The sequence below is a fragment of the Desulfitobacterium dehalogenans ATCC 51507 genome (genome assembly GCF_000243155.2).
GTDB classification, from domain to species: domain Bacteria; phylum Bacillota; class Desulfitobacteriia; order Desulfitobacteriales; family Desulfitobacteriaceae; genus Desulfitobacterium; species Desulfitobacterium dehalogenans.
The window spans coordinates 2,534,332-2,765,017 of record NC_018017.1 but is presented as its reverse complement, the minus strand read 5'-3'; the positions used below and the strand labels follow the sequence as shown (position 1 = coordinate 2,765,017).

The window sequence follows — 230,686 nt, the reverse complement described above, 5'->3', positions numbered from 1 at the left end:
TACGGTGGGTCAGGCAGTAAGTATCGTAGGAGCCTTGGTCGTCGGGGAGGCAGCGGTACAGGCGGGCTTATTCAGCCAAGTTATGGTGATTCTGGTTGCCCTCACAGTTATTTCAGGGTTTCTTGTTCCGCCTATGACTGGACCAGTGTCCCTGCTGCGGTTATATTTTCTCGTGGCCACATCTTTTTTGGGAATGTTTGGCTGGCTGATGGCCCTGTTAGCCATTGTTATTCATTTGCTGTCCGTACGTTCTTTTGGCATTCCTTATCTTTCTCCTATTGTCCCAACCAATATCGGTGATTTGAAAGATGGCATGATCCGCTCCCCTCTTTGGTCCATGCTATCCCGCCCGTCCTTACTCAGTCCTTACCGGCGTCAAAGTAAAAAGGCTATGAAAAATAGCTTAAAAAAAGTAAAAGGAAGTTAAACAAAGATGATCATTCGATATATGAAGAGATGGGTAATCCTCATAGCCCTATTCCTTTTACTTTTATTGCCGGGGTGCTGGAGCCATCAAGAACTGAATGAGATCGGGGTCGTCAGTGCCATGGGATTGGACCTTAGCGAGCAAGGGAAGTTACGACTGACAGTTGAGGTCATTAATCCCCAGGCCTATACAACCAAAGGTCAACAGAGCAAAACATCCACTAGGATTCTAACCAGCGAAGGTGAGACTTTATTTGAGGTGGCACGAGATTTGATGACTAAATCAGGGGATCGGCTTTTTTACCCTCATAATCAAGTGATCGTGATTGGGGAGGATTTGGCCAGAGCCGGGCTTCTACCTGCTCTGGATTTTTTAGAACGTGACCCTGAAATCCGTTTGTTTACTTGGATTATGTTGACAGAAGGGAAGGCGGAGGAGATAATCAGAGCTCCTTCCAAAGAGTCCCTGGTTTCTGCAATGCACTTAAAACTCCTGGTTGAGGATTATAAATCCACGTCCAAAGGTATACCGAAGAACATTCTGGACTTTACCAACATGATTTACACAGAAGGAATCGAGCCTACCTTAGGGAAAATAAAGTTCTATGAAGAAAAGGGAGAACCAACCTTCCATATGATAGGAGGAGGAGCATTTAAGGAAGACAAGCTGATAGCCTGGCTGGATGCAGAGGAGGCACGAGGATATCTCTGGGTTCATAACGATATCAAAGGAGGGATCATTACAGCCCATACTATGGAAGGGGTTAAAAAGACAAATCGGGCTGAAGGTTCTTCTGGCCTTGAGGGGCGGTTATCCTTCGAGATTATACGAGCAAAGAGTCGAGTAAAACCGGTTCTGGAAGGTGAAAAGTTAAGATTTGTTATCGATATTAATGTTACCTGCAACCTAGGGGAGCGAACCGATAATAATGAAGCCGTAACTAAGGAGAATTTCAAGGAATTAGAGGCGATTCTAAGCCAAGCTGTGATAGGGGAAGTTCAAGTTGTCCTAGAAAAGGCCCAAAAGGAGCTTAATTCTGATATTCTTGGGTTTGGATTAGCGACTCAAAGGAAATATCCAGACTACTGGAATCAACACAAGGATAATTGGGAGAAAATCTTTCCCGATCTGGATGTAGAGATACTTGTTAAAGCTGTGGTTGATGATCCCGGGTCCGTTCGATAAGGATAGACGCTAAGCAAAATGTGGTATACAATGGAGAATAATAGGGTTTTACATGGAGATTCCACGAATTGACGAGGAGGAACACCTGTGTTTGAAAACGATATTCTCGTAGCCGGAGGGGATCCGGGATTTGGAGCCATTAAGCTGGATGCGGGAGATACTAAAGTATTATTCCCAGCAGTCATATGCAAAGGAAATGAACGTATTTTTTCGACCTTGGGTAGTGGCAATGTAAGCCGGGGAACCGATGAAGAAATGCAGATCAGTTCTTTGGATGTCATCGTTACCAATCACTCCACGGGAGTTTCCCGCCATTATTTTATGGGAAGCCTTGCTGAAAGCTTGAATCCCAATGAAGCACACTATTGCTGGGACGAGGATAAATCAACCGATGAAGAAGCCACTGCTTTGCTTGTTGTAGCTTTGGCTATTGCTCAAAAAGAATCTAAGGCTAATATTTATTTAGGAACAGGAGTCCCTGTCAAATACTATGCAGCCCTGAAGGACAAGTACGAGGCTGAGCTTAAGGGATCTTGGTCGGTAGCCTTTCGTTCGGGACCCTTTAAAGGTCAGACCCGTCAGCTGACCATCATCCGTTCCCGGGTCCTTCCGCAAAGTTATGGAGTATTTATTAAAGAGACCCTCAATGAATATGGAATCCCCATCAGCCCTAAGCTTTTCAATGGTTATGTGGTAGTGATCGACCCAGGTTTCAGAACCACGGATGTTGCGACCTTTTATGATGGTGTCATGCTTGATCCCCCTAATTCTTTCAGCATCGAAAAAGGGCTGAAGTGGGCTTATACCGGTGTAGCTGAGAGGTTGAAGGAAATGACCCTTAACCATGCAAACCCCATCGAAACCGACGATAAGGAATTGGACAAAGTATTCCGTGTCAATGAAGGGATGTATCCTTGGAACACTGGTGCTATTAATCTCAATCCCGTGATGCAGGAAATGCTCCAGCAATTGGGAGCAGATATTTCCCGTGAGGTCAAAAAGTCTCTGAAGCCAATGCTTGGGAAGATCCATACGGTTCTTGTGGCAGGGAAAGTAGGAGACATGGTATTTGACCATCTCCAATTTGAAAATAAAGTATTGATTGATAATCCTCAGTTCGGCAATGCCACCGGCTTTAGGATCATGGCTGCCAATTTGGTCAATAATGTTACCAAGAAAGCCAATGCCAACCCATGACCAAGAACCTTTCCTTCACTCTGAATTTTAGTGAAGAGGATGAATCTATATGGGCTTTTCTCCATACCTTTCCTCCGGATCAATGGGAGGATATACTGAAAAAAGCCCTCCATGCTTATCGTGCCGAAGGCACCAACCCGGGTCAGTGGAGTCTTGAGGACTTGTGTGTTGTCCCTCCTGCCAAGGATTCCATGACGGAGAACCATCCTTTAGAGCATCTTTTTCAACTGATTGGAGAAGAGGAAGATGAAGTGGTGTTGGAACTTCTTAGCCGGCCGAAGCTGCAGAGTGTAGAAAGATTGGCAGAGAGGGCTCCTTCCATACCCATACCTAAGGTGGATCAGGAGCCGGTGGCGGCCAAAGAAGATGTTCTGAAATCTGCAAAAGGTCTGGCATTTCTTCTTAATCAGGTCATCGGAGAGGAAGAGGATCCCGAAGTGTTAAGTTTTTTCTCCGCTCAGAGAATCGTAAGAAAGTTTAGCTATCCTTGTTTTTGGATAAGCTATTTAGAAACAATGCCTCTTCGTGGGGAAAGTTGTCACTTGACGGCATATTAAACTATGCTCTATAGTATATATTAAGTAATAATCGACTAGTAAATGGATTAGAGGAGAGAACATCGTGGACGACGACCCTTTACCTGCCCATGCAGTTCCATATGATAATGTCTTTGCAAGAATAGAACAGGGAAAGACAAAGCAATATGTTGCCGTTTTCCTTTGTCTTTTTTTAGGCTTGGCCTTAGCTCTTTGCCCTTACGTGGCTTTTGAACAACCCCAAACCGGACTCTGGATATTAAAATATAATTCAAGTATTAATCAGGCGCCAAGAGCTGTGATCTTCGGCGCCTTGGCTGTTTTACCCGAAAAAATCGATTTGGATAGTGTACCATTGCCCCAGATGTGGGAAATTAATAGAGGAACAACAGAGGATCCCGTCCAAAAACTGAAACACTGGATCGTGATGGTATGGTATGGGTCAACTTATGTCTATACTGATTAGACAAGTATAGAATAAAAGGAGGAGAATCCAAATCGACAGTATATTTTGGAGCATTGCAAAAGTGATTGCTGCATTGTTCCTTGTTGCCCTCAATGCATTTTTTGTGGCGGCTGAATTTTCTTTGGTTAAGGTGAGGAAGACCCGTCTTGCCGAGCTTTCGGAGACAGGATCCAGGAAAGCGACCGTGGCCCTTGATGTAACCTCTCAGCTGGATGCCTATCTTTCTGCCAGCCAACTGGGAATTACTTTAGCCTCATTGGGGCTGGGGTGGTTAGGGGAGCCGGCTATCGCTACCTTGCTTGCACCACTTTTTAAAAACTTCGTAACATGGGATGGAGTTCTGACTCACACAGTATCCGTGGTCATTGCTTTTCTCTTTATCACTTTTCTGCATATCGTCCTGGGGGAATTAGTTCCTAAATCCATTGCCATTCAAAGGGCGGAAGATACAGCCTTGTGGACTGCCGGCCCCTTAAAGACTTTCTATAAGGTCTTTTATCCGGTTATTCGTGCCCTAAATGGGATTGCCAACATGATTCTAAGACGTTGGGGGATATCTCCGGCTAATGAGGCGGACCTTGCACATACCGAGGAAGAACTGCGGATGCTTGTGGATGCCAGCCAACGTCATGGTATCTTGGATAAGATGGAAGGAAAGCTCCTGGATAACGTCTTTGAATTTTCCGATCGTGTGGTCAGCGAGGTCATGGTTCCCCGGCAAGATATGGTGTGCCTCTACATTCAGGATTCCATGGAAGAGGTCCTTGAAACAGTAAAGACAGCCGGACACACCCGCTACCCTCTCTGCGACGATGATAAGGATAATGTGATCGGACTGGTTCATATGCGGGATCTTTTGTCCCTTGCTGAATCATCGGTAAAAAATATTGGTGAATTGAAGCGGGATATCCTCATCGTCCCCGAAGGGATGCCCATTTCCCATTTAGTGCAAAAAATGCGTGTCCAAAGAACCCATCTGGCCGTTGTAGTGGATGAGTTTGGGGGGACAGCCGGTATGGTGACCATCGAGGATCTCATTGAGGAACTCGTCGGGGAAATCTATGATGAATTTGAAAGTGCGGATCAAGCAGAGATCATGAAGAGTGGAGAGGGCGAATACCTCATCAATGGCCGGGTCCTTCTTGATGATCTAACCGAGTTATTAGGTGTCGAATTCGAAGATGAGACCGTTTCCACGATAGGTGGTTTTGTCTTCAATCGGCTGGGCCGTAAACCGGTAAAAGGAGATCTGATTGATTTCATGGACTATACCTTTACTGTCATGGAAGTGGTTGGATTTAGAATCACCAGAGTTAGAACCAATCGGAGATCGGCTGTGAATGCCTCAGAAATACCTGGGGGTATTCAGGAAGATAGTGCAAAATAAGCAGCCAATCCTATTGGGTAGTTGTGGATCTGAAAGGAGTTGTCGTACTATGAATGGATTCGGAAACCAGTTAAAGACTGTTTTTCTAATGAGTTTATTAACTGTTCTTGTGATTTTGGCCGGACGTGCTATAGGTGGCACTGGCGGCATGCAAATAGCCTTTATCTTTGCGATAGTCATGAATTTTGGAAGCTATTGGTTTAGTGATAAAATGGCTCTGGCTATGACTAAATCCCAGCCTATCAGCCGTGAGCAAAGCCCCGAGCTTTATGCGATGGTGGAGAAGCTTGCCGATCAGGCCAACTTGCCTATGCCCAGGCTTTATATGACCCCATCCCCTCAGCCCAATGCTTTTGCTACCGGTCGCAATCCTAATCACGCTGCTATTGCGGTGACTCAAGGATTGATGCAGATGCTTAATCGTGAAGAGCTGGAAGGGGTATTAGCCCATGAAATGGCTCACATTAAGAATCGGGATATTCTTATCAGTACTCTGGCAGCAGTCATGGCCGGTGTCATTACAATGTTAGCCAATTGGGCTCAGTGGGCATTGATGTTCGGAGGTTTAAACGGAGATGATGAGGATGGAGCATCCGGACTGGCTGCCCTTCCCTTGATTATCTTAGGGCCTATTGCAGCGATGCTGGTCCAGATGGGAATATCCCGGTCCCGGGAATTCTTGGCCGATTCCACGGGAGCGGAGATTGCTGGGAACTCCTATGGGCTGGCCAACGCTCTTCAGAAATTGGAGAGAAGTTCGGCTGTCATCCCGATGGATGTTAACCCCTCCGCAAGTCATATGTTCATCGTCAATCCTTTGAAAGCCCGCAGAGTGGCGAATTTATTCAGCACCCATCCTCCCATTGAAGAGAGGGTAAAGCGACTTAATACTATGGAACGCCGCTAACGGGCTTTTTCATAGTAGCCAAAACTATAGCCAGCCAGGTTCAAGAGAATTCACGCTCTTGCCTGGCTGGCTATTCATGTAAACCCATCCAGAATGTTGTTGCTTTTTCCGGGTGTTCCGTTTAGAATTTAATCATGCTTAGAAGTATTATTATATATTATTGATTCGAAGAAGTAAGGGTTAACACGATTTGAGAGGTAAGGGATGGATTGTGAAAATTTTAATTGTTGATGATTCGGTCTTTTCCCAAAAGGTCAATGCCCAGTATATTAAACTGTTTTTGAAGGATGCGGAGATCACCTTTGCCAATGACGGCCTGGAAGGGCTTGAACGGTATAAAGCTCTTCAGCCCGATTATGTGTTTTTGGACTTATTAATGCCTAAGCTCCATGGGAGAGAGCTCCTTAATCTTATCAAACAATATGATCATGACGCTAAGATCGTTGTTGTCTCTGCGGATATTCAAAAAAATGTCCGGGAAGAAATAAATCAATATGATATATTGCAATTTATTAATAAGCCTTTTAATGAAGAAAAGGCAAAGGTAATATGCGAGTTAATAAGGAATGATTATGATGGGCGAGGATAAATCGTTAAAATTTGATATTTTGAATGAGTTATTCAACATTAGCGTGGGGCAGGCCGCAAGTTTGCTATCGGAAATGATTAATCGGACCTTGATATTAAATGTTCCCAGTATTGAGATCATCGATATTAAGGACAACAGCGCCGATGTGGATGCTTTTTTGCCCATGGATGTTGATGGCACTTTGATGGTCTCTTCAATCTGCTTTGAGAATAAATTAACAGGCAAGGCCAACCTCATTTTTCCCGCGGAGAAGATGAGACAGTTTATTAACCTTTGCATGAATGAAGTTGCCACTGAGGAAATTGGTGATTTAAGCTTTTCAGACGTTGATTTTGATATTATCAGGGAAATCGGTAATATTGTGCTGAATTGCATTGTGGGAGGGGTAAGCAACTATCTGGAAATCAATTTAGATTACTCCTTGCCTGAAGTAAAGGTCTTTAATAAGAAGGATTTTGCCCAAGATATTAAAAACAATGAACACTACGCAAGGAATATGATTTTATTGTATATTACCTTTATTATTGATGAAACGGAGATCGATGGTGCTATTATGATAAATTTAACCTTGACTTCTTTGCAGGAGCTCATGAGTAAAATTGAAAAGATTGAAGTTGAATTGAATGAATAAATGGATGAGTGTCTTCAATAATCTGGATATCGGTATTTTAATCCTTGACGAAGAGTTTAAAATTATTTATGCCAATCAATACCTTTTGGGCTTTATACCATTTAGGAGCAAAGAGGTCCAGGAACAGCCCCTTTATGAGGTACTGCCCAAATTTTATAATACCTATATCGAAAAAGTCCTTCTGAATTGCTTAAACAATGGCAGTAAAATGTTTCTGTCCGCCGGACTGCATAAGCATTTGCTCCATTCAGACTACGATTTCAATATCAAGATAAGCTCCTTTGAGGAGGGGAGCTCTAAGCTTCTGCTCTTGGAGTTTATCGATGTAACCAGTCAATTTATTCAGATTGCCCGCTTAAGGAATTATGTAGCTGAACTAAGTAAAGTCAATAAAGAGCTTAAAGAGAAAAAGAAGTATATTGAGAATATGGCTTATTATGATAGCTTAACAGGCATTCATAACCGGACATTTTTTTACAAATTGGCCGAAAAATATTTGGAAAGCGCAAAAAGAAGTGGCGGCATTTTAGGTGTTATGTTTATCGATGTCGATAAGTTCAAAGAGATCAATGATACCTATGGTCATGAAGCCGGGGATAAAGCATTGGTTCAAGTTGCCAATATTTTAACTCAAGTTATCCGAAAGGATGATACCGTTGCCCGCTACGGCGGCGACGAATTTCTCATCCTCTTACCTCATCTCCTGGCCGCTCATAATTACGAGATCATTGCTTCTCGAATCAGCAATCATCCGGATCGTTTCATCAATCTAACCGGAGAAAAAGTGGAAATCAGCCTGAGTATAGGGATCAGTTTTTATCCAGCCGATGGAGATAGTCTGAATCGGCTTATTGCTAAGGCTGATCAAGCTATGTATCTTGCTAAATCCCGGATTAAAACCGCGTGTAGATAGGGCTGAGATCGGAATTATACGAGCCACGACAATTATTGTCGTGGCTCGTATTAATTAATGTGATATAAGTATTTCTAAAAGGTTGAGCCGATGCGGAAAATACCGAATTCCCGATGGCCTAAGCTTTCTGATTTGGTTAATTTACCCCTGGCTACTTCCAGCATTTCCTCGAAAATCCGGCGGCCGCTATCCTCAATGGTTGCTTCCCCGGAAATGATGGAGGAGAGATCAAGGTCGATATTGTCTTCCATAGTTACGTAAGTATCAGAATTGGCGGTCACTTTAATAACCGGAGCAATGGGTGAGCCGGTGGGGGTACCTCGTCCTGTAGTGAATACAATGAGCTGTACACCTCCGGCAAGCATTCCGATCATAGACTCCACATCTTGCCCCGGAGTATCCATAACATAGAGGCCTTTTCCCTGTGGAGATTCGCCATAGGCCAAAACGTCTTGAATGGTGGAGTGACCGGCTTTATAAATACAGCCTAAAGATTTTTCCTCGATAGAACTGATCCCGCCGGCAATATTTCCGGGGGTCGGCTGACCATCCCTTAAATCCACATGGAGCTGTTTGGCACGCAGCTCGGCCTCCTTTACGATTCGGATGAGTTTTTCGGCGACTTCCGGAGATTTGGCCCGTTTGGCCAGAACATGTTCAGCACCGATGAACTCTGTAGTCTCGGATAGCATAGCTGTGCCCCCGGCCTTGACCATAAGATCAGAGGCTGTGCCAACGGCGGGATTGGAGGCTAAACCTGAAGTGAAATCAGAACCGCCGCATTCAATGCCCAGAGATAACTCGCTGATGGGTGCTTCTTCCCCCTTGAGCATCGAGAGGGTGCGAGCCATCTGACCGGCGATTTGGATACCGAGGGAGGTGGTCTTTAAGGTACCGCTATTTTCCTGAATGATAAGGGTTTGCACCGGTTTCCCGGACTTGGCGATTTCCTCTGCGGTATGCTGAATAGGTATCCCTTCGCAACCTAAGCCGACAACAAGCACAGCGCCCACATTAGGGTTTTTGCCTATACCGATCAAGGTTCGTAGGGTTTGCTCGAAATCAGCACCCAGCTGGCAACATCCGTGCTGGTTGGGGATAGCTATGGCGCCAGGGATTTGAGCAGCTATATTAAAAGCAACAGTGGTCGCACAGACTGAAGTAGGAAGGATTAAAAGATGGTTGCGTATTCCAAAGAGTCCATCGGGACGTCGAAATCCGAAAATGTTCATACTGTATCCTCCTTTAAAGAATCTAAATCCCCGCGACCCCGTTGTGACTCCATATTATGGACATGAACATGCTGGCCGGGTTGAATATCTACGGTAGCAAGTCCAATGCTTTCCGCATATTTCACAATATCGCCCCTTTTAGCAATTGGACGGATAGCCACCTTATGCCCTAAAGGAATGTCTTGATGAACCGTTAGTGTTTCTTCTTGGCCTCCGCGGAAAAAAGAAATCGTGGTACCGGCAGGTATATGATCGACACAGGTAGCCACATTGTCCTTTTCATAAATTACAACCGCTTGTTTTTTCACCACTGCTCCTCCATTCTTAATTGGATTTCTCTATGATAGAACACAATTTATCCATTGCTAACCGCCACTAAGGCTCCTGCATTTTAAGCGGGAGGTAAGTGGTGCTAAGCCCTGGACAAGTCAACTAAGCTTCAGATAGGAGTTGAAACTCCATCTGAAGCAAGTTTCCTATATTATAACATAAGACCTTAATTTGTGTATTAATACAGGATGAGAGAATTTTCGCTATCAATTTAAAGGAATGTTTAGGGGAATAAAACTATGGGGATGGAGAAAACTATTCAGGCATATGTCTTTCCGCCTTGAGGACTAATAATAGGTTTTCCTATGTGACAAAGAAACCATCGGAAGGAGTTACATAATGAAATTATGCTAATTACTGCGATCAGAACCTTGATTCTTTACTTTTTTGTTATTACGGCCTTGCGTCTTATGGGAAAACGTGAAATTGGCCAATTGCAACCCTTTGAATTGGTCGTCATTCTTATGATATCTGATTTAGCAGCCATTCCCAGTGAAGATGTTGGAATTCCTCTTATCTCAGGAATTATCCCCATGATAGTCTTGGTTCTTATGAGCATCTCTCTGTCTTATCTGGAGTTGAAGAGCGAGAAAGCCCGGGATATCCTGAATGGTACTCCTTCTATCCTGATCGAAAGGGGAAGGATCGTTGAGCATGAATTAGTCCGCAATCGTCTGCCCTTAACAGATTTGGTGGAAGAATTAAGAATGAGAAGTATTCCCAATATTACCGATGTAGAATTTGCCATCCTTGAAACCAATGGCCAGATCAGCGTATTACCCAAATCATCGAAACGTCCCGTTACTCCGGAAGATTTGCAGCTGAAAACAAGCTATGAAGGCTTGCCGATTGTGTTTATAATGGATGGAATTTTGCAGGAAAAAGCCTTTGCCATGTCGGGCAAAGATCGGGCTTGGCTGGATAAACAGATCAAAAGGCACAAATTGAAGGGCATAGAAGAGGTGCTTTTTGCCTGCCTGGATTCAGCGGATAATTTATATCTACAAGGCAAGGAACGATATACCAAAAAGAGATGAAGCTGCAGCAAAAGGAGGATGTTCTATGCTGAGAACGTATCTTGTAGCAGGCATACTTATCCTAATGCTAGTACTTGGGGGCTATTGGCAGAACCACTATGTCAGTGAATCGACGGATATCATGGTGGAAAAATTGGTCAATGTGGAGGAGCAGATACGAACCAAGAGCTGGAGCAATGCCGATCAGGAAATCGGGAAATTCAGCCAGGAGTGGAGTGAAACCAAAAAGCTTTGGAGCATATTGATTGATCACCAGGAGATCGATGAGATTGATCTCAGTTTGATAAGGTTGGAGCAGTATATCAAGGAAAATGAAATGGTTTTAAGCTTAGGAGAGGTGTGTGCCTTGCGCATGCTAATTAATCATATTGCCGATAAAGGGATGATTACACTTCAAAATATTTTTTGAAACAACCTATTCAGCGGGGCGGCTAAAAGATCAAATAAATAAGGGTTGGCCCCGTTGAGTTATTTATACGCCAGAATAAAGGTTAAAAGCAGTATTAGAAACCTTCTTATTATATTAGTAAACTCAGTGATATCATACGAAATATTTATAGCATGATTAAGAATACTAATTAAAAAATTAACACTTTACTGTAGAATTGGTAATAAAAAGGATGTATCATAGAAATTGATAAAGTGTTCACATTAACATGATTATGGTTATCTGAATTATCTAACATGATATAAAATATTGATGTTTTACCGTAGCAAATTAAGAGATAACCTCAGAAGATAGATGGTAGTACAAGTCCGAACATTCACTAGAGGGTTTTATAAGGACTTCATGCTTTTATCATAATAAAAAACTGCAAAAAAATAAGGAAGGTGAAAGGAGAGGATCAATTTATGGAAAATGGATATCAGCGCCTCGCAAGAAGAGGGATATCCAGAAGGGACTTTTTGAAACTGTGCACATTCACATGCGCAGCCCTGGGGATTGATTTGAGTTTAGCGCCTCAAATTGCGGAGGCAGCTGAAGCAAATTTGTCCAAAAAGCCGGTGATTTGGATGCAAGGGCAAGGGTGCACCGGGTGCAGCGAATCCCTGTTATCTTCAGCAGACCCAGGGCCGGAGCAGATTATCCTCGATCTCCTATCGGTACGCTACCATCCTACACTGATGGCGGCTTCAGGGGAGCAAGCCATTCAGAGCTTAGAAGAGTGTATAACTCAAGGTCACTACATACTTGTCCTGGAGGGTTCGATTCCCACAGCGGACCCCCGGTATTGCTTTGTGGAGGGGAAACCCTTTATCGAACAATTCAAAATGGCTGCGGCCAAAGCTGAAGCGGTGATCGCCGTCGGTTCCTGCGCTTGTTATGGCGGGATTCCCCGTGCTGGGCTCACTGGAGCAGTAGGCGCTCAGGAGGTCCTCGAAGGAGTTAAGGTGGTAAACCTCCCCAGCTGCCCGGTTAAGCCTGATCGGTTAGTGGGTCTACTCTTATATTATCTGAGTCAGAATGCTTTGCCTAAGCTCGACGGGCTTAATCGGCCGGAAGCTTATTATCGCTATACCTTACATGATAGTTGTTATCGCCGCATGCATTACGAACAGGGAGAGTATCTGGAGGATTGGAATAATCCGGACACTCTGGATTGGTGCCTTTATCACAAGGGGTGCAAGGGAAAAGAGACTTACACCAATTGTGCCAATTCCTGGTGGAATGACGGGGCTAATTTCTGCGGTTATGCCGGCTCACCCTGTGCGGGCTGCAGTCAGCCTGAGTATTATGAGGGATTCGCTCCCTTGTTCGTGAACCCCAAGGAGGTGAAGTAGATGGCTAAGCGTGTCGTTATTGACCCTGTCACACGGGTTGAGGGCCACTTACGGGTTGAAGTGGAAATTGAAAAGGGTATCGTTACCAATGCCTGGGCTCAGGGGACCATGTTCCGGGGGATTGAACAGATTCTCCAAGGCCGGGACCCTCGTGATGCCGTCTATATTACCGAACGGATTTGCGGAGTGTGTATGGCGTCACACGGTTGGACCTCGGCAATGGCTGTTGAAGATGCCCATGGAGCCGATGTACCCCGTGCCGCCCAGCTTATTCGCAATCTCATCGCCGGATCACTATGGCTGCACGACCATCCTTTGCATTTCTATCATTTGTCGGCACTTGATTATCTCGACGTTTTAGCCGTCGATCACTATAAAGGAAATGCTCCGGAACTTCTGGCTGTTAAAAATAAGATACTGTCTTTAGTTAAAGCAGGGGATACCGCCCCTCTGACCCCCCGCTATCAACCTGATCGTTATTCCGTAAACGATCCGGAAATCGTGATAACCGCTCTGGCTCATTATCTGGAGGCTTTAAAGATTCAAGGTAAAGCCAAGAAGATGTCGGCTATTCTGGGAGGTAAGCAGCCCCATCAATCCAGTATTGTCGTGGGTGGAGTGACGATCTACCCCCGGAAAGAGCAATTGGATGCCTTTAGAACCTTGCTCAATGAGGTCGTGTCCTTTGCCGAGCTGGTTTATGTTCCCGATGTGGTAAGTTTTTGTACAGGTCCCCTGTTAGGTCTGGGGAAAGCTGGAGTGGGTGCAGGTTCAGGGAGCTATATTGCCTATGGTGGTTTTCCTATGGATGATTCAGGCACAGAGACGTTGTTTAGGGGCGGCTTTATCAGTGGCAAAGCTCCGGGTGTTGTCGAAGAGCTGGATATGAGCAAGATTACGGAAAGCGTTGCCAGCGCCTGGTACAAGGAGGGTGAGCCCGCCAATCCCTGGGACGGAGACACCGTCATCGACTTTGATAAAAAAGGAGCTTATTCCTTCATTAAATCTCCCCGGTATAAGGGAGAGGCGGCTGAAGTGGGACCGCTGGCACGGATGATGGTTATGCAGCATTCGGGACTGCTCGACTTGATGAGCCGTTACGGAATAAAACCCGGAGCAGTTGCCCGTCATCTCGCCCGTGCTCAGGAAACTTTACTTATGACAAGCTCCATGTACCGTTGGCTGAATGATTTAGAGGAATTACTGGGAAGGAAGGGCAGCCGCCCAGCTATTCACGATTCCAGCCACTGGGAACCCCCCGCCCAAGGTCAAGGAGTAGCCCTTAATGAGGCTCCCAGAGGATCCTTGGGGCATTGGCTCAAGATCGACAATAATGTCATCAGCAATTATCAAATGGTCGTCCCCACCACATGGAATAGTTCTCCCCGTGATGAGAAGAACATGCCGGGTCCTGTTGAGCAAGCCTTGAAAGGGCTGCCCGTTGATCCGGATAATCCTGTCAATGTGGTCCGGGTGATTCGTTCCTTTGACCCTTGTCTGGCATGTGCTGTGCACCTCATTGATGCTGATGGGGAGAAGATAGTAAGGCTCTGATAGACCAATAGATTCGGTTTTAAGAATTGAGAAGTTCTAAGGCAAGGTAATCATAAAAAGGAGGCTGTTTCAATGAGTGAAGAAAGAGATATGTCAAGGAGAAAGTTTTTAAAATCCGGTATTCTGGCTGCAGGAGCTTTAGCTGTCGGCACAAGCGTCTTTCACACCCAGGCGGCTGAGGCTGCCCAATTACCCTCCGGGGAACATTGTGAGCCACCGAGTTTCCCATACCCTTATGTCCAGCTGGACCCGGAAAAGGCTAAGCTGGACGGCTATGGAGGTTATGGCAAATCCAAATGCTCTTATGGCGTCTTTGAGGCGGTGATCGGTCAATTAAAAGAAAAGGTAGGTTATCCCTACACTCATGTTCCTACACAGGTTCTGGGTTGGGGCGGTACCGGCGGCGGAGGGTGGGGCACCCTGTGCGGAGCCTTGATCGGTGCGGCTACGGCCATTAACTATACCATGGAAAAGAAAGATGCGGATAAGGTCGTCAGCGAATTGTTCGGTTGGTATTGCGATTTCGCCTTTCCTGAATTCATGCCTGCAGCAGGCAAGGCTTTGGAATATGAGGGCCCCATAGAAAAAAGTGTCGCCAAATCACCTCTTTGCCACGTTTCAGTGAGTGTGTGGTGTGACGCCAGCGGCCTCAAGGCCGAGAGCAAGGCCAGAAGTGAGCGCTGTGCTCGTATTACGGCAGATGTAGCTGCTAAAACTGTAGAGCTGTTGAATCAATTCCATAGCAATAATTTCAAGGCCGTTTATAAGAATGAAGTGGTGGACGACTGCATGATGTGTCACGGTAAAGGACATTCTTTGGAAAATACCCGGGGAATGATGGATTGTGCACAATGTCATACCGATGTTGATCCCGATAACCTGGTCGATCATATTAAGCGGAGCTGGAATATATTAAAATAACATAATTGAAAGGTTAAAAGACAGTACTTTAGGGTGCTGTCTTTTTTCGTCTACGCTACCTCCCTATTCTCTTTATGTATAGAGCTCACTGCGGCAACGAATATAAAGCATGAATATGAAGACACTAAAAGGTGTTGGTTTAGAAGGGGGGCGGTTAGTATGAGCTTTGGAGATAAATTTACAAAATGGAGCAGCATTGTCGCAACTGTTGGAACTTCTATTTTGGCACTTACCGCCACGATTACGGTTGCAGTAACGCTTAATGCCTGGAAAATCGATCGCGAATCTTCACGTCCTTACTTGTCCCTGCGGGAACCTCCTAAGGTTGAGTTGAAATCCGGTTTAAAACTTGAATTTAAATTTACTAATGTAGGAATTCATCCTGCGGAGAATTTGGCCAGCCGAACCATAGTCTTTGAGGAAAAATTACAAGATAAGCCCATCCAAAATGAACCCAATTATTTAGTGAATGAGATACCTCAAGATATGAGCTCCAGTTTAGTGATCGCTTTGGACTCTTACGAAGTGGATATTAGTGAGCCCTATGTCAGTCCATACTATATTGTTCTTCATCTGGAATATGCCGATCCGATCATTTATCAACAGTATGAGCAAACCCTATATTTTCGGTGGAGCGGAATTGATGGGGGAGAGGTCCAACCCGTAGTTCATGTGGAAGTAGGCGAGAAAGAGAATATCATCAATTATTTTAAAGCTCAAAGTATAGAAACCAATCTATAGATGCCTAGGTAGTAAAAAAAGCGGGAACTCAAGGGTTATGTTGAGTTCCCGCCTTATGTGCTGAGATATTATTCCGCCATAACGATACAATAAACCTCTACAGGGCCATGGACACCGATGGAAAGATCCATCTCAATGTCTGAAGTACGGCTTGGTCCAGAGATGATTTCGATAGCTGCCGGAATGTCTGTTCCCATGAGTTCCTCAAGGACTTGGTCGAGACTGTCCCTGAGGAAAGATGCCGGGATAAAGGTCAGATGGCGAATGGGTACCAGGCTGACCCCGCGTCCCCGTTTGGAGCCGCTTTTTAAAACGAGAGACCCGGATTGAGCTATGCCGAAGTCTGCTCCGGTGATGCCCAATTCAGTCTTATCCATGATGGCATTGCGTTCATCGGCAGGAAGATCGGCATAGGAATGGGCCGGCCAATCCAGCTCTTCTAAACTGGCACGGGCCATAGTCGGGAGCTCATTCCAAGTGACAATGGAGTTAGGGCTGAGCCATTGAGGTTTTTCGCCGAACCATTCCTTCAAAGCCCGGGCGGCTTCTTCATGGGTGGAGGCTGTGGCTGCTTTGCCTCCCATGGCTTCGTACATTTTCATAAATTTATCGATCCGTTCCTCCTGGGAATCTAGACGATAGAGGGGAAAGTTGAGTTTAATAGGTTCCACAGAGGTGGGAGTGGGACGCCCAAGTTTTTTAGCGATGTTTGCGATAAATGCTTGACGATCACTCATTCTTTATCACCCCGCTGCATGTTTTTTAGATCTTTCTCCAACTCCGGCCATTTATCCCGGAACATTTGCTTGGCTATAGGGGGCAGAGTCTTGCTGTTGGTCCAGTTATTAATCGGGGGTGGTCCTGAGGTAATTTTGCCGTTGCGCATGAGGATAAACTGGAATTTCGATCCTAAGCGGACAAACTTGCTGAGAGTTTTGGGATGGGAGAAGTAGTGGCCATAGTATTTGAAGAGTTTCTTTTCCACACCGGAAGTGAGCCCCTTGAGGACCTTGCGGTCCCGATGCTTGACGATCAAATCATGGAGGGGAATCCGTACCGGGCAAGCTTCGGAGCAGGCCGCACAGAGGGAGGAGTAGTAAGGGAGATGTCCCCATTTCTCATAATCCTGTTCCAATAGTGGAGTAATGACGACTCCGATCGGACCTGAGTAAACGGAACCATAGGCATGTCCGCCGACTTGGCGATAAACGGGGCAGACATTGAAGCAGGCTCCGCAGCGGATACAACGAAGGGATGAGCGGAAATCCACATCCCCAAGGATTTCCGAGCGATTGTGATCGAGAATGACCAAATGCCATTCTTTAGGTCCGTCAAGATCCTCTTCCCGCTTGGGTGGTGTAATCATCGTGGTGTAGACCGAGAGGCGTTGTCCTGTGGCGCTGCGGGCCAGCAGATTGAGAAGGACACTGAGTTCCTTGAATGAAGGAACAATCCGCTCCATCCCCATCATCGTGATTTGTACCTCGGGCAAAGTGCTGGTCATTCGGCCATTACCCTCATTGGTAACCATAGTAATGGTTCCTGTATCCGCTACGGCAAAGTTACAGCCGGTTATTCCGATTTTACTCGTAAGGAATTTTTCCCGCAGCTGTTCCCGGGCGAATTTGGTCAAGGTTGGAGTATCTGAGTCTAGCGGGTGTCCGGCTATGGGTTCGAAGAGTTTGGCAATTTGGTCGCGGTTCTTATGCATGGCCGGGACAATGATGTGAGAGGGCGGCTCATTGGCAATCTGGATGATATATTCGGCCAAATCGGTCTCAACTACCTCAATACCGTCTTTCTCCAGGACAGGGTTGAGGTGAATCTCTTCTGTAATCATGGATTTGGATTTGATCACGGATTTAAATCCATGTTTTTTGAAAATCTCCTGAACGATTCTTACCCCATCTTCCGGTGTTTTGGCAAGATGAACGTGACCTCCGTTCTTTTCCACATTTTCAATGAGCATATTAAGGTAATAATCCAGGTTTTCGACCACGTGATTACGGATTCTTTCTCCTACATGGCGCCATTCTTCCCAGTTACCCAGTTCTTCCGTAATGGCGAGTTTATTGTTTCTCAGCCTATCTGTAGCCCGGCGGGTTGCCTTACGTAAAAAATCATCTTTGAGAGCTTTATCTAAAGCAGCGTCGACATCATAATGATTATCCAGTGACATAGTTACATCCCCTTTCCGAGCAATTGAATGACATGCATGGCCGGAATGGAGCGGCCATGTTTCTCCATATAGCCGGATATATTCATAAGACAGCCCATATCCAGGCCGGTCAGAATATCAGCGCCGGAGGCCAAAACATGCTCAGCTTTTTCAGCAACCATGGCTTCGGATATTTTGGGCATCTTAATGGAGAAAGTACCTCCAAACCCGCAGCACAGATGGGCTTCCGGTAGGGGGAGAATCTCTAAGCCTTGGATGTTTTGCAGTATAGCCATAGGTTCATCCCGAAGCCCTAAGAGACGAGTGGCATGGCAGGAAGGATGATATGTGACTTTGGCCTTATAACGGGCGCCGAGATCCGGGGTTTTAAGGACATTGACTACGAATTGTGTGAACTCATAGCTCTTGTCGATCAGGTCTTTGGCTTTCTTTGCATACACTGGGTCATCCTTAAATAAGGTGGGATAATTATGATGGATCATTCCAATACAAGAACCACTGGGCGCTACCACCACTTCACTGTTTTCGAAAGCGTCAATGGTCGCCCGAGCTACTGTGCGGGTATCCTCCATATAACCGGAATTAAAAGAGATCTGGCCGCAGCAAAATTGTCCTTCAGGAAAGTCTACGGTATGCCCCAACCGGGTAAAAATTTTGGACATGGTTTCACCAAGATCCGGAAACATGGTGTCTCCAAGACAGGTAATAAAGAGCGAGATTTTCATGAAGCTACAGTCCCTTCATTCGATGCTTGTTTTTTTTATTATGGCATGAATTATTTGGATTTATCCATTGCTAACCCAGCACGGGAACATTGGGTTCTTCATACCAAAGGCAGATGAGATGGGTTGGACCTGAACTTTGAGTAATATTTACAATGTTGACCCAGCGATTATCCTCCAACCATTGATTCAATTCATGCTCAAGGAGTCGCGGGGCGGAAGAACTGATCGCCTTAACTTTCACAATAAAATCTCCTTTCTAAGACATAATCCGTTCTTATGTACCTTGTTATTATATCAAATTGGGAGATATTACTAAAGTTTTTTGACGAATTAGGGGAAAAATAAGTTTGAGGTGATAAGAAGATGCCTAGAAAAGACGGCAATAAGCAGCAGAAGGAAGAGTTAAAGAAAATAGAGTTGACCCTAAAAAATATCCAAGAAAATGAACAGTTTCTTGCCGAGAATGCTGAGGAGCTCTCACCCCATCAATTAAAAGACGTGCGAAAACATTTAGATTCTAAGAAGAAGTTTCTTAAGGAGACAGACGGAACGATAAAATACTAGAAATAAGGAGCGGGAAAACCGCTCTTTATTTGCACTATCAGAAAGTATAAACTTGCGCACTATACTTACTAAGCATAAGGGCAACCAGCGACTTCGCCTCATTTGCGAGCATGCGTTTAAAGCTCGGCGAAGTCGGGTTTTCTTTATCCAAATAGTAAGAGGTATCCTTGCGGATACCTCTCATAAGGTTAATGTACAGTTAGATGCGGGTTCCTCTTTTGAGGTTTTCTTCTGCAAATTGAATCATGCGTTTGGTCATCATTCCACCGACAGAACCGTTTTCACGGCTGGTGCGGTCGCCGCCCAATTGAACGCCGAGTTCATTTGCGATTTCATACTTGAATTGATCCAATGATTGTGATGCACCTTGTGTTGCTGGTTGGTTAGTGTTTCTTTCTCCTGCCATGTAGGGTCCCTCCTTAAGTAATTTGTATTAGTTAGTGAGACGATCTTATTATCTGAATCAGCAGGAGAAAATAAACAGGTAATTGTTGGTTTAATCATCATCAATCAACTATTAATTCTAATAAAAGGAAAAAATACTTAGTCATCATCTTGGGAACAGATTCGAACCGCTTCCTCAGCCGGATAGTCTTCGGATATGATTTTGATTAATCCAGGATAATAAGTATCAAAGGTTTGTGCACCATTCCAGATAAGATTAATGAGCTGTTCCTGGGAAGGCTCTGAATTGGCAGAATCCAGGTAGGTCCGGAAACGAATTTCCCCATCATCCATATCCATTTCAAAATTACCAATGGCAAGTTCATGATTAATCCGATTCATGAAGTTGCAGACTTCTACGCGCTTGGCAAAAGGTATCTTTTGCTTGATATGTGTATTGCAAAGCAGCGACTCCTGCTCTTCATCAACAATAATGAAAGAGACAAAATCACAGTTAATACCGCGAATTTCTAAACGGAACAGCTCGTTTTTTTGGTCGAAGTCAAATTTCCAACAGTCCTTTTTAAGGGTATTGTACAGAACTTCAAAGAGCGTCATAGCAAGTCCCCTCCTTTACCTATACTATTTCCACATGCTGATGGTGATTCCTGCAAAGTTAACAAGGATAAAAAGCAGAAATCCTGTCCATTGGAGTCATTCTGATTCCTTTTTTCGTAGAATTTATTATGTTATAATAAAATGCTGTTCATCGTTATGGAGCGGTCAATCCTATTACGAAAAGATCCTATTGATCTTAATTTATAGAGTAAGGAGTAAACTTTGTGAGCATATCCCTTGAAGAACACATCAGTTCTCGAAAAACATTTGCTATTATCTCACACCCTGATGCGGGGAAGACCACTTTAACTGAAAAACTGCTGCTTTTTGGGGGAGCTATCCATTTGGCGGGGAATGTCAAGGCAAGAAAGACCCAACGGTATGCTACTTCGGACTGGATGGAATTAGAACGGCAAAGGGGAATTTCCATCACTTCCAGTGCCATGCAGTTTAATTATCAAGGATTTGTCATCAATATTCTGGATACCCCAGGTCACCAAGATTTCAGTGAAGATACCTATCGCACCCTGACAGCCGCGGATAGTGCCGTGATGTTGATCGATGCGGCAAAAGGTGTGGAAGTACAGACCATTAAACTCTTCGAAGTCTGTAAACGTCGGGGAATTCCCATCTTTACCTTTGTTAACAAGATGGATCGGGAAGGAAAGCACCCTATCGATCTTATGGATGAAGTAGAGAAAGTCTTAGGCATTGAAGCTTATGCTATGAATTGGCCTATAGGCGACGGAGCTGATTTTAAAGGAATCTATGACCGGGAAACGGGTAATGTGGAGTGCTTTACCGACGGACTGCGTAAAGGCAATGACGATACACGCCGGACAGGTCATGTTGATGATCCCGAGATCAGGGAATGGATTGGGGAAGACTTACTCAATCGCTTCCAAGAGGAGATTGAGCTTTTGGATATGGCCGGGAATGTCTTTGATAAGGAACGAGTGGATCGGGGGGAAGTAACTCCCGTGTTTTTTGGAAGTGCTTTGAATAATTTTGGGGTGCCCAACTTCCTGGATAGTTTCTTAGAGCTAGCACCGGCTCCGGCACCGCGACAATCCAACATGGGTACTTTAGAACCGGCAAGTCCGCAATTTGTAGGGTTTGTCTTTAAGATTCAAGCTAATATGAACGCAATGCACCGGGACCGTATTGCCTTTATCCGCATTTGCTCAGGCAGATATGAACGGGGCATGAATGTCATTCATAATCGGACTCATCGCAAAATGAGGCTGGCTCAGCCTCAGCAGCTGTTCGCCCAGGAGCGGACTATTTTGGATGAGGCCTATGCGGGAGATATCATTGGGGTTCATGACAGTGGAGTGCTCCGCATCGGTGATGTCTTGGCGGAAAAGGATGGTATCGAATTTGAAGCCATGCCTTTTTTCAGCCCGGAGAACTTTGCCCGGGTCAGCATCGCCAATGCCCTGAAAAGGAAGCAATTCATTAAGGGGATACAGGAGCTTCAGGAAGAGGGGGCTATCCATGTCTTCCGGGATTTGAATATTGGGGTAGAGGCTCCCGTGGTAGGGGTAGTCGGCCAACTCCAATTTGAAGTTTTGGAATACCGACTGCGGGACGAGTATGGAGTAGAGGTTCAAATCAACAGTCTGCCCTACGAAATTGTCCAATGGATACCTAAGGATGAAGAAAAGATTCGTATTCTTAAGGAATCCAGTATGAGTATGGTGGTCTTGGATCAGGATGAGAATTATGCTGTCCTGCTTTTGGACAAATGGAAGGCTAATTGGTTAAGCGAACGCTATGGGATAGATTTTTATCCGCAGCCTATTAGAGAGTAAGAAAGCTCGGGTCAGGGTAGCTTTACGCACAACGCTCACTTCATAGCTCCAGGGCTGGTCAACTCGCTTTCTTAACAGCTGCGCCAAACCTCCGGGTAGTACCTGATGTGAACCGGTGGCTCCGCTATGTTAAGAAAGCCTCGTTAACCCAGCCGCCCTTCCGCTTAAAGAAAGCTTGGCTTATGGTGAGTGAAGCGAATCAGAAGCCTTAGCTGCCTTATACACAGTGAAATCCGTTCGCTTTTGTGCGTAAAGCTACGCTTGCGGGTCTTTTATCGACTCTTTTCCAGGGTAGCCGGCTCGCCGCAGGCGGCGTCGGCTGGGATGAAAAGTGTCTGGGCCTGGAAGCTTATCCCTACATCCGCGCCGCTCAAGCCCGAAAGGCAGCCCAGGGATTTTGCTTTAAGGCAGAGAACGGATTCTAAGCGAGCAGGTAAGCAATCTTCGCGAAAAGGCTGCAGCGGAGTCGGGTTGGAAACAGGACGTTTCCAACCGCCCATTGAGCAGGAGCGATTTGGGCGGGGACCCGACGCAGCGGAGGTCTTGAGCGATTAGATTGCTCCGCGCAGCTTATAGAGTGAACGCCGAAAGCAAAATCCTGGAGACTTAGCTTTCGGTTTTTTTCTGGGTAGGTTCTAAGCATACATGCTATAATGAGGTAATGCATCGAGAGAAGGTGTACCTATGGAGGAGCAGGGGAAGGGATTCTTTAAGGTCTACGACTACCAGGAGCTGGAAAAGCAGGAACTGATGAGCTTGTATATTGGGAAGAATGCGGATTATTATCTGCGCAAATGGAGTAAGACCTCTGCTCCGGAGAAGGCATTTTCCTGGAACTGGGCAGCCTTCTTTGTCTTTGCTTTCTGGGTGGGCTATCGTCAAATGTATGTATACCTCGCTCTATTGGTAGGGATTATGCTGGCTGGAGATGTGGCTTATATTTTCGTGCTGGGATGGGAGCCCGACATTCGGATAACCATCGTGATCTCCTTACTTATGGGGGCCTTTGGCAATGCTCTATACTATCGTCATATTCGCAGAAAATTAGATCAGCTGAAAGAATCGGGCCTGGAATCTGAAGAAATCCGCAGGAGAGCGGCTGCCGAAGGAGGCCCTAATTGGCGGGGGATTTTGGCAACATGTCTAATGCTCTTTCTTTATAATATTATTCTGGGCTATTTAACGTCCTTGCTCAATGGAGTTATCCATACATAAAAAAAGGGAGTATCGCCGGCTGCTTAAAAAGTAGCGGCGATACTCCCTTTTCATAGGGTTAGAAATTCATAATCGATTACGAATGGCTCCGGCTGACTAGAGGACGCGTTTTGCCCCAATGAAGTGGGATTGCCAGTAGGAACCCATGGTATAAATGGTTACTCCCTTTGAACTGGAGGCATTGATGAACTGTCCATTTCCCAGGAAGATTCCCACATGATCAATGACTTTATCCCCGTCCAATGAGAAGAAGACCAGGTCTCCGGCTTTGAGGTTGCTGAAGGAAACAGCCGTTCCTACATTATATTGATCCCGGGATACCCGAGGTAAGGAAATGCCATGCTGAGCGAAGACATATTGGGTGTATCCTGAACAATCAAATCCGCTGGTGGTGGTGCCGCCCCAAACATAAGGCACTCCAATATATTTTTTGGCAGTGTTGATTACGGCAGTGGCTTTGGAGGTACTCACCGGTGTGCTGGATTTGGCGGAGACTTTGGGGGTGTTGGCAGCACTTTTGCTTGTGTTGGAAGACTTTTGGGAAGAGGTGGCGGGAGAGGTTGAAGGGGTAGTCTTCGGAGCTTGAGAAGGCGCAGGCTGAGTGGATTTGGACCCACGGGAGATTTCACTGGTTACGGACTGTCTGGTGGCCTCGACATTGGCAAGCGAAGCACTGGAGGCCAAGGTTGTTTCGGAATAGGCTTGAGGGGCAAGGGCAGTTTCCTCAGTCAAAGCTATACTTTGAGGTGCTATAGGTTCTGAAATGGTCTGAGGGTAAGCAAAGAGGGTCGTAGCGAAAAGTCCCAAGGACACTATCGGAACCATTCCAGTAATAAGGACTTTCTTGTAACGATTTTTATTTATATTTTTTTTCATAAGGTTCTTCATAAATTTCTCCTTTCAAAACAAAAAACAACCTATCAGATTCTAACAGGTTGTCTTCAGTATAAAATAACTTTTTCACGATGTCCTTAGAGGATGATTGGTTAAATCGCCAGGTTTTGTTAATCTCAGGAATCATTTTCCGCTCAATAGGAATTGAGGTACTCCTAATTTGGGATGATGAACTTGAACTAAATCCGCTTTATACACTTGGGCTAGAGTTTCTTCCAGGAGAACGTCTTCTTTTTTGCCCCAGGTGACGATTTCCCCTTGATCCAGAAGGAGAATCCGGTTGCAATATTGACCCGCTATATTCAAATCGTGCAAGACCATGATCACAGTGATTCCTAACTCATCATGCCACTGACGGACATGATCCATGACTAAGATTTGGTGTCCGATATCCAAATAGGTGGTGGGTTCATCCAAGATGAGTATTTGGGGTTCCTGAGCCATGGCACGGGCCAGAGAGACTAGTTGGCGTTGACCGCCGCTTAGGGTGCTGACCTTTTGGGAGCGTTTATGCCAAAGGTTCAGTTTAACGAGTATGTTCTCCACCACAGCCTTGTCATGGTGGCCTAGATCGGCAAAGGGCTTTAACCAGGGATAGCGCCCCATGGATACGATCTGCTCTACGGTAAAGGGCAGGGCAGGGGTGCCTTCCTGCTCCAGGACGGCGATTTGGCGGGCCAGTTCTTTGGAGGTATAGGAGGAAAGAAGTCTGTCCATAAGTTGAACCTTCCCGGAGGTAGGCGGCTGAAGACCGCTGATGGTGCGGACCAGAGTTGATTTGCCGCTGCCATTGGGGCCGATGATTCCAAACATATCTCCTTGACCTATAGTGAAGGAGATATCTCGCAAAACAGCAAAGGAGCCATAATGTTGATTAAGGTTCTGAATCTCGAACACGTTCATCTTAACCCCTCCTTAAACCACTCTTTAAAAGATAAGCGAAAAAGGGCGCACCCACAAAAGCTGTAATCGCTCCGATAGGAATCTCCTGTGATTGGAGCAGGGTTCTGGCAATGGTATCCGACCACAAAAGAAAGATTGCTCCCGCTAAAGTGGATACCGGCAAAAGAATTCGGTGGTCAGGCCCTACCAGAAGACGCATAAGATGGGGAATAATAAGTCCTACGAAGCCGATGATGCCCACCATGGAAACAGCGGCGGTGGCCAATAAGGAGCCAACGATTAGAATGGCGATTTTTTTCCTCTCCACATTAATTCCGAGATGAGTCGCAGCTCTTTCCCCTAAAGCAATGACATTAAGCTCCCGGTTTTGAAAGAGAAGGTAGGTCAAGCCGATGAGAAAATAAGGGAGAAGGATAAGGACATTCTGCCAGTTGCTGTTGGCGAGACTCCCCATCATCCAGAAGATAATCTGCTGCATCTGCTCGCCGGAAACAGCAATGAGGAGGGAGAGAAAAGCACTCAGCAAAGCCTGCACCACCACACCGGCCAAAATTAAGATTTCCCGCTCAAATTGACCGTGCTGTCTGGATAGAGAGAAGACAAAGGCCAATGAAATAAGACCCCCGGCAAAGGCGAAAAGGGGCAGGACCGATTGACCAAAGAAAGAAAAGCTGCGAAAAAAGAGGATAGCTGAGGCTGCTCCAAAGGCAGCTCCGGAAGAGACCCCTAAGATATAGGGATCAGCCAAAGGATTGCGCAGAATCCCTTGAAAGGCCACTCCTGAGGTAGCCAGCATAGCCCCTACGATCAAAGCTAAAAAGACGCGGGGCAGGCGCAGATTCCAAACGATGGATTCTTGGGCAGGAGTCCAGCTGGGGTCAAAGTTAAAAAAAGGCAGATGGCTTAAAATAATCTTCCAGGTAAGATGAAAGGGCAGGGAGACAGAGCCGGTCATTACACAGATCACAACGGAAAGAAGCAGGAGAAAGGACAGGGCCAAAATCCATGTGATGCCTTTGGGGAAAGTTCTGGAATTCATCTCATGTTGTCCTCCTTAAATTCAAGTCAATAAGTCTCTCCCCATACTGAATACTATATGCCGTATCAAAAATACAAAAGGCTGCGGGTTAGAAAAGATCCGGATAAAGGGCTTTGGCGATCGTCTCCAGGCCGTCAATGATCCGGGGACCGGAGCGGGTAACCATATCACTGTCCAGATCGTAAATACGGTCATGGGCAATAGCATCAATGCCTTGCCAAGCTGGACGGGCTAAGATAGTGGCCTTTACATTATCCATATAGTAAGAGTAGGTGCTCAGGATAACCTGAGGGTTCTTATCAATCACCTGCTCCTCGCTGTATTGTGCCCAGTTTTGGACATCACTGGCGATATTGATTCCCCCCGCTTTGGTGATGAGCTCATTAAGAAAAGTTCCTTCACCGGCGGTAAAAAGGCCCGGATCCACTTCAATCCATACCTTGACCCGGTCGGATTCCTTGATAGTCCCCACTTTATCCGCAATGGCCTGTTCCTTTTCGTTCATTCCTTGGACCACTGTCTGTGCCTGTTTCTGGGTATTGGTGATGTATCCCAGTTTCTCGATGGCTTGATAAGTGCTTTCCAGACTTTGCGGGTTTAAATGAACCACAGGGATACCTAAATTGCGCAGGGAGTTGATAAAGTCTTGGTTATGCATCCCTGTAACAACCAAATCCGGTTTGAGCTGGATGAGCTGTTCCATATTAGGGTTTAAACTATCTGCAAAGACGTATTCCGCTTTCTCCTGGATACCCACCGGGTAATTATCATAGACGGTTAAGCTGATAAGCCTGTCATCCAGGCCCAGAGCACTTAAGATCTCCGTGGAGGGCGGGGCCAGGCAAATAATGCGCAGGGGTTCCTTTTCCAGGGTGGTTGCCACTCCTGTATCGTCTGTGTAAGTTAAAGGGTAACTTGTGGACTGGTTGGTATCTTGTCCAGCCGGTGTTTCGGGAGAAGCCGCACCTTGCTGTGAGGTTGGATTGCAGCCGCTGATCAAAAATAAGGTCACCCCTAGGGTTATGAGCAGGGTGAGCAGTGTCCGTTTTTTTCTATTCATTTGGGTTCTCCTTTCATGTTAGGGTGGCAAGACAAAATAAAAACCTTTTACCGCCAGGATAAAAGGTTTTTGCTGCACTATGTGGACTCTTGCAGCGCCTATTTCCTGTCCTCGAGGAGGGTCGCTGATGATTAGGCAGGTTCCTGACTTGGGAGTGATGACTCACTCGTTTCACAGTGGCGGGACCGTGCCGGAATTGAACCGGCTTCCCTTTTAACTCTATCCAAAAATGGATTGAGAACCTAATCGTACAGTATTGAATTAAGATCATTATAAGGCATTCACCTGACAATGCCAAGATGCACTTAGAGTATGCCTTCATGGCAAATAAAGAATCGTTTTCAGAAATCCCGTGAATACTAATGCAAGGACTCGCATAGAAATCATGACAGGGGGATGTATATTATGCAAGATATAGTAAAGAAAGGTTTATCCTTGGGATTAGGCTTGGCGGTCGTGAGCAAAGAGCAAATCGAGAAGGTCGTGGACGAATTGGTAAAGAAGGGGGAGCTGTCTGCCGGCGAATCCAAGGAATGGATGAATGAGCTGATCCAAAAGGGAGAGGATCAGCAGGATGAAATCTATACCAAGATTAAGGAACAAGTGCAAAAAATCCTGGCAGAACTTAATCTTCCCAGTAAAGCGGACATGGAAAGGCTGGAGAATCGAATCGCTCAATTGGAAAACCAGAAGCCTGGGGAATGAACTTGGGGATAGATTAGGGGTATTAGCATGATTGGAAGAAAAATTCGTCATGTTCATCGGTATAAGGAAGTTGCCACGGTATTGGCCCGTAATGGATTCAGCCTCATCCTGGAAGAGATGGGGCTTATTAATTTTATCTCTTATTCCAGGCGGATGTTGAGGAGAGAAGAAGAGGCGGACTCCCAAACTCTCGGTCAGCGTTTGCGTAAGGCCCTGGAGGAATTAGGGCCTACTTATGTTAAGATTGGGCAGATTGCCAGCACTCGGCCGGATATTATTCCGGATTACCTGATCACTGAACTGGAAAAACTGCAGGATCAGGTTCCCCCCTTTTCCTTTGCCGACGTTCGCCAAATTATTGAAACGGAACTGGGAGCCCTGCCGGAAGATATTTTTCAGCATTTTGAGGAAAAACCGGTGGCGGCTGCCTCTATCGGGCAAGTCCACTATGCTGTTCTCAAAACAGGGGAGAATGTAGCGGTGAAAATCCAGCGCCCTCATATTGCCCGGACCATTGAGACGGATCTGGAAATACTTCTGGACTTGGCTGCTTTGGCGGAAAAGCGCGTGGATTGGGCAGCTCTGTATCATGTAAAGGATATGGTGGAGGAATTCGCTAATTCCTTGCGCAATGAATTGGACTATGAGATTGAAGGAAGCAATGCCGAACGGATGGGGAAGCAATTTCAAGGAGATCCCACGATTCGCATTCCTAAAGTCTATAAAGAGTACTCTAATAAAAAGGTCTTGACTCTGGAATATATTCAAGGGGTAAAACTCAGCCAATTCGAGACTCTTGAAGCGCTGGGTTATGATCGTAAGGTACTAGCGGAAAACCTGATCAAAGCTATGTTTAAACAAATCTTAATCGAGGGTTTTTTTCATGGGGACCCTCATCCGGGAAATATTTTCGTTTTGCCCCAGCAGGTTATTTCCTTGATCGATTTCGGCATGATCGGCAGACTTTCCCCGGATATGAAGGATCATTTCGCTTCCCTGGTCATTGGGATGATGCGGCGGAAGACGGAGGACATGGTGGAGGCCGTGTTTGCTATGGGGATCGTTCCAGAGGATATGGACCCCAAGGCATTGTATCGGGATGTGGATTTATTAAGAGAGAAGTACTTGGATGTTCCTATGAGTGAAGTTGATCTGGGCAATGCCGTCAACGATCTGTTTAAGGTGACCTATAAACACCGGATTATTATTCCCGCCGATCTGGTACTGCTGGGCAAATCCCTTCTAAGCCTGGAAGGCATCGTGGAGCAGCTGGATCCCGAGATCAGTATTATCGATATTGCCGAGCCCTTCGGAGAGCAGCTCCTTAAAGAACGGCTCAATCCAGTCTTTTTCGCCGAGAAAACCTGGAAACATTTTCGGGAATACTCGGATCTTTTATTCAATCTCCCGAAACAAATGAAGGAGATTTTCAGCAGCATTCAGCGGGGCAAAGTACGGGTGGAGATTTATTTACCCGAATTAGCCACTTTCATACGGAAGCTGGATCGGATAAGCAATCAGCTTTCTTTTAGCATTTTATTACTGTCTTTCAGCATTATCATGTGCGGTTTAGTCATTGCTTCCGCCTTAGGCAAGGAACCCCTGGTCTTTTGGCGAATACCGGCTATTGAGGCCGGTTTTGTTATGGCAGCTATGATGTTCATTCTTCTCTTGGTATCGATCTTGCGCTCAGGCAGGTTCTAGCAGGAATGTGGGTTTGACTTTGTTTGATATAATTAGTTAGGATATAATTAGGATAAATCAAATACATAGGAGATTGAAACGTTATGATCAGAGCAATGGCAGAAGCGGACAGAGAAAGGTTCCTGGAGCTGGCATTTGAATTCTACCATTCGGAAGCTGTTCTCCAGCCTGTACCCAAGGAATTTCACACAAGAACTTTTGATGAGATGATGAGTTCGGATCGTTATCTGAATGGATATATACTGGAGTGGGAAAACCAGGTTGCCGGATATGCAATTACAGCGAAGACTTTTTCTCAGGAAGCTGGAGGAATCGTAGTCTGGATAGATGAGATTTATATTTTGCCTCCTTATCGTTCGCAGGGGCTTGCCCGGGAGTTTTTTCAATACTTAGAGGAGCACCGGCACGACCAGATCAAGCGGATCCGGCTTGAGGTGGAAGAAGAGAATGTTAAAGCTATATCTCTGTATAAACGATTGGGATTTAATGATCTTGAGTATATTCAGATGATCAAGGATTTTGACTAATGGTTACGAACTCATTGGTGAACCGATCGTGTCCACCAGGCTTAAGAGATACACTTAATATAATATTTGGAAGGCACGAGAGGAAGGAATATCACATGAACGTCGTTGAAGTAAAAGGTACGGAATTAGAAGATGCTTTTCAAATTCGCAGGGAAGTTTTTGTTGAAGAGCAGGGGGTTCCTCTGCAGGATGAATTCGATGGATATGATGAGTCAGGTGCAGCCGCCCGTCATATTCTGGTGTATTATGAAGACCAGCCGGCAGCCACGGGAAGGCTGCGTTGGCTGGGGGATACGGCCAAATTGGAGCGGATCTGTGTGCGTGCCGCCATGCGAAAATTCGGCTTAGGCAGCGTCGTCGTCAAAAGCCTGGAAAAGATTGCCCAAGAGGAGGGCTTTTGTAAAGCGAAGATTCATGCCCAAACCCAGGCTCAGAACTTTTACGAAAGACTAGGGTATAGACAAACTTCTGAGGAATTCATGGAAGATGGAATTTCCCATATTGTTATGGAGAGGACAATCTAAATGATTTTTCCATACGGGTCAAAAGAAATCGAGTATTTAAAAACCCGGGATGAAGTCCTGGGGCAAGCTATAGAGCGCATGGGGATGATCGAGAGAGAGGTTACCCCGAACCTTTTTAAAGCTCTGATCTCCAGTGTGGTCAGCCAGCAGATTTCCAAAAAAGCAGCTGAGACCGTATGGAACCGGCTGCAAACTCTCCTGGGAAATATCAGTGCCGAGGAAATCGTTTTAGCCGATCTGAAGGCTATTCAAGGCTGTGGAATGTCCACACGCAAGGCGGGGTATATCAAAGGGATTGCTGCGGCCGCCCAAAGAGGTGAGGTGGATTTCCATAAGCTTCATACCCTGAGTGATGAGGAAATCATCCACTCCTTGTCAGCCTTACCCGGTGTGGGAGTGTGGACGGCAGAGATGCTGCTCATCTTTTCTCTTTGCCGGCCCGACGTGGTCAGTTATCGGGATTTAGCTATCCGCAGGGGAATGATGAACTGTTATGTGCTGGAGGAGTTATCTAAGGGGACCTTTGAGCATTACCGTAAGAAGTATTCACCCTACGGGTCTGTGGCTTCTCTGTATCTTTGGGCCATGTCTTAGGGTGCTAAGCCTGTATCCCTGTCTTCTCTGGAAGGATGAGAATAGACTAAGTGAATAGATGGCCATACATTTAGAGGCTAAAGTCTGAAAGTCAAGATTTATGAATCGGTGTAAAAAGGTGGTTCCCCACAGCGGAACCACCTTTGCTAATGGCATATGATAAAAGTATGATCCTCTTATCCTCTGAAACGAGGTGAGGGTAGATTACCATTAGGAATTTTTTGGCTGGCTGTTTATCCTACGATTGGGAAATTGTATCTTGTTGGCCGGCAGGCGCTGTATTATAATGATGAATAGTGTTATTTAACAGAGATCTTGATGCTAATGAGGTGTTGTATGTTAACGGTAGAAAAAATCGGGGGCACTTCTATGTCCCAATTTGAAGATGTCTTGAAAAATATTATTGGGGAACAGGATTCACGGCGTTTTAGCTTCGGGAGAGTGTTTGTTGTTTCTGCCTACGCAGGGGTGACCAATAAGCTTTTGGAGGATAAAAAGACAAAAGCCCCGGGGATCTATCGTCATTTTATCAATGGTGAAGATTGTGAAGAAGCTTTGACTCTCTTATTGCAGGATCTGCTTAAGATTAACGAGGGGTTTGTGAAAATTGGCTTAGATGCTGAAGCGGCTAAGGAGTTCCTGGCTTCAAGGATCAATCAGACCAAATCCTATTTGCATAGTATGCATGAAATCATTGCCTCCGGTTATGTGGATCGTGAGAATATTTTCTCTGCTGCAAGAGAGCTTCTGGCTTCTTTAGGAGAAGCTCATTCAGCCTTCAATTCCGTGAACATCCTGCAAAATCGCGGCATACCCGCCCGCCTTGTGGATTTAACAGGCCTTCGGGACTCCCGTCAGCTGACTATTGATGAGCGGATAGCCAAAGCTTTTCGGGGCGTGGATCCCTTCAAGGAGATTGTCGTCGTGACCGGGTATACGAAAGGCAAAGAAGGGATAATGCGTCAATTTGAACGGGGCTATTCGGAGATCACTTTCTCCCGGATTGCCACTCATCTTCATGCGGATGAAGCCATTATTCACAAAGAGTTCCATCTCTCTTCTGCCGATCCAAAGATTGTGGGGGTAGAAAAGGCCATCCCCGTAGGACGGACCAATTATGATGTTGCTGATCAGCTTGCAGATATAGGCATGGAAGCCATCCATCCCAATGCATCCAAACCTCTGGAAATGGGCGGGATCAATCTGCGTCTGAAGAACACCTTCGAGCCGGATCATCCGGGAACACTCATCTCCAAGGATTATATTGGTCCCGAAGCCAAAATCGAGATTATTGCCGGTTCGGATAAGGTGGTCGTAGTGGAAATCCATGATTCTTTAATGGTCGGTGAGGCAGGATACGATAAGCAGATTATGGAGATGTTCATGAAATATTCCGTAAGTTATATCATGAAAGCCACCAATGCCAATAGTATCTCTCTCGTGATCTGGGAGCATGATTTGGACGAAGACCTGGTAGCGGAATTGAAAGGGGCTTATCAGACCGTGACTATTTTGCCGGCGGCCATAGTCTGTGTGATTGGGTCGAATATTGCTGTTCCGAATATTTTAGCCCGTGCTACCAGCAGTTTAGCGAAAAACCATATTAATGTGAACTGTGTGTCCCAATCCCTTCGTCAAGTCAATATGCAATTTGTGATTGACCGGGATAAGTACACTCGTGCCATTTACCATCTTAATGAAGATTTGTGTTTGGGATAATTTTGAGAGTAAAAAAGATAGGCACCCCTAAGGGGGAACCTATCTTTTTTAAATCTTTGCTTATGCCTGTGCTTGAGCCTTTGGGAAAATTAAGGTGTGCCTTCTGCCCCTTCCTGATCCCGTGGGCGTCTTGGGGGCTTGGGGCCGAAGAATTGATAATAATGGCATTCTAAGCGGCCATTGTAAAGCTTTCTGCTCTTATCCCAGCGGCGTCCAATCAGAAGCTCAGGGTGTTTATCCGTCGTGATCACATGCAGGGACCAGGTTTCCAGATTCTTGAATGTCTCTCCCAGATCTTTATAAAGCTGTTTGACTTCCTCTTCCTCACCCAAACGCTCTCCATAAGGAGGGTTGGTGATCAGATGGCCGTATTGGAACCGGGAGCGCACTTCGGCTGCAGGCAAACGTTGGAAAAATATCTTATCCGTCAGTCCTGCATCTTCACAGTGAGCCCGGGCAAGCTGCAGGGCCTTGGGGTCGATATCCGAACCATAAATATGCAGTTCCTGATCCCGAACATAAAGATCCTGGGCTTCTTCACGAGCTTGCTGCCAGTATTTCTCCTTAATGTTGGGCCAGGTTTCAGCGACGAAATCCCTCTTCAAGCCCGGCGCTCGGTTAAGAGCGATCATGGCTGCCTCAATAGGTATGGTTCCCGTGCCACAGAAAGGATCAATAAGGGCGCGGTCCGCTTTCCAGTAACTCAGATTGATCATGGCGGCGGCTAAGGTTTCTTTTAAAGGAGCTTGCCCCGCCAGTCTGCGATAGCCTCGTTTGTGCAGTCCGGCACCGGAAGTGTCAATCGTAAGAGTGACGATGTCCTTTAAAAGAGCGACTTCGATTTTGTACTTAGGGCCGGTTTCCTTAAACCAACTGATACCGTAAGCCTCTTTGAGCCGTTCTACGATAGCTTTTTTGACAATAGCCTGGCAATCGGAGACACTAAAAAGCTTGGATTTTATGGATTTGCCTTCCACAGGGAATTCCGCATCGATGGGGAGCCATTCTTCCCAGGGCAGGGCTTTGGTGTGCTGAAAAAGCTCTTCAAAGGTCGTGGCTTTGAATTCACCCATTTTCAGAAGGACGCGTTCAGCTGAACGCAGCCACAGATTAGCCCGGCAAACCCCCAGCTCATTGGCGGTAAAAGAAATTTTACCGTTTTCCACCCGGGTTTCTGTATAGCCTAGATTATGGAGTTCACGGTTTACTATGGATTCAATGCCAAAAGCACTGGTGGCGATCAGTTCTATTTTAGCCAATACGGTATCCCCCTTCATCATAAAGGAAACTTGTTTCCTATGTCCACGAAGTGGACAAATTCTTCTTCTATAATAATGATTGGTCCGGGGAAAGGCAAGTGAGGAAAGAGGATATTCTTTGATTTCTATGACTTGCAAACTCGTCCTGTTCACTATAGGATAAGATGAGGCCGGTTGTGGAGGAGGATAGTTTGGTGGAAACTATGGATAATCATGAAGAACAACTCCGTGCAGCGCTTATCCCATCATTTTGGCTGACCCAGCTTCTCTTATTGATTCCGGGAGCATTCCTCCTTTGGCTTTTCTATCTGCGCAAAGGGTATCCTTGGCAAACCTTTTTTGCCTGGGATAATACCGGAGGGATATGGCTCTTAGGTTCGGCAGCAGCCCTTTTGGGGATGGGTTTACAATTTCTGGCCTGGAAGATCTTCTCTATAGAAGCTTTTGATGATGGCGGCGTTAACCGTCTCTTATTAGAGTTGCCGGCTAAGTTCCTTTTTCCCATGTTTTTAATCGGGGCATTTTCTGAGGAACTCCTGGTAAGAGGGGTCGTCCAGACGGGCCTAGGTAACTTTTTTGGTCCTCTTTATGGTATCTTATTCACGAGCATTCTCTTTACCGGGATGCACCTTCGTTATCTCAAGAAACCTGTCTTGATGTGCGGAGTCTTTGTCGTCAGCTTGCTTCTCTGCTCCCTCTATGGATTTACAGGAACTCTTTGGGCCACGGTATACGCTCATTTTCTCTATAATTTCGGAGCCGCTCTTTTAGCCAAGAAGTACTATCTTCCCTTGATTCCCAATGCCCCAAAAGACGAATAGTTAAAGAAGCAGAAAGAGTAAGGAACATGTATCCTTACTCTTTTCTGCTCAAGAAGGTTTTTGAACCTCAGGATGGAATATTAATTCTTACCTACCTAGCTCATGCTTCCATTGGGAACGAAGGTAGCACAGTCCGTCATTTCAGTCGTTTTAGCATTAGGGGCTTGAATTTCGATGGTTTGGGCATGACAGTGATCATTTCCCCAATAGTGACAGGTATTGACCACACATTTAACTCCTTGAAGATGGGAATCGATTTTGTCTACACGTCCAGGCATTATCATGTCCTCCTTTATAATTGAGATGGGTTCAGAGATGGTTACCCTGAATCAGTATATAATTTCCCGCGATAAGTTTTTTTTATACTGTCAGAAAGTATAACGTCGATGTATACTTTTCTCCAGCATAAGTGCAACCAACGACTTCGCCTTTCTGGATGCATGTTTAAAAAGCACGGCGAAGCCGGGTTTTCTTTATACTTTTTTACTCAATTTTAGCAAAAACAAAAGAGCCCTTACTTTGTCATATTATGCTATTTGCGTTTACGGGACAGGTTCAGGATACTCAAACCATAAAACAGCCCTGCGGTAACAAGCAGCACTAAAATACTTCCCTGGGGAGTTAAGAGAGTATCTCCGAAACGGAAAGTCACGCCCATCATTGAATTAAATTCCTCCAGGCTCTCTGCCGGGGCATGGGCAAAAGCCTTTTGAAGGGGTGCTTCCATAAGGATCTGACGAAATAGAAGGGCAGCATGGGAAATTGGGAAAATCTTTATCGCATATTGTATTGCTTCAGGCAAAACCCCAATGGGCAAATAGATACCGGTTAAAAAACCGATAAGGGTTCCGATAATGGTGCTGGCTGTTGAAAAAGCATGGAGACTCTTGAAGAGAGAAGCCAGAAAAAATAGGATCGCTGTGCTTGCCAGAGAAGAGAGCAGAATAAGCGCCAGTACCTGCAGTGTCTTTGTCCCTGTCAGCAGCTCCCCGCCATTGGCGAGAATGTAAATTTCGGCTAAGATCAGGGCCACAATGCTCATGATGACCCCAATGACAAAAGCACTTAAACTATAGCCTCCGGCAAGGGCGCTTCTCGAAACAGGCGATGATTGAAAATCCTTGATAATATTCCTGGCTTTATCCGCCACCATAATTCCCAGGGCCCCCATGGTCGTCGTCACGGAAGTAACAGCCAGCAATCCTGCCATGATCCAACTATCCATAAGATAACGGGCATTCTCTATATCAGAATAATCCTCAGTCCAAACATCTCCTAAAAAAAGGGCATAGAGGCCGATAATGATAAAAACCGCCAGCAGAGAAAAGAAAACCGCACTTTTATCTCTAAAGAAGATTTTCAGATTGCGCAGCATAAAGTTGATCATTCTCTGATCTCCTTTCCGGTGATCTTAATAAAGGCATCGTCCATGGTACCATGACTGACTTCCAAGCCTGTGAGATAAGTTTGACATCCGGCAAGAATCGGCAAAGCCTCCAGGGTTGATGAGAGTTCGATAATGATTTGATCGGCAACCTGATGGAAAGGGATGCGCATTTCCTGAAGAGCTATGCTTAGTTTTTCTTTGTCATGATAAGAAAGCTTAAGCCGGTCACTGGCATATTCCTGTTTGAGTTCGGTGGGCGTTCCTTTAGCAGCGATTTCGCCGTTGTCGATCACAATAACATAATCTGCTTCGGCAGCTTCCTCCATATAGTGGGTTGTCAGAAAGATCGTCATGTCCTTTTCTTTCTGCATTTTCTGGATGGTCTCCCAGACATTTTTACGGGTCTGAGGATCCAACCCTGTGGTGGGCTCATCTAAAAACAAAATTTTCGGTGCGTTAACCAAGGCTCGGGCGATATCCGCCCGGCGGCGCTGGCCCCCGGAAAGATTGCCATAGGGCCGTTTCAAAAATTCAGCGACTCCGGTAAGAGCTGCAATGGATTTTATGGAATCAGCCAAGGCCGTCTTTTTCAGGCCGTAGAAGCCGCCCCTTATCTTCAAATTCTCTTCTACCGTGAGCAGCGGATCCAGGAGGCCATCCTGAAATACCGCACCAATCACGGAGCGGATTTTATTATCTTCTTTGCCTAATTCATAGCCGTCCACAACGACCCGTCCCCGGTCCGGCTTTAAAAAAGTACAGATGATATCGATTGTCGTTGATTTTCCGGCGCCATTGGGTCCCAGAAAGGCAAATAATTTGCCTTTTTCCACATAAAAATTGAGCCCCTTAACCGCCTGAACATGACCATAGCTCTTATGCAAATCTACAACCTCAATTATTTTATCCATCCTGCCAACTCCTTGTTTGTGAACTCTACAGTTCAAACGCTTAACTTCTTTTTATATTTTCTACATTTAATGTAAAAACCTTCTCGTACTAATTAAAATTTAGGTTAATGTTGAATTAATGGTGTAAAAGAGGTGTATCATTGGGTAAAACGTTAATCATAGCTGAGAAACCCTCCCAGGCCAGGGAATATGCCAAAACTCTTGGTGTAAAGGGCAAAGGAGAAGGGTATTTTGAGAACGATGACTATATTATTTCCTGGTGTATCGGGCATTTGTTTGAGCTGAAGCCTCCTGAGACCTATATGGATCTCTTCAAAGTAGGAAAGCGCTGGGGAATCCACCGCCTGCCTGTACTTCCTCAACTGGGGGAATTTCAGTATGAGCTGAAACCCAGTACCCTAAAACAATACAACGTACTGCAGCGCCTGCTCAAGTCTCAAGAAGTTCGACAGGTCATTTGTGGAACGGATGCCGACCGGGAAGGACAATTGCTTTTTCAGGAAGTATGGGACACCCTAGGGAGCAAGAAGCCTCTTTTCCGGCTTTGGATTTCATCCTTGACCCAGGAGGCCATTCGTGAGGGAATGAGCAAATTGCGGCCCTTTCACGAGGTGGAAGGGTTAGCTCAGGCAGGATATGGACGCTCCTATGGGGATTGGGATTTCGGAATGAATCTGACGGAGGGGTTCACCGCTCTTTTTGGCAGTTTCGATCCTGTGAGAAAAAAGCCCAATGTTATCTCCATCGGCCGGGTTCAAACTCCCACCTTAGCCTTGGTAGTGGAGCGTGAATGGGCTATACAAAACTTTGTTCCTGTTTCCTATGTGGAACTTGAAGCCGAATTTGAGAGTGCTAAAGGATGCTATAAAGGAAAATGGTTTGACAAAGACCGGCTGGCAAGCCATGGACAGACTAAGGAAGCGGAAAAAGATCAGGAGACAGATAGAGATAAGCATATCTTAGATCTGGAGCGCGGTAAGGCGATTCTAGCCAAAGTCCAGGGGAGGCCGGGCAAAGTCTGTTCAGTGAAGGATAAGGAGAGTACGGAGCCTCATCCCTTGCTTTTTGATTTAACTTCTTTAACTGTAACCGCCTCCAAACGCTATGGCTTTGGGGCGGAAAAAGTGCTGAAGATTGCTCAGTCACTTTATGAAAAGAAAGCCATAACCTACCCGAGAACGGATTGTAATTATTTACCCCCCGATATGCTCCCCAAGCTGAAGTCTCACCTGAAAGCCTTGGAACAAGGTCCCTTTGAGCAATGGGCTAAGGAAGCTCTTGACAGGCCCTTACCTAAGGGTAAGAGGGTCATTAATGAGATTACCGCTCACCATGCGATTATCCCTACCACTGAGAGAATTGCTCAGAACCTGAGCCCCGATGAACAGAAAATCTGGGAGATGATTGTCCTGCGCTTCCTCAGCACTTGGTTTCCCCCTGCCCGGTATGCGGAAAGGGAAATCATTACTGTTGTGGAAGATGAGTTTTTCCTTACTAAGGAAAAAACCCTGCTTGAACCGGGATGGAAGAGAGTAGAGAAAACCGGAAAGCACTCAGAGGATTCTGCGCCCAAACTCCCTTCCCTTTCTCAGGAAGAGAGGGTTGGGACCCGGTCCTGTCAAGTCCTTCAAAAGGAGACAAAGCCACCGAAGCGTTATACCCAAGGGGATCTGATTAAAGCTATGGAAGGAGCCGGCAAGGAGGTCGAGGATGAGACCCTGCGCCGGCAGTTAAAAGGAAAAGGACTGGGAACCGTGGCGACACGAGGGGCAATTATTGAAAACCTCTTGACCCGGGGGTATATTCTGCAGCAACAGAAAGTGCTTGTGCCGACGGAAAAAGGTATGGAGCTCATTCGCTTGATTAAGGAACGTTTACCCCGGGCTCAATTGCTGATCAGTGCGGAAATGACCGGGCAGATGGAATATGAGTTAGCCCAAGTTGAACGAGGTGAGATCCCTTTAAGCCGGTACATGGAGAAAGTTGAGCAGGCTGTTCGCGGTATTATTGAAGAGTTGCGTCACTATGAAGCTACCCATGGGAAAAAGCCCCTGGCCTTTGCCCCCCAAAAGCAAGGTACTCAGGGACGGAAGAGCAAAAGCAACCAGGAGAGCAGGTCCCAGGAGCCGCACGCTCCTAAAACTGATAAGGCAAAGGATGGGAAAGAGAGTTCAGCCTCGGCTTCCGGGGATAGTTTAGGAACCTGCCCTAGCTGCGGAGGCGGGGTAGAGGAACGGGAAAAGGGCTACGGCTGTCAAAACTGGAAAAAAGGATGTCCGTTTATACTTTGGAAGAATCCTATCTGTGGCAAGGTGCTGACACCAGCCCAAGTCAAGAGTCTATTAAAAAAAGGAAGAACAAATCTAATCAAGGGCTTTCGCTCTAAGAATGGGAAGAACTTTGCAGCCTATCTTGTTTGGGAAAATCCTTCCTCGGGGAAGCTAAAGTTCGAGTTCGAGAGAAACAATCCGACAAAGCCTGGCTAAGTATTAAAATGCAAGGTAGCCGGCCTTGCCGGGCGGCACCAGCAGAGGATGAAAAAACATCTTAAAACGATACTTGAACAGATACTGATAAACCACCCAAGGATTTTGCTTTACAAAAGGGAGCGAATTTAAGCGAGCGGAAACAAAACTTCGCGAAAAGCACGTAGCGGAGAAAGGTTGGAAACAGGACGTTTCCAACCGGCCATTGAGCAGGAGCGATTTGGCCGGGCACCTTTTGGAGCGGAGGGCTTGAGCGTTAGTTTTGTCCGCGCAGCTTATGGAGCGACCGGTGTAAAGCAAAATCCTGGAGAGTCAGCTTTCGAGGCTTTTTCGTAGTAGACTCCATGCCGCCTGCGGCACTATTAGGATGACAAGCTTATCGATATTTGCTAAGATATACTGGAGAATGACAAGAAACATAGAAAATAAGATGAATATGTCGTAAAGTGGAATTACAACAACTGCATAAAATTAATGAAGATGGAACTGATCAGGAAGAAAATTGTGTCCATCCGAATATGATGAAACAGATGGCCTGAGAACATAATGAACAGGGGGGGAAGTATGAGAAGTAGCTGGGAAAGTATCGTGGTTGCCATCGGGATTATCCTATTATTTTACTTCGCGAGACGTTATACCCCTGGACAGAAAAGTCCCAAAACTATGAAAAAAGGGTCGCGGCCTAAAGAAGAGACCAAACCCTTGGAAATGATACTTACAAAAAAAGAAATGAAGCATGTGCCGGTGAAACCATCTCCTTCTTCTCAAGGGGTCGCCAGCCTTGTAATGCACCCCCACAGCTTTGAACGGGCCAAGAGGGAATATATGCGCTATGCGCAGCAATTCAGCGGATTCTATGAGGTGCTTTTTTTATCCTGTTCAGGAAAATTAAGCGGCCCGCGACAGGAACAATTGCTTAAGGATTGGGAAGAGGGGATCCTGGGTACAGATGCCCCGAATTTTATACTGGCTTGGAACACCATTATTCAAAAGTATTGTGGCAGAAACTTCTACTTCAAAGGAAACATAAAAGGGAAGGGCGAACAGGGTGAGGAAGAGCGGATTCTCCAGAGTTGGTTGAAGATACTGTTCAGATGGGGTCTTCACCGGGAACTCAAGGGTCAAATCCAGCTTGAACCTCACGGCGGGGAACCGATTGGCGCCCAGGAGCAGAATTATTTTTGGGTCCTCAATGGAGAAGTTCTCGAAGAAGGTCGAGGAGAGAGCCCTTGAGTCAATAAATTTGAGAAGATGCAGTTTGCTGCATCTTTTTTTATTTTAGTGGTCTTGACAGAAAAGGAGTTGCATAGGAAACTAGAGATACTAAATTAGTTTCCATAGGGAGGACTGGCATTGCGTGAGCGCATCTTAGAGAAAGCCTATGAATTGATTCAACGCTATGGGCTGCGGGGATTTACCATGGACGATGTGGCCGGGGAATTAGGGATTAGCAAAAAAACAATCTATAAATTTTTTGACTCGAAACATCAATTGATCAGCCAGTTGGTGGACAGCATCATCGAAGTTGAGAAAAGAACCTTTAAAGAAGCGATGAGCCGGCATTCCACCTGGCAGGAGAAATTTGAAGCCATGCTTACGGTGTATACCCCAGAGGATATTCCTTTTCGGCTGGTGGATGAGCTCTATCGTTATTATCCCAAAGAAAAAGTCAAGATTGAAAAAATGGCTGAGTTTCGGCGGGAGATTTTCTATCCGCTGATCCAGGAAGGGCAGGCTATGGGGAAAATCCGTCTGGATTTTAATCCAGATATCATCGTGTCCATGATTCATAACCTGTTCATGACGCCGGCTGATTCCAAATTGCTGGAGTCCCAGGATATCACCGTCAAACAACTCTTTGAGCAAATGAAAAATCTATTCTTTTATGGGATTCTTAATCATGGGGAGGATAAGGATAATGAATAAGCGTATTGGAGTGCTCATGCCGTCGGTCATGCTTTTAACCCTGACCCTGATCTTGGGAGGATGTACAAAGGAGGTGAATGTAACATCTCCAGAAAAAGAACAACTGGTTCAAGTACAAGAAGCGAAAGAGGAAGCTTTTCCGGTGGATCTGCGCTATACAGGACTTACCTCCTCCGGGGAGGTAAAAAAATATAGTTTTAAGATTCCAGGTAAACTCACGGACATCGCTGTGGAAAAGGGTGCCTTTGTGAAGTCGGGTCAAAAACTGGCTTCCTTGGACACGACGGAGTATGGGTTAGCTGTTCAAGCCTCCCAACTCAATGTCACCAAGGCGGAGAAAGCCTATACAGAAGCGCGCGATAATTATCAGAAGTTGGAACAGCTCTATGAAGCAGGTGCGCTGCCGGAAGCGGATCTTATAAAAGTTAAGCTGGATTGTGATGTAAAAGAAGCAACCTTTAATCAGGCTAAGATTGAACTGGAATCCAAACAAATTCAGCTCAATGACGCTCAGCTTTATGCGCAGGGTGAAGGCTATGTGGTGGATATTCTTTTCCGGGAAAGTGAAAACATCGCCGCCGGATATCCTGCGGTGGTGATTCGTTCCCCTGAACAGAAAGTAACGGTTGGCCTATCTCAAAATGATGTTCACAAGGTAAAAGTGGGGGATACGGTGGAAATCACTGTGGATGGCCAAAAGACTAAGGGGAAAGTCGAACGTCTGGAAGCCGTTCCTGACTCCCAAACACGGACTTATACTGCTGAAATCCTCATTACTGAGCCCTTCCCCAGTGACTCCTATTATCTGGGAGCCACAGCTGAGGTAAAATTCGCTCAGGGAGAAGCGCCCGGGATTTGGGTTCCTTTGGCTTGCATCCTCAATGATGGGCAGGATTATGTTTTTATTGTTGAAGAAGATCGGGCGGTCAAGAGGAATATTAAGTTAATGGATGTACAAGGGTTCAACGTCCGGGTCGAGGGATTGAGTTCAGGGGAGCGTTATGTGTTTAGCGGGATGAAAAGTTTAAAGGAAGGTCATAAAGTCAGGATTCAAAGTGAGGGTAACCCCCATGAACAATAAGAAAGGAATAATTTATCACATTATCCATAATTGGCGCTTTACTATTTTTTTCACTATCTTAGCCATTGTTTGGGGGATCTACAGCTATTATATTGTCCCCAAGCAAGAGAGCCCGGATATATCCGCTCCTTTTGCGGTCATTACCACCATTTATCCCGGAGCATCCCCTGAGGACGTGGAAAAATTAGTGAGCAGGGTGATTGAAGATGAAATCCGGGAAGTTCCAGGTTATAAGAGTTCTCATTCCATAACCAAAAACAGTCTCTCAGTCGTCGTGCTGGAACTCTATAATGATGTGGATGTGAAGGATGCCTGGAACGAGCTGGGGCGGATTCTCGATGGAGCCCAGGGAAAAATTCCTTCAGAGTGCTTTGACATCGAGATGGATACCAAACTCTCCGAAACAGCAGGGATGATTATCAGCCTTTCCGGGGAGGGGTATACTTATGAACAGCTTGCCGATTACGCCGATCAAATTAAAAGCAGATTGGCCAAGATTGACGGAATCTCCCGCTTTACCGTAGCCGGTGTTCAAAATAAAGTGGCCCAAATTGAAGTGAAGACGACTGAGTTGAATAAGTACAATCTCTCTCTTACCGAGCTGGTGTCATTAATTCAAGCACAAAACCTGCAAATTCCCTCAGGATCTTTAAGTAATAATCGGGTGAAGATCAATGTCAGCTCCCCCGGACTTTTTACATCACTCAGTGATTTAGAGAATATGATCATTGATGTATCCGCTGAAACCGGGGCCCCTATTCGCCTGAAGGACCTGGCAGAAGTTCGCTGGGATATTGAGGATTCCAGCTATCAGCTCAAGCATAACGGGCAGAATACCATTATGTTGAGCGGTTTTTTCGAAGAAAATCGCAATATCCTCCTTATTGGTGAGGATGTCCGCGCTGAGCTGGATCGACTGAAATCCGAACTGCCCGCGGAATTAATCCTTGATGAGGTGGTTTATCAGCCGACGGATGTAGAAAAGAGTGTAGCTGAATTCTTTAAAAATCTATTGGAAGGCATGGTTTTGGTACTGATCGTGGTATTTTTGGGAATGGGCTTTAAGAATGCTTTAGTAGCTTCCACAGCAGTTCCTCTCTCGATTATCATCACTTTCATAGCTATGTATCTTTTGGGAATACAGCTTCAGGAAATATCCATTGCCGCCCTCATTTTAGCCCTGGGAATTCTTGTGGATGATGCTATCGTCATTATCGATGCCATTCAAGTCCACATTGATCAGGGCTTCGAAAAGATGGAGGCCTGTATCCGGGGGATGAAGCAGTCCGTGATCCCTGTCTTTTCAGCCACCTTGACCATTGTCGCCGCCTTTTCACCGATGCTCTTTGTTCCCGGTCCGGCTGGAGAATTTCTGAGATCTTTGCCTCAGACGGTTATAATTGCCGTGACCGCGTCCTTTTTAGTAGCCATTACCGTGACCCCTGTCCTGGCTTATTTATTTTTTGACAAGCTGAAAGGTGAGGATGACAAGCGGACTCTCCTGCGCCGTGTTTATGGGTACGCCTTGCGGGTGGGTATGAAATACAAAAAGTCCACCGTGTGTGCCTTGGTCTTACTCATCGCCATAGCTTCTTACGGTGCGTTCCAGCTTCATATCGAATTCTTCCCCAAAGCGGATAAGAATGTTTTTTATATTAACCTCTATTCGGAAAGTGCCTCAGATATTTCGGCTACAGCCCAGCTAGCAGACCAGGTGGAAGGAATTCTTAAGGAAAATGAGGAGATCATGAGCTATTCCACAGCCCTGGGAGGTGGTCTGCCGAAATTCTATATCGCACTGCCCAAAGCCATGCCCTCTAAGGATTTTGCTCAAATCATGCTCAAAGTGGACTTGGCAAAAGGGAAATTCAACAACAATGAAGACCTTGCCCTTCACCTTCAAGAGCAACTGGATCAGCGCTTAATCGGCGGATCTGCCGATGTATTGCTTCTGGAAAAGGCTCTCCCGGGAGATCCTCTAGAGGTTCGGGTCAGTGGGGAAGATCCTCTGCACGTAAGGGATGCCGTGGCCTTAATTCGCCAGGAGCTTGAGGGGATTCCCGGGGCGATGAAGGTGGCGGACGACTATGTTGCCGGTGAGTATGAATTTGTGGTGGATGTGGATACAGAGCGGGCCACGACTATGGGCATTACCAACTACGACATCCAAAGACAGATCAATATTGCTTTGAGCGGTACTGAAGCTTCCTTATTCCGCATCGCCGGCAATGAGTATCCGATCATGGTCCAAAGCGATGTGAGCACCAAAGAGGATCTGGAGAACTTGGGAATTAAATCCTCCCTAACCGGGAATAAGGTTCTCCTTAAGCAGTTAGGGGAAATCCATCTTCAATCCACAGTGCCTACGATTAATAAGTACGATGGAGTCCGGGCTGTCACCATTTCCGGGAAAGTGCAACCTGGGTTCAGTGCCGTAACCATTGAAAACACCCTGAAACAACGATTGGCCCAATCCGGCTTTGACTTCTCCGGGCTGACGGTGAGTTATGAAGGAGAAGCTAAAGATATCAAGGATAATTTCGGGAATCTGGGAACCACAGCGATTTTTGCCTTGTTCCTTATCTACGTGATTCTCATGATTCAGTTCCGTTCCTTTTTGCAGCCGGCTATTATCTTCATTACCATTCCCTTATCCATCATCGGAGTAGTAGCGGGGCTGATGATATTTGCCCAGCCCTTATCCTTTACTGCGTTAGTAGGGGTGGTAAGCTTGATGGGCCTGGTCATCCGCAATGCGATTTTACTGATTGAGTTTATCAACCTGGCCCGGGAAGAGGGAATGTCCATCGATGAGGCCTGCACTTTTGCGGTCAACCGCCGCTATCGTCCCATCATTCTGGCAGCTGTGACCACAGTTATCGGCCTGGTTCCTCTGGCCTTTTCAGGAAGTGATCTGTTCACACCTATGTCCGTAGCCCTCATGAGTGGGTTATTGATTTCCACACTCTTTACCTTGATCGTGGTTCCCATAATGTACAGCATTCTCGTCCGGGAAGAGAAAGGAATAGCCCCTGGTGCTCCTTCTGCCGGGAAAATAGAGAAGGGTCAAAGTATCTAAAATCTTGGATGATAGGGGTCAAGAAACCGCTGCCGGAGGACAGTGTTATTCCTCAGGCAGCGGCTCTCTACTCCTCTTCCCCGGCAGCCAGCAATGCTTCGCTTTCCTCAACGGGTAGGGTCTGAACATCTTTTAGTTTTCTGCCGATGGACCGCGACTTACGAGTCGCGGTCTCTATAGTATTGCTGGCTTCCTGGAGTTTCTTTTGGGTCTTCTCCAGGATCTCCGTGAATTTGCCAAACTCAGTCTTTACCGCACTCAGGAGATTCCAGACCTCACTGGAGCGTTTTTCAATAGCCAGAGTCCTGAAGCCCATCTGGAGACTGTTGAGCAGAGCGGCCAGAGTTGTAGGGCCTGCTATAACCACCTTATAATCTCGTTGCAGCAATTCACAGAGTCCGGGACGGCGGAGAATTTCGGCATAAAGACCTTCAATAGGGAGAAAGAGTATGCCGAAATCCGTAGTATTCGGAGGATCCACATATTTTTCATGAATGGATTTGGCTTCCGTTTTGATACGGTATTCCAGAGCCTTCTCCGCTTCAGAGATACGGGGGAGATCCCCCTGCTCCTGAGCATCCAGCAAGCGGTTATAATCCTCCACTGGAAATTTGGCATCAATGGGGAGATAAACGATACGATCATTTCTGTCTTTAGCCGGAATATTGATGGCGAATTCCACCCGATCCTTGCTGCCTGCTTTGGTAGCAACATTAATAGAATATTGCTCAGGTGTCAGGATCTGTTCCAGCAGATTCCCCAGCTGAATCTCTCCCCAGGTTCCCCGGGTTTTTACATTGGTGAGGACTTTTTTTAAGTCCCCCACACCGGAAGCTAAGGTTTGCATTTCTCCTAAACCCTTGTGGACTTGTTCAAGCCGGTCGCTCACCATTTTAAAGGACTCACCAAGACGTTGTTCTAAGGTATTTGTCAGCTTCTCATCTACGGTGACCCGCATTAATTCCAGCTTTTGGGCATTATCCTGCTGAATAAGCTGAAGTCGCTCCTCAACGGTTTTGCGCATATGCTCAAGCTTTTGCTCATTGGTCTGGGAGAGGTTGTTGAGCTGCTTGGAGAAGATATCCAGTTGACTCCGCTGGAGAGTGGCGATCTCCGACATTTGGGTAAGCTGTGAGTCGCTGAAACGTTTTAAGGCATGACTCATTTCTTCACGCCCTTGACGGAAGTTGGTATTATTCTCTTCCCGGTTGCGGGCAAACTCCTCTTGAAAAAGACGTTCCTGCCGTTCTAGGTTCTTTTCCAATTGTGCCATTTGGTTTTCCAGGTTTTGCAATTGAGAGTGAAAAGGGTGGGTAGAGTTCTCCCGTTGGAATTTGGAAAACTGTATAAGTACCAGGATAAGGATGAGGATGGTCAAGGCAGCGAGAGCGCTGTTCAATAGAGGCAAAAAGGTCATTGATGATTCCTCCCGATTGTGTGAAATGGTCATGTCGTGAAACTTCCTTTATTTTAACATAGTAAAGGAGATATTACTGATGATAAGATAGTTTTTCAAAGCTTGACCTCTGACCAAATTTGATTAAAATATTTAATAGATACTATTGGATTAATATGGAGGGTTTAAACAATGAGTCAGATTGAAACCAAGGAGTTCCAGACAGAGATCAGGCAGCTGCTCGATATTGTCATTAACTCCCTTTATACGGATCGGGAGATTTTTTTGCGCGAATTGATTTCCAATGCTGCTGATGCTTCGGAAAAAGTAAGGTATATGCAACTATCCGGGCAAGAAATCAAGGATAAAGAACTTTCCTTGGAGATTCGCATTACTCCTGATGAAGAGGCCAAGACCTTAACCATTGCGGATGCAGGTATTGGCATGACCAAGGAGGGCTTAATCGAAAACATAGGGACCATCGCCCATTCCGGCTCTAAGGCTTTCGTTCAGCGCTTAGCTGAAGCGGGGGATAAAAAGGATGTGAACCTGATCGGTCAGTTTGGTGTAGGCTTCTACTCCGCTTTCATGGTGGCCGATAAAGTATCCCTCACCACCCGGTCCTATGAACCTGATGCTCAGGGCTACCGTTGGGAATCCGATGGAAGAGGGAGTTACAGCATTTCTGAAGAAGTGGATCTCCCACGGGGAACCAGCATTACCCTTCATCTTAAAGAAGATGCTCATTCCTTTGCCCAGACCGATACCGTGAAGCGCATTATTAAGCAGTACTCCAGTTTTGTGCCTTATCCCGTCTATGTCAATGAGGAAAAGATCAACACGGTCCAGGCCTTATGGACGAAAAATAAGAATGAGATTTCAGAGGAAGAGTACACGGAGTTTTACAAGTATATCGCCAATGCCTACGATGAGCCCTTAATGAAAATGCACTTTTCCTCGGATGCTCCCATTAATATTAATACCTTGATGTTCGTCCCCAAATCAAACCTGGAGAAATTCGGCTTTGGACGGATGGAGGCCGGTGTAAACCTCTATTGCAAAAAAGTCCTCATTCAGGAAAAAGCGAAGGACATCCTGCCGGAGTGGCTGCGTTTTGTACGAGGAGTGGTAGACAGCGAGGAACTTCCCTTAAACATTTCTCGTGAGACCATGCAGGATAGTGCCTTAATTGCCAAACTGAATAAGGCTGTGACCAGCCGCTTCTTAAAATACCTGGATGACCAGGCTAAAAATGAACCTGAGATCTTTAAGGAATTTTGGAATGAGTTCAGTATTTTTCTTAAAGAAGGAGCAGCCAACGACTTTACCCATCGTCAGGAGATCCTGAAACTTCTGCGCTTTGAGTCCTCGAAGACGGGAGAAGGGGAATTGATTTCTTTAGGGGATTATGTGGGCCGGATGAAGGAAGGACAAGAAGCCATCTATTTTATCAATGGTCCGACCCGGCAAATTATCGAAGAAGGCCCTTATTTGGAGGTCTTTAAGAATAAAGACTATGAAGTGATCTATACCTATGATGGAATCGATGACTATGTCTTTGATATGATCAGGGAATATGATGGCAAACGTTTGCTCTCTGCCGATCATGGAGACCTTAATCTGACCGATGAGGATTCTGCCTCGGAAGAGGAAAAGCTTCTATCTGAGGAGGAACTCAAGGAGTTTAACGGCTGGCTTAAGGAAGTGCTGGGGATGAAAGTGACGGAAGTCCGTGAATCGAAGCGCTTGGTAGACAGTCCCGCCATTATCCTTAGTCATTACGGCACTCATAGCATCCAGCGGATGATGCAGATGATGAATAGGGATATTCAGGATGTTCCCGCCGGAATTCTGGAGATTAATCCTAAACATGCCCTGATCCAACGTCTCAACGATTTAAGAAAGAACGAAGATTCCTTTGCTCCCCTGGCTGCTGAACAACTTTTTGCTAATGCACAAATTGCAGCGGGAATTATCGTGGATCCCCGGAGTATGGTCCATCGGTTAAATGAAATACTTGAGAAAGCCTTAAGATAACCAACAAAGTGCACAAGGAAGCGCAGCAGTGACGAGACTGCTGCGCTTTTTCATTTCTTTGGGGCTTTCTCAGGCAAAACTAATGAGAAGGGATGAACATTGATTCCACTGACTGCAAAGGAAAACTAATCTGAAATAGAGTGCCCTCAGAACTGGAAGTAACATCGATCTTGGCGTTATGGGATTTCGCTATTTTATAACATATGGACAGTCCTAATCCTGTTCCATTTTCCTTTGTGGTAAAGAATGGGGTGCCAAGTTTCTCCAATAACTCTTTGGGTATGCCATGGCCCTCATCTTTAATGGATAGGATTACACTATGGTCTTTTTTATAAGTTTGGATCGTTAGGCATCCCCCTTCAGACATAGCATCAAGGCCATTTATGCATAAATTTAAGACCAGCTGGGTAATGTCCTTGGGGCTGAGTTCGATATCAGGGATATCCCCGGGGGTAAAGCGGATTTGTTTATTTTGCGTGAAAGAATCGGCCTCAATGAGTGGATGTAAGTTTTGTAGTAATTTATTGAGGTTGAGGATTTGATAGTTGGGTTTATTGTTCTTAGCAAGGGTTAGAAATTCTTTGAGTATGGAATTAGCCCGGTCCAATTCCTCAATCATGAAATGAAGGGTCGATTTTTGCCCAATATCTTGGGATTTTTCATCCATGAGTTGAAGATATCCACGGACAGTGGTCATGGGATTTCTTATTTCGTGGGCGATACCGGCAGCCATTTGACCAACCAAGTTAAGGCGGTCCAGTCGGATCATCTCCGTATGCAAGCTTTTTAACTCCTTAATATCCGTGACTGACATTAAGATGCATTCCTCATGGCCCAGCTGGATGGTTTCAGCTGAAATTGCCGCAATGCTGACTTTGCTTCCCTCCCTTTCCAGGGAGATTTCCAAGTTGGCAAGGGTGGTCTCAGCGAAGTAATAGTTATTGTTCTCAGCATAGGCGAGGACTTTTGTCCAATCTGCTTCCGAGAATCCCACTTCCATAGGGGTTTTGCCGATAACATCTTTGTCGGGCAGCCCCAGAAAATTCATAAAGAAGTGATTGATTTCTAAAAATTGATGATCTGATTTTCTAATTATGGAGAGGCCAACCGGTGCAAATTGAAAAATTGTATTAAAATCTTTATAAGCTGATTGGATTTCTTTAAAAGGTTCATGTAAGTTTTTTATCAGTATGTTTTTGAGGATATAGGTATAACCCAGGAATTTAAAAATATGTCCGACCAGATTATCGCTGTCGTAGGGAGTATGGTATATTGTAAAAAATAATTCACAAATCAGGAGCAAAAGCAAAGCATTGGAGAGATTGGGGCAGTTTTCTGCCCTTTCAAGGCGAGATTTATAAATCAATACAAAAAATGCTATAAGATTCAAACTGCCTGCCAGAGACTCAACAAAGATCTTAAGTGAAGTGACACCATCGGGGAGCAGCATGGGGGGCAAATAGGGTCCCCACTTCATAATAACAATCAAAGCGGTCACTAAAAAGGCAGATCCGAAAACCATAGAAACTCTTTTTTTAGGAGCCCGATTTAAGATGTAGATCAAAAGGCCACTTGACTCAGTCAGGCGGGCGGTTAAGGAAAAATAGATTGACCTTGCTCCTGTCGTGTTGAGAAACATGCCATTATAAGTTAATGTATGCAGTAAATCGAATAGGCCGACCGTAATAAAAAAGATTCCAAGAAGATACTTTCGATCCGACTTAGTGTAGGGGTAAGAGGCTAAGCATTGTAAGCCGATAGTAAAGGATACGATAATGCTGAAGAACTCAAGAAGAGTATGAAGGAAAAGGAAAGATTCGGATGGGATAACCCAATGAGCGCCGGAATAAAATAATCTACTGATGAAATAAAGCAGTCCGATTACTGCAATGCTGTAATGCTTCAGGGTTTTCCGCAAAAACAAAATACAAACCTCCTATTCTTAATATTTAGTGAATAAATTTGCAAGATAAGGCCATTGATTTTATAAAATTATAAATATTCTTGATATATTTCTATAAAAATACTAATTATCCTGTCATTTAGCTGTTTTATTAAGGAAAATCTAAAAAAATAATTTTCTTAAAAGGAGAATGATTAAATCTAACGAAATCTAATAAATTAAGCAAAACTGGAATCTCTGGCAAAGATTCTGTAAACACTAATACAACAGCAAGAAAGGACGTGAGGTTATGACCCATTGGAAAAGCGGGACACGCCCCTTAAACTATTATGTAAACCCTAGTGATCCCCGCAATCTGAAACAGAAGGAAGAGGATCTGAAAGAGCTTCCTCAAGAATATCAAGATTTTTACAGGGAGGTATCTCAATTCGTACCTTATCAACGGATTTTTATTGATCCTCTCTATACTTTGGGTTATGGAATTGATGCGAGTTTTTATCGCCTCATTCCCAAAATAGTGATTCGGGTCCTTGACGATGCAGAGATGGGTGAGATTCTACGTTTATCTCAACGTATGAAAATAGCTGTCACCTTCCGTACGGCAGGTACCAGCCTTTCCGGACAAGCGCTTACCGACTCTGTTCTTTTGGTTCTGCAAGGTTCCTGGCGACACTATAAAATTCATGACCACGGAAAAAAGATCAGCTTAGAACCCGGTATTCTCGGCGTGGAAGCCAATCGCTATCTCCGGTCTTATAAACGTAAAATCGGCCCGGATCCTGCTTCCATTGATCACTGTATGATCGGTGGAATTGCTGCCAATAATGCCAGCGGTATGTGCTGTGGCACATCAGATAACAGCTACAAAACCGTGGACGAAATGCGGATCATCTTCGATGATGGAACCGTGTTGGATACAGGGGATTCCTCATCACGACACTACTTTATGGAACGCAAAGGGGATCTTATTCGGCAGATCGAAGAGATACGTGATGAGATCAATGCTGATCCTGATCTTGTGGCCATGATCAAGAAGAAATATAAGATAAAAAATACCACAGGGTATAGTATCAATGCTTTCGTCGATTTCCAAGATCCTATTGAAATCATTAAGCATGTTCTCATCGGTTCGGAAGGGACCTTAGGTTTTATCTCTGAAATTACATATAAAACGGTCATAGACTATGACCATAAAGCTTCTGCATTGATTATCTATCCGGATATGGATCATGCTTGTCGTGCAGTCATGAAGCTCAACCGGGATTTGGTGGCCGCTGCTGAGATGATGGATAGAGCTTCCTTGCGCTCCGTGGAAGATGCTCCCGGAATGCCGGATTATCTGAAGACCCTCTCCGATACGGCGACAGCCCTCTTAGTGGAGGTCCGGGGAGCAAACCCTGAGGAGCTGGAAGAGCGGATTAAAAAAGCTACCGCTGTATTGGAAGATATACCCACCATATTCCCGGTCAGCTTTACGGCAGTAAAATCAGAATATGAAACCTACTGGAAAATTCGTAAAGACATTTTCCCCGCTGTAGGGGGTGTGCGTGCCCAGGGAACAACGGTTCTTATTGAAGATGTGGCCTTTCCTTTGGAGCGCTTAGCTGAAGCTACTGCTGATCTGCGGAACAGTCTTAACAAATTTGGTTATACCGACGCCATTATCTATGGACACGCCTTAGACGGCAACTGGCATTTTATATTCACCCCTAAGTTTGACAGCGATGAAGAGATCGCTCGTTATGAGGGATTGATGAATGAGGTCAATGAATTTGTCGTTAAGAAATACAATGGTTCTCTGAAAGCTGAGCATGGAACAGGCCGCAACATGGCCCCCTTTGTGGAGTTGGAGTGGGGAAGCAAGGCTTATGAGCTCATGAAACGCATCAAATCAGCCTTTGACCCCAATAATCTCTTAAATCCTGGTGTAATTATTAATGACAATAAACATGTCCACCTTGAGAATTTAAAGGCCATGCCTGCCTCTCATGAAACGATCGATCGCTGCACCAATTGCGGATTCTGTCAGGATATCTGTCCTTCCAAGCATCTTACCACCACGCCCCGGATGCGTATTATCCTGCAGCGGGAGATCTCTCATTTGAAACGTACCGGAATAGAGCCCGAACGCTTAAATCGCTTTCTTAGAGATTATGATTATGCCGGCAATGCCACCTGTGCTACGGATGGATTATGTGCTACATCATGTCCGCTGAACATCAATACCGGGGATAACACCAAATACTTACGCTCTCAGGCTATTACCCCGGCGACCCGCAAGATAGCCAAGGCACTGGCCAAGAATATGAACGGAGTAACCGGTATAATGCGCTTTGGCTTAGGTGCTGTGGATGGAGTTCATGGCTTTTTAGGTACACGGATTTTTGGAGGTATGGCGAGAACGGCTCGCGATGTGTCCCAAAGCAAGATTCCCTTATGGAATGAATGGATGCCCAGCAAAGGAACGGGCAAGGTTAAGCCTCGGCCGCCTCTTCCCTCGGCGCAGCAGGGTGAAGCGCTGAAAGTCGTGTATTTCCCCAGCTGCATCAGCCGCTCCATGGGGCCGGCTCGTAAGGATAGGGATCAAAGACCTCTTAACGAAGTGATGTGCTCTCTTCTCGCTAAAGCGGGCTATGAAGTGATTATTCCACCGGGATTGGATAAGCTTTGCTGTGGAATGCCCTGGGAGAGCAAAGGATTTTTCGATATTGCCGATGAAAAAAGTGCGGAATTGGAAGAAGTTCTTCTCCAAGCCAGCAAGAATGGTCAATATCCTATCGTTTGTGATACCAGCCCCTGTCTTTACCGTATGAAGCGAGCCTTTAAATCAGGTATAGAGCTTCATGAATCCGTGGAATTTGCCCATGACTTTTTATTCCATCGCTTAAAGATCAAGAAAGTACCGGAAACTGTTGCAGTTCATGTTACCTGCAGCTCAGTAAAAATGCGTTTGAGTGAAAAGTTCAAAGCGGTTGCCGAGGCTTGTGCTGAAAAAGTAATCTTCCCTGATGATGTCCATTGCTGCGGTTTTGCCGGAGATAAAGGGTTTACCTACCCGGAGTTAAACGATTCCGCTTTAGCAGGGCTAAATAGAGCCATACCGGACAACTGTACCGGAGGATACTCCAACAGCCGGACTTGCGAGATTGGCTTATCCGCTCACAGCGGCATAAGCTACCAATCCTTGATCTATCTGGTGGACCGCTGTTCCAGTTCTCTAAAGTAAAAAGTCTGGACCAGAGACTATAGACTCAGATGAATTGAAAAACCCCGCATAGTCACATGTGTTGACTGGGCGGGGTTTTCTTACTTGCCGGACTCTAAGGCTTTTACAAACTGATCCGCACAGGATGTGGTTTTATGACCACAGCGGATACCTTTTAGACGCTTTACTACGTCGTCTACAGACATTCCCTCAACAAGGGCTGCTAAAGCCTGCAGATTGCCGGGACAGCCATTGACGAATTTTACATTGTATACTTTATTTTCCTTTATTTCAAAATGAATATGACTTGCGCAAACACCTTGGGTTCTATAAGTATTCATAATAATGTCCTTTCCTTGAAATTTTTGTGATTTTTCTTCTTAGAGGATGATTTAAACACCAACATCTATTATAATAATTCAATGGCTATTTGAACAGAAATAAAATGGAATAGAGTTATGATCTCGGCAGTGAACCAGCAGTATGATGGGAGTGTACCTCATGCAAAAGCAGTATATTCGACCGATGGTTATTTTAGTTATCATCCAGTTCTTGGTTATGGTGGGCTTTGGGGTAGTTATTCCCATCCTTCCTTTTTTGATTGGAGAACTAGGGGGCGGGGCCTTCTCCCTTGGGTTATTTATGTCTGCTTATTCCATTATGCAGTTCTTCTTTGCTCCTTTTTGGGGAAGGTTGTCGGATCGAATCGGTAGGCGGCCTGTTCTATTAATTGGACTTAGTGGTTACGGAATTACCTTTTTTCTCTATGGAATGGCCGGAAATCTCCCTCTTCTCATCGCTTTCCGGGCCCTATCGGGAATGGTCTCTTCAGCTACTTTACCCACCGCTATGGCTTATATGGCGGATATCACGGAAGGGGCGGAGCGTTCCAAGAGTATGGGGATGCTCGGAGCCGCTATGGGATTGGGGATGGTTTTCGGGCCGGCCTTAGGCGGTTCGCTGGGTCATTATAGTTTTACCTTACCCTTTTACTTTGCGGGGACTTTGGCTTTACTTATTCTGCCCTTTGCCTGGAAGCTGCTCCCTGAAACTCTCAAAGAACCCAACCGGGAACCCAGGAAAAAAGTGCGTCTTAATTTTGGGGTGATTCGGGATCCTTTATTTCCATTGTTCGTATTCAGTTTTGTCCTTAGCTTTACTATGGCTATGTTTGAAACGACCTTTACCTTGTTTGCTGCAGAGCGGGTGGGCTTTGGCCCGAAAGAAATGGGCTTTGTCTTTATGATTATTGGAATCGTTGGTGTCATCGTCCAGGGAATGCTAATTGGGAAAGTGGTCAAGCGCTTTGGTGATGCCAAACCTGCCAAGTTTGGAGCAGTTCTTTGTGCTCTGGCCTTTCTCTGGATGCTCTGGGCTCCGAATGCTATCCTTCTGGTCTTGGGAACTGTGGTATTCATGACCGGAAATTCCTTTATGACACCTACCAGCTCCAGTTTAGTGAGCAAAAACAGCCATAATAGGCAGGGGGCTTCTCTCGGGGTATTTCAATCCTTTGGCAGCCTTGGCAGAATCCTTGGCCCTCTGGTGGGGGGAGGAATCTATGGATTATCCATGAATACACCCTATATCATTGGCATGGTAACCCTGGTCTTATGTCTAATCCTCTTTGGTTCGAAAATTCAGGATCGAAAAGCAGATGAGGCCGAATCTTCATCATAAGAATAGCACATTGAAATCGTTAATTAGGGGCTGTCTTACTGCAACAGCCCCTTCCGTCTAAAGAATTTTTAGAGCTTGTGGAAAAAGAGAAAAGGGAAGAAATTACCGATCAAGACATTTTTAGGCCGCACCACCGAGTGATGAAAAATAGCATCCAATAGTGATGTTTTCGATCAATATGTGGTATACTAAAATCAAATAGGAGTCATGCGCTAACATAACTCCTAGTAACAGCCGCTTGAAGTGCGGTCGGCTTTAGAAATCGGGAAATAGACCGTCATCCTTGAGCAGAGGCGGTCTATTTCCGTTTATCGGAGGTAAGCAAAAAAGCAACTAATGCTCCAAAAGAGATCATTAGTGTTAAAGCCTCATATACTTCCATGGCATCACCTCCCTTCGGAGGAATGCCGACCGCTCTGCAAGCCTTTTCTGTTACAAAATCAATTATAGCATACAAGCACTCTCAATGGGGGTGCTTTTTCTTATGTCCGAAAGGTGATGCCATGGCAACTTTAATATACTTCTTAATCACTGGTGCTAAAAGGGGAGAGTCAGTCATATGGATTTAGGGAAACAAGCTGGCAACAGGAATTGCCCATAGAAAAGAGGTGGAACCGTGGGGAGTATGTAAGGGAAGAGGTATACCCTATCATGCAGGGCTTGGACTTATATCTGACCAAAGGGAAAGCCATAACCTGTAATTCAAAATCCTTCAATCAACTTAAATTGAATTTATGTGAGTATGAGCTGCACTTCAATGAAAGGCGCTGTGAGAATTTTGATATGGTGGGGACCTACCGGCCTTATCATTTTAATTCGGAAGACTTTGGTCTGTATCTCTATGCAGAAATGTTCGGAATGTATCTTTTAAGTATTCTCAGACAGACCTCTATGACATTGAGAGAGGCTCATACCCTGGCTCTGGATTCCGTTTTGACCCATGTGTCCTTTCATTATCTCATTGAGCGCTACTGTATTCTCCTGGATGATGTGGGAAAGGATAGCGATGGTCTTTACCCGGCTTATAAAAAGAAGATCTATAGTCAAACCTGGGGCACCCAAGAATGTCTGGAAGAAACTTTGGCCAATGCCTTTGTCTTAACGGTTCATCCGCACTGGACTGTCAGGCAGAAGGACTATATTCAATCCTTGTATGCACGGCAAAGAGAAGGATATATTCAGGCTCATAATCTAAATACCAAGCACTATCGTGAACTCTACTCTATCCTGGAGGAACAGCTTAAGGCCCTGGGGAGAGAGAATAGAAAAGAGGCTTCAGCGGGTATGCCCTCTAAAAACACCCCCTCTCTTTATGAATTTATCCATAAAAATCTACCCTTTCGCTTTATAGGGCTTCCGGTATATTTAGTTAATGATTGCAGTAAATTGGAAGAATTTATTCATATTGTCGAGCTCCTATTTCCGCAAATATAAGCAGTGTTTTTAAACAGTTTTAGGATTTTAATACCACTGAGATAAAAGAGAAACCGCGTGAGATCAAAAAGATTGCACGCGGTTTTTTCAACTAGGAACGATCTTCAGCATAGAGCTCAATAATTTTGAGGATGACCTCCACAGATTTTTCCATGGCGAAGGTGGGAATGAATTCATAGCGGCCATGGTAATTATGTCCGCCGGTGAATAGATTGGGGGTGGGCAAACCCATAAAGGATAAGCGTGCTCCGTCGGTCCCCCCGCGTATGGGATTGATGAGAGGCTTAACTCCCACGGCTTCCATGGCAGCCTGAGCTTTCTCTACAATATGTATCACCGGGTGAATTTTTTCTTTCATATTCTGATATTGGTCTGTAATCTCGACGGTGAACAGCCCGAGTCCGTTTTTTTGGTTAAGCTCCTCGGCTACATTCAGCATGGTTTCCTTACGTTTGGCAAAAGAGTCTTCATAAAAATCCCGGATAATATAGTAAAGGGTGGTTTCTTCCACATCCCCTTGGATATCATGGAGATGATAAAAGCCTTCATAACCTTCTGTGGTTGCCGGTGTTTCTTGGGGTGGGAGCTTGGCGATATAGTCGTTGGCTAAAAGGATGGCGTTGATCATTTTATTCTTCGCAGTGCCGGGATGAACATTTCTTCCTTTTACTTTGACGATAGCCTTGGCAGCATTAAAGTTTTCGTACTCCAGTTCTCCAAGGGCCCCGCCGTCCACGGTATAAGCAAAATCCGCTCCAAAGCCGGCCACATCAAATTGATCGGCGCCCCGGCCTACCTCCTCGTCGGGAGTAAAGGCCACACAGACTTTCCCATGCTCGATTTCCGGGTGCTTGGTCAGGTATTCAAGTGCAGCCATGATCTCGGCGATTCCTGCTTTATCATCCGCTCCTAAGAGGGTGGTTCCATCGGTAGTGATCAGGGTTTTGCCTATGTAATCCAGCAATTCCGGGAAGTCTGCAGGGGAGAGGACCAGATTTTGCTCCGGGTTAAGAAGAATGTCCTTGCCATCATAATTTTCAATACGCTGGGGCTTGACATGCTCTCCAGAAAAATCAGGACTGGTATCCATATGGGCGATAAAGCCAATGGCGGGGATAGTCTTTGCTGAATTAGCAGGTAAAGTTCCGTAAACATTGCCCTCTTGGATGCGGACATTCTGCAAACCAAGTTCTTTAAGTTCTTGTTCAAGAAGCCGAGCCAGGTTCAGCTGTTTATCGGTGCTGGGGGTGGTTTGCGATTCTTCATTGGATTGGGTGTCGATTACGACATACCTTAGAAAGCGGTCGATGACACTGGACATAATTAAGCCTCCTCATTCGTTGATAGGAACATCAAATATAAGAGTGGTTAGTCTTTGGGTTAATGGTTCTATCTTTAACTATAAATTATTTTAGGACGGCAAGCAAACTGTGAATTCCAGCTTTTTGATTTGCAGTTCACTGAAGCTCATAGAAATGATATACTTAAGGTTAGTGTGCATAAAACATGGACTTTACCTGTTGCTTTATTTATATTAATGGAGATATAAGGGGAATCAAAATGAATCTGTTAACTGCTGAATCTCTAACGAAAAGTTATGGAATTAAGCCTTTATTCAAGGATATTTCCTTAGGAATAGAGGAAGGTCAGAAAATTGGCATTATCGGAGTCAATGGAACAGGGAAGTCCACCTTGTTAAAGATTCTGGCCGGCTTGGAGCAACCAGATCAAGGACAGATCATAACCAATAATGAGTTGCAGCTGGAATATCTTCCTCAGGAGCCTGATTTTGATCAAGAGGCTACGGTATTGCAGCAGGTCTTTAAAGGGAATTCCCCCCTGATGAAGCTGCTTAGGGATTATGAAATGGCCTTGGAGCGGCTGAATCAAGAGCCCAGCAAGGAAAGTTATCAAAATGCCCTCCTCCAATTGGGGCAGAAGATGGACAGCCACAATGCCTGGCAGATTGAGAGCGAGGCTAAAGCAGTTCTCACCAAGCTGGGGATAAATCAGTTTGATATTCCCGTAGGGACCCTGTCCGGGGGACAGCGTAAACGGGTGGCTTTGGCCGGCGCCCTGATTCAACCTTCGAATGTATTGATCCTTGATGAACCTACCAATCATATCGACAATGAAATGGTGGATTGGTTGGAAAACTATTTGAATAAACTTAAGGGTGCTCTTTTGATGGTCACTCATGATCGCTATTTCCTCGATCGGGTGGCGAATCGGATTTTTGAACTGGATCGGGGAAAACTATATTCCTATCCGGGTAATTACAGCCGTTTCTTAGAATTGAAAGCGGAGCGGGATGAGCAGGAAGAGGCTTCAGAAAGAAAGCGGCAAAATATTCTGCGCAATGAATTGGCCTGGATTCGACGGGGTGCTCAAGCCCGCACCACAAAGCAAAAAGCACGAATTGATCGATTCGAGCAGCTTCAAGCCGATAAGCCTGAGGAAAAGACCGGGAAGGTTGAAGTCTCGGCAGGGGCAGCCCGGTTAGGGAAAAAGGTCATCCAGTGTTCTCATCTGTGTAAATCATACCCTGGTCGGGGGATGGTCATCGATGATTTCAGCATCATCCTGGCTAAGTTTGACCGAATCGGAATCATTGGCCCCAACGGCAGCGGCAAATCCACTCTATTAAATATTTTGGCCGGGCTGATTCAAGCCGATGAAGGGGAGATTGAATGGGGACCCACAGTCAAGCTAGGGTACTTTGCTCAAGAATACCGGGAGTTCGAACCTCAGACCAAGGTTATCGATGTCATCAAATCCGTGGCGGAAGTGATTCCAACTTCTGATGGAGGGGTCCTGACAGCATCCCAAATGCTGGAACGCTTTCTTTTCACTCCTGCACAGCAATGGACTCCTGTTGAAAAACTCTCCGGAGGAGAGAAACGACGGCTTTATCTGCTTCAGGTTCTGATGGACTCCCCTAATGTCCTTTTGCTGGATGAGCCGACCAATGACCTGGATATTCATACCCTTAGTATTCTTGAAGACTATCTGGAAAATTTCCCCGGAGTCGTGATCACAGTATCCCATGATCGCTTTTTCCTGGATAGGGTGGTGGATCAGATCCTGGCCTTTGAGGGTCAAGGGAGAATACATTCCACCATAGGGAATTATACGGATTACCGGGAACAATTGGATCGACGGATTCTGGAGGATCAGTTCGCAAAAGATACTCTCGCCAAAGGGCAGAAGGTCCATAGCCAAACCTCGAAGCCAGAGGAGGCTGGGAATACCGGGGATCAGGCAAAGCCAAAAGAACGTCCGCTGAAAATGAGTTATAAAGAGCAAAGGGAGTATGAACAGATAGAAGACAGGATTGCCGACCTTGAGGGGCAATTGGAACGAGTGAACCAGGATATGGTGGAAGCGGGAAGTAATTACGGAAAATTGAACGAGCTGATGAAAACAAAGGAAGATTTAGAGAGGGCGCTGGAAGAATCTTTGGAGCGCTGGACCTACCTCAGTGAGCTGGCTGAAGAGATCGCAGGTCGTAAATCCCGCTAAGAGTAATAAGTAAAAAAACGGAGGTATATCTTAAATGGATAAGAATATAGAGTTAATGAAAAAATTAATTGAAGAGAAGAAGAAAAAAAGTGCTCAACAAGGTGGGCCGAATAAGGCAGCAGCTAAGCTGGGCCAAGCTCGTGGCGGTATTAAAAGTTATAAAAAAGGAGGGCTTTTTGATAAATAGCCCTTCATATTGCTCATGGATTGACAGAGGGTTTATAATAATTTGATAGGAAACGGGGGAGTGGGAATCATGCTCATTGTATTAGCCTATTTGGCAGCCAATGTCGCAGCTAATTTATCGGTAACTTATTTTGGACCTATTTCAACACCGATTAATGCATTTTTACTCATTGCTTTTGACTTGGTGGCCCGGGATAAACTTCATGAGCAATGGAGCCGCAAACATTTATGGCCGAAGATGTTCTTGCTTGTAGGAACGGGCGCTTTATTGTCCTGGTTTATCAATCGCAATGCCGGGCCAATCGCTATAGCTTCTTTTATCGCCTTTTTGCTTACCGGAATTACGGATACTGCCGTTTATCAGGCTTTAAGGAAACATCCCCGTTTTGTCAAGGTCAACAGTTCTAATATTGCCTCCGCTGCGGTAGATTCTATTGCTTTTCCGACTTTGGCCTTTGGGGCTTTTATTCCCTACGCTGTCTTTGGACAATTCTTTGCCAAGGTTTTCGGTGGTTATCTCTGGTCCCTGATTCTTTTCCGAAAGGACAGATCAAAACTGAATGATAGTTTAAAGCCCACTTGATTTTGAAAAGAAGATAAGGAGCTAGTCTATGAAAAAAGCTGTAGTATTGCTCTCAGGGGGCCTGGACAGCACGACCTGCATGAGTGTTGCCTATAAGGCCGGATATGAGTTGTATCCATTATCCTTTGATTATGGACAAAGGCATCAACGTGAACTGGATGCGGCAAAAGCTGTAGCCCAATACTATAAGGTCAAAGAGCATCGAATCATTAAGATTGATAGTGTGGGAGGAAGTGCTTTAACAGATTCCGCCATTCAAGTTCCGGATTACGCAGAAGATGGAGAAATACCCGTGACCTACGTTCCAGCCCGCAATATTCTTTTCTTAAGCTATGCCTTAGGTTATGGAGAGGTTATAGGAGCAGAGGCCATCTTTATCGGTATCAGCTCCGTGGATTACAGCGGCTATCCGGATTGCCGTCCGGAGTTTTTGCAGGCTTTCCAGAAGGTTGTGGATGTTGGAACGAAAGCGGGAGTGAGCGGTCAAACCATTGCAATCAAAGCGCCGCTGATGTATCTTTCCAAAGCTGAAACCATCCAATTAGCCGTAGAGAATGATGCTCCCTTGCATAGTACCACAAGTTGTTACCGCGGTGGAGAAAAGGCCTGTGGAACCTGTGACAGCTGCGCCCTGAGACTCAAGGGATTTGCCGAAGCCGGTATCAAGGATCCCATAAGCTATAAGGAGATGGATTGAATTGATCAGTGAAAGAATGGAAAAACAGATTGATTTCATAGTAGCCATCGATGCGTTAAAGGATATCACCCGTCAGAGTATTACGATCAGCAGCAGGCGCTATGAGAATGACGCAGAACATTCCTGGCATTTAGCGGTGATGGCTATGATTCTTTCCGAATACGCCGAGGATCAAACCATAGATATAGCCAAAGTGATCAGCATGGTATTGATCCATGACTTGGTAGAGATTTATGCCGGAGATACTTATTGTTATGATGAGAAAGGGTATGAAGATAAGGCGGAGCGGGAACAGGAAGCTGCAGACCGCCTGTTTAATATGCTGCCCGAGGATCAAGCCCAAAAGATGATGAGCCTCTGGGAGGAATTTGAAGAGATGGAGACCAAGGAAGCGGCTTTTGCAGCGACTTTGGACCGTTTTCAGCCCTTACTGCTCAATTACAATACAGAGGGCCAAACTTGGCAAAGACCTGGAGTCACCAGTGAAAAGGTATTAAAGCGCACTGAGATAGCCAAGGAAAAAGTTCCTCAGCTCTATGAATATATCGAAAGATTAATTCAGAGATCCATTGAAAGAGGAATGCTCAAACCATGAAGATTCTTATTGATGGTGATGCCTGCCCCAAAGCTGTTCTTCAGATCTGTCTTGAAATTGGCCGTCAATACGGTATCCCCGTGTGGACAGTGGCCAGCTTTAACCATGAGATTGCCTCGGATCATCATATTATCGTCGGGAACTCTCCCCAGGAAACGGATATTAAAGTGATGAACCTGTGTGAAGCAGGGGATATTATCGTGACTCAGGATATTGGCCTGGCAGCCATGGTATTGGGCAAAGGGGGGAGAGCCCTTAGTCCAGCCGGTAAGGAATATCGTCCTGAATTAATAGCTAATTTATTGGAGGAAAGGGAGCTGAAGGCTAAATACCGCCGATCGGGAGGAAGAACCAAAGGTCCCGCCAAACGAAGCCCGGTTGAAGACCAAGTTTTTGAAGAGACGCTGCTTAGATTCTTACGGAAATAATTATATTTCTTGAAAAGAATACTTGTTTTTATCCGGGTGATAATGATAAGATAAAAGATAAAAGTTTTTAAATCAGGAGTGATAGAAATGGCATTATTTTTTGACGAACCTTCACGGACTTTTGGAGAATACCTCTTGGTCCCAGGATATTCCTCTACCGATTGTATACCTACTAATGTAAGTTTGAAAACACCGGTGGTTAAGTTCAAAAAAGGGGAACAATCCTCTATTATGATGAATATTCCCCTTGTCTCGGCCATCATGCAATCCGTCTCCGATGATAAAATGGCTATCGCCTTGGCCAAAGAGGGAGGAATCTCCTTTATTTATGGCTCCCAGACTATAGAAAACCAAGCCCAAATGGTAGCCAAAGTAAAAAACCATAAGGCAGGCTTTGTCATTAGCGATTCCAATGTGAAGCCGGAGGATACTTTGGCAGATATTTTGGCTTTAAAAGAGAAAACAGGCCATTCAACGGTTGCTGTCACCGATGACGGCACAGCGAATGGAAAATTAGCCGGTCTTGTAACCAGCCGTGATTATCGGGTGAGCCGGATGTCCACCGATACCAAAGTCGCGGAATTTATGACTAAATTCGAGGACCTTATTTGCGCTGACGAAAAGACCACACTTAAGGAAGCCAATGATATTATCTGGGAGCATAAATTAAACTCTTTGCCTCTCATCGATAAAGACCAGCGTTTGAAAACCATGGTTTTCCGCAAGGACTATGACTCCAACAAAGAAAATGAGAATGAGCTTCTGGATACTTCCAAACGTTATGTGGTAGGAGCCGGTATCAATACTCGGGATTATGCAGAGCGCATCCCCGCTTTGGTCAATGCGGGAGCAGATGTTTTGTGTATTGATTCCTCGGAAGGTTTTACAGAATGGCAGAAGATAACCATAGACTGGATCCGTGAGCATTACGGTGATAAGGTTAAAGTGGGTGCCGGTAATGTGGTGGATCGGGAGGGCTTCCTATTCCTGGCCAAAGCTGGGGCTGATTTTGTTAAAGTAGGAATTGGCGGCGGTTCTATTTGTATTACTCGGGAGCAAAAGGGAATTGGTCGCGGACAGGCCACAGCCGTAATTGAAGTGGCCAAAGCTCGGGATGAGTATTTTGAAGAGACAGGAATCTATGTCCCGATCTGCTCCGACGGTGGGATTGTCCATGACTATCATATGACTTTGGCTCTGGCCATGGGTTCAGACTTCATTATGTTGGGACGATATTTTGCTCGCTTTGATGAAAGCCCTACCAATAAGGTCAACGTCAATGGTAACTATATGAAAGAATACTGGGGTGAAGGCTCTAACCGGGCAAGAAACTGGGAGCGTTATGACATGGGCGGAGACAAAAAGCTTTCTTTTGAGGAAGGTGTCGATTCTTATGTCCCTTATGCCGGAAGTTTAAAGGACAACGTGACCCTCTCCTTAAATAAAGTTCGCTCTACCATGTGCAACTGCGGTGTTCTGTCCATTCCTGATTTACAAGAGAAAGCGAGAATTACTCTGGTTTCGGCAACCAGCATTGTAGAAGGCGGTTCACACGATGTGGTTCTCAAGGATAATAATATGGTGGATTATATGAAATAAGGTAATCGCTCCGGCAACGATACTTCAGATGGATCTCATCTGAAGTTCGTTTTTCTTGCACATTCGAAAAGCAACCTTTCCCTTACTGCTTAGAAATGTTATAATTATCCTGAAACATAAGAGATGACATTAACTGATTTAAGGAGTTTGTTGGAAAGGATAACTAATCAGGACCTACGAGTACACAGCTTGCAGTGTTAAAATAACAATGATCGCTAGGTCAAAATAAGGAGTTGGAAAAATGGTTAAAATTTCAGAACTTGCAGCCCAGAAAGTTAAGGAAGTGCAAAAAGCACAGAATAAGGAGAATTGCTATCTTCGTCTCTATCTGGCGGGATTTGGTTGTGGTGGCCCAAGTTTTGGGATGGCCTTGGAAGATGCTAAGACAGAAATGGATGTTCTGGACGAAGAGCATGGAGTATCCGTTATTACAGCCAGCTCCCTTTCCGAATATCTTGAAGATGCCTTTATCGATTTTATAGAAACTGAAGAAAGCAGTGGTTTTGAGATCCGTTTGGCGAAGGATTTTGGCGGACAAGGTTGCGGCAGCAGTTGTGGCGGCTGCGGCGGAAGTTGCTAAGGAATTGAACCACATGAATAAGAGAGCTCTCTATGGGCTCTCTTTGTGTTTAATCGCCTTGAAAAAGGAGGAAAGAAAATGAAAAAGGTAGTATTATGCATCATTTTATTCTTTGTTTTTCTCCTTATTCCCAGTTGCCAATCGAATAAATCTGTGGGTGAAAAGACGATTGAAGGATTCCTTCTGGAGCTTTATCAGGTTGACAATACGGAAGATTATCAGGAATTGAAGGAAAAGCTTAGCCGATACTTGCAAGAAATAAGCAACTCAATGCCAAGGCAAATAGGAATGCAGACTATGGACCCGGAGGACTTTGCGGAACTATTCAAACCCTATAGCGCAAAGTTTAAAAAGTATTGCACAGAGGATGTTTTGCAGGAATTGTTTAGAACCAGGTATATCATAAAATATGACCAACTGGCATGGGAAGAAGAATGTCAATTCTATGTAAGAGACATTCAGATTACCAAAGATCAAGGTGCGCAATATTCTTACACTATAGAAATCGAGAAAAGATTAAAGGATGGAAGCACTCAAGCCAAGAATGGGGAAGGAATTGTCCAATTAGATGAGGAAGGCTATGTTAATCGTTTTATAATCACAAAGAGAGTGGATTTTTAACTCTCATGAGGTTTAGGCACTTGGAGAGGATTGTGTTACAATAAATGCTGTTGTTTTCATAAATGAAGTTTAACTATAGGTGATACAATGTCCGTTCTACAATATAAATCCGTAAAGAGAAACCTCCGCATAATATTTGATCTTATACCGGATCCTTTTTGGTGGGGATCCTTTATTATTGGCTATATTAAAGTGATCGCCTTTATGGGATTGACCACATCCTGGAACAACTCATGGGAATTTTACTTTATCAATAATTATGCCTTGTCCAGCACTCTTGCTTTCTGTTTTACTCTCTTATTCTTTTCCATTCCTTTGCTTTTTAAAGGAAGAAGCCGTCTCTGGGTAACCTGGGCCTTTGGTGCACTCCTGGCCTTTTTATTACTGGCTGATTTGGTATACTATCGGGGATATGGTGATTTTCTTACCTTTCACCTTGTCGCTCAATTAACCAATCTTGAAGACCTAGGCAGTTCGATTCTATCTCTGCTTTATTTGCCCGATGCTCTTTTTGCCATCGACTGTATATTGGCTCTTTTATTGCTTGTCTTGAGAAGAGAATCAGGAAAGGACATTAGACGGCAAATCCCTTGGTTCCTTCTTATTTGGGTATTGGCTACGGGATTTATTTATTCAGCCCATTATCGTTATGACCAAGTGGAGAATGGGCAAAATCATATTGTTTTTCGGATATGCTGGGCTCCTACAGACAGTATGAGAAATTTATCTCCTATCGGCTATCATTTCTATGACGGTTATGTTTATTTTAAGGAAAATCAGATCATTGAGCTGACTCCTGAACAGGAGGAAGAGATCCAAAACTGGTATGTGCAAAATCAGGAAGATTTACCTTCCGATGAGTATAAAGGACTGTTTGCGGGACAAAATCTTATTCTGTTACAGGTAGAGTCCCTGGAGAATTTCGTCATCAATCAAAGCTACAATAATCAAGAAATAACTCCGACTCTGAATCGGCTTTTGCAGGATAGCATCTATTTTCCTAATTTCTATGAACAAGTATGGAATGGAACTACTTCTGATGCTGAGCTCCTGGCCAATGCCTCCGTCTATCCGGTAAGAAGGGGGAGTACCTTCTTCAGATATCCCCTCAACGAATATAATTCTCTGCCTAAGCTTCTTGCTGAAAAAGGATACGCTACCCAGGCCAGCCATCCCGATAATGCCGGCTACTGGAACTGGGTTCAGGCCTTAATAGGTATGGGTTTCTCCAATACACTGGATATTAAAGACTTTGTTATGGATGAGAAAATTGGTCTGGGATTAAGCGATAGCAGCTATCTCCGACAAATGCTTCCTATTCTTGAGCGGTCTTCTCAGCCCTTCTATGATTTCATCATCACCATGACCAGTCATGGCCCCTATGATCTGCCAAAGGAGTATCGTGAACTGGAAATCGATCCTCGGATTGACCGGACAAAACTGGGAGGGTATTTCCAAAGCATTCATTACACAGATAAGCAGATTGGTATGTTCATAGAATCTCTTGATCAGAAAGGGCTTTTAGAGAATACAGTGATTGTCATTTATGGTGATCATGGCGGGATTCATAAATATTACAACGATGAGCTCCCCGGCATCCAGCCTCAGGAAGATTGGTGGATGGAGAACGACCCTAAGGTTCCTTTCCTTATCTACAAAAAGGGCTTGGGTCCTAAGGTTATTGAAACCACAGGAGGGCAGATTGATATTTTGCCAACGGTTGCTTATTTGATGGGGATAGAAGAAGAGAAGTATGTCAAGACTACCCAAGGTCGAAATCTTATGACGACCCAAAGGGATTATGCTGTTTTGGCTGACGGAACCTTTGTCGGCACCAGCAAGGAGCTTGAAGACCATGCAGTGAAGGGGTTAACCCTTTCTGATTTAATCATCCAAAGTAATTATTTTGACAAAAATGCTAAATAGGGCATTCGGAATTTTATAGCAAGTAATTTTAGCAAAGCAGGAAGGGTCTGTCGTAAGGCAGACCCTTCCTGCTTTTGTATGGGAGGTATCGGGAAGATGTACTTGGGGAGGAGAGGACGGCTAAGAGCTTAAGCTAGCGATTGTTCGGAAATCAGCCCAAATTATGCATCGATGCATAATTTGGGAGACGAATTTATCGGTGAAGGTGCTAACTCCTTAGCCCTAGGGGGTTGTCTATAATTTGGAGGAATATTTAAAGAAGGGTTGAATTGTAATATTGGAGATTGCTTTTTGTATAAACTATAAGTTCTAGATTAAACATGTCAAAGCGTTAGGAGATAAGTTTTTTCTTCGTATTTGGCAAGGCAAACAAATAAAGAGCGCGGGGGTGTATTTAGATGAATGAAGTAGACGCATATATTAAAGGCTTCCCTGTCGAAGTACAGGAGCGATTGACCGCAATCAGAAATATTGTCCTTGAGTCAGCCCCACAGGCTACCGAACGAATTTGTATGAGCATACCTACATATGATTTGAACGGAAAATGGTTGGTTCATTTTGCTGGATTTAAAAAGCATATTGGCTTTTATCCACAACCTGAAGGTATAGTAGCATTCAAAGAAAAACTATCCGACTATAAAACCTCGAAAGGGACAGTGCAATTCCCGTTGGGTAAGCCATTGCCCTTAGATTTGATTCGTGAGATTGTCAGGTTCAGGGTAGAAGAACAATTAAAATAACCGGGAAGCTCAAGGGGACGCCGTCCTGGCGTTACTGAATCCTTGAGCGTACAAAGCATAACATTATATATTGGCAATGATACAAAATGGAGGAGAAAGATTTGAGAAGAAAACTTTTTTGGGTAATCCTTATTTGTATCCTCTTTTTCACAGCAGGGTGTGCTAAGTCAACGGACTTAAATGACTTAATTAACATGAGCAGAGACATCCAAGAGTTTTACTACGAAGAACGCAATTCTGAAGGAATAGTCTTTGATGGTAAGGTTTGGGCTAAGGATAATCAATTTAAGCGTGAAGTAACTATATACAGCGATAATGTGGCGGTAGACACAATCGGATATATAAGAGATGGCTCAGGTAAGATGACAAAGTATAAGGTTCTAAGCAAGAATACATCAGCCGCTGTAGCAACAGGAATGATAGGAAAATTTGAGGGAATAAGAGGGAACTCATTTTTGAGATACATTGATATGATAGATCCGAAAAGTGCGGAAATAGTGGGGACAGAAAAAGTGGAAGGACGGCAGAGTGTAATTATCAAGACAAACATAGCTAATAGGGTAGATCCATCTAAAATATGGATAGATAAGAAAACAGGAGTTCCAACAAAAATCGAATTTGTAGAGAATGAGAAGATTTTGACCACATTAACTTATAAGAATGTAAAAATAGGTCCCGGCTCGGTCTCTGATAAAAAATTCTCTGTTCCTAAGTCAGCAATAATCCTAGAGGAATAGTAGAAGATTAGATAAACGGAGGGGCGATTGAGATGAACCCAATACACTTCGATTTTACATTATTGGCACAAATGATTTCTTTCCTGGTACTTATTTTAATCATTTGTATATTGATTAGCGTGCCATTCATTTTAAGGAAAAGAAAAAGGAATCAGGAAATCCTTGAGAAGCTGGATAGGGTTTTAGACTTGATGGAAAATAGAGAAAAGCGATCGTAAGTACCACTAAAGATTTAGGGGGTAAATAGTGAAAAGAATTAAATCCTTAATTCTTCTTTTAAGTGCGTTAGCAATTATTATTTTAGGTTTAACGCTATATAAGAATTACCCTATCTTAGAGGCTTATTATTATAATAGAAGCATTTCTGTTTCAACAATTAAACTCTTTATGCCAGAAGAGAAATTAAAAAGTACCATGGATGAAGAAGCGGAGTTTGTCTATGGAATGGGCGGGAATGGATGGAGATTCAGCAACAATAAGATTTTTGTGATGACATCATCGCTTGGATTATTCCAGAACAAAGTATCATCGATTGATACTGAGAATCCATCATATAGCATCCTCGGAATTAAAGTGGGTGACACTTATGATTCAGCTGTAACCACCTTGAAAAAGCGTGGATTCAAGGAATCCAGTCACGACATTTATACGAGGGGTAATGTCACGATTCAACTTTCCGGTGGGAGTAAAATCAGTCGATTAAAGATTAGAATCGAAGACCCTGCCTATAAAGGTGTACAGTTTTAGCACAGGATAGTTTAAAGGTGCGACAATGTCGACCATGGAGGCGAAAATGAGTTGAAGAAGAGGGAGAAATATTGTGAAGTCTCTACTGTAGATAGTTGGGATTTACGCAATACTATGCGTAAATCCCTCTTGAGAACACGAAAAGGCGCATGGATGTTGCGGTAATTATACGTTATACGAAACGCTAGGTCTTGTTTTTTATTATCCTAAACAAATCTATTCAATTAATTGAGTATCTTTTTAAGACCATTAGTATAGTTGATTCTTCGCGTAAGAGAGGGGTTAAGAGAACATGGGTTTAAAGTTTGATGCGTTTGGTATTTTCGTAAATGATCTGAAAGTTATGACCGAATTCTACAGAGATATCCTTGGAGTAGAAATTCAATGGGATGGAAATGGACCTCATGCTGAGTTTCTGCATGAAGGGATACGTTTCATGATGTATGAGAGAAAAGAGTTGCCAGGATATCTAGGGACAGAAGTGTCTTATCCAAATGGCATTAATGGCACATTTGAATTGGCAATTGATTTGCCTGAGTTTTCGGATGTAGATATAGAATTCAAGAGAGTTGTCGATTCTGGTGCTACGCCAGTTCTTTATCCAAGAACAGAACCATGGGGGATGCGGTCTTCATTTATACTTGATCCAGAAGGAAATCTGATTGAAATTGGTTCATGGGGGAAAGGCAAAAATAAATAGGTCCATTGTAAACAAAGTTTGCATGATTAATTAGCCGCGATTCAGATAACACAGAGTTCCCGTAACTTAGAGGATGATGAATGTGCTTGGGACGCTACAGGAACTCCTAAACGTTATCCGATACCGTACGCAAAAGCCGCGCGTCCATGCGCGGATTACGAATTACTGGTGATTGGTGCGCACTCGTAAGATGTTGTGCAGCAAAGATTGGTTGAAGTCGATAAGGAGGAAGAAATATTGTCCGAAAACGAAATGGATTTATCTTTTTCTATCGAAAAACGCAGTAATCTGCACCCCGACTGTGAAAATTGTTTTGGTTTATGCTGTGTTGCACTCTACTTTTCAGTTTCGGAAGGTTTCCCAATCGACAAAAACGCAGGTGAACCTTGCCCCAATCTGGAACAAGACTTTCGCTGTTGTATTCACAATAACCTATTGGAACATGGACTTAAAGGTTGCATTGCATTTGAGTGTTTTGGTGCGGGTCAGAAGGTTTCTAAAGTCAGTTTTGATGGGCGCGACTGGCGGAAAGCCCCAGAATCTTCTGAGCAAATGTTTAAGGTATTTCTTTTCATGAGACAACTTCATGAACTTCTTTGGTATCTGACAGAAGCGTTGACGCTACAACCAGCTAGCCCTATCCATGATGTGCTTAGTTCTATGCTTTATGAGACGGAACAAGTCACTTGCCTTAGACCTGATTTACTCATGCAATTAGATTTGGTAGCATACCGAGCAAAAGTTAATACCCTGCTTCTGAGGTCTAGCGAACTTGTAAGGAGTGAAGTTTTACACGGGTTGAAGACTCATCGCGGAAGCAAGAAGACCTTCGGCAGAGGAGCAGACCTTATTGCATGTGATCTTAGAAAAATCGACCTGAGAGGAGCTAACTTGAGGGGAGCATATCTTATTGCAGCAGACCTCAGGGGAGTAGACCTAAATGGTACTGATTTCATTGGAGCTGATTTCCGAGATATTGACATTAGAGGAGCAGATCTTAGCAAGAGCATCTTTCTTACCCAAGCTCAGCTTAATGTAGCGAAGGGGGATGTCAGTACAAAGTTACCCCCATTACTTATTCACCCTAAGCATTGGAGTGTTTCTACTTAAATGGTAAAGGGTAGATTTATGCGCGTTCTTATATGGCGTATTAATATTCGGAGGGTCAAGGGGCCGCCGTCCATGGCGGGCTCTGTATCTGGGGGCGTACGGCACAATTGGATACAAGGTCTAAATGACAGGATTAGGTACGTTCACCTGCATAATAACAATGGAAAACTTGACGATCACTTTGGCCTTTGGAAGGGTGAAATCGATATGTTAAATACGTTAGAGCTGTTAAAAGTACATTCACCAAAAGCACTCTGGACAATAGAAACCCTTTCTGCGGATATTAAACCGTCAATTGACTGGCTGGTGGATAACGGGTTTATAAAGGGTTAGCTTGTTTAAGTATTGCTTTGGGGGCGCCGCATCATATAAACCAGCTAATTGCTGTCAAGTAAAAGTTTTTCTGTAGTAATTGATAAGAGAAGTGGGTATAGCAAAGCTGGCCTACATGTTGTAAGCATGTAAAAAGGGGATGTGAATAAAAGGGATATCTAAGTCAACAGAGAATTGTTATTTAGAAGCTGAAAAAGGCTGTTGTGAGGAAAGGATTCCGTAGATCATTCTTAGCATTTTGTTAGCCGTGGCTATAATTGCGACTTTAACCGGCTTACCTTCATTGACTTTCCGGAGATAAAAGTCCCTGAGGATTGGATTTAAGGGACCGCTAGCCCTGTTACTGATCCCAGCCACAGTAGCTTGATAAATGGCCTTTCTAAGATAAGGTGACCCTCTCTTAGAGATCTTATTATTACTCGATTTAAACTTTCCTGATTCAAATACAGATGGATCAATGCCAGAAAAGGCGACCAGCTGTTTTGCACTCGGGAATCTTTTAATATCACCAATTTCAGCGAGGATGGTGGTGGCTGTATCCTCTCCGACTCCGGGGATAGAGCGTAGGAGAGGATATTCAGAGGAGAAGTTTACCCAATAGACCATTTGAGCCCGTATGTCAGTCAGAATATCTTGTTGGGATATGAGGAGCTCAATGTACATCCTTAAAACCCGTATATTTGACTGTTGGGCCCGGTTAAAAGGCAAACTTTCCTTGGCAGCCAAAATAAGTTTATCTGTTTTAAGTTCGCTCCAGTCTCTTGATTTCTTTGCAGGCTTAAGGCACTCAATGATCTGCTCACGGTTGGCAGATAAAATAGCCTTTGGCGAAGAAAAAGTAGAAAGGACCTTTAAAGCAGTAGGACTACATAAGTGAGCAAACACTGATTCAAACTTAGGAAATATAAGATCTAAAACAGAGCGAAACCTAAGTTGAGTTTCAGTATAAAGCGTATTAAAGCTATCATATTGCCGACAGAGGTTTTGCAATTCCAAGATGTGATCCTCAACAGGTTTGGCTTCAATAAATTCATTCAAATAGCAAACCTAAGCAATCCGATTCGCATCAATGGGGTCAGTCTTAACCTTGCGGACGGATTTCTTTTCAGCATGAGTTTGGAGAGGATTAAGAACAATTACTTTATAACCTGCATCTTGAAAGTAAGTTGTAATGGGCTTGGAGTAATTACCCGTCGCTTCCATAACTACATGAGGGCGTTTGCCAGTTTCACTTTCAAGTTTAAGAAGTATATCAGTTAATCTGGACATATCACTCGGAGAATGCAAGAAGGGAAAGGGTTTGGAAACAGACTCTTGATATCCTTTAAACAAAGCAGCTACACTCTTAGACTTAGAAATATCAATACTTAACACAGGAACATCGATCATGAAAAACCTCCTCTTTCACCGGGTTCCATCTTTAACAACCACCTTTAGGTTCGCATTGTGATACGGGCTCAAAGCCCAACCAGCTCAATCAAAGTATTGGTGCCAAAGAGAGTATAAACAGTTTATGTGACGGGATCCAGGTCCCAACAGAGTATACGTTCTTACCCAGTTTTCTTTCAGTATAAGGGAATATAAAAGAAAAAGGTCCATACCCAGATTGAACTGGTTATGAACCTATAATACGAACAGCGTATTACCGACACTTAGAAAAGATGGATGTGGTTAGGACGCGTCGGCAATACGCGGAACGTTAGGTGAAATAGGCTGATTATACTGCAAAAGGACGAAGATTTAGCATGAAATTATTTAAGTTGCTAATAGCCATAATTTCAGTGTCATTGCTCGTAAATGGATGTGCGAAAGATACAGACCATATATTAAATTTGGAGTTTAAGCCAATCGATATGAAATCTGAAATTACCATAATATCTGAACAAGCTATTGGCGAAATATCAAGTGAGCTGTTAGCAGATGATGCTTTAGCATTCCTTTATAAACCAAAAACAAATCAAGAAGAGTTTAATGGGGGCATTAAAATAAAGGATAGATATTATGATGTGGGTCAGATCTCTGTTTATCAAATAGGAAATGAAATTGAAGTAAAGGATCTGTTTGGGAAGAAGGTAATTAAGTTTAATGGTTCCCTTGGAGTAAATTACCGTCAAGCTATTTATATTTTGATTGAAGATCTTAAGCCAAGTGTATTACTTCAAGTCGATGGACATGTATTAGAAAAGGATATTGATATGGATAACGAACAAGAAGTAGTCTCAACGTGGGGGACTTTAGCAAACACGAAGATATATAAAAATATAGGAAATATTATTATGGTCTCAGATGTAAACGAATCTGTTAATGCACAAGTCGTAGTATACAGAAACGACTCTAACGTATTTGAAATTTATCAAAGGCCGAATGAGCCAAGGTATTATACACTTTCAAATCAAATTCTTACGGAAGTACAAAAGCCTTGAGATGCCTACTTCACCTAACAGAGGAGTCCCGCAACTAGAGGATGATGAATGTGGTTGGGAGGCTGCGGGACTCCTCGGGACGTTATGTGAAAGACCATGAGCGGATTGGGAAAAAGCGAATTATTATTTGGGTTATTATACGTTTGTAGGAGTCTGCGAGATAGACTTGAAAGGGAGAGTGATCTCAATGAGAATAGTAATCCAATTTTGCGTAAATGCAGATATATTTGATTGTCCGGTGGATATCTCTGACAACTTAATAGAATATCGAAATAAATTTATAGATTGGCTATATGATAATCAAAACAACCATTCATATTGGATTTATAAAAATGGAGAAAAGTATGGTTGTAGTTATCGTTCGGAAGCATTTGTCGAATGGTTAAACAAATTTGTTTTGTCTAATTCAATAATCAAAGCAAAGGTATTAGAAAGCAATGTTGAGAATTGGGATAATAGTCTTCTATCTACTGGATTTTAAATATCACACAAGAAGTTTATATTGTTGCGCAAACGTTATATTTAATCATTAATTTTGTTCTAGGGGGACGATTTAAGGGATTCCCTTTCGTAGTCGTCTCTGAATCTGGGCGCATGGTCCATCACATAACACGGCATTCCCGCCACTAGAGGATGATGGATGTGGTTGGGACGCTTCGGCAATTCGCGGGACGTTATATGCAATACCACAATTGCCACGCATCCATGCGTGGGTTATGGAGATTATTTTAGCAGTTTATGTAATTGTATATATTTATAACATAAGGATAGGCAAAAATTTGTAAAGCGATATTTATCGTAAATATTAATATTTCGGGGTGATGCTAGATGAAGCGAATCCTAATTTTTCTCCTTGTACTCTCCATACTTTTTGCTAGCGGATGCCTACACGATTCTACATTGAATCCGGGAAAGACACCCAGTGACAGTACAGTTGCGGAGAATACCGCCAAAGTAAATGCCAGCTTGTCAAAAGGCAGTGCGTCTGAATCCAAGGATAGTGGAGATAAGGACGACGTTATGCCCAATATGTCTGAAGAGCGCATAAATGCGCCGGACGCCAATGCCGGTTTGTCCGGAGATGACAGGGCCGCGCTCAAAGACGGCGCAGTTTGGGTGAAATACTTCAATACTTTTCTCCCGGTTTCGCGTATAGTGGATGGCCAGCAACAGCTGTTGAACAAAGAACCGGAGTGGTACTTTGAAATTCAAAAACGTCTTGGCGCGAATTATGAGCCAAACAAAGCAGTTATCTTCGATGCTCGCAAAATATATATCGGCTCAAAGGATAATATCTATGACAATCCTCTTTCTGAGGGCGCGTGGCTTTACAACCCATTAGGAGCATCAGGAGATGTGATAGCCATGTCGGGAGATTGGGAACCATTTGTCATAAAAGTGAGGTATGAGTGCTATTCGCTCGAATCACAGCCTGGTAATCAGTCTTGGGAGAACTATTTCAACGCCAAAATTAAAGAAGTATCCACTACCACTCCACTTATCATCAAGAATGCGTGGTTATTTGATATAGACGGCGACGGCAGGGAGGAAAGTATCGTCAACGCTAGCAACACAGTCTTTTCGAGCGGGCTTGAGCAGTCCCCCCCAGCCAGGAAGGATACCGCCATTTATACCCTGACGGCGTACTTTAATAGTGACGGAACCGCTATTGACATGGGCGGGCATGTCTCGGCAAGTGTTTCCAGTGAGCCTGTCAACTCGCAAAACAATATCCATGAAAGCTATACGTTTGATGAAAACAACCCGAAATATATAGAACAGTTTATCGCCGCTTATCAATATGACCGGAATGGCAACGTTGCAGTCTGCCCAATTTTCAATTACGGAGAATATAGCCGTTTGCCGGAAAAAAACATCCTCATCGCAGATATCGATGGCGACGGCAGGGTGGAGCTTCTGGCAATGTTTCCTCTCATCTATGCACCTATTACTGTGTACCAATTTAATGAGAACTGGCAGCCGTGCGTGCAATTTGCAATCTACACTCCCGCATAACCAAATTTCAATTTGCCGGAGGTTGTGAGCACATAATTTAATCATGGGTTGCATTGAATACGGAGAGTTCAAGGGGCGTCGTCCATGGCGGGATTAAACGGGAGTAATAATATACATCTTATTTGTATCATCAGCAGAACGTTTTGCATCATGCTCTTAATTGCTAAATACCGCGACCTGTTACTTAGATGTTTACTTTTTAATAGCATATATCTGGGAATTGTTGGAGAATAGTTTGCAGCTTGAAAATTAGTGATTGGAAAGGTTAGGGGGTGAATTTTTTGGAAGTCATACTAATTTACTTCCCATTAATTATCCTGTTCATAATCTATTATAAGGTGTTTAGAATTGCTTCGGACATAAAAGCAATTAAAGAAATACTCAAGGGCAATATTAAGAATGACCTATAGGCTTAGGAGAAAAGAACTTAGAATCTGATTGATTATGAGGAATTAAATCAGTTTTTTCCTTTGACAAAATAATAACCCCTACGATCATTAAAAATTTTGTTTTGGATTAGACTTGGAAGTTCAAAAATAGTTGGGTTTACTTTTATTCTATCTAGTAGTGCCACAGCTAGATATAGTGGAGATCGGGAGGAATTCTTGTTAGGCTACCGACACTTTTTATTCGTTCATTTATAGTACGACTTCAGTGTGAGCTTGTTATAATAATGCTCAAAATAAATGAAACATTAGTTTTAATTCAAGCTGAAGAGAAGAGAAATTTAAATATCAACAAGGGTGATGAAATCGAGGCCGAATTATCTGGAGGCACGCCGTCCATGGCGGGCTTTAGACGAGAGCTTTATTTCGTAATTGTAGGAAAATGTGAACTAAAATATGGGGGGATGGCTTTGAGGAAGTACATAGAATATATAGGTGTCTTGGTTATTTTCATAGTTTTACTTATAGCATCTAACGGGTTAAATCAATATATGAGAGCTTTAACAGATTCAACTTTTAATTATGCTTTGAATATTCCAGTCCAAATCATAGCGTCTTTCATTTTTGGTGTATTTATTGGAAGTTTACACTTTATAAATGAATATAAAAAAGTTGGTTCTTGGAAAGTAAATAAGGAAAGGTTATTGGTTCTGGGCTTACCGTTATTTATAACTTTAGTTATTGTCAATAGTCATTATCTGGGTATAACTTGGCCCCAACTAATCGTTAGCTTTAGCTTTTTTCTCTTAGTTGGTAATGGGATAAAATATGTTGCAGTTTTTCTAGGATACGTAGTAATTTCTTCATTTACAAAAAAGTATAGTAAAAGTATAGCAATAGTAGAGGAAGAAATAGAAGCAAAAGAGAATCAAACCACTCCTTAAAACTTTTAAGCCTTATGACATTTTATTAGACAATAAGTGTTGGTAGTATTATGTCCAACATTAGGATTATAGCGGAACAGCACGGAGGCTATTCCCTATAAATGATGCGCGTATAAGATTGTAGGGAACACCCTCTGTGGCGTCTGCCCTGTCTATATAGCACATTCTTCTTATAGTGCAACAACTGGAACTACCTGGGGGAGTGCCGTCCATGGCGCTCAGGCTTTGTGGGGCAGGAAACGTCATATAACAGTGGATCCCGCAACTAGAGGATGATGAATGTGGTTGGGACGCTGCGGGACTCCTCGGGACGTTATATACATTTTCTGCAGGACCGCTCGCCGTCCATGGCGGGATTTAGACGATAGATTTATTTCATACTTGTAAAATAATGTGAATCAAGTTATTTATACAACCTTTTAAAGCTGTTTGCCTATGCAGACAGCTTTAAAAAATGAATTATTGTGTAACGAAATACTGATTTACCGGATATATGTTGTAAAGGAAGTGATATTGCATGCTTGACATGGATGATATTTATAAGGAATATGCAGAGATTGTTTTCAAATTTTTGATGAGTATTTGAAATGATGAGGATACTGCGAGAGAGCTCACGCAAGAAACCTTTTACCGTGCAATAAAATCAGCTAATCGATATGACGGCACCTCTAAAGTTTCGACATGGCTTTAACTAACAGTATCAGTATTGAACAAAGGGCTGAGGGCGGCGGACAAATCAAGGCACACCGCCTTGATCCAATTAGTACTGTGGCTATTGTAGAGCAATCATAAAATCGTTCTATTGGCAAGCAAAAAGAAATTCTGTATGTACTAGACCACGGCAACTAAATAAGTGTGGCTCAACAAACAGGAAATGTGCTCCATATTTTCGAAGGTTGAACTGAATGCCTAATATTCAAATAAAATGAGTAAAGTAAAATATAGGTTTTTAGGTGAGAAATTTAGAATACTTTGGCTCTTGTGAAGGAGTTTGTTGAAGAATATAGAATATGGAATTTTATTCACCAAATAAAGAGATAGGCACTGGCAATTGAGTCAAAGTTCAATGAAATAGTTAGCAAAGGCAGCGTCATCCTGGCGCGGATAGTATTGGTTGGCTAATGATAAGGGCATTTGAGGTAATAAAGGGAGGGCATAAAATGAACAACATAGAGGGATTTAATGTCGACTTGGATCAGTGGATTGTTAAGAAGTTGTATAGTCTTATAGAATTAGATGAGGAGGTAAGAAAACGTGGCGAACCGGCAAGTCGTCCATATGTTTTAGAGGGACAATCTGAAGATGAAAAGTTGACCACATTTTCAATTGAAGAAAAATATCGTGATGCAGTTGATGCGGCGATAAATTATTCAATTGATCAATCGTCTAAACAAAAATGTATCATCCTTTTTTTTGATGGATATATAAGGTTAAAAGGGGTTCGTCGAGATGCATTCCTGTATCAGGTTTATAGCAAGGATAGAAAATGGCTTCAATTTGCACAGGCTTATCGACCAAAAGGATTATTTAGACAATATAAGAGGATAGGAGATCTGGTGTTTGTCGGTGAGGTAGAAAACCCTGGCAGATAGAACTTCAACTTTTCTTCTCGAGTCACTCATTCTGACTTGGATAACTATGTAAAGATAGTTAAAGGTGAGGGTCTCAAAAAAGGATATTTAGGTGATGGTGTTGACCATATTAGATTATGTAGAAAACTAAACGACAAAGGGCATTATCACCGAAATTCAGTTTTCGTGTTGATAATGCCCTTTATGTTTTGGACACGTGTTCTCTTCATTAGAACAATACATCAGGCTTACTGCCGAGACTGGGATTCACGGATAACAAGAGTCGCTATTTCCGGAGGTAGTTGAGCCACAGTGGCTCATCTTAGACCAGATTATTCAAGATATAATGAGAAATATAAAGTTAAGTTAATTCGCACTCATTTTAAATAGCGTATTAAAAGGTAACGGCGTTCAAGGGGCCGCCGTCCATGGCGGGATTCAGACGAGAGCTTTAGTTCGCACATGTAGGAAATGCCCATTTAGGTTTACAAATATGGTGACTATAAATCTAAATGCCAGTAATGATTGATAATAAAGGAGGCGCATAGTGAAAAAGAATGCAGTTTTAGTTTTAACAAGAACTCTTTACGCCATATTTATAGTCGGAACTATAATTTCCCTTTTTATTGTTTATAAAGATATAAATAGTAGCATTACTTTTAAATTCTTGATGGGATATTTATTCTTTACTTTTTTCATGTTATTATATGTTCCTTTCGTTACTATTTTAAATTCAAGAAGGCTAAAATGGATAGAAATAAGAAGTAGACTATTCAAGTTTATTGCCTTGTTTGCCCTATTTGGAGCTGTTAATTATTGTTTTGATTATGTTTTTAGACCTTCAAATATAGATTTATTAAGAGCGTGTTCTATTTCTCTTGGTTTAGCTTTTAGCATCTCTTTTATAGATGTTACATTTCTAAAAAAGAAAGAAAAATAAAGTAGCATAAGACGCATTTTTCTTATAATGTGTAACAGCTGGAACTACCTAGGGCGCGACGTCGAGCTCTGAATTCATAGGGCAGGAAACGTCTTATAACACGTCCATTCCTGTAACTTAGCAAATAAGAATGTAATATGACGCTGCGGGAATGCCGAAAACGTTATACGACAGGCTAAGATTTTAATAAAGTTCCAAGATAGCTTTTGGGAGTAAAGGGGTGAGTTGATGGAGGCTTTCGCTAAACCAGCGGTAGCGGGAATAATCGAGAAAGAAATCGATGAAAAATCCTATATACTAATTCAAAACCGTTGTAAAGAAAGTGCACCCAATGAAGAGGGATTAATAGAAATACCGGCTGGTAGGGTAAGAGAATATGAAAATGTTTATGATTGTCTTCGAAGAGAAATATATGAGGAGACGGGATTAGAAGTGACGAGCATTGTTGGAGAAGACGAGTCAACCGTTTTAGAGTTACACGGGCAAAGAATCGTGAACTATACTCCATTTGCAAGCTCTCAATGTATAGATGGGAATTATCCATTGATTGTGCAAGCATTCATTTGTCGGGTGAAAGGTGTCCCGTTGCATGAATCAGAAGAATCAAAGAATATAAGGTGGATTTCCATCAACGAACTTGGCAAACTGTTAACAATTGAACCAGAGAAGTTTTACCCAATGCAAGTGGCGACTATAAAGAAGTATCTTAGAAGTAAGATGATAATTTAGCGATTCTAAACCGCCCGTCGTATAACACAGAGTTCCCACAACTAGAGGATGATGCATGTTGTTGGGACGCTACAGTAATACCGGGCACGTTATCCGAAACCGTATGCGAAGAGCTGCGCGCCCATACGCGGATTACAAAGTGGTGGCTAGTACATTCTTGTAGGAAAATGTGAAGCAATCAATTAGATAAGTTTCTGTATAAGTGAGGAGCATTCCTGTAGTAGTCAAAAATGAGCTTTGTCAAAAAGAAGACCTCACGTTACAATTTGAAAGGACTGTTGGCCAACAGAATCCAATCAAAATAACGGAGGTCATCCCCAATGAATTTTACACAAAACGAGAAGCTAAAGCAACTATCTGAAAGAAGTATTGTGATCGGAGTGGACATCGCCAGCGAGCTTCATTATGCCAGGGCATTTGACTGGCGAGGAGTCGAGCTGGGCAAGGTCTTCAAGTTTGAAAACAACGCTGAAGGATTCAAGGATTTCCATGCATGGATTGAACGTTTAAAAAGGCAAGCACAAAAGGAATGCATAGTGGTAGGCGCAGAACCAACCGGTCATTACTGGTTTAGCCTGGCATCTTACCTAAAAGAGCAAAGTATTAAGCTGGTCCTCGTCAACCCATTCCATGTAAAGCGTAGTAAGGAGCTTGATGACAACCACCCCAGCAAAACGGATGCAAAGGACCCCAAAACCATCGCTAAGCTGGTCATCGAGGGCAGATACAATGAGCCCTATATCCCGGAGGGGATCTATGCAGAACTGCGAATAGCAATGGCCTGCAGGATGCGCATCCAAAAGGGAATGAACAGTATAAAAAATCGTGTTCAACGGTGGCTGAAAATCTACTTTCCCGAGCATGAAACGGTGTTTGGAAAGTTTGATGCCACGAGTAGCATGCTGGTATTGCAAGTTGCCCCGCTACCTAGGGATGTTGAAAGACTTGGAGCAGAAGGAATCAACCGAATTTGGAGAGACAACAAATTGAGAGCAGTGGGAATGAAAAGGGCTAAGAGCCTGTATGAAGCTGCTCAGAAGAGCATTGGTTGCACCGAAGGAGAGTCTTGTTCCCGAATGGAAATCCAGCTATTACTGCAAGACTATCATACTAAAACAGCACAATATGAGGCAGTCACTGAAACCATCGATGGGTTGTGCCGTCAGATACCCGAAGTAGCCAAGTTGCTTGAAATTAAAGGTGTTGGCCTCGTTACCGTGGCAGGTTTTCTCTCCGAAGTTGGAGATATTAGACGCTTTAATTCTCCAAAGCAAATTCAAAAGCTAGCGGGCCTAGCCTTGCGAGAAAGTAGCTCGGGCAAGCACAAGGGACAGACCACCATCAGTAAGCGAGGTCGAGCGCGGTTGAGGGCGATTCTATTTCAGGCAGTAATGCCGCTCGTCGCCAAAAACGCAGAGTTTGCAGAGATACACACCTACTATACGACCAGGCCCAAGAATCCCCTGAAGAAAAAGCAATCGTTAATAGCCTTAAGCTGTAAACTGATTCGGGTGTTCTATGCCCTATTAACAAAGGGTATAGACTATGACCCGAAAAAGCTGATTCAAGATATTCATCGTCCAGTTGAGTATTCAGCAGCGTAACAGAATAGCAGCGAAATCACAAAAACAAACGGTCTGTGAGTAAGCGTCACCGCAGAAGTGAACAATCCAGGTAGCCTAGCAGACAAAAGAGCTGGTAGTCAGTCGGATAAATCACCATTAGAGCAAAGACTCGGTTGAGGAGCATAACTGACACCCAATCATGGATAGGTGGAACGAAGGAATTTAGGGCGGATTTATCATCTTGACCCTGTTAGACATGGGAGGTTTACCACCGTGAGAATAATGGGTTTACAACGGCCAACATATGCTAAAAAAGCAGACGTTTGCTTTGCTATACCCAAATTCTCTGAATTAGGCATTCTATGCGAATTCTATCCGTGGTGAGTTAATTTGGTTCGTTAGAAATTCTATGAAAAAGCGAGATATTCAAAGAAAATCAAAAGATATTATAGGGAGGGGAATAAATGACATATGTTTATTTAATGAACAATCAGAAGCCGATAAATAATGATATAATCAATAGTCATGTAGAATATTTAAGAAAATTAAACTCACAAGGCAAGCTTGTGATCTGTGGCCCTTTTACGGATTATCCTGGAGGAATGGTTATTATTTTGGCAGAAGATTTTATTGAAGCAACAAACATTGCAAATTCTGACCCGTTTATTGCATCAGGGTGCAAATCTTTCGAACTCAGAACGCTTGAGGTGGCCAATGAAGAGAATAATTATTTGCTTTAACTAAGGGACATAGGCATAACCTTAGTTCACAACATTCTTAAATTACGTAGTAAAAGACACGGAGGTTCAAGGGGCCGCCGTCCATGGCGCCCTCTGAATTCGGGGGCGTACAGCATTGGATAACAGAGGGTTTGCGACATTGGGGTAGAACATTAAAGATAATAACCCGACGTTGCAAACCCTCAAAACGTAATGCGATATGGCACGAATTTAACATTTAATCACAGGTATAATATTCTGCGTGGGCAGTATATCTTTGCATTGAGATGATGATATTTGTTAAGTAACTAAGGTTGGAGGAGATTAAATGAAAAGTAATGCAGAACTCAAAACTTTAGCTCGGGAAAATTTAAAAGAGAAATGGCTTATAGCAATTATCGTCTCCGTTGTTGCCTGGATGTTAACCGATGCTTTCACAGGAAATAGCGGCAGAGAAACTGTTGAATATGTATGGCGTAATGGAGAGTTTGTAAAAACTGTAAATCACTCAAATGCTATGTTCTCTTTGATTGCATTCATTATTGGCGGGCCAATAAATTTTGGATTAGCGTCTTTCTTTTTGAAATTAGCAAGAGATCAAGAGTCTACATTTAGTGAATTATTTAGCGGTTTTCACTATTTTTTAAAAAATTTTGTAATGAACTTCTTTATTATACTTTTTACTACCCTCTGGTTTTTGCTTCTCATAATTCCAGGGATTATTGCTGTTTTAAGATATTCTATGGCCTATTACATAATGAATGATAACCCCGATCTTAAGCCATTGGAAGCTATAGACTTGAGCAAAAAAATGATGTATGGACATAAGGAGAGATTATTTTTCCTATGGTTAAGCTTTATAGGTTGGTTTTTACTTGGGATTTTCACACTTGGCATAGGTTTTCTCTATGCGATGCCTTATTATAATGCAACCTTAGCAAATTTCTATGAAGACGTAAAAGATAATGCTTATTAGGCAAGTTAATTCAATAGAAAATCTAGCTTTATCTACAATGCGGACGGAAAGCTTATTTTAGTTGTAATTTAGGAGTGTGCAGAGTAGCCTAAAAAAAGAAAAGGTGGGAGTTTACTATTGGAAAAGCGGTTAACCATTAAAGTATTTGAAGAAATTTTAAGTGTTTGTAGATTAGATAAAAGTGCTCGGGTGCCAGACTGGGCAGAAGGTGATTTTTTAACTATAACTAGAACTCCTGAAGAATTATCAATCGTTTGTTGTCAAAAAAACATCCCTGAAGATGTTAAGTGCGAACGAGGTTGGCGATATTTCAAAATTGATGAAGTATTAGATTTTTCTCTAGTAGGAATTCTCTCATTGCTAAGTGGAACATTGGCAAGTCAAGGCATCAGTATATTTGCGATTTCAACATATGACACCGATTATATATTGATTAAGGAAGAAGAATTGGATAGGGCAATTGAAGCATTAAGATTAGAGGGCCATCATGTATCCATAAATGGACAATAGTACGTATATCCTTTAAGTACTTGAATCAAAGAATAGAAAAGTACAGGTTTAATGGAGGGGTATTCTATTGTGCTTTATCTGGGGCGTCCGCATTGTAGACAACAGGTAATTGCCGACACTAGAGGATGATAAATGTGGTTGGGACGCTTCGTGAATGCCCAGTACGTTATGTAAATGGCATTTCGGAGTACTATTATGAGGTCATAAAATTAATTTCTTAGCTTTTATGGGTAGAGATAGAATAAAAGAGAGGGGAAACAATCAATGTCAAGAGCAAGGGTGTCTTTAATAGTCATTAGCTTCTTTGGTATTGTTTTGTTAATTGCTTTCACCAACCAGTATATAAAATATCAAAAATTATTTTTTGATTACAATAACCTCAGTGTAGAACATCAACAATTGAAAGAAGAATGGGAAATACTTACTAAAGGTAGTATTGCCACCAATGGGAAGGTAAGTGAGAGCGTTCAAGGGGAATACTCATTCATACAAAGGTATAGTGGTATGAAATATCCTGTTGCCAGTGGACTGAGACGCTATGTAGGAGAAGAACCTTTACGCATATATCCAAGCTCCAAAGCTCCTTTTGTTTATAAGGATTGGAACCCGGATGTTGTTGAATTGATCAATGAGGTTAGTACGCAAAATGAGGAAGGATACCATGAGGGAACCTGGTGTCTTGTTTTAGATAACGCTAGGGGCATCAGTGGATATGCAAACAGTACTGAACTAATAACAATTGATGAAAAAGACAAAAATTATACTCGTGATTATGGGAGCGGAATCGAAACCTTAAGAGGATTCAGAGTAGGTGACAGAATAGAAAAAATTATAGGTTTGCTTGATCGGGATTATTATCTTATTTATGAAAACGGCAGAATTTATGAATTCCCGGATAATCAGTCTAAAGACATAGTTATTGAGCCAATCGAAAGGCCATTCTCTGATATTCAAACTCTAGATGCTTTTGTAGAATATACCAACCATATCGGTCTTTTGAGGACGTCTTCTCCTGAGTTCCCCTTAAAAGATGGATATAAGGTTGGCGATAATGCTATCAAAGTATTGAACTATTATACATCGAAATATAAGTCGTTAGATAATCGGGAATTAGAATACCAGTATCCTGGCTACACATTTATCCTAGAAGAAGGGCATATGTTGGAGTTTTTTATAGATACTGAAGAATTGAATCAAAACAGCGTTATTAAGTCTATTTGGATTGATTAAAGAGTTAAAATAATTATATATAGAAGCATTTCTGTTGCAACAATGAAACTCTTTATGACAGAAGAGGAATTTTATACGTAGGTAATATCACCATTCAACTTTCCGTAAAATCAGCGATTAAAGATTGAAATCGAAGACCCTGCCTATAAAGGTATAACATTTTTAGCACTGGAATAATGGAGGATTGGGAATGTTCAAAGGGTTTTCGACTCATTTGAAAAGGCATAGGGTAAAACACCTTGCTTTCATATCATTAATCATGTTGGTAATTCTCGTCAAGGTAGTTCTGATCGATGTGGTTTATATTAGTAAACAATATGAAAAGAAAAGAATTATCACACCCTGGGGTGAAAAAATAAAATCGGGGAATCTATCTGTAGATTACTCTCTGGAACAGACATTGATAGATATTGAAAATCTCGGTTTAAACACTGTTAATGTACCGGTTCAAATTGATATTCCATCCTTGACAGCCAATACAGCGACATTAAATATAGAGAGCAAGAAGAAAGCAATTCAGCTCATCAAAAAGCTAAGGTATCAGGGGATTAATGTAATCTTAGAACCATACCCATACATTAGCAACGGAGAACTTTATGAAACACAATTAGATCCACAGGATAAAAATGAGTGGTTCAGGAATTGGAAAGAGGAAATACTCCACCCCATAATTCGGGATATCGCAAAACCTTACAAAGTTTACGCCTTATGTATAGGGTCAAATTTTGACAAGTTTGAAAAGGAATATGCGCTTTGGATTGATGTCGCAAATTTTGTGCGTGAAAACTATCGGGGAAGAATAACTTATAAAACGAATTGGTGGTATACAGCGGAATGGAACACAGAAAAAGACGGTCTCCATGACACTTATACTGCGAAGCTAAATAACCCTTTACTGGCAGAAGTGGATTTTATTTCGGTCGCAGCATACTTTGAACTCACCGATCAAGAAACGAATACTGTAGAGAGTCTGGTAAATTCGCTTTATAGTACCCAAATTCACTCTAGACATCAGAATGTTTATGAGGAATTAAAGAACTTATCTTCCGAATGGAATAAGCCAGTATTTTTTGGTGAATTAGGTTTTCCCAAAAGGAACAAGGCTGCGGTTCATCCATGGGATCCGGAGCCTTCTGCCATACCTAATGAACTGGAACAGGCGAATGGATTTCAAGCCTATAAAGAGGTGTTCGAAAAAGAAAGTTGGAACTTAGGTTTTTCAGTTTTCGCAATTGGTAAAAAGGATGAGTTTAAAAATTATTATCCAAGTCATCAGAGTATTAGAGTGATTAATAGTTGGTATAAATGAATATAACCATCCATGGCGGGATCGATAAGTGAATATTGGAAAACACTATTTAAAAAGATTTTGGAGAGAGCGATCATGATTGAAGGAATCAGCCATTTGACTTTCATAGTTAAAGATATTGAACGTGCATCAGAGTTTTTTCGATTTATCTTCGATGCTCAAGAGGTTTATTCTAGCGGTGAGGATGTGTATTCTTTATCAAGGGAAAAGTTCTTTTTGATGAACAGCCTATGGATATCAATAATGGAAGGGGAATCGTTATCTGAACGAACTTATAACCATGTTGCATTCAAGATCAATGATGATGAATTTAGCATTTTTGAATCAAGAATTCGAGCTTTGGGATTAGAAATAAAGAACCCTAGACCAAGGGTTAAGGGTGAAGGCCAATCGATATATTTTTATGATTATGATAATCACCTTTTTGAACTTCACACAGGTACTCTTTCCGATAGATTAGCTACATATAAAAGCATTGCTCAATAATTAGATAACATGCCACTAAGGGGGACAGTTTTTTATGTTAAAGCATATCGTGATGTGGAAGTTAAAAGAAGGTGAGCAGAAAGAGCAAAATGCACTCACTGTTAAAGAACTTCTGGAAGGTTTAGTCGGGAAGATTCCCGAACTGAAAAAAGCCGAGGTTGGAATCAACATCAATGGATCGGATACCGCTTATGATGTGGTGCTTTATTCGGAATTTGATGATGAAGCGGGCTTAGCCGCTTATCAAAGCCATCCTGAGCATGTGAAGGTAGGCGAGTTTATGAAAGAGATCAGGGAAAAGCGCACAGTGGTGGATTATATTCTGTAAAGTCAAAGAGACCTTAAAGAAAAAGGAGCATCGCCGACTACTCTACAAAAGTAGTCTTGGCGATGCTCTCTTTTATGTGCAACGCATGAAAGGTCTTAACCTAATGCTTCTTGCTTTTCTTTTTCGTCTTTTGCCTGATCGATGACACTCTGGAGTATTTCAACAGCTTTTTCCATTTCTATGCCTTTCACCTGTACGATTTCACTGGTTACAAGCTGAAAGGCTGTGTGTAGCATATTGTTGTCTTCCATACCCAGTTTTTGGAGATTGCCTTTTCTTGTTAGATCGCGTATGATTTCGCTCTCTTGATAGATATCTCCACTCTTCATCTTCTTCTTGTTGATATCACGGTAAAAACGGTTATTGCTTTCAAACATGATGGGGTCCGTATCTCCTTCAAAGAAAAAGCGCAGTACATCATCGATGACCTGGCTGTTGACCACTTGGCGTATACCTAAACCCTCAGCTTTGCCTACTGGAATCATAATTTCCATATTGACATGAGGAATGTTCAGGAGGTAATACTGCCCTTTAACACCTAAGACCTCTTTTTCTTCAATGGAATCGATTATTCCTGCTCCATACATGGGATATAGAACCTTATCGCCCACTTGAAACATCGAGTCACCCCCCAAAGAATTTCCTTAAAATAATTATAACACAAAAATCATTGGATGTAAAATTTATTATGATATCACAGCTATAATGCTATGTCAATACAATATTTTTATCTCTGTTGTCTGCTGCTAAGCTCCCAAGTAGATCGGTAAGCACCATCTGAGTAAAATATGCCTGGATGCCTGTTCTAAGGGAAGGAGATGGGTCATAGAATTTAACACTATGTGCAATCTCAAGACAAAGGAGTTTTATTCTATGGCCTGGATAAAAAAACTCAGTACCTCACAGCTACAAGAGATAAAGAAGGAGTCGGAAGTTCATAAGGTTGGTCCAATACTCACCCAAGAAGAGATGTATCTTTTTAATTGCGGTGAGTTTTATCATAGTTTCCGCAAGTTTGGCGCTCATTTTGTCAAACATGAGGGGCGATGGGGAACTCATTTTGCTTTATGGGCTCCCCAGGCTAAGAAGGTCTCTGTCGTAGGAGATTTCAACGGCTGGCGGGGAATGAACCATCCTATGGAAAAATGGGGGGATCACGGGATTTGGACATGCTTTATCCCTGGCCTGGAAGAAGGGGAGATTTACAAATATGAACTCCTCACCTCTTCAGAGGAAAGGGTGCTGAAGGCAGACCCTTATGCCTTTTTTTCGGAAGTACGGCCCCACACGGCTTCAGTCATCTACTCCCTGAAGGGTTATTCCTGGGGAGATCAGACCTGGCTGAATCAGCGCAAAACCAGGAATCAGAAAGTGTCCCCTTTATCCATCTACGAAATTCATCTGGGCTCATGGAAAAGAACAGAAGAAGGGCGGTTCCTTAATTATGCTCAGCTCACTCCGGAGCTGATCCGGTATGTAAAATCCATGGGCTATACTCATGTGGAGCTTCTGCCCCTGATGGAGCATCCTTACGACGGTTCCTGGGGCTATCAGGGAACGGGATTTTACTCCTGCACCAGCCGCTACGGCACTCCTCATGATCTTATGTTCCTGATCGACCAATGTCATCAAGCCGGAATCGGTGTGATTTTAGACTGGGTTCCGGGGCATTTCTGCAAGGATGCCCACGGTCTGGGCAATTTTGATGGAAGTCCCCTCTATGAGAAAGAAGTTCATGAGCATTGGGGGACTTATAAATTTGATTATTCCCGCTCGGAAGTCTGGAGCTTCCTCATATCCAATGCAGTTTTCTGGCTGGAAGTCTTTCATGTGGATGGTCTGCGGGTGGATGGGGTGAGCAGCATGCTTTATCTGGATTATGGGAAAGAAGGAGGGTCCTGGCAGGCCAATCTTTATGGAGGGCGGGAAAATCTGGAGGCCGTGGGCTTTTTAAAGCGGCTCAATGAAACGGTCAACCGTTTTTATCCCGAGGTATTGATGATAGCCGAAGAAGCTACGGATTGGCAGGGAGTGACCTGCCCTCTTGATCAAGAGGGGCTGGGGTTCACTTTCAAATGGAATATGGGCTGGATGAATGATACCCTCCGCTATATAAATTTGGACTTTCATGAGCGCAGGTCCTTCCATCAGCTCTTAACCTTTCCCATGATGTATGCCTATACCGAAAACTTTATTCTCCCTTTATCCCATGACGAGGTGGTCCATGGCAAGAAATCTCTATTGGATAAGATGCCGGGAGATTATGAACAGAAGTTCGCAGGCTTAAGGGGCTTATACACCTATTTCATCACCTCCCCCGGTAAAAAGCTGCTCTTTATGGGGGGCGAGATGGCTCAGTTCATCGAGTGGCGGGAAGATCGGGAACTAGACTGGTTTCTCATGGATTATGAGACGCATAGAAAGTACCATTTCTTCGTTCAGCAATTAAATGCACTGTATTTGCAAGAAAAGGCTTTATGGGAAATTGATCAGGATTGGTCCGGATTTGAATGGATCGATGTCCATAACCATGAACAGGGGATTATTGTGTTTTGCCGCAAGGGAAAGTCCTCTGAGGACAGGCTGGTGGTTCTGATTAATTTTCAACCCTATGGCTATGGAAGGCATCGGATCGGAGTGGAAAAGGCTCTGGGCTATCGGGAAATACTGAACACCGACTCAGCTGACTTCGGTGGAGGGGATAGGACTAATCCTGGGCTATTAAAAGTAGAGAGAGTCCCATGGCACGGCCGGGAATTCTCCCTGGAAATTCAGGTTCCCCCCCTGGGTGCCATGATATTAAAGCCCGAACTTGCATAAATATTGGTATGAGGAATAGATATTGTAATACGTCGGTTTTGAAGGAGAGAAAAATAGGATGTTCTCAGACAAAAACAGTTTTAAAGATGCCTATTTGGAGAAATTTGCTGAAATTAAGGGAAAGCCCATTGAGGAAGGAACTTTATGGGATAAATATCATACCTTGGTTGTACTGCTCAAAGAGGAGATCAGCCTTTGCCGCGCCTTCACCAATTACGCGGAAAACCGGCCTTCCAAGCAAGTCTATTATTTCTCCATGGAGTTTCTGATCGGGAAATTGCTGCATAATTATCTCATTAACATTGGTATTCAGGATATCGTCGCCGAAGGTTTAGGGGAACTGAATATTGACCTCCGGGACCTTTTGGCTCAGGAAAGTGATGCAGGATTAGGGAATGGAGGCTTAGGACGTTTAGCGGCCTGTTTTCTGGATTCGATGGCTTTCCTGGGCATAGCGGGGCATGGCAATGGAATTCGCTATAAATATGGGCTCTTTGAACAGAAAATCGTCAATGGCTATCAAACCGAGGTGGCGGACCATTGGCTTAAGAACGGTTATCCCTGGGAAGTGCGCAAACCGGATAAAGCCATTGTGGTCAAGTACAAAGGGAATGTTCGTGCAGAAAACCTTAAGGGCCGGCTGGTGTTCCATCATGAGAATTATGAACCGGTGCTGGCAGTTCCCTACGATATTCCCATCTTCAGCTATGAGAATCCTTTTCTGATCAATAATTTACGCTTATGGAGCGCAGAGCCTTTATCCTCTGAGCTGGATTTAGCCTTATTTAACCAAGGGAATTTCACTCAAGCCTTAAGTTATAAATCGGAAGTGGAGGCTATTTCTTACATACTCTATCCTGAAGATAGTAATCTGGCCGGAAGGGAGCTGCGCTTGAAGCAGGAGTATTTTTTTGTGGCAGCAGGACTGGGAGCGATCGTCCGCAGCTACAAGAAGAGCCATGGTTCTCTCAAGGATTTCTCCCAAGGGGTGTCCATCCATATTAATGATACCCACCCGGCCCTTTGCATTCCTGAATTAATCCGGATTCTCCTTGATGAGGAGGGAATGGATTGGGAAGAAAGCTGGAATATCACCGTGGATGCCATTTCCTACACCAACCATACCGTTATGCCGGAAGCTTTAGAAAAATGGCCCTTGGATTTATTTAAGAATCTCCTGCCCAGAATCACCATGATTATTGAGGAGATCGACCGGCGTTTCAAAGAGAAGCTCTTAAGGCGGTTCTTTAACAGCGAGGAATTATTTGAAAGTACCCCCATCATTAAAGAAGGGCAGATCTACATGGCGAATCTGGCTATGATAGGCAGTCATTCTGTGAATGGTGTGGCTAAGCTTCATACTGAGATTCTCAAAAAACATGTTTTCAAGGATTTTCACCGGATCTTCGGCTATAAATTTACCAATTTAACCAACGGAGTAAATCATCGGCGTTTCCTCTTAACGGCCAATCCCGCTCTCTCCGAGCTGATTACAGAGGCTATTGGTCCAGGGTGGAAGACCAATGCCGCTCAACTGGCAAAGCTTCATGCTTTTCGGGAAGATAGCTCCTTTCTCGACCAATTGGCTCAGGTGAAATACCAAAACAAAGTAAGATTGGCGGAGATGATTCAAGAGGAGCAAGGAGTTCTTATCGACCCCCATTCCCTTTATGATGTCCATGTTAAGCGAATTCATGCCTACAAGAGACAGCTCCTCAATGTTCTGAAGATCATGGAGCTCTACAATCGTCTGCTCATAGATCCTGAGGCAGTTCAGGGGGGGTACACCTTTATTTTCGGGGGCAAAGCGGCGCCCGGCTATCACTATGCTAAAAGTATCATTAAATTGATACATTCCGTAGCTGAAAAGGTTAATAAGAACCCCGGGATACAAGATAAGCTGAAAGTAATTTTTATGGAGAATTTCAATGTATCTTTGGCAGAAAGAATCTATCCTGCGGCTGATCTCAGCGAGCAAATCTCAACGGCCGGTAAAGAAGCCTCCGGTACCGGGAACATGAAATTTATGATGAACGGAGCGCTTACTTTAGGAACCTTAGATGGAGCCAATGTGGAGATAAGAGAAGCGGTAGGAGATGACCATATCTTTATCTTCGGACTGACCGCAGACGAAGTCCTCACCAGCAATAGGAACCGAACCTATAAATCATGGGATGAATATCATACCAATCCACGCCTTAGGCAAATTCTTGAACAATTGCATTCCCATCATTTTATGGAAAATGCCCAGGAATTTCGCGCCATTTATGATTCTTTGCTTCTCTATAACGATGAATTCTATGTCCTCAAAGATTTTGAATCCTATATAAGGACCTTCGAGGAAGCCGCAGCCCGTTATGAATTGCCAAAAAAGTGGTTGCAGTCCTCTTTGCACAATATTGCCGAGTCAGGAATCTTCTCCAGTGACCGAACCATAAGGGAATATGCCCACCAGGTTTGGCGGGTACGCTGTCGGAGAATTGAATGAGGAAAGGGGGATGAATCATGAGAACAAAGGAATGCATCGCTATGCTGCTGGCGGGGGGACAGGGGAGCAGATTGGGATGCTTAACCCGTAATATCGCTAAGCCGGCGGTGTCTTTCGCCGGCAAATACCGAATTATCGACTTTAGTCTCAGTAACTGCACTAACTCCAATATCGACACGGTGGGGGTTTTAACCCAGTATAAGCCCTTTGTCCTGAATTCCTATATTAGTGTGGGCTCTGCCTGGGATTTAAATTGTTTAAATGGGGGAGTTCATATTCTCCCCCCTTTTGTCGGCGAAAATCAAGGAAGCTGGTATAAAGGAACCGCCAATGCGATCTATCAGAATATGGATTTTATCAATTTCTATAATCCGGAATATATCCTGATTCTCTCCGGGGACCACATCTATCAAATGGATTATTACGAGATGCTGTCCTACCACAAACAAAAGAAAGCGGAAGTCACCCTGTCCACCATTGCGGTTCCGTGGGAAGAAGCCTCTCGTTTCGGCATCATGATGGTGGATGGCGAGGGCCGGATTACCCGGTTCGCAGAAAAGCCCTCTCGCCCTGAAAGTAATTTAGCCTCCATGGGAGTTTATATCTTTAATTGGGATGTTCTTAAGGAAGCTCTTCTTGAAGATGAGCAGGACAGACAATCGGACCATGATTTTGGGAAGAATGTGCTTCCCCGGCTTTTGCAACAGGGAAAACGGCTCTACTCCTATCTCTTTCAAGGATACTGGCGGGATGTGGGGACGATTGAGAGCTATTATAATGCCAATATGGAAGTTCTGCGGGAAGAAAGGAACGATATGTTTTTCGAATTGAAGCGGCGGATTTTCTCCAATGAAGAAATTCTTGCCCCTCAGTATATCGGTGATCAGGCGAAGATACACCATAGCCTTATTGGTAACGGCTGCACTATCCTGGGGGAAGTTCATGACTCCATCATTGCCTCAGGAGTCTATGTAGGGAAAGGAAGCGTTATTGAACATTCTATTTTACTCCCCAACTCAGAAGTCCATGGGGATGTCCGACTGTGGAAAACTATTTTGGGAGAGAATGCCATCGTCCGGAATCATTGCCGGATAGGGGATGAGGCTGAAGAGAATCCGCCCCAGGAAGGTATTACAGTGATTGGAGATCATTTGCAGATCCAGGAGAGTACCGTCATCAATGCAGGAAAAAACGTTATAAAAACCATCTCTTGAAGGGAGGAGGCAAGGTGAATAGTGCTATCGGCATAATTTTTGGCAATATGAATTCCAGCGTTTTACAAGGGCTGGCCCAAGACCGGCCCATTGCGGCGGTTCCTTTTGGAGGGCGCTACCGGCTTTTGGATTTCGCCCTTTCCAGTATGGTGAACTCAGGAATCCGCACTGTAGGATTGATCACCCCTCAGCAATATCGGCCCATGTTGGATCATTTAGGTGCCGGTAAAGACTGGTCTTTGGACCGTAAATCGGGAGGTCTGTTTATCCTGCCGGGAGTTATCCATAGTTTAGGGCATCACACGATTCGCTTCAGCTTAAGGGATATCGCCAATAATATTGATTTTCTGGAGAAAGATTGTGCGAAGAATGTCATCATCAGCAGTTCAGATCAAGTATTTAACCTGGATTTTCGGCCCATTTTAGAGCATCATGAACGGGCAGAAGCTGATATTACTTTAGTCTATAATCAATCGGTCCAGCCCCTGGAAGAGGAGGATATCATTTATTTAAAGATGAAACCCAGTGAAAAAGTAACGGCCATGACTAAGAACAAAGACATGGCGGGCTTGGAGGGCCCCTGGCCATACTTTATCGATCTCTTGATTATTCGGCGTGAGCTCCTTCTTCAGATGATTGAAGGATATGGAAGCATTGAAACCATAGAATTGAGCGAAGTCATTGCCCAGCACCTTGGCTCTCTTTCGATACAAGGCTATTTCTTCGGTGGGTATGCGGGCCGGATCCGTTCCGTGAAGGATTATTTCCTTAATAACATGGCCTTACTGCAGGAAGAAATCCGTCAAGATCTCTTTAGAAAAAATCGACCCATTCGGACCAAGATTCGAGATAATCCGCCAACGAAATTTGGCAAAAGAGCTCAAGTCGAAAACTCTTTAATATCCAGTGGATGCACGATTGAAGGGAAAGTGGTCAATGCTATCCTTTCCCGAGGTGTTGTGATCGAAGAAGGTTGTGAGGTTCAAAACTGCATCATTATGTCAAAATGCACGATTGGCAGAAATTCTCGACTGGAGAATCTTATCATGGATAAGTTCGTGGAAGTCAACGAGGGGAGTGTTTTGCAAGGACGGACGAATAAACCCATGGTCATATCCAAGAAAGCCGTCATCTAGGGGGGAGGTGCGCAGATGAAGGTTCTTTTTGCAATAACGGAAGCCAATCCTTTTATGAAGACGGGAGGTCTTGGGGAAGTAGGAGGATATCTTCCCTTAGCTCTTCAAGAGCAGGGGGTTGAGATTCGGGTCATCCTTCCCAAATACAGCAGCATTCCTCAAGCTTATCGTCAAGGGATGAAGCCGATTAAGGAGTTCAAAGTTTCTCTAGCCTGGAGAAATCAGTATTGCGGCTTAGAAGAACTGGTTTACGAAGGAATACATTACTATTTTATAGATAATGAGTACTATTTCCTGCGTTCAAAATGCTATGGGAATGAGGATGAAGGAGAGCAATATGCCTATTTCAGCCGGGCCATCCTAGAAAGCATCCGCTATCTGCCTGGGTTCAAACCGGATATTATTCATTGTCATGATTGGCATACTGCCTTGATTCCTCTTTTTTTGAAAGCTTTTTACGCTCAGGATACTCTTTATTACAACATAAAGACTTTATTCACTATCCATAATTTAAAGTACCAAGGGATATTCCCCCAAGGGGCCCTGGAAGATGTTCTGGGATTGGGCAGGGAGTATTTATCTCCGTCAAAGCTTGAATTTCATGACGAAGTCAATTTTATGAAGGCGGGGATAGTGTACAGTGACCGGGTGACCACCGTTAGTCCCACCTATGCCCAGGAAATCCAGCATGCCTATTTTGGGGAGGGTTTACATGGAGTCATTCAGGAACGGAAAGATTCCCTGCTGGGGATACTTAATGGAGTTCCTCAACCTCTGTATCCTGCAACCCTTGAAAGTAAAAGAGAAGACAAGATAAAGCTGCAGGATAAGCTGGGTTTTGCGATCAGTGAGGAAATACCCATCCTCAGTATGATCTCGCGCTTAGTGGAACAGAAGGGATTGGATATTCTTCTCCATGTTCTGGATGAAATCCTCACCCTGGATATCCGGCTCATCATCTTAGGCTCCGGGGACTCTTATTATGAAGAGAGAATAAAGAGGTTTGAGGAAGGATACCCCGGTAAGCTGAGGGTGATCATGAGCTATCAGGAAGAGCTTGCCCATACTATCTATGCCGGTGCCGATATCTTCCTGATGCCTTCCCGGTTTGAGCCTTGCGGCATAGCCCAGATGATGGCCATGAGCTATGGGACGATTCCCATCGTTAGGGAGACAGGGGGGCTAAGAGATACGGTCAAGCCTTATTCCTTAACCACGGGGGAAGGGAATGGATTCACCTTTGCTCATTATAATGCTCACGAATTCCTTTACGCAGTTCAAAGGGCGGTGGATATCTTTCAAAATCAAAAAGAGGCTTGGAAAAAACTTCAGAAAAATGCATTAGATTCGGATTTTAGCTGGAACCGCTCTGCGGCCCAATACCGGGAGGTATACGAAAGTTTGTATTATTCATCCTAAAATGGGAGAGATGCCTGTGGTATTGGCTTATCATAATTCCCACGAGGAATTCTTTCGCAGCCCCTTTGGGGCCGTTCCCTGCGGCAGCCTTCTGCATTTAAGGCTGCTTATTCAGAAGGCCTGTTCTGTTGATGAGTGCCTTTTGCGTTTATGGATTCAGGGCAAGGAGCACCGGCTCTCTATGAGCAGGGCAGAATGGCCGGCATTGAATAGAGTGGGGATAGAACCACGATTCTATCCCCAGGGAATGGTTGAGAGCGAAGGAGTAGTCTATGAGGTGGATTATAGTATTCCCCCTGAACCAGGAGTAATCTGGTATTTCTTTGCTTTCAAGGTAAGTGAAGATACTTACTTTTATGGCAATAATCATCAACAATTAGGAGGAACCGGTGAACTCAGCCACCAAGAACCTCCCGGATATCAAATTACAGTCTACCGGCCCATGAAATTGCCAAGCTGGTATACTCGGGGAATAATCTATCAGATCTATGTGGATCGCTTCTTCAACGGAGAGGAGCAAGGAAAAATCCTCAATCCCCGCCCTAAGTCCTTGCTGCACGGGGACTGGTATGATACCCCCCTTTATATAAAGGATGAAAGGGGTGCGGTGCTGCGCTGGGACTTTTTCGGCGGCAACCTATTAGGTATCATAAAAAAACTTCCCTATCTTAAGGAATTAGGCGTTACTATTCTTTATTTGAATCCCATCTTTGATTCCTCCAGTAATCATAAGTATGATACGGGAGATTATCTCACCATCGATCCCATGTATGGAGATGAGGAAACCTTTATAAGGTTAATCCTGGAGGCCCAACGCTTAGGTATGGCAATTATTCTGGACGGGGTGTTCAGCCACACCGGTGATGACAGCATCTATTTTAACCGCTATGGGAAGTATCCCGGCTTAGGTGCCTATCAATCCCCGGATTCTCCCTATTATTCCTGGTATCAATGGAAAGAAGAAAAGGAGTATTCCTGCTGGTGGGGAGTGAAAACCCTCCCTGAAGTTCAGGAGATGGAACCCTCCTATCGTGAGTTTATCATTCACTCGCCCCAGGGAGTTCTGCAGTCCTGGATGAAGCGGGGAATCAAAGGCTGGCGCCTGGATGTGGCCGATGAGCTTCCTGACGAATTCATCCAGGAGCTCCGGCAAGCTATGAAAGCCATAGAGCCTGAAGGGGTGCTTATTGGTGAAGTCTGGGAGGATCCTACCCATAAATTCAGTTATGGAAAGCTCAGGCAGTATTTTTGGGGGGCGGAACTGGATGCAACCACCCATTATCCTTTTCGGCAGATCTTTCTCCAGTACTTCCTTGGGGAGATGGATGCCTGCCAGGTGCATGAAAGGATCATGAATCTCTATGAAAACTATCCGCGGGAAAACTTTTTCGGGCAGATGAATTTAATCGGCAGCCATGACCGTGCCCGGATTCTGACACTGCTTGGGGAAGCCCCGCCGCCGGAGCGGCTCTCGGTAGTCGAACAGGAGAATTATCGCTTGTCTCCTGATGATCGGTATTTGGCTGTCCGGCGGTTAAAGCTGTTAACCTTGATTCAAATGAGTTTCCCCGGTGTTCCTTGCCTATATTATGGAGATGAAGCGGGATGTGAAGGCTACCCGGACCCCTACAACCGGGGGACTTATCCCTGGGAAAGGGAAGATCAGGAAATCCTCCGGTGGGTTAAGCGGGTGCTTCGTTATCGGCAGGAATACGAGGTGCTGCGCCAAGGTGAGTTTTATTCCTGGTCAGTGGGAAAAGATATTTATGCTTTGAAAAGGAAGGGGGAGAAGGAAGAGATTATTGTCCTGGTCAATCGAAATGTTCGGGAGTCTATAGAAGTGACCTTGAAGCTGGAGCAGGATGTGCAGCAGGTTATTGATATTTTTGAGGGGAAAATGCTCTACCAAAAAGAGCATGGATTGGGACTCTTTCCTCTTATCTTATCCCCTTTATCAGCAAAAGCTCTCTTCTGCCAGAATCAAGCTCAAAACCACTATTTTAAACAGGAGATCATGACCCGTTCCTGCGGCATACTTATGCATATCTCCTCCTTGCCATCTCCATGGGGCATCGGAGACCTGGGAGGGGATGCCTATGATTTTGTGGATTTCCTGGCTGAAGCAGGTCAGAGCCTCTGGCAGGTGCTGCCTTTGAATCCTCTAGGATTAGGAGATTCCCCTTACCAAAGTGAGTCTGCCTTTGCCGGTAATGTTTTGCTCATTAGTATTGACTTTCTTATCCAGGCCGGGCTCCTGACAGAGAAGGAAGCCCGCAGGGAATGGGCTAGATATGGCGAAGGAGCCGGAAGTAAGAGCTTTGCCTGGGTTGAAAGCTATAAAGAAAAGCTGCTGCGAAAAGCTTATGAACGTTTCAGGAAAAAACTGCCCGATCCTCCTTTTGACTCAAGCAATCAGGTGGTGGGCGACAAACCTGGGGATAAGGATTATTTAGCTCCTCATTGTTATGACCGGTTTATCCAAGACAATCAGGAATGGCTGAAGGACTATGCGCTCTATAAGTGCTTAAAGATTAAATTTTCCGGTAAGGCTTGGAACCAATGGGAAAGAAAATACCTTGTGCGGGAACCTGAGGCCATGGAAGCCTTGGCTATAGAATATGCCGAGGAAATAAACTATATCTTCTTTGTTCAATATACCTTCGCCTATCAGTGGCAAAGGCTGAAAGATTATGCCCATGACAAAGGGGTACAAATCATTGGCGATCTGCCCATGTTTGTGGCCTATGACAGTTGTGATACCTGGGCACATCGTGAGAACTTTGCCCTGGATGCCCAAAATTCTCCCCTGGGTACTGCCGGGGTGCCCCCCGACTATTTCAGTCCTACGGGACAGAGCTGGGGAAATCCTTTATATGATTGGGATACCCTTCGGGCCGCTGACTATGCCTGGTGGAAGCTTCGTTTCCGGCAAGGGCTGCATCGTTTTGATGCCTTAAGGCTGGACCATTTCCGTGGTTTTGAAGGGTATTGGGAAGTTCCTGCCCAGGCCGAGACGGCTGAAGAAGGTCGCTGGCTGAAAGGGCCGGGGAAAGGCTTTTTTGAAAGCCTGGTCCGTGAGTTTGGTCCTCTACCCATTATCGCCGAGGATCTAGGGACTATTACTCCTGAAGTGAATACCCTTAGAGCTATTTGCGGATTTCCGGGGACGAGAGTGATTCAGTTTTCCCCCATGGAGGAAAAAGGGGATTTCGTTTATTACTCCGGAACCCACGATAACGATACACTTTTGGGATGGTATTTATCTCAAGGATATGACGACAGGACTGCTATGAAACAAGTGGAGAAAACCATTGAGGAGCTTTATCGAGGGGACAGTGCCTGGGTTATTCTTCCCCTTCAGGATGTGCTTAAATTGGATTCTCAGGCGAGAATGAACATTCCCGGCACAATTAAAGGGAATTGGAAGTGGCGTGTAGAAAGTGAATCTTTAACTCAGGATGTTTGTACTTGGTTAAGGGGTTTGGCTGAAAAATATAGGCGGCTATCCTGAAAGCTGATTCTCCAGGATTTTGTTTTACACCGGTCGCTCAATAAGCTGCGCGGACAAAACTAACGCTTAAGCTCTTCGCTCCGTCGAGACACCGCCCAAATCGCTCCTGCTCAATGGGCGGTTGGAAACGTCCTGTTTCCAACTCGACTCCGCTACGTGCTTTTCGCGAAGTTTTGTTTCCGCTCGCTTAAATTCGCTCCCTTTTGTAAATCAAAATCCTTGGGCTGACTTTCGGGTCTGGGCGGCATAAGCATCCTGATCGGAAACCAAGCTAAAGCTTATGAAGAAAGACATAGAGGAGTTGGTTATCATTACTTCTTGGCAGCGCTTTAAGGAGTATTTATATTATGATGAAGAGATGGAATTGCTTTTAGATATAAGCCGGATGAATTTTACTCCGGAATTTTTAACGGAAATGACCGAGCCAATGGGGACTGTGTATCACCAGCTTCAGCTCATGGAAAAGGGCGCCTTGGCTAACCCGGACGAGGGACGAATGGTCGGACATTATTGGCTTCGCAATCCGGATCTTGCTCCCTCCGAAGAAATTGCTCAGGATATTAAAGAGACTCTGGGGGAGATCCTTGACTTTGCGGAGCAGATTCATATGGGCAGCTTTCGCAACATCCTTTTAGTAGGAGTCGGGGGATCGATTCTTGGGCCCCGCTTTGTGGCCGATGCCCTGGCTTCTCCTCAGGATAAGATGAAGGCCTTCTTCATCGACAATGGGGATCCCGATGGAATCGATCGGGTACTAAGCCATATTGGAGAGGAATTGAATGCCACCCTCTGCATTATTATCTCCAAGAGCGGTGGTACGATTGAAACCCGGAATGGCATGCTTGAGGTCAGGAAGCGTTATGAGGAGCTGGGGCTGTCTTTTCCGGGTCATGCTGTTGCTATCACTCAACGGGGGAGTGAATTGGATAAGCTTAGCCAAAAGGAGGGCTGGCTGAGAGCCTTTCCCATGTGGGATTGGGTAGGGGGAAGGACATCTCTTTTGTCGGCAGTGGGACTCTTATCCCTTGCTTTGCAGGGAATTGACACGGCTGGCCTTTTGCAGGGGGCCAGGGATTGCGATAAGCGAACACGGCGCCCGGATACTTTAAATAACCCGGGAGCCCTTTTGGCTTTAATGTGGTATCACAGCACCCAAGGTCATGGGGGAAAACAAATGGTAGTGCTTCCCTATAAGGACCGCCTCGAACTTTTCACTAAATATCTTCAACAGTTAATTATGGAATCTCTGGGCAAGGAGAAGAATCTCAAGGGAGAAACGGTCCATCAGGGGATTACAGTCTATGGCAATAAAGGGTCCTCTGATCAGCATTCTTATCTACAGCAGCTCCTGGAAGGTCCCAATAATTTCTTTGTGACCTTTATAGAGGTATTGAAGGATCGGCAAGGCCCCTCCGCTTATATGGAGGAAAACAGCACCAGTGGAGAGTATTTGCAGGCCTTCCTTTTGGGAACACGGGAAGCACTAACACAAAAAGGGCGTGAATCCATGACCATCACGGTCAAAGAGATCAACGCCTACACCATTGGAGTATTAATTGCCCTATTTGAGCGGGCCGTTAGTATTTATGCGCTTTTAGTAGGGATTAATGCCTATCACCAACCTGCTGTGGAGATGGGTAAAAAGGCAGCCGGTCAGGCAATACAATTAAAAAACAGAATTGTATATTTTTTAAAAAGCCATCCAAGTGAGAAATTTTCTGTCCATGAAATCGCTCTGGCAATCCAGGAAGAGGAACACCAGGAGATGGTTTTCAAGATTTTACTCCATTTAACGATTAATCCTGAACATGGGGTGAATATGGAACCGGGGCATCCTTTGCCGGAGAGCAGGTTTTTTGTGGGCGGTTAACAAAAAAGAATTACCTGTAACTGTAATTTATACTAATGCATGTTACATAGAAAAAGGCTAGGATAAGAAGCAAGGAGAAGGAGGATGTTAACATGTTTTTTCACAACTATAATCCATTGAATAATGTTGCCTTGTCAACCGTTGTTGCGGTACTTCCCAGCATCATCCTTCTCTACTTGCTCGTTCTTCATCCTCACAAAAATAAAGACGGAGATCGTGTACTTGGGATTATGGCTCCGTATGCCGCCCTCGTCTCAGCCTTAACCTCTTTTGTCATTGCCGTTTTCATTATGGGAATGCCTGCGCTTCAAGCCGGCAGCGCATTTTTCTACGGTGCGGCCGCCGGTCTTTTCCCGCTTGGGTGGGCCTTTTTTGCATTGTTCTTTTTCTATCACACCACACAAACTGGAGGCGGTCTCAAGATCTTCAAAGATTCGCTCATCTCCCTGGTATCCGATCGTCGTTTGCAGGTTTTACTCATCGCCTTTTCCTTCGGAGCTTTTATCGATGGCATTGATGGCTTTGGTTTAGCAATAGCAGCCGCCGGAGCTATGCTCGTGACCCTTGGCTTTCGCCCGGTCCAGGCAGCAGTCCTTTGCTTAATTGCCAATATGGCGTCGACTGCCTGGAGTAGCATGACCTCGAGGACAGTCTTTCTGTGGTCAGAGCCGGACTTCTTCACATTTCTTCATCATCTGTTCCCGATATTTACGCTTTTTGTTCCGTTCTTTCTGATAGCAGTCTTCGTGTTTATGGAAAAGGGCACTTTCAGAGATGTCTTCGACCTTTGCCCGGCTGCCCTTGTTGCCGGTTTTTCCCTTGCTCTGAGTCAATTCGCGCTGGCCCAAGCCAATATGGGTGTTGTCGATAGTAGGCTTCCCCGTATGGGTGCCGGCTTGATCAGTTTCATCCTGACCGCGCTTTTTTTAGCTATTTGGAAACCGCAAAAAAATCCGCGCTATACAAGTGACTCTGAAGAAATACCTTCTTATTCGGCGACCGAAGTTGTCAGGGCTTGGCTGCCCTGGGGGATCTTGGGCATTGTTCTTTGTCTGTGGAGTTTACCTGGTGTGAAAGGATTCCTTAACGGTGTTTTCAGCATCTTTTTGGCAATTCCCTTTCTCAATGGCCGTGTGGTTCATGTTCCGCCGATAGGAGACGGTGTGAATGCCATGAGCGCTGTTTTTTCGCTTAATCTTCTCTCATCAGTAGGTTCAGGAATCATCCTTGCCGCTGTCCTGTCGGGCATCTTTGTCTTACGCCTAAACGGCGGGCAATGGGGAGAGTCCCTTCGTCAAACCTGGGCCAGTCTAAAAATGCTCATCCTCTTTTTGGCTATAATGTTCGGTTCCAGTTATTTAGCTCGCTACGCAGGCCTTGATGCGATACGGGGTCTGGCCTACATGCAGACCGGCAGTTTCTATCCTTTTTTCGCTTCATTGTTTGGAGGTATCAGCTCGCTGATCTATGGCTGCGTCGTAGCCTCCGCCACTTGCTTCAAAGATGCCAAGGAAGGGATATCGGCGACAGGGCTGATTTTCCGTTCCGCTTTCTTTTATATGATCATTTTAGCAATACTGCAAGGCTTTCTATTCTTATAGGTAATTTGCATTCTATTACTTTAGGTAGCATAAAAATATCAGATTATGGCATTGGAGCGAATGGCTCGAATGTTTTTTTGCTTATGCAAATAGAAGTTCCCTGGAATAAATATCTGGAAATAATTGGTAGACCTGTAATTTATACTGATGTGAATTATGTAAAAAAAGGTTGCTATGGGAAATAACGAGAACTATAGGTTGTACAAGAGAAGAGTAGAAAAACTGGGGGTGGTGATGGGAGGAGCCACTTGTTTAATTAAATTCATTAATCTATAATGATAAACAATACCATTTGAGGGAGGATGAGGAAAATATGGATTTCGATCAATTGGCAAAAGTTGTCCATGATCTGGTGCAAAGGCAGAACAAGAAGGAGATTGGAACCCTGAATTCCGAGGCTTTGCAGGGGATGACGCTGAGGGAGCAGGAGGCCGTTGTTGATGGTTTTTCTAAGCTTCGCTTATCCGGACATTCTGTCGTGATAGAGATTGGGCCTTATAGTCAATGGGCTTAAAGAGGGTTCCATGGGTACGGAGCAGCGAATCATAGGCGGGATAGAACGGTTCCTGGCGGAATCCGGGCTGGCCGGGGAGCTTTCCGGTACAATCCTGGAATGGGTACGCGCGGAGAATAAGCCCGGCGGCAAGCAGTACCCATGGGGAAGTTTGCTTTTTAGCGTGGGGGATGTCTTCGGCGGCAGGCAAGAGATCATCCTGCACGGTGCTGTGGCTATGGAGCTCTACGGGCTGGCAGCGGACATATTCGACGATATTGAGGACCAGGATAATGATCAGTTGCCCTGGCGGACAGTTCCCGCGGCTCAGGCCATAAATACTGCTAACTTAATCTTGTTCCTGTCCTTCAAAGCGCTGGCAGCGATTAATGAGCATTCCCATTATCGCCAGGCCCATGAAATTTTTCACACTATGGGGATCACGGCCTGCCATGGGCAGAATCAGGAGTTCCTTGCTGAAGAGCAGGAGGTCATACCCCTTGATCAATATTTTGATACAGTCCGCAAAAAATCCGGCGCTTTAACTGCGGGTGCTTGTAAACTGGCAGCGGTTTTAGCTGGAGGTGATGCCAGTCTGATTCACGATTTAGAGAAACTTGGTCAAAACCTTGGCATCATCAGTCAAATCAAGAATGATCTCCAGGACTTGTTCCGGGTTGAGACCAAAAGTGATGTAAGGCTGGGCAAGAAAACGCTGCCGCTGGTTTATCTGGCTGATGTATTAAAACAAAATAAAGGGAAAGCAGAAGAACTGTATCAGCTTTGTTCACCGACACGGCAAAAGGGACCGGAATTCGGCCCCGCAGAAAAGGAACGGTTGCGCCGATTCATTATACAGGAAGGTGCTGCGCACTACTGCTCGGTTATATGTGCATACTTTAAGCTGGAAGCGGTGGAAATCCTGGACGCTATGAATATAGCAATGGAGCAGAAAAGGAAGTTGATCGCACTTGTGGAAAATCAAACATGAAAATTGGGCATTGCTTCTGAGCAATGCTATTTTTGTCATACTCTGTTTGGTCTGTCTGATCGGCCTGTTGCGCTATCCGTATATCGGTCTTGTTTTGAAAAATAATGAAGAGACCTGGACGGTAGTAACTGTAGATCCCTATGGCGAAGGAGCGCGCTCAGGCGTCAGTGAAGGTGATATCATACTGCAAATGGACGGCCTTGCCCCCGAACAGCATTCTTCAGTCCGGATATGGCACGAAGTAGTAGACGTCTCGGTACTCATCGTGCAAACTCCCGGAGAAGCGGCCCGGACGGTTCACATAGTGCAGCCCTCACCATTCAAAACCCTGTTAAGTGAGATGACCCTGATTATTGTGGGCTTATGCTTTTGGCTGATGGGTCTTAAGGCCAGGATGAAGCGGCCCAACTTGCAGCCGGCCAGCGCATTATTCCGCCTTAACTGGCTGGTCGGACTCTTGTTTGTGCTCACACCGGCTTCCAGCAGGGGGCTATGGTTTGCCAAAGAATTGATGTTTATCGGGGTTGCCTTAGCAGCGCCTCTGCTGGTGCATTATATAGCAGTACTGCTTAAGAGAGAGCAGGAAAAATCCTATAGGACTATTATGGGCTTGCTTTTGATTCTCCCGGTATTGATACTATTCACCATTCTGCTCAAATGGTCAGGTTTTGTTTATGCTGTCAGCGAATTGCGGGCTATGTCCTTGCTCAACGGCCTGTTTGGCTTTACGGCTGCTTGCACGCTGCTGTTCCGGCTCTGGGGACTCCCGGCCACCGAGCCGGAGAAAAACCGAATCAATCTGATACTGGTGGGATTGCTTGCCGGACTGCTGCCGTTTCTGATCTTTACAGTGGTTCCGATTCTGGCAGGCGTGGAACCGGTAATGTATTCCAGGATTACCGCTTTGTTTGTCGCCATTCTCCCTTTTACCATGAGTTATGCCGTAATCCATCAATATCTTCCCGATTCCCGGAAGTTAGTGCAGGAAGGGTTTGCTTATCTGATGGCAGGCATTGTAACCAGCCTGATCCTGTATGGCTTTCTGTCAGCGAGGGGCTGGCTGCCCGGTAAGGATATCGACAGCTATCTTGCCCTTTTTGCCTTGACAATGGGAACGATTCTTTTATTCCTTAGCCTAAAATTCGTTGGGCATAAACTGGCTGAACGCTTCGATACGGGCCAAGAAGCCGCAAGTAACGAGGATTGGACCGAGCACAAAGAAGCCCTGCATCCGGATGATGAAAAGGCCATTTTGGAAGAATTGTCCCGTCGGCTGAAGCTGGAAGGAGCACTGGTCTTCGTCGAACAAGACGGAAGTGTTTTTCTCATGAAAGCCTGTGGGAGATACGAGAGCAACCAAGCGGAGCAGCAAGCCTTGGAAGAATATCATCTGACGAGTTTAAAAACGGTTCATACAGGGCAGCTGCTTCCACGTACTTTCCCTTTGTCTCCGGAGGCTTCTCCTGCGGATTGTTTCTGGGCTACCGCCGTTCCCGTGTGACGCTGAATGCCCAGGAACTGTCCTGGCTTAACATCATTGCCGGTCAGACTTGCCAAAGGCTTAAAGCTCTTGGGGATATAAAGTCTTTACAGGAAAGAGTAAAGGCCGGAGAAGAAAAGATGGAAGAGCTCTACTGGAAAAGCCGCCCGGCAGCGCTTCTGAAACGGTGGCTGTTTAAAAACCTTGAAGAAGAAAAGAGAAAATTGGCCAGAGAACTTCATGATGGTCCGCTGCAAAACAGTTTATATCTGTATCAAAGGCTTCAAGCATTGAAGGATTTACCGGACGGATCGGTCAATGCCCATGTTCTCTCAGAAATAAAGGACAGAGTAGATGACCTTAGCTATGACTTGCGTACCATCTGCGGCGAGCTGCGGCCTTCTGCGTTAAAAGAGCATGGGTTTATGCCTGCACTGGAAGGTTTCGTTCAGGAAACCATGAGGCATGAGCTGCTTACCATCACCATGGACGTAAAAGGCATATCCCGGTTGGACAGGTTCGAAGAAGATATGGAACTGACGGTCTTCCGGCTGGTGCAGGAAGGAATCCGCAACGTGCTCAAACACTCCGGTTCCGGTAACGCGGTCATTACTATTGTCCAACACGACAAAGAAATAAGAGTGGAAATCAAAGATGACGGCAAAGGATTCGACCCCGCGTTAATTCAAGAAAACATGCAGGACGAATTGCAGACAGACAGCCGCTTTGGGCTGATCGGCATGAAAGAAAGAGTGGAAGGTCTCGGCGGAGAATTCACGATAATCTCTGGCTCCGGTCAGGGGACGGTGGTGCGTGCAGCTTTGCCATACCGGAAAGGCCGCTAAGGATCATGCAGCGCACACCATGCGCGGGAGGGGGAAGAAAAGATGGATTCGGTAATCAAAGTCTTGGTTGTGGACGATCACAAATTATTTGCCCAAGGGGTGGTGTCCTTATTGTCTTCGGAACCGGACATAGTTGTTACAGATGTGGCTTCCAGCGCTGAAGAGGGCTTAAGGCTGGTAAGGGATGTTCCTCCCCATACGGTGCTCCTCGATATCAATCTGCCGGACTCCTGCGGGGTGGACATTATCAGCAAGATCAGGCAGATAGATCCCGGTATAGGGATTGTGATGCTTACCGGACTCAGCCCGCTGGGACATATCGACGCGTCATTGGCCCAAGGGGCTTCAGGCTTCCTCTTAAAGAATTGCACCAAAGAAGAGATGGTTACGGCTATCCGCAAGGCGGCGAAGGGCGAAGGTTATTTTTCACAAAGCCTGGTCCCTTATTTGAAAGGAGAATTGGTATCCTCTTCCCACCAAGACTCCCACTGCGATGGTAAGATGGCCTCCCTCACGGACAGGGAATTGGAAGTGTTTAACTTGGTCGTTAAAGGCTTGCGCAGTAAAGAGATTGCTGAAGACCTGGGAATTGCCAAGCGCACTGTGGATTATCATATAGGCAATATCTTGCTAAAACTAGAAGTGAAATCTCGTTTGGAAATTGTATTGAAATATAAGATAGGCTAAAGAGTGAATGGATCGAATGATTTTTGATATAACCTGTAATAAATACCTGAAAATTTTGTAAAACCTGGTATTAATACGGATGTGCATTGTGTGGAAAAGGTTAATATGGGAAGTAGCAAGAGGCATTTGCTTCAATAAATCATTTTAAGGAGGATGAATCTATGTTGAAAACAAAAAATTGTCAGTAGTATTTTAGTCCTATTTCTATGCTTTGCATTCACCGGCCCTGCTTTTGCAGAGACAACCATGGATGAGGGTGCGTTGACTAGTGACATAGCTTTGGAAATTTTGGAGAAAGTGGATTCTGAGTATGGGTTGGAACCCCCGGATAATTCGAAAGAAGTGAAAGCTTCGGATTCTAAACCGATAATAGACCATACTAGAACACCGGCACAGTTGAAAAACAAGTCAGAGAACATTGAATGTGCTATTAACAATGCAGAATATGAGAAGAAAATGGAAGAACTGGGAGATGTTAAATGGAAGCTGATGCCCCAAATGGACGAGGTTGGTATTTCTGAACCATATAAGGTTGTAGGTATTAAAGCTACTAAAGCATGGATAGGCCATCAAAATATCTATCCAAATACTGTTTACTCAACTTTCGCATCCCATTTGTGGAAATAAAGCCTTGATATAACGAGGTAATTGGGCAACCCACTTGTGTGATTGACTTAGGGATTCCTTATCTCTGGTTTATCGGGCAGTAAATTAAGGACAAATGCCATTAACTGACGTAAGGCTGTTTTTAAGTCTAAATCCATAATTTCATCAGCAAAAAGATAAAAAGACCCTAGCTTCAAATGCGATTTGGTCATTTTGAAAAACGTTTCGATACTCCAACGCATCCCATAAATCCTTATGGTTTCAGCATTTCCCAAGGAAAGATCCGTGGTTACAATTACCAACCACTCTCTTCGGTTGTTTCGATTCTGGACGAAAACAATGTTTAAAGCTAAGTCTGAAGAGGTGTGAATACGCACTGAACCAAGGATTTTTGCTTTGGGTTCTTAGGGACTTTCGCGTAGAGCTTTCGTAAACTGAGTGATGTTCCTTCAAAGAGATAACGCTGCTTAAGTTCCTTAACTATCCCAATGACGTGAAGCTCCTTATCCCTTAGTTTTTGTAATTATCCATGAGAACGTAATCCGCTAAGAATCCAGCCTTGAGAGCCCGTTCAAGCATTTGAACAACGGCATCAGGTTTAGGAATCAGCGCTTCCATGCGACGCTTAGAGCTAACAAAGCGTTTGTCCAAGTCCTCTTTCATTTCACAAAAGCGGTGTTTAGATTTTGACGAGCTCATCAAGGTAAAATCAAGAGGAACAAAGCTAAATCCATCAGACCACCCTAACGTCAGCAAGGTGTAGCCACGAACAAAGCGGATTGAAACATGATCAAAGACTCGGGCTAGGAGTTCAATATCCTTACTTCGTTGGCGTTTTATTACAGAATCATCCACGATAAAAACACGGATACGCTGCGAGGAGGTGAGGGTTTCAAATCGGCTGACAATCTTAAGGCTGAGTAATTGATAAAAACGTCTCTAGTTATATTGGGATTCATTAAAGAAATCGATAGATCGCATCTTTACCTGGAAGAGAGCTCGCCCGACTTCCTTCTAACAGCCGAAACAGATTTCGAGCTTGGAATACTAATTGGAAAATAATTTGGAAGACCATGAAGCTTGAAACCCTGTAGGACTTGTGGATTCCAGCGTTTTTAAGAAGCTGGCTTAGCTTGAGGGAAGAAAAAGTTAAGGAAAGTTGATGTTGATGCTGTTCAGACAGAGGGTTGTGTTGTGACATGGAGATACGTACCTTTCTGTTTTGGAGCGATGGGGAACTTGATCACTTCCATTTTACCAATTCGAAAGGTGTTTTTTGGTCAATGATTAAAGGACATGTTTGACCTAAAAAAATTTAGGATAGGAGATTAAGTATGTTGAAAAAATTAAGATATACTTTATTTGCTTTTTTCATAGGGATATTTCTTTCACTAACAAATGCAGTATTTGCTGATGTATATAGCACGACTAAGGACTTTGGACCCTATGCAGGTTATTCTTATTATAACTATTGTGCGCTTTTTACTGATCAAAATTCAAGTAAAATTTGGGGTTATTCTTCTGTAAGTGTTAAAAATGGTCAAACTGTGCCATCAGGATATATGGGGATTAGCGCTTATGTTTATAGTGAAGATGGTACATGTGTCGCAAATACCCCCTGGACATATAATGATAAAACAATAGGTTACTGGGCTTCAGGGCAGACCCCATATGTTACTAAACACGGTTATAACTATTATTGCAAGGGTTTAAGCTGGTCATGGAATGGAAGTAGTTATTCAAGTGACTGGTCAAACCCAACCCCATATATGTCGTTTTAATGAATGGAGGTAAAGGCTAATGTGGAAAAAAGTTAAAAAAGTCAATGCCGGTCTGGTACTTATTGGTGGTCTGGTTATTGGAACATTATTCTATAGTTCTATACCAGCTTTGGGCAGCAATTTCGGCGAATTAAATAAAGATTATAACTACGTAATCAAAGTTAACCAAAGTGGAGAGACGTATGGTTCAATGGCAGGTGCTTCCTCTTATGAGCAAATACCTGATTTAATCCTTGCCGAAGGAATAGATGGAACTGTAGGATATGTGAAAAACTCAGACCTGAACCAAGGTCTTCCCAAAAATCCTGAAGAAGCTGTTGTTTATATGAAGAACCTTAAGGACAACGGTTTTAGAAAAATACCATTGTATGCTGTTGATGGAAAAACAGTAATAGGTGAATATCAAGTTGGCACCCCACAAATTGATGAAGAGGCTTTAGACATTATTCAAAAGGATATTGATAATAAGCTAAGGGGTTCAGACCAGTAAATTTAGTAGTGAGGGAGGTGCAAATGAAGTTATTCGTAAAATTTTGAATAAAAATTAAGGAGGAGATTTTATGACTGTAAGTAAAAAATTGTCTTTAACAGGAGTCTTTATGGTTATAGCTTTTGCAATTGTACTACTTTTTGGCAGCCTTAACTATTTATCTGCAGATAGTGATTACACGGAACTAGAAGCATCACATATGGACTTAGCGGTAAAATCTTTCGGTATTGAAACCGATAAAGTAAAAGCTCTTTATGCGGGTGATGTATTTAAGGATAATAATAAGGGAACGGTATTTAGCACTGATAAGGTAACGGAAGACCAATCAAAAAGGGTAAGATGTGCCGCGGCCTTGAGCGAATTGAGAAAAGCAAAACTATTCAATATTGGTGATTATAGGCCAGTTTTTTTTCTAGGAGAGGATAAAGTTTCAATAGCAATTAAACATGGAGATGGAACTATTTCTCTTACGGATGTTGATATTTCTAAAGATAGACCAGTCATAATTGATCATAAGGTTAAGGAGGTGGCTGAATAATGAAAAAATCGACAATTATTGGTTTATTAACCTTCACCTTCCTGCTATTTGGTTCTTTATCAGCTTATGCCAGCTGGGGAATGTCATATGGTTCAGATATCCATTCGGCTGTAGTTACCGTATATGGTTATTCTTATACAGGCACAACCGTAGTTGCTGATGAGGTCTATGCAGATAGTTACTTTTATAAAAGTGGTCTATTAGTAGATTCGGATTCCGATTTAGTATACAATAATACTTGGGCACAAGCAGATGTTTCAACTTTTAATAGTATCGGCGAAGAGTCTTACCGGATTGAGGGTTATCATTATGCCAAGGTAAATAACGATATTGTTAATGAGTATACCAGTGCGAGTAAGAGGCTATAATATCTTGACGAAATAAGCATGCAAATAAAAGGGAATAAAAATCATTTTGTGTAATATAGAAATTCTAATTCAAAGCTTATTTGGTTGGATTATAGTTGGCTCTTGCAAATTATGGAGGATAAGGCATATTCCGTTTTTTAATGTATTCCGATTATTTCTCAAACCATGCTGAGTATTTGTAGATGCAACACCATCACTATCCTTTCGATTAAAAGAATCGGAATATTGTATTCAACATTTTGTTTATTCCTCCATAATAGAGACGTCTGGCGATCAACCAAGACGAATCTATTATGGAGGTTTTTCTATGCAAAAGAACATGGAAGCAATCGATTGTGTTTTGGCATTTCTCCAAAAGATCCCTCTCAGTAATAGTAGCATTAGGCAGTATAAGATTTTAGAAAAGAATTGGGACGGGATACGCTCGATAAAAGTCAACCCTAACTATCTGCGGGAATTTCTCGTCTATGACGCCCAGAACAACCCTGTGCAGATTATTCGGCGCCGGCTTTTTCAGAACGTATAAGGAGTATATTGGGATATTCGCGGCAACGTGGTTAGTTCAGTTCCTAGTTTGCTATTTGGTGGAGAGCAGCAGCGGATCGCGCTGGTTCGTTTATTTCTAAAAAATGTGAGATCATTTTAGCAGATGAACCCACAGGCTCTCTGGATGCTAAAAATACCCAAATCATTATGGACATGCTGCTTTCGCTGAATGCTGAAGGAAAGACGGTCATTATCGTGACCCATGATCGAAAAATTAAAGATCGGGTAGGAAAGGTTATCGAACTGTAGAAGGTTCCCTAGGTTATGGCCTTGTAGTGAATGGATCGAGTGTCTCTTTACCTAATTTTACTTCCATTATGAACATAATTATCCAGAAGTGATTAAACATCAGAAGATTTACTTACGATAATATTTATATAGAGGATCATTTAAAAATATATACAGGAGTGATTCTATGAGAGTTAGCATGGACTATAATTCATTGTTGTACTCAAGAACCAATATAAATCTGAGTGCAAACCAAAAGGCTGATGTTTTCTTTAGCCTTCTGGAAAAATCTGCCCCAGAACAAAAAGAGCATGTGGCTACCGACATTTGGGAAGAATTATCCAAAAGCTATAATATAAGAAATGCATCTTTCAGGGAGATTCAAGAGATATCCGCTAAACTCTATAAGGCAGGGCAAATATCCTTATTTGATCACGGAATGCTAACATTCGAACCTATGTTGGCTCCGCCTGGAGCCCTGAAAGTTAATATACATATGACCCCATTTAATGCGGATGGTAGGAAAGATTGGATTGCAGAATATGAGCAGCGAGCTCAAAGCGATCTGAAAACCGGCAACCCTATAGGTTATGTTCAAAATCAGAAGGTTGTTGAAATTCTTAGGCATCTTTTTTAATGATTCAGATGAATAACTGTTAAATTATTTTGAAAATGTATTTGAAAGGTGACAATATCTTGAAAGAATATCGTCACTCAATTATTAGAAGGTGGGATGTCATATGAAAATAAATGACTTAACCTCTGCAAGAGTAATCTCTAATAATAATCGTCTGCAAAGCAATTCTCAGCAATATGAGACATTACAAATAAATAAAATCTCAAATCAGCCTCCAAAATGGGAGCAACTTCAATCAACTGATCTGCCAAATGTAGCAGATCCGAATACTAATAGTATTAATATTAAAGAGGGTGAGATGAAAAACATTGGAACAGTGGATGGTATCCCATTAAATATATTCTTTGATTCTTATGGGATAAATACTAATTTCTCTACCGCTATCCACCGTGATGATCCCGTTAATTCGGATAGAAATAGATTTGCGTTTTTATTACTTGACAAATATACGACAGCACAACGGGCTAAAGCGGATTCACTTAGCGGTCGTTTTCAAATGCTCTACTCGGTTGCTAAGGGTGATATTTCTGCTAAGCAATATAATGAAACAGATTTGGGAAGAGGAGTTGTATCGACAGCTGAATTTTTAACGTCACTAGGAATTGATGTTTTGAAACCATTTTCGTTTAACAACAAAAGTTTTGTGTTGGATAGCAAGGGCAGTCTTCATGCCTTATTACCAAGTAGTCAGCTAAGCCTTCAATAAAATTGAATTGTCAACATGATCGGATTAATTGAGGCGATTGACACGAGAGTGTAAAATAAATTGTGCTTTTAGCGATCCTCTCTATATAATTTAAAGCATGAGGAGAGGTTAAAAGAATGGCTAAAAAAGACAAGACTCCCAAAATCATGACCAGTGAACAGATGAAGGAATTTATCAAAGAAAACAACATCCAGACGGTTGAGGATATCCAAAGTGTCCTTAAGAATCTCTTTGCTGAAACGCTGCAGGGCATGCTGGAAGGCGAATTGGATACCCAGCTGGGCTATACCAAGCATGATGATACCAACAAAGCTACCGACAATCGGAGAAATGGACATAGTTCCAAGTCGGTTCGCAGCGATTATGGTGAAGTGGAACTCGAGGTTCCGAGAGATCGTAAAGGCGAATTTGAGCCGCTGATCGTGAAGAAAAACCAGCGTAATGTCACCGGAATTGAAGATCAGATCATCGCTCTGTATTCTAAGGGGGTTAGCACCCGAGACATTCAGAGCCACCTGGAACAGCTCTATGGGATCGGTGTATCCCCCACTCTGATTTCGAATGTAACGAACAAAATCATGCCGACCATCAAAGAATGGCAAAGCCGTCCTCTCCAGAAGACCTATGCGATTGTCTTTCTGGATGCGATCCACTACAAGGTAAAACAGGAGGGCATGATTGTCAATAAAGCCTCCTACATGGTCATCGGCATCGACATGGATGGGCGCAAGGATGTTTTAGGAATCTGGATCGGGGAAAATGAAACCGCGAAGTTCTGGCTGGTCGTATTGAACGAGCTTAAGAACCGAGGTGTTGAAGATATTCTGATCATCAGCGTCGATAACCTAAAAGGCTTTAATGAAGCGATTCAAGCGTGCTATCCCAAGACCGAAATCCAAAAGTGCATCGTTCATCAAATCAGGAACAGTGTACGATTTGTTAATTATAAAGATCTGAAAAAAGTAACCGGGGCCTTGAAGCCCATTTATTCCGCTGCCTCAGAACAAGCGGGATTAGAGGCATTGGAAGATTTCAATCAAGCCTGGGGAGGCAAATATCCCCTGATTATGAATTCTTGGCGAAACAACTGGCCTGAACTCTCAACCTTCTTCAAGTATCCCCCTGAAATTCGGAAAATCATCTATACGACGAATATCATTGAGAGCTACCATCGCCAACTCAGGAAAGTAACCAAAGGGAAGACGATTTTTCCAACCGACGATGCTTTACTCAAAATGCTCTACCTGGTCACCCAGGACGTGATGAAAAAATGGACTGGGCGTGTACATAATTGGGGACAAATCCTGTTGCAGATGTCTGTATTTTTCCCAGATCGGGTTGCTCAATATTTACCATGATAGGTTGGATACTAAAAGCACAAAGTTCTTTACAGACCCATTGACACCGGTGTTTGAGAATTACCATCCTCTTTATCTGCGGTATTGTTCTGGCCATAGACCCTACCCAACCTTTTGGACCCTATTCCGCTGGAAACAGCTCAAGCAAATAATCCGCAGCAGTTTCCGCAGTGCGCCAGGGCAGTTTCGCGGCCGCATGACCCATTACCTTAATTTCCTCCGGATTTTCCAGAAGATGAGTCAGAATTTGCAGGAGCTCCCGTTCGGTAGTGGCAATTTTTCCTGTTCCAACCCTTCTTAAAAACTCTGAGTTTACTTTTTCCTGACCGGGGATAGGCTTGTAAATCACCATGGGCAGCTGCTTGGTCAAAGCTTCTGACACTGTCAGGCCCCCTGCTTTGGTTATCATAAGATCTAAAACTGTCATCAATTCTTCTACATTCTCCACAAATTCGAAGAGCAGCACTCTGTTTTCCGCTTTTCGGATCAGAGGTTCCAGGGTACAATATAGTCGTTTATCCCTGCCGCAAACAATCAGCAGCTGGACAGGAAGTTTGTTTTGCATGATCAACCGGCAGATGCCTGCGGCGTTATCCAGAACCCCATACGCTCCTCCCGGTCCAGTTTGATTTCAAATTTGTGACTGACTGGTATTCCAGTAACCTTAAGGCACCTAGGATCTATGCCCAGATAGATTCTTCCGTAGGGCAGGGAGGACTGCTTCGCTGCCTTGCCGGAAATAAAAGGGCTGTCCGAAATAAGTACGCGCGTACCAATTTCGGACAGCCTCCTTTGAATAAATCCAGCAAGATGCTTTAGGTTGTTATTATAAATTTATAAAGGGTTTTCAGACATTTTCGTTGAATTCTGAGTGCATGGAACTAGGCATTTTGGTTATAAAAACTGTGCACTTTGGAGAGAAAACCATGTACAAGAATACGTTTTCATGTTTCTCAGCGACCGAGGTCATGTTGCTAAACCCGTTCACATGGCCCTGGGCACGTTAATCTAAATTTTAAATTATTGATAACTTTTTTATGAAGAAAGTCAAGACACTAACCAAGCAGTGCTTGAATCGAAAGTAGGACAGTGTCACGGTTTTTTATGAGCAAGGGGAGAGATTTTTGTATATAATTGACGTCATTTATATTATCATTAATGTGATTGTGTCCTTGCTCCAAACATCTTGCATAATTGATCTCAATATTGCAAGATTTATTGTATTTATTTCAGGTATTGTATTCCTGTTATTACAAAAATACAGAATTAAGAAATTGAAAAGAAATTGTGGACAATCATTGTTTGAACTAGAAAGAGAAATAAAGATTTCGCCAATATTTTGCTCGGGGTTAGTTGTTTTTAATTTGTTGGTAATTATTTGGTGTTCCTTGTTACTATATAGAATACCTGAATCTTTACCCTTATCAATGCTAATATTTTTATCAATATATGAGCTATACTTCTTTCTTTTTGAAAAGCCAGTTTTCACAGAAAAAGGATTACTAATTGGCGGAGTTTTAATAAAATGGCATAATTTCAAATCATATAACTGGAGTGTACCGTCTTTTAGCAAGTTAAAGGATTATACAAAGTTAGTGATGACGAAAAACAACTGGTTAGCGACATCTAAGATTAACTTGATAATTATAAATTCTCAGAAGGTAGAGTTGGATAATTTTCTCCGACAAAAGATAAGAACTAATGTATTTCAAGATTAAAAGATTACCAGATATCTGAAGATTAGAATTCATCAAAACCTGCCTGGGATGAGAAAAGAGAAATCATCCGCATGCTCGTAAGGCGAATTACTGTCGATAGCAGCACTTGGATGGATACAAAAACGGGATCCTATTTTGGATCCTGTAACGCATACCCAAAATCATTTTAAAAATTTCTATACATCCCACATATATATTATGTTCCTTTATTTGTCTCGGTTTACACAACGTGGCAGAAGTTTTGTGGGGCCAAGTCAAACTAGTTCAATTGCTGATCATGGCGGAGCAGAAATGTATACAGTCACAGCTGAACTTAGGTATGAAGTAATGAGTCGTGCCAGAATGGATGGTGGCCCCTTACTCCCGGAAGTACAATATCAAATGATTGATGTGGATAATGATTCAATAGTTGACGGTTGGTTTTATTGGTGGGATGCCAGTGGCTATGATTCAGGACTATTCACTTACCAAAATACATCTCAAAACTATCCAGGGAATACAATTATAATTCTATGATTATTCAATAATGATTTTCTATAGGGTTACTGCTCCTTTACTGAAGGATAGGGAGTAGTAACCCTCATTTTGAGCATAATTCATTGAAGATAGAGCTTAAGTCTGTTTTTGAGAGCATGTAGGAGGATATTCGGTTGCCGCCGCCAAACGGGCGGCCCCCAGGAGAGCAGTCCTTTCATTAAGGATCACATAAATGGGAATCTGGGACAAAAGATCCCTGAAACGACCTTTCGAGAGAAAGGCCTCTAGGAAGAAATTCTCTTGAAGCATGGGTAAAATCTTGGGGGGAATGCCCCCGCCCAGATAGACTCCCCCATAAGCCAGGGTCCGTAAAGCGAGATTGCCTGCTTCCGCGCCCAGGACTTTAACAAAGAGTTTTAGTGTTTCTGTACAGAGTGGGCAGATTCCGGCTAGGGCTCTTTTTGTGATCTCCGCAGGAGCAGGGATAGGGTCATGGTGAGAAGGGGGATGGGATTCCCAGTGCAGAAAACGATAGATGTCTGCCAGTCCTGGACCGGACAGGATTCTCTCATAGCTGACGTGACCATATTTTTGTACTAAAAAACGCCATAACTGGACTTCTTGCTCGGTACGGGGAGCATAATCCGAATGGGCACCTTCTGTGGCGTAAACTCGATGATCAGCCAGGATCATGGCCTGGCCTAGGCCGGTACCGGGGGCGATCAGTGCCCGATTTAGAGAAGGCTTGGAGAGAGCCGAGGCAGGATTCTTTGCGGAAGGGTTAAGACAAAGCAGATCGTCATCTTTTAATAGCATTAGGCCCTGTCCCATAGCCTCAAGGTCGTTGACAAAGAGCAAAGGCTTTCGCAAAGCAAAAGCGGAATGCAGGGTCTGAAAATGAATCACCCGGTTCAAATTGGTGAGGAGACATTTATCTTGAGTGATGGGTCCGGCCAAGCTGAGGCAGCCACCGCTTATTTCTTCAGGCGGTACGGAGATCTCTTCCAGAAATCCTTGAATGAGTCGTATTAGATCTTGCCAGTCCCTGCTGGGAAAGTGCCGTTCCTTAACTAAAGTAAACTCGGTGCCCTTTAGGGAATAAAGCCCTAAAAGTGTTTTGGTTCCGCCGATATCCCCCGCCAAGTATAAAGGACAGTCTCTTTCAAAGCCTCCATAAAGCAAATTAATCACCTCATTTTGTTGTATCATGTATTCTTAGCCTTGTGAATTTAAAATCCTTGGCAGCAGCTTTTTTCATAGCGTATAGTAGACTTAAAATTCCGAATTTTGGGATGAGGAGGATGAGCCCTGTGAATGAAAAACTCCATCTTCTCTCCAAGGTGCCATTTCTTGCGGATTTGTCACAACAGGATCGAATTGAGTGTGCTCACGAATTTTACTGGGAGATCTACCCTCAAGGGACCGTCCTCATTGAAGCAGGAAAAAAGCCAGCGGCAGTCTATATACTCGAAGAAGGAAAGCTGGATAGTGAAGATAAGGTATTGGGCATGGTTTCATTGGTCACGGGTAAGGCAGCCACTGAAACGATTCGTTCTTTGGAGGCGGTCCGCCTCTTGACCATTAAGGCCGAAGATTTCGCTCGTATCTTGTTGCGCTGGCCTCAAATCTATGGTACCATCATCGGCAATTTAACGGATAACCTTGCTGAAACCCATCAAATACTCTCGGCAAGCCGTTACAAGGAAGTACTGCGGTCGGCCATTCAACTTACCCGGTATAAGGATAAGTTTTACGGAATTTGGGGCAGTGTAAAAACCACCCACGAGGTAGAACGCTTGTTTAAGAAGCTTCAGCAGACTCAGGGGCATTTGCTGATCAGGGGAGAGAGAGGAACCGGCCGGCAAATGGTGGCCTGGTATGCTCATCAGAAACTTTTTGGTGAGACGGCTCCCTTTGTCGTCCTGAATGGTCAGCGTTTTGAACAGCAATGGGGTTATCTGCTGAAAGAGGAAAAGAAAGCTGCAGAAAGCTCTTACGCTGCTTTTACTTTTGAGGATATTGCTGCAGGTGGGACCCTTTTCATCCAGGAAATAGACCGAATTACCCCTGAGCTCCAAGTAAGGCTTGCCAAAGTTCTCGGTTCTGCTCATCATCCATGTTTGGTCATCGGCAGTGTTCAGGAAGATACCAAGCATAAGGACCCCCAGCTTATGCCTGAATTGGCAGCCTGCTTTAGGTATAGTTACGCCATAGCTCCATTACGGGAGCGGAAAAGAGATATCCCCATCATAGCTCAAGGCATTGTGGAGAGCTTAGCTCAGAGGCATCATCGTAAAGTGCCGACCTTAACTTCGGAGGCGACGCAACTCCTGCTTTCCCATAATTACCGCCAAGGGAATGTAACGGAGCTTATTCAGGTTATGGAGCGGGCCTTTTTTCTCGCCGATCAGGATGTTATCGGGCTGGAGCAAATCTTTTTTGGCCCTACTGCTGAAAAGATAGGGAGCAAAATCAATCTTTTGCAATGGGGGTTCTTTAAAAGTCTATTCAAAAATAGGAAGCTTCTTCCCAGCCTGCAATGGATTTCGGCAGGTTTATTCCTCCTGCTCATTGTCGGATTGGTTTTTCTTCCGAAATTATCGGTCATGATGAAAGTTTTTATCTTAGTTTGGGGTCTTTGGTGGCCCTCCTTGGCTATCCTATCCCCCTTATTGGGGAGACTTTGGTGTACTTTTTGCCCCTTTTCCAAGATTATGGAGTTCGTGCAAGACCGTTACCACCCGAAACGGCCTCTGCCCGCTCTCTTTGTGAAATACGATTATCTGATCGTGAGTGTCTTATTTGCTCTGATTTTCTGGGTGGAAATTTTTACGGGGATGCGCTCCAATATGCTCTATACCGCTTTACTGCTCATAGTCATTCAAGGCCTGGCCATTATCGTCAGCATCCTCTATCCCCGTCATGCCTGGTGCCGGCATTTTTGCCCCTTAGGAGGATTTATTGGGACCGCTTCCATCGGCTCCCTGATCGAAGTGAGAGCAGATGCTGCAGTTTGCTTAAATAAATGCACCACTTTTGATTGTTATGTGGGTAGGGATGGGGTCAAGGGCTGCCCTATGAGTCAGCATTTACCTTATCTGGATAATAATTTAGACTGCAAATTATGCTTTAAATGCGTCCGCAATTGTCAGCATGAGAATGTCCAAGTTAATTTAAGGGTGCCGGCACGGGAGGTTTGGCATTTAACCCGTGTCAATCAGGGTTATACTGTTTTTATCGGTATGCTTATGGGGATTCTTTTTCCCATTATGATGTTTGAACCTCTTCATAAATCCTTATCCGCAGGTCAATGGAATGTTTGGTTTACCTCGATCTATTGGTTGGCAGCCCTATTGGGCGGAGGGCTTGGCTGGTGGCTTGGAAAGCCTTTTAAGACAAAAGCAGCCTCGAAACGAATTAAACTGGTGTTTGCCTTTATTCCCATCATTATTGCTGGGCATATTATTTATCAAATGGGCCGTATTCCAGGGATCGGTCATCTTGTCTTGGGGGTAGGGTATCAAAGTGAGGGTGGAATGCAAACCCTGTTTATTTCCGCCAATAGTGTAGGATATGGACTTGCCCTGATAACGGGGATCCTGCTGACGGTCATTACAGTAGGAATAACCCTTTACCAGTACAGTAAAGCAAAAGGTAACCATCATTGAACTTCAGCTTTTTTTCCTCGTGCTAAGGAGGCAAAGACTCCCGGCAAACAGAGTATGGCAAAGATACTGAAGCATATCTTAAAGCTGGCCATGAAGGCTTGGGGATATTCCGGGGAATAGAGGCTGGTATTTCCGATAAAGACCGATGTAATTAAGGATACGGTTGCCATACTTAAGGTCTGCCCTAAGAGCCTCATGGTTCCTAAGGTAGATGAAGCGATGGAGTAATAACGTTTTTCCACTGAACTCATAATGGCATTGGTGTTGGGGGATGAAAAAAGACCAAAGCCGATGCCGATGAAAATTAAATTAGCAACAATAAGGGAAATTGGGGTCGAAGGTTTAAAGAAGATAATGAAGAAGAGTCCCGCGGCAGTTATGGCCATACCGATAGAAGAGAGAATACGGGGTTCCACTTTGTCGGATAATCGTCCCGCAAAGGGAGAGAGGATAGCCATAAGGACGGGCTGGGAGAGGAGTATAAGCCCAGATAGTGAGCTGTCCAGTCCTAAGACGAGCTGGAGGTACAAAGATAGCAGGTAACTTAAGGCAAAAGTAGCCATGTAATTGATGACTGTGGCTAGATTAGAAAAAATAAAAGGTGTGTTCTTGGCAAAGACCTTAATCGCAAAGATAGGTGAATCGGCTTTAAGCTCAACTCGGATAAAGAGCACTAAGAGGATCACTCCGGTAATAAAAAAAAACGTATAATAAGGAGCCAAAGTCAGATTCGATAAAGCGAATAACAATAGGGCTAGGCCGGAAACCCAAAGAATGCTTCCCCGATAATCGTAGGCCTCTCCTTCCGCAACTTTCCACTCCCCAGTAAGCTTAGTAATAATTAGTAAAAATATAATGGCATCTACCGCAAAGCCGAAAACAAAAATCCCTCTCCAGCTGATGACTTTGACGATTAATCCACCTAAGACCGGTCCGAGGGAAAGCCCGATATAGACCGCAGCAGAAGCAATACCCAGCGCTTTACCCCGTTGTTGGGGAGGAACCACTGTGGTCAAAATCGCCATGGACGTACCGGCGACCATGGCATTGGCCACTCCTTGCAAAAGCCGGAAGAAGATTAAAACATTAAAAGAACTGGTCAGACTACAGCCTAAAGAGCTTAAGCAAAATAAACCGATGCCTATGAGAAAGAGTTTCTTTCTGCCAACAATATCGGCTAAGCGGCCAAAGGGTAAAGCTAAGGCAGCGCTGGACAGTAAATAAATGGTGACGATCCAATTGAGATGCAACTGAGATACGGTAAAATCGAGGGAAATGGCAGGGATGGCAATATTCACAGAGTTCGACATAAAGGATCCGATGAAGGATGTTAAAAGACAGATAATCATCGTTGAGCGGATGAATTCGCTTTTGTAGGCCATACGAATGCTCCTTCACATTTAGTATCGAATAATTATTAATGGGTTTCCTTTGCCAGAAAATCGATAATCCATTAAACTATTGATAGACATAGGATAAAGTAAGGATGGTAATGATGTCGGGATACTGTAAAGAATACGAGATATTTTACTTTCAAGTCGATCAGTTTGGAGAAGCTTCGGCAGTAACTATACTGAGCTTTCTTGAAGATTGCGCTACCGCACATTCCGAAGCCATAGGAATGGGTATCGAATATCTGACAAGTCAAAGAACCTGCTGGGTGCTTAACCGCTGGCGATTACAGATGGAACGTTATCCTCGTTTAGGGGAAAAGGTATCGGTGGAGACTTTTCCCACAAGTTTTCTACGGTTTTATGGTCAAAGGGTGTTTACCATTAGAGACGGGCAAGGGCATATCATCGGCAGCGCCGGTTCCTTGTGGATTTACTTAAATATTGATAAAAGGCGTCCAACCCGAATCCCTTTGCATTTTGCTTCCCAATATGGGGTGTCGGAGGGATATGAAGATCATGAATCTTTTCAAGATTTGCCGGCAATCACGGATATCCACTCTGAGATAAGTTTTCATGTCCGAAGAAGTGATATTGATACTAACGGCCATGTCAATAACACACGATATGTGGAGTGGATGCTGGAAGGGATCGCAGAAGATACGATAAAGGATTACCGACTTCATCAGCTGGAAGTAATCTATAAGAAAGAAACTCAATATGGTACGGACATAATATCTCGTTGCCAAAGAACAGAGAGTGCTGAACCGGAATATCTGCATCTCATTCTTGATAAATCGGGAAGCAGTGAACTGGCTTGTGGCAAAACAGTCTGGACAAAGCGTTAAGGGCTTTGAGTGTGTGCTAATAGTTTATGAAACGAACTCTGCTACTACTCAGAATATCCCTTTGCCGTGAGCGTTTCAATATTTATTTTATGAATAGTCAATATGAATAGTCGAGGAGAATAGAATGAGACTTAGACGAAAAGCCTGGGCAAGACCTGAGCTGGAAAATGATCCTAAAGTTATTTATAATCCCATGGATTATAAGGAAAATTGGCATGAAGTGTTCGGAAAGGATCAGCCCATTCATCTGGAATTAGGATGTGGACGCGGTCAGTTCATTAGTCAATGTGCAGAGTTGAATAGCCATATAAATTATATAGCCATCGACCTTTATGATGAAGTATTGGTTAAAGCTTTGCGAAAAATTAACGAAAAGAATCTAATTAATGTGCGAATTATCCCCATGAATATTGCTAAGCTTGAGGATATTTTTAATAAAGATCAAATAGAAAAGATCTATATTAATTTCTGTAACCCATGGCCTAGTAGAAGGCATCATCACAAAAGATTAACACACCCACAATTTCTGACGGTCTATAAAAAGCTTATGAAGGATCATTCGGAAATATGGTTTAAAACAGATGATGATGAACTGTTTAAAGATAGCTTAAAGTACTTTGAAAGCGAAGGCTTTATTGAAAAGTATCGTACTTTTGATTTGCATCGCAGTGAATTCCGGGAAAATGTAATGACGGAATATGAAGAAAAGTTTAGTAACCAAGGAATTAAAATTAAGTTTGGGATATTTGCAGTCAATAAAACTATTTTGTAAGTTTTTTATTTTAACTTTTAATTGACTTAAGGGAGTTTTTTCTGTTATAATCAATAACTGTTGACGCAGTAATGCTTTACAAAATTTGCGCTCGTAGCTCAGCTGGATAGAGCGTCTGACTACGAATCAGAAGGCCTGGGGTTCGAATCCCTACGAGCGCACCATTTATTTTTGCGGGTGTAGCTCAATGGTAGAGCACTAGCCTTCCAAGCTAGCTACGTGGGTTCGATTCCCATCACCCGCTCCACGATAATTAGGCTAAAAAAGATGCGGCTTGTATCTTTTTTAGCTAATTTTTTATACAATCTTTGCATTTATATTTTAAATAAAGAAATCAACTGGTGGTTGCGAGTTTTCAAAGCACGATTGGTAGGATGCAACTCCCCATAAGATTAATATTAAGTTAATCAAACAGGAGGTGGTCTTTATGACTTTAGGAGAAAAAATACAGCAACTTAGAAAAGCTGCTGGGATTTCTCAAGAACAGTTGGCGGAGCAGCTTGATGTGTCACGTCAATCTATATCAAAATGGGAACTTAATGATGCTGTTCCCGAAATAAGTAGAATTGTAATGTTAAGCGAGTTGTTTTCTATTTCAATAGATGAATTGCTAAAGGACAGTAATTCTCAACGTATAGATGATATAGAAGGAAAGCGAAGCACGTCTACATTGGAAGAAATCACAATAATGAATGCTGCAAATAAGCAGACGAATATTGGCTTCAAAACAATTATTATTGGTCTAATTATGCTTGTACTGGAGTTTATGTTTTTGCCCATATTGGGAACCATGCAAAAGGCGCATGTAGATGGACAAGGATTTTATAGTGACTTCATGAAATATGCAGGGATGCAGCCTATGCCCCTTATATTTATGCTTACTGCCATGATAATTTTGATTGGAATTTTCTTTTTACTAAAAGGATTGATGCATAAGAAGAGTAACCCCACAAAATCAGCATAATCAACCTTGCATCTATTTTGTACTAATGACACAGTAACTTAACTTGCACTGATTGCGCCCGAGGCTTAAAGCTACATCTGGTTTAATGATACAGTAAAGGGTGATACAGTAAAGATTGTGTCACAGTAAAAATTAGTAGTTGACGAAATTCGTCAAAAATGCTAATATAAATTTCGCCGCCAATAACCGGCGGATGCAAGTGGTTCATGGTCTTTGAAAACTAAACAACAAGGAACAGCCAATGACTCGTCAAATGAGTAAAGACAATTTGAGCAATCAAATTTTCTTCATAAATTTTATGGAGAGTTTGATCCTGGCTCAGGACGAACGCTGGCGGCGTGCCTAACACATGCAAGTCGAACGGACTAATTCTTAACACTGAGTTCTTAGTAAGGAGCCAGCGAGAGCGCGAACGTAGTGAAACGAAGAGAGCGCTCCACGCATTATAAAGTGCCAACACACTTATCTAAGGAGAACTTCGGACTAAGGGTTGAGTGTTAAGAATTAGTTAGTGGCGGACGGGTGAGTAACGCGTGGATAACCTACCCAATAGACCGGGACAACCCTTGGAAACGAGGGCTAATACCGGATAAGCTTATCCCATGGCATCATGGGATAAGGAAAGATGGCCTCTGAATATGCTATCGTTAATGGATGGATCCGCGTCTGATTAGCTAGTTGGTGGGGTAAAGGCCTACCAAGGCGACGATCAGTAGCCGGCCTGAGAGGGTGAACGGCCACACTGGGACTGAGACACGGCCCAGACTCCTACGGGAGGCAGCAGTGGGGAATCTTCCGCAATGGACGAAAGTCTGACGGAGCAACGCCGCGTGTACGACGAAGGCCTTCGGGTTGTAAAGTACTGTCTTCAGGGACGAACGGCAGGTATGAAAATATTGTACTTGCATGACGGTACCTGAGGAGGAAGCCCCGGCTAACTACGTGCCAGCAGCCGCGGTAATACGTAGGGGGCAAGCGTTGTCCGGAATCATTGGGCGTAAAGGGCGCGTAGGCGGATGATTAAGTCTGGTGTGAAAACCTAGGGCTCAACCCTGGGACTGCATCGGAAACTGGTTATCTTGAGGACAGGAGAGGAAAGTGGAATTCCACGTGTAGCGGTGAAATGCGTAGATATGTGGAGGAACACCAGTGGCGAAGGCGACTTTCTGGACTGTAACTGACGCTGAGGCGCGAAAGCGTGGGGAGCAAACAGGATTAGATACCCTGGTAGTCCACGCCGTAAACGATGAGTGCTAGGTGTAGAGGGTATCGACCCCCTCTGTGCCGCAGTTAACACACTAAGCACTCCGCCTGGGGAGTACGGCCGCAAGGTTGAAACTCAAAGGAATTGACGGGGGCCCGCACAAGCGGTGGAGCATGTGGTTTAATTCGACGCAACGCGAAGAACCTTACCAAGGCTTGACATCCATAGAATCCCGTGGAAACATGGGAGTGCCCTTCGGGGAGCTATGAGACAGGTGGTGCATGGTTGTCGTCAGCTCGTGTCGTGAGATGTTGGGTTAAGTCCCGCAACGAGCGCAACCCCTATGTTTAGTTGCCAGCAAGTAAGGTTGGGCACTCTAGACAGACTGCCGGTGACAAACCGGAGGAAGGTGGGGATGACGTCAAATCATCATGCCCCTTATGTCTTGGGCTACACACGTGCTACAATGGCCAGTACAGACGGAAGCGAAGCCGTGAGGTGGAGCAAATCCGAGAAAGCTGGTCTCAGTTCGGATTGTTCTCTGCAACTCGAGAACATGAAGTCGGAATCGCTAGTAATCGCAGGTCAGCATACTGCGGTGAATACGTTCCCGGGCCTTGTACACACCGCCCGTCACACCACGAAAGTCTGCAACACCCGAAGCCGGTGAGGTAACCCTTTTGGGAGCTAGCCGTCGAAGGTGGGGCCGATGATTGGGGTGAAGTCGTAACAAGGTAGCCGTATCGGAAGGTGCGGCTGGATCACCTCCTTTCTAAGGAGACATGGTTTCACTCTGGTAGTGAGCATATCCTAAGGTCGATGCTTTGAAGGACGTCATGGAAGCAATGAAGTGAAACGATTCAAAGTTGGAGAAGTCTTAAGAGACTTCTGAAAGCCGAAGAGGCAAAACGGAGCAATCCGTAAAGTATGAGAAATGAAGCTGTTGAAGTTAAAAGCTAACTTGTTGTTTAGTTTTGAGGGACCATAAAGTCTTCTATGGGCTTATAGCTCAGCTGGTTAGAGCGCACGCCTGATAAGCGTGAGGTCGGTGGTTCGAGTCCACCTAGGCCCACCATAAAAGATTAATATTGTGGGGGTATAGCTCAGCTGGGAGAGCACCTGCCTTGCAAGCAGGGGGTCAGCGGTTCGATCCCGCTTACCTCCACCATAATATATCTGGTTTCTCTAATGTTTATTATGTTCTTTGAAAACTGCACAGAGAAGAAGAAAACTGTAATTAGGATAACATCTAAAACCTAGAAGTGGCGGCAAAAAACGTTTGGTCAAGCTACTAAGGGCGTACGGTGGATGCCTAGGCGCTAAGAGTCGAAGAAGGACGCGGCGAGCGGCGAAACGCCACGGGGAGCAGTAAGCATGCCTTGATCCGTGGATATCCGAATGGGGCAACCCATCCAGAGTCATATCTGGATATCTGTAACTGAATCCATAGGTTGCAGAAGACAACCCGGGGAACTGAAACATCTAAGTACCCGGAGGAAGAGAAAGAATAATCGATTCCCTGAGTAGCGGCGAGCGAAACGGGAACAGCCCAAACCAATCCCTTCGGGGGTTGGGGTTGTAGGACCCTCTATTAAGTCTGTATCTCTAGTTGAAGAGGTCTGGAAAGGCCGAGCAAAGAAGGTAACACTCCTGTAGGCGAAAGAGAGAAAGACTGTGAGGGTATCCTGAGTACCGCGGGACACGTGAAACCCCGTGGGAAGCTGGGAGGACCACCTCCCAAGGCTAAATACTCCTTAGCGACCGATAGCGAACCAGTACCGTGAGGGAAAGGTGAAAAGCACCCCGGGAGGGGAGTGAAAGAGAACCTGAAACCGTACGCTTACAAGCAGTCAAAGCACCATAAAGGTGTGATGGCGTGCCTTTTGTAGAATGAACCGGCGAGTTACGGTATGTAGCAAGGTTAAGACGAGAAGTCGGAGCCGAAGCGAAAGCGAGTCTGAAGAGGGCGATGAGTTACATGCTGTAGACCCGAAACCGTGTGATCTACCCATGGACAGGGTGAAGGTGGGGTAAAACCCACTGGAGGCCCGAACTCACTGTCGTTGAAAAGACAGGGGATGAGCTGTGGGTAGGGGAGAAATTCCAATCGAACACGGAGATAGCTGGTTCTCCCCGAAATAGCTTTAGGGCTAGCCTCAATTAATGATTCTTGGCGGTAAAGCACTGAATAGGCTAGGGGCCTTACCGGGTTACCGAACCTTATCAAACTCAGAATGCCAAGAATTTAGATTGGGAGTCAGACTGTGGGGGATAAGCTTCATAGTCAAAAGGGAAACAGCCCAGACCATCAGCTAAGGTCCCCAAGTATACGCTAAGTGGAAAAGGATGTGGAATTGCATAGACAACCAGGATGTTGGCTCAGAAGCAGCCACCATTTAAAGAGTGCGTAATAGCTCACTGGTCGAGTGGTTCTGCGCCGAAAATGTAACGGGGCTCAAGCGTATCACCGAAGCTATGGCTTGGAACGGAATTATTAAGTCTTTAGAAAAGGAGCACTAAGGGAAGTTGCATGAGGAATTTTGCTTCCAATGAGGAAGACAAAGGCTTGAATGAAAGCAAAATTTCCAAATGTCCTCAAGGGGCTCAAGAAAAGCTAAGGGTTTAATAATTCCGTTCCAGGGGTAGGGGAGCGTTCTATTCGCAGCGAAGTCAGACTGTGAGGTCTGGTGGAGTGAATAGAAGTGAGAATGCCGGTATGAGTATGCGAAAAGGTGAGTGAGAATCTCACCCGCCGAAAACCTAAGGATTCCTGGGGAAGGCTCGTCCGCCCAGGGTAAGTCGGGACCTAAGCCGAGGCGTAAAGCGTAGGCGATGGACAACTGGTTGAGATTCCAGTACCACTGAGAAGCGTTTGAGCGATGGGGTGACACAGAAGGATAGGTTAAGCGTGCCGTTGGTTGAGCACGCCCAAGCCCGTAGGGTGTGAGATAGGCAAATCCGTCTCGCGAATAAACCTAAAAGGTGATGGGGAGCGAAATAAGTAGCGAAGTAACCGACTCCAAGCTGTCAAGAAAAGCCTCTAGCGAGCTTACTTAGTGCCCGTACCGTAAACCGACACAGGTAGGTAAGGAGAGAATCCTAAGGCGCGCGAGAAAACCCTCGTTAAGGAACTCGGCAAAATGACCCCGTAACTTCGGGAGAAGGGGTGCTCTAGAGATAGAGCCGCAGAGAAGAGGTCCAGGCGACTGTTTATCAAAAACACAGGTTCCTGCCAATCTGAAAAGAGAAGTATAGGAGCTGACGCCTGCCCGGTGCTGGAAGGTTAAGAGGAGAGGTTAGCCCGAAAGAGCGAAGCTTTGAATTGAAGCCCCAGTAAACGGCGGCCGTAACTATAACGGTCCTAAGGTAGCGAAATTCCTTGTCAGGTAAGTTCTGACCCGCACGAAAGGCGTAACGATCTGGACACTGTCTCAACGAGGGACTCGGCGAAATTGTAATACCCGTGAAGATGCGGGTTACCTGCGACAGGACAGAAAGACCCCATGGAGCTTTACTGTAGCTTGACATTGGACTTTGGTATGAAATGTACAGGATAGGTGGGAGACTAAGAAGCTAGGGCGCCAGCCTTGGTGGAGTCACAGGTGGGATACCACTCTTTTTGTACTGAAGTTCTAACCTAGGCCCCTGAATCGGGGTTGGGGACCGTGTCAGGTGGGCAGTTTGACTGGGGCGGTCGCCTCCTAAAGAGTAACGGAGGCGCCCAAAGGTTCCCTCAGCGCGGATGGAAATCGCGCGAAGAGTGTAAAGGCACAAGGGAGCTTGACTGCGAGACCAACAAGTCGAGCAGGGACGAAAGTCGGGCTTAGTGATCCGGTGGTACCGAGTGGAAGGGCCATCGCTCAACGGATAAAAGCTACCCTGGGGATAACAGGCTTATCTCCCCCAAGAGTCCATATCGACGGGGAGGTTTGGCACCTCGATGTCGGCTCATCGCATCCTGGGGCTGTAGTAGGTCCCAAGGGTTGGGCTGTTCGCCCATTAAAGCGGTACGTGAGCTGGGTTCAGAACGTCGTGAGACAGTTCGGTCCCTATCCGTCGCAGGCGCAGGAAATTTGAGAGGAACTGACCCTAGTACGAGAGGACCGGGTTGGACGGATCACTGGTGTACCAGTTGTCTCGCCAGAGGCAGTGCTGGGTAGCTATATCCGGATCGGATAAGCGCTGAAAGCATCTAAGCGCGAAGCCGGCCTCAAGATGAGATTTCCCACAGCGTAAGCTGGTAAGACCCCTGAAAGATGATCAGGTAGATAGGCCCGGAGTGGAAGTGCGGCGACGCATGGAGCGGACGGGTACTAATCGGTCGAGGGCTTGACCTAACGTAAGGTCATGGAAAGGTCACCTCACTGAGGGGCTCAAGACTAAGGTGAGGAAAGATGGACGCTTAATTACAGTGAAGAAAACTCTGTGTAGTTTTGAGGGAACAGGAAGTTCACTCAAAGATAACCACATAAAGATCTGGTGACTATACCGGAGGGGTACCACCCGTTCCCATCCCGAACACGGAAGTTAAGACCTTCAGGGCTGATGATACTTGGACCGCAGGGTCCTGGGAAAGTAAGTCGTTGCCAGGTAGGTAGAGTGAAGAGACCGTCTGTAGTAGATGGTCTCTTTGCTTTTCACTGCGTGAAAACTAAAGTGCATGATGCTGTGGGGCGCCTGGGAAAGTAATATCCACGAGACAGGAGCCTTCGTCCGTGGACGACGCGTGGCGAAAGGCTCGTCCGCCTTCCGTGTTGCCAGGTAAGAGAATAGATTTTGCAGGCCAAATTTCCAAACGTTTGGAAATTTGGCCTGCAAAGTCTATTTTCTTGCGATTACCTTTAGCCAAATCATATCGAACATACGTTCTGTATGTAGTACTCTGTAAGCATAGTTATGGAATTGCAAAATCGGATTCGTGTCCGATTTTATCCTTCTAGAAAAAACAATTTGAGCAAGAAGCTCTGGGGCTGGTACTACCCCTACGCCTGCTTCAAAGTGATTAATGGGCTACAAATACACAGAGTACCAATGGTATACTGTATTTGAGGTTCATCTATATAAGAAATAGGGACTTTAAAGAATAGTTAGTGGGGGATTGAGCGGGATATGGAGATCAAAACGGTAGCAATTATCGGCTTAGGTGCTATGGGAATATTGTATGGAAGTCATCTTGCAAAGAAAATGCCCCAGGCTGACTTAAGAATTATTGCCGATCAGCAGAGAATAGATAGATATATAAAGGATTCGATTTTTTGTAATGGGCAACAGTGTGAGTTCCACTATGTGACGCCGGAGGAAAAGACCTCACCGGCAGATCTGGTTCTATTTACGGTAAAGCACAGTGGGTTGGAAGATGCTATCCGGGCAGTCAAGAATCAAGTGGGGAAAAATACTCTTATTTTGTCTGCTTTAAATGGGATTACCAGTGAGGCTAGGATTAGTCAGATTTATGGCCACGACAAAGTCTTATACTCTGTTGCCCAGGGAATGGATGCGGTCAAAGAGGGGAATAGATTGACTTATGCCCATATGGGTTTTCTTTGTTTTGGCGATCGGGAGCCCGGAAGCAGCTCATCTAAGGTTAAAAGAGTGGCAGACTTTTTTGCGAAGATGGAATTCCCTTATCTCGTTGATACTGATATGCCAAAGCGCCTGTGGGGTAAATTGATGCTCAATGTGGGTGTCAACCAGGCGGTGGCTGTCTATGGCAGCAATTATGGTGTTATACAAAGAGAAGGGCAGGCCAGGGATACGATGATTGCAGCGATGAGAGAGGTCATTGTCTTAGCGGAAAAAGAGGACATTGACTTAAGCGAAGCTGATCTGGATTATTGGTTAGGGGTCCTCAGCCAATTAAGCCCGGAAGGAAAACCTTCAATGCGTCAGGATGTTGAAGCCGGACGTTATAGCGAAGTGGAGCTTTTTGCTGGTACAGTCATAGAACTGGGGAAAAAGTATGGGATTACTACACCGGTGAATCAGAGCCTTTACGATCAAATAAAGGCTGTGGAGGTCGGCTATTAGGGAATTCATTATAGGCATTAGGATATACAGATTTTTATCGGCGATCAAACCTTTAGAGTTTATCGCCGTTTTGTATATTTTTTATTTTTTTCTGTAATAAACGACAACGCTTTCTTACTAAGTAGGTAGAAGCAAGAGAAAGGCGGTGGTCTGGGTGATGCTGCGATGAGAAACCTGAAAGAAATGTATATAGAACTTAGGGAGCCGATCTTTGGCTATCTTTTGCGACTATCGGGTGAATATGACCTGGCAGAGGGCTTAACAGTCAGGGCAAGTTGTGGATATCAATATAACCAAGCCTATCCCTGACACAGAGGCCATAGTGACTTTTGAAAAGGTGTGGTATACCCCGTCTTATACCTATGTGCTCTATACGGTCACGGAACGAACCAAAACTATTTGATGGCGTCGCAGAGGGTTATTGATATACCTCCCGAAGACTATGCCAGAAATAATTTATCTATGGAGCCTTTAAGTAAAAGGTGGGGAGGTGTCTCTTCGGAGGGATATCATCAGATCATGGTGTTTATGGGTTATCATACTCCGGTTCCGGCACAGGAACTTACGTTAACCGTTTCCAACTGGATCATCCCTGAAGGTTTTATAAGGTCTGACGGGCAAGTTGCAGGACTTAGTTATGAATCCATTGTTCCTGGTGATGCTCCGGATTCCTTCAAGTTTATCTTCTCTGCTCAACCATTGAACCAGTGGCCAGGTAAAGTATCCTTGGATATCAGAGCTATCCAATTCAAAACCTCTGAGGTCATAAATATACCTGTAGATTGGTCATTTTATGTAAGTAAAGAAGGCCAAATCGAGGTTACTGAGGAGCAGGTCCCGGCAGTAGCCTTCTAAGACGGTATGGTCAGATTATCGAGTATCGATCCAACCAGTTGGCTGGAACTGGAGATTGTGGAGCCGCCCCAAAAGCTTCTAAACAAGCTGCCCTATATTATCATGGCCCCGGAGACTGTCTTTGTAGATCACTTTAACTACTATTCCTCAGGACTGAAAATTACGAATGAACATGGAGAAGTGCTTGAGGTTGGAAGTAGAGGAAGTTTTCATAATGGAGGCAGAATGGGTGTAGGTTTCGAAATGGATAGTAAAGATGAATTGTGGAAGACCAGTAAGAAAATCACCATAACCATTAATCAGCCTGAGGCACACTTAGTTGTCAATCAGGAAATAGAACTAAATTGAAGCTACCTGGCTTAGATGAAAGAGATAGGGCCTGCGCCTACGTTTATCCGAACGTTTGGCGACAGGCCTTCCTGCCTGAATGGTGATCATTTAGAATCAATATAAACAAACACTATCTCCATCATTTAAAAAATGAATGTTGGCAAATATAGTAGTTATCAGTGAATCGTGATAGAATCGTGATGGATGATACAATGAGTTTTAATGCCAAGTTTGTAAAGCATGAGGTAAAGCCTATGATAGAAAATGCTAACTTTGCTAAAACATTGTTAAGTAAAGAAGAAGAAAGTTTTATTTTGCAATTTGGAACTATCGTGCATTATCACCGAGGACAAGTAATTTTTTCTGAAAGTGATACGGCTGATCGTGTCTACTATATCAAGGAAGGCTATGTAAGGATATTCCGGGTATCCCCATATGGTAAAAAGGTTACTGTTGGAAGTATAAGATCATCGGGACAACTAATGGGGCTTGCGGAGACGCTATATAGAGGGGATCGGACTTGTTTTGCAAGTGCCATTAACAAGGTTACATTAGTAGTAGTACGGCATCGCCAATTTATGGACTTACTTGTGAAATATCCGTCAATTGCGATTAAAGCTTCAATAACTCTTGCGATCAGAATGCGAGAGGCAGAACAAATAATCGAAGAAATGGCTTGTTTTCAAGTACCTGGGAGACTAGCGATGTTTTTAGTAAAAATGGCTAAACGAATGGGGGTCGATACTCCTAAAGGTACGAAAATAAACTTTCGGTTAACTCATGAGGAGATTGCCTACATGATAGGTACCTCCAGACAGAATGTTACTTCGCTGCTGAATGTCTTTAAGGATGAGAATAGTATAGCTATTGAGGATAAGGAATTATATATAGTGGACTTTGAAAAACTAAATAATTGGATAGTTTAACTTAAATATTAGAGAAGGATGTCTCCGGTTAGTCAGTGTAAGGACTAAATCAGGAGGCATCTTTTTTATTTGGCAAGATCGTTATGTCATTTTCCTGACATAAAAAGTGTTAAATAAATGACATAAATGTTGTCATTTTCTTAGCATGCATTTTTTTATAGTTATGATAAATTTCTTTTATAGCCTAATAAAAGTGAAAGGGGGAACAGGAACAAGGACCGGGCTGTAATCAATTCAACTTTAAGAAAGGGTCTTGACATTGATGCATATTTCTAAACTTCTGAATTTCCTCAAAGATCCTCACTCCCAAAAAATTCAGCAGCACAAGAAAAGGTATCAGGAATTGGATGAACTTTTAAAAGTCGCGGTGGATATTAAAGATGCAGCAGCTTTTAAGTCAATCCAGGCAGAAATGAGAGAAGTATTTTTTGAGTACCTGACAGCTCTGGGAGTCGACTCGCTTTATAAGTTTTCTCCCCATCTCGTCCTGGCATGTTTGATTAGTTTAAAATTCGAAACGATCACTATTCCTCTTTTTAACTGGCAAGTAAGTACGGTATTCGCTTATCTAAGTATGTACTTTTTATTTCATTTAGTATTAAAAACCGCTTGCCAGACTGATTATGACCATACTCGCTAAAGTAGCACGGGATAATTTTCAGGTTAATAACTGAAAAATAAAAAAGTAGGAGGAGAATAGTATGCATTTTCCATTAGCCGGCGTTGATGCAAATCCCATTTTTTTAGTCCTTTGGGGGGTTTTTATCGGATATGTATTTACATCCGTTGGAGCAGCAGGAGGTATCCTGGCAGGTGTAGGGCATATGAGTATTTTCGGACTTAAAAATGCCAATATGGTAAAGCCTATGAATCAAATTTTGACCCTTGTCACCCCTATAGTAGGTACCCCTCTCTATTTTAGAGAACGCAGAGTTGTTATTCCGACCGCAATCGTTTTGGGTTTGGGTGGAATCATTGGTGCGATGATAGGATCTTCTCTCTCTCACTCTTTATTAAAAGATATGAATGTCTTTCAGCCTTTTTTTGGACTGGTAACTTTGGGTATTTCATTTCGAATTGCTTATGAATGTACAAATAGATTTATAAATAGCCAAAAGAAAGTAAAGCAAGCCAATGACAACTTTGCTAAAAAGGTTAAGGAACTCGGTGAACAAGGAAAATTAAACGAGATCAAGGAAATCGGTGTTAGGTTCCAAAAAACCGGTATCAAGAACAGCTTTACTTTTTCAGGCGAAGAATTCACGTATAATGCCATTGTTGTATTTATTGCGGGGCTATTAGTTGCCATTCTGTCTGCTTCTTTGGGAGTAGGCGGCGGATTCTTACTTGTTCCTTTCATGACCAGCATACTTGGATTCCCAATGTATATTGTAGCCGGAACCTCAGCCTTATCCATATTGGTATCTTCATCAACCAGTATTCTAAACTACCTTTCTATGGGAAGTTCCTTAGACCTTACCTTTTTGGCCTTTGAATTAGTTGGTGTTGCGATCGGAACAGTTGTAGCGGCCAGAGTATCAAAGTATATCAATGCCCGTTATATGAAAATGCTCTTAGGTGTTCTTTTATTCTATATTGGTTTGAAATATTTCTTGCCGGTATTTGGTATTCATATCTAAAGATATTTAGTCTAATTATTTGTGATAGTGGTAATTTTAGCGTATTGGGGTGTAAGTGAATCACAGAGCATCAGTGGATATTCGAGGAGGGCCTGTAGTAATGATATTAGAGAATTCTCCAAAGACATCGTGGAATAGGACTTCAAAGCACCCTAAAGTTCATCATACAGCCTATGTTCATCCGACGGCTGTATTGATCGGTGATGTCAGAGTCTGTGAGAATGTAATGATTTGCCCCAATGTAGTGCTTCGGGCGGATGAGGGATTAACTATTATCATTGGTGCAGGAGCCAATATTCAAGACGGGGTGATTATGCACTGCCTGAAGGGTGGATCTATTGAGATTGGTCAGGGCTGCAGCATAGCTCATTGTGCCTTGGTACACGGACCGGCCCTTATTGGCAGGGAAACATTTGTGGGTTTTAGAGCGATAGTTCACAATGCTAAACTCGGTAAAAATTCATTTGTATCTCATGGTGCAATGGTCCTAAATGTAGAGCTGCCTGATGATAGTTCAGTTCCTGTGGGCAGGATCATTCAATCTGAAGCAGAGACCAGGGAACTTCCAGCGATCGCTCTGCAGGAAATCAGCTTTAAGCATGAAGTTCAGCAGATTAACAAAGAACTTGGCAGGGGATACAGAGAAAGAGATGATGAGATATTTGCTCAGGTGGCTATGGGAGCTGAGTAAAAACAAAATCAAGGCGGGACTATGCACAGAATCAGTTATAAAGCTATGTCCCGCTTCTATCCAATCGAAATCCTCAATCAGATTACTTTTTTAACGAAAGAAAGGTAAAGGGTATGAATACAGCAGTATTTGAGAAACACTTCCCATTGATTGATACTCTTAGAACGTATAAGAAAGAGTATATCAAAAAAGATATAACTGCCGCATTGACCGTAGCAGTGATTGCTGTTCCCCAATCTATGGCTTATGCACTCATAGCAGGAGTCAACCCGGTCTATGGTCTTTATACGGCAATTGTGTCAACAATTTTATGCTCGCTTTTTTCCAGCTCCAACCACTTAATTGGAGGGCCAACCAATGCTATTGCCCTCCTGGTAGCGAGTAGTATGAAAAATCATATGGCATTGGAAAACGCTTATGAGATACTCTTTCTCTTGACCTTTTTGGTTGGTGCGTTGCAATTGCTTTTTGGAATATTAAAACTTGGTAAGTTAATTAATTTTGTCTCCCATTCGGTGATTGTTGGTTTTACCGCCGGTGCAGCCGTACTGATCGGATTAGGCCAATTGAACTCATTTCTTGGTATTTCAATCCCTAACTCATCGGAAATGTCTACCCTCAATAAATTGCTTTATTTAGTGACTCATTTAGAAAAGGTTAATTATTACGCACTGGGGTTAGGCTTACTCTCTATTCTTGTAATCGTGATTTGTAAAAGGATTAACAAAAACCTGCCTGGTGCCTTACTGGGAGTCTGCCTCTCGTCCGTTTTGGTAGTAGTATTTTCTATGGAGCAATTTGGGGTAAAGCTCACCGGAACTATTCCATCTCAGTTGCCTCCTTTTAAAATGATAAGCTTTGACTTTGGACTTGCCGGTGAATTAATGAGCGGCGCTATCGCAATTGCCATTATTGCTTTGGTAGAGGCTATTTCAATCTCCAAGGCAATTGCCTCCCAATCCAGACAAAAAATTGATGCCAATCAGGAGATCATGGGACAAGGAATCACCAATGTGGTCGCTCCCTTCTTTCAATGTTTTCCGGGGACCGGATCGTTCAGCCGCTCTGCTATCAACTTCCAAAGCGGCGCCGCCACACGTATAGCCGGCATTCTTTCGGGAGTTTTTGTGGCCATCGTGCTTCTTTTTCTAGGATCTTATGCCAAGTATATTCCCATGGCGAGTTTAGCCGGCGTGATTTTAAACATTGCCTATAATATGGTCAATAGGGCCGAAATCAAAAGAATATTTAAATTAAATAAAGCAGATGCCTTAGTCATGGGTACGACAGCCGTTGCGGCAGTAGTATTACCTCACTTGGATACAGCGGTTTATTTAGGGATTGCTGTCTCAATTATGATCTATCTTAGGGAAGGGAGCAAAGTTCATATCAAGATCCTTACCCCTGCTCAGGGAAAAGAGAATACCTTCATCGAAAAAGAGATACAATCTGTTGAAGCAAAAGTAGATACACTTATTGTGCATATTCAAGGCAATCTTTACTTTGGTTGTGCGGATGAGCTGGAAAAGAAGCTGGATTTACTTGTTGGCAAAGCCAGTATTGTTATCATTCGCATGAAAAGAGTGAATAGCATCGATGTAACCTCCCTGGATACCATGAAACTGTTTGTCCAAAAGATAAAAGAAACAGGCGGGAAAGTCATCATATCCGGTGTGAGTTCAAGTGTGGATAAATTGCTGACAGAATCGAAGCTTGCCCAGGAAATAGGTGAGGAAAACATTTTTATTTCTCAAGAAGATTTATTCGCATCATCCAATGAGGCTTTAAAAAGAGCAAAATATTTTCTGGATTACGATATAAGCAAAGTTAAAGAAATGTTTAGCAATAGCGCATTTATATTTAATGATCAATTTGATTCACCAAGACAAGCCGTTTCGCAGAACACTAATTAGGAAGGAGACGCTCATGCGCAAAATCTATTTTCAACCCCAACGATGTGACGGATGCTTAGCTTGTGAGCAAGTTTGCCGTGAAAAGCACTCCAAAACCCAGAGCTTATTTAACTCTAAAGTTGAGATACCTTTAGCAAAACCACATATTAGACTATCAGGATTAGATGGTCGTTATTCAGTATCTATTTGTCAAAACTGTGTTCATGCTTCCTGTGTGGAAGCTTGTATGGCGGGTGCCCTGAGGTATTCCGATGAAGGAAATGTCATACATGATGCAGAGCAATGTGTGGGGTGCTATATGTGTGTTATGGTTTGCCCTTTTGCCGCAATCGCTCCTCAAGAAACAACTGGTAAAGCCGGAAAGTGTCAATTATGCCTGGATGAAGAACAACCACCTTGTGTTTTAGCTTGTTCGAGGAAGGCGCTCCTCTTTGGTACTTCTGCGGAGTATGAAGAAGAAATTGAAGGTGATCTAATATGCATTATGTGATTATTGGCAACAGCGCAGCGGGAATTTTCGCAGCCGAGACGATCCGCGGACTCGATCCATGGGGGAAAATAACGATGATCTCCGAAGAAGACAATCGACCTTATTCACGCTGCTTAACCTCCTATTATATCGGGAAAGAAATCGATAAAGAGCGCATTTATATTCGGGATGCCAATTTCTATGCCGAAACAGGCATCGACTTCATTCCGCAAAAGGTTGAACAACTGAATGATGCAGAGAAAAGCGTCACATTACAATCAGGGGAAGTTATCAGCTATGATAAGCTCTTAATTGCCACAGGTGCTTCTCCCTACTCCTTACCGGTAGAAGGACTTGATTTGGAAGGAGTATTCGAGCTTCGTACTCTGGCAGATGCACGTAAGATCATGGATTTTGCTCCACATGTCAAGGAAGCGGTGGTCATGGGGGCTGGATTAGTAGGACTTAAGGGGGCCCATGGACTTCATGAACTCGGCATTAAGGTTTCAATCATCGTTAATTCCCGGATCATGTCCAGATCGGTTGATCCTCATACAGGGCAAATTATAACCGAGTTATTAGAGAAGGATGGGTATGAAATCATCTACAACACGAAATTAAGCAAGATTTTGGGCGAAAACAAAGTAGAAGGAGTTAGTCTAAGCTCCGGAAGGGAAATTCCTTGTCAATTGGTTTTAATGGCTGCCGGAGTTAGCCCCAATGTTGATCTGGTAAAAAACACCGGTGTAAAGGTTAATAACGGGATTATAGTAGATAAGCATATGCAAACGACAGTTCCCGATATCTATGCAGCGGGAGATGTTGCCGAAGCTTATCATGCTGTTTGGGATGAAAAACGAGTTATTTCCATCTGGCCTGTGGCGACAGCACAAGGAACCGTTGCCGGAAGTAATATGGCTGGAGTCGAGAGAGTTTACGAAGGAGCCGTTGGCTCTAATTCGGCAGTGTTTTGCGGCGTTGGCGTCGTTTCGGCGGGAATTCCCTATCTGCCCACCGGAGAAGGAAAAGAGTTGAGCACTTATGATAAAGTAACCAAACGTTATCGGAAGTTTATTGTTAAAGATGACATTTTGGTTGGCATGATCATGGTGGGCGATATTGATGGTGCCGGCATTCTAACCTCAATGATCAAGCAAAAAACCAAAGTAAGCTTGGATACCTTAAACTATTGGCTCAATCATCCTGTTCGGTTTCAGGGGTATAGTTTAGCAGAAGCAAAAGGGGGAAATTTCTATGGCATATGTTAGAGTCCAGGGGCTTCATAGAAATAGAACCCCTATGCCTAACAGTGACAAGGTCAAAACCTCAATTTGTTGCCTTTGTAACGGTGGGTGTGGTCTTAAAGTTCAGATAGGCTCTCATGGAAATGTGGAAGCTATTTATGGTGATCCGGATAATCCCTATAATAAAGGCAAAATATGCCCTAAACCCATAGAAATTATTGAAAACTTGCATGGTCCGGAACGAGTTCAATACCCTATGAAGAAGGTTAATGGTGAATTTGTTCGGATTAGCTGGGAGGAAGCTATCGATACCATAGCTAAGAAGTATAAGGAGCTCTCAGACAACTTCGGCACAGGTTCTATTATCGGCATGACCTCTAAAATTGGAGGATCCTTTAGCAAGTTTGCCTTAAAGATCTTTAGCGAAATAGCCGGTTTTGCCAACTATGGCACCGGACCCATTTGTTTCAGCTCAGAGGAAAAAGTCAGAAAAGAAATGTTCGGCAAGGCAGCGGCTACGGCTCCTCTTCATGATGTCATTTACGCAAAGATTGTCTTAAACATTGGCAATAACTGTGCGCAAACGAAAGCTGGCCAATTTCATTGGCTGCAGGAAGGTCAAAAACATGGCGCCAAAATAATTACCATCGATACCCGTTATACTGAAACAGCTCAACTAAGTGATCAATTTATTCAAATTAACCCGGGAACTGATGGTGCTTTAGGCATGGCCCTTTTGCACCTGGTCATCAAGAATAAGCACTATGACGAAGAATTTGTTCATATTAATGTGAATGGCTTTGAGGAACTGGCTGAAGCTGTTAAGGATTTCACAGCGGAGAAGGCAGCAAAGATAACAGGGATACCACAAAAGGTCATTGAAGACTTAGCTCATGAGCTGGGAACACAAAAACCTGCCATCATGTGGCCGGGACGGGGAATTGTTTGTGTAAATAATGCCGAGCACGCCTTAATGGCCTTTGAATCCTTAATGGCCATTCTCGGCAATGTTGGCAAGCCGGGTTCGGGAGTAGTTTCCCATCTCAACGGGTATGGGCAGCCGGCTAATTTGATTAAGCCTGAACATGTCGTAAAGCCAAGCTTCAAGCTTCCGGCTGACAAGGTCATTGAGGGTATGGAGAGCGGCCAAATAAAAATGATGTATATTGCGGGTAACCCTTGTGCTAACTGGCCTGAGAGTAGCCGCATGAAAAAAGCCATAGGTAATCTTGAATTGGTTGTATCTCACACCTTAACCCTTGATGACTCTGCCAGTTTAGCCCATATTGTCTTACCGGCAACTCATTGGCTGGAAGAAGCAGGTATGCAACCGGGAATTCACAGAGTCATGCAATGGCGAGATAAAGCAGTCGAGCCTTATGGCGAAGCAAAACCGGCTGCCGAAGTATTTAAATTAATTGCGGAAAAAATGGGACTTCCTTCAGAGTATTTCCCCGATACACCCGAAGAAGCCTGGGATGTAGAACGGAAGCTTATTGGGAGTATTAGTGCCATTACAGTTGAAAAAATGACCGAAAAGCCCGGTGGTGTTCATTATCCTTACCCTGAAGGGGGAGAAGAAAATCACAGACTGTATAGCAAGGGATTCAATACCTCTTCTAAGAAGGTTGAATTATTAAGAGAAAAAGGGATTGTGCTCAAATACAGAGATCCTCTTGAATCCCCGGGCAATGAATCGGTGAGCCGTGAAGATTATCCTTATTTTGTTAGCTCTGTTAAGGTGGCAGCCCATTATCATACACAATGTCAATACAGCAAATTGGCACGAGAATTCGAAAAGCCCTATGTTGAGATTCATCCCCAGACGGCAGTTAAGATTGGCATTAAGGATGACGAGACTATCCGAATTGAAACACCGACAGGGGCAATTTCCTTACCTGTTAAGTTAACTTACTCCGTGCCTCAAAATCATTTCTTTACTCAACCCTACTTTGGCAAAAGATATAACTTAGACCCGATCAATACACTATTGCCCAGCGTACTAGATCAGCCCGGAGGGAATTTCCCTCATAAAAACATATTATGCAGGGCTTATCCCGAAGGGGGATGTGAAAAATGAGCGACATGGCAATGTTAATCGATAGCACGACTTGTATTGGATGCAAAGCATGTTTGGCAGCATGCAAGCAGGAGAATGGTCTTGCTCCAGGTAATAACTACCTGAAAATGATTCCGGTCGAATTTCTAAATAACCACTATGTAAGGTATTATGCCCATGTGTCCTGCCGTCATTGCAGTGAGCCACAATGCGCAGCGGTTTGCCCGGTGGGAGCAATTAAACGCTCTGATGACGGTGTCGTAGTTCATAATGAATTGTTATGCATTGGCTGTCAGGTATGTGCATCGGTTTGTTCTTACGCAGCCATGAGAATCATGAATAACGGCATTGTTGGTAAATGCAGTCTGTGTAAAGAGCGCATAAGTTCCGGTTTATCCCCGGCCTGTGTCTCTATTTGCCCCGCCAGCGCCAGGGTGTTTGATGCAAAAGAAAAGGTGGTTAGGCTTGCCAGGGAAAGAGAAATTGAAGCGGAGAAAAAAGGCTATATGGCAAAAATTGATGGGATTGATACTGAAAATAAGGTGTTAACTTTACTCCCGGGAAGATAGTTGCCGGACACAGTCTGACGCCCCCCTGACTATGGTAAAAGACCGTCTGTTATGACGGCCTTTTGCTTTTACTCCTAGAAACTTTTATGGATGAGGTTTATTTTTCTCCGTAATATGTGCTGCTTTGTCGCCTAAACAGATAGCTGAGTCCCCAGAGGATGATAAGTGCAGCGGCGCCGATTAAAAGCCAAAGGGAGGTTGAATTGATCAAACCCAAATAGATGAGGGCGGTCCCTAAATAATAGGGGATAATGGTTACGGCACCCGTCCAGACATAGGGCCATAGTTTTACCGACGGCATAACACCAGCGATATAGCCCACTGCGTGGGCGGGAAAAGGAATAAGACGGGCAATAAATAGCCCTAAGGTCCCCTTACTGTCAATCCAATGATCTACCGCTTCAAAAAGTTGTGGAGAAAATATCTTCTGGAAGAAATCTTTCAAGTAATAATGAGCAAGATAGTAGAGGATAAAGGTACTTAAGGTATATCCTATCCAGGAATAAAGGGCTCCCCAGAACACACCGAAGATCTTAAGCAAGAGAATAAAAAATCCCTCGGAAGGTATGGGGGTCATACAAAGTGCTCCCATAATCAGAATGGCAAGGACAATACCGCCGGGTCCCCAGGATTGGATCAGGGTAGAGAGTTCATTTCTGCGGTCGAGATAGAAAAAGAGGACAATCAGTAAAGTAGAAATGATAAGAATTAAGGTAAGCCAAATATTATTTTTACCATGAGTAGTCTGAACCTTCAAGCTGTTTACCACCTTCCTTGGGGAACAAGCGTTTTTTGTATGCCCTTTGGCACTGAGTAAAAAAACAGGATCTACTTTCATATTATATATAGTTTTAAGGATAAGTAACAGACTTGCAGAAAGAACAGTGATAAATAGTGTAGATTTGGAGTTTAAAATGATTTAAGAAGGGGCTGCGTAAAATCTTAAATTTTCACGCAGCCCCTTATATTTTTAAGGTTATCATTCCTGGTTAAGTTTTCGGTACGCTAATATTAAACTCTTTCATTTTTCGGTATAAGGTAGTACGGCTAATCCCTAAGAGCCGGGAAGCAGGCAGAATTTTTCCGTCAGTTTCAATCAGGGCTTGAAGAATCATTTGACGAGTTTGGTGAGCAAGCATAGATATAGGTTCTGAACCATCTTTCTCACTCAAAGATTCTCTTACTTCCTTGGGTAAATCATCGACTGTGAGCATCGAGTCAGTACACATGGCAACCATCCCGGCAATGCAATTTTCCAATTCGCGAACATTTCCGGGCCAGCTATAGGAATAAAAATAGGGATGGATTTGGTCATCGATTTCGATAATGGGCCGACCAATGGCAGCACAGGCTTTATGTATAAAATGAGTGACCAGCTCGGGCAAATCTTCAAGCCGCTGGACCAGAGGCGGTAAATCGATAGACACCACTTTAAGCCGATAGAATAAATCATGGCGAAAGGCATTGGCATCAACCAGAGCCTTTAAATCTTTGTGAGAAGCGGTTATAACGCGAACATCAATTTTCTGAATGGTTTTGCCTCCGATTCGGGTAAGTGATTTTTCCTGAAGCAGACGCAAAAGAGCAACTTGCGCATTAAGTGGCATATCACCAATCTCATCCAGGAAAATGGTCCCTTCATGAGCAAGTTCAAATTTTCCCGGTTGTCCGCCGCGACGGGCGCCTGTAAAAGCGCCGTCTGCGTAGCCAAACAATTCGCTTTCCAGAAGAGTACTGGGAATGGCTGCGCAGTTAAGAGCAATGAAAGGTCCGTTCCTGCGCAAACTTAATTCATGAATCATGCGGGCTATAATCTCTTTTCCCGTACCCGTCTGTCCTTGAAGGAGGACAGAGAAATTAGTTTGAGCTGCTTTGTGTGCTTTTTCTAAAATTACTTGTGATTTAAGACTTGTTCTACCCACCCAGCCCAAACCATCCATTTTCTGCTCATGAATTTGTATTACACCCACAGCCCCTAAGGAGTTTCCCGAGTTGTCGGAAATTCGTTGAAAATGCGTCACTACTTCATGGCCTTTGCTGTCTTTATGCCTTAAATCAAGAATATCCTGATTTAAGAGCCAGCCTTTCGGTGCACCTAAAACATCGGCAACATGCCTGCCTAAAAGATCCTCCTTTTTCAAGCCGATGAGGGAAGCACCCAGGGAATTGATCTGGGTAATCATTCCGTGCCGGTCGACAGAAAGGAATCCTTCTTTTAAAAGGTCAAGGGCCAGCTTAGTACCTTGTTTATAGAACTTTAGCTCGCGTTCAATAGTTAAATTGCGTAGGTTTTGTTCAATTAAACGTGCCCCTGTAAGGGCGATATCCAGAGTACAATCCTGATTTCCGATTTCGGAGCTGATATCGATAACGCCGATAACTTCACCGTTAAGTTCATGTATAGGTACAGCCGAGCAGGTTAAAAAATGGTTCTCTTGTACATAATGCTCGACACCGTGTATGGTGACGGGCATATCTTCGACAAGAGCTGTGCCAATGGCATTTGTCCCTTTTACATCTTCTCCCCAATTCCCCCCCGGAGAAAGGAAAATCCGTTGGGCTTTACTTAAGAAAGGGCCCTCTCCCAGGGACTCCAGGATAAAAGCATCTTTATCCCCGAGCAGGATGGAGAAATTTGAGCAGCTGTTGAGGAGTTGGAATAGAAAAGGCAGGACAGAGCTTGCAGCACGTATAAGGTCTTCCCGGGATTCCCGCAACTCCCGTAGATCAGAGTCGTTAAGGAATTTATTGTGTGAAATGACAGTAGGATTAATATTGTGACCCAGACTTCGTTCCCAAGAGCGATAAATTAAAGGTGTAATATCTTGAACCACCGGTTCTCCATTAACAAACCTTAGCCAATTCTCCTGTGGCATTATCAATCACTCCTAATCATGATAGAAGTCCCCGATTACCATTACTTCCCAATATTAAGGGTATCACATATAGTCTTTTAGTTCAACGGTTCAATGTTCATTTTGATTACAGTGTTCCGACATAAAGTGTTCACTTTTGAAACCTTAACGAAGGACTGGGTTCTATAGTAAGAATAGCTGGGGTTAAATCCCTTGATTGTTGCAGATTCGTTTTAAAGTATACTAGAAATTTTATAGATTCCCACTGGCACAAAACTTGCAATAAATAGCTTGAAGTTAAAATATTCTGATAAAAAAAGGAGTGGTTTCTTTGATCAACAAGAGCATAGTCATCAACGGAGTACGCCAAACCCTGATCGTTGAAGGGGAAGTAACGCTGGCTAATGTGTTGCGCGGCCAACTGCATTTGACCGGAACCAAAATTGGCTGCGGAAAAGCTCAATGCGGTGCATGCTCCGTCATTATGGATGGAAAGGTTGTCCGTTCCTGTGTGACCAAAATGAAACGAGTTCCTGACGAAGCAGAAATTATGACTATTGAGGGTGTAGGCACCCAAAAAAATCTACATCCCTTGCAATTGGCATGGATGATCCATGGTGGAGCCCAATGTGGTTTCTGCAGTCCTGGCTTCATCGTTTCTGCCAAAGGGCTGTTGGATGAAAACACGAACCCTACCCGCGAAGAGGTCAGGGATTGGTTCCAAAGACATAGGAATGCCTGCCGATGTACGGGGTATAAACCTTTAGTCGACGCGGTCATGACAGCAGCCCGGTTAATCCGCGGTGAAGTCAAGGTCGAGGAACTGTGGGAGAAGCTTCCTCAGGACGGTTCCATTTGGGGGAGCAATTATATCCGTCCCTCAGCTCTGGCTAAGGTCACCGGAACGTGTGATTATGGTGCGGATCTGGGGATAAAAATGCCTTGTGGCACATTGCAGTTGAAACTGGTTCAAGCCAAGGTTTCTCACGCCAATATCCTTTCCATCGATACCGCTGAAGCTGAAAAAATGCCGGGGGTTTATAAAGTTATTACCCATAAAGATGTTCAAGGGAAAAACCGCATTACCGGTTTGATCACTTTCCCGAACAATAAGGGGGATGGTTGGGACCGTCCCATTCTTTGCGATGAAAAAGTATTCCAATTCGGCGATGCCATAGCTATTGTAGCCGCCGATACCGAAGAACATGCCCAGGCTGCTGTTGAAAAAGTTAAGGTTGAATTGGAAATCCTGCCTGCTTATATGAGCGCACCGGCGGCTATGGCAGATGATGCCATCGAAATCCACCCCGGAACACCCAATATTTATTGGGAAACGAAAGTCATTAAAGGGGAAGAAACTGCTCCCGTCATGGAAGACCCCAATGTTGTCGTAGTACAGGATGATTTTTATGTGGGACGTCAGCCCCATTTGCCTATGGAGGCGGATGTGGGATTTGCCTACATTGATGATGAGGAGCGGGTTGTTATTCACTCCAAGAGTATTGGCATCCACTTGCATCACGCTATGATTGCTCCGGGGCTGGGTTTGGAACCCGAGAAATTAGTGCTGGTTCAGAATCCCGCGGGCGGAACCTTCGGCTACAAATTTAGTCCGACCATTGAGGCCCTGCTGGGAGTCGCAGCAATGGCCACCGGAAAACCGGTATTTTTGAACTTTGACTATTATCAGCAAATAACCTATACCGGAAAGCGTTCCCCCTTCTTTATTAACCTTAAATACGGAGCGACAAAGGAAGGGAAATTGCTCGCTATGGAGGCGGACTGGAGCGTTGACCACGGTCCCTATTCCGAATTTGGCGACTTGGTCACTCTGCGGGGCAGTCAATTTATCGGCGCAAGCTATATGATTCCCAATATTCGCAGCAATGGCCGTACTGTCTGTACAAACCATGCCTGGGGTTCCGCTTTTCGTGCTTATGGATCTCCCCAGAGCCTCTTTGCTACCGAGGTGCTGATGGATGAATTAGCGGAGAAGCTTGGCATGGATCCCTTTGAACTTCGCTATAAGAACGTTTATCGGCCAGGTGATACCACGCCGACAGGGTGTCAGCCTGATGTCTATAGCCTGGTTGAAATAATGGATAAATTGAGACCTCTGTACGATGCCGCTAAAGAAAAAGCCAAAGCAGAATCCACTGCAGATAAAAAACGGGGAGTAGGTATCTCCCTTGGTGCTTATGGAGCAGGTCTTGATAATCCGGATGGTTCGGAAGCCTGGGCTGATTATACAGAAACAGGTGTTACTATTTTCAATGCCTGGGAAGATCACGGTCAAGGCGCGGATATGGGAACATTGGCTACTGCTCACCAGGCTTTATTGCCCTTGGGAATCAAACCGGAACAAATCAAGCTGGTTATGAATGACACGTCTAAGACACCGGCCAGCGGTCCTGCCGGAGGGAGCCGCTCCCAAGTGATGACCGGGAATGCAACTAAAATTGCCTGTGAAGAATTGTTAAAAGGTATTCAAAAACCTGACGGCAGCTACAGAACCTATGCTGAACAGGTAGAAGCAGGTCTGCCCACCCACTTCGTCGGTAAGTACAGTACCCCCGCCGGCTATAACGGCTGCGATCTGGAAACCGGACAAGGGGCCCCCTTCACTACCTATATGTATGCAGCTTTCCTGTCTGAGGTGGAAGTGGATATTAATACGGGAAAAACAAAAGTTCTCGGCATGACAGGTATCTTTGATGTGGGAACCCTGGCTAATAAGCTGGTGGTGGACGGCCAGATGTACGGCGGGATGATCCAAGGACTTGGTCTGGCCTTAAGCGAAGACTTTGAAGACTTAAATAAACATATTGACCTGATCAGCTGCGGTCTGCCTTATTCCAAAGATGTTCCCGATAAACTGGTGGTCGACTATGTTATGACCCCTCGTGAGCATGGACCCTTCGGAGCCTCCGGTGTCGGCGAAGCACCCCTGACCTCTCCTCATGCATCCATCATCAATGGCATTACCGATGCTTGCGGTGTACGCATAACCAAACTGCCTGCCCTTCCGGAAAAAATCCTGGCTGGGTTAAAGGCCAAACCATAATCTTTTTACTTTCTGATGCTGCTGCAAGCCTGGCCGGCTCAGGCCGGTAAGGTTTGCAGCGGCCCTTTCTTTAGTAGATTAAGCCAAAAGTAGGGATGAAAATGGAGCAGGATGAACTGAGACGATTGGAAAGTAAATGTATCCAGGAAAGTCCTCCCGCTTGCACGGCAGGATGTCCTATCCACGTTGATGCCAGGAAGTTCCTGCAGGCAAGTCAGAATCAGGACTGGCAGGGAGCCTTGGCGGCCCTATGGCAAAAACAGCCTTTTCCGGGGATCATCTCCCGAATCTGTGATCATCCCTGCCAAGGGGTTTGCCGGCGCGGAGAGGTGGGAGGGGCCGTCTCTATCTCCGCCCTGGAAAAATATTGTGTGGAAAACCATATTTATAAAACTCCCAAGGCCAAACCTATGGCGTATAAAAGTCAAAAGGTCGCCGTGATTGGCGGGGGGCTGAGGGGGTTAACCGCTGCACTGGATTTAGCGAAAAAAGGGTTTCAGATCACCATCTTTGAGGCAATGGACCGGCTGGGCGGGAGGCTCTGGGCTTATCCTGAGCAGCGGCTGCCCACCGATGTCATCAGGGAGGAATTGAAGCTTCTCAACCGTCCTAACATGGAAATACGTGTGAATTCCCTCATCACCCGACAAGACCTGCCCTCCCTGCAGGAGGAATTCGATGCCCTGTACATCGCCCTGGCAGCTGGGGCGACTCCAGCTGCGGATGTGTTGGGAGCCAACTGTTCTGTGGATAAACATACCTGTGCCACTTCCCAGGCCGGAGTGTTTGCCGGGGCCTATATGGGCGAGCCTTCACCGATTCAGGCGGTCGCTGAAGGCAGAAGGGCCGCCCTGTCCATCGACCGTTACCTGCAAGGGGCTTCCTTGACGGCCTCCCGGGAATGGGAGGGTGAGTATATCAGCAATCTTTTCGTCAATTTGGAGGGGATTGCTCCTCTTGATACTGTGGCCATGAAGGATGAAAACCAAGGGTATAGTGGCGAAGAAGCCTTGGCGGAGGCCAGGCGTTGTCTGAATTGTCAATGCCTGGAATGTGTTAAAGCCTGCAAATACCTGGAGTCCTATGGCCGGTACCCCAAGAAATATCTGCGGGAGATATACAATAATGATGCCATTGTCAAAGGAACCCGTTATGCCAATAAAATGATTAATTCCTGCAGTCTCTGCGGGTTATGCGCAGAAATCTGTCCCCATGAACTGAATATGGGGGAGGTATGCCTGAGCTCCAGGGAAGGGATGGTCAGAAACAAGCGGATGCCCCCTTCAGCCTATGATTTTGCCCTACAGGATATGGCGTTCAGCAACAGTGAGCAATTTCAGTTGACCCGCCACCAGCCTGAATTCAGTGAGAGCAGGTTTGTCTTTTTCCCTGGGTGTCAGCTCAGTGGATCGGCACCTGAGCATGTGGAGGAAGTATATGCTCTATTGACGGCACATCTGCCGGGAGGGATGGGGTTGATGCTGCGCTGTTGCGGAGCCCCTGCCCAATGGGCTGGAGAGCAGGAAATGTTTCAAAAGGCAATGGCTGATCTCGTCAAAGAATGGGAAAGCTTGGGGCGGCCTCAGGTCATTGTGGCCTGCTCCTCTTGCTATAGCTTATTTAAAGAGATGCTCCCTGTGGTATCTCTCTGGGAAGTGCTGAACACCCTGGAACTTTCTCTTCCAGTCCACAATATACCCTATAAATTTGCGGTACAGGATCCTTGCACCACCCGGCATGAGGAGAGTATTCACAGGGCTGTTCGGGAGCTTTTAAACAAACTCAATTGTCAAGTGGAAGAACTGCCTTTTAGTAAAGAGTTGACCAAATGCTGCGGTTTCGGTGGACTGATGTCTTTTGCTAACCGCAGTTTAGCTAAGGAGGTCACGGTGGCGAGAAGTCAGGAAAGTTCTCTGGACTATATTGCTTACTGCGCTATGTGCCGTGATCGTTTCTCAGCTTATGGCAAACGGATCGTCCATATTTTCGACCTGATTTTTCCCAAGGCAGAAAGGGATGCAGCTGCACGGGAAGATCCGGGGTTTTCACGCCGCCACGAGAACCGGGCTAAGCTAAAGAGAACAATGCTTCGGGAAATCTGGCGGGAAGCTTTGGAATCCGAAGGGGGGAATCGAGCCATAGAACTGATAATCAGGGAAGAGGTCAGAAAAAGCATGGAAGAGCGGTTGATCTTGATTGAAGATGTTCAGCAGGCCATCCAGGCGGCTGAGAAAAGCGGCCGAAAGTTCATTAATCCTGAGAATGGCCATAGTTTGGCTCATCACCGTCCGAGCCGGGTTACTTACTGGGTGGAATACAAGACTCAGGAGAGCGGTGCCTACCTTGTTCATAATGCCTACAGCCACCGGATGGAAGTTATCGAGGAAGTGAAGTCATGAGCAAGGGAGAGAATCAACCTAAAACAGTCTGGAAATGCGGTAAGTGCAACGCCGAGCTTAGCCGGGGTACAGTGACGGTTGCTTACCTGGGCAATGAAATCCGGGTAGAAGAACTGAAGTGTGCCCAATGCGGCTTGGTCTTGATTACGGAGGATCTGGCCTTAGGAAAGATGTTCGAGGTAGAGCAAAGCCTAGAGGATAAATAGAGGTGATAAGGATGCCGGTAGATGGTTTTCGTTTGTTCCAACTGGCGGCCCAGGGATTTTGCTGCAGCCAAATTCTTTTAATCATTGGTTTGGAGGAAGAAGGCAAGGATGCTCAGGAACTTATACGGGCCATGCATGGTTTATGCGGCGGTATGGGGCGTTCCGGTGCTACCTGCGGTGTGCTGACCGGGGGAGCTTGCCTGCTAGGATTGGTAGCCGGTAAAGGAACCGTGTCCGAGCAATCTCATCCCCAAATCCATAGGATGGTGCAAGAGCTGCTGGAGTGGTTCGAAGAAACTTACGGGAGTCTGCTTTGTGAGGATATTCTTCATTACAAACTGGAAGAAGGGACAGACTATCCGGTCAAATGTGGCAGTACTATCTCCGCTACCTATGACAAGGTTCAGGAGCTTGTTGCCACTTATATGGAAACGGAAAAAGATGATGAGGAATGTTAAAGGCACCTTCTACGAGAAGAATTTGTTGCGTGAAACAACCGGCAATACCTTACGCCCCGGCGGATTTGAGTTGACAGATCTGGCTGTGGGAAACTGCAGGTTTCAGGTGGGTGACAGGATTCTTGATGTGGGCTGTGGCTGGGGAGCCACTGTCGATAGGCTGAGATCCTTATATCAGTTAGAGGCCTATGGGATTGACCCCTCGCAAAGATTACTGGTATGGGGCCGGGAGGCCTATCCCGGTTTACCGATAAGCCAGGGGAGGGGAGAGGATATTCCCTTTGAAGCTAATTCCCTGGACGGGGTTTTCCTTGAATGCAGCCTTTCCTTAATGTTGGATATAAACAAAGTCTTGTCTGAAATACAGCGGGTGCTTAAGGTTGACGGCCGGCTGGTTATCCATGATGTCTATGCCCGCGACCCCCGAGGTGTCCCAGACCTTCAGGCTCTCAGGATGGATTCTTGTATTAGAAGTGCCCTGATCAAGGAAGAGTTGGAAAATTGTTTGCAAAGTAGGGGCTTGCGGATCAGCCAATGGCAGGATCATTCGGCCCTCTTAATTCAACTGACCATGGAACTTATCATGACCCATGGTTCGATGAGCGCATTCTGGCTGAAGTCCGCGGATTGCTCAGCAGATCCGGCTGAAGTTCAGGCTGCTCTTAAGAAGGCAAAAGTTGGGTACTTCCAGTTGATTGCCCAAAAGGAAGGTAGAGAGGAGGCTGAACATTGAGGGATCACAGTATAACGGATACCCGCAGTGTTTGCCCGGAATGTCTGAAGCGGATTCCGGCCAGGCGAATAGCAGAAGAGGATCGGGTTTATATGGTAAAGCAATGCCCTGAGCATGGAGAATACCGCGCCCTTCTCTGGCGGGGAAATCCCAGCTGGGAATCCTGGATGAGACCGACGATCCCCAGTCAACCCCTGGCCTGCTTTACAGAGGTGGAAAAGGGCTGTCCCTACGATTGCGGATTATGTGCCGATCACTGGAAACAGACCTGCACAGCGCTCATGGAGGTCACCCGGCGCTGCAACTTAAACTGCCGGTATTGCTTTGCCGATGCCGGTGACAGTGTTCAGGACCCATCCCTGGAGGTTTTGGCCGGTTGGTATCGGAAAGTGATGGAAGCCAGTGGTCCCACCAATATTCAATTATCCGGGGGGGAACCGACCCTGAGGGACGATTTGCCTGAAATTGTGGCTTTGGGTAAGGCGGAGGGATTTGGTTTTATTCAGATTAATACCAACGGGCTGCGTTTAGCCCAGGATATGGACTATGTAAGGCGATTACAGGAAGGGGGATTGAATTCGGTATTTCTGCAATTTGATGGAGTGGATGATTCCATTTATAGAGCGCTGCGGGGACGGGAAATGCTTAAGGACAAGATGAAAGCCATAGAAAACTGCTCCCGGTTCGGGATTGGGGTGGTTCTCGTCCCTACCTTGGTGCCGGGCATCAATCCACAGCAGATCGGTGATATGGTGAGGTTTGCCCTGGACCATCATCCCGGGGTGCGGGGAGTTCATTTTCAGCCTGTCAGTTATTTCGGACGGATCCCACAGGTGCCCGGGGATGAGGACCGCTTTACTTTACCTGAGGTCATTCAGGCTATTGAAGAGCAAACGCAGGGACTCATACAAGGGATAGATTTAAAGCCCAATAACGGGAGATGCTCTTTCAGCGGCAGCTTTGTCAAACAAAGTGACGGTACCTTAAGAAGTGTTCAGACCACTAACTGCTGCGGCGAACCTGAACCGGCCGAGGATTTGGTTCGCAAAACCCGGGCCTTTGTCGCCCGGCAGTGGGGCGGGACTGGAGAAACGGACTGTGCCTGCCGTGACGAAAATTCTTGGGACTTTCAGCTTAAGCGGATTAAAGAGGCCGGCTTTGCCGTCACCGGTATGGCCTTCCAGGATGCCTGGAATCTGGATTTAGAGCGTTTGCAAAACTGCTGCATCCATGTTCTGAGCCCTGAGGAGAGAATGATTCCTTTCTGCGCCTATAATCTTACCAACCGTCAGGGGAAATCTCTCTACCGGAAGGGGTCATAGCTGTGACGCCGGAGAAAACACCTCTCGAATCCTGGATTGGGCGGAAAATCACCGGGAGCAGTTCAGGAATACTTGCCTCGGAAGGGCTTAAAGAGTACCAGCTGAACAAGCTGGGGGAGACTTTAGACTATGTAAGGGAAAAGAGCTCCTTTTATCAAAGGCATTTAGGAAAAACCGATTACACCTTGACTCATCTTGAGGACATGGCAAAGCTGCCTTTTACCACGGCTGATGATCTCCGCCGATTCGGGCAAGAGATGATTTGTGTTAAACCAAGCGATATTCATCGGATTGTGACTCTCCAAACCTCCGGAACGACCGGACAGCCTAAACGAGTCTTCTTCACCGAAGAGGATCAGGAATTGACCCTGGATTTCTTCCATCAGGGGATGCTGACTATGGTTAAGCACGGGGATCGGGTGTTGATCCTCTTGCCGGGCAGAGTGCCGGGCAGTGTGGGTGAGCTCTTGCAGCGCAGTTTAGCCCGTGCCGGAGCTGAGGGCCTTGCTCATGGACCGGTCTGCAACCCTCAGGCCGCCCTTGAACACATGATACAGGATGGGGTTAATGTGCTGGTGGGTATACCGACCCAAATCCTGACCTTAGCCAGAGTGCAGAAAAAAATGCAGGTCCCGATCCCGCCCTTGCGCAGTGTTTTATTGACCACAGATTATGTTCCCCATAGCATAGTCAGGGAATTGGTCAAAGTCTGGGGCTGTCAGGTATTTAATCACTATGGCATGACGGAAATGGGCCTGGGCGGCGGCGTTGATTGCCAGGGATTTAATGGGTACCATTTGCGGGAAGCCGATCTCTATTTTGAGATCATCGATCCGTCGACAAGCCGTCCTGTTCAGGAGGGACAAAGCGGGGAAGTTGTCTTTACCACCTTAACCCGCACGGGAATGCCTCTCATCCGTTATCGGACAGGAGATTATTCCCGCTTTATACTTGAGGCCTGTCCCTGTGGTACGGTTCTGCGCAATTTAGAGAGGGTGCGATCCAGGGATAGAGTGGATCTCGGTGCTGGTAAAATCCTGAGTATGGCTGATTTGGACGAAGCCATTTTTGCTCTGGACGGGGTACTTAATTTTTCGGCGGTCATTGCCGGGGAGTGTGGTAAAAAGATTCTGGCCATTGAGGTTCTTATGGACGGGGCGGTTTCGGAAAGGGCAAAGAAGATGATGCTTCAAGCGATTGAGACCTATCCCATAATCCAATCGGTTTTAAGCAGCGGGCAGACCCAATTGGCTTTGACCTTCAATACCAATACCGCCGCCTACAGCAGTGAAAAGGGAACAGGGAAAAGGATGATTCTTGACCAAAGGGGGTGGGGGGCATAGAAACAGCAACAACTGGGGAGCCAAGAAAAAGTAAGATTACCGCCATCATTCTGGCAGCCGGTTTTTCCTCCCGGATGAAAAGCTTTAAACCCCTTTTGCCTTTGGGTTCAGCCAGTGTTATAGAAATTGCCGTCCGGTCATTCCAGGAGGCAGGTTTCAAGGATATTCGGATTGTCCTCGGACATAGGGCCGGGGAGCTTATTCCGGTGTGTAATGCATTACATGTTCAGTGGATCTTTAATGAACATTATGCTGAAGGGATGTTTTCTTCAGTCAAGGCCGGAGTAATAAGTTTAGGCCCGGAAGTGGAGGGTTTTTTTCTCTTACCGGTTGATAATCCGCTCATCCATGAAGACACCTTACATAGGTTATACGAAGCGTTTAGCATGGAGCATAAAGGTATAGTTTATCCGGTCTACCGGGGCAAAAGAGGTCATCCCCCTTTGATTTCCCGATGTTATGTGGATAGTATTCTAAGCTGGACAGGTGAAGGCGGACTTAGGGCCCTTTTGGAACACTATCAGGGGGATGCCCTTGAGGTCAGCATGGAGGATCAAGGGGTGCTCCTGGATATGGATACCCCTGAGGATTATAGGAAGATTTTGAAGTACTATGGGTATGCACCCACTCCCACAGAATTTGAATGCTATGAATTGCTTAGAGGAAATAACACCCCGGAGAAGGTTATCAAACACTGTGAAATGGTGGCTTGGCTAAGTGTTTTTTTGGGTAAGCAATTAGAGGAGGCGGGGCGGCACTTAAATCTGGAATTATTAAAAGCCTCTGCTTTATTGCATGATATAGCCAGGCTTAAACCCAATCATCCCCTAGAAGGAGCGAAGCTTACTGCAGCTTATCCAGAGGTTTCCGCTATTATTGCCGCTCATATGGACTGTTCATGGGAGCCTTCGCAACCGCTGACAGAGAAAGAGATAGTCTACCTTGCTGATAAATTGGTGGCAGATGACCAGATTATTTCGCTCCAGGAACGCTTTAACAGTAGTGTAGAACGATATAAAAACGAACCGGAAGTTCTTGAGCATATCCACCGGCGTTTTTATCATGCCTATAGAATCCTTTATCGCGTAGAAGAAAGAGTAGGAAAATCTGTACAGACCTTAATCAAGTTAAATCTAGGGAGCGATGTTCATGGATAAAGAGATTAAAATGGGGCTGCGGCATGTTCTTGAAGAAAAACTGGAGGCAGCTTTGATTACAGTCACCAAAGTGTTGGGATCCGCCCCCAGGAAGCCGGGAGCACAAATGTTAGTTTTAGCAGATGGGACGACCACAGGGACCATTGGCGGCGGTTGCGGTGAGGCAGAGGCCAGGCAGGCGGCGCTTCAAGTCTTATCCACGGGGAGAGCAAGGAAACATTCTTTGAATATGACAGCGGACATAGCTGAAGATGAAGGAATGGTTTGCGGTGGTATTATGGAGTTATTTATCGATTACCTTGGTCAGGGTAATGTATCGGAACAGTTAATTCTATTGGAAAACTATTTACTTTCCTTCAATCACGGCGAAAGTCCTGTATTGGTTACCTTAACGGGGTCCAAACAAGAGAATATCGGCCAAAAGCTTGTCGTTCAAAGAAACAATCAGTATTCAGGTGATTTAGGTTTACCCATACTGAATCGGATTGCTCTTGAGCAAGTTTTGGCTAGTAGGGATCATAGTCATTTTTCTGTGGTCAATCTGGACGAAGGGTTCAATCCATGTGATACAAAAGCTGAAATCGCCTACCAATTGCTCCTTGAGCCACCGGTCTCAGAGACAAAGCTGGTGATTTTAGGAGCAGGGCATATTGGCTTGCCTTTGGCCGGCATGGGAAAAATGCTTGGTTATGAGGTTACCGTAGTAGATGACCGGCCCTCCTTTGCCAATACCCTTCGGTTTAGAACAGCTGACCGGGTTATATGCAATGATTTTGAAAAGGCCTTGGCGGACTTGGTTATCGACCCCCAGACTTATGTGGTCATCGTAACCAGAGGCCATCGTCATGATAAAGTCTGTCTGAAAAACGTGATTCATAAACCGGCGGGATACATAGGGATGATTGGCAGCCGCCGCAGAGTAAAGGCTATGTTGGCCGAATTACAGGAAGAAGGTATTCCAGCCGAAAAATTAGAGAAATTGTACTCCCCCATTGGGTTGAAAATCGGTGCGGAAACCCCTGAAGAAATCGCAGTCTGCATTCTGGGCGAAATAATCAAGGTTCAGAAGGAGCAAACTGTCTCTATAAACAATGAAGAACCCCAAAAGATGCTCGTATGAAAAAAGTTTATATTGTGCGCCATGGTGATATAGGATTGGGCAAAAATAAAAGGTATATAGGTATTAAGGATCTTCCCTTAAGTGCAGAAGGCAGGAAACAAGCCTTTTCTTTAAAAGAGCGTTTACGGGAGATTCCTTTAGACAGGATCTATTGCAGTGCTTTAAGCCGGTCACGGGAGACCGCTGCTATCATAGCCGAAGCACACCCCTTATCCTTAACCGTTCTTCCTGATCTGCATGAGATAGAGATGGGAGAATGGGAAGGAAGGCTCTTCAGTGAAATACAGGAGCTGTTTCCAGCTGAGTACCGGCAGAGAGGTGAGGATATTGTTAATTACCGCCCTCCCGGGGGGGAAAGTTTCCTCCATTGTTACCTTCGCATCATCCCGGTATTCGAAAGAATTGTCCGATCAGATGCTGAAACCAGCCTTATTGTCGGGCACGCCGGGGTCAATCGGGTGATTTTATGTCATGCCCTCGGGCTGCCTCTTCCTGATATATTTAGCTTCAAACAGAATTACGGATGTTTAACTCTATTGAGCCAAAACCATAGGGGGCAGTGGGAGGGAAAATTAAATATCCTAGCCGTTACTAACGGCTAGGATGCTGTTCAGGGTGTTTATACGATTTTAGTGGTCCATTGCTCCAAATTCCAGATATCACTGACCCAATCACTGTAGAAGTCAGGATCATGGGATACTAAAAGAACCGTACCCTTAAACTCCTTGATGGCCTTCTTTAGCTCGTCCTTGGCATCTACATCAAGATGGTTGGTGGGCTCGTCCAGAACGAGGAAATTGATGTCTTTCAGCATGAGCTTACAGAGGCGTACTTTGGCACTTTCTCCACCGCTTAGGACCATCATCTTATTGGAGATATGCTCATTGGTTAGTCCGCATTTGGCCAGAGCTTGACGAACTTCATAATTCGTGAGTCCGGGATACTCCTGCCATATCTCCTCGATGGGGGTATTGGTATTGCCGCGATTGGATTCTTGCTCAAAATAACCGGGGGAAAGATAGTCCCCTAAGATGACTTCTCCGCTAATAGACGGAATGATCCCCAGCAAGGTTTTAAGCAGGGTGGTCTTACCCAAACCATTGACCCCACGGATGGCCACTTTCTGTCCTCTTTCCAGTTTCAGACTGAGGGGGCGGGTTAGGGGCTCATTATAGCCAAGAACCAAATCCTCGGCTTCAAAGATGACTCTGCCAGGGCTTCTGGCCTCCTTAAACCGAAATTGGGGCTTGATTTTCTCTTTGGGTTTTTCCAGGATCTCCATTTTGTCCAACTGCTTTTGGCGGCTTTTAGCCCGGCCGGTGGTGGAGATGCGGGCTTTGTTGCGGGCGATAAAATCTTCCAAGCGGTCCACTTCTTTTTGTTGCTTTTCATAAGCCTTCAGCTCTTGTTCTTTTTTAATTTGATAGAGCTGCATAAATTGCTCGTAGTTTCCGGTATAACGGGTTAAGTCTGCATTTTCCACATGATAGATCACATTGACCACATCATTTAAGAAGGGGATATCATGAGATACCAGAATAAAAGCGTTCTCGTAGTTCTTCAAGTAATTGCTTAACCAAATAATATGTTCAGCATCTAAATAGTTGGTGGGCTCGTCCAATATTAATATAGTAGGCTTTTGCAGTAAAAGCTTGGTCAGGAGGACTTTTGTTCTTTGACCACCGCTCAAATCCGTTACATCCTTATCCAGGCCGATTTCACCGAGGCCTAAACCGTTAGCCACTTCCTCCACCTTGGCATCGATCATGTAGAAACCATTGCTCTCAAGTATGGTTTGAATTTCGCCTACATCCTCCATCATTTTGTTCATCTGCGCTTCTGTAGCTTCGGCCATGCGGTTGTAGAGCTCCAACATTTCAGCTTCCAGCTCGAACATTTTTTGAAAGGCTTCTCTGAGAACATCGCGAATGGATTTACCTTGGGTCAACACAGTGTGTTGATCCAGATAACCCACGGACACCCGGTTGGACCATTCTACTTTGCCTTCATCAGGAATGAGCTTACCGGTGATAATGTCGAGAAAGGTTGATTTCCCTTCTCCGTTAGCCCCTACTAAGCCTACATGTTCCCCTTTAAGAAGGCGGAAGGTTGTATTTTCCAGAATCTTACGGCCGCCGAAGCCGTGATTTACATTTTCTACATTTAATATGCTCATGATAAAACTCCTTTTATCTTCATACTCATCTATCTTAAAAAAAGCGACTAGAGTTGTCAAAGGATATTTGCAAAGAAGACAGGTTTTTGGGCGTTATAGATTGGGTTAGGACGACATAGGGATGAGTAGAGGGGGAATGGGAGTGGTTCTCATAGTTTTGAATTTGATGTTCGTCTGTCTGCTCAATATTCCGTTTGGTTATTGGCGGGAGAATGTAAAGAAGCTTTCCGTACAATGGTTTATGGCGGTCCATTTTCCGGTGCCTTTTGTTGCCCTGCTGAGAAATCATTTGGAATTATCCGGGGCCTTAACACTCTTACTTTTTGTGGCTGCTTATTTCATGGGACAATACCTTGGCAGCAGATTATCCAGGGAGTTCCGACATTATGGAAAAGTCAGCTCATCCTTGGCTCATGACTTAATTCGCCGCTCTTGGATTATAATCATAGGAAGATGAAGGATGCAGGAAGGTTGGCCTGCATTTTTTTATGGGCAAATCTCCATAATAGTATCAGGCTGGTTAATCGGTCTTTTGAGAATTGGGAAGGAAATGCAGACGTTGTCGGAAGGAGTGCACCTTGTGAGAAATGAAAATCAAAATGAACCCATAAATCCGGAGGTCCAGACCTTAAAAGAGCTGGGCCAGATTCGTATCCCTGAACCTTCAGAGAGCATTTATTGTCTGACCGTCGTCGGTCAGATTGAAGGACATCAGGTTCTTCCCGCTCAGTCGAAGGCCACCAAATATGAACATGTCATTCCTCAATTGTTCGCTGTAGAGCAGAATCCAAAGGTAGAAGGGATATTGCTGATTTTAAATACGGCCGGAGGGGATGTAGAGGCTGGGTTAGCCATATCTGAGCTGGTGAGCAGTTTAAGCAAACCCAGTGTCTCCATCGTTTTGGGGGGCGGGCATAGTATTGGAATTCCTATAGCTGTAAGCTGTGATCGCAGCTTTATCTCGCCCACGGGAACCATGACTTTGCACCCCATACGCTATACGGGGTTAGTGATCAATGGCCATCAGCAGTTTGAGTATTTACAAAAAATGCAAGAGAGAATTAATCGCTTTATCCTCCAACATTCAAAGATAACGGAAGAGCAGCTAAAAAAGCTCATGTTTGCAACAGGTGAATTAGCGCAGGATATTGGGACCATTTTAATCGGGCAGGACGCCGTAGAAATTGGACTGATTGATGCTGTTGGAGGGCTAAAGGAAGCCCATGAAGAATTAAAGCGGCTAATCGCTGAAAAGCGTGAAAGTTAAATTTACGATTAAATCGGCTTAAGAGCCGATTTTTTGTTATAATTTAAAGATGACAAGCATAGTGGAACAGGGAAAAATTCCCTTTGCGTAGAAATAAATAATACATAAAGCTTGGCATGAATCGGGATGAATCTTCTCACCATGCTCTCGTGAGAGGACTTCCTAAGTATAAAGAATGATGTGAGGGATGTTTTTTGGCTAGGAAGAAAAAGAAGATGACGGTAAAGAAAAAGGGTTTTCTTAAAGATAATGTCCGCCATGAACTTATAGGCATTGTGGCCTTGGGATTGGCGGTATTGGGCATTGTGGCCCTATACTCCGGAAGCAATGGTGTTGTAGGTGGCAAGATCAAAGAAGGCTTAACCATGCTGGCCGGCAACGGCCGGGTATGGCTGCTTCTCATGCTGGGTGCTTGGGGAATCGCTTATATGAATCTTAAACATATAAATAACCAATGGAGAACGGTGGGAGTTCTCTTATTATGGTTAGCTTTTGAAGGACTATTGCATTTTCAACTCCCGGGGATTGAGGCTTTTGATCACGAGACTATGTTCGATGAAGGCATGGCAGGTCACGGAGGAGGACTAATTGGCGCACTGATAGCCATAACCCTGAAAAGCTCAGTGGGTATTTCCGGAGGGTATGTGGTGCTCATTGTCATAGCACTCATCGGAGCATTGCTGGTAACGAACCGTTCCCTCATCGGAGGTCTGCAGCAGGTTCAAAAGGCCGGCAAAGAATCAGGACGTTGGGTCAAAAACCATGTAGAAGATTTCATCTATGTGATTCAGGATTCTGAAGAGAATCCTGAAGAGGTAGTTCCTAAAGAGCCCATGGAAAAGAGGCCTTTAAAGAAGAATGTCAAGAAGAAAGAGACAAAAGCGACAACGGAGCCTTTAAAAGTGCTGGAACCTGAACTGGTGGAGCGGCCGGTAATTATTAAGACTCTTCAGGATATGGCGGACCATACCGGGGAGGAAGAGAAGCCTCTTTCCGATAGTCCAATGATGCAAACCGTACTCCCTTTTGCCGAGGAAAAGAAGCAAAAAAATCTTCCTCCGGGCAAGGTCACAGGGACGCCTGTTTCCAGGCTGGCCCAAAAGGAGAGCGGCGATTTTCAACTTCCTAATTTTACTCTTCTTAATAAAACCATGAAGGTGAAAAATCCTCGTATTAATAAGGATTTGGCGGATAATGTGAAGATTCTTGAAGATACCCTGGAAAGCTTCGGGGTTAAGATTAAAGTCACCCATGTGACCCAGGGACCGGCCATTACCCGCTATGAAGCTCAGCCTGCACCCGGGGTCAAGGTTAGCAAGATTACGAACTTATCCGATGATATCGCTCTGAGCTTAGCCGCTACCGATGTACGTATCGAGGCTCCTGTTCCGGGAAAATCCGTAGTGGGAATTGAGGTGCCTAATAAAGAGATAGCGACGGTGCATTTTCGGGAAGTACTGGAGACTCCGGAGTTTCAGAATTCCCCCAGTAAGCTGACGGTAGTTCTGGGAAAAGATATTACAGGAAGTCCTATTGTCGCGGATTTAACTAAAATGCCTCATTTATTAATTGCCGGTGCCACAGGTTCGGGAAAGTCCGTCTGTGTCAATACTCTGATTAATAGCATTTTGTATAAGGCCAGACCGGATGAGGTAAAATTTTTATTGGTGGATCCGAAGATGGTGGAACTGACCAATTATAATGGAATCCCTCATCTGATCTCGCCGGTGGTAACGGACCCGAAAAAGGCGGCAGGGGCCTTAAAATGGATTGTCACCGAAATGGAGACCCGTTACGAGCTTTTTGCCGCGGCGGGAGTAAGGGATATCGTACGCTATAATTTTCTGCGCACCCAGGAAAAGAAAGAGGATGCGCCGCCCCTTCCCTATGTGGTGGTGATTATCGATGAGTTGGCGGATCTCATGATGGTAGCCCCCGGAGATGTGGAAGATTCGATTTGCCGCTTAGCTCAGATGGCACGGGCAGCGGGAATCCATCTCTTGATTGCCACCCAGCGTCCATCGGTGGATGTTATTACTGGTTTGATCAAAGCCAATATTCCTTCCCGGATTGCTTTCGCTGTGTCTTCTCAGATTGATTCGCGAACCATATTGGATATGAACGGGGCGGAAAAACTCTTAGGCCGCGGGGATATGCTTTACTATCCTATGGGGGCCAGCAAGCCCATAAGGGTGCAAGGATGCTTCCTGGCTGACAAGGAAGTGGAAAATGTGGTCCTCTTCCTGCAGAATCAGGCTAAACCGGAATATCAGGAGATTCCCAACATTGAGCTGGGAATGAATAAACCGGCGGAAGATGCCGGAGATGAGCTGTTTCATCAAGCGGCCCTGCTCTTTATCGAAGCAGGGAATGCTTCCGTCTCTTTATTGCAAAGAAGGCTCCGCATCGGCTACACCCGGGCGGCCCGCTTGATGGACCTGTTGGAAGAAAAAGGGGTCGTGGGCGGATATGAAGGATCAAAACCCCGGGAAGTTTTGCTGACCAAGGGGCAATTTGAGCAAAAGTTTGGTTTGGAAGAAGAAGAGATAGGGTAATAGTTGCACATTTTGTCGAGAGGATTTATGATAATAAAGGAGAATAGTATAATTTAGAGGCAATAAAATGATTCATGATATAACTATTGAAGAATTGCGAAAAATTAAAGATATAGTTCTTTTGGATGTTCGTTCTGAAAATGAATATGAGGAGGCCACAATACCTGGTGCTCTGAATCTGCCTCTATTTAATAATGAAGAACGAGCTATGATTGGGACAACTTATGTACAAATCTCTCCCGCTTTGGCCAAGGAGCAAGGATTGGCTATAGCCGGTCCTAAATTGGATGGGCTTTATAACCAAGCCAGACAATGGTCAAATGGCCGGCCTGTGGCGCTTTTTTGTTGGCGGGGGGGGATGAGAAGCAAATCCTTAGCTACAGTTTTTGCTCTGATGGGCTTGTCTGTTTACCGTTTACAAGGGGGATACAAGGCCTATCGTCATTTGGTTAATGATTACTTTACTCAAGAGTTTCCCTTTAAAGTTGTTGTGCTGCGGGGAAATACGGGTGTAGGTAAGACAGAACTATTGAAACGCTTAAGGGCTGATGGCTATCCGGCCATTGATTTGGAGAATATAGCGAATAATAGGGGCTCTGTATTCGGCTCCGTTGGTTTGGGTTCTGCCCCTTCACAAAAGTCTTTTGAGTCCGCTTTATATGAACGGCTTAGGGAAGTGGAGCATTTTCCTTACATCATAGTCGAATGTGAAAGTAAGCGAATTGGCAGAATCAATTTGCCTTCAAGTGTATATGAAGCTATGAATGCGGGTCCCCAGATCTTGGTCTATGATTCCATTCATAACCGGATTGAGCGCTTAATCAAAGAATACACCAGCTACCCTAATGCCACCCTTGAGATTAAGTCGGCTCTGGGGCGTCTGACGAAAAACCTGGGACATAATAAGATTGCTCAGTGTCATTCTTTGCTTGAACTAGGGAATTTAGAAGAGTTCACTGAAGAAATGCTAAACTATTACGACGCTCTTTATTCCTATCCTAACCATCCCAGCGATGATTATGATTACTCAATAAGCCATGAAGATCCTGATAAGGGGATCAAAGAATTGGAGGATTACCTTGATCACTGGTCGGGTATACCCGGAAGAACAACTCTACCTGGAATACGTGATACAGCAAAATAAACCTGGCTTGCTGGGTGCTGTCTCCACATTATTGGGAATGCTTGAGATCAATATTTTGACCGTCAATGGAATTGGGAAAGATCGCCGGGGATTTTTGCTTCAGTACCCATCCCAGGACAAAGTCCAAGCCCTTAACTCGGCTTTGGCATATGTTGACTCTATTCAGGTAACGGCTTTCCGATCTCCGACACTCTTTGATCGTCTGGCATTACGTCATGGGCAGCGTTTGGATATGGCGGAAAGCGACCCGCCAACCTACCATTTTATTAGGGAAGAATTAGGATTGCTTGTGGACTTTTTAGGGGATACTTTAAAGGAAGGCGGAAATCAATTCATTGGTATCCGAGGGGTTCCCCGGGTTGGAAAAACGGAAGCAGCGATCAGCGCTTGCGTTTACGCCAACAAAAAATGGATACTCCTTTCTTCTACTATAATCCGGCAAACCTTGCGTACAACCCTTATGCTGGACGAAGCCGAGGATTCGGTGTTTTTGATTGATGGGATGACAAGCACCTCCCGTGGAGATGATGCTCACTGGCAATTATTAAACCGGGTGATGGAATTACCTACACCAAAGATCATCGAGCATCCTGATGTTTTTTTGCGTGATGGTCATATTAAGAGAGAACTTGATTTTATCATTGAGATTCGTAATCAACCTCAAGATGAGATTAGGATTGACGATGTAGCAATTAGTTTTTCTTCTTTTGATATTAGTTAAAACACAAAGAGGGAGGGTTTATCATGGCAGGAGAGGGACAAATCCTTCGCAACGCTCGTGTGGATAAAGGGTGGAGCTTAACCCAAGCTGAAGAAGTTACCAAAATCAGAATCCGCTATCTGGAAGCTTTGGAAGAAGAAGCGTATCATATTTTACCTGGCGCCACCTATACTAAAGGGTTTTTAAGAACGTATGCCAAGCATTTGGGAATAAGCCCGGAGGAGGTTTTGGAACGTTATAATGCCTCAGAGCAACAACCGGAAAAACCGCTGATAGTTGAGCCTGTTCCACCACCCCGCAAGAAACCTCAATGGATTAAGCCCGCTCTTGTGGCAATCACCGGAGTAGTTGCTCTTGTGGTCGTTATCGGAATCGCTTCTTTGAGCAAGCCTCAAGGTACCAATATTGCTCCGGAAAATATCATCACTCCCTTGCCTACTGCGCCTCAAGAAGAAATAGCCCAACAACCGGAGAATACCCCACCGGTCCAAACCCCTCCGCAAAATCCCCAAAATGTTATCGCCCAGGAAAATGAGGATGTGGTGGCACAGCTGGTATTTAGTCAGCCATGTTGGATTCGGGTCAATGTAGATGGTCAGTTTGCTTTTGAAGGAACCTTTACCCAGGGGGCCACTAAAGAGCTGAGAGCAAAGGAGCAAATTGAACTTGTTACTGTCGGCAATGCCGGTGGTCTTACCGTAACACTTAACGGCAAGGCTTGGCCAAGCCTTGGGGCTCAGGGACAGGTGGTTCATAATATCATTCTTAAGAAGGACACCGAAAGTCAAGTCAGCTTAGTGCCCTGAGATCTTGTGCTGACTTTAGGTATCATACTATAAAAGGAGAGAGATTCGTGGCGAAGGATTCATCATTTGATATTGTTTCTAAAGTGGAAATGCAGGAAGTAACCAATGCAATTCACCAAGCGCAAAAGGAAATTGAACAGCGTTTTGATTTTAAAAACAGTAAATCTTCCATTGAGCTGCAGGATGAAAAGATCATCTTGGTTTCCGATGACGATTTTAAACTCCGTAACGTCATAGAGATTTTAGAGAGTAAACTCGTTAAGCGGCAAATCTCCCTTAAAGCCTTAGACTATGGCAAAGTTCAGCCGGCAGCCGGAGATACGGTCCGCCAGGAAGTAAAGCTTGTTCAGGGAATATCCCAGGATAAAGGAAAAGAAATCAACAAGATCATCAAAGACAGCAAAATCAAAGTATCCAGTTCTATCCAAGGGGATCAGGTCCGTGTAACGGGTAAGAACAGGGATGATTTGCAGGCGGTCATCGCCTTGTTGCGCAAGCAGGATCTGGGTATCGACCTTCAATTCATCAATTATCGTTAAATGAATTCACACCTCCCACAACTGTGGGAGTTTTTGATTTTTCTACTTTAAGGAGTGAGCCCGATTAAAATCCCTCAATTTCTGCCTATTACTAAGAAGGATATGAAAAAACGAGGCTGGGAAGAGCTGGATTTCCTGCTTATTACAGGAGATGCCTATGTGGATCATCCCAGCTTTGGCATTGCTATAATATCCCGTGTTCTGGAGAAGCATGGCTATAAAGTTGGAATTATAGCCCAGCCCAATTGGCGTGATGTTCAAGCGTTTCAAGTCTTGGGCAGGCCCCGCCTGGCCTGCCTCGTCTCCGGTGGGAATCTCGACTCTATGGTTAACCATTATACTGCAGCTAAGAAACGGCGTCATAGAGATGTCTATTCCCCGGGAGGTAAGGCAGGATTGCGTCCCGATCATGCCACCATTGTCTATGCCAACAAGGTCCGTGAAGCTTTTCCGGGGTTGCCTGTCATTATTGGCGGTATTGAAGGCTCTTTAAGACGATTTGCTCATTATGATTTTTGGAATGATAAGGTTAAACGGTCCGTGCTCTTGGATAGTCAAGGAGATTTGCTTGTATTTGGGATGGGTGAAAAGGCTATTGTCGAGGTGGCCAATGCCTTAAAAGACGGTATTCCCATTGATGCGATTCAAGGGGTCAGAGGGACCATGGTTCCTTGGAAAAAAGATATTCCGGAAGAAGTGATACAGCTTCCTTCCTTTCAGGATGTGGTTGAGGATAAGAGGAACTATGCGGAAAGCTTCTGGGTGCAGTATAACCAGCAGGATCCCTATTATGGCAAAGCGATGTACCAAAGCCATGGGCATGAAGGAATTATCCAGTATCCTCCGGCCTATCCTTTGACTCAATCCGAGATGGATGGAGTATATGCTCTACCCTATGTAGGTACCTATCATCCTATCTACGAGAAAGCAGGCGGGGTACCTGCCATCGAAGAAGTAGAATTCAGTCTGGTCAGCTCCCGGGGATGTTATGGAGGGTGCTCCTTCTGTGCCCTGACCTTCCATCAGGGACGTATCGTCCAAGGGCGGAGTGCGGAGTCCATCGTCAGAGAAGCTGAGCAGTTGACCTGGAGTCCACGATTTAAAGGATATATCCATGATGTAGGAGGACCCACGGCCAATTTCCGCCGCCCGGCCTGCAAAGCCCAACTTAAACGCGGGGCATGTTCCAACAAGCAATGTCTCTTTCCTTCCCCTTGCGCCAAGGCGGATGTGGATCATACAGAATATATTGAGCTCCTGCGCAGATTGCGCGGTCTGCCTAAAGTAAAAAAAGTCTTTGTCCGTTCCGGGATTCGCTATGATGCGGTTTTGGCGGATAAAAATACTTCCTTTTTGCGTGAACTGTGTGAGCATCATGTGAGTGGGCAGCTTAAAGTTGCTCCCGAACATATCAGTGACAAGGTATTAAAGAGGATGGGGAAGCCAGGTAAAAAAGTCTATGAACGTTTTGTTGATGATTTTAAAAACATCAATGAAACGCTCGGGAAAAAGCAGTATTTGGTACCCTATCTCATGTCCTCCCATCCGGGCAGTGGCTTAAGAGAAGCTATAGAACTGGCGGAATATGTTCGGGATATGGGGGTCAACCCGGAACAGGTTCAAGACTTTATTCCTACTCCAGGAAGTCTATCCACCTGTATGTATTACACAGGGTTGGATCCCCGCACCATGGAAAAGGTTTATGTACCTCGCACCATGGAAGAAAAGGCCATGCAAAGAGCCTTAATTCAATACCGGAATCCTAAGAATTACGACTTAGTGGAGAAGGCGCTGAAGTTGGCCCATCGGGAGGATCTCATCGGTTATGGTTCTCAATGCCTTATCCGTCCTCGCTCTCAGCACAAAAAAAGCCCTGGTTCCGTCGCAAAAAGCTCTCCTTCTGCCTCTCTGTCCCGTGGCAAAAAGAGAACTGATGTAAAGGGAAAATCCAGGGTTAAGTCCAGGCATAAAGGGTGAGCCTTAATCACATACCTCCCCGAACTCTTCTATCAGCATGTCCTCAACTTCTTCCATTTTTACAGTCCCCAGCTCTTTCTGAAAAGAAGGTTCGAGTTCGATATATTTTTCGTAGGTTAATTCCTCGTCCTCCTCGATAAATTTGGAGAAGGAAAAGAAAATCCCGTCCTTGCTTTCTTCGAGGCGCTTCAGAATATAATACTCCGAGGGGTCTAATTTGCTTTGCAAAACAAGAGCATCTCCGTTTATCACGAAGAGAACTTGAGCATCTTCATAAGAGCGGCGATAGAACTTCCAGATGAACCCTTGGATAAGTGAATCTTGATATCCGATGGTGTCATCCTCTCCAGAGGTTTTCCAGGAGAATACGATGGAAAGCACCTCTCTTGCTTCCATTTCTTCGGCTAATTCATCAAGACGGGAAGCCACAGCAGAGGGAATGCGATATTCGTCGCACATGGAACTTCCACAGGAATAGACAGGTACATTGATGACTTTACCAGCGCCATGGTTCAGGGCGATGGGAAGGGTGCGGGAGGTTAAAAAACCTGTATCCCCACATCCGCATTGATCCACAGGTGAAAGAGTATCGTTCAACAAACCGAGCACCTCGCAATGATTATTGATGAAAGTCCATAGAGCTTACTCACATCATTCTACTTTAATCCAACGGAAAACAAAAGATAAGTGTAGAAAAGATCTTCTTTATAGTTTACCACATTTTACCTGGAAAATCATTTTCCTAAGACTGGCAATTCTCCATAATTAGTTTTGACACTTGGGGAAATATTAGTTTATACTAGATTAGTAATTACACATAAATAAAGATTTTAAGTCAAGGTAATCTTAGAAAAATGATACTATGCAGAGGTGCAAGCATTGAATAAAAAAGTTGCTATTGTGACTTTAGGATGTCCGAAAAACCAAGTCGATAGTGAAATCATGACCGGTCATATGATGGAAAAATATCAGGTCGTGACTGAGCCGGAGCAAGCGGATATTATTATTATTAATACCTGTACTTTTATTGAAAGTGCCAAGGCTGAATCCATCGATACAATTCTCCAGATGTCTCAATATAAGGGCGAAGGACAGTGCAAGACTCTTGTGGCTACAGGGTGCTTAGCTCAACGTTACGGAGATGAGCTTTTAGCTGAGATTCCCGAACTGGATGGAATCATGGGGACTGGGAATATCTCAGAGATTCTGCAGACTCTAGAGGAAGCAGAGAAGAGTAAGGTTAAGAAGATAAGTGCTGAGGCCCCGGCCTTTATCTATGATGAAACTATGCCCAGGGTCCGCTTAACTCCTAAGCAGTATGCCTATGTCAAGGTGGCTGAAGGGTGCGACAATTATTGCACTTATTGCATCATTCCTCATGTGCGGGGGCATTTTCGTAGCAGAAAACAAGAGTCCATCCTTCGTGAGGTGGAAGCCATGGCTTCCGAAGGAGTTAAAGAAGTTTTACTGATCGCTCAAGATACTACCCGTTATGGAAAAGATCTCTATGGCGAGTATAGGTTGCCTTCCTTGATCAAAGAGATTGCCAAGATTGAAGGAATAGAATGGATCCGCCTCATGTACTGTTATCCGGAATTGTTCACTGATGAACTGATCACGGTTATGAAGGAAACTCCAAAAGTTTGCCGTTATCTCGACCTTCCTCTTCAACACGCTCATAATAAAGTATTAGCTGAAATGAATCGGAGAGGTACTATTCAAGAAGCTGAAGGATTAATTGAAACATTACGTCGGGAAATGCCTGATATTCGTCTTCGCACAACCATGATCACCGGGTTTCCCGGGGAAACTGAAGAAGAGTTTCAAACTGTTTTGGATTTTGCCAAGAGAATTCGCTTTGAACGCTTAGGGGCATTTGCCTATTCTCAAGAAGAATCCACTCCTGCCGCCAAGAGGGAAGATCAGGTGCCAGAGGAGATTCGCGAACAGCGACGTGATGAACTGATGAGACTGCAGTACGACATCGCTTACGAGCAACAGCAGAGGTGGGTGGGGCAAACCCTAAAGGTCCTTATCGAAGAAAAATTGCCGGATAAACGCTGGGTTGGTCGCAGCGAAGGGGATGCTCCGGAAATCGACGGTTTAGTCTATGTTCATTCCCCAGGAGAACTTGAGATTGGAGACTTTGTCCAGGTTAAGATTAGGGAAGCAGATAGCTATGATTTAGTGGGAGAGGTTGTGCAGTGAATTTACCCAATCAACTCACCTTAGCGCGGATAATATTAATACCCATATTTATGGCCTTGTTACTCATACAATTTCCTAAAGGTCAGCCGATTTTTCCTCATCAGGATTTTGTGGCAGCGATGATATTCATCCTGGCAGCTACGACGGATGGATTGGATGGCTATATTGCACGTAAAAGAGGCCAGGTTACAGTCCTTGGGAAATTTATGGACCCGCTGGCAGATAAGCTTTTAGTTTCGGCAGCATTAATTGCTCTTGTGGACTTAGGGGATGTGCCGGCGTGGATTTGCTGGACCATACTAGCCCGGGAGTTTGCAGTGACAGGATTAAGAGCCATAGCTTCTGCTGATGGAACCGTGATTGCAGCCAGTAAACTAGGCAAGATCAAAACCGTATCTCAGGTCTTGGCTATTTCTCTGATTCTGCTTCATGATTGGCCGTTATCTCTCTTTGATATATATCTAGGGCAGCCCTTTCTCTATGTAGCCCTTTTCTTTACGATTATTTCAGGTGTGGATTATTTAGTAAAATCAATGAAGTTTTTGAAGAAATAGAAATAACAATGAACAGCAGGGTTTTCCAAGGGTTGGAAGACAATGCTGTTTTTTGTATTATTGGCACGAATTGGATATAAGTGCAACCCGTCATCCGTGCTATAATATTGGAGTGAATTAGTATATACCTGGTGTTATACTCGTGTTTGCATCACCAACCGGATAAGAGTACACGCTGGGATAGTATTGCATTATAAGATTATAAAAATAAAGATCGGAGGCGCTTTATGACGAAGCAGCGGCTCACCATCATCAGCTTAGTAAGTATACTTATTTTTGGCTTATTATTAAGCGGCAAGCTTTTATATGAAAATAAATGGCTCGAAGGTTCTTTAATTAAGGAAAGTCAACAGATTTCAGGGGTAATATCTGCTGAGATATTGAATAGACAAGGGGCTTCTGAAATGTTGGTCAATACCGGTCAGGTAAGTAATCTGCAAACTATTTGCACTCAGTTGAAGACTATTTCCGGAGCACGTCCAATTCGTCTGGCGGATCAACGAACTCCTGAATTGGAAGAGATCTATCAGCAGATGCAATTTGCTATTCAAGAGGGTATGGCCATGGGAAATTTCACGCAAATGCGGGAAACCCTTACGACACAGGCGGAGCAGGCCGGAGTGATTATGAGCCTGGCCATGGATAACGAAGCCATCTATCTCGTTTTGACTAAAGGAGAAAATCAATTGGTTTCTGTTATAGAGAGACATGGACAGGGAATATTCCTTCCCAGTGTCGGAGGGGATTATAAAACTATGAACCAATAGGTGGGAAGGGGGAGAGGGAATGGGATTGGCTAAAGATATAGCAGCCGGGGTTGGACTAGGATTGTTTTTTTATCTTTGGGTTTCCGGTTATAATGTTTTGCCCATTGGATTTTTGGTGCTTTTGGCCGTTATGTTTTGGAAGTTTATCCCCCGACCTATGGTAGGAGGATCTGAAAAAGGGGTCCGGATTTCCGGCGGCACAGTTGATTTTGAAGATATAGGCGGTCAGAATGCCGCTAAAAAAGAACTGCAGGAGGCCCTGGACTTTCTCTTATACAGTGAACGCATGAGGGAACTGGGGATTCGGCCTCTGAAAGGTATCCTTTTATCCGGTCCGCCGGGAACTGGAAAGACCTTATTGGCTAAGGCGGCGGCTCGTTATACGGATTCTGTTTACTTAGCCGTTTCAGGCAGTGAGTTTGTGGAAATGTACGCAGGTGTGGGAGCGGAGCGGGTAAGGAAACTCTTCAAAAAGGCAAGAGAGACGGCTAAAAAAGAAAAGAAAGATCGGGCAATAATTTTTATTGATGAGATGGATATTCTTGGAGCTAAGCGAGGCAGCAATGTCTCCCACCATGAATACGATCAGACTCTCAACCAGCTTCTGGTGGAAATGGATGGGCTGGGAAACAGTGAACAAGGTTCCCAAATTTTAGTTATTGCTGCCACTAACCGTGCAGAAGCACTGGATCCGGCTCTTTTGCGTCCGGGGCGTTTTGATCGTCAGGTCAAGGTGGACTTACCGGATAAAGAAGGGCGTTTAGCCATCCTCACTATTCATACTAAAAACAAACCTTTGGCTCCCTGTGTGGATCTGGAGCAGATTGCCCAAGAAACCTATAATTTTTCCGGTGCTCATTTGGAAAGCGTAACCAATGAAGCGGCAGTCTTTGCTCTAAGGAATGATGCTCAGGAAATTAACATGTCTCATTTCCGGGAAGCGGTTGAAAAAGTTCTCTTAGGAGAAAAACTGGATCGCAAGCCTACGGATGAAGAATTACAGCGGGTGGCTATCCATGAGGGGGGCCATGCCTTGCTTGCCGAACATGTACGGCCTCATTCAGTGTCGCAAATCTCTATTCGCTCCCGGGGTAATGCTTTGGGCTATGTTCGTCACTATCCTAAAGATGATTTGTATCTTTATACCCAGGCCATGATTGAAGAACAGATTATGGTTGCCCTTGCCGGTGCCATAGCCGAGGAAGCCATCCTGGGTACGCGAAGTACCGGCGCAGCCGGTGATTATGAACAAGCCCTGCATATGGTGGAGAAAATGCTAGCCTCAGGAATGTCCACCCTCGGAGTCGTGGATGTGGCGAAATTAGGTGCTGAACAGCGTCAACAAGTCACTGGCGAAATACTTGAACAATTGGAGGAGAGGACCCGTCAGATTATCCTGGAGAGGAAGGGCCTCCTTGAGAAAGTAGTTCAGGTATTAAAAATTGAAGAAGTTCTTGATGGAGAAAGACTTCGCCTGCTTATTGAAGAGAATGCAGCTTAATCCATTACTCATGGGATCCTGGAAGACAGGATCTCTTTTTTCTGCTCTGAAAAAGGCTCGAAAGCTGATTCTCCAGGATTTTGCTTTCGGCGTTCACTCTATAAGCTGCGCGGAGCAATCTAATCACTCAAGACCTCCGCTGCGTCGGGTCCACCTGCGCCGCTAAGCAGTCTCTGTGGCATGGCGGCTTGGGCGAAACCCTCGCCCGGGTTTCGTGCCCAAATCGCTCCTGCTCAATGGGCGGTTGGAAACGTCCTGTTTCCAACCCGACTCCGCTACAGTCTTTTCGCGAAGATTGCTTACCTGCTCGCTTAGAATCCGTTCTCTGCCTTAAAGCAAAATCCTTGGGCTACCTTTCGGGCTTGAGCGGCGCAGCTACCCGACCTGGATCAAGCGTTCATCTCTGCTGGTGCTATCCCGCGGTATGGTCGATTACTCTGAAAAAGACCCCAAAGCAGAGTCAACAAAGACCTGGAAGCGTAGCTTTATGCACAAGAGCGAAGGATTTTCACTGTGTATAAGGCAGCTAAGGCTTCTGCTTCGCTTCACTCACCATAAGCCAAGCTTTCTTTAAGCGGAAGGGCGGTCGGGTTAACGAGGCTTTCTTAACATTGCGTAGCCATGGTTCACATCAGGTATTGCCCTAAGGTTTGGCGGAGCAGTTAAGAAAGCGGGTTGACCTGCCCCGGAGCTACTGAGTGAGCACTGTGCGTAAAGCTACACGACCCGGATAGCTTTTTCATTCTCTGTCGGTGCTGTGGCAGCGGCATGGAGAAAATTATTTGATTAAGACTTTACTCTATCAGAGAGGATAAGTTTTCGAAAGAAGAGAAATAATTTAAAGGAATTATTTTAATATCTACTTATATTTGCGTTTGTAGAGGGAGAGTGATAAAATATCATGAAAGCTGAAATTGTTGCAACTGGAACGGAAATACTATTAGGACAGACCTTAAATACGAGTGCACACTATCTTACAGGAAAGTTATCTGAATTAGGAATTGAAGTGGATTACCATACGACGGTTGGAGATAACAAAGAACGGTTGAGAAAGGTAATCCTACAAGGAATAGAACGATCGGATCTGCTTATGATTACCGGAGGGACAGGGCCAACGGAAGACGATCTCTCCAAGGAACTCATTGCGCAGATTTTTGGATTAAACATGATTCTTGATCCGCCTAGTCACGAAAAGATTCAAGAGTTTTTCGCCATAAGAGGCAGCGAAATGCCTAAGGCGGAAGAGAAACAAGCATACTTTCCTGAAGGATCTCAAATTCTTCCCAATCATTTTGGGACAGCACCAGGGGCTATTGTCCAAAAGAATAATAAGACCATCATCCTCTTGCCGGGCCCTCCATCGGAAATGGAGCCTATGTTCAAGAGCTATGTATGGCCATTTTTGGAGCGAATAGCTCAAGGAGATTCTGCGAGAATGTACGTTCGAGTGATGAAGGTTGTGGGCTTGGGGGAGTCGGAGTTGGAAGAGCTACTCCGAGATTTCATGGGAAGGCATGATCCCAGCATGACCTTGCTTTGCAAGCATTCTGAAATGCATATCCGCTTAGTGGTGAGAGGGAATGCCGATGAAGCCGCAGGGATTCTCGCTCAAGCTGAAAGCGTGATTCGTGAGCGACTCGGGGATAAGGTATTCGGAACGGATGAGGATACCATGCTTGAACTTGTCAGTAGGGGATTGAAGGAACATCGGTTGACTCTTGCCACGGCGGAATCATGTACGGGTGGACTATTGGGTGCACAGCTTACCCAACAGCCTGGAAGTTCGGATTTCTATCTGGGTGGAGTCATCAGTTATTCCAACGCTCTGAAGGAAGGTTTTTTGGGAGTGAGTTCCCAGACCTTGTGCCAATATGGTGCTGTCAGTGCTGAGACAGCACGGGAAATGGCCGTAGGTATCCGAAATCGTACCCAAGCAGATCTTGGCATTAGTATTACTGGAATTGCCGGACCCGGAGGAGGAAGCCAGGAAAAGCCTGTTGGATTAGTCTATATTGGCTTAGCTACTTCGGAAGGTATCAAAGCGCATAAGTTTCAGTTTCATGGAGGCCGTGATTCAATTCGTCAGCTGGCTGTTCAAGCTGCCCTGGATTGGATTCGCCGTTATATGTTGAATATTGAAAGGGGTTAACTATTCATTGAGTGCAGAACGTTTACAATCTTTTGGTGAAATAAGTTTGAGCAAACAAACTCTCCAAGCATTATCGGAAATGGGGTTCGAGGAACCCTCGCCGATTCAGAAAGCAGCGATTCCCGTGGCTATAGATGGAGTGGACCTAATTGGACAGGCCCAAACCGGTACAGGAAAAACAGCTGCCTTTGGGATTCCCATCTGTGAAAAAATCAACCCTAAGTTTCAGGCGGTTCAAGCCCTTATTTTGACACCAACTCGGGAATTGGCAGTTCAGGTGTCGGAAGAGATCAGCAAGATCGGAAAATATCGCCATGTTAAACCCTTACCCATTTATGGAGGTCAATCCATAGACCGCCAGATCCGGGCACTGCGTTTTGGCAGCCAAGTGGTTGTAGGAACTCCGGGCCGTATCCTCGACCATTTAAATCGTGGGACGTTAAAACTACAGTACGTAAAAATGGTGGTTCTGGACGAAGCCGACGAAATGCTGGATATGGGATTTGTTGAAGATATAGAAACTATCCTTAAGCAGGTTCCCAGGGAAGAGCGCCAGGTTATGCTTTTCTCCGCTACAATGCCGCCGGAAATCAAGAAATTGGCTCAGAATTATATGAGTCAACCAAAATCTGTAGCCGTAAGCCGTGATGAACTCACAGTTCCTTTGATTGAGCAAGTCTTTTATGAAGCCAGAGACAAGATTAAAGTCGACGCCCTGTGCCGGATTATCGATATGGAAGATATCGGCCAAGCCATCATCTTTTGCCGGACCAAAAGAGGGGTTGATGAGCTTGTAGCTGCTTTGGAGGCAAGAGGGTATTTTGCTGATGCTCTGCATGGTGACTTAAGCCAGCAGCAGAGAGACCGGGTCATGAAGAAGTTCCGTGATGGCAAGGTCGAACTCCTTGTGGCTACGGACGTGGCAGCCCGGGGACTGGATATCGATAATGTCACACATGTTATTAACTTCGATATTCCCCAGGATCCGGAGTCTTATGTCCATCGTATCGGACGTACCGGCAGAGCCGGGCGCAAAGGTCAAGCCATTACTTTGATTTCCTCCCGGGAATACCGCCAACTTCGTTTGATCGAACGCTTGATTAAGACCCGGATCGTACGCAAAGAATTACCGACCTTAGCCGATGTCAGTGAACGGCAAGCAGAAAATCTCAAGAATCATCTTGTTAAGATTTTACAACGAGGCCACCTGGGAACCTATCGTTCCATCGTGGGCTCCTTGCTGGAGGAGTATGACTCCGTGGATGTAGCGGCGGCAGCCTTGAAGTTCGCCGTGGAGGGTGTTGACGAGCGAATTGAAGAGGAAGATGATATTGCCTTTGGTAATACGGGAGCAGCTCCCGGCATGGTCCGCCTCTTTATGAATATCGGCCGTCTTCAGCAAGTCCGTCCTCAGGACATTGTGCGTTGGATAGCAGACGAAAGCGGGATTCCCGGCAATATTATCGGGATGATCAACATCTATGATAAATTTACTTTTGTGGAAATCCCGGAACAACACGCCAGCCGTGTTCTCAGCTGCATGCATCAGAACATGATCAAAGGCCGTAAGGTCAACGTGGAACCGGCTAAGGCCAGATAAAGAAACAAGAGGCCGCTGTAAAATGGACTGCAAGTCCGTTGAACAGCGGCCTTTTTGTGGCATAGCGGATTTCGGATACGCCCTGATTCTCCAGGATTTTGCTTTCGGCGTTCACTCCATAAGCTTCGTGGAGCAATCTAATCGCTCAAGACCTTCGCTGCGTGGAGAGAGCGCTTGCTTCGCATATAAGAGGTCGTGGGTTCGAATCCCCTTATCTTCGCTAGAAAATTGAGACAAAACAGATGCATTTGCTTTGCCTTGACTTTTATATTATATTTTATTTAGGAGGGTAGTAATGAAAAAATTATTATTCTATATGCCAGCTATTATGTTCACACTTTTTTATGGAATAGTAGCACTTAGTGGTTTTAGTGCTATTTCACCTATTGTTGCGGTTTGGTTACTCTTATGGTTTATTAGCGGCTTTCTTCTTAATAAAAGTTATTTCTGGGGTAGTTTATTGGGTGCACTGCCAGCAATCCATTTAGTTTATATGGGAACGCAGGAAACTGGCCAGATTTTCAGTGAAACACCAATAGGCATTGTAGTCTTAGTTTTTTATGTTATTTGTGGATATTTGGTTTATAGAAAAAATACAAAACTATCAAACAAACTGTAAATGCATAATTATGAATACCATTTTACCTGCATCTATTTTGTACTAATGACACATGAAAGAACGTCGATATTGATACAATATTGACACGCTAAGAAGGCCCGGTAGGTATTACCGGGCCTTCCTTATTTCATATGATTGGCTGACTTAGCTATCTCTGATAGAAGAAAGCTATTTTTTCAGCATTTCTTTCAGTTTAGCACGTACAGATTCCAAATTGCTGTCGCACAGGATGGGTATAAACGCCGTAAGCTGTTCCGGTTCAAAATCCCACCATCTCAACTCTTGCAGCAAAGCGATCAGTTCGTCGTCAAACCGTTTCTTAATAGGCTTTGCCGGGTTCCCGCCTACAACGGTATAGGCCTCCACATCCTTGGCTACCACCGAATAAGCGGCGACAATAGCTCCGTTACCGATTTTTACACCGGGCATGATGACGCTTTCGCGGCCTATCCACACATCGTTGCCGATGATGGTGTCCCCCTTGAAAGGAAGCTGGGAAAGATGGGGCGGTGCAGCTTCAGTCCATGCGCCGCCAAAGACGCTGAACGGATAGGTGCTGATACTGCTGATGCGGTGGTTGGCGCTGCCCATGATAAACCGTACACCGTTGGCAAGGGCGCAGAATTTGCCGATAATGAGCTTGTCTCCAAACTCTGGCCAATTGAACAGTACATTGTTGCGCTCAAAGCCGGTGGGGTCAACGGCGTCATCGTAATAGGTGTAGTCCCCTACAAAAATATTGGGGGCTGTGATTACATTTTTTAAAAAGCAGGATGTTTTATATTCATTAGGAAAGATCTCATTCGGATCGAGAATCTGTATTTTATCCATAGTTTCCATCAGTTATTGCTCCTTTATTTTAGTAGTGTTATCACCTCCGGATTTATTGATTGGCGACGTAGCTACCGCCCTTTTTCTTCGAATTTCTTTCATAAATTAATCGTCTCCTTTTCTAAACGAAACCAGAACAATAGTGCATTCTATATCCTGATTGTAATAGTTAACTGTTACTTATATAATCCTCAGCTTATGGATTTATACTTATACCATTATATCATACGAGGTTTAACTTTTTTATGCGGCTATTCATTTAAAAAATCGTCGTTTTTGCCATATGCGGCCTCTGAAGCTGTGTGGCCAGGTAATTGGATAGCGATTTGTTTATCATTGTTGACCTTGATGCTTTTGCTTTCGGATGAAACGACACTACTGCTCGTTCAAGACTCAATCGGTCCGGCCAATGTTTATGTAGGCGGAGTGGAGAGTTTCGATAATTTGAGTGAATCTACACAAAGAGCTGTTTGTGCATTTTATGAGGAGCAGCTACTCTGAAAAGTAGATCGGCAACCCCCTCTGTTATTTTCTTCTAAATAAATGATTGACAGGCTTCACGCACAAAAGTATAATGGTAATCGAACAGATGTTTGTTTTTTGCCGTGAAAAAATTAAAAAGTATTCGCTTGAGGAGGAAACGAGATGGCCGGTAACGATAAATTAAAAGCCCTGGATATGGCTTTAAGCCAAATCGAAAAACAATTTGGAAAAGGGTCGATTATGAGATTGGGGGAGGCTTCCGCTAAAATGGCGGTAGAAGTCATTCCAACGGGTTGCTTGGCCATTGATATAGCCCTTGGGGTGGGTGGAGTGCCCCGGGGACGTATTATTGAAATCTACGGGCCTGAGTCTTCCGGTAAGACCACCGTTGCTTTGCATATTGCGGCAGAAGCTCAGAAGCTTGGCGGTGTTGCTGCTTTTATCGATGCGGAGCATGCTCTTGACCCGGTCTATGCCAAGGCTTTAGGGGTCAACATCGATAATCTCCTGGTATCCCAGCCGGATACAGGGGAGCAGGCCCTGGAGATCTGCGAAGCCTTAGTGCGCAGTGGAGCTATCGACGTCGTCATCATTGACTCTGTGGCGGCTCTTGTTCCCCGTGCAGAGATTGAAGGGGAAATGGGAGATTCTCATGTGGGTTTACACGCCCGCTTAATGTCCCAAGCGCTGAGAAAATTAACCGGCGCCATCAGTAAGAGTAATACCTGTGTTATCTTCATTAACCAGATTCGGGAAAAAGTGGGAATTATGTTTGGCAATCCGGAGACCACAACCGGGGGACGGGCCTTAAAATTCTATGCTTCCGTCCGTTTGGAAGTACGCCGTCAGGACACACTGAAGCAAGGTCAGGATATGATTGGCAATCGTACCAAAGTCAAGGTTGTTAAGAATAAGGTGGCTCCACCTTTCAAACAAGCGGAATTTGACATTATGTACGGTGAAGGTATTTCTCGTCAAGGCAGTATTGTGGATGTAGGTGCAGAACTGGATATTATTAATAAGTCCGGGGCCTGGTACTCCTATAAAGGTGAGCGGTTGGGCCAAGGAAGAGAGAATGTCAAAGAGTTCTTAAAGCAGCATCCTGATATTGCCGCTGAAATCGAGCAAAGCATCCGGGCAAGCATTACCAACATAAACGCTCCGGCGGCAGATGATGCCCTGGAGGAGCCTGAAGATATCTAAGATGAAGGATGCCTTGAATGCCGCCTTAACCTATTTATCGAGAAGGATTCTCACCCGTCGCGAACTCATCCAAAAGCTGGAGAAGAAGGGATTTCCAAGTCAGGACATCGAAGCTGCTATAGAGCGGCTTTTAGAATGGGGCTATCTGAGCGATCAGGAGTATGCCCGTACTTATTGCCTGAGCAAGCAGATGAATTACTCCAGAAAGAGAATTACCTATGAGCTAAAGGGCCGGGGGATTGAAGAAGGTGTAATTGAGCAAGCCTTGCAGGAAACCTATCTGCTGGGGCAGGAAGCAGAACTTTGTCGAAGACATGCCCAAAAACTTTGGACTGAGGAATCCCGGCGTTGGGAAACTTCTTATCAACATAAGAAAAGCTATGAAAAGATTCCCCGAGGATTTATGTTAAGGCAAAGAGTCGGGCAAAAGCTCATTCAAAAAGGATACCCTCAGGAAATGGTTTTTCAGATCATTGAAGAGATTAGGGAGGAATAACAGGAAGGCAGAGTCCTTCCTGTTTTCATATATGCGGATCAACAATAATAATGAAAACAGAGGAGCGCCGTTTCTTAGAATACTTGTACTATACATCTATATTCTATGTGGTTCTTGACAAATTTTTCAAAAGATATTACACTAAAAAGAGCCTATTTCTTTTAAAGTGAGACCTTTAAGGTTTTCTTATAGATTGCATCGTAGTTAGTATTTTATATGGAGGTATCGAACTAGCGGCGTGTAGGTTTGTAGGAAAAAAGAGACAATTTCTTTGTCTTAAATTGAAGGTTTTCTTTTAAAGAGCTGGCATGGTCCCAGTCTTTTTGTTTTTATAGGGAGAACTAGGAGAATGATAACCAAATAAGTATGTGTTTAGGAGGTGAAAATTACTTGGAACTATCTGAATTGATCTTTATAGTTATAGCAGTCGTGGTATCCCTTTTTGTGGGTGGTTTTATAGGCTGGGTTATTCGCAAGAATACCTCGGAAAAGCTCATTGGATCAGCTGAGGAAGAGGCAAAACGTGTCATCGAAAATGCACAGGGTGCCGCTGAGGCAAAACGCCGAGAAGCTGTCATTGCCGCCAAAGAAGAAGTCATGCATATTCGCAATGAAGTGGAAAAAGAATCCCGGGAACGCCGCAATGAGATTCAGCGGATGGAGAGACGGGTTATCCAAAAAGAAGAGTCTTTAGACCGTAAAATGGAGTCTTTAGAGCGCAAGGAAGATAATCTTCATCGTAAAGAAGAAGAAGTAGACCAGCTCAAAGAGGTCCTGACGCAAACTGTAGCCAAAGAAAAACAAGAGTTAGAACGTGTCTCTGGTTTATCCACTGAAGAAGCGAAGCAAATTCTGCTGCAAAGTGTAGAAGAAGAAGTTCGTTACGAATCCGCTATTATGATTAAAGATATTGAGACAAGGGCTAAAGAAGAAGCAGAGAAGCGGGCTAAAAACATCATCTCTTTGGCGATCCAGCGTTGTGCAGCAGATCACGTGGCCGAGAGCACCGTGTCTGTAGTGGCCCTTCCCAGTGATGAAATGAAGGGACGAATTATCGGACGGGAAGGACGTAACATTCGTACTCTTGAGACCTTAACAGGGATTGATTTAATTATTGATGATACTCCCGAAGCTGTAATTCTCTCTGGGTTTGACCCAATTCGTAGAGAAGTTGCCCGGGTTGCCCTGGAGAAGCTCATTGCCGATGGACGAATTCACCCGGCCCGCATCGAAGAAATGGTTGAAAAATCTCAAAAAGAGGTGGATCAACATATTCGTGAAGAGGGAGAGCAAGCTACCTTTGAAACGGGAGTTCATGGTTTACATCCTGAAATCATCCGCCTCTTAGGGCGATTGAAATTTAGGACCAGTTATGGTCAAAATGTCCTGAAGCATTCTATGGAAGTATCCCATTTGGCAGGTTTGATGGCTGCCGAACTGGGTGCCGATGTCCAACTGGCTAAACGGGCAGGATTACTGCATGACCTAGGAAAAGCTGTGGATCACGATACTGAAGGGACTCATGTTCAGATCGGTGTCGATCTGGCGAAGAAGTATAAGGAATCTTGGGAAGTTATTCATGCTATTGAAGCCCATCATGGTGATGTTGAGGCTAAGACCATAGAAGCGGTCTTAGTGGCTGCAGCAGACGCAGTCTCAGCCGCTCGTCCAGGGGCTCGTCGTGAGACTCTCGAATCTTATATTAAGCGTCTGCAGAAGCTGGAAGAGATTGCCGACACCTATGAAGGTGTAGAAAAATCCTATGCAATTCAAGCAGGACGTGAGATTCGGATCATCGTAAGACCGGACAAAATTGATGATGTTCTGGCTCCGAAAGTGGCTCGCGAAATCAGTAAGCGTATTGAAGATGAATTGGAATATCCAGGTCAAATCAAGGTTGTAGTAATTCGTGAAACTCGTGCAGTGGATTATGCAAAATAATCATGGAATAGTTTAATCTTGAACATTGCGGACAGGTGAGAACATCGCCTGTCCTTTATATTTTCACAAGAAACATGGAGGAGGAAATCATCTGGCAGGACTTTACCCGAAATTGACGAATTATTATGGAGTGATGAGAAGCAGCAAATATTCAGTTTGATTAGAAAGAGGATGACACTATGGGACGTTTGAACCTCCATTATAATGATGGGGGAAGTGCACCTGATGGAGTAGGGTTGCTGATATCCATTTTAATCCGCTATCCGGAAGTATGCTCTGTCCGTTATCAACAGCCGGACCATGCCCTGACTTTCCGCTTTACAGTAGCGGGCTCCAATCAGGGAGAAAAGTTTAGGGATACATTGAGAGAGGCCTTAAGGGCTTATCATAGAATAGAAGGCTATCCAATGCGGATCTGCGAAATAGAGCTTAAGCTGGAAAGCGGTGTGGCATTAGTAACCGTTACCCGGGACGTTGAGAGTATGAACGAGAGAGAGATTGGTCTGATCGTTGATTTGGTGAGGGACATAACTCAGAGCATAATCTATGATGAGACTGAGATTCCTGAGGAAGAGCAAGCATTTCAGGAGGAAGTTATCGGGCAGATTCTCCAGTCCTTTCGCGACTGCCGCTTAGAGAAAGGGTTTATTGCGGTTCGGGAAGAAGGACGGGTTTTGGTCTATAATAGTTAGCATTGAGTGGGTAGGTTTTGGATGGGCTCTTTTTGGGCATATCAATACTATAGCGGATTGGCGAATGATTGGGGATTTATAGAGTGAATATACTATTTATTGGCGATATTGTAGGCAACCCTGGCCGTGAGGCTATTAAGGTATTCCTTAAACCTCTTATAAAAGAGTATGGGATTGACTTAACCATAGCTAATGGAGAAAACGCTGCCGGAGGTAAAGGACTGACCAAGGAAGTAGCTGAAGAGCTCTATGACTATGGAATCGAGTTTATCACCATGGGTAATCATGTCTGGGATCAGCGGAGCATCATGAAGTTTATTGACCAGGAAGCCCGCTTGATCAGGCCGGCCAATTACCCTGTTGGTGCACCGGGAAAAGGATATGGCTATATAAGAACAAAGGGCAAGAAAATCGGAATACTTAATCTTTCCGGTCGAGTATTTCTCAATAATCTTGAGGATCCCTTTAGTGGCGCCATTCGCTGGATTAATGAGATGCGGCAGGAAACCCCTCTCATTATTGTCGATTTTCATGCGGAAGCTACCTCAGAAAAAGTGGCTCTGGGCTGGTTTCTTGATGGTAAAGTTTCAGCGGTTTTGGGGACTCATACACATATCCAGACGGCTGATGCCCGCTTATTGCATCAAGGAACTGCCTATATTACGGATGTGGGGATGAGCGGACCCAGGGACTCTGTTTTAGGGGTTAAAAAGGAAACCATTATTAATCGATTTTTAACCCAGCTCCCTGCTAAATTTGAATTAGCGGCAGGCCCCATACAACTTAACGCAGTGGTTATCGATGTGGATGAGAGTACAGGTAAAGCCCGTTCAATCAAGGCTATTCAGCGAGTGCAGGAGTAAATTTTGGCAATAGGAAAAAATATTTAAAAAAGTCTGAAAGCTCTCGGATAAAAAGAGGATTTTTTCCACCTTCTGGAGAATAGAACTAATGTATGTGGAATATATGTCAAGTGATTCGAACAGGAGGTTGTCGTTCATGGATGTGTTAAAAGTCTCAGCAAAATCAAGCCCAAATTCTGTTGCAGGTGCTTTGGCTGGAGTGCTCCGAGAGAGGGGAGGTGCGGAGTTGCAGGCCATTGGTGCAGGTGCACTTAATCAAGCTGTAAAGGCAGTAGCTATTGCCAGAGGGTTTGTTGCCCCGAGCGGAGTCGATCTTGTATGTATTCCTGCTTTCACCGACATACAAATTGACGGAGAAGAGCGAACGGCAATAAAGCTCATTGTAGAACCACGTTAAGGAAGGTTCGGTAGGGTATTATACTTTTAATGATTATGGTTTAGAAGCAGGACACCTGTTGGCTTAAGGCGGCAGGTGTTTCTGATTTTGCTAGGGAGGATAAGGTATGAAGGATTTTTGGGTCATAGACGGTCATTGCGACAGTATCCTCGATTTTTTGGAAGGAAAAAGAAGTCTGACTGCCCCCCAAGAGGGAGGGCATTGGGATATCCAAAGGGCAAAAGAAGGCAAAGTGATTCTCCAATTCATGGCTGCTTTCATTGAAAGCCAGTATAAACCGGAAAAAGGTACTCTTAGAGGATTGGAGCTTATCCATGCTCTCCATAGATTCATTCAGGCCAACACGGAAAACGTGGTTTTGATCAGGCAAAAAAAGGATTTGGCAGACCTTCACCCTTCTAAAGTGGGATGCTTATTAAGTATTGAAGGGGGAGAAATCCTTGGCAACAGCCTGTTTCTCTTGGATATTATCTATGAATTAGGGGTGCGCGCTTTAGGCCTTACCTGGAATCAGAGAAATGCCATCGCCGATGGCGCAGGGGAAATGACCCAAAGCACCTTGACCCAATTCGGTGAGAAAGTCATTCAACGTATGAATGAACTGGGTATGCTTATCGATGTATCTCACCTCAATGAAGCAGGGTTCTGGCATGTTCTCAAGCTCAGTACCGAGCCTATCCTGGCCTCTCATTCCTGTGCCTATGCCCTTTGTCCACATCCCCGTAATCTCAACGATGAACAACTTAAGGCACTTGCTCACAATGGGGGAGTTGTGGGTGTGAATTTTTATCCGGGGTTCTTAACTCAAGAGCCCAAAGCCAGCCTTTATGATGTGGTGCGTCATATCCAATATATAGCGGAATTGGCGGGGGTGGATGTGATTGGCTTGGGTTCGGATTTTGATGGCATCGATGATACCCCCGCAGGTCTGGAAGGAGCGGACAAATATGGAGATTTAGCTGAGGCTTTGCATCACGCCGGGTTTAGCGGTAAGGAAATAGAAAAAATAATGTATAAAAACTTTATGCGTTTACTTTCTACCGTGCTAAAATAGAATAGTTAGTGTATATTCCCTGGAAAGAGGTAAAGATCATGCCCGAAGTTAAACTTAGATACCCGGAAGCTGATTTGCATTGTCATACTAGTGCATCTGATGGTTTACTTACGACCTGGGAGCTGGTTAAACAGGCTGCAGAATTAGGACTTAAGGCGGTAGGAATAACGGATCACGATACCCTAAGCGGTTGGGAAAAGGCCATCCAGGCAGGCAAACATTTCAATGTGGATATCCTCAAAGGAGTTGAACTCAATACAGATTGGGCTGGCGTCGAAGTTCATATTCTAGGATACGAGATGAATCCCAAAGCAATGATACTTGAAGATAAGCTTTCCGAGCTAAGGGAAGCACGCTTCAATAGAGTATATAGGATTATTGAAAAACTGCAGGATTTAGGTATTCCGATTCAGAAAGCTGAGGTCGAAAGAATAACGAAAGGGGAGTCCGTGGGGAGACCCCATATTGCTCAAGTTCTTGTTAATAAAGGGGTGGTAAACTCCATTCGTGAAGCTTTTGACCGCTATATAGGAACCGGAGCACCGGCCTATGTTCCCCGCTTAAAAATAACTCCGGAAGAGGGAATTATTCTTATTCGCGAAGCCGGTGGCGTTGCTGTATTGGCTCATCCCGGGATATATGGATTGGAAAAGGGAATTGAGCAGTGGGTCAAAGTAGGGTTGCAGGGGATTGAGGTGAATCACTCTGAACACACCTCTGAAGATGAGAAGAAATACCGAGCCATAGCAAAAGAATATGGATTGCTGATGACGGGTGGTTCAGATTTTCATGGGGAAGAGCGAAAACCGGGTGTTCGTTTAGGCGGATGGGGAACTTCCTATGAGATCGTGGAAAAAATCCGCAATCTAGCTTGTTCGCATCATGTCTGAATCGTCGGCATAGGTAATTGGGTAGGAGGTAAGGTTTTGAAAGCGCGACGTTTAAGCAGTTTAGGAGCATCTGTATTTACGGAAATGGACGATTTAAGAAAAGAATTGGAGAAGGCTGGAAGAACTCTGATTAATCTCAGCATTGGTAGCCCCGATCGCTCCCCCTCAGAAGAGATACGTCAAGTCTTGGCTGAAGGAGTCCTTAATGGCAGGAATTATGGCTACACTCTGACCCGGGGAACGGAGAACTTCAGATCAGGATGTGCCCGGTGGTACAAAGAGCGCTTCGGCGTGGATCTGGATCCTGAAAAGGAAGTTCTGCCTTTAATGGGCTCCCAAGATGGGCTTGCTCATATCTTTTTAGCCCTGTGCGATCCTGGAGATGTGGCTTTAATACCTGATCCGGGATATCCCATATACACAGCGGGATTGGTCTTGGCCGGGGGAGAAAAAGTTTCTCTGCCCTTAAGGGAGGAAAACGGCTTTTTACCGGACCTGTCAAGTATTGAGGATCAAGTAGCCCAGGAAGCTAAAATTATGTTTCTTAATTATCCCAACAACCCCACTGCTGCAGTGGCTCCTTTGTCCTTTTTTGAAGAGGTCGTTGGTTTTGCACGAAAAAATAATATTGTGGTTTGTCATGATGCCGCCTATTCTGAGTTGGCTTTCGATGGTTACCGCCCTGTGAGCTTCCTTCAAGTTCCGGGTGCTAAAGAAGTGGGAATAGAATTCCACTCTGTCTCCAAAACATACAATTTGGCAGGGGTCAGATTAGGGTTTGCGGTCGGCAATGCTGAAATCATTGACGCCTTGGCTGAACTAAAATCAAACATAGACTATGGGGTATTTGAACCCGCTCTACAGGCTGGTGCCTATGCCCTCAGTGCCTCTCAGGAAAATGTCGAACAGAACCGTCGGGCCTATGAGGAACGGAGAGATATCTGGGTTGAGGGGTGTGCACAAGCGGGGTGGTCCATGCCCACTCCACAAGGTTCCATGTTTATTTGGGCTCCAGTACCCACATCACAGGATTCTCGCAGCTTTGCCTTTGAGCTGGCCCGCGAGGCTGGAGTTATTGTCGTCCCCGGTGTTGCTTTTGGGGAATATGGAGAGGGGTATGTACGGATTGGCATGGTTCAGGATCAGGAGGTCTTAAAAGAGGCTGTTCGGCGAGTTCAAGAGTTTCTGGCCGCAAAGGATTAAAAAGTTCAACCTTGGCATAGAATACCTATGTAGACTATGGCTAGGGGGGACAGAGGCTTGGAGATTCATGAAGAAATTAAAAATCTTCGCGAAGAGCTCAGGGCTGCAAAAGGGCGAATCGAGGAATTGGAACAGCGGGTGGAGCATCTAAGGGTTAGCCGCAGAGTCCTTATGAATCTACTGGAAAAGGTAGAGCGGGAAAAGGTAACTCTTATTCATAAATTGGAAAAGGAAAATATCCGTTTGCAACGGGATAATACCCGTTTTGCCAAATGGATTTTTTCTAAGAATCGGGAAATAGTCAAGCTGCAGGAAAAAATTGAGGAATATAAAGAGAAGGCTTAAACGAAAGAAGCCTTCTCTTTATATTTATACTTTAATGCTTAACCCTTAATGCCGGTTATCCGCCAAGTAAAGCAAGTATCCTTCCTGACTGTGAGGAGTATGATGCTCTCCGATGAGTTCAACGATGTGAGGATCTAAACCGATTTCTGAAGCCATTTCCGCCCCCCAAGCCGGATGGGCTTCAGCCGCCCGCAAGGGAGCAGAGATAGGGAAGTGAGAGGAGATTAAGGTGTTCCAAATTTTGCGAGGCCCCTTTTGCAGCAAAACAATAGCAATCCGCTCCCACACTTTGAGAGGATATCTTGTCTTTCCGCAATCATGAAGAAGAGCTGCGATGAGGAGATGGGAATCCCGAATCCCTGAGTTCCATAAATCCAGTGCCACATCCAGTGCATGACGCTGTTCCGGAAGAGGCTGGGCTTGAAATAATGGGAGAGAATGAGGAGGAAGGAGGGTGATGGCCCATTCCAACTCTTCCTCCCGGATGATTGGATGTATTGCTTGCCAAAATTGGTGGACACGATAAAACATGGAAACCCCCTGGAATATCAGTATTTGTTCTGCGCAGATGAATGAAATCGCAGGAAAGTAGCTTTTCATATTATTTTACAACGAACTCCGGTGATTGTACATTTACCTCGGTGAGATCTTCCTGGATACAATATAGAAGAAAATTCCAGACAAACTCTTCCGAGGAAGGAAAATAATGGGATTAAGCGAATAAGGAATTATAGGATAGCGGAATGTTCAAAGGAGGATTGATTATGTCTGAGTTATCTCGCCGGGAGAGAAAAAAACTGGAGACGTATACTCGACTTTATAAGTGTGCAATGGAGCTTTTTCACAAACAAGGATATGAACAGACCTCAGTGGAGCAGATTACCCAATTGGCGGATGTAGGTAAAGGCACCTTTTATAATTATTTTCAATCCAAGGAAGCCGTCGTATTGGAATACTCCCGACGTAAATATCAGGAGTTGATAGCTTCAGGCAGGGAGGCTGGATACTCCCTTCAGGAGCGTTTGGACCATGTGCTCAAGAATTGGTCCCAATTCATGACCAGGGAAAAGGAACTGGCTTGGGTAGCTGTTAAACATAGGGAAGAAGCCGAGCTGGATAAAGGATTACACTATGGAATTATAGGTATTATAAGCCATGGTCAGCGCATTGGTGAAATCAGCAAGCGCTATGATCCTGTTTTTTTAGCAGAGAGCCTAGAGGGCATGGTGTTACAGCATTTTCTGCATTGGTTTGTTACAGGAGAAGGAAACTTAGAGAAAGAGATGGAGGATGTCCTTAATCTGTTTTTTGAGGGACTGAGTGAACGAAAGCTTAGGGCTTAGAATCATTATGAAGGGGCAGAGAGCAAAAGTCTGTTCTGATCTATCCCTTGAAGTGCATAAAGTGTCAAGGGGTGGTAAAAATGGAACGGCGAAGTGCCCGATCCTACGGCTTATGGATGGGGGAGCTCCTCCCTGGATTACATAACGATATCACTGATGTGCCCGGTGTTTTGGTGGGTCATGTTTCCTTAATCAAAGGTTACGGGCCGCTCATTCCTAGTATGGGCCCTGTCCGTACCGGTATTACAGCCATTCGTCCTCACCCGGGAAATATCTACCGTGAACCCTGCTGGGCGGGAATTCATGTCATCAACGGCTTTGGAAAGTCTCTGGGTATACCCTATATACAAGAGACCGGCCTGCTTAATTCTCCCATTCTCTTGACCAATACCTTGAGTGTCTATGATGCAGCCCAAGGGATGCTGACTTATTTATTGCAAGAAAATCCGGAGATCGGTCATGATGCCCGAACCCCGAATTTAGTGGTTTTTGAATGCGATGACTCCTATCTGAATGATATCCGCGGCCGCCATGTGAAGCCCTGGGATGGTATTTTAGCCCTGAACCGTGTGGCAACGGGACCGATAGTCCAGGGGGGTGTCGGGGCGGGAGTCGGAATGTCCTTATTTCAATTGAAGGGAGGAATTGGAAGTGCTTCACGTATGGTCCCCGTCAACGATAAGGAATATAGGGTGGGTATGTTGGCCTTGACCAATTTTGGACAGTTAGAGGATATGCTCATCAATGGAGTTCCTGTAGGTTTAATGATGAAAAGGATGAACCATGATGAGATTCTCTGCCAGGTTCCGGGCTCCCTTATTTTAGTGGGTGTGACCAACGCCCCTCTCAGTCGCCGGCAATTGGATATGCTGGCGGCAAGGGCCCCGTTGGGATTAGGCAGGACAGGCGGGATATCACGGATGGGGAGCGGGGAATTTTGCTTAATGGTTAACAACAATGGGTTGGAACTTAAGAATTCTATCAGTGACTGGGAGTTGGATCCCTTTTTTAAAGCGGTGGTCGAAATAACCGCTGAAAGTATCTGGAATTCCATGTTCTATGCTACGTCAATGGAAGGACGGGATGGACATGTGCGCGAGGCTCTTCCGATTGAAGAGGTATTATGCTGGATGGGACTAAATTCTCCTTAAGATGTCATGATATCCCCGGTTTGAGCGTAAATATGTAGTGTGACAAAAGTTAAGGGAGGATCATTGTGAATAATTGGCTTGAAATCTGGGAGCAGCATCCGGATGTTTTTATTGCCCAAAACTGGCAGGAGTGTCCTGTCGAAAAAAGAAAAGATTTGCGCCTTCCCCAGCAGTATAATTATTTCTTTGGTGGAGAGACTGCATTGCGTGTTGGCATCGTGGTAAGCCAAACCCTGCTGAAAGAAGAGGAATTTTTATTAGCCGGCATGCTTTGGGCGAACCGTTTGAGCAATGGGGCACGAACGGTTATATATTTTGTTGCGCCTGATTTTTCACCCTTTTTATTGCATGCTTTATCGAAAATAGGAGGTCTCATCAATGCCAAAGCGGTGTATTGGAGAGAACGTTTATCCCCCAGCCTCTATTTAATACCTGAGGCGCCGTCAGGCGCTCAGAAGCGAATTTCAGTGGGGGAACGCAGGCCCAACTGGCTGAAATGGAGGCAAGAATTAAACCCGGTAGCCCAGCATCAGCTCTTTGTAGTCAAAAGTTTTTTTGACAAGCTTGCCGATCGAGGGGTACGATGCGAATTAAAACCTCAAAGCATTTCCTATATGTGGGGAAATATAGAGATTGCTGAGATAAAACGAAAAGGTAAAAAATTTGAATTTACGACAAAAGTTAAAGGGCTGAAAAATGGAGAAAAGGCTCAGTCCCTTCTGCGTCAAGGCTGGGTAGATGCTTCAGGGGAGTTGAATAACGAATTCTGTGCAGCTATCCTGCAAATTCTGGAGGATATAGAAGAGAAGGAGCGAAAGGGACAACTCAAGCCGAAAGATCAACTGTCTTCATGGCTTTATCAAGGCGGTGGAGTACTTTCTTCTTTATGGGGGGCACCCAAAGATTGGCCGTGGTTGCCTAAGGATCGAAGTGAATCCTGGATATCGGATCTGGGTCAATGGCATTATTTCGAAGGAAATGGTCAAATCAGTGTCATCTGCCCGATCCTGGATAAACCATTGACACAAGCCAGTCAAGCCATTCTTCTGTCCAGTGTTTTGGAAAAGAGCACCTTACTCCATCCTGACAAAACAAAACCCAACACTTCATGGGATATGCGGATTCATTGGCTTACCTTGAAGGACTTTGAAGAAGAACTGAGACTTTGGCTTTCTTGGCTGAAATATCCAGAAAGATATCAGGTCTGGATTTTGCCAAGTAACTGGCAAGAGGAAGGACTGAATGAGTTGGTTTGCCGGAGCTCTCCCTACCGAGAGAGAATCATGGATGAATACTCTTAATTTAGCCGAAACAAAAGAGTGCAGAACCCCTGTGTTCCAATCAACATAGGGGTTCTGCACTGTTCATATCCCAAAGCTATCTGGGATAATTTCCGTTACTTATGGGTAAATGGACCTGAAAACAAACATTAAAAAAACTCTGTAATAAATATTAAATATATCGTATAATTATACAAATAAATGGAGGGAAAGATATGAATTTACGAAGAGCAAATTTAATGGATGTAGAAGCTATGATGTCACTGATCAATCACTTTGCTGATCAGGGCTTGATGCTTCCCCGGTCCCGGAACTCACTCTATGAATGTCTCAGAGAGTTCTTAGTCGTCGAAGAACAGGATAAGATTATTGGCACAGGAGCCCTGCACATTATCTGGGATGATCTGGCTGAGATACGGGCTCTCGCCGTGTTAGAAGACTATCAGGGTAGAGGAGTAGGCAGAAGTCTTGTTAATGCCCTATTGGATGATGCACGAACCATCCTGTGCCCAAGAGTCTTTACTCTAACCTATCAACCCGGTTTTTTTGAACGTTGCGGTTTTACCATGATAAATAAAGAAGATATGCCCCATAAAGTATGGAAAGAGTGCATTCATTGTGTAAAATTCCCTAATTGTGATGAAAATGCTTTGATGCTGAAGTTATAAATCAGGCAATAGAAGAGGATTTGTTGAAGCAAATCCCTCGGTTCGAGCGGTGTGACAAGATTCCTCCGTCGTCAAGTATCATGCGCAGAAATTTCCACTGTAACTCAAGGTAAGCATTGGCCAAATCATGTTCACTTGTACCCTGAGCAATCAAAACTTCACGACAAGAAGATTCGAATTCACGAATAAATTCTAAGGCATCTTCATGAGATGACAACATAACCAATTTCACCTTCCTAATACTTATTCTATAGACAAAAGGAAAATATTTTAGAGAAATCTGTACTATCCTCAACTTGTCTCTATTATAAAAAATCCCTTCCGTGAAAAGTGTTGTAATTAGGAGAAGCCAAGCCGTTTAATTAGATAAAGAATGATGAAAAATAGTGTTTTTGTGTAAATTTATGCTGGATGAGTAGTAGGGACCTTGATAGTTCTCCAAAGAGAAATATCAAAGATACGAATATTCCCCAATAAGTAGTGTTTTTTCGCTTGAGGATACTCCTTCAAAACGGCATAACAATCTCCAAGGGAATGATGAAGCGTGGCTGTATAACTTAAGGTAAGCAGAAACTGAGTGAAACGATTGGCCCCATTAAAAGGAAATCCAGACTTTCGGGCCAGGGCCAGACTCAGTTCATAAATCTTGATGGCGGCATCCCACTTATTCATTTGCCGTAGGACATGACCCAGTACACAAAGCAAAAGAGGATCTGAAGTATAGTGAGGGTTGTCGTGGATTATCCTTAAGGCATGCTTGGGACGGCCCTCACGCAAGAGAATGTCGGCAAGGGTTGCGCACACAAGAGGATCATGAGTGTTTTGATACTTCTCTAATAAGACAATGGCTTGCCTTGCCTCATTGAAATAGAAATAAAGTTGACTAGAAAAATGGGAAATTGCTAGGGGTGTAGAATCCTGAGTGATTTCCTTTGCCATTTTTTGAGCAATGGTCTTTTTATCTGGAGTGGGGAAACTTTTTTTGTGCATCATTAAAAAATAGGAAATAAGAAAGCCAATGATGAAGGCTGAGAACCCGATGATGTGACCAAAACGCCAGCCCAAGATCAAACTGGCCGGACAAAAGAAGATAAGTAAAGAAAAGAAATGATAAAGTTTATAGACATAGAGAACTTCCAAATCATATTGAACTTGACGCATGCATAACCTCCTAATATAAGACAATCTCTGAAGAATTATATGAGCTTGATTCATTCAATATGATACTTGGGATGATGAATCCTCTTGACTCTTAGATCCTAATAAAAGAGGAAAGATGTTCTCATATTATAGCGGTCTGACCTTCAGGAGGTATAATAATTTTTTGATTTCTTTGCAGGAATTTTGTTGCGAATATAGAATTAGATACATAGTGTTTTAAATGGTAAAACGATGTTTTACTAAAACGAAACACGAAATACCCTATGAAAATGGAAGTCGAAATATTCTTAATAGATTATCTTATCTAATTTATACACAAAAATGTTGACTTAAGGGTCTGTTCCATAGATAATAGGATTATACAAAGGAAAATGAAACTGTGTTTCAATATGTAAAACTCAAACCTTTGTATACCTAATCCTATCCATGGTGCTCAAACGAAAATCATTGATTTGAAGTAGAGTCAAGGGAAGGGGTGAGGGACTTCTTTAATCACGCTAAGAACGTCTCTGGTACAGAAAAAACAGTATGGAAGGGATTTATGCATGGCAAGATTTCTAGAGTATCAAGGTAAAGAATGGCTTGCAAAAGCAGGAATGCCGGTACCCAAGGGTCGTCCGGCATCGACCCCCGAGGAAGCAAAAGAAATTGCTGAATGGATTGGCGGGCCTGTTGCAGTAAAAGGTCAAGTACAAGCGGGTGGTCGTGGTAAAGCAGGAATTGTTAAACTGGTTAACACTCCTGATGAAGCAGCAGCAGCTGCTGCTGAAATTCTCTCCAAAACAGTTAAAGGTCTACCGGTGCGCACAGTTCTTGTGGAAGAAAAGCTGGATATCAAAAAAGAATTCTATTGCTCTTTTGTTGTTAACGGAGCAAGAGAAGCCCGCTCGCCAATGCTTATGTTTAGTCTTGAAGGCGGTATGGATATCGAAAGTGTTCCGGAAGAGCAATTGCTGAAGATCAATGTGGACCCGATCAATGGACTTCAGACTTATGATGCAGTGGACTTGGCTGCTAAAGCAGGAGTTGCTCCGGAAGAATTAACAAAGTTTGCTAAATTTTTGACGAAACTTTCTCAAACTTATAAGAAATACGATTGCATGACGCTTGAGATTAACCCCTTCGTTATGACAGGGAATGGAAACCTCATCTGTGCTGACTGTAAGATGGAAATCGACAACAGTTCAGTAGGTCGTCATCCAGAGTTCGGTTTTGACATTGCCCGCGATCTGCCTGGTGAGCCCACTGAGTTGGACTACATCGGTTGGAGCATTGAAGAAACGGATGCCCGTGGTACCGGCTTCCTAATGAATATGGGATATGATGAAGTCAGCCCCGGATACATTGGCTATCATCCCATCGGCGGCGGTTCTGCCATGATGGGCTTGGACGCCCTCAATCAAGTGGGTCTGAAGCCGGCCAACTATGCTGACACCAGTGGTAACCCTGTAGCCTCCAAAATCTATCGTGTAGCCAAATCGGTACTTTCTCAACCCAATATTGACGGATATCTCCTTGGGGGCTTCATGATGGCCAACCAAGAACAATGGCATCATGCTCATGCCATAGTCAAAGTTCTTCGTGAAATCCTTCCGACCCAAAAACCAGGACTGCCTTGTGTTCTCCTGCTTTGTGGTAACCGGGAAGATGAATCTCTGGAAATTCTTAGAACGGGCCTGGCTGATCTTATGACCAGTGACGGACCGGGAAAAAGAATTGAGATTTATGGAAAAGAATATGTAACCGATACGAAGTTCATTGGTGAAAGACTCTTAGCCCTGAGCAAAGACTATCGGGCTGAGAAAGAAGCTCAAGGAAAGTAGGGAAATAACGTGCTGGAATTCGCTGAAAAAAGTTGCAAAATCACAATCGATACCAGCAAGTGTGATACATGCCAAACAAAAGCATGTGCAGACGCCTGCAAAAAGTATGCGAGAGGGTTGCTTGGAATAGACGATCAAGGCAAAGCTTCAGTAGCTCATCGTACTGAGGAAGAAGTTCTTCGTCTTGGTACGGAATGTCTGGCCTGTGAATTTGCTTGTAAATTCCGCGGCAATAATGCAATTACGATTGAAGTTCCTGTAACCGGTTTGGACGAATATATTGCAAAACGTGCCTGATTGAAGGAACGATTTGCACGACAAACTCTACAGAAAAGTTACCCTAGGTAAACTAGCAATTTGTTTAAATGAGGGATAAAGATGGGCATTTTGATCAATAATGAGACCAAAGTGATTGTCCAAGGAATTACCGGACGGGAAGGTTCGGTGCGGACAAAGTATATGAAAGACTATGGTACGAATCTGATCGGTGGAACAAGTCCCGGAAAATCAGGACAAGAAGTTCACAGTGTTCCGGTATTTAATACTGTTAAGGAAATTGTCCGCGAACAGGGTGATATCGACTTCAGTGTAATTTTCGTACCGGGAAGTGCTTTGAAAACAGCTGTTATGGAAGCCGCCGACGCTGGGGTTAAGAATATTATTCCCTGCGTAGAAGGCACTCCTATTCATGACATTATGGAAATGATCGCTTATGCAAAGGCTAAAGGTTCAAGATTGATTGGACCGGGTTCCATTGGTATTCTCACTCCGGGAGAAGCCGTAGTCGGATGGCTTGGCGGCAACGTGGAGTGGGCTAATAAATTCTTCCAAAAAGGTCACATCGGTGTATTTTCACGCAGCGGCGGGCAATCAGGAACTATTCCCTGGGTGCTTAGAGAAGGTGGATTTGGCGTCAGTACTGTCATTCACACCGGAACAGAGCCTGTTCTTGGTACCTCCATGGCTGATCTCTTGCCCTTCTTTGAAGAAGACCCTGATACCCATGGCGTAGCGGTTTACGCAGAAATCGGTGGATCCCAGGAAGAAGAATGTGCTGAAGTTATCGCAGCCGGTAAATTCACCAAGCCTTTTGTAATCTATGTAGCCGGTGCCTGGGCTCCGGAAGGTCAACGCTTCTCCCATGCTTCTAATATCGTTGAGCGTGGCCGCGGTTCTGCAAAGAGCAAGATGGAAGCAATCACCCAAGCCGGTGGATTTGTAGCTGAAAGACCGACAGATATTCCCTTGATCCTAAAAGAAAAATTAGGTAAATAAGGTTAGCTTATAAGCTTAAAACTATTTCGGTATAGATGGGATATCCCCATCTATACCGAAATAGAAAACCAAGGTAGGTTATTCGATGACTTAGCGCCACTAAGTGGCATCATAATTTAGTGGCGGTCAGCCATCGAATAACTGATGACAATCCATTGATTAACTTCGCAACTAGGGGCAAATGCTCTTAGAAATATTATTAAATTATTAGGGGGTATATCTACCATGGCTGTTATGAGATCCGTTATGTACATTCCCGGAAACAATCCTAAAATGGTGGCTAAAGCACCTGAAATTCCTGCCGACATCATTACCTTCGATTTAGAAGATGCTGTACCACCTGCGGAAAAAGAAGCAGCTCGTCAGATCGTAAGAGAAAATTTAGAATATGGTGCCACTGGTGGCGCCCAAGTATTTGTTCGTCTCAATAACTGGGAAACCGGCTTAACTAATGATGACTTAGAAGCTATTGTATGGCCTGGCCTCCATGGCGTTACCTTAGCTAAAACCGGTTGTGCAGCCGACGTACAACGCCTGGAGTGGAAACTGGAAGAGTTGGAAATGCGTCGCGGAATTCCTGTTGGAACTGTAAAAATTTCCATGCTTCTTGAAACTGCTAAAGGTATTGCTAACGCTGAAGAATGCTGCTTAGCCAGCAAGCGCAATGTCAATGCTATCTTTGGTGCTGTTGACTATTGCCGTGACATGCGTGTTAAAATAACAAATGAAGCGGTTGAGCAACAATATGGCCGTTCAAAAGTCGGAGTAGCATGCCGTGCTGCCGGAATCGTTGCTATCGACGCTCCTTTCGTTGATTACGCCAATATCCCTGCCTTTGAAAAGAACGTTGCCGAAGGTAAACAAATGGGCTATGAAGGTCGCATGATCATTCACCCAGGACAAGTTGAACCTTCCAACAGACTGTATGCTCCAGATCCTGCTGATGTTAAATGGGCTCAAGATGTAGTTAAGGTCTTTGAAGAAGAAGGTCTGGCCAAAGGTAAAGCTGCCGTTTCCTTAAATGGAAAAATGGTAGACACCCCTGTTTATCTTAATGCAAAGGATATCTTAGCGTCTCAAGCTGAAATTGATGCTAAAAATGCCGGCAAATAAGCGGTCATGAACATCGTACTTCATGCATAAACTCAATAGTGGCAGGTCGCTTCTTCAGAAGCGACCGCCACTATTGAAGAACTTCGAAACAACGTTTCATTTTATGTCCTAAGGTTATGCATTTAAATTGATTTTCAGGCAAAACATATACTATCCTTTAATCGAAAATGAGAGGGGATGTCTAAATGAGTCGTATTAAAAACTTACGTGAAGAGGCTTTAGAATTCCACAAAGTGCAACCGGGTAAACTTGAAGTACGTGTTACTGTCCCAGCCAAAGACCGGGATGACCTTACACTTGCCTACTCTCCAGGAGTGGCAGAGCCTGTCAAGGAAATTGCCGAAAATCTAGAAAATCTTGATATCTACACCAATCATGCCAACTATGTCAGCATTGTTTCTAATGGAACGGCTATATTAGGCCTTGGCAATCTGGGTGCCGCGGCATCCATGCCTGTTATGGAAGGAAAATCACTTCTCTTCAAAGCGTTTGGAGATGTTGACGCATTTCCTCTTTGCGTAAACACTACAGATGTGGATAAAATTGTTGAGATCGTTGAATTAACCGCACCCACCTTCGGTGGCGTTAACTTGGAAGATATCAAAGCTCCAGAGTGCTTTGATATCGAAGAAAAACTTAAAACCCGCGGAATCTTCAAAGGCCCGATCTTTCACGATGATCAACACGGAACCGCTGTAGTAACCTTAGCTGGCTTGATCAATGCTCTAAAAGTTGTGGGCAAGAAAATCGAAGACATTAAAGTTGTCGCCAATGGTGCAGGTGCAGCCGGCATCGCTATCATCAAGCTTCTTATGAGCATGGGCCTGAAAAATGTTATCATGTGCGATACAAAAGGTGCTATTTACGAGGGTCGTGCTGAAGGTATGAACCGTTGGAAAGAAGAGATTGCCAAAGCAACCAACCCAGAGAAATACAGCGGAGATCTTGCCGGTGCTTTAGTAGGAGCAGATGCTTTTATCGGAATCTCTGCAGCTAATGTCCTCAATGAAGATATGATTCGTTCCATGGCTAAAGATCCCATCGTCTTCTGCCAGGCTAATCCAATACCGGAAATCTGGCCTATTGAGAGAGCCTTTGCAGCCGGCGCCAAAGTAATTTCCACCGGACGTTCTGATGTCATCAATCAAATCAACAACGTTCTGGCCTTCCCGGGAATGTTCCGCGGAGCTATTGATGTTCGGGCAACCGATATTAATGATGCCATGAAAGTTGCAGCTGCTTATGCCATTGCCGACATCGTAAAAGATGAAGAACTTAGTGCAGACTACATCATTCCCAGCACCTTCAATCCTGAGGTTGCTCCTGCAGTAGCTGCGGCAGTCGCTAAAGCGGCAATGGATTCCGGTATTGCCAGACGTCCCATGGATCCTCAAGAAGTAGCTGAAAATCTCAAAAAGAGATTAGCAAACCAATATAAATAAAAATTAAATTTCTTATTTTCCCATAAACCACTATAATCTAAAAACCTTTGAGCAGGAAGAGATGGGTCCATACCATCTCTTCCTGCTTTTCTATATACAAATTTAATTCGGGTTTAAATAATAAATTTTAAAAAGACATTGAAATTTTCTGTATTTTGCAGTAACATATTGGCATGGTGGCCTGACCAAATAATATTAGTAAATGTGGGCCCAAGTTTTTAGAGAGAGAAAGAAGAAGGGGTGTGCCTGATGGGAGACATGAATTTTTTATATGAGCGTTTTCAGACTAAGCTCCAAGCTGTGTCTGGCGAGTGTTATCGTGCAAAAACGCTCAAAGATGCTGAAGAATTAATTGCCCAGATAGTGAAAGAAAAAGAAATTGAAAGCGTAGCCATGGTCAATTCCCCCATAGCTAAAGCAATGAGCCTGCCTGAGAAGCTTTCCGATCGAGGGATAACTGTATATACAGAGCGTTATCCGGAAGTTACTCCTACTGTCGGTGCAGGGATAACCGAGATGAAATGGGCTATTGCTGAACTAGGGACATTAGTCCAATATGCAGAGGATGTGAATGAACGGCTTTGCTCCTCATTTACTCCAATACATATCGCCTTGGTTCAGACCTCTACCTTGTTGCCTGATATTATGACTGCCTTAGCTACAGTTCATAAGGAGCCCAGAATTCCAGGATTTGTTGGTTTTATCACAGGTCCCAGCCGGACTTCAGATATTGAACGGGTCCTGACCATCGGCGTTCACGGTCCTGAGCAATTGATCGCAATATTTATTGATGAAGAGACAGGGGAGGGTGTAAGCAATGGCTGATGCGCGTTTTAAACAAGAGATCGAGAATGCCTTAGATAATGATATCCTTAGAGGAGCTTTAGGCCGTTTCGGGGATGTCTATGGCAAAAACCGGGAGCAGGCTTATCAAGGGTATGATTTTGATACTCTCCGTGAAAAAGTCGTAGAAGCCAAAGGCTATGCTGCCAATCATCTGGATGAGATGATTGAGCAGTTTGAGAAGGCGGCCACCTCCCGGGGAGCAAAGGTGTTTCATGCCGAAACAGGTGAGGATGCCAAAAAGTATATTATTGAATTGGCCAAACAGCAAAAGGTCAAAAATATTGTGAAATCCAAATCCATGGCTTCGGAAGAAATCCATCTCAATGCGGCTCTGCTCAAGGAAGGCTTTGATGTTCAAGAGACGGATTTGGGGGAATGGATCGTCCAGTTAGCAGGGCAGAGACCTTCCCACATGGTTATGCCTGCTATCCACATGACCAAAGAGCAGGTGGCAGACACCTTCAATAATAATCTGAGCTATACCAGTGATCCGGTCATCACCAAATTGGTGAAGACTGCCCGGCAGGAAATGCGTAAGAAATTCGTCGAGGCCGATATGGGAATATCGGGAGCTAATATCGCGGTGGCCGAAACAGGAACCCTGATGATGATGACCAATGAGGGAAATGCCCGCTTGACATCTACTTGGCCCCGTGTCCATGTTTTTCTGGTAGGGATAGAGAAATTTGTCCCCAAATTTGAAGATGCGGGGTATATCCTGCAGACCCTGCCCCGGAATGGCACAGCCCAGCAAATTACCAGCTACGTAACCATGATTACAGGCCCTAATCCCACTTATTATCCCGATGGTTCCCTTGAGGATAAAGAATTTCATATTATTCTGATGGATAATGGACGCCGGAAAATGTATGCTGATGAGCAGTTCAAGCAGGTTTTCCAGTGTATCCGCTGCGCTGCCTGCTTAAATGTTTGCCCTGCTTTCCAACTGGTGGGCGGGCATGTCTACGGCCATATTTATACCGGGGGCATCGGCACCATTCTCACTGCGTTCCTGAACTCGGAAAAGGATGCCGAAAATCCGCAAAACCTTTGTCTTCAATGCGGTAAGTGTACTGAAGTATGTGCCGGTAAACTGGATATCCCGGGAATGATCCTGGAGATCCGGAATCGAGTCGGTGATAAAAAGGGCTTGCCCATGACTCAGAAATTCATTCTGGATGTGGTCTCTAACCGACGCCTCTTCCATTCTTTATTGAGAGTGGCTTCCAAAGCCCAGCTGCCCTTTTCTAAAGGTCAGCCCACCATTCGTCATTTACCCTTCTTCTTGTCAGGACTGACTGAGAAGAGAAGCTTGCCAACAATTGTGGATGTTCCTTTTAGAGATGTTATCAAGAAGATGAACCAAGATGTTAAGAATCCTAAAGGCACCATTGCCTTTTTTGGCGGTTGTCTTGTGGACTTTGTCTATCCCAAAATTGGTGAAGGGGTCGTAAAGGTTCTCAATGAAAAAGGGTATAAAGTAACCTTCCCTGAAGGCCAGTCCTGTTGTGGGGCTCCCGCGTCTTACATGGGCGATCGTCAAAATGCCCGCAAATCGGCGATTATGAACATCGAGGCCATGGATGCGGAAAAGGTGGATTATGTGGTTTCTGCTTGCCCCACCTGTACTCATGCCTTGATTGACAGTTTCAAAGAACTTCTTGCCGACGATCCGGCAATGCTCAAACGTGCTGAAGAACTTAGTAAGAAATCCATGGACTTCTCCAAGCTTCTGACGGTCTTAGGCGGCCTTGAGGAAGGGGGAGACGGAGTACCTTTAAAGGTGACTTATCATGACTCCTGTCACTTAAGACGGAAAATGGGTGTCATTCAGGAACCCCGGAATATCCTCTCCAATATCAAAGGCGTTGAGCTGACAGAGATGAATGAGTCGGATCGTTGTTGTGGATTTGCAGGCTCCTATTCCATTAAATTCCCGGAGATGTCCGGACCGATTCTGGAAAGAAAGCTTCGCAATATTGAAGCGACCGGGGCGGATGTTGTCGCTGTGGATTGCCCGGGATGCTTAATGCAGATTAACGGCGGATTGGATCAAACGGACCTCAAAGTTAAGGTGAAGCACACCGCCGAGTTGCTCTTAGAAAAACGCCAAAACAAAAAGTAATTTTGGAGATAAGAGGGAAGCACTGCTCTCATAGCGTGCTTCCCTTAAATTAATAAGTTAATATTTCCTAGAAATGCAGATTTTGTGGTAAAATAGAACTAATCGATAAACAGGGCTCTGGGAGGAACTATGATAAAAGCCATTCTCTTTGATTTAGATGGAACTCTGACCTTAATGGATCAGGAAGAATTCATGAAAAACTACATAGGACTTTTGGCTCCACGATTTAAACAATATATTTCCCCTGATAAATTTGCCAAACAAGTCAGCAAGTCTACTGAGGTAATGATTAAACAACCTCTGGAGGGAAAAACCAATCTTCAAGTTTTTTTTGCTGATTTTACGAAAGCGACTGGGTTGACTTATAATACATTATGGCCTATCTTTGAAGCATTCTACACCACCGACTTTCCGGCCTTGCGTTGTTTAGTCAAGTTAAATCCCTATGGCAAAGAAGCTGTAGAAGCTGCTTTAGAAAAAGGGTATGCGGTAGCCATTGCGGCTAATCCGGTTATGCCGCTCATAGCCATAGAAGAGCGGATTCGTTGGGCTGAGTTATCTCCTCAAACCTTTGACCTCATTCCATCCATGGAATCTTTTCATTACTGTAAGCCTCACACCGGTTTCTATGCCGAATTGGCTCAGAATCTCCGTTTGCAGCCAAGTGAATGTATCATGGTTGGTAATCATCCGGTAGAGGATTTGGTTGCTCAAGAGATTGGGATGAAGACATTTTATGTGGGCGATCCTGTGGAGATTGATACAACCTATAAAGGGGAACTTTCTGATTTGACCCAAAAGATCCGGGAAGGAAGTCTCTAGTTAGAGAGAGGGAGCTGGAATGGGAGTATTTGTTCAGCAAGTGCCATCAAAGGTTTTAAATACTGCAGAATCAAATAGCGTGCCTATACATATCCGAGGGGTCCTTAAAGAGTTTTTAAGAAGACATAGTGAATTGCAGAGGTTAAGGCATCGGGAAATTGCCTCCCTGATGGCCGTTATTTTGTTTGGTTTTCTCAGTCTTTGGGGTATGATGTTTCCCAAATATCCGGAGCTCTCATTCTTGATCAATAGCTTGCTGTTGGCGGGATTTGTCCTGACTTTCAGGCAATATCTTAAAGCGCGCAGGGTATCCCAGCATGTTTATATAAATGTTCATATCCTCTATCATCATCTGTTAGGAAAGCTGGAAGTTGGTTTTTGCGAGCATGAGTCTCCTTGCCAATGTGCCGAGACTTTCCGCAAGTACATGTGGAACCGGTACGGGATTTCATTTTATGGAAATTCAATCTAGCCTTCCTTATTATCGGAATGGTGAAAAAGGTAATGGACATAATATAAAGGAAACTTACTCCAGATGGAGTTAAGTTGACTTATCCTCTCAGAGGATAAAAATCAAAAGTTGAATCTAACGAAACGATGAAAGGGAGGAATTATGATGAAAAAGTATGTATGCAGCATCTGTCAGTATGTCTATGATCCTGAAGTAGGAGATCCGGATTCCGGAGTAGCGCCTGGTACAGCTTTTGAGGATATCCCGGATGATTGGGTATGCCCCACCTGCGGCGTAGGCAAAGATCAGTTTGAAGTATACGAAGGATAATACATACCAGAATCACCTGACCCGGACACACTTTTCATCTTTGCTGGTGCAGTGACAGCGGCATGAGCGGCTACCCTGAAAAAGACCTGTGAGCTAATTCTCCAGGATTTTGCTTTCGGCGTTCACTCCATAGGCTGCGCGGAGTAATCTAATCGCTCAAGACCTCCGCTGCGTCGGGTGCACCTGCGCCGCTAAGTAATCTCTGTGGCGTGGCGGCTTGGGCGAAACCCTCACCCGGGTTTCGTGGCTAAAATCGGCTCCTCGAAAGCACTGCTTTCGCACTTGTTCTCATAGCCGGTTGGAAACGTCCTGTTTCCAACCCGACTCCGCTGCAGTCTTTTTGCGAAGATTGCTTACCTGCTCGCTTAGAATCCGTTCTTTGCCTTAAAGGAAAATCCTTGAGTGGTTTTTCAAGTGTCTGTTCCAGTATCTTTCCAGGATGTTTAAGCTAAAAGGACCCGTAAGCGTAGCTTAAGCCGTATGTGAGTCTGATATGCCAAAAAAGCCTGTCATATGTGACAGGCTTTTTGCGTTAATTTTATCACCGAACCGTATCAGACCAACTTCTGACCGCAGTTGGAGCAAAAGTTAGCGCCCTCGGTCTTTTGTCCGCAGTTCGGGCAGAAGTTCGGCTTTTTTAAACCGGGTTCGCTGCCACCCTTCGGCGCGGAGCTGTCCTTCTCTTGTACCTGTTCCTGCTTGGGATTGCTCATATCCCGCATCATTTCATTGGCCATCTGCATCCCGATGACCATGCCGGCCATATCGGATGCGGCGCTGCCGCCTTGTCCTCTCCCGCCGGAAATTCCGTCCAGCACGGACACCTGCTGATAGCGTCCCATATCACCAATCATGGTATGGGATGCGGTTTTTGCAATCATCTGCTGAATTTCTTCCGGATAGGTAAAGCTCATGATGGTAAACTCGGTTACCGTGATGCCCATATCATAAATCTGCATATCCAGATCAGTTTTCAGGCAGTTGGCAATAGCGAAGGAGTTGGACTGTAGATTGAACATATCCTTGCCTTCCTTGACAATCCATTTCATCAGAAGCTGGTCAAGCATCGCCATGATGCGAAGCTTGACATCCTCGACCAGAAACGAATCCTTTACGCCTGCAATTTTATCAATCAATTTAACATAATCATTGACCTTGAAAGTGAACGTTCCGTTAGCGCGGATGGGCATGCCACCGGGAAGCTGCGGCACCGGAATGTTGATGGCACTTTTGGTACCCCATTTTACCGTGAATTCCTTGGTATTGACAAACAGAACCTCTGCGCGCATCCCCGAATTGAACCCGAATTTAAATCCCTTGAGGGTGGACAAAAACGGGACAATCTGGGACTCGATGTCATAATCTCCTTCGTCCTTAAAAATGCCTTCTATCCTGCCGTTAAAAAGGAAAATAGCGTCCTGTCCCGGGCGAATAATCAGCTTACTGCCTCTTTTGATTTCGCGGTTGTGCCATTTCCAGAAGATCATGTCCTCGCGAAATTCTTCCCACTCCACAACATTGGAAAACTGTCCGGAAAAAAATCCCATTTATTTTGCATCCTTTCTATTCTAAAATCGTGCCTTTAATTCAATGTTAGAAGCTTCGACCGCCGCCGCTGTGGGAATGACCTCCCGGAGAGATCCCTCCGCCGCCGAAGCCGCCTCCGCCACCACCAAAGCCGCTGTTGTTATTGTGCTCGTCCTTTTTCGGCCGTCTTACTTTGGTAACGGAGGTTCGGATATACTGGTCACTGTGCGCGAGAAGACGGGAATGTGCAGGGTCAAGATAGGTGCGATTGTTGGTCGTGACCCTGCCGCCGGAGCGGGCAGCCATTATGCTCACCACTGCAGCACCGATCACCACCGCCAGGCTAAGCTGGAAAAGGGTATTGAAGAAGATCGAGTCCTCCTGTTCAGTATATCCGGTACCTTCGCTCCTGGGCGGGTCATAGTGGGTAGAGCCGCCAGGGTTTACGCCGGGGGAACCTTGGACCTCCTGCTGCATATAAGAAGCAGCCTGTTCAATATATCCGAGCATGGCGTCATAGTAATTTCCGTCAGCAAGCAGCGGCGTAATGTCATCCAAGATAGATTCGATCCGTTGATTGTTCAGATAGGTTTGCAACCTGCCATAGCCTTGAATTTCCACACTGCGCGCACCGGGTGTCATATTGAGCAGCAGCAGCGCCGCCGAACGGTACACGCCGTTCTCATCGGCCCCGTTGGCATCATAGAACTCCTCCAGATAGAGCTGCGGGGTTTTTTCGCCCAGATCATTCGTTGTCACAATGACAATATCGATGTCGCTTTCCGAACCGTATTGCTTGCTGGTTTCCTCCAGCGATGCGCGCTCATCTTCAGTGAAAAGCTGTGCGCTATCAAAAACCCTTTGCTCCTGCAAGGCTGCCGTCACGCCGGTCGGACAGACGGCATACAGCATGATGACCAAAAGTAGAGCAAGCTTTACCGCTCTTTTTCCCATTATAAAACCCCTCCTTCCATCAACATGGCAATGATTTTTATGATGACAAAGGATGCTGTGCTGATGCTGGCGAACCATGCTGCAATTTTTCCCGGACTGAGGGGGGGCTTACCGACGATTTTGCCGGTCTGGCCGTTCATGGCAAAGACATATTCCTTTTGTCCATAGTCATACCGAACCATCCACACGGGGAAAAGGGCGTAATCGGCCTTTTTTTCAATAATGTTGATATTCTTGCTGATAAAGTTGGTGGTGGTATAACCGCTAATCGTGGAGCTGATATAATCGGAAACATAGCGCTCCACTCTGGTGCGCACCCGGGGGAACAGATCCCGGTTGTCATAGTCATACTTTTCAGCGAGAAAACCGGCTAGATAGGGCATCCTGAAATCCTTTAAGTTACCATAATCATAGGGTTCCAGCTTATCCATCAGAGCATCGTCCATTTTCTGCGAGGCATCCACAGGTACTTGACTATAATTCAGGTCAACAGCGCGGTGCACATGAAAAAAGCTGGTTTCCGTGTAGGTATAGTCAGCGTCCGAGTAAACCCTCACCTTGGTGCATTCCGCCGTGGCTTCCCCCCAACCATTGAGATCATACAGCCAGAAGGGCACATAGATGCCGGTGATGCTCTTGATGCGGTTGGCAGACATCAGCTCCTTGGGCGTGAGCAAACCCTTTCGGCACCATTTTTTAAAGGCCTCCTGGGCCTGCTGGCGGCCGATCGAAAAGGGAATGACCTTTGCGGGGGCAAGACTGCCTTTAAGGCGGTCATTCAAAACAACTGCCGCACCGCAAAAGCTGCACGAAGTTGCTACAGTATCTTTGTCGGTCATCAGCACTGCGCCGCAATTCTGGCAGTGGTATTGATTGACTTCGTCCTCGTTCCAAGGGGTGTGTCCTCTGGAGGATGCAGCTCCTTGGTTTTGAGCATCTCCCTGCTTTTGTATATCTTCGATGCTCTGGTTTGTGCCGCAGCTGTCACAATGCAGCATACCGCTTGTACTGTCAAATGCCATATCGGCTCCGCAATTCGGGCATTTATAATGTACGACCATAAGTGCGTCTGCTCCTTTCAGCTCCCTGTCTTTCCACAAAACATAGCTCAAGTCTTTTGGGCACGAACAAAAAGAAGCCGCCTTGGATGATTTCTTCTAAGGCAGCTTCTTCCCATAATTACTTATTTAAGCTGGCTTTTAATGCAGCAAGCTCATCATCAATGCTGGCATCAGGCTGTGCATCATATTTTGCCGCCAGATCCTTAATGGAAGACTGCGATGACTTGTTCAGCTCAGCCATGGCTTTAGCCTTATCCAGGGCCTTGTCCGCCAGTGCCTCATACCGCTCAAAGCCGGCGATTGAAGCGTTGGCATCCGAGACCGAGGACATCATTTTGTTCATGCGGTCCTGGGTCTTCGCGGCGGCCAGCTTGCCCTTAATCATATCTCTTCGGGACTCAAGCTCACCGATATCCGAAACCAGCTTATCATGCATTTCCCGCATGTGGGCAGCGTTCGCCTGAGCAAGATTGTACGCTTCCTGCAGCCCGGCCAGCTTGGAATTCAAAGAGGCCTTATGCTCCAGAAACTTTTTTGCATCCACTTCGTTGTTCGCTTCCAACGCCTTGACAGCATAAGACTGCATTTTTGCAATGTCTTCAGTGCATTCATCCAGTTCTCTTTTAGCGCGCTGTTCCTCCGCCATAATGGTGGCGGTTTCCGATTTGACCTTGCCCAGATCGCTGTTCAGGTTCCGTAGACACTGATCAATCATCTTTTCCGGATCTTCCACTTTATCAAGCAGGGCGTTGATATTGCTTGACATAATCTCTTTAAATCTCGCCAGAATACTCATTCGCCATTCCTCCATCAAATAAATAGAATAGTATGATGACATGCCAAAGTTTAAGCCTGAAACCGCATTAAGCGTCGCTCATGGTATGGTTTTAAAGTGTATAATGTCTGTTTACAAATATTATACTACGGGCGGCTTAAAGCATCAATCAGGGGATTATTTACAATTTACAGGATTTAGATATTCCTTTGAGGTGTTGGGAATGCGCATTTAAGAGGCCCTTTCTAATCTGTTTTATCAGATCAGAAGGGCCTCTTAAATCAAAGAGCATCGATGAAATTATAAAAACGAGTTTTCCTTCAGTGCTAAAGCGAGTTAACTGATTGTATCGGAAGGGAGTTCATAGCTAGATCCAGGTTCTTCGTCGTTTTGATATACGGACATATCCATGTCGGTCTGCACCGGCTCAAATTCGCCATTATCCGTTGCTTTGGCCTCATTGGAGCTTGGTTCTGCAGTATCGCCAGGATGTCTTTCAGGACCGGGCATGGTCATAGGATAGCTGAGTGCCGGGGTATCCTGACCTGCGTTTACATCAGAAGTCATCTCAGGTTGAGCATCGGCTGCAGAGTCAAGGTCAGCATTTTGACGATTTTGTGGGGGTTTTGGTTCGGGTCTAAGATAGAATTGATCTCTCAAATTTATCACCTCAAACCAATTATGAGCTTTTCCTGGCATTATTATGCATTTTACAAAGCAAGGACGGCAGCTTCATCCCGATCCAGCTTATCCATGCAAAGCTTCAAGCGCTGAAGTAAAGCAGGTTCCTTAACCGCATCTCTCATCTGACGAAGAAGGTCGATGGTGCGGCGAATGACCGAGATAATATCCCCTTCATCCAGATTGGACAAGCGCTGAACTTCTGCAAAGGAAAGCCCTTGACTCCAAGAATAGACGATGACCGTTACCCGAGGATCATAGCGGACGGATTCCGGGCCGCAGACACTTTGAATATAACGAACTAAATCTTGCAGCGGAGCCCAATCCAATACGGGGAGCCTTTGAAAATAATCGTTCTTCCGCGCCTCAAAATCAATGGCCGATAATAAGCCGTTCAATTGGTCATCGTCCAAGGTATCCAAAATACCAGAAAAAATCAGCTCAGTGACCAATAATTCCTGAACATAAATATGACGGGCACATTCGCCACGGGGAAGCAGCTCGCCCTCCCGTATATACCCCATTTGGATCAATTGATTCTTTTTAAACTGAAATTCATTGAAGAAGAAGTCCTGATCCGGCAAAGTTTTCAACTCTTTACGAATTTCAATCATGTTTTGCTGCAGTTTTTTCCGCTGTTTGCTTTCCTCCTCGCAAAGAGCCAGCTTGGCGTTGGGACATTTTTGCGGGGTTGTAGCCAAGAGTTTTTCCCAGTTTTTGATTTTGCGAGCCATTTCCCGGCCGTAGACCCGATTTTGGCGGCGAGGTCCTAAGGCTTGGTAAGCCCGTTTGAGGCGATCAAGCTCTTTCTTTTTCGGCAGATACTTCACGGGGCAGGCAAAAGAGTCCATGTGCTGGCAGACATGCTCTCCTTTCCCGTTAAATTGTTCTTCCAGCTGAGCCAGTTCGGCAATTAAATGACCGTGGGTTTGCAGATTGCTATGGGCGGCAAAGCTCTTCTGAAAGTAAATCTGGATTTGCTCATAGGAAAGGGTGGCCTGAAGATTGAGGACCGTGTTATAGCTCAATTTAAATTGGCTGGTAAGAGGTTCCAGACGATTGATGTTAAATCGCGGCGGCGGACTCTTTTCCATGTAATTCAGATCGACCAAAGCAAAGGAATAGCCCCGTTCATCCAATCCCCGGCGTCCGGCCCGTCCGGACATTTGGAAGAATTCATGATTAGCCAGGGGACGAAAGTTCCGACCGTCAAATTTATTCAGTGTATCAAAGCAGACGGAGCGAACCGGATAGTTGATGCCAACGCTGAAGGTTTCGGTGCAGTAAAGAACATGAATTAAGCGTTTGAGGAAAAGCTCCTCCACCAATACTTTTTGTGAGGGCAGCAGTCCCGCATGGTGAAAGGCGATCCCTTTGACGGTTAACCGTCGCAGAAGTCTGGTGGAGGGGGACCATTCACTTTCTTCTCCGAAATGCTCCAGGAAAGCATCCTCTACTTGTTTTTTTTCTTGGGGGTTTAAGTAATTGGTGATTAAGGCCAGTTCAGAAGCCTTATCAGCACATTGTTTGCGGCTGAAAACAAAATAAAGGGCAGGAAGGTATTGTTTTTGTATCACCTTGATTAAATCCAGGTGATTCGTGGGAGTAAACAAACTGCCCTCTGTAGATTGAGTGGATTGGATCCGTTGGCGATAATATTTCCAGAGCTTTTCGTAGTTGACCAGACCGGTATCCCTGGAAAAATAATAGTACTCTAAAGGCACGATACGACGGTTTTCCTGGATTAATGCCACATCTTCCTGACGTATGGTTCCGATCCAATCCACCAATTGCTGGGCATTGGCGATGGTGGCACTGAGGCCTAATAATTTCATATGGGGAGGAGCCAAGATAATGGATTCCTCCCAGACTGTGCCCCGCTCTTCATCGTTAAGCCAATGAATCTCATCAAAGATGATGTAGGACACCGATTCTAAAGCGGGATCGTTGGTTATCACTTGATTGCGGAAAATCTCGGTGGTCATAATGATTAGGGGAGCTTCGGAGTTCAGCACAACATCCCCTGTTAAGATACCGACCCGATCAATACCAAAGAGCTTCTTATAGTCTTTAAACTTTTGGTTGCTCAAAGCTTTAATGGGAGCAGTATAAATAATCCGACGTCCTTCGGTCATGACTTTTTCTACAAGATAATCGGCCACAAGGGTCTTTCCTGTACCAGTGGGAGCGGCGACAATGACGGATTGCCCCTCGTCAATAGCATCTAAGGCTTCTTCCTGAAATGGATCTAATACTAAGCCGTGATAACTGCGGTCAGACACGAAAATCAACTCATTTCTTCCAGGGTTTTTCTCATTTTAACAAACCCGTATTCCAGGGTCAAATTATAGCAGGATTTCGTACAAAAAATGGTATGAGGAAGGGTATAAGCCCATATGATGAAACAAGAACTGGCCAGAGGGGGAGTCTGAATGTCATTGCGCCTAGAGGCCGAACAAGCTATGGGGCTTCGCTTTCCGGAAAGAAATGGTGAGGCAGTGATTCGTTTTGAGGAAACAATGGAGGTACCCCATGGGGCTGAAGTACTCATGCGGGGTTTTTATCGTGATCCCGAGGACATTAAAAAAGGATTTAAAAACCTCCATCAGGAGACGGCAAACCTGCTGGAGATACTTATACCCCGTCGCGCCCGCTTAAGGGAATGGTTGGAAGAACTGCCTGAACAGCCTAAAGAAGCAGAATCTTTTTTGCGGGAAACATCGGAAAAGATTCAACACCAGGACCACAGAGTCTCTCAATTGGAAACTGAATTGATATCCAAATTGGCAGAATCCAGCTTAGAGGATTTGTTTCCTCTTCCGCTATCAGCCTTTGCCACACTATCTTATACGGATCCTAGTGCGAAAATCTTCTTGAGGACTCTTGGAAGACTTGCCGAGATACTCAAACTAAGCCCGGAGGTTCTGCGGCAAGTGGTACGGGTTCACTTCCTTAACAGTCTGCTTATTTTGGCGGGCCAGGATTTAGATGGTCAATCCTTTCAACGGGGAAATGAGGATGCCATTCTCATCGGTATTGCCTCCTTTTTTACCATTAAGCATCTAAAGAAGCATCCCCCCGAATTTCAACATTGTTATGGAGAATGGGTGAAAGCCTGGGGAGGAAAAAGTTTTCTCCGTTTAATTCCCCAGGAAAGCAGTATAGAAAAAGCAAGAGCCGCCATGATATTTTGGCGGCGCAATCCCGAATTATCTTGGGATGATATTTGGAATGGTCTTCACTCCTTTGAGCTGGAAAAAGTCACAAGTCCTCGAGCCCTTTCCTCATGGCCAGTCCGCTAATTCATGAGGGCGAAGGATTTCCATTCGCTCCCCATTGAGGCGGAGGATCCCCGATTTTTTCCACTGATTGAGGGCACGGTTGACCAGCTCACGTGAAGTGCCAATCATACTGGCTAAGTCCTTATTGGTTAATGTGGCATCGTAGTAGATAGGCTCTCCCGGTGATAAGGCCGGCTTAGCCAGTCTGAGCAACAACATAGCCAAAATCCCCGCAGTGGACCGACTGGTTAATATCCGGATAAACTCTTGATTCATGCGTAAACGCATATTAAGCTTACGAATAAGGGCAACGGCCAGACGAGGGTGATTCTCGAGAATTTTAACCATCCCCTGATTGGAAAGCACGAGGAGCGTGCTTTCTTTAAGTACTTCCGCTGTGGCTGGATAGGACCCTGGCTCCAATAAGAGAATCTCGGCAAGAGTGTCATTAGGACCGCACCAATCAAGAATTTGTTCATCTCCATTAGGTAAGGTTTTGCTGAGCTTGACTTGGCCATTTAAGATAAAATAGACTTGAGAGCCAATTTCTCCTTCAATAAAAAGGATTTGGCCTTTTCTATATTTGCGGGTTCGGAATTGAGACAGTAGAGGAATCAAATCCTCATCGGAAAGGGAGGAAAACAAACTAAACTGTCTAAGAATTTGTGGGTCAAGCAAAAAAGGATACCTCACTTTGGTTCAAATAAGATTTTCACAGGGTATCTCGGAATAGAATAATAATAGGTTAGATAGATTTTCATACAGCTTTAGGTAGGGAAGAATATATAACAAAATTTTTAAAGGAGAGTTGATATGGAGGATTTAAATAGTGTGCCAATCCAGGTTCAGTTTACGGCCGACTCACCTTTCAAAATCACTGCGCTGATCATTCAACTCCTGGTTATTGTATTGGCTATAGTATGTAGTGTCTAGAGTATGCCTGAAGGAAGGGATCAGGATCAATGGGAAGGTGTATCCGCCACTTGCTTGGCGGCCAGAACAATAGCGGAAAGAACCCGGGCTTTGTCAGGTAAGGAATCCGATTCCAGATGAGTAAGTATTTCTCCCCGCAGGGAAACATAGTACCTGCTCGGCAATTGGTTTAAAGCAAGAGCTTTGATATCGGCTTGACAACGTTCACATTCACAAGGTAGTTTGAATTTATGCATATACTCTTTGAGGACATGCTGCACCACATTTTCGGTGTGGTTTTTTAATTCGTACATTTTTCCACCTCCTATAATGTTCCTATTCTCTCTTCATAATAGATGGAATTAAGTTTATGCACAAGAGAATTTGCAAAATTCTTCTAAATCCATTCTAATATATTAAATAAGCAAAAAAATAAGTAAAAAATGTACACCTATTGAACTGTTTGGGGTAAAATACCACTGGGCCACATTGTGAAATGAGGGAAGGAAATGAATAAGATTAAACTCATTGCCACTGGAGGCACGATTGCTATGCGCAAAGATTCCTTTGGCAAGGCAGTACCGGCGGTTACCGGTCATGATCTGTTGGAAAGTATGCCTGAACTGCGGGAAGAAGCTTTTTGGGATATAGAAGAATTCAGTAATGTTGCCAGCTGCAATTTTAATCCTGAGCGGATGCTACAATTAGCACATCAAGTCAATGAATCCTTTGCGGATCCAGAGTGCCAGGGGATAATCATAACTCACGGAACGGATACATTGGAGGAAACGGCTTATTTTCTGGATCTTACAGTCAAAGACACTCGGCCGGTCATTCTCACTGCCTCCCAAAGAGATGCTTCCGAGAGAGATTCCGATGGCCCCCGCAATTTGCAGAATTCCATGAGAATTGCCACCGACCCTCACGCTAAGGAACGGGGAGTTCTGATCGCCCTCAATGAAGAGATCCATGCTGCCAGGGATGTAAGAAAACTGCACACCAGCCATGTGGATGCTTTTAGCTCCGGGGAAATGGGTTCATTGGGCAGTATTGATAATGGCGAGGTATTGTGGCACCGCAAACCTGAGCCCTCTGTTAAATTTGACCTGCCCGGAAAGCTGGCCAAGGTTATTATCTGCAAAGGCTATACAGGTATGGATGGAAGAATGCTGGAGTGTATGGTGGATTCACAGGTAGAGGCCGTTGTCATTGAAGCGTTTGGCCGAGGAAATCTCCCTCCGGAGGTAGTCCCCTCCATTGGGAAGATTACAGCAGGAAATATACCTGTGGTTATTACTTCACGCTGTTTATTCGGGCGCACTTCTCCGATATATGGCTATCCCGGCGGCGGAGCAGATCTTCAACGCCACGGTGCACTATTTGCAGGCGATCTGTCAACGGAGAAAGTTCGTTTGCTCCTAAGCATTGCACTGGGGCAAAACGTTTCCCACAGCCGGCTTAAAGAGATTTTAAGTCGTGGGGGAGTAAAGTAGACAAGCTAGAGATAATCCATTACAATCCTAATGAAGGATGATCATGGAAAGCTATGAAAGCGAGGATTTACTCATGGATTTTTCCGGTAGAGATAAAGCAACTTACGTACAAGATACATTTAACGCCATTGCCAAACGCTATGATATGATGAATACTCTCATGAGTTTTGGCCTGGACAAGGGATGGCGAAAAAAAGCGGTGCGGACAGTCGAAGCCAAACCCGGTATGAATATGGTCGATATATGCTGTGGAACAGCTCCGCTTTCCTTAGAGCTGGCCATGACCGTGGGAGAGCAGGGACATGTAACGGGCTTGGACTTCTCTGAGAATATGCTGAAAAAAGCCGATGAGAATTTAGCGGATTCCCCCTACCGATCCATCATTGAATTACGGCAAGGAGACGCTATGAATCTGCCCTTTGCGGATAACTCCTTTGACGGGGCTACCGTGGGCTGGGGGCTGCGCAATCTGCCTGATTTGGAAAAAGGGATCCAGGAGATGGTACGAGTGGTTAAACCGGGCTGTATGGTAGTTTCCTTAGATATGGCTAAACCGACCATGCCAGGATTTAAGCAGGGGTATTGGCTCTATTTTGATAAGCTCGTTCCCTTAATGGGAAAGATCTGGGCTGGAAAGGCCAAAGCCTATCAATATCTGCATGATTCTGCAGTAGAATTCCCGGAACAACAGGAGTTGGCTAAGATCTTTGCTCGCTGCGGCTTGACGGAGACCCGCTATCAAAATCTGGCCGGGGGAGTAGTGGCTATTGTCAGTGGCCGAAAGCCCAAATTTCCTTGATGGTTTTATGTTAAAATAGTCTTGATGAAATTCGCGGGGTGATAAAAATGACAGAGTTAACTATGGGTTTAAAGGGAAGAGCAGAGAAAATTGTGGATCAAACCAATACGGCAAAAACCATGGGCAGCGGCTCGTTAGACGTATTGGCCACTCCGGCTCTGGTAGCTATGATGGAAGAAGCAGCAGTGCGTGCATTGAACTTGGCGGAAGGGCAAAGCAGTGTTGGTGTGTCTCTGAATATTAAACATACGGCAGCAACCCCTCTCGGAATGAAGGTATGGGCTGATGCTGAGTTAATCGAAATCGATCGTCGTCGTTTGGTCTTTCAAATAGAAGCATACGACGAAAAAGAGCTCATTGGTTCCGGGACACATGAGCGTTTTATCATCGATGTAGAAAAATTCATGACAAAAACCCAATCAAAAAGCCTTTAGGACGGGAGTAGTTGTCGTGGAAAGCTATGTTACGGTCTTCAATAGTTCAACATGGGAGCAAGTCATTGATAAATCCCGTTTTATTGGGGTCGTTTATCCTGTGTCGAGCATAGAGGAAGTGGAGCAAAGACTTCAAGATATACGTCAAAACTATCCTAATGCCCGGCACTATGTCTATGCTTATCGGTTATATCAAGGAAAATTAGAAAAATCCACTGACGATGGCGAGCCCCAGGGCACCGGCGGAAGACCGGTTCTTGATGTTCTGCAATATCGTCAGATCTGGGATGTACTTATTGTGGTTATTCGGTATTTTGGGGGAGTTCTTCTCGGAGCAGGAGGATTGACCCGTGCCTATGGTGGGACGGCACGCCAGCTGATGGATAAGGCTGCGCTGGGACGTCTCGTGCCCCATCTCGTTTATGAGATTGAGACAGGCTATGATTGGTACGAACCGTTAAAGTATTGGTTTAAACAGTTTTCCTGGGCCATCGGCAATGAAGAATTCCTTGCTACGGTCAAACTTCAGGTCTACATTCCCTGGGAGGAGAATCAGCGTTTTCGAGAGTGGCTGGCTGATTTTACCGATCAGAAAATTATCCCTCGGGAAATAGGTCATATCTTGTGCCCGGAATTATAGATTTTACTTTGAGAGAAAGAAGCCGTTCCAATATGAACTGTCAAATTCGTTGAGCAACGGCTTCTTCGCAAATTCCCAAGCGCTTGGAAATTTGAGATTGGCAGAGTAGTCAGATTATTTTTAATATAAGAAAATAAGAACTTTCACTTGCCAATGAATTTGTTTTCACATATAATAAGGATGAAAGTAAGTGAATTTAATAACGAAGTTTAGATAGACTACCTTGTCACTACTTAAAGAACCAGGCTGAAGGAGGCTGAAATTATGTTAGGTTGGATCGCGATGTTAATCTTGGGTATCTTTTTATTAAGCTGTGGAGTCGCTGTTTGCGCATCTTGTCGTCAAATTTTTCATGTGACCTTTAATTCCTTTAATACACCAAAGGGAACAAGAAAAATCGCCAGACCCGCAGAAGCTTAAAATCAATTGAAAAGATCGACAATGGACTGTCCCTTAAAGGGGCGGTCTATTTTTATATGGTGCGGATTCCCGTAACCTCCCTTTGCGCATACTTCCCTTATCCAAGTGGTACATTAAGGGGATAAGGGAGGAGAGCCATGCTTACCTTAGCTCATTGGGTATTTATACTTTTTATTCTTCTTATTATTGCAACATTAATCTTTCGTAAGCCACCTGTTCTTCCAGCAGCCGTCGGTTTATTCGGGGTAGGATTGGCAGAAAGCCGAAATGGGATCGAGGCAGTTCAGATATCTTTTCGTGCCCTGATCCTTGCCACAAGCAATCTGCTCGGAGTCATCGTCTTGATCGGACTTGTGGTCACCCTTACCCAATTACTGCAAAAGACCAAGGCCGATCAAATTTTAGTGCGGCCTCTACTGAGGATAAAATCAATGAGTCTGGCCTATTGGGCGGTGGGGATAGCCATGTGGTTATTAACTCTTTTAATTTGGCCAACTCCGGCCTTAACCCTTTTAGGTGCCGTTGTAATTCCGATTCTGGGGAGAATTGGCATTCACCCTATTGTTCTGGCAGTAAGCTTAGCTGTTTTTGGAAAAGGGATGGGACTGTCCGGTGATTTTATCATTCAGGGAGCGCCTTCCTTAGTGAGTAAAGCCACTGGGATTCCCATAGGGGTACTGCTTTCAGCATCTTTTCCAGTGGTCATATTGAGTGGAATCTGTGGGGCGGGTTTTGGGTATATCACCTTAAAGCTATTTTTAAAGACAGAACCTGGTTCGGCAGAAAATCAAAAGCCCGAAGGGATCTCTGAAAATCTGCTGGAGAAGAGAAAGAACGGGAAGACTGAGCGGCAGGCTCGTTTTGAACGGGGCCCCTTATTGGCTGGGATTATGGCTTTAGGATATCTGGGGACAGTGATCGTGATTTTGATTTTTAAAATTCATGGTGATGAAGCCAGTGGATTAATTGGCGGGGTAACCTTGCTGATCTTATGTATTTGCACAATCCTTACGGAGGGAAGGGATGCTTTCAGCCAATTTATTATTTACGTCAAGGATGGCTTGCGTTATGCTATGGGAGTCTTTACTCCGATCATCATAATGTCCGGTTTCTTTTTTCTGGGAACGGCAGCGGGGAGTGAACAGGTTTTTCTCCGGGAGGGGCCAGGTTTCTTTTATGATTATACTATCCTTCTTGCGGAATGGATTCCCCTTACTAAGTGGACCGTGGTCGGACTTATCGTCTTTATAGCGATCCTTGCTTCACTGGATGGGTCTGGGTTTTCCTCTTTACCTTTAGTGGGAGGTATTGCGATAGCCCTAAGTCAGGTTTCGCAGATACCCGCAGTTCCCTTAGCTGTTCTGGGTCAGGTGGTCGGGATATGGACCGGTGCAGCATTAATTCCCTGGGGATTTGTCGCTGTGACTTCTGCAGTAGCAGGTGTGGAGGTCCAACGGCTGATGAAATATACCGTACCGGCTTATCTTGCTGCAATTCTTTGTGCCTTGGGGTGGACTCTGCTTCAGCTATGATTTGGGAAGTATGCGAGAAGGAGAAACTAGGTTTATGTCGAATATACGAGATAGTATAAGATAATGAGGGGGGAGCAGAAGATTTCGTTATATTGGATAACAGCAATACTTGTCAGTGCTCCCTTTGTAATTATCGTGACTCGGATGGCCCATAGATTTAATTTGAGAAAACTAGAGGCTTCATTGGTGTCTTTTTTAATGATCACCTTTGCCCTTGTTTTCCCTACCGCTCTGCGTCGTGAAGAACTTCTTCATTGGATACTTGGACTCTGCGGCTTTCTTCTGTTCACCACTGGGGTAATAGCGCTCAGAAATCGTTCAAAAATCCCTCAGGAAAAGAACTTCACTGTGGATGAAGCAAAAGAGCAAGACAACATATCCTATCCCGAGGAAGAAAGGGCTATCGAGATACCTGAGATTCTGCGGCCGGAGCACGGGCAGGAAAGGATTAGGGAAGAAGCCGGCGATTCTGAAAATAATGCTATTCCCGAGGAATCTGAAAAATCAGAGGAACCTGAGGCGATTCTATTTGAAGAAATCAAAAAGCCTGAGGATGTCATAGAAGTGGATCGTGAGAGGGATGAAGTGGAGAAATCCCATGAAAGGGATGAGGATAAAGCATTCGAGAGCATGAACCAGGAAATGCTCGGAGGATCCGAAACCCTTGAGAAAACAGAGCCTCCACTTATACATATGAAGGAATTCGGTCTGCAGGAGCTGATTGAAAAGGGGTTTCAAGCAAAAGAACAGGAGCGTTTCCACCTGGCTGCCGAATGGTTTATCTTGGCGTTAGATCAAAAGCCCTCCTATGATATTGCTTTTTACCTCATTGTTGAAACCTGTGAGCACTGGAAGAATGGCTCCTCTATTTATGATGCGTTGGATAAGGTCACTCCTTATATCAATGAGTATATTCAAAACGCACCTCCGGAGTGGAGAACCCAACTGATGGGATGGCTGGAAAATGAAAACCTGCCCGTTCCAGGGGAAATTTTAGGAAGGATTGATTGATTAGATGAAGGCAAGTGCAGAAATCAAAGGTTTACGAATTATTAGCATATCAGAAGGAACACAAGTGGGAACAGTAAAAGATGTCATTTTAAATCCACTAAAAGGGAGTTTGGATTTTTTTGTAGTGGATCAACCCTCTGATTATTTCGGAGCGAAAGTCATTTCTTACGCCGATATTGTTGGCTTAGGAGAGTTTGCCCTGACAGTTCCTAATCCCGGTGTCATTCAAAGTGTGGCCGGCAACAATGACGCTCAAGAACTGATTAAACAGAATGTAGAGGTCATCGGAACGAAAGTATTAACCAAAAAAGGTACATTAATTGGTGAAGTTAAAGAGATTCTCATCGATGAAGAGACCGGAAAGATTGTCCAATGTCTGTTCGCTGACAATAATGGTGAAGAGCATCAAGTTGCCGGAGAACAAATCATTACTTATGGTAAGGAACTTTTAATTATCGAAGGGGGCCCCGGTGAAGTAAAAGTTGAAGTGGTAAAGGAACCAGTAAGTGTCGGTAATGAGGGAGAACAAGTACCTCAGGAAGTCACTGCTCATGTTGAAGAAGCTGTAGCAGAACAGCAAAATGAAGGAACAGAGTTTAATCTTTTCGAGCAGCGCCAATTACAATATTTTGTAGGCAAAGCAGTGGTACAGGATGTTGTTTTGGATAATGGCGAGATTTTGCCTGCCGGTGAACCTATGACAGAAGAGACAATTCGTCAGATTACGACGCGGAATAAATTAATGGAAATTACATCCTTACTTCATAAGAACTAAGTTGTGGTTATGTTATGATGAGAAGGAAACCATGGGTCTTTCTTTTAGTCATTCTGCTTAGTCAGCTTGCCCTGTCGGTTCTCTTGGGGGCTACAGTAACCTACGGTGCGGGTTATTCTAAAGCACCCGAGGGGTTGATTGTTTGGGAAAAAGATCTGAGCGGGATGACAAAGGAAGAAGCATATGAAGTCCTTATGGGAGTGATACCAAAGGCTGTTGGCTATAACCAGGAGGTTTATCCTTTAGAGCTTGAACAAACTTATCAGGATCTAAAAGATTATCTGGCGGGTCAATACATCATTTCTACCGGGAATATTATGACTGACGCTTTCGAGTACTTGCGCAGAATGTCTATTACTCTCCCATCCCCTGAACGACTCAATCAGGAAGAGATTTTTGCTCAACTTCGTAATATTGCCTTAGACATTGACCAACCGGGTAAGCCGGCTAGTGTCTATTATGAGAATGGAAAGGTCGTTCTCGAGGAAGGTAGTTTGGGAGTCAGACTCAATATAGACAAATCATGGGAACAGCTGAAGCAGAGCAATGGAACAGAGGCTGTCCTATTAATCACTGAGGTTATAGAGGTTCACCCCACCACCGCTGAATTAGAGAAAATCAAGGATCCCTTAGGGGATTACACCACATATTTTGATTCTTTCTTTTATGAACGGGTTACCAATGTACGACTTGCCGCTAAGGCGATTAATGGACTTATTCTTCCTCCGGGTGGTGAATTTTCCTTTAATGATGTGGTGGGGAAACGAGAGCCTGAAAGAGGGTATTTGCCGGCCTTAATATATATGGGCAACAAAGTTGTCACTGATGATGGAGGGGGAATCTGCCAGGATTCGACCACCCTTTATCAAGCAATTAAACAGGCAAAGCTGGAAGTAGTGGAAAGGCACAGTCATTCTATGCCGGTTTCTTATGTTCCACTGGGTCAGGATGCTACGGTTGCCTATGGAGTGCTGGATTTTCGTTTTCGTAATACTACCCAGGGTTATCTGCTTATTAATGCAGTCACAGGGGGCAATTGGATTCGGGTAAGGATTTTCGGCATGGCTGATTCTGAACATCCTGTGCTTAATGAACCCGACGGTTATCCTGTAAAACCTGGAGAATGGCTAAATGATAAATAACACGAGGAAGTCGATTATTTAAAAGCCGCCCAATATGAGCGGCTTTAATTTTTTGGGCATTACATATAGTTTTCAATAACGAGTTTTAGTGCAACCAGCAGAGACATGGTAATAAAGATTGGCTTAATCAAGGCGCTGCCTCTATGAATAGCCAGATGGGTACCTAGTCGGGAACCCAAAAACATGGATAATGCCATGGGGATTCCATAGGTATAAATAATCTTACCGCTCAAAGCAAAGAGAATAAGTGAAACAAAGTTGCTTATAAAATTAAGGACTTTTGCATTGGCTGAAGAAACGGTGAAATTAAAACCATAAAGAGTGATATAGCAAAAAATCAAGAAGGATCCAGTACCTGGACCGAAAAATCCATCATAAAAGCCAAGAACGAAAGCAAAAAGAAAGCCCAGAAGCCGTGATAGGGGAGTTATTCCCTGAAATCTATCTTCTAACCCTAGATTTTTTTGCAGCAAAGTGTAAAAACCAACCAAGAGAATCAAGATAGGAACGGCTTTGGTTAAAAAATCGGAAGAAATATGTAAGATAGACCATACCCCTAAACAGGTCCCAATAAACGTAAAGGGAATTTGCCATATAACCACGGGAAGATACACTTTCCCGGAGCGGGCATAGGTTAATGAACTGGTCAGAGAACCTACGGTGGCGGCAAATTTATTAGTTCCCAAGGCATAATGAGGTGGAATACCAACCAGTAGTAAAGCGGGAAGGCTGATTAACCCTCCGCCCCCGGCAATGGCATCAATTGTGGCAGCGATAAATCCGAGAACACAGAGTAGAATGATTTCATCAAACATAATAATCCTCTTTCTCGTGGGAAAATTTTGTTCCGTTTTACCACTTAAAGCGATTTAAAAAAACTCAGTAATAGTGTAGGATGAATATTAAGAAGTTGTTCAAAGGGGGGGACTTAGTGCGTCAAGTCAGTGTGAATTCCCTGAAGATCGGTGACGTTTTGGGTAAAACCATTTATTCAAGCAATGGGCGGATCTTATTAGGAAAAGGGGTTAAACTTACACCTCTTTATATTAGTAAGATGAGAGATATGGGAATCACCATTGTGTATATTGAAGACGATCGCTTTGAAGATGTTATCCCGGAAGATGTTATTGATGAAGAGAATCGCCGGGAGGCTATGGCAATCATTGAGCAGGCATCTCAGGCAGTCCGGCTGGGAAAAAATATGGATGATTTCCACTTGCGTAATATAGTGAGCAAGATTGTCGAAGAGATTCTGTTTAAAAAAGATATACTGGTTAGTATGATGGATATCCGCAGCAAAGATAACTACACCTTTGCTCATTCTGTCAACGTATGTGTCCTTTCCACGGTTCTGGGGAAGGTGATGCTCTTGGATAAAGAAAAACTGGAAACCGTGGCCATAGGCGCTTTACTTCATGACATCGGCATGGTTCATCTTCCCCAGAATATAATGGAGAATCAAGATAATCATACACAGGAAGAGGAGGAAGAGATTAAAACCCATACCACATTGGGATTTGAAGAGCTGAGGAAGCGCAAGGATCTTAACCTTGTGGTTGCTCATATAGCCTTTCAGCATCATGAATACATTGATGGAACCGGTTACCCTCGTCAGCTTAAGGGAGATGAAATTCATCCCTTGGCTCAAATCGTCGCTATCGCCGATCTTTATGATAAGTTGACCTCCGATCATAGCGGGATGAAACGAGTCATGCCTCACGAGGCTTGTGAAGTCCTTATGGGCCTTGTGGGCAAACAGTTTCCATTGGAACCGGTCCGTCTGTTCCTGCGTAATATCGCAGCTTATCCTACTGGGAGTACAGTTCGGCTTAATACGGGAGAAATCGGAGTTGTGGTGGATCAGAATCTCAGCATTCCTACCCGGCCGGTGGTTCGTGTCTATGATGAGATGAACTATGAAGCTGGACAAGGCAAAGAGTATAATATGGTTGAGAACCGAACCGTATTCATCACTGAGGTTTTGGTTTAACACTAAAGGAAGTCTAGTTCAAGCCGGAAGCAATGTGCTGGGGCATAAAGGTGAAAGGGGACACTCCGAACATTTTGGGTTGCGGGCGGCACAGATTCTCCGTCCGTGCCAAATGAGCCAATGATGGGCTTGAATCCATTGCGAACGGGGAATACTGTTCATCAGCTGCTTCTCGATAAGATCGGGATTCGTCCCTGAGGCCAGCCCGAGCCGGTTGGAGACCCTCAAAACATGGGTGTCTACAGCAAACGCGGGGATATTATAAGCATTGCTTAGGACCACATTGGCTGTTTTTCTTCCCACACCAGGGAGTTGGGTTAGAGCCTCCATGGAGTCCGGGACTTCTCCGTTATATTTCTCAATCAGGATTTGGCAGGTAGCTAAAATATTTTTTGCTTTATTGCGGTAGAGCCCCAGCTCTTTGATGGCCTCTTCCATTTTCTTTAAAGACAAGGTTAAGAAACTTTCAGGAGTTTTGTAGTTTCTGAACAGCTTTTCGGTGACTTGATTTACTTTTTTATCCGTAGCTTGAGCACTGAGCATAGTGGCAATAAGGAGCTCAAATGGAGTGGAGAAGTTGAGTTCACAATGCGCGTCAGGATAGGTCGCTGCCAATATGCTTAGTATGGAGTTTGCTTTACTCATTTTAGCCTCCTAAGATAATATATTGGATTGATGATGAAGATGAGATCGTGAAGAAAGGAAAGCAGTGCGATGGGGTACATTCGATTTTTATATGAGGACAAAATTTGCTTTGGTCAACTTCAAGGAGAATCCATTGAGGTTCTTGACCGCTCTTATCTGGAAAAAGGCTGTCGGAAAACAGGTCAAATACTCCAAGCAGAGAAGGTCCGTTTGTTGTCACCCGTTGAACCCACCAAGATAGTGTGCATTGGTTTGAATTATGCCAAACATATAGAAGAATTGGGACATACCTTACATGATGACCCGGTCATCTTTCTGAAACCCGTTACTTCCTTAGTGGGGCCGGAGGACGAGATCATCCTTCCTCCCATGAGCCAACAGGTCGAATATGAAGTAGAGCTTGTGGTGGTTATGGGTAAAACGGCTAAGTATATTACTGAAGATCAGGCTGAAGACTATATCTTCGGCTTTACCTGCGGTAATGACGTCACTGCCAGGGATCTACAAAAGAAAGATGGTCAATGGACCCGCAGTAAAAGCTTTGATACTTTTTGTCCCATCGGACCCTGGGTTGTTACAGACCTGGACCATAGAGATGTGAAGATCAGCTCAGTGCTGAATGGGGAGGTAAAGCAGTCTGCCGGGACGAGCAATTTAATTAATTCAGTTCCTAAACTGGTGAGCTATATTTCCCAGATTATGACTCTTAATCCTGGAGATCTGATCATGACTGGGACTCCTGAGGGAGTAGGGCCGATGAAAGCCGGTGATGTGATTGACGTTGAAATCGAAGGCATAGGTCGGCTACGGAACCTTGTCCGTTAGAAACGCCATGTATTGGGTTTATATTCTTTACTGTGCTGACAATACACTTTACACCGGATCGACTCCAAGGCTGGAACGTAGACTTCAGGAACATAATGAGGGTAAAGGGGCGAAATACACTCGGGGGCGGCGGCCGATATTCCTTAGGCAAGCATGGACTGTCGAGAATCGGAGCCAAGCTCTGCAGCTGGAAGCCTTTATAAAAAGGTTTACCCGTAAAGAAAAGGAACGCTTCATCGACGATCCTCAATGCCTTTTGAGCCTGGCTAAAGAGAAGGGCTATGACTTTGTTATAAAGATCGGGGATAGAATCGATTGAGGATAAAATCCGTATTACACACTACTATAATACAAATTCAGGCATTTTGAAAAGAGTGTTTCCGAGATCATTGCTGGGACAGGAAAGAGAATAGTAAACTGACAAAGATTAAAGGCTGACCGTAGAATCTGCGGTCAGCCTTACTTTTTGGCTCCCCTACCCTGAAAGCTGATTCTCCAGGATTTTGCTTTCGGCGTTCACTCTATAAGCTGCGCGGAGCAATCTAATCGCTCAAGACCTCCGCTGCGTCGGTACCTGCGCCGCTAAGTCATTCTCTGTGGTGTGGCGGCTTGGGCGAAACCCTCGTCCGGGTTTCGGCCCGACCAATTCGCTCCTCGAAAGCACTGCTTTCGCACTTTGTTCTCAATGGTCGGGTTGGAAACGTCCTGTTTCCAACCCGACTCCGCTGCAGTCTTTTCGCGAAGATTGCTTACCTTCTCGCTTAGAATCCGTTCTCTGCCTTAAAGCAAAATCCTTGGGCTGTCTTTCGGGTCTGGACGGTGTAGCTACCTGACCCCGATCATGTTGTTCATCCTCTGCCGGTGCCAGCCCTAGTAAATCCCACCGCCAATAAATTCTCTTAAGATAGAATTAAAGGGTACTTTAGCTATATCCAAGGTTTCAAAATGGTAAAGCAGCCTTAAGAGATGGGAGGCAGTAGAGTAATAGGGGTGATCCTTGGGGATATTGATGAGAAGAGGTTCAGCATAGGCCTTAAGAGCGTTCAATTCATAGAGCAGGCTGGAATTAAACATAATGTCCGCTTCTTCTTGGTAAGGAAAAATATTATTGTTCTCCCCGCGCCGAACGCTGGACCATTGATTGAGGGTTTTTTCCGGGTTGATTCCACGGTATTTGTTATCGCGAACCAAGCGGCGAATCAGCCGTACATCCGTGGTGGAGATGCGGTTATGGGTATCAATATTGGGTTGAAAAAGGGCGCTGATATAGATTTTGAAGAGATGGGAGCGTTCCAAGGAAGGCAAAAGCCGGGGATTGAGAGCATGAATCCCTTCCATGACCAATATTTCATCAGGTTCTAATTTCATCCGCGTTCCTTCGGGTTTACGGCGGCCTTCAACAAAGTCGAAAACAGGGCACTCAATCTCCTGGCCGTGGATTAAAGCATTGACATGCTGGTTCAGCAAGGGAAGATCAAGAGCTTCGAGAGCTTCAAAGTCATATTGCCCATTCTCATCAAGGGGAGTGTGTTCCCGATCGAAGAAATAATTATCCAAGGATAAGGCAATAGGTCGGATTCCGTTGACCCGAAGCTGTGTGGATAGACGTTGGGCGAAGGTAGTTTTCCCGGAGGAAGATGGACCGGAAATGAGAATAATGCGGGTATTCTTTCGCTGTTCTAGAATGCGATCAGCGATTAAGGAAATTTTTTTCTCATGCAACGCCTCGGCTAAAGAGATCAATTCAGTGGTCTTGCCTTTCTGGATATTGCGGTTAATAGACTCTACCTTATCCAAATGCAGATTTTCTACCCATCGCTGCGATTCCAAGAAAGTAGCGGTTAATTTTTCCGGCGGCACGAAATTTGGTAACTCACAGGGATGCTCAGGATTAGAAAAGAGCAAAATAAAGCCGGGATGATAGAAGATGAGCATAAAAGGGTAATGGGTTCCAGTCGGGCGCATAGCAGGATAAAGGGACTTGACAAAAGTATGATTGACCTTGGTGTGAAAGAAACCATCCTCTTCTTCACAGGACATGATCTCCGGCTTAGAGTCCACCCAGTGATGAAGCTTTTCCTCGATTTGAGCCACTTCCCGGGGAGAAAGAGGTGAGTTCTCTAATTCGCAATAGATGCCATCCAAAATGGAGTATTGAATCTTTATTTCTTCTTGAGGAAAAAGCTCCTCCACAATCCTAATCAACCCAAAAATAAGGGTCTGACGATATTGACGATGGGTAGTTTCCGTTATACTCATGCGAATCCCTCTTTTCTAGATACTCTGTTTTAAGATTAATTCTACGGAGGAATGACACCTTCCTTTTACCTTTGATTATGATGTTTAAAAAGTATAGTACACTGAAGAAGGAGAAATGTCTATCACTGGCGAATACAAACCGGATAATGTCTTGGGGAGTGAAGCATATTGTACGAAAGCACGAGAGGAAATTATCCTGATCAAACAGGAAGAGAAGCAATTGCCTTGGGCATGGTTCCGGTAGGGGGATTATTTGTTCCGAAAGAGTTTCCAAAAATCCACTGGGAAGAAATCCGCGGAATCTCCTATCCTGAACTAGCTCAATTAATTTTTAAACACTATCTTCCTGATTTTCCGGAGGAGAAATGTGTTGAGACTTCAGAAATATATACGAATAAAGTCTTCGATACGGATAATCCTGCCCCCTTGGTGAAGGTGGGGGACATGGGAGTACTTGAGTTATGGCATGGTCCCACTGCTGCCTTTAAAGATATGGCTTTGCAGGCCTTGCCGCACCTTTTAGGAGAAAGCATGCAGGTTCTCACCCACACCGATGAGGTTCTGATTTTAGTCGCTACTTCAGGGGATACCGGCAAGGCTGCGCTGGAAGGCTTTAAGAATGTTAAGGGTACGGAGATCATGGTCTTTTATCCGGAGCATGGCGTGAGCACCGTTCAGGAACAACAGATGACCACCACCGATGGAGCCAATACTAAAGTCGTTCCTGTCACCGGTAATTTTGATCAGTGTCAATCCGCTGTGAAAGAGATTTTTGGTAATCCTGACTTAAGAGACAAGTTTAAGGAACAGAGAATCGCCTTTTCTTCGGCGAACTCCATTAACTGGGGCAGACTTTTACCGCAGATTATCTACTATTATTGGGCTTATTTACAGGGAATGGACTCCCAAAGGATTCGTCCCGGAGAAAAAATGAACGTGGTGGTGCCCACGGGGAACTTTGGCAATATTCTTGCTGCCTATTATGCCAAGGAGATGGGATTACCCATTAATAACCTCATTTGTGCCTCCAATGAGAATAATGTCCTGACGGATTTCTTTAACCAAGGGGTGTATAACCGCAATCGTCCCTTTTTCGTGACATCTTCTCCTTCTATGGATATTCTGATATCCAGTAATTTTGAACGCTTCCTTTACGAAGTTTCCGGAAGGGATGGGGCAAAGATTGGGAAGTGGTATCATGATTTGCAAGACCTTGGGGAATTTACGGTGGATGCGGATACATTAGCCAAAGCCAGAAAGGCAGTCACTGCCGGGTGGGCCGATGAGGCGGATGTTCTGAGGGTCATACAATCAGTATATAAAGAGTATTCCTATGTTTTGGATCCTCATACTGCCGTAGCGGTGAAAGTCTATCAAGATTATGTTAAGGAATCAGGAGACAACACTTTCACAGTGATTGCTTCTACAGCCAGCCCCTTTAAATTTGCCAAAACTGTTTTAGAGGGCATTGAGCCAAGTGCTATAACCGATGACGAATGGACGAATTTACGAAAACTAAAGGAAATTACCGGCTGGAGTATACCCAAAGGACTTCAAGGGTTAGAGGATAAAGAGACATTCGGCTTGGAACCTGTACGGCCTGAAGAGATTCCGGGGCTCATTCAGAAGGTTTATACTTC

At 44.6% G+C, this 230,686-nt stretch carries 214 protein-coding genes, 4 tRNA genes, 3 rRNA genes, 4 pseudogenes and 1 riboswitch (2 of these 226 running past the window's edge); of the genes and pseudogenes, 179 read left to right on the top strand and 46 right to left on the bottom strand.

What is annotated here, in order from left to right:
• The 10 genes from DESDE_RS13335 to DESDE_RS13290 form a co-directional block, all read left to right on the top strand.
• Positions 1-427 carry the 3' portion of a spore germination protein gene (locus tag DESDE_RS13335; protein WP_014794541.1) on the top strand. It extends 1,103 nt beyond the left edge of the window, so the window shows 427 of its 1,530 coding nt (coding positions 1,104-1,530); its start codon lies beyond the left edge, outside the window; the stop codon is at positions 425-427.
• A gap of 6 nt (positions 428-433) precedes the next feature.
• A complete protein-coding gene (locus DESDE_RS13330) occupies positions 434-1,612 on the top strand; it encodes a Ger(x)C family spore germination protein (RefSeq protein WP_014794540.1) in 1,179 nt (392 codons plus the stop codon).
• Positions 1,613-1,699: 87 nt separating this feature from the next.
• Positions 1,700-2,809, top strand: coding sequence for a ParM/StbA family protein (locus tag DESDE_RS13325; protein ID WP_014794539.1), 1,110 nt, complete (start codon positions 1,700-1,702; stop codon positions 2,807-2,809).
• A complete protein-coding gene (locus tag DESDE_RS13320) occupies positions 2,806-3,366 on the top strand; it encodes a hypothetical protein (protein ID WP_014794538.1) in 561 nt (186 codons plus the stop codon). The genes DESDE_RS13325 and DESDE_RS13320 overlap by 4 nt, the downstream gene beginning before the upstream one ends.
• A gap of 64 nt (positions 3,367-3,430) precedes the next feature.
• A complete protein-coding gene (locus tag DESDE_RS13315) occupies positions 3,431-3,811 on the top strand; it encodes a hypothetical protein (RefSeq protein ID WP_014794537.1) in 381 nt (126 codons plus the stop codon).
• Positions 3,812-3,872: 61 nt separating this feature from the next.
• Positions 3,873-5,198, top strand: coding sequence for a hemolysin family protein (locus DESDE_RS13310; RefSeq protein WP_014794536.1), 1,326 nt, complete (start codon positions 3,873-3,875; stop codon positions 5,196-5,198).
• 49 nt (positions 5,199-5,247) lie between these two features.
• On the top strand, positions 5,248-6,105 hold the full coding sequence (locus DESDE_RS13305; protein WP_014794535.1) for a zinc metalloprotease HtpX: 858 nt from the start codon (positions 5,248-5,250) through the stop codon (positions 6,103-6,105).
• A 211-nt stretch (positions 6,106-6,316) separates the two neighbouring features.
• On the top strand, positions 6,317-6,694 hold the full coding sequence (locus DESDE_RS13300; RefSeq protein WP_014794534.1) for a response regulator: 378 nt from the start codon (positions 6,317-6,319) through the stop codon (positions 6,692-6,694).
• Positions 6,672-7,325 carry a chemotaxis protein CheC gene (locus tag DESDE_RS13295; RefSeq protein ID WP_242831253.1) on the top strand — a complete coding sequence of 218 codons (654 nt, stop codon included), beginning with the start codon at positions 6,672-6,674 and terminating at the stop codon, positions 7,323-7,325. The genes DESDE_RS13300 and DESDE_RS13295 overlap by 23 nt, the downstream gene beginning before the upstream one ends.
• Positions 7,318-8,238 (top strand): sensor domain-containing diguanylate cyclase, encoded by a 921-nt coding sequence (locus DESDE_RS13290; protein ID WP_014794532.1) that lies wholly within the window; start codon positions 7,318-7,320, stop codon positions 8,236-8,238. The genes DESDE_RS13295 and DESDE_RS13290 overlap by 8 nt, the downstream gene beginning before the upstream one ends.
• Before the next feature lie 74 nt (positions 8,239-8,312).
• On the opposite strand, the gene DESDE_RS13285 is transcribed toward DESDE_RS13290, so the two are convergent.
• Positions 8,313-9,470, bottom strand: coding sequence for a UxaA family hydrolase (locus DESDE_RS13285; protein ID WP_014794531.1), 1,158 nt, complete (start codon positions 9,468-9,470; stop codon positions 8,313-8,315).
• A complete protein-coding gene (locus tag DESDE_RS13280) occupies positions 9,467-9,778 on the bottom strand; it encodes a UxaA family hydrolase (protein ID WP_014794530.1) in 312 nt (103 codons plus the stop codon). Before DESDE_RS13280 ends, DESDE_RS13285 begins: the two co-directional genes overlap by 4 nt.
• 369 nt (positions 9,779-10,147) lie before the next feature.
• Here DESDE_RS13280 and DESDE_RS13275 point away from each other — a divergent pair, with 369 nt between their 5' ends.
• The 6 genes from DESDE_RS13275 to DESDE_RS13250 all read left to right on the top strand — a co-directional run bounded on the left by DESDE_RS13275 (position 10,148) and on the right by DESDE_RS13250 (position 15,835).
• A complete protein-coding gene (locus DESDE_RS13275; protein ID WP_014794529.1) occupies positions 10,148-10,837 on the top strand; it encodes a DUF421 domain-containing protein in 690 nt (229 codons plus the stop codon).
• Between the two features lie 25 nt (positions 10,838-10,862).
• Entirely contained in the window at positions 10,863-11,246 is a 384-nt protein-coding gene (locus tag DESDE_RS13270; RefSeq protein WP_014794528.1) for a DUF4363 family protein, read from the top strand.
• A 443-nt stretch (positions 11,247-11,689) separates the two neighbouring features.
• The gene (locus DESDE_RS13265; RefSeq protein ID WP_014794527.1) at positions 11,690-12,619 is read left to right on the top strand and encodes a hydrogenase small subunit; all 930 of its coding nucleotides are present in this window, start codon (positions 11,690-11,692) and stop codon (positions 12,617-12,619) included.
• Positions 12,620-14,173, top strand: coding sequence for a nickel-dependent hydrogenase large subunit (locus DESDE_RS13260; protein ID WP_014794526.1), 1,554 nt, complete (start codon positions 12,620-12,622; stop codon positions 14,171-14,173).
• 72 nt (positions 14,174-14,245) lie between these two features.
• Complete coding sequence (locus DESDE_RS13255) at positions 14,246-15,094, top strand: C-GCAxxG-C-C family protein (RefSeq protein ID WP_014794525.1); 849 nt, start codon at positions 14,246-14,248, stop codon at positions 15,092-15,094.
• A gap of 159 nt (positions 15,095-15,253) precedes the next feature.
• On the top strand, positions 15,254-15,835 hold the full coding sequence (locus tag DESDE_RS13250; RefSeq protein ID WP_014794524.1) for a hypothetical protein: 582 nt from the start codon (positions 15,254-15,256) through the stop codon (positions 15,833-15,835).
• A gap of 68 nt (positions 15,836-15,903) precedes the next feature.
• On the opposite strand, the gene DESDE_RS13245 is transcribed toward DESDE_RS13250, so the two are convergent.
• The 4 genes from DESDE_RS13245 to DESDE_RS22095 form a co-directional block, all read right to left on the bottom strand.
• Positions 15,904-16,572 (bottom strand): LutC/YkgG family protein, encoded by a 669-nt coding sequence (locus tag DESDE_RS13245; protein WP_014794523.1) that lies wholly within the window; start codon positions 16,570-16,572, stop codon positions 15,904-15,906.
• On the bottom strand, positions 16,569-18,014 hold the full coding sequence (locus DESDE_RS13240; protein ID WP_014794522.1) for a LutB/LldF family L-lactate oxidation iron-sulfur protein: 1,446 nt from the start codon (positions 18,012-18,014) through the stop codon (positions 16,569-16,571). The genes DESDE_RS13245 and DESDE_RS13240 overlap by 4 nt, the downstream gene beginning before the upstream one ends.
• A gap of 2 nt (positions 18,015-18,016) precedes the next feature.
• A complete protein-coding gene (locus tag DESDE_RS13235; protein WP_014794521.1) occupies positions 18,017-18,739 on the bottom strand; it encodes a (Fe-S)-binding protein in 723 nt (240 codons plus the stop codon).
• Positions 18,740-18,809: 70 nt separating this feature from the next.
• Positions 18,810-18,980, bottom strand: coding sequence for a hypothetical protein (locus tag DESDE_RS22095; RefSeq protein ID WP_014794520.1), 171 nt, complete (start codon positions 18,978-18,980; stop codon positions 18,810-18,812).
• A 122-nt stretch (positions 18,981-19,102) separates the two neighbouring features.
• On the opposite strand from DESDE_RS22095, the gene DESDE_RS13230 reads away from it, so the two are divergent.
• Entirely contained in the window at positions 19,103-19,303 is a 201-nt protein-coding gene (locus tag DESDE_RS13230; protein ID WP_014794519.1) for a hypothetical protein, read from the top strand.
• 199 nt (positions 19,304-19,502) lie between these two features.
• On the opposite strand, the gene DESDE_RS13225 is transcribed toward DESDE_RS13230, so the two are convergent.
• On the bottom strand, positions 19,503-19,709 hold the full coding sequence (locus DESDE_RS13225; RefSeq protein WP_014794518.1) for an alpha/beta-type small acid-soluble spore protein: 207 nt from the start codon (positions 19,707-19,709) through the stop codon (positions 19,503-19,505).
• Positions 19,710-19,846: 137 nt separating this feature from the next.
• Positions 19,847-20,305, bottom strand: a complete 459-nt coding sequence (locus tag DESDE_RS13220; RefSeq protein WP_014794517.1) for a YbjN domain-containing protein — start codon at positions 20,303-20,305, stop codon at positions 19,847-19,849.
• 224 nt (positions 20,306-20,529) lie between these two features.
• Here DESDE_RS13220 and DESDE_RS13215 point away from each other — a divergent pair, with 224 nt between their 5' ends.
• The 3 genes from DESDE_RS13215 to DESDE_RS13205 all read left to right on the top strand — a co-directional run bounded on the left by DESDE_RS13215 (position 20,530) and on the right by DESDE_RS13205 (position 23,334).
• Positions 20,530-22,119, top strand: coding sequence for a peptide chain release factor 3 (locus DESDE_RS13215; RefSeq protein ID WP_014794516.1), 1,590 nt, complete (start codon positions 20,530-20,532; stop codon positions 22,117-22,119).
• A 324-nt stretch (positions 22,120-22,443) separates the two neighbouring features.
• Positions 22,444-22,674 carry a hypothetical protein gene (locus tag DESDE_RS21925; RefSeq protein ID WP_050981838.1) on the top strand — a complete coding sequence of 77 codons (231 nt, stop codon included), beginning with the start codon at positions 22,444-22,446 and terminating at the stop codon, positions 22,672-22,674.
• 129 nt (positions 22,675-22,803) lie between these two features.
• Positions 22,804-23,334, top strand: coding sequence for a DUF2628 domain-containing protein (locus tag DESDE_RS13205; protein WP_014794515.1), 531 nt, complete (start codon positions 22,804-22,806; stop codon positions 23,332-23,334).
• Between the two features lie 96 nt (positions 23,335-23,430).
• On the opposite strand, the gene DESDE_RS13200 is transcribed toward DESDE_RS13205, so the two are convergent.
• The 4 genes from DESDE_RS13200 to DESDE_RS13185 all read right to left on the bottom strand — a co-directional run bounded on the left by DESDE_RS13200 (position 23,431) and on the right by DESDE_RS13185 (position 27,230).
• Positions 23,431-24,210 carry a C40 family peptidase gene (locus DESDE_RS13200; RefSeq protein ID WP_041917400.1) on the bottom strand — a complete coding sequence of 260 codons (780 nt, stop codon included), beginning with the start codon at positions 24,208-24,210 and terminating at the stop codon, positions 23,431-23,433.
• Between the two features lie 141 nt (positions 24,211-24,351).
• Positions 24,352-25,131, bottom strand: a complete 780-nt coding sequence (locus DESDE_RS13195; RefSeq protein WP_014794512.1) for an ABC transporter ATP-binding protein — start codon at positions 25,129-25,131, stop codon at positions 24,352-24,354.
• 1 nt (position 25,132) lies between these two features.
• The gene (locus DESDE_RS13190; RefSeq protein ID WP_014794511.1) at positions 25,133-26,170 is read right to left on the bottom strand and encodes a FecCD family ABC transporter permease; all 1,038 of its coding nucleotides are present in this window, start codon (positions 26,168-26,170) and stop codon (positions 25,133-25,135) included.
• 88 nt (positions 26,171-26,258) lie between these two features.
• Complete coding sequence (locus DESDE_RS13185; RefSeq protein WP_014794510.1) at positions 26,259-27,230, bottom strand: ABC transporter substrate-binding protein; 972 nt, start codon at positions 27,228-27,230, stop codon at positions 26,259-26,261.
• Positions 27,231-27,347: 117 nt separating this feature from the next.
• Positions 27,348-27,491: riboswitch (cobalamin riboswitch) on the bottom strand.
• Positions 27,492-27,635: 144 nt separating this feature from the next.
• Here DESDE_RS13185 and DESDE_RS13180 point away from each other — a divergent pair.
• The 6 genes from DESDE_RS13180 (at position 27,636) to DESDE_RS13155 (ending at position 33,003) form a co-directional block, all read left to right on the top strand.
• Positions 27,636-27,935 (top strand): phasin family protein, encoded by a 300-nt coding sequence (locus DESDE_RS13180; RefSeq protein ID WP_014794509.1) that lies wholly within the window; start codon positions 27,636-27,638, stop codon positions 27,933-27,935.
• 27 nt (positions 27,936-27,962) lie between these two features.
• Complete coding sequence (locus DESDE_RS13175) at positions 27,963-29,639, top strand: ABC1 kinase family protein (RefSeq protein ID WP_014794508.1); 1,677 nt, start codon at positions 27,963-27,965, stop codon at positions 29,637-29,639.
• Positions 29,640-29,722: 83 nt separating this feature from the next.
• On the top strand, positions 29,723-30,166 hold the full coding sequence (locus tag DESDE_RS13170) for a GNAT family N-acetyltransferase (RefSeq protein ID WP_014794507.1): 444 nt from the start codon (positions 29,723-29,725) through the stop codon (positions 30,164-30,166).
• Between the two features lie 95 nt (positions 30,167-30,261).
• On the top strand, positions 30,262-30,690 hold the full coding sequence (locus DESDE_RS13165; protein ID WP_014794506.1) for a GNAT family N-acetyltransferase: 429 nt from the start codon (positions 30,262-30,264) through the stop codon (positions 30,688-30,690).
• A complete protein-coding gene (locus DESDE_RS13160; RefSeq protein ID WP_014794505.1) occupies positions 30,691-31,284 on the top strand; it encodes a DNA-3-methyladenine glycosylase family protein in 594 nt (197 codons plus the stop codon).
• A 336-nt stretch (positions 31,285-31,620) separates the two neighbouring features.
• Entirely contained in the window at positions 31,621-33,003 is a 1,383-nt protein-coding gene (locus DESDE_RS13155) for an aspartate kinase (RefSeq protein ID WP_014794504.1), read from the top strand.
• Between the two features lie 89 nt (positions 33,004-33,092).
• Here the strand turns inward: DESDE_RS13155 and DESDE_RS13150 are convergent, their stop codons facing one another.
• Positions 33,093-34,262, bottom strand: coding sequence for a THUMP domain-containing class I SAM-dependent RNA methyltransferase (locus DESDE_RS13150; protein ID WP_014794503.1), 1,170 nt, complete (start codon positions 34,260-34,262; stop codon positions 33,093-33,095).
• A gap of 203 nt (positions 34,263-34,465) precedes the next feature.
• On the opposite strand from DESDE_RS13150, the gene DESDE_RS13145 reads away from it, so the two are divergent.
• Entirely contained in the window at positions 34,466-35,083 is a 618-nt protein-coding gene (locus DESDE_RS13145) for a CPBP family intramembrane glutamic endopeptidase (RefSeq protein ID WP_242831409.1), read from the top strand.
• A 95-nt stretch (positions 35,084-35,178) separates the two neighbouring features.
• Here the strand turns inward: DESDE_RS13145 and DESDE_RS13140 are convergent, their stop codons facing one another.
• The 3 genes from DESDE_RS13140 to DESDE_RS13130 all read right to left on the bottom strand — a co-directional run bounded on the left by DESDE_RS13140 (position 35,179) and on the right by DESDE_RS13130 (position 37,381).
• Positions 35,179-35,361, bottom strand: a complete 183-nt coding sequence (locus DESDE_RS13140; protein ID WP_014794501.1) for a DUF1540 domain-containing protein — start codon at positions 35,359-35,361, stop codon at positions 35,179-35,181.
• Positions 35,362-35,615: 254 nt separating this feature from the next.
• Positions 35,616-36,470, bottom strand: coding sequence for an ABC transporter permease (locus tag DESDE_RS13135; protein WP_014794500.1), 855 nt, complete (start codon positions 36,468-36,470; stop codon positions 35,616-35,618).
• On the bottom strand, positions 36,467-37,381 hold the full coding sequence (locus DESDE_RS13130; RefSeq protein WP_014794499.1) for an ABC transporter ATP-binding protein: 915 nt from the start codon (positions 37,379-37,381) through the stop codon (positions 36,467-36,469). The genes DESDE_RS13135 and DESDE_RS13130 overlap by 4 nt, the downstream gene beginning before the upstream one ends.
• Positions 37,382-37,521: 140 nt before the next feature.
• Here DESDE_RS13130 and DESDE_RS13125 point away from each other — a divergent pair, with 140 nt between their 5' ends.
• From DESDE_RS13125 to DESDE_RS13105, 6 genes are all read left to right on the top strand, one after another.
• The gene (locus DESDE_RS13125) at positions 37,522-39,867 is read left to right on the top strand and encodes a type IA DNA topoisomerase (RefSeq protein ID WP_014794498.1); all 2,346 of its coding nucleotides are present in this window, start codon (positions 37,522-37,524) and stop codon (positions 39,865-39,867) included.
• A gap of 177 nt (positions 39,868-40,044) precedes the next feature.
• The gene (locus tag DESDE_RS22090) at positions 40,045-40,203 is read left to right on the top strand and encodes a hypothetical protein (protein ID WP_169314441.1); all 159 of its coding nucleotides are present in this window, start codon (positions 40,045-40,047) and stop codon (positions 40,201-40,203) included.
• A gap of 228 nt (positions 40,204-40,431) precedes the next feature.
• Positions 40,432-41,100, top strand: a complete 669-nt coding sequence (locus DESDE_RS13120; protein WP_014794497.1) for a hypothetical protein — start codon at positions 40,432-40,434, stop codon at positions 41,098-41,100.
• A 120-nt stretch (positions 41,101-41,220) separates the two neighbouring features.
• The gene (locus DESDE_RS13115; protein WP_014794496.1) at positions 41,221-41,793 is read left to right on the top strand and encodes a TetR/AcrR family transcriptional regulator; all 573 of its coding nucleotides are present in this window, start codon (positions 41,221-41,223) and stop codon (positions 41,791-41,793) included.
• Entirely contained in the window at positions 41,786-42,874 is a 1,089-nt protein-coding gene (locus tag DESDE_RS13110) for an efflux RND transporter periplasmic adaptor subunit (RefSeq protein ID WP_014794495.1), read from the top strand. Before DESDE_RS13115 ends, DESDE_RS13110 begins: the two co-directional genes overlap by 8 nt.
• Positions 42,864-45,953, top strand: coding sequence for an efflux RND transporter permease subunit (locus tag DESDE_RS13105; protein WP_014794494.1), 3,090 nt, complete (start codon positions 42,864-42,866; stop codon positions 45,951-45,953). The genes DESDE_RS13110 and DESDE_RS13105 overlap by 11 nt, the downstream gene beginning before the upstream one ends.
• Before the next feature lie 67 nt (positions 45,954-46,020).
• On the opposite strand, the gene DESDE_RS13100 is transcribed toward DESDE_RS13105, so the two are convergent.
• Entirely contained in the window at positions 46,021-47,370 is a 1,350-nt protein-coding gene (locus tag DESDE_RS13100) for a DNA recombination protein RmuC (RefSeq protein WP_014794493.1), read from the bottom strand.
• A 171-nt stretch (positions 47,371-47,541) separates the two neighbouring features.
• Between DESDE_RS13100 and htpG the strand changes: the two genes are divergently transcribed.
• Complete coding sequence (htpG, locus tag DESDE_RS13095) at positions 47,542-49,386, top strand: molecular chaperone HtpG (protein WP_014794492.1); 1,845 nt, start codon at positions 47,542-47,544, stop codon at positions 49,384-49,386.
• Positions 49,387-49,465: 79 nt separating this feature from the next.
• Here htpG and DESDE_RS13090 read toward each other — a convergent pair whose 3' ends face one another.
• The gene (locus tag DESDE_RS13090; protein WP_014794491.1) at positions 49,466-51,310 is read right to left on the bottom strand and encodes an MASE3 domain-containing protein; all 1,845 of its coding nucleotides are present in this window, start codon (positions 51,308-51,310) and stop codon (positions 49,466-49,468) included.
• Positions 51,311-51,578: 268 nt separating this feature from the next.
• Here DESDE_RS13090 and DESDE_RS13085 point away from each other — a divergent pair, with 268 nt between their 5' ends.
• Positions 51,579-54,515, top strand: coding sequence for an FAD-binding and (Fe-S)-binding domain-containing protein (locus DESDE_RS13085; protein WP_014794490.1), 2,937 nt, complete (start codon positions 51,579-51,581; stop codon positions 54,513-54,515).
• Between the two features lie 80 nt (positions 54,516-54,595).
• Here the strand turns inward: DESDE_RS13085 and DESDE_RS13080 are convergent, their stop codons facing one another.
• Entirely contained in the window at positions 54,596-54,835 is a 240-nt protein-coding gene (locus DESDE_RS13080) for a TIGR03905 family TSCPD domain-containing protein (protein WP_014794489.1), read from the bottom strand.
• Between the two features lie 160 nt (positions 54,836-54,995).
• Here DESDE_RS13080 and DESDE_RS13075 point away from each other — a divergent pair, with 160 nt between their 5' ends.
• Positions 54,996-56,174, top strand: a complete 1,179-nt coding sequence (locus tag DESDE_RS13075; protein WP_014794488.1) for an MFS transporter — start codon at positions 54,996-54,998, stop codon at positions 56,172-56,174.
• A gap of 298 nt (positions 56,175-56,472) precedes the next feature.
• Here DESDE_RS13075 and DESDE_RS23020 read toward each other — a convergent pair whose 3' ends face one another.
• Positions 56,473-56,556 (bottom strand): putative holin-like toxin, encoded by an 84-nt coding sequence (locus DESDE_RS23020; protein ID WP_371200623.1) that lies wholly within the window; start codon positions 56,554-56,556, stop codon positions 56,473-56,475.
• A 209-nt stretch (positions 56,557-56,765) separates the two neighbouring features.
• Between DESDE_RS23020 and DESDE_RS13070 the strand changes: the two genes are divergently transcribed.
• The gene (locus DESDE_RS13070; protein ID WP_242831251.1) at positions 56,766-57,608 is read left to right on the top strand and encodes a hypothetical protein; all 843 of its coding nucleotides are present in this window, start codon (positions 56,766-56,768) and stop codon (positions 57,606-57,608) included.
• A 91-nt stretch (positions 57,609-57,699) separates the two neighbouring features.
• Here the strand turns inward: DESDE_RS13070 and pepT are convergent, their stop codons facing one another.
• A complete protein-coding gene (gene pepT / locus DESDE_RS13065) occupies positions 57,700-58,929 on the bottom strand; it encodes a peptidase T (RefSeq protein WP_014794486.1) in 1,230 nt (409 codons plus the stop codon).
• 239 nt (positions 58,930-59,168) lie between these two features.
• Here pepT and DESDE_RS13060 point away from each other — a divergent pair, with 239 nt between their 5' ends.
• The 15 genes from DESDE_RS13060 to DESDE_RS12990 all read left to right on the top strand — a co-directional run bounded on the left by DESDE_RS13060 (position 59,169) and on the right by DESDE_RS12990 (position 72,379).
• Entirely contained in the window at positions 59,169-61,130 is a 1,962-nt protein-coding gene (locus DESDE_RS13060) for an ABC-F family ATP-binding cassette domain-containing protein (protein ID WP_014794485.1), read from the top strand.
• Positions 61,131-61,164: 34 nt separating this feature from the next.
• On the top strand, positions 61,165-61,317 hold the full coding sequence (locus DESDE_RS22085) for a hypothetical protein (RefSeq protein WP_014794484.1): 153 nt from the start codon (positions 61,165-61,167) through the stop codon (positions 61,315-61,317).
• Positions 61,318-61,386: 69 nt separating this feature from the next.
• Positions 61,387-61,899, top strand: a complete 513-nt coding sequence (locus tag DESDE_RS13055) for a VUT family protein (RefSeq protein WP_014794483.1) — start codon at positions 61,387-61,389, stop codon at positions 61,897-61,899.
• A 28-nt stretch (positions 61,900-61,927) separates the two neighbouring features.
• Positions 61,928-62,596, top strand: coding sequence for a 7-cyano-7-deazaguanine synthase QueC (gene queC / locus DESDE_RS13050; protein ID WP_014794482.1), 669 nt, complete (start codon positions 61,928-61,930; stop codon positions 62,594-62,596).
• A 1-nt stretch (position 62,597) separates the two neighbouring features.
• Positions 62,598-63,191, top strand: coding sequence for an HD domain-containing protein (locus DESDE_RS13045; protein ID WP_014794481.1), 594 nt, complete (start codon positions 62,598-62,600; stop codon positions 63,189-63,191).
• Positions 63,188-63,619, top strand: coding sequence for a YaiI/YqxD family protein (locus DESDE_RS13040; RefSeq protein ID WP_014794480.1), 432 nt, complete (start codon positions 63,188-63,190; stop codon positions 63,617-63,619). The genes DESDE_RS13045 and DESDE_RS13040 overlap by 4 nt, the downstream gene beginning before the upstream one ends.
• An 87-nt stretch (positions 63,620-63,706) precedes the next feature.
• The gene (locus DESDE_RS13035) at positions 63,707-65,218 is read left to right on the top strand and encodes an IMP dehydrogenase (protein ID WP_014794479.1); all 1,512 of its coding nucleotides are present in this window, start codon (positions 63,707-63,709) and stop codon (positions 65,216-65,218) included.
• 241 nt (positions 65,219-65,459) lie between these two features.
• The gene (locus DESDE_RS13030; RefSeq protein WP_014794478.1) at positions 65,460-65,798 is read left to right on the top strand and encodes a HesB/IscA family protein; all 339 of its coding nucleotides are present in this window, start codon (positions 65,460-65,462) and stop codon (positions 65,796-65,798) included.
• Positions 65,799-65,876: 78 nt separating this feature from the next.
• Positions 65,877-66,419 carry a hypothetical protein gene (locus tag DESDE_RS13025; RefSeq protein WP_014794477.1) on the top strand — a complete coding sequence of 181 codons (543 nt, stop codon included), beginning with the start codon at positions 65,877-65,879 and terminating at the stop codon, positions 66,417-66,419.
• A gap of 87 nt (positions 66,420-66,506) precedes the next feature.
• The gene (locus tag DESDE_RS13020; protein ID WP_014794476.1) at positions 66,507-68,345 is read left to right on the top strand and encodes an LTA synthase family protein; all 1,839 of its coding nucleotides are present in this window, start codon (positions 66,507-66,509) and stop codon (positions 68,343-68,345) included.
• Positions 68,346-68,743: 398 nt separating this feature from the next.
• Complete coding sequence (locus DESDE_RS13015; RefSeq protein WP_014794475.1) at positions 68,744-69,085, top strand: iron chaperone; 342 nt, start codon at positions 68,744-68,746, stop codon at positions 69,083-69,085.
• A gap of 86 nt (positions 69,086-69,171) precedes the next feature.
• Positions 69,172-69,822 (top strand): LolA family protein, encoded by a 651-nt coding sequence (locus tag DESDE_RS13010; protein ID WP_242831250.1) that lies wholly within the window; start codon positions 69,172-69,174, stop codon positions 69,820-69,822.
• A gap of 246 nt (positions 69,823-70,068) precedes the next feature.
• A complete protein-coding gene (locus tag DESDE_RS13000; RefSeq protein WP_014794472.1) occupies positions 70,069-70,569 on the top strand; it encodes a hypothetical protein in 501 nt (166 codons plus the stop codon).
• A 292-nt stretch (positions 70,570-70,861) separates the two neighbouring features.
• The gene (locus tag DESDE_RS12995) at positions 70,862-71,269 is read left to right on the top strand and encodes a VOC family protein (RefSeq protein WP_014794471.1); all 408 of its coding nucleotides are present in this window, start codon (positions 70,862-70,864) and stop codon (positions 71,267-71,269) included.
• Positions 71,270-71,506: 237 nt separating this feature from the next.
• On the top strand, positions 71,507-72,379 hold the full coding sequence (locus DESDE_RS12990; protein ID WP_014794470.1) for a pentapeptide repeat-containing protein: 873 nt from the start codon (positions 71,507-71,509) through the stop codon (positions 72,377-72,379).
• Between the two features lie 510 nt (positions 72,380-72,889).
• Here DESDE_RS12990 and DESDE_RS12980 read toward each other — a convergent pair.
• Positions 72,890-74,101, bottom strand: a pseudogene (locus tag DESDE_RS12980) (IS110 family RNA-guided transposase).
• 356 nt (positions 74,102-74,457) lie between these two features.
• Here DESDE_RS12980 and DESDE_RS12975 point away from each other — a divergent pair.
• The 16 genes and pseudogenes from DESDE_RS12975 (at position 74,458) to DESDE_RS12905 (ending at position 88,844) form a co-directional block, all read left to right on the top strand.
• A complete protein-coding gene (locus DESDE_RS12975; RefSeq protein ID WP_014794469.1) occupies positions 74,458-75,135 on the top strand; it encodes a hypothetical protein in 678 nt (225 codons plus the stop codon).
• Between the two features lie 187 nt (positions 75,136-75,322).
• Positions 75,323-75,616 (top strand): hypothetical protein, encoded by a 294-nt coding sequence (locus DESDE_RS12970; protein ID WP_014794467.1) that lies wholly within the window; start codon positions 75,323-75,325, stop codon positions 75,614-75,616.
• Between the two features lie 419 nt (positions 75,617-76,035).
• On the top strand, positions 76,036-77,151 hold the full coding sequence (locus tag DESDE_RS12965; RefSeq protein WP_242831248.1) for a hypothetical protein: 1,116 nt from the start codon (positions 76,036-76,038) through the stop codon (positions 77,149-77,151).
• Positions 77,152-77,824: 673 nt separating this feature from the next.
• Positions 77,825-78,481, top strand: a complete 657-nt coding sequence (locus DESDE_RS12960) for a hypothetical protein (protein WP_014794465.1) — start codon at positions 77,825-77,827, stop codon at positions 78,479-78,481.
• Between the two features lie 601 nt (positions 78,482-79,082).
• Positions 79,083-79,172 (top strand): annotated as a pseudogene (locus DESDE_RS23015) (sigma factor); the annotation flags it as partial.
• A gap of 469 nt (positions 79,173-79,641) precedes the next feature.
• Positions 79,642-80,073 carry a hypothetical protein gene (locus DESDE_RS12955; protein ID WP_014794464.1) on the top strand — a complete coding sequence of 144 codons (432 nt, stop codon included), beginning with the start codon at positions 79,642-79,644 and terminating at the stop codon, positions 80,071-80,073.
• 526 nt (positions 80,074-80,599) lie between these two features.
• Positions 80,600-80,992: a hypothetical protein gene (locus DESDE_RS12950; RefSeq protein ID WP_014794463.1), complete on the top strand. Its 393-nt coding sequence runs from the start codon at positions 80,600-80,602 to the stop codon at positions 80,990-80,992.
• Positions 80,993-81,220: 228 nt separating this feature from the next.
• Positions 81,221-81,721, top strand: coding sequence for an NUDIX hydrolase (locus DESDE_RS12945; protein ID WP_014794462.1), 501 nt, complete (start codon positions 81,221-81,223; stop codon positions 81,719-81,721).
• Positions 81,722-82,041: 320 nt separating this feature from the next.
• Entirely contained in the window at positions 82,042-83,325 is a 1,284-nt protein-coding gene (locus DESDE_RS12940) for an IS110 family RNA-guided transposase (protein ID WP_014794461.1), read from the top strand.
• A gap of 425 nt (positions 83,326-83,750) precedes the next feature.
• Complete coding sequence (locus DESDE_RS12935; RefSeq protein WP_014794460.1) at positions 83,751-84,026, top strand: YciI family protein; 276 nt, start codon at positions 83,751-83,753, stop codon at positions 84,024-84,026.
• 307 nt (positions 84,027-84,333) lie between these two features.
• On the top strand, positions 84,334-84,981 hold the full coding sequence (locus DESDE_RS12930) for a DUF975 family protein (protein WP_014794459.1): 648 nt from the start codon (positions 84,334-84,336) through the stop codon (positions 84,979-84,981).
• Positions 84,982-85,098: 117 nt separating this feature from the next.
• A complete protein-coding gene (locus DESDE_RS12925; protein ID WP_014794458.1) occupies positions 85,099-85,491 on the top strand; it encodes an ACT domain-containing protein in 393 nt (130 codons plus the stop codon).
• Positions 85,492-85,755: 264 nt separating this feature from the next.
• Complete coding sequence (locus tag DESDE_RS12920) at positions 85,756-86,721, top strand: hypothetical protein (RefSeq protein ID WP_014794457.1); 966 nt, start codon at positions 85,756-85,758, stop codon at positions 86,719-86,721.
• 190 nt (positions 86,722-86,911) lie between these two features.
• Positions 86,912-88,030: a glycoside hydrolase family 113 gene (locus DESDE_RS12915; protein ID WP_014794456.1), complete on the top strand. Its 1,119-nt coding sequence runs from the start codon at positions 86,912-86,914 to the stop codon at positions 88,028-88,030.
• A gap of 75 nt (positions 88,031-88,105) precedes the next feature.
• Positions 88,106-88,516 carry a FosX/FosE/FosI family fosfomycin resistance hydrolase gene (gene fosX, locus DESDE_RS12910; protein WP_014794455.1) on the top strand — a complete coding sequence of 137 codons (411 nt, stop codon included), beginning with the start codon at positions 88,106-88,108 and terminating at the stop codon, positions 88,514-88,516.
• Positions 88,517-88,550: 34 nt separating this feature from the next.
• Positions 88,551-88,844, top strand: coding sequence for a Dabb family protein (locus DESDE_RS12905; RefSeq protein ID WP_014794454.1), 294 nt, complete (start codon positions 88,551-88,553; stop codon positions 88,842-88,844).
• Between the two features lie 95 nt (positions 88,845-88,939).
• On the opposite strand, the gene DESDE_RS12900 is transcribed toward DESDE_RS12905, so the two are convergent.
• Positions 88,940-89,464 carry a CarD family transcriptional regulator gene (locus DESDE_RS12900; protein WP_014794453.1) on the bottom strand — a complete coding sequence of 175 codons (525 nt, stop codon included), beginning with the start codon at positions 89,462-89,464 and terminating at the stop codon, positions 88,940-88,942.
• 253 nt (positions 89,465-89,717) lie between these two features.
• On the opposite strand from DESDE_RS12900, the gene glgB reads away from it, so the two are divergent.
• From glgB to DESDE_RS12835, 14 genes are all read left to right on the top strand, one after another.
• On the top strand, positions 89,718-91,664 hold the full coding sequence (gene glgB, locus DESDE_RS12895; RefSeq protein ID WP_014794452.1) for a 1,4-alpha-glucan branching protein GlgB: 1,947 nt from the start codon (positions 89,718-89,720) through the stop codon (positions 91,662-91,664).
• A gap of 58 nt (positions 91,665-91,722) precedes the next feature.
• Positions 91,723-94,152, top strand: a complete 2,430-nt coding sequence (locus DESDE_RS12890; RefSeq protein ID WP_014794451.1) for a glycogen/starch/alpha-glucan phosphorylase — start codon at positions 91,723-91,725, stop codon at positions 94,150-94,152.
• 17 nt (positions 94,153-94,169) lie between these two features.
• Positions 94,170-95,366: a glucose-1-phosphate adenylyltransferase gene (locus DESDE_RS12885; RefSeq protein ID WP_014794450.1), complete on the top strand. Its 1,197-nt coding sequence runs from the start codon at positions 94,170-94,172 to the stop codon at positions 95,364-95,366.
• Between the two features lie 14 nt (positions 95,367-95,380).
• Positions 95,381-96,502, top strand: coding sequence for a glucose-1-phosphate adenylyltransferase subunit GlgD (gene glgD, locus DESDE_RS12880; RefSeq protein ID WP_014794449.1), 1,122 nt, complete (start codon positions 95,381-95,383; stop codon positions 96,500-96,502).
• 15 nt (positions 96,503-96,517) lie between these two features.
• Positions 96,518-97,921 carry a glycogen synthase GlgA gene (gene glgA, locus DESDE_RS12875; RefSeq protein ID WP_014794448.1) on the top strand — a complete coding sequence of 468 codons (1,404 nt, stop codon included), beginning with the start codon at positions 96,518-96,520 and terminating at the stop codon, positions 97,919-97,921.
• Between the two features lie 10 nt (positions 97,922-97,931).
• A complete protein-coding gene (locus tag DESDE_RS12870) occupies positions 97,932-101,432 on the top strand; it encodes a bifunctional glycogen debranching protein GlgX/4-alpha-glucanotransferase (protein ID WP_041917398.1) in 3,501 nt (1,166 codons plus the stop codon).
• Between the two features lie 301 nt (positions 101,433-101,733).
• Positions 101,734-103,302, top strand: coding sequence for a glucose-6-phosphate isomerase (locus DESDE_RS12865; protein ID WP_174270174.1), 1,569 nt, complete (start codon positions 101,734-101,736; stop codon positions 103,300-103,302).
• A gap of 92 nt (positions 103,303-103,394) precedes the next feature.
• Positions 103,395-104,903, top strand: coding sequence for an L-lactate permease (locus tag DESDE_RS12860; RefSeq protein WP_014794445.1), 1,509 nt, complete (start codon positions 103,395-103,397; stop codon positions 104,901-104,903).
• 313 nt (positions 104,904-105,216) lie between these two features.
• Positions 105,217-105,417 carry a hypothetical protein gene (locus tag DESDE_RS12855; protein ID WP_014794444.1) on the top strand — a complete coding sequence of 67 codons (201 nt, stop codon included), beginning with the start codon at positions 105,217-105,219 and terminating at the stop codon, positions 105,415-105,417.
• A gap of 10 nt (positions 105,418-105,427) precedes the next feature.
• Positions 105,428-106,387 carry a polyprenyl synthetase family protein gene (locus DESDE_RS12850; RefSeq protein WP_014794443.1) on the top strand — a complete coding sequence of 320 codons (960 nt, stop codon included), beginning with the start codon at positions 105,428-105,430 and terminating at the stop codon, positions 106,385-106,387.
• Positions 106,368-107,888, top strand: coding sequence for a PDZ domain-containing protein (locus tag DESDE_RS22575; RefSeq protein WP_242831247.1), 1,521 nt, complete (start codon positions 106,368-106,370; stop codon positions 107,886-107,888). Before DESDE_RS12850 ends, DESDE_RS22575 begins: the two co-directional genes overlap by 20 nt.
• Complete coding sequence (locus DESDE_RS22570) at positions 107,858-108,712, top strand: sensor histidine kinase (protein WP_242831246.1); 855 nt, start codon at positions 107,858-107,860, stop codon at positions 108,710-108,712. Before DESDE_RS22575 ends, DESDE_RS22570 begins: the two co-directional genes overlap by 31 nt.
• Before the next feature lie 42 nt (positions 108,713-108,754).
• Positions 108,755-109,399, top strand: a complete 645-nt coding sequence (locus DESDE_RS12840) for a response regulator (protein WP_014794442.1) — start codon at positions 108,755-108,757, stop codon at positions 109,397-109,399.
• Between the two features lie 246 nt (positions 109,400-109,645).
• A complete protein-coding gene (locus DESDE_RS12835; protein WP_041917271.1) occupies positions 109,646-110,026 on the top strand; it encodes a hypothetical protein in 381 nt (126 codons plus the stop codon).
• On the opposite strand, the pseudogene DESDE_RS12830 reads toward DESDE_RS12835, so the two are convergent.
• Positions 109,997-111,206: pseudogene (locus DESDE_RS12830) on the bottom strand (IS4 family transposase). The gene DESDE_RS12835 and the pseudogene DESDE_RS12830 sit on opposite strands and share 30 nt — an antisense overlap.
• A gap of 133 nt (positions 111,207-111,339) precedes the next feature.
• Here DESDE_RS12830 and DESDE_RS12825 point away from each other — a divergent pair.
• The 9 genes and pseudogenes from DESDE_RS12825 to DESDE_RS12785 all read left to right on the top strand — a co-directional run bounded on the left by DESDE_RS12825 (position 111,340) and on the right by DESDE_RS12785 (position 116,657).
• The gene (locus tag DESDE_RS12825; protein ID WP_014794440.1) at positions 111,340-111,786 is read left to right on the top strand and encodes a hypothetical protein; all 447 of its coding nucleotides are present in this window, start codon (positions 111,340-111,342) and stop codon (positions 111,784-111,786) included.
• A 19-nt stretch (positions 111,787-111,805) separates the two neighbouring features.
• Entirely contained in the window at positions 111,806-112,276 is a 471-nt protein-coding gene (locus tag DESDE_RS12820) for a hypothetical protein (RefSeq protein WP_014794439.1), read from the top strand.
• Positions 112,277-112,346: 70 nt separating this feature from the next.
• Entirely contained in the window at positions 112,347-112,814 is a 468-nt protein-coding gene (locus DESDE_RS12815; protein ID WP_014794438.1) for a hypothetical protein, read from the top strand.
• Positions 112,814-113,182 (top strand): hypothetical protein, encoded by a 369-nt coding sequence (locus DESDE_RS12810; protein WP_014794437.1) that lies wholly within the window; start codon positions 112,814-112,816, stop codon positions 113,180-113,182. The genes DESDE_RS12815 and DESDE_RS12810 overlap by 1 nt, the downstream gene beginning before the upstream one ends.
• 307 nt (positions 113,183-113,489) lie before the next feature.
• Positions 113,490-113,708: a hypothetical protein gene (locus DESDE_RS12805; RefSeq protein ID WP_041917270.1), complete on the top strand. Its 219-nt coding sequence runs from the start codon at positions 113,490-113,492 to the stop codon at positions 113,706-113,708.
• A 51-nt stretch (positions 113,709-113,759) separates the two neighbouring features.
• Positions 113,760-113,977: pseudogene (locus DESDE_RS12800) on the top strand (ABC transporter ATP-binding protein); the annotation flags it as partial.
• Positions 113,978-114,143: 166 nt separating this feature from the next.
• The gene (locus DESDE_RS12795) at positions 114,144-114,593 is read left to right on the top strand and encodes a hypothetical protein (RefSeq protein ID WP_014794436.1); all 450 of its coding nucleotides are present in this window, start codon (positions 114,144-114,146) and stop codon (positions 114,591-114,593) included.
• Positions 114,594-114,696: 103 nt separating this feature from the next.
• Positions 114,697-115,299: a hypothetical protein gene (locus DESDE_RS12790; protein WP_014794435.1), complete on the top strand. Its 603-nt coding sequence runs from the start codon at positions 114,697-114,699 to the stop codon at positions 115,297-115,299.
• Between the two features lie 116 nt (positions 115,300-115,415).
• Positions 115,416-116,657, top strand: coding sequence for an IS256 family transposase (locus DESDE_RS12785; RefSeq protein WP_014793367.1), 1,242 nt, complete (start codon positions 115,416-115,418; stop codon positions 116,655-116,657).
• Between the two features lie 121 nt (positions 116,658-116,778).
• Here DESDE_RS12785 and DESDE_RS12780 read toward each other — a convergent pair whose 3' ends face one another.
• Positions 116,779-117,222, bottom strand: coding sequence for a glycosyltransferase (locus DESDE_RS12780; protein WP_242831245.1), 444 nt, complete (start codon positions 117,220-117,222; stop codon positions 116,779-116,781).
• A gap of 1,288 nt (positions 117,223-118,510) precedes the next feature.
• Here DESDE_RS12780 and DESDE_RS12770 point away from each other — a divergent pair.
• A complete protein-coding gene (locus DESDE_RS12770) occupies positions 118,511-118,891 on the top strand; it encodes a DUF4879 domain-containing protein (RefSeq protein ID WP_242831244.1) in 381 nt (126 codons plus the stop codon).
• A 96-nt stretch (positions 118,892-118,987) separates the two neighbouring features.
• On the opposite strand, the gene glk is transcribed toward DESDE_RS12770, so the two are convergent.
• Entirely contained in the window at positions 118,988-120,061 is a 1,074-nt protein-coding gene (gene glk / locus DESDE_RS12765; RefSeq protein WP_014794433.1) for a glucokinase, read from the bottom strand.
• Positions 120,062-120,162: 101 nt separating this feature from the next.
• Between glk and DESDE_RS12760 the strand changes: the two genes are divergently transcribed.
• Positions 120,163-122,520, top strand: a complete 2,358-nt coding sequence (locus tag DESDE_RS12760) for an AAA-type ATPase lid domain-containing protein (RefSeq protein WP_014794432.1) — start codon at positions 120,163-120,165, stop codon at positions 122,518-122,520.
• Here DESDE_RS12760 and DESDE_RS12755 read toward each other — a convergent pair.
• Complete coding sequence (locus DESDE_RS12755) at positions 122,514-123,902, bottom strand: MFS transporter (RefSeq protein WP_014794431.1); 1,389 nt, start codon at positions 123,900-123,902, stop codon at positions 122,514-122,516. The genes DESDE_RS12760 and DESDE_RS12755 overlap by 7 nt on opposite strands.
• 104 nt (positions 123,903-124,006) lie before the next feature.
• On the opposite strand from DESDE_RS12755, the gene DESDE_RS12750 reads away from it, so the two are divergent.
• The 23 genes from DESDE_RS12750 to DESDE_RS12650 all read left to right on the top strand — a co-directional run bounded on the left by DESDE_RS12750 (position 124,007) and on the right by DESDE_RS12650 (position 144,422).
• Positions 124,007-124,759 carry an acyl-[acyl-carrier-protein] thioesterase gene (locus DESDE_RS12750; protein ID WP_172637621.1) on the top strand — a complete coding sequence of 251 codons (753 nt, stop codon included), beginning with the start codon at positions 124,007-124,009 and terminating at the stop codon, positions 124,757-124,759.
• Positions 124,760-124,883: 124 nt separating this feature from the next.
• Positions 124,884-125,531 (top strand): tRNA (guanosine(46)-N7)-methyltransferase TrmB, encoded by a 648-nt coding sequence (trmB, locus tag DESDE_RS12745; RefSeq protein ID WP_014794429.1) that lies wholly within the window; start codon positions 124,884-124,886, stop codon positions 125,529-125,531.
• Positions 125,532-125,618: 87 nt separating this feature from the next.
• Positions 125,619-125,695, top strand: a tRNA-Arg gene (locus tag DESDE_RS12740).
• 9 nt (positions 125,696-125,704) lie between these two features.
• Positions 125,705-125,778 (top strand) — tRNA-Gly (locus tag DESDE_RS12735).
• A 180-nt stretch (positions 125,779-125,958) separates the two neighbouring features.
• Positions 125,959-126,495, top strand: a complete 537-nt coding sequence (locus DESDE_RS12730) for a helix-turn-helix domain-containing protein (protein WP_014794428.1) — start codon at positions 125,959-125,961, stop codon at positions 126,493-126,495.
• A 295-nt stretch (positions 126,496-126,790) separates the two neighbouring features.
• A 16S ribosomal RNA gene (locus DESDE_RS12725) occupies positions 126,791-128,471 on the top strand.
• Positions 128,472-128,697: 226 nt separating this feature from the next.
• A tRNA-Ile gene (locus DESDE_RS12720) sits at positions 128,698-128,774 on the top strand.
• A gap of 17 nt (positions 128,775-128,791) precedes the next feature.
• Positions 128,792-128,867 (top strand) — tRNA-Ala (locus DESDE_RS12715).
• A gap of 113 nt (positions 128,868-128,980) precedes the next feature.
• A 23S ribosomal RNA gene (locus tag DESDE_RS12710) occupies positions 128,981-132,036 on the top strand.
• 138 nt (positions 132,037-132,174) lie between these two features.
• A 5S ribosomal RNA gene (gene rrf, locus DESDE_RS12705) occupies positions 132,175-132,291 on the top strand.
• Together the 16S, 23S and 5S rRNA genes with 2 tRNA genes alongside form the textbook arrangement of a ribosomal RNA operon.
• Before the next feature lie 517 nt (positions 132,292-132,808).
• Positions 132,809-133,726: a ketopantoate reductase family protein gene (locus DESDE_RS12700; RefSeq protein ID WP_014794427.1), complete on the top strand. Its 918-nt coding sequence runs from the start codon at positions 132,809-132,811 to the stop codon at positions 133,724-133,726.
• A 165-nt stretch (positions 133,727-133,891) separates the two neighbouring features.
• Entirely contained in the window at positions 133,892-134,035 is a 144-nt protein-coding gene (locus tag DESDE_RS21920) for a hypothetical protein (protein WP_162470825.1), read from the top strand.
• Positions 134,036-134,125: 90 nt separating this feature from the next.
• Positions 134,126-134,581, top strand: coding sequence for a hypothetical protein (locus tag DESDE_RS22565; RefSeq protein WP_242831243.1), 456 nt, complete (start codon positions 134,126-134,128; stop codon positions 134,579-134,581).
• A gap of 6 nt (positions 134,582-134,587) precedes the next feature.
• Positions 134,588-134,929, top strand: coding sequence for a hypothetical protein (locus tag DESDE_RS22560; protein WP_242831242.1), 342 nt, complete (start codon positions 134,588-134,590; stop codon positions 134,927-134,929).
• 236 nt (positions 134,930-135,165) lie between these two features.
• Positions 135,166-135,837 carry a Crp/Fnr family transcriptional regulator gene (locus DESDE_RS12690; RefSeq protein ID WP_028305567.1) on the top strand — a complete coding sequence of 224 codons (672 nt, stop codon included), beginning with the start codon at positions 135,166-135,168 and terminating at the stop codon, positions 135,835-135,837.
• A 262-nt stretch (positions 135,838-136,099) separates the two neighbouring features.
• Positions 136,100-136,477 carry a hypothetical protein gene (locus tag DESDE_RS12685; protein WP_014794425.1) on the top strand — a complete coding sequence of 126 codons (378 nt, stop codon included), beginning with the start codon at positions 136,100-136,102 and terminating at the stop codon, positions 136,475-136,477.
• A 61-nt stretch (positions 136,478-136,538) separates the two neighbouring features.
• A complete protein-coding gene (locus DESDE_RS12680) occupies positions 136,539-137,477 on the top strand; it encodes a sulfite exporter TauE/SafE family protein (protein WP_014794424.1) in 939 nt (312 codons plus the stop codon).
• A gap of 100 nt (positions 137,478-137,577) precedes the next feature.
• The gene (locus DESDE_RS12675) at positions 137,578-138,168 is read left to right on the top strand and encodes a gamma carbonic anhydrase family protein (protein WP_014794423.1); all 591 of its coding nucleotides are present in this window, start codon (positions 137,578-137,580) and stop codon (positions 138,166-138,168) included.
• A gap of 113 nt (positions 138,169-138,281) precedes the next feature.
• On the top strand, positions 138,282-140,081 hold the full coding sequence (locus tag DESDE_RS12670; protein WP_014794422.1) for a SulP family inorganic anion transporter: 1,800 nt from the start codon (positions 138,282-138,284) through the stop codon (positions 140,079-140,081).
• Between the two features lie 13 nt (positions 140,082-140,094).
• Positions 140,095-140,571: a 4Fe-4S dicluster domain-containing protein gene (locus DESDE_RS12665; protein ID WP_014794421.1), complete on the top strand. Its 477-nt coding sequence runs from the start codon at positions 140,095-140,097 to the stop codon at positions 140,569-140,571.
• Entirely contained in the window at positions 140,559-141,818 is a 1,260-nt protein-coding gene (locus DESDE_RS12660; RefSeq protein ID WP_014794420.1) for an NAD(P)/FAD-dependent oxidoreductase, read from the top strand. The genes DESDE_RS12665 and DESDE_RS12660 overlap by 13 nt, the downstream gene beginning before the upstream one ends.
• Positions 141,805-143,874 (top strand): molybdopterin-containing oxidoreductase family protein, encoded by a 2,070-nt coding sequence (locus DESDE_RS12655; RefSeq protein ID WP_014794419.1) that lies wholly within the window; start codon positions 141,805-141,807, stop codon positions 143,872-143,874. The genes DESDE_RS12660 and DESDE_RS12655 overlap by 14 nt, the downstream gene beginning before the upstream one ends.
• A complete protein-coding gene (locus DESDE_RS12650) occupies positions 143,871-144,422 on the top strand; it encodes a 4Fe-4S dicluster domain-containing protein (protein WP_014794418.1) in 552 nt (183 codons plus the stop codon). The genes DESDE_RS12655 and DESDE_RS12650 overlap by 4 nt, the downstream gene beginning before the upstream one ends.
• A gap of 97 nt (positions 144,423-144,519) precedes the next feature.
• Here the strand turns inward: DESDE_RS12650 and DESDE_RS12645 are convergent, their stop codons facing one another.
• The gene (locus DESDE_RS12645) at positions 144,520-145,179 is read right to left on the bottom strand and encodes a TVP38/TMEM64 family protein (protein ID WP_014794417.1); all 660 of its coding nucleotides are present in this window, start codon (positions 145,177-145,179) and stop codon (positions 144,520-144,522) included.
• A gap of 232 nt (positions 145,180-145,411) precedes the next feature.
• The gene (locus DESDE_RS12640; protein ID WP_014794416.1) at positions 145,412-147,298 is read right to left on the bottom strand and encodes a sigma-54-dependent Fis family transcriptional regulator; all 1,887 of its coding nucleotides are present in this window, start codon (positions 147,296-147,298) and stop codon (positions 145,412-145,414) included.
• Positions 147,299-147,608: 310 nt separating this feature from the next.
• Here DESDE_RS12640 and DESDE_RS12635 point away from each other — a divergent pair, with 310 nt between their 5' ends.
• From DESDE_RS12635 to cobC, 10 genes are all read left to right on the top strand, one after another.
• Entirely contained in the window at positions 147,609-150,341 is a 2,733-nt protein-coding gene (locus DESDE_RS12635; RefSeq protein ID WP_014794415.1) for a molybdopterin-dependent aldehyde oxidoreductase, read from the top strand.
• A 101-nt stretch (positions 150,342-150,442) separates the two neighbouring features.
• On the top strand, positions 150,443-152,740 hold the full coding sequence (locus DESDE_RS12630; protein ID WP_014794414.1) for a pyridine nucleotide-disulfide oxidoreductase/dicluster-binding protein: 2,298 nt from the start codon (positions 150,443-150,445) through the stop codon (positions 152,738-152,740).
• A complete protein-coding gene (locus DESDE_RS12625) occupies positions 152,737-152,946 on the top strand; it encodes a DVU_1557 family redox protein (RefSeq protein ID WP_014794413.1) in 210 nt (69 codons plus the stop codon). Before DESDE_RS12630 ends, DESDE_RS12625 begins: the two co-directional genes overlap by 4 nt.
• A gap of 11 nt (positions 152,947-152,957) precedes the next feature.
• Entirely contained in the window at positions 152,958-153,404 is a 447-nt protein-coding gene (locus tag DESDE_RS12620; protein WP_014794412.1) for a DVU_1555 family C-GCAxxG-C-C protein, read from the top strand.
• Positions 153,388-154,137 carry a DVU_1556 family methyltransferase gene (gene trsM, locus DESDE_RS12615; protein WP_427846198.1) on the top strand — a complete coding sequence of 250 codons (750 nt, stop codon included), beginning with the start codon at positions 153,388-153,390 and terminating at the stop codon, positions 154,135-154,137. The genes DESDE_RS12620 and trsM overlap by 17 nt, the downstream gene beginning before the upstream one ends.
• A complete protein-coding gene (gene trsS, locus DESDE_RS12610; RefSeq protein WP_014794410.1) occupies positions 154,134-155,459 on the top strand; it encodes a radical SAM (seleno)protein TrsS in 1,326 nt (441 codons plus the stop codon). Before trsM ends, trsS begins: the two co-directional genes overlap by 4 nt.
• Positions 155,460-155,461: 2 nt before the next feature.
• The gene (locus DESDE_RS12605; protein ID WP_014794409.1) at positions 155,462-156,802 is read left to right on the top strand and encodes a DVU_1553 family AMP-dependent CoA ligase; all 1,341 of its coding nucleotides are present in this window, start codon (positions 155,462-155,464) and stop codon (positions 156,800-156,802) included.
• Complete coding sequence (locus tag DESDE_RS12600; protein WP_014794408.1) at positions 156,790-157,959, top strand: DVU_1551 family NTP transferase; 1,170 nt, start codon at positions 156,790-156,792, stop codon at positions 157,957-157,959. Before DESDE_RS12605 ends, DESDE_RS12600 begins: the two co-directional genes overlap by 13 nt.
• Positions 157,952-159,079 carry an XdhC family protein gene (locus DESDE_RS12595; protein ID WP_014794407.1) on the top strand — a complete coding sequence of 376 codons (1,128 nt, stop codon included), beginning with the start codon at positions 157,952-157,954 and terminating at the stop codon, positions 159,077-159,079. The genes DESDE_RS12600 and DESDE_RS12595 overlap by 8 nt, the downstream gene beginning before the upstream one ends.
• Entirely contained in the window at positions 159,076-159,681 is a 606-nt protein-coding gene (cobC, locus tag DESDE_RS12590; RefSeq protein ID WP_014794406.1) for an alpha-ribazole phosphatase, read from the top strand. The genes DESDE_RS12595 and cobC overlap by 4 nt, the downstream gene beginning before the upstream one ends.
• A 17-nt stretch (positions 159,682-159,698) precedes the next feature.
• On the opposite strand, the gene DESDE_RS12585 is transcribed toward cobC, so the two are convergent.
• On the bottom strand, positions 159,699-161,255 hold the full coding sequence (locus DESDE_RS12585) for an ABC-F family ATP-binding cassette domain-containing protein (protein ID WP_014794405.1): 1,557 nt from the start codon (positions 161,253-161,255) through the stop codon (positions 159,699-159,701).
• Between the two features lie 136 nt (positions 161,256-161,391).
• Here DESDE_RS12585 and DESDE_RS12580 point away from each other — a divergent pair, with 136 nt between their 5' ends.
• From DESDE_RS12580 to DESDE_RS12545, 8 genes are all read left to right on the top strand, one after another.
• Entirely contained in the window at positions 161,392-161,712 is a 321-nt protein-coding gene (locus tag DESDE_RS12580; protein ID WP_033422388.1) for a hypothetical protein, read from the top strand.
• Between the two features lie 93 nt (positions 161,713-161,805).
• Positions 161,806-162,522: a ClpP family protease gene (locus DESDE_RS12575; protein ID WP_172637660.1), complete on the top strand. Its 717-nt coding sequence runs from the start codon at positions 161,806-161,808 to the stop codon at positions 162,520-162,522.
• A gap of 194 nt (positions 162,523-162,716) precedes the next feature.
• The gene (locus DESDE_RS12570; protein WP_014794402.1) at positions 162,717-165,077 is read left to right on the top strand and encodes an FtsK/SpoIIIE family DNA translocase; all 2,361 of its coding nucleotides are present in this window, start codon (positions 162,717-162,719) and stop codon (positions 165,075-165,077) included.
• A gap of 67 nt (positions 165,078-165,144) precedes the next feature.
• Entirely contained in the window at positions 165,145-166,221 is a 1,077-nt protein-coding gene (gene mnmH / locus DESDE_RS12565) for a tRNA 2-selenouridine(34) synthase MnmH (RefSeq protein ID WP_014794401.1), read from the top strand.
• Complete coding sequence (locus DESDE_RS12560) at positions 166,157-166,942, top strand: DUF3388 domain-containing protein (protein ID WP_019850712.1); 786 nt, start codon at positions 166,157-166,159, stop codon at positions 166,940-166,942. Before mnmH ends, DESDE_RS12560 begins: the two co-directional genes overlap by 65 nt.
• Before the next feature lie 23 nt (positions 166,943-166,965).
• On the top strand, positions 166,966-167,748 hold the full coding sequence (locus DESDE_RS12555; RefSeq protein WP_014794399.1) for a helix-turn-helix domain-containing protein: 783 nt from the start codon (positions 166,966-166,968) through the stop codon (positions 167,746-167,748).
• A 47-nt stretch (positions 167,749-167,795) separates the two neighbouring features.
• A complete protein-coding gene (locus DESDE_RS12550; protein ID WP_014794398.1) occupies positions 167,796-168,287 on the top strand; it encodes a YajQ family cyclic di-GMP-binding protein in 492 nt (163 codons plus the stop codon).
• 54 nt (positions 168,288-168,341) lie between these two features.
• Positions 168,342-170,264: a YgiQ family radical SAM protein gene (locus DESDE_RS12545; RefSeq protein WP_014794397.1), complete on the top strand. Its 1,923-nt coding sequence runs from the start codon at positions 168,342-168,344 to the stop codon at positions 170,262-170,264.
• Between the two features lie 3 nt (positions 170,265-170,267).
• Here the strand turns inward: DESDE_RS12545 and DESDE_RS12540 are convergent, their stop codons facing one another.
• On the bottom strand, positions 170,268-170,873 hold the full coding sequence (locus DESDE_RS12540; RefSeq protein ID WP_041917269.1) for a hypothetical protein: 606 nt from the start codon (positions 170,871-170,873) through the stop codon (positions 170,268-170,270).
• A gap of 270 nt (positions 170,874-171,143) precedes the next feature.
• Here DESDE_RS12540 and rimO point away from each other — a divergent pair, with 270 nt between their 5' ends.
• The 7 genes from rimO (at position 171,144) to DESDE_RS12505 (ending at position 179,662) form a co-directional block, all read left to right on the top strand.
• The gene (rimO, locus tag DESDE_RS12535) at positions 171,144-172,472 is read left to right on the top strand and encodes a 30S ribosomal protein S12 methylthiotransferase RimO (RefSeq protein ID WP_014794395.1); all 1,329 of its coding nucleotides are present in this window, start codon (positions 171,144-171,146) and stop codon (positions 172,470-172,472) included.
• Entirely contained in the window at positions 172,469-173,026 is a 558-nt protein-coding gene (gene pgsA, locus DESDE_RS12530) for a CDP-diacylglycerol--glycerol-3-phosphate 3-phosphatidyltransferase (RefSeq protein WP_014794394.1), read from the top strand. Before rimO ends, pgsA begins: the two co-directional genes overlap by 4 nt.
• 227 nt (positions 173,027-173,253) lie before the next feature.
• Entirely contained in the window at positions 173,254-173,793 is a 540-nt protein-coding gene (locus DESDE_RS12525) for a hypothetical protein (protein WP_014794393.1), read from the top strand.
• A 19-nt stretch (positions 173,794-173,812) separates the two neighbouring features.
• Positions 173,813-175,294 carry an AAA family ATPase gene (locus DESDE_RS12520; protein WP_014794392.1) on the top strand — a complete coding sequence of 494 codons (1,482 nt, stop codon included), beginning with the start codon at positions 173,813-173,815 and terminating at the stop codon, positions 175,292-175,294.
• 901 nt (positions 175,295-176,195) lie between these two features.
• Positions 176,196-177,443, top strand: coding sequence for a competence/damage-inducible protein A (locus tag DESDE_RS12515; protein ID WP_014794391.1), 1,248 nt, complete (start codon positions 176,196-176,198; stop codon positions 177,441-177,443).
• A gap of 7 nt (positions 177,444-177,450) precedes the next feature.
• Positions 177,451-179,043: a DEAD/DEAH box helicase gene (locus tag DESDE_RS12510; RefSeq protein ID WP_014794390.1), complete on the top strand. Its 1,593-nt coding sequence runs from the start codon at positions 177,451-177,453 to the stop codon at positions 179,041-179,043.
• 295 nt (positions 179,044-179,338) lie between these two features.
• A complete protein-coding gene (locus tag DESDE_RS12505) occupies positions 179,339-179,662 on the top strand; it encodes a hypothetical protein (protein WP_014794389.1) in 324 nt (107 codons plus the stop codon).
• Between the two features lie 168 nt (positions 179,663-179,830).
• On the opposite strand, the gene DESDE_RS12500 is transcribed toward DESDE_RS12505, so the two are convergent.
• Entirely contained in the window at positions 179,831-180,493 is a 663-nt protein-coding gene (locus DESDE_RS12500; protein WP_345787846.1) for a CatB-related O-acetyltransferase, read from the bottom strand.
• Between the two features lie 645 nt (positions 180,494-181,138).
• On the opposite strand from DESDE_RS12500, the gene recA reads away from it, so the two are divergent.
• The 10 genes from recA to DESDE_RS12450 all read left to right on the top strand — a co-directional run bounded on the left by recA (position 181,139) and on the right by DESDE_RS12450 (position 190,060).
• On the top strand, positions 181,139-182,179 hold the full coding sequence (gene recA / locus DESDE_RS12495; protein ID WP_014794387.1) for a recombinase RecA: 1,041 nt from the start codon (positions 181,139-181,141) through the stop codon (positions 182,177-182,179).
• Position 182,180: 1 nt separating this feature from the next.
• On the top strand, positions 182,181-182,675 hold the full coding sequence (locus tag DESDE_RS12490) for a regulatory protein RecX (RefSeq protein ID WP_041917268.1): 495 nt from the start codon (positions 182,181-182,183) through the stop codon (positions 182,673-182,675).
• A gap of 366 nt (positions 182,676-183,041) precedes the next feature.
• Positions 183,042-184,616 (top strand): ribonuclease Y, encoded by a 1,575-nt coding sequence (rny, locus tag DESDE_RS12485; RefSeq protein ID WP_033422454.1) that lies wholly within the window; start codon positions 183,042-183,044, stop codon positions 184,614-184,616.
• A 179-nt stretch (positions 184,617-184,795) separates the two neighbouring features.
• Positions 184,796-185,308 carry a hypothetical protein gene (locus DESDE_RS12480; RefSeq protein WP_014794384.1) on the top strand — a complete coding sequence of 171 codons (513 nt, stop codon included), beginning with the start codon at positions 184,796-184,798 and terminating at the stop codon, positions 185,306-185,308.
• An 83-nt stretch (positions 185,309-185,391) separates the two neighbouring features.
• A complete protein-coding gene (locus DESDE_RS12475) occupies positions 185,392-186,171 on the top strand; it encodes a TIGR00282 family metallophosphoesterase (RefSeq protein ID WP_014794383.1) in 780 nt (259 codons plus the stop codon).
• Between the two features lie 136 nt (positions 186,172-186,307).
• Positions 186,308-186,568 carry a stage V sporulation protein SpoVS gene (spoVS, locus tag DESDE_RS12470; protein ID WP_011459952.1) on the top strand — a complete coding sequence of 87 codons (261 nt, stop codon included), beginning with the start codon at positions 186,308-186,310 and terminating at the stop codon, positions 186,566-186,568.
• Between the two features lie 106 nt (positions 186,569-186,674).
• A complete protein-coding gene (locus DESDE_RS12465; protein WP_014794382.1) occupies positions 186,675-187,622 on the top strand; it encodes a dipeptidase in 948 nt (315 codons plus the stop codon).
• A 38-nt stretch (positions 187,623-187,660) separates the two neighbouring features.
• Positions 187,661-188,512: a PHP domain-containing protein gene (locus tag DESDE_RS12460; protein ID WP_014794381.1), complete on the top strand. Its 852-nt coding sequence runs from the start codon at positions 187,661-187,663 to the stop codon at positions 188,510-188,512.
• Between the two features lie 36 nt (positions 188,513-188,548).
• Positions 188,549-189,715, top strand: a complete 1,167-nt coding sequence (locus tag DESDE_RS12455; RefSeq protein WP_014794380.1) for an aminotransferase class I/II-fold pyridoxal phosphate-dependent enzyme — start codon at positions 188,549-188,551, stop codon at positions 189,713-189,715.
• Positions 189,716-189,751: 36 nt separating this feature from the next.
• Positions 189,752-190,060, top strand: coding sequence for a translation initiation factor 2 (locus DESDE_RS12450; RefSeq protein WP_174270147.1), 309 nt, complete (start codon positions 189,752-189,754; stop codon positions 190,058-190,060).
• Between the two features lie 45 nt (positions 190,061-190,105).
• Here DESDE_RS12450 and DESDE_RS12445 read toward each other — a convergent pair whose 3' ends face one another.
• A complete protein-coding gene (locus tag DESDE_RS12445; RefSeq protein WP_014794378.1) occupies positions 190,106-190,591 on the bottom strand; it encodes an HD domain-containing protein in 486 nt (161 codons plus the stop codon).
• Between the two features lie 233 nt (positions 190,592-190,824).
• On the opposite strand from DESDE_RS12445, the gene DESDE_RS12440 reads away from it, so the two are divergent.
• The 4 genes from DESDE_RS12440 (at position 190,825) to DESDE_RS12425 (ending at position 194,502) form a co-directional block, all read left to right on the top strand.
• Positions 190,825-191,403, top strand: a complete 579-nt coding sequence (locus DESDE_RS12440; RefSeq protein ID WP_014794377.1) for a TetR/AcrR family transcriptional regulator — start codon at positions 190,825-190,827, stop codon at positions 191,401-191,403.
• An 80-nt stretch (positions 191,404-191,483) separates the two neighbouring features.
• Positions 191,484-192,554, top strand: a complete 1,071-nt coding sequence (locus DESDE_RS12435) for a DmpA family aminopeptidase (protein WP_014794376.1) — start codon at positions 191,484-191,486, stop codon at positions 192,552-192,554.
• A gap of 65 nt (positions 192,555-192,619) precedes the next feature.
• Positions 192,620-193,855 carry a hypothetical protein gene (locus tag DESDE_RS12430; RefSeq protein ID WP_014794375.1) on the top strand — a complete coding sequence of 412 codons (1,236 nt, stop codon included), beginning with the start codon at positions 192,620-192,622 and terminating at the stop codon, positions 193,853-193,855.
• 194 nt (positions 193,856-194,049) lie between these two features.
• Positions 194,050-194,502 carry an N-acetyltransferase gene (locus tag DESDE_RS12425; protein ID WP_014794374.1) on the top strand — a complete coding sequence of 151 codons (453 nt, stop codon included), beginning with the start codon at positions 194,050-194,052 and terminating at the stop codon, positions 194,500-194,502.
• Position 194,503: 1 nt separating this feature from the next.
• Here DESDE_RS12425 and DESDE_RS12420 read toward each other — a convergent pair whose 3' ends face one another.
• Positions 194,504-194,722, bottom strand: a complete 219-nt coding sequence (locus DESDE_RS12420; protein ID WP_019850694.1) for a hypothetical protein — start codon at positions 194,720-194,722, stop codon at positions 194,504-194,506.
• Positions 194,723-194,904: 182 nt separating this feature from the next.
• Positions 194,905-195,663 carry a tetratricopeptide repeat protein gene (locus DESDE_RS12415; protein WP_014794372.1) on the bottom strand — a complete coding sequence of 253 codons (759 nt, stop codon included), beginning with the start codon at positions 195,661-195,663 and terminating at the stop codon, positions 194,905-194,907.
• A gap of 545 nt (positions 195,664-196,208) precedes the next feature.
• Here DESDE_RS12415 and DESDE_RS12410 point away from each other — a divergent pair.
• The 10 genes from DESDE_RS12410 (at position 196,209) to rd (ending at position 205,890) form a co-directional block, all read left to right on the top strand.
• On the top strand, positions 196,209-197,486 hold the full coding sequence (locus tag DESDE_RS12410) for an ATP-grasp domain-containing protein (RefSeq protein WP_014794371.1): 1,278 nt from the start codon (positions 196,209-196,211) through the stop codon (positions 197,484-197,486).
• A 9-nt stretch (positions 197,487-197,495) separates the two neighbouring features.
• Complete coding sequence (locus tag DESDE_RS12405) at positions 197,496-197,783, top strand: hypothetical protein (protein ID WP_014794370.1); 288 nt, start codon at positions 197,496-197,498, stop codon at positions 197,781-197,783.
• Positions 197,784-197,864: 81 nt separating this feature from the next.
• On the top strand, positions 197,865-198,761 hold the full coding sequence (locus tag DESDE_RS12400) for a succinate--CoA ligase subunit alpha (RefSeq protein WP_014794369.1): 897 nt from the start codon (positions 197,865-197,867) through the stop codon (positions 198,759-198,761).
• A gap of 225 nt (positions 198,762-198,986) precedes the next feature.
• Complete coding sequence (locus DESDE_RS12395; RefSeq protein ID WP_014794368.1) at positions 198,987-199,874, top strand: HpcH/HpaI aldolase/citrate lyase family protein; 888 nt, start codon at positions 198,987-198,989, stop codon at positions 199,872-199,874.
• A gap of 185 nt (positions 199,875-200,059) precedes the next feature.
• Positions 200,060-201,316 (top strand): NAD(P)-dependent malic enzyme, encoded by a 1,257-nt coding sequence (locus tag DESDE_RS12390; RefSeq protein ID WP_014794367.1) that lies wholly within the window; start codon positions 200,060-200,062, stop codon positions 201,314-201,316.
• A 249-nt stretch (positions 201,317-201,565) separates the two neighbouring features.
• The gene (locus DESDE_RS12385; protein ID WP_014794365.1) at positions 201,566-202,141 is read left to right on the top strand and encodes a LutC/YkgG family protein; all 576 of its coding nucleotides are present in this window, start codon (positions 201,566-201,568) and stop codon (positions 202,139-202,141) included.
• Positions 202,134-204,287, top strand: a complete 2,154-nt coding sequence (gene ldhH / locus DESDE_RS12380) for an L-lactate dehydrogenase (quinone) large subunit LdhH (protein ID WP_014794364.1) — start codon at positions 202,134-202,136, stop codon at positions 204,285-204,287. Before DESDE_RS12385 ends, ldhH begins: the two co-directional genes overlap by 8 nt.
• Positions 204,288-204,416: 129 nt before the next feature.
• A complete protein-coding gene (locus tag DESDE_RS12375) occupies positions 204,417-205,109 on the top strand; it encodes an HAD family hydrolase (protein ID WP_014794363.1) in 693 nt (230 codons plus the stop codon).
• A 19-nt stretch (positions 205,110-205,128) separates the two neighbouring features.
• Positions 205,129-205,581, top strand: coding sequence for a hypothetical protein (locus DESDE_RS12370; RefSeq protein ID WP_014794362.1), 453 nt, complete (start codon positions 205,129-205,131; stop codon positions 205,579-205,581).
• Between the two features lie 144 nt (positions 205,582-205,725).
• The gene (gene rd, locus DESDE_RS12365; RefSeq protein WP_014794361.1) at positions 205,726-205,890 is read left to right on the top strand and encodes a rubredoxin; all 165 of its coding nucleotides are present in this window, start codon (positions 205,726-205,728) and stop codon (positions 205,888-205,890) included.
• Between the two features lie 554 nt (positions 205,891-206,444).
• Here rd and DESDE_RS12360 read toward each other — a convergent pair.
• The 6 genes from DESDE_RS12360 to DESDE_RS12335 form a co-directional block, all read right to left on the bottom strand.
• The gene (locus DESDE_RS12360) at positions 206,445-207,437 is read right to left on the bottom strand and encodes an SPFH domain-containing protein (protein WP_014794360.1); all 993 of its coding nucleotides are present in this window, start codon (positions 207,435-207,437) and stop codon (positions 206,445-206,447) included.
• Positions 207,438-207,483: 46 nt separating this feature from the next.
• The gene (locus DESDE_RS12355) at positions 207,484-208,371 is read right to left on the bottom strand and encodes a TPM domain-containing protein (protein ID WP_014794359.1); all 888 of its coding nucleotides are present in this window, start codon (positions 208,369-208,371) and stop codon (positions 207,484-207,486) included.
• Complete coding sequence (locus tag DESDE_RS12350) at positions 208,371-209,432, bottom strand: TFIIB-type zinc ribbon-containing protein (protein WP_014794358.1); 1,062 nt, start codon at positions 209,430-209,432, stop codon at positions 208,371-208,373. The genes DESDE_RS12355 and DESDE_RS12350 overlap by 1 nt, the downstream gene beginning before the upstream one ends.
• 118 nt (positions 209,433-209,550) lie before the next feature.
• Positions 209,551-210,228 (bottom strand): PspA/IM30 family protein, encoded by a 678-nt coding sequence (locus tag DESDE_RS12345; RefSeq protein WP_014794357.1) that lies wholly within the window; start codon positions 210,226-210,228, stop codon positions 209,551-209,553.
• 315 nt (positions 210,229-210,543) lie between these two features.
• Positions 210,544-210,876 carry a hypothetical protein gene (locus DESDE_RS12340; RefSeq protein WP_242831240.1) on the bottom strand — a complete coding sequence of 111 codons (333 nt, stop codon included), beginning with the start codon at positions 210,874-210,876 and terminating at the stop codon, positions 210,544-210,546.
• Positions 210,877-210,917: 41 nt separating this feature from the next.
• A complete protein-coding gene (locus DESDE_RS12335; RefSeq protein WP_041917266.1) occupies positions 210,918-213,179 on the bottom strand; it encodes a DEAD/DEAH box helicase in 2,262 nt (753 codons plus the stop codon).
• A 141-nt stretch (positions 213,180-213,320) separates the two neighbouring features.
• On the opposite strand from DESDE_RS12335, the gene DESDE_RS12330 reads away from it, so the two are divergent.
• Positions 213,321-214,190, top strand: a complete 870-nt coding sequence (locus tag DESDE_RS12330; RefSeq protein ID WP_014794354.1) for a hypothetical protein — start codon at positions 213,321-213,323, stop codon at positions 214,188-214,190.
• Here DESDE_RS12330 and DESDE_RS12325 read toward each other — a convergent pair.
• Positions 214,173-214,847: a Crp/Fnr family transcriptional regulator gene (locus tag DESDE_RS12325; protein WP_014794353.1), complete on the bottom strand. Its 675-nt coding sequence runs from the start codon at positions 214,845-214,847 to the stop codon at positions 214,173-214,175. The genes DESDE_RS12330 and DESDE_RS12325 overlap by 18 nt on opposite strands.
• A 281-nt stretch (positions 214,848-215,128) precedes the next feature.
• Positions 215,129-215,395 carry a late competence development ComFB family protein gene (locus DESDE_RS12320; protein ID WP_014794351.1) on the bottom strand — a complete coding sequence of 89 codons (267 nt, stop codon included), beginning with the start codon at positions 215,393-215,395 and terminating at the stop codon, positions 215,129-215,131.
• A 195-nt stretch (positions 215,396-215,590) separates the two neighbouring features.
• On the opposite strand from DESDE_RS12320, the gene DESDE_RS12315 reads away from it, so the two are divergent.
• The 9 genes from DESDE_RS12315 to DESDE_RS12280 all read left to right on the top strand — a co-directional run bounded on the left by DESDE_RS12315 (position 215,591) and on the right by DESDE_RS12280 (position 223,327).
• Complete coding sequence (locus DESDE_RS12315; RefSeq protein WP_014794350.1) at positions 215,591-216,574, top strand: asparaginase; 984 nt, start codon at positions 215,591-215,593, stop codon at positions 216,572-216,574.
• A gap of 73 nt (positions 216,575-216,647) precedes the next feature.
• The gene (locus DESDE_RS12310; protein ID WP_028305561.1) at positions 216,648-217,373 is read left to right on the top strand and encodes a demethylmenaquinone methyltransferase; all 726 of its coding nucleotides are present in this window, start codon (positions 216,648-216,650) and stop codon (positions 217,371-217,373) included.
• A 47-nt stretch (positions 217,374-217,420) separates the two neighbouring features.
• Complete coding sequence (locus tag DESDE_RS12305) at positions 217,421-217,807, top strand: thioesterase family protein (RefSeq protein ID WP_041917265.1); 387 nt, start codon at positions 217,421-217,423, stop codon at positions 217,805-217,807.
• Positions 217,808-217,823: 16 nt separating this feature from the next.
• On the top strand, positions 217,824-218,447 hold the full coding sequence (locus DESDE_RS12300; protein WP_014794347.1) for a YigZ family protein: 624 nt from the start codon (positions 217,824-217,826) through the stop codon (positions 218,445-218,447).
• A gap of 264 nt (positions 218,448-218,711) precedes the next feature.
• Entirely contained in the window at positions 218,712-218,867 is a 156-nt protein-coding gene (locus DESDE_RS22080; RefSeq protein ID WP_014794346.1) for a hypothetical protein, read from the top strand.
• Positions 218,868-219,004: 137 nt separating this feature from the next.
• Positions 219,005-220,399: a hypothetical protein gene (locus tag DESDE_RS12295; RefSeq protein ID WP_014794345.1), complete on the top strand. Its 1,395-nt coding sequence runs from the start codon at positions 219,005-219,007 to the stop codon at positions 220,397-220,399.
• 186 nt (positions 220,400-220,585) lie between these two features.
• Positions 220,586-221,410, top strand: a complete 825-nt coding sequence (locus DESDE_RS12290) for an MFS transporter (protein ID WP_242831239.1) — start codon at positions 220,586-220,588, stop codon at positions 221,408-221,410.
• Between the two features lie 4 nt (positions 221,411-221,414).
• Positions 221,415-222,185: a PRC-barrel domain-containing protein gene (locus DESDE_RS12285; RefSeq protein WP_014794343.1), complete on the top strand. Its 771-nt coding sequence runs from the start codon at positions 221,415-221,417 to the stop codon at positions 222,183-222,185.
• Between the two features lie 14 nt (positions 222,186-222,199).
• Positions 222,200-223,327 carry a VanW family protein gene (locus DESDE_RS12280; RefSeq protein WP_014794342.1) on the top strand — a complete coding sequence of 376 codons (1,128 nt, stop codon included), beginning with the start codon at positions 222,200-222,202 and terminating at the stop codon, positions 223,325-223,327.
• Between the two features lie 59 nt (positions 223,328-223,386).
• Here the strand turns inward: DESDE_RS12280 and DESDE_RS12275 are convergent, their stop codons facing one another.
• Positions 223,387-224,142 carry a TSUP family transporter gene (locus tag DESDE_RS12275; RefSeq protein ID WP_014794341.1) on the bottom strand — a complete coding sequence of 252 codons (756 nt, stop codon included), beginning with the start codon at positions 224,140-224,142 and terminating at the stop codon, positions 223,387-223,389.
• A gap of 116 nt (positions 224,143-224,258) precedes the next feature.
• Between DESDE_RS12275 and DESDE_RS12270 the strand changes: the two genes are divergently transcribed.
• Positions 224,259-225,317, top strand: a complete 1,059-nt coding sequence (locus tag DESDE_RS12270) for an HD-GYP domain-containing protein (protein WP_014794340.1) — start codon at positions 224,259-224,261, stop codon at positions 225,315-225,317.
• A gap of 18 nt (positions 225,318-225,335) precedes the next feature.
• Here DESDE_RS12270 and nth read toward each other — a convergent pair whose 3' ends face one another.
• Positions 225,336-225,962 (bottom strand): endonuclease III, encoded by a 627-nt coding sequence (gene nth / locus DESDE_RS12265; protein WP_014794339.1) that lies wholly within the window; start codon positions 225,960-225,962, stop codon positions 225,336-225,338.
• Positions 225,963-226,031: 69 nt separating this feature from the next.
• Between nth and DESDE_RS12260 the strand changes: the two genes are divergently transcribed.
• Positions 226,032-226,787: a fumarylacetoacetate hydrolase family protein gene (locus DESDE_RS12260; protein ID WP_014794338.1), complete on the top strand. Its 756-nt coding sequence runs from the start codon at positions 226,032-226,034 to the stop codon at positions 226,785-226,787.
• A gap of 7 nt (positions 226,788-226,794) precedes the next feature.
• Positions 226,795-227,106: a GIY-YIG nuclease family protein gene (locus DESDE_RS12255; RefSeq protein ID WP_014794337.1), complete on the top strand. Its 312-nt coding sequence runs from the start codon at positions 226,795-226,797 to the stop codon at positions 227,104-227,106.
• A 551-nt stretch (positions 227,107-227,657) separates the two neighbouring features.
• Here DESDE_RS12255 and DESDE_RS12250 read toward each other — a convergent pair.
• Positions 227,658-229,046 carry a uridine kinase family protein gene (locus DESDE_RS12250; protein ID WP_014794336.1) on the bottom strand — a complete coding sequence of 463 codons (1,389 nt, stop codon included), beginning with the start codon at positions 229,044-229,046 and terminating at the stop codon, positions 227,658-227,660.
• Between the two features lie 165 nt (positions 229,047-229,211).
• Here DESDE_RS12250 and thrC point away from each other — a divergent pair, with 165 nt between their 5' ends.
• A protein-coding gene (gene thrC, locus DESDE_RS12245; protein WP_174270173.1) for a threonine synthase crosses the window boundary here: on the top strand, positions 229,212-230,686 show its 5' portion. 10 nt of this gene lie beyond the right edge of the window; only the first 1,475 of its 1,485 coding nucleotides appear in the window; the start codon lies at positions 229,212-229,214; its stop codon lies off the right edge, out of view.

What these genes read in the sequence shown, in the direction of transcription:
- DESDE_RS13330 (WP_014794540.1), top strand. Translation starts at nt 434, where the DNA reads ATGATCATTCGATATATGAAGAGATGGGTAATCCTCATAGCCCTATTC.
- DESDE_RS13320 (WP_014794538.1), top strand. Translation starts at nt 2,806, where the DNA reads ATGACCAAGAACCTTTCCTTCACTCTGAATTTTAGTGAAGAGGATGAA.
- DESDE_RS13305 (WP_014794535.1), top strand. Translation starts at nt 5,248, where the DNA reads ATGAATGGATTCGGAAACCAGTTAAAGACTGTTTTTCTAATGAGTTTA.
- DESDE_RS13295 (WP_242831253.1), top strand. Translation starts at nt 6,672, where the DNA reads ATGATTATGATGGGCGAGGATAAATCGTTAAAATTTGATATTTTGAAT.
- DESDE_RS13290 (WP_014794532.1), top strand. Translation starts at nt 7,318, where the DNA reads ATGAATAAATGGATGAGTGTCTTCAATAATCTGGATATCGGTATTTTA.
- DESDE_RS13285 (WP_014794531.1), bottom strand. Translation starts at nt 9,470, where the DNA reads ATGAACATTTTCGGATTTCGACGTCCCGATGGACTCTTTGGAATACGC.
- DESDE_RS13275 (WP_014794529.1), top strand. Translation starts at nt 10,148, where the DNA reads ATGCTAATTACTGCGATCAGAACCTTGATTCTTTACTTTTTTGTTATT.
- DESDE_RS13270 (WP_014794528.1), top strand. Translation starts at nt 10,863, where the DNA reads ATGCTGAGAACGTATCTTGTAGCAGGCATACTTATCCTAATGCTAGTA.
- DESDE_RS13265 (WP_014794527.1), top strand. Translation starts at nt 11,690, where the DNA reads ATGGAAAATGGATATCAGCGCCTCGCAAGAAGAGGGATATCCAGAAGG.
- DESDE_RS13260 (WP_014794526.1), top strand. Translation starts at nt 12,620, where the DNA reads ATGGCTAAGCGTGTCGTTATTGACCCTGTCACACGGGTTGAGGGCCAC.
- DESDE_RS13255 (WP_014794525.1), top strand. Translation starts at nt 14,246, where the DNA reads ATGAGTGAAGAAAGAGATATGTCAAGGAGAAAGTTTTTAAAATCCGGT.
- DESDE_RS13250 (WP_014794524.1), top strand. Translation starts at nt 15,254, where the DNA reads ATGAGCTTTGGAGATAAATTTACAAAATGGAGCAGCATTGTCGCAACT.
- DESDE_RS13245 (WP_014794523.1), bottom strand. Translation starts at nt 16,572, where the DNA reads ATGAGTGATCGTCAAGCATTTATCGCAAACATCGCTAAAAAACTTGGG.
- DESDE_RS13240 (WP_014794522.1), bottom strand. Translation starts at nt 18,014, where the DNA reads ATGTCACTGGATAATCATTATGATGTCGACGCTGCTTTAGATAAAGCT.
- DESDE_RS13235 (WP_014794521.1), bottom strand. Translation starts at nt 18,739, where the DNA reads ATGAAAATCTCGCTCTTTATTACCTGTCTTGGAGACACCATGTTTCCG.
- DESDE_RS13230 (WP_014794519.1), top strand. Translation starts at nt 19,103, where the DNA reads ATGCCTAGAAAAGACGGCAATAAGCAGCAGAAGGAAGAGTTAAAGAAA.
- DESDE_RS13225 (WP_014794518.1), bottom strand. Translation starts at nt 19,709, where the DNA reads ATGGCAGGAGAAAGAAACACTAACCAACCAGCAACACAAGGTGCATCA.
- DESDE_RS13220 (WP_014794517.1), bottom strand. Translation starts at nt 20,305, where the DNA reads ATGACGCTCTTTGAAGTTCTGTACAATACCCTTAAAAAGGACTGTTGG.
- DESDE_RS21925 (WP_050981838.1), top strand. Translation starts at nt 22,444, where the DNA reads ATGAAAAGTGTCTGGGCCTGGAAGCTTATCCCTACATCCGCGCCGCTC.
- DESDE_RS13205 (WP_014794515.1), top strand. Translation starts at nt 22,804, where the DNA reads ATGGAGGAGCAGGGGAAGGGATTCTTTAAGGTCTACGACTACCAGGAG.
- DESDE_RS13200 (WP_041917400.1), bottom strand. Translation starts at nt 24,210, where the DNA reads ATGAAAAAAAATATAAATAAAAATCGTTACAAGAAAGTCCTTATTACT.
- DESDE_RS13195 (WP_014794512.1), bottom strand. Translation starts at nt 25,131, where the DNA reads ATGAACGTGTTCGAGATTCAGAACCTTAATCAACATTATGGCTCCTTT.
- DESDE_RS13190 (WP_014794511.1), bottom strand. Translation starts at nt 26,170, where the DNA reads ATGAATTCCAGAACTTTCCCCAAAGGCATCACATGGATTTTGGCCCTG.
- DESDE_RS13185 (WP_014794510.1), bottom strand. Translation starts at nt 27,230, where the DNA reads ATGAATAGAAAAAAACGGACACTGCTCACCCTGCTCATAACCCTAGGG.
- DESDE_RS13180 (WP_014794509.1), top strand. Translation starts at nt 27,636, where the DNA reads ATGCAAGATATAGTAAAGAAAGGTTTATCCTTGGGATTAGGCTTGGCG.
- DESDE_RS13175 (WP_014794508.1), top strand. Translation starts at nt 27,963, where the DNA reads ATGATTGGAAGAAAAATTCGTCATGTTCATCGGTATAAGGAAGTTGCC.
- DESDE_RS13170 (WP_014794507.1), top strand. Translation starts at nt 29,723, where the DNA reads ATGATCAGAGCAATGGCAGAAGCGGACAGAGAAAGGTTCCTGGAGCTG.
- DESDE_RS13165 (WP_014794506.1), top strand. Translation starts at nt 30,262, where the DNA reads ATGAACGTCGTTGAAGTAAAAGGTACGGAATTAGAAGATGCTTTTCAA.
- DESDE_RS13160 (WP_014794505.1), top strand. Translation starts at nt 30,691, where the DNA reads ATGATTTTTCCATACGGGTCAAAAGAAATCGAGTATTTAAAAACCCGG.
- DESDE_RS13155 (WP_014794504.1), top strand. Translation starts at nt 31,621, where the DNA reads ATGTTAACGGTAGAAAAAATCGGGGGCACTTCTATGTCCCAATTTGAA.
- DESDE_RS13145 (WP_242831409.1), top strand. Translation starts at nt 34,466, where the DNA reads ATGGATAATCATGAAGAACAACTCCGTGCAGCGCTTATCCCATCATTT.
- DESDE_RS13140 (WP_014794501.1), bottom strand. Translation starts at nt 35,361, where the DNA reads ATGCCTGGACGTGTAGACAAAATCGATTCCCATCTTCAAGGAGTTAAA.
- DESDE_RS13135 (WP_014794500.1), bottom strand. Translation starts at nt 36,470, where the DNA reads ATGATCAACTTTATGCTGCGCAATCTGAAAATCTTCTTTAGAGATAAA.
- DESDE_RS13130 (WP_014794499.1), bottom strand. Translation starts at nt 37,381, where the DNA reads ATGGATAAAATAATTGAGGTTGTAGATTTGCATAAGAGCTATGGTCAT.
- DESDE_RS13120 (WP_014794497.1), top strand. Translation starts at nt 40,432, where the DNA reads ATGAGAAGTAGCTGGGAAAGTATCGTGGTTGCCATCGGGATTATCCTA.
- DESDE_RS13110 (WP_014794495.1), top strand. Translation starts at nt 41,786, where the DNA reads ATGAATAAGCGTATTGGAGTGCTCATGCCGTCGGTCATGCTTTTAACC.
- DESDE_RS13105 (WP_014794494.1), top strand. Translation starts at nt 42,864, where the DNA reads ATGAACAATAAGAAAGGAATAATTTATCACATTATCCATAATTGGCGC.
- DESDE_RS13100 (WP_014794493.1), bottom strand. Translation starts at nt 47,370, where the DNA reads ATGACCTTTTTGCCTCTATTGAACAGCGCTCTCGCTGCCTTGACCATC.
- htpG (WP_014794492.1), top strand. Translation starts at nt 47,542, where the DNA reads ATGAGTCAGATTGAAACCAAGGAGTTCCAGACAGAGATCAGGCAGCTG.
- DESDE_RS13085 (WP_014794490.1), top strand. Translation starts at nt 51,579, where the DNA reads ATGACCCATTGGAAAAGCGGGACACGCCCCTTAAACTATTATGTAAAC.
- DESDE_RS13080 (WP_014794489.1), bottom strand. Translation starts at nt 54,835, where the DNA reads ATGAATACTTATAGAACCCAAGGTGTTTGCGCAAGTCATATTCATTTT.
- DESDE_RS13075 (WP_014794488.1), top strand. Translation starts at nt 54,996, where the DNA reads ATGCAAAAGCAGTATATTCGACCGATGGTTATTTTAGTTATCATCCAG.
- DESDE_RS23020 (WP_371200623.1), bottom strand. Translation starts at nt 56,556, where the DNA reads ATGGAAGTATATGAGGCTTTAACACTAATGATCTCTTTTGGAGCATTA.
- pepT (WP_014794486.1), bottom strand. Translation starts at nt 58,929, where the DNA reads ATGTCCAGTGTCATCGACCGCTTTCTAAGGTATGTCGTAATCGACACC.
- DESDE_RS13060 (WP_014794485.1), top strand. Translation starts at nt 59,169, where the DNA reads ATGAATCTGTTAACTGCTGAATCTCTAACGAAAAGTTATGGAATTAAG.
- DESDE_RS22085 (WP_014794484.1), top strand. Translation starts at nt 61,165, where the DNA reads ATGGATAAGAATATAGAGTTAATGAAAAAATTAATTGAAGAGAAGAAG.
- DESDE_RS13055 (WP_014794483.1), top strand. Translation starts at nt 61,387, where the DNA reads ATGCTCATTGTATTAGCCTATTTGGCAGCCAATGTCGCAGCTAATTTA.
- queC (WP_014794482.1), top strand. Translation starts at nt 61,928, where the DNA reads ATGAAAAAAGCTGTAGTATTGCTCTCAGGGGGCCTGGACAGCACGACC.
- DESDE_RS13040 (WP_014794480.1), top strand. Translation starts at nt 63,188, where the DNA reads ATGAAGATTCTTATTGATGGTGATGCCTGCCCCAAAGCTGTTCTTCAG.
- DESDE_RS13035 (WP_014794479.1), top strand. Translation starts at nt 63,707, where the DNA reads ATGGCATTATTTTTTGACGAACCTTCACGGACTTTTGGAGAATACCTC.
- DESDE_RS13030 (WP_014794478.1), top strand. Translation starts at nt 65,460, where the DNA reads ATGGTTAAAATTTCAGAACTTGCAGCCCAGAAAGTTAAGGAAGTGCAA.
- DESDE_RS13025 (WP_014794477.1), top strand. Translation starts at nt 65,877, where the DNA reads ATGAAAAAGGTAGTATTATGCATCATTTTATTCTTTGTTTTTCTCCTT.
- DESDE_RS13020 (WP_014794476.1), top strand. Translation starts at nt 66,507, where the DNA reads ATGTCCGTTCTACAATATAAATCCGTAAAGAGAAACCTCCGCATAATA.
- DESDE_RS13015 (WP_014794475.1), top strand. Translation starts at nt 68,744, where the DNA reads ATGAATGAAGTAGACGCATATATTAAAGGCTTCCCTGTCGAAGTACAG.
- DESDE_RS13010 (WP_242831250.1), top strand. Translation starts at nt 69,172, where the DNA reads ATGGAGGAGAAAGATTTGAGAAGAAAACTTTTTTGGGTAATCCTTATT.
- DESDE_RS12995 (WP_014794471.1), top strand. Translation starts at nt 70,862, where the DNA reads ATGGGTTTAAAGTTTGATGCGTTTGGTATTTTCGTAAATGATCTGAAA.
- DESDE_RS12975 (WP_014794469.1), top strand. Translation starts at nt 74,458, where the DNA reads ATGAAATTATTTAAGTTGCTAATAGCCATAATTTCAGTGTCATTGCTC.
- DESDE_RS12970 (WP_014794467.1), top strand. Translation starts at nt 75,323, where the DNA reads ATGAGAATAGTAATCCAATTTTGCGTAAATGCAGATATATTTGATTGT.
- DESDE_RS12960 (WP_014794465.1), top strand. Translation starts at nt 77,825, where the DNA reads ATGCTCAAAATAAATGAAACATTAGTTTTAATTCAAGCTGAAGAGAAG.
- DESDE_RS12955 (WP_014794464.1), top strand. Translation starts at nt 79,642, where the DNA reads ATGAACAACATAGAGGGATTTAATGTCGACTTGGATCAGTGGATTGTT.
- DESDE_RS12945 (WP_014794462.1), top strand. Translation starts at nt 81,221, where the DNA reads ATGGAGGCTTTCGCTAAACCAGCGGTAGCGGGAATAATCGAGAAAGAA.
- DESDE_RS12940 (WP_014794461.1), top strand. Translation starts at nt 82,042, where the DNA reads ATGAATTTTACACAAAACGAGAAGCTAAAGCAACTATCTGAAAGAAGT.
- DESDE_RS12935 (WP_014794460.1), top strand. Translation starts at nt 83,751, where the DNA reads ATGACATATGTTTATTTAATGAACAATCAGAAGCCGATAAATAATGAT.
- DESDE_RS12930 (WP_014794459.1), top strand. Translation starts at nt 84,334, where the DNA reads ATGAAAAGTAATGCAGAACTCAAAACTTTAGCTCGGGAAAATTTAAAA.
- DESDE_RS12920 (WP_014794457.1), top strand. Translation starts at nt 85,756, where the DNA reads ATGTCAAGAGCAAGGGTGTCTTTAATAGTCATTAGCTTCTTTGGTATT.
- DESDE_RS12915 (WP_014794456.1), top strand. Translation starts at nt 86,912, where the DNA reads ATGTTCAAAGGGTTTTCGACTCATTTGAAAAGGCATAGGGTAAAACAC.
- fosX (WP_014794455.1), top strand. Translation starts at nt 88,106, where the DNA reads ATGATTGAAGGAATCAGCCATTTGACTTTCATAGTTAAAGATATTGAA.
- DESDE_RS12905 (WP_014794454.1), top strand. Translation starts at nt 88,551, where the DNA reads ATGTTAAAGCATATCGTGATGTGGAAGTTAAAAGAAGGTGAGCAGAAA.
- DESDE_RS12900 (WP_014794453.1), bottom strand. Translation starts at nt 89,464, where the DNA reads ATGTTTCAAGTGGGCGATAAGGTTCTATATCCCATGTATGGAGCAGGA.
- glgB (WP_014794452.1), top strand. Translation starts at nt 89,718, where the DNA reads ATGGCCTGGATAAAAAAACTCAGTACCTCACAGCTACAAGAGATAAAG.
- DESDE_RS12890 (WP_014794451.1), top strand. Translation starts at nt 91,723, where the DNA reads ATGTTCTCAGACAAAAACAGTTTTAAAGATGCCTATTTGGAGAAATTT.
- DESDE_RS12885 (WP_014794450.1), top strand. Translation starts at nt 94,170, where the DNA reads ATGAGAACAAAGGAATGCATCGCTATGCTGCTGGCGGGGGGACAGGGG.
- glgA (WP_014794448.1), top strand. Translation starts at nt 96,518, where the DNA reads ATGAAGGTTCTTTTTGCAATAACGGAAGCCAATCCTTTTATGAAGACG.
- DESDE_RS12870 (WP_041917398.1), top strand. Translation starts at nt 97,932, where the DNA reads ATGCCTGTGGTATTGGCTTATCATAATTCCCACGAGGAATTCTTTCGC.
- DESDE_RS12860 (WP_014794445.1), top strand. Translation starts at nt 103,395, where the DNA reads ATGTTTTTTCACAACTATAATCCATTGAATAATGTTGCCTTGTCAACC.
- DESDE_RS12855 (WP_014794444.1), top strand. Translation starts at nt 105,217, where the DNA reads ATGGATTTCGATCAATTGGCAAAAGTTGTCCATGATCTGGTGCAAAGG.
- DESDE_RS12850 (WP_014794443.1), top strand. Translation starts at nt 105,428, where the DNA reads ATGGGTACGGAGCAGCGAATCATAGGCGGGATAGAACGGTTCCTGGCG.
- DESDE_RS12840 (WP_014794442.1), top strand. Translation starts at nt 108,755, where the DNA reads ATGGATTCGGTAATCAAAGTCTTGGTTGTGGACGATCACAAATTATTT.
- DESDE_RS12835 (WP_041917271.1), top strand. Translation starts at nt 109,646, where the DNA reads ATGGATGAGGGTGCGTTGACTAGTGACATAGCTTTGGAAATTTTGGAG.
- DESDE_RS12825 (WP_014794440.1), top strand. Translation starts at nt 111,340, where the DNA reads ATGTTGAAAAAATTAAGATATACTTTATTTGCTTTTTTCATAGGGATA.
- DESDE_RS12820 (WP_014794439.1), top strand. Translation starts at nt 111,806, where the DNA reads ATGTGGAAAAAAGTTAAAAAAGTCAATGCCGGTCTGGTACTTATTGGT.
- DESDE_RS12815 (WP_014794438.1), top strand. Translation starts at nt 112,347, where the DNA reads ATGACTGTAAGTAAAAAATTGTCTTTAACAGGAGTCTTTATGGTTATA.
- DESDE_RS12810 (WP_014794437.1), top strand. Translation starts at nt 112,814, where the DNA reads ATGAAAAAATCGACAATTATTGGTTTATTAACCTTCACCTTCCTGCTA.
- DESDE_RS12805 (WP_041917270.1), top strand. Translation starts at nt 113,490, where the DNA reads ATGCAAAAGAACATGGAAGCAATCGATTGTGTTTTGGCATTTCTCCAA.
- DESDE_RS12795 (WP_014794436.1), top strand. Translation starts at nt 114,144, where the DNA reads ATGAGAGTTAGCATGGACTATAATTCATTGTTGTACTCAAGAACCAAT.
- DESDE_RS12790 (WP_014794435.1), top strand. Translation starts at nt 114,697, where the DNA reads ATGAAAATAAATGACTTAACCTCTGCAAGAGTAATCTCTAATAATAAT.
- DESDE_RS12785 (WP_014793367.1), top strand. Translation starts at nt 115,416, where the DNA reads ATGGCTAAAAAAGACAAGACTCCCAAAATCATGACCAGTGAACAGATG.
- DESDE_RS12780 (WP_242831245.1), bottom strand. Translation starts at nt 117,222, where the DNA reads ATGCAAAACAAACTTCCTGTCCAGCTGCTGATTGTTTGCGGCAGGGAT.
- glk (WP_014794433.1), bottom strand. Translation starts at nt 120,061, where the DNA reads ATGATACAACAAAATGAGGTGATTAATTTGCTTTATGGAGGCTTTGAA.
- DESDE_RS12755 (WP_014794431.1), bottom strand. Translation starts at nt 123,902, where the DNA reads ATGGCCTACAAAAGCGAATTCATCCGCTCAACGATGATTATCTGTCTT.
- DESDE_RS12750 (WP_172637621.1), top strand. Translation starts at nt 124,007, where the DNA reads ATGGTAATGATGTCGGGATACTGTAAAGAATACGAGATATTTTACTTT.
- trmB (WP_014794429.1), top strand. Translation starts at nt 124,884, where the DNA reads ATGAGACTTAGACGAAAAGCCTGGGCAAGACCTGAGCTGGAAAATGAT.
- DESDE_RS12730 (WP_014794428.1), top strand. Translation starts at nt 125,959, where the DNA reads ATGACTTTAGGAGAAAAAATACAGCAACTTAGAAAAGCTGCTGGGATT.
- DESDE_RS12700 (WP_014794427.1), top strand. Translation starts at nt 132,809, where the DNA reads ATGGAGATCAAAACGGTAGCAATTATCGGCTTAGGTGCTATGGGAATA.
- DESDE_RS21920 (WP_162470825.1), top strand. Translation starts at nt 133,892, where the DNA reads ATGAGAAACCTGAAAGAAATGTATATAGAACTTAGGGAGCCGATCTTT.
- DESDE_RS22560 (WP_242831242.1), top strand. Translation starts at nt 134,588, where the DNA reads ATGGTCAGATTATCGAGTATCGATCCAACCAGTTGGCTGGAACTGGAG.
- DESDE_RS12690 (WP_028305567.1), top strand. Translation starts at nt 135,166, where the DNA reads ATGATAGAAAATGCTAACTTTGCTAAAACATTGTTAAGTAAAGAAGAA.
- DESDE_RS12685 (WP_014794425.1), top strand. Translation starts at nt 136,100, where the DNA reads ATGCATATTTCTAAACTTCTGAATTTCCTCAAAGATCCTCACTCCCAA.
- DESDE_RS12680 (WP_014794424.1), top strand. Translation starts at nt 136,539, where the DNA reads ATGCATTTTCCATTAGCCGGCGTTGATGCAAATCCCATTTTTTTAGTC.
- DESDE_RS12675 (WP_014794423.1), top strand. Translation starts at nt 137,578, where the DNA reads ATGATATTAGAGAATTCTCCAAAGACATCGTGGAATAGGACTTCAAAG.
- DESDE_RS12670 (WP_014794422.1), top strand. Translation starts at nt 138,282, where the DNA reads ATGAATACAGCAGTATTTGAGAAACACTTCCCATTGATTGATACTCTT.
- DESDE_RS12665 (WP_014794421.1), top strand. Translation starts at nt 140,095, where the DNA reads ATGCGCAAAATCTATTTTCAACCCCAACGATGTGACGGATGCTTAGCT.
- DESDE_RS12660 (WP_014794420.1), top strand. Translation starts at nt 140,559, where the DNA reads ATGCATTATGTGATTATTGGCAACAGCGCAGCGGGAATTTTCGCAGCC.
- DESDE_RS12655 (WP_014794419.1), top strand. Translation starts at nt 141,805, where the DNA reads ATGGCATATGTTAGAGTCCAGGGGCTTCATAGAAATAGAACCCCTATG.
- DESDE_RS12650 (WP_014794418.1), top strand. Translation starts at nt 143,871, where the DNA reads ATGAGCGACATGGCAATGTTAATCGATAGCACGACTTGTATTGGATGC.
- DESDE_RS12640 (WP_014794416.1), bottom strand. Translation starts at nt 147,298, where the DNA reads ATGCCACAGGAGAATTGGCTAAGGTTTGTTAATGGAGAACCGGTGGTT.
- DESDE_RS12630 (WP_014794414.1), top strand. Translation starts at nt 150,443, where the DNA reads ATGGAGCAGGATGAACTGAGACGATTGGAAAGTAAATGTATCCAGGAA.
- DESDE_RS12625 (WP_014794413.1), top strand. Translation starts at nt 152,737, where the DNA reads ATGAGCAAGGGAGAGAATCAACCTAAAACAGTCTGGAAATGCGGTAAG.
- DESDE_RS12620 (WP_014794412.1), top strand. Translation starts at nt 152,958, where the DNA reads ATGCCGGTAGATGGTTTTCGTTTGTTCCAACTGGCGGCCCAGGGATTT.
- trsM (WP_427846198.1), top strand. Translation starts at nt 153,388, where the DNA reads ATGATGAGGAATGTTAAAGGCACCTTCTACGAGAAGAATTTGTTGCGT.
- DESDE_RS12595 (WP_014794407.1), top strand. Translation starts at nt 157,952, where the DNA reads ATGGATAAAGAGATTAAAATGGGGCTGCGGCATGTTCTTGAAGAAAAA.
- cobC (WP_014794406.1), top strand. Translation starts at nt 159,076, where the DNA reads ATGAAAAAAGTTTATATTGTGCGCCATGGTGATATAGGATTGGGCAAA.
- DESDE_RS12585 (WP_014794405.1), bottom strand. Translation starts at nt 161,255, where the DNA reads ATGAGCATATTAAATGTAGAAAATGTAAATCACGGCTTCGGCGGCCGT.
- DESDE_RS12580 (WP_033422388.1), top strand. Translation starts at nt 161,392, where the DNA reads ATGGGAGTGGTTCTCATAGTTTTGAATTTGATGTTCGTCTGTCTGCTC.
- DESDE_RS12575 (WP_172637660.1), top strand. Translation starts at nt 161,806, where the DNA reads ATGCAGACGTTGTCGGAAGGAGTGCACCTTGTGAGAAATGAAAATCAA.
- mnmH (WP_014794401.1), top strand. Translation starts at nt 165,145, where the DNA reads ATGATTCATGATATAACTATTGAAGAATTGCGAAAAATTAAAGATATA.
- DESDE_RS12555 (WP_014794399.1), top strand. Translation starts at nt 166,966, where the DNA reads ATGGCAGGAGAGGGACAAATCCTTCGCAACGCTCGTGTGGATAAAGGG.
- DESDE_RS12525 (WP_014794393.1), top strand. Translation starts at nt 173,254, where the DNA reads ATGACGAAGCAGCGGCTCACCATCATCAGCTTAGTAAGTATACTTATT.
- DESDE_RS12520 (WP_014794392.1), top strand. Translation starts at nt 173,813, where the DNA reads ATGGGATTGGCTAAAGATATAGCAGCCGGGGTTGGACTAGGATTGTTT.
- DESDE_RS12515 (WP_014794391.1), top strand. Translation starts at nt 176,196, where the DNA reads ATGAAAGCTGAAATTGTTGCAACTGGAACGGAAATACTATTAGGACAG.
- DESDE_RS12505 (WP_014794389.1), top strand. Translation starts at nt 179,339, where the DNA reads ATGAAAAAATTATTATTCTATATGCCAGCTATTATGTTCACACTTTTT.
- DESDE_RS12500 (WP_345787846.1), bottom strand. Translation starts at nt 180,493, where the DNA reads ATGGATAAAATACAGATTCTCGATCCGAATGAGATCTTTCCTAATGAA.
- recA (WP_014794387.1), top strand. Translation starts at nt 181,139, where the DNA reads ATGGCCGGTAACGATAAATTAAAAGCCCTGGATATGGCTTTAAGCCAA.
- DESDE_RS12490 (WP_041917268.1), top strand. Translation starts at nt 182,181, where the DNA reads ATGAAGGATGCCTTGAATGCCGCCTTAACCTATTTATCGAGAAGGATT.
- rny (WP_033422454.1), top strand. Translation starts at nt 183,042, where the DNA reads ATGTGTTTAGGAGGTGAAAATTACTTGGAACTATCTGAATTGATCTTT.
- DESDE_RS12480 (WP_014794384.1), top strand. Translation starts at nt 184,796, where the DNA reads ATGGGACGTTTGAACCTCCATTATAATGATGGGGGAAGTGCACCTGAT.
- spoVS (WP_011459952.1), top strand. Translation starts at nt 186,308, where the DNA reads ATGGATGTGTTAAAAGTCTCAGCAAAATCAAGCCCAAATTCTGTTGCA.
- DESDE_RS12465 (WP_014794382.1), top strand. Translation starts at nt 186,675, where the DNA reads ATGAAGGATTTTTGGGTCATAGACGGTCATTGCGACAGTATCCTCGAT.
- DESDE_RS12460 (WP_014794381.1), top strand. Translation starts at nt 187,661, where the DNA reads ATGCCCGAAGTTAAACTTAGATACCCGGAAGCTGATTTGCATTGTCAT.
- DESDE_RS12450 (WP_174270147.1), top strand. Translation starts at nt 189,752, where the DNA reads ATGGCTAGGGGGGACAGAGGCTTGGAGATTCATGAAGAAATTAAAAAT.
- DESDE_RS12445 (WP_014794378.1), bottom strand. Translation starts at nt 190,591, where the DNA reads ATGTTTTATCGTGTCCACCAATTTTGGCAAGCAATACATCCAATCATC.
- DESDE_RS12440 (WP_014794377.1), top strand. Translation starts at nt 190,825, where the DNA reads ATGTCTGAGTTATCTCGCCGGGAGAGAAAAAAACTGGAGACGTATACT.
- DESDE_RS12435 (WP_014794376.1), top strand. Translation starts at nt 191,484, where the DNA reads ATGGAACGGCGAAGTGCCCGATCCTACGGCTTATGGATGGGGGAGCTC.
- DESDE_RS12425 (WP_014794374.1), top strand. Translation starts at nt 194,050, where the DNA reads ATGAATTTACGAAGAGCAAATTTAATGGATGTAGAAGCTATGATGTCA.
- DESDE_RS12420 (WP_019850694.1), bottom strand. Translation starts at nt 194,722, where the DNA reads ATGTTGTCATCTCATGAAGATGCCTTAGAATTTATTCGTGAATTCGAA.
- DESDE_RS12415 (WP_014794372.1), bottom strand. Translation starts at nt 195,663, where the DNA reads ATGCGTCAAGTTCAATATGATTTGGAAGTTCTCTATGTCTATAAACTT.
- DESDE_RS12410 (WP_014794371.1), top strand. Translation starts at nt 196,209, where the DNA reads ATGGCAAGATTTCTAGAGTATCAAGGTAAAGAATGGCTTGCAAAAGCA.
- DESDE_RS12400 (WP_014794369.1), top strand. Translation starts at nt 197,865, where the DNA reads ATGGGCATTTTGATCAATAATGAGACCAAAGTGATTGTCCAAGGAATT.
- DESDE_RS12395 (WP_014794368.1), top strand. Translation starts at nt 198,987, where the DNA reads ATGGCTGTTATGAGATCCGTTATGTACATTCCCGGAAACAATCCTAAA.
- DESDE_RS12390 (WP_014794367.1), top strand. Translation starts at nt 200,060, where the DNA reads ATGAGTCGTATTAAAAACTTACGTGAAGAGGCTTTAGAATTCCACAAA.
- DESDE_RS12385 (WP_014794365.1), top strand. Translation starts at nt 201,566, where the DNA reads ATGGGAGACATGAATTTTTTATATGAGCGTTTTCAGACTAAGCTCCAA.
- ldhH (WP_014794364.1), top strand. Translation starts at nt 202,134, where the DNA reads ATGGCTGATGCGCGTTTTAAACAAGAGATCGAGAATGCCTTAGATAAT.
- DESDE_RS12375 (WP_014794363.1), top strand. Translation starts at nt 204,417, where the DNA reads ATGATAAAAGCCATTCTCTTTGATTTAGATGGAACTCTGACCTTAATG.
- DESDE_RS12370 (WP_014794362.1), top strand. Translation starts at nt 205,129, where the DNA reads ATGGGAGTATTTGTTCAGCAAGTGCCATCAAAGGTTTTAAATACTGCA.
- rd (WP_014794361.1), top strand. Translation starts at nt 205,726, where the DNA reads ATGAAAAAGTATGTATGCAGCATCTGTCAGTATGTCTATGATCCTGAA.
- DESDE_RS12360 (WP_014794360.1), bottom strand. Translation starts at nt 207,437, where the DNA reads ATGGGATTTTTTTCCGGACAGTTTTCCAATGTTGTGGAGTGGGAAGAA.
- DESDE_RS12355 (WP_014794359.1), bottom strand. Translation starts at nt 208,371, where the DNA reads ATGGGAAAAAGAGCGGTAAAGCTTGCTCTACTTTTGGTCATCATGCTG.
- DESDE_RS12350 (WP_014794358.1), bottom strand. Translation starts at nt 209,432, where the DNA reads ATGGTCGTACATTATAAATGCCCGAATTGCGGAGCCGATATGGCATTT.
- DESDE_RS12345 (WP_014794357.1), bottom strand. Translation starts at nt 210,228, where the DNA reads ATGAGTATTCTGGCGAGATTTAAAGAGATTATGTCAAGCAATATCAAC.
- DESDE_RS12330 (WP_014794354.1), top strand. Translation starts at nt 213,321, where the DNA reads ATGTCATTGCGCCTAGAGGCCGAACAAGCTATGGGGCTTCGCTTTCCG.
- DESDE_RS12320 (WP_014794351.1), bottom strand. Translation starts at nt 215,395, where the DNA reads ATGTACGAATTAAAAAACCACACCGAAAATGTGGTGCAGCATGTCCTC.
- DESDE_RS12315 (WP_014794350.1), top strand. Translation starts at nt 215,591, where the DNA reads ATGAATAAGATTAAACTCATTGCCACTGGAGGCACGATTGCTATGCGC.
- DESDE_RS12310 (WP_028305561.1), top strand. Translation starts at nt 216,648, where the DNA reads ATGGATTTTTCCGGTAGAGATAAAGCAACTTACGTACAAGATACATTT.
- DESDE_RS12305 (WP_041917265.1), top strand. Translation starts at nt 217,421, where the DNA reads ATGACAGAGTTAACTATGGGTTTAAAGGGAAGAGCAGAGAAAATTGTG.
- DESDE_RS22080 (WP_014794346.1), top strand. Translation starts at nt 218,712, where the DNA reads ATGTTAGGTTGGATCGCGATGTTAATCTTGGGTATCTTTTTATTAAGC.
- DESDE_RS12295 (WP_014794345.1), top strand. Translation starts at nt 219,005, where the DNA reads ATGCTTACCTTAGCTCATTGGGTATTTATACTTTTTATTCTTCTTATT.
- DESDE_RS12285 (WP_014794343.1), top strand. Translation starts at nt 221,415, where the DNA reads ATGAAGGCAAGTGCAGAAATCAAAGGTTTACGAATTATTAGCATATCA.
- DESDE_RS12280 (WP_014794342.1), top strand. Translation starts at nt 222,200, where the DNA reads ATGATGAGAAGGAAACCATGGGTCTTTCTTTTAGTCATTCTGCTTAGT.
- DESDE_RS12275 (WP_014794341.1), bottom strand. Translation starts at nt 224,142, where the DNA reads ATGTTTGATGAAATCATTCTACTCTGTGTTCTCGGATTTATCGCTGCC.
- nth (WP_014794339.1), bottom strand. Translation starts at nt 225,962, where the DNA reads ATGAGTAAAGCAAACTCCATACTAAGCATATTGGCAGCGACCTATCCT.
- DESDE_RS12260 (WP_014794338.1), top strand. Translation starts at nt 226,032, where the DNA reads ATGGGGTACATTCGATTTTTATATGAGGACAAAATTTGCTTTGGTCAA.
- DESDE_RS12255 (WP_014794337.1), top strand. Translation starts at nt 226,795, where the DNA reads ATGTATTGGGTTTATATTCTTTACTGTGCTGACAATACACTTTACACC.
- DESDE_RS12250 (WP_014794336.1), bottom strand. Translation starts at nt 229,046, where the DNA reads ATGAGTATAACGGAAACTACCCATCGTCAATATCGTCAGACCCTTATT.